We start from the raw sequence: 229,930 nt of genomic DNA, 5'->3' as shown, positions 1-229,930 counted from the left end.
TCGACTTCGCGGCGCGCCTGACCGGCGTGCCGCGTCGTTGATGCGAATCTCGTAGTGATGAGCGATCTATTGAACCGAGATACTCGACGCGCGGCCGCACGCAGTTCCCGTGTGAGCACCGGGCCTACGCCCGATCAGTCACGAACGCTCGCTGCAGTGGCCTTCAAAACCTCCGGGTTGGTGGTGGTCATCGCCACGACCCTGGTTCTGATCACCCTTGTCTCGGTCAACAGCGATCTCACCGGAACCCTCGGTGCCATCGCCGGTTCGTGGTTCGCGGTGCACCTGGTGCCGCTGAGTATCGGTGGCACGTCGATGGGCGTCGCCCCGATGCTTCCCACCCTCGTCGTCGCCTGGTCCGTCGCACGCACGGTTCACCACGCGGTGGACGAGACCACCGACCGCCGCATGGTCAGGTGGGTGTTCGCCGCGTCGATGGCCGGACCCCTCGCTTTCACGGCCATCGCTCTGGCCGTCGCCAAGGATGCGTCGACGGTTATCGGATTGTCGAGCCCCAACGCACTCGTCGCTTTCTCGTGGGTGGCCGGAGTGCACGCAGCGGCGTCGGGCACCGGCCTGGTCCTGGCTCGCTGGGACACTCTGGTGATCGATCGACACCTTCCAGATTGGGTACGCGCACTCGTCGCGCCGCTCGTGCGGTCCGTTGCGGTGCTGGCGGCAGGCGGTGCCGCCATCGTGCTGTTGGCACTGCTCGCCTCCTGGGACACCGCCGGTTCACTGCTCGACAACGGACGCACCCTCGTCGGCATGCTGGGACTGACCGTGCTGTCGGTGCTGTACCTGCCGAACATCGTCCTCGGTGCCCTCGCCGTCGCGACGGGGTCCTCAGCGAGTTTCGGAGACGCATCGGTCAGCCTGTTCTCGACGACCGGCGGGCCGCTCCCACCGCTCCCGATCCTCGCCGTCCTCCCCGAGGGCTCCGCGCAGACGATCTGGGTCGTCATGCTCGTCGTTCCCATCGCAGCCGGGCTACTCCTGGGACGCGACTGCGCGATCCGAAGCGTGGACGTCCAGGTCGCGGTCTCCTCGGTGTGGGCGGTAGCCGCCGTCATCGGTGCCCTCGCCGCGGTGTTCGGCTACGCCGCAGGCGGGAACCTCGGCACGTTCGGCACAGTCGAAGTCACCGTGTGGAGCTTCGCACTGCTGACCTTCGCGTGGCTCGGCGTCGTCGGATCCGCCTCGGCGGCCATCGTCGTGTGGCGTCGAGCAGACCCGGAACCCGACCACGAACCCCACGACCGATCCGGTACCGAGCAGCCCGTGCCGGCGACCGTGCCCGCAGTAGAACTGGCCATTCGAGCGCCTGCGTCGGAGCCGGACGAGGCTGTCGCGGACACCGTCGTCGAGGCCGAGGTCGTCGACGAGAAGCCGGTCGAGACAGTGGAAGCAGACGATCCGATCGCGGCAGACGCCGAATCCGAGGAACCGCTCGAGGCCGAGATCGTCGCTCCGCCCCCGGCCCAGGACGACGCGTCGAGCACTGCGGAGGACGGACCTGCCCGGTAGGGGCGCGGGTCGGAGCGACTAGGCTTTCTGCTGGCTCGAACGATCCCCTCGATACCTCAGGAGTAGTGCGCTGACTGCCTTGCGTGAGACACCCGCGCGGGTCGTCGTCCTCGCGTCGGGGACCGGCTCGCTCCTGCAGTCGCTCGTCGCCGCGACAACTGCCGAGGACTACCCGGCACGCATCGTGGCCGTCGGAGTCGATCGAGAGTGCGCGGCCGCTCGTCATGCCGACGATGCCGCGATCCCACATTTTCGTATCGGCTTGCGAGACTTCGCCGATCGGGCGGCCTGGGATGAGGCGCTCACCGACGCTGCACTGGGGTTCGAGCCCGATCTGATCGTCACCGCAGGGTTCATGAAGATCCTCGGTCCTCGATTTCTCGACGCGTTCGCCGGCCGAATCGTCAACACGCACCCCGCGCTGCTGCCGTCGTTCCCCGGTGCGCACGCCGTTCGAGACGCGCTGGACCGCGGCGTCAAACTGACCGGTTCGACGGTGCATCTGGTCGATTCCGGTGTCGACACCGGGCCGATCCTGGCTCAGGAAGCCGTGCCTGTACTCGACGGCGACGACGAAGCGGCATTGCACGAACGCATCAAGACTGTGGAACGACGGTTGCTGGTCGACGTGATCGCAGCGGTCGCAGCCAAAGGTGTCACCTCCGATGGACGAAAGGCTCAGATAATCCGATGAGTGAACGTAAAGCGGTGCGCCGCGCACTGGTCAGTGTCTACGACAAGACCGGACTGATCGAACTTGCGACCGGTTTGCATGCCGCGGGCGTCGCTCTGGTGTCCACCGGATCGACGGCGAGCAAGATCGCCGACGCCGGAATCCCGGTCACCAAGGTCGAGGACCTCACCGGATTCCCCGAAACCCTCGAGGGTCGCGTCAAGACGCTGCATCCTCGCGTCCATGCCGGGGTCCTTGCCGACACCCGCAAGCCCGAGCACCTGGCTCAGCTGGACGAGCTGGGCATCGAGGCGTTCGAGCTCGTCGTGGTCAACCTGTATCCGTTCACCGAGACCGTCGCCAGCGGTGCGACACCCGACGAATGCGTCGAGCAGATCGACATCGGTGGCCCGTCGATGGTGCGCGCCGCAGCCAAGAATCACCCGTCGGTCGCGGTTGTCGTCGACCCGAGCCGGTACGACGACGTACTCTCCGCTGTCTCCGGTGGCGGATTCACGCTCGCCGAGCGCACATCTCTTGCCGCGCAGGCATTTCAGCACACCGCGGCATACGACGTCGCAGTGGCGTCGTGGATGTCGAGCGTCCTGACTCCCGACACCGAGACGGTGTTTCCCGAGTGGATCGGCGGCACCTGGGACCGCTCCGCAGTACTTCGGTACGGCGAGAACCCGCACCAGAAGGCTGCCCTGTACGTCGACTCCTCCGCTGCTGCCGGCATCGCGCAGGCTGAGCAGCTGCACGGAAAAGAGATGTCGTACAACAACTTCACCGATTCGGATGCGGCCTGGCGGGCAGCGTTCGATCACTCGGAGCCCACCGTCGCTATCATCAAGCACGCAAACCCGTGCGGCATCGCCGTCGGCACCGACATCGCCGAGGCGCACCGCAAGGCGCATGCGTGCGACCCCGTTAGTGCCTACGGCGGCGTCATCGCGGCCAACCGTGAGGTCACCGTCGAGATGGCCGAGCAGGTCGCCGAGATCTTCACCGAGGTCATCATCGCGCCGTCCTACGCCGACGGCGCGCTGGGAGTGCTGCAGCGCAAGAAGAACATTCGAGTTCTGCTCGCAGAAGCGCCGCCCACGTCGGGCGTCGAACTCAAGCCGATCTCCGGCGGGGCACTGCTGCAGCAGAGAGACGTCATCGACGCCGACGGCGACGATCCGGCCAACTGGACCCTGGCTGCGGGCGAACCCGCCGACGAGCAGACCCTCAAGGATCTCGAATTCGCTTGGCGCGCAGGACGAGCCGTCAAGTCCAACGCAATTCTGCTCGCTCACGACGGCGCGTCGGTCGGCGTCGGAATGGGCCAGGTCAACCGCGTCGACGCCGCCCACCTCGCAGTCCAGCGTGCCGGGGATCGCGTCGTCGGTTCGGTCGCATCCTCCGATGCCTTCTTCCCGTTCCCCGACGGCTTGCAGGTCCTCATGACCGCGGGCGTCAAAGCCGTTGTGCAGCCCGGTGGTTCGGTCCGCGACAACGAAGTGATCGCTGCTGCCCAGGACGCGGGCGTGACGCTGTATCTGACGGGTTCGCGGCACTTCGCCCACTAGCTGCTCCGTCGAGATCGCAGTTGTGCAGCCTTTTACACCATTTCCGCTCGCATAACTGCGATCTCGACGATCTGTGGATGAACGAAACCATAATCCACAGATTGGCCTGCTGGCCGTTTCGAGGGGCTCGACCCTGCCAGGGTTGAGCGATGGGGATCGAGTCAGGACCGTTTCGTGGGTCGGTTGCAGTGCAGTCGGGAGCACTGAGTCGTCATCGACTGAGCCGCGACTATGTACGAGTGTTCCGTGACACGTATGTGCCCGCGGGAACCACCCTGGATGCGCGGACCCTGGCTGTGGCGGCATCTGTGTGCGTCGGCAACAGCGCAATTGTCGCGGGTACTTCGGCGGCCGCCATACATGGCGCGCGATGGGTCGACGCCTCGGTGCCGCCCACTGTGCTTACGCCGAAAAAATCACATCGAATACCAGGGCTGATCCTCCGGCGCGACTCGATCGAGCCCGCCGATGTGCTCGTTGTCGGCGGGGTGGCGGTGACCAACCCCGTACGAACCGCGTTCGATATAGGGCGATGGGTTCCGCCACCGCAGTCCGTGATCTTCCTCGATTCACTCATGGCCGCGACCGGCCTCGAGCTGAATGCGGTGAGTGCATTCGCGTCACTGTGTCCGGGGTGTCGGGGTATCCGGGTGCTGCTCGACGCCCTCGGTCGGGTGGATGGAGGCGCGGAATCGCCGCAGGAGACGCGCACCCGACTGTTGTTGATCGATGCTGGACTTCCGAAACCCACCACCCAGATCGACATTCGAGATGCGCGTGGTCGATTTGTTGCGCGGATCGACATGGGGTGGGAGAGGTGGCGTGTCGGGGTGGAATACGAGGGGGTGCAGCACCGGCTCGACGAGCGTCAGCGGACCCGCGACATCGAGCGGTACGAGGACTTGCAGCAGTGCGATTGGCATATCGTTCGGGTCAATTCCGAACAACTCCGCCGTCGTCCCGACGAAGTCGTCCGTCGAGTTCGGGCCAAGCTCCGTGAGGCAGGAGCACCGGTCTAGCGAGATCGCAGTTGTGCAGGGGAATTGTCCAGTTCGGGTGGCATAAGTGCGAACTCGGCGGAACCACAACGGACCACTAGATGGCAGCAATCGTCAAACGCTCGTAGCGTGGAGAAGTGACCTCCACCAAACCTGGCATCTCCACTCTCGGCGAACTCAAGGCATCCGGACATCGGCAGCGGTCGATCAAGGAAGAGCTCCGCGAAAATCTTTTGACGGCGTTGCGTGACGGCGAAGATCCGTGGCCGGGGATCGTCGGCTTCGGGTCGACGGTGCTGCCGCAATTCGAGCGCGCGATTCTGGCCGGTCATGACGTCGTTCTGCTGGGTGAGCGTGGGCAGGGCAAGACCCGTCTGCTGCGTACCCTCAACCTGCTCCTCGACGAGTGGGTGCCGGTGATCGCCGGTGCCGAACTGGGCGAGCATCCGTACGAGCCCATCACCCCTGCGAGTATTCGTAGAGCGAAGGAACTGGGCGACGATCTGCCCATCGAGTGGCGGCACCGGAGCGAGCGGTACGCCGAGAAGCTCGCGACCCCGGATACCTCGGTGGCCGACCTCGTCGGCGATGTCGATCCGGTGAAGGTCGCCGAGGGCCGCAGCTTGGGCGACCCGGAGACCATTCACTTCGGTCTGGTTCCGCGGAGTCACCGCGGCATCGTGGCTATCAACGAGCTTCCCGACCTTGCGGAGCGCATTCAGGTGTCGCTGCTCAACGTCATGGAGGAGCGCGACATTCAGGTCCGCGGGTACACCCTGCGGCTCCCGCTCGACGTCATGTTGGTGGCCAGCGCCAACCCCGAGGACTACACCAATCGCGGACGCATCATCACCCCGCTCAAGGACCGCTTCGGTGCCGAGATCAGAACGCACTACCCGCTCGAGCTGGACGACGAGGTAGCCGTCATCGATCAGGAAGCGGACCTGCAGGCCGAGGTCCCGGCATACCTGCTCGAGGTGCTCGCTCGATTCACTCGACTGCTGCGCGAATCGCCATCGGTCGACCAGCGCTCCGGCGTCTCGGCACGATTCGCGATCGCCGCTGCCGAAACGATCGCTGCCGCAGCGGTTCACCGCGCCGCGATACTCGGCGAAGCGGACGCCGTGGCGCGGCCGGTGGATCTGGGAACGATCATCGAGGTGCTGCGCGGCAAGGTCGAGTTCGAGTCGGGCGAAGAAGGCCGCGAAATCGAGGTCCTCGAGCACATGCTTCGACGCGCGACGGCCGATACCGTCCGGGCACACCTGGGCGGCCTGAACCTCGCGGCGTTGGTGACGGCCGTCGAGACCGGCGACCCAATCGTCACCGGCGATCGCATCACCGCAAAGGCTCTGCTCGACGAGCTGCCCGACGTGGCCGTGATCGGCGACATCACCGAGCGGTTGAACGCGACCTCGGACGGCGAGAAAGCAGCCGCCGTCGAACTGGCACTCGAAGGTCTCTACCTCGCGCGGCGAATCTCGAAGGATCCCGACGACGACGGCCAGACGGTGTACAGCTGATGCGTCGTTCCAGGTACGGGCGCTATCACGAGGGCCCGGATCCACTGGCTCCTCCCGTCGATCTGCGGGAGGCGTTGGATGCGATCGGCGAGGACGTCCTCGAGGGGGCGTCGCCTCGCCGGGCGTTGCAGGAGATGCTGCGGCGCGGAACGAAGAACATGCGCGGGCTCGACGACCTCGCGGCCCAGGCTGCCAAGCGTCGCCGAGATCTGTTGAAGCAGAACAACCTCGACGGCACGCTGCAGGAAGTGCGTGAGCTGCTGGACAAGGCGGTGCTCGAGGAGCGTAAGGCGTTGGCGCGTGCCCTCGACGACGATGCGCGGTTCCAGGAGATGCAGATCGGTGATCTCTCGCCGTCCACCGCGCAAGCGGTGCAGGAGCTGTCGGACTACGACTGGCGTTCGTCGGAGGGGCGCGAGAACTACGAGAAGATCAAGGATCTGCTCGGCCGCGAGATGCTCGATCAGAGATTCGCCGGCATGAAGCAGGCTCTCGAAGGTGCCACCGAGCAGGATCGTAAGGCCATCAGCGAGATGCTGAAGGACCTCAACGAACTGCTCGACGCCCATAACAAGGGCGAGAACACCGACGAGCAGTTCGACGAGTTCATGAACAAGCACGGTCAGCATTTTCCGGAGAATCCGAAGAATGTCGACGAGCTACTCGATTCACTGGCGGAAAGGGCTGCCGCCGCGCAGCGACTACGCAACTCTCTGACTCCCGAGCAGCGAGCCGAGTTGGATGCGTTGGCCCAGCAGGCCTTCGGTGATTCGAACCTGCTGAATCAGCTCGATCAACTGGATCAGAATCTGCAGCAGGCCCGGCCCGGTGAGGATTGGGACGGTTCGCAGAACTTCCGCGGCGAGAACGGAATGGGCCTCGGCGACGGTACCGGGGCCCTGCAGGACATTGCCGATCTCGAGAACCTGGGCAATCAGCTCTCGCAGCAGTACAACGGCGCGGCGCTGGACGATATCGACGCCGATGCCCTGCTGAAACAGCTCGGACCGGAGGCTGCTGCCGACGCCCGGATGCTCTCGGAGCTCGAAAAGGCGCTGCAACAGCAGGGTTTCATGGACAAGGGAGCCGACGGTCAGTGGCGTCTGTCGCCCAAGGCCATGCGTCAGCTGGGGCAGTCGGCGTTGAAGGATGTCGCTGGAAAGCTGTCTCGACGCGGCGGCGAGCGAGATACTCGTAAGGCCGGCGCGATGGGTGAGCCGACGGGAGCGTCGCGCACCTGGGAATTCGGCGACACCGAACCGTGGGACGTGACCCGCACGGTCAACAATGCCGTCCTGCGTACGGCTGCACAGGGATCGGGCTTTCCGGTGCAGCTACAGGTGACAGATGTGGAGATCAGCGAGACCGAAACCCGGACGCAGGCTGCGGTGGCGTTGTTGGTCGACACGTCGTTCTCGATGGTGATGGACGGCCGCTGGGTGCCGATGAAGCGCACCGCACTGGCTCTGAATCATCTGGTGAGCACTCGATTCCGCGGTGACGATCTGCAGCTGATCGGATTCGGCAGGCATGCACAGACTTTGACGGCCTCGGAGCTCGCCGGCCTGGACGGTGCCTACGATCAGGGCACCAATCTGCATCACGCGTTGATGCTCGCAGTGCGGCATCTGCGTCGTCATCCCAATGCGCAGCCGGTGGTCCTGATCGTCACCGACGGTGAACCGACGGCTCATCTGGAGCCGGACGGTCATGCGTATTTCGATTACCCGCCGTCGTCGAAGACGTTGGGGTTGACGGTGCGTGAGCTCGATACCGTCGCGAAACTCGGTGCGCAGGTGACGATTTTCCGTCTCGGCGACGATCCCGGTCTGGCCCGGGTGGTCGACAAGATGGCCGAGCGGGTCGGTGGCAGGGTCATCGCGCCGGATCTGGACGGATTGGGTGCTGCGGTGGTGAGCGACTACCTCAAGCGTCGGCGATCGTAGTCATTTCTCTGCTGCCTTGATGTCAACCGAGACTCCGCCCCAGAAGGCGAGTCCGGTGATGACCACTCGGGGCGCACCGGGGTGCGTAGCGCTGACGTGCTCGAATCCGCCCATGATTCCGGTGCCGCGGACCTCGACGCCGATGCCGGGCGGCACGGTGATCTCGATGCCGCCCATGATCGCGACGCAGTTGATCGTGGTTTCCTGGGCCGAGAACGTCGCTCGGCGTAGGTCGAGTTGCACTCCGCCCCAGAAAGCGAGCGCGTCGATGCGTGCGGCGACGGTCCATTCGCCTTTGCGAACCGATCCGCTCATGATCGCGATGGCCCGATCGGTCTGGGGCGCACCGGTCTGCGTCGTCTGCGTCGTCTGCGGAGGTGGGGTGAGGGCCAGATCGTCGGTCAACAGGTCCAAGTCGCCGTAGGTCTTCGCTCGGTACGCCGCGGCCGTCCGCTCGTCGTACTCGGTGACGGTCAGTTGACCGTTGGCGAACGCGTCGCTCAGCAGCTGCGCCACGAGGTTGCGATCGGCATCGGCAGCGCGCACCGTACTTCGGTTTCGGTCCGGTAGTTGGTCGCTCACCGGTCGGACATTACCGGCGACCGGGTCAGGCCGCATTCAGGATTGCGCGATGACCCAGCGGCGACGCCAGCGTGATCTGCATGGTGGCGTAGACGGCAACCATGATGCAGGACTTGTCCTCGGCGTCCGGTCTGGTCCCGGTACGCAGTTCGATCGTGACGGCCGTATCGGTCTCGGTCACCGTCGCGTCGGCTCCGTAGCACTCGGGCGTGCCGGTGACGAAGTGCACCGCGATGGTGTTGGGCGATACCTGGCTCCACGACTCGAACGGAGTGGTCGTCGCACGGATCAGATCCGGGGTCGACTCGAACATCGTGCCGACGTCGCCGACGGGAACCTCGTGGGGGACGGGCGGCGCGCTGGGTTGCTGGACGAACCCGATGGGGGTGGTGGAGTTCGTTGTCGGTGTCGTCTCGTCGTCGTCACCGGCGGCGGTGCTGCAGCCGGCCAAGAGCAGGCACAGCATGACACCTGCAGCGAGAAACCTCATGAACCCAAAGTAGCGCTGGGAGCTGAGGAGAACCTTTGTGTTCGTCTCATGCCAGCAGCACCGTGACGAGTGCGATGACGGGAATCGAGACCAGGGTCGTGACGAATGCCGTGTCGCGGGCAAGAACGACCCCTCGCTGGTAGCGGCTCGCGAAGACGAAGACGTTCTGCGCGGTGGGCAGTGCCGAGACGACGACGATGGCGAACAGGTCGTGCCCGTCGAGGCCGAAGACGAATCGGGCCATCAGATACCCGAGCAGGGGCTGCAGCGCCATCTTGAACAGGGTCGCCAGAGCTACGTCCCGTCGCGGGCTGATGCCCTTCTGCAGCACCCGCGCGCCGTACAGCGACAGTCCGAACGCGAGCAGTGCACCCGGAACGGACAGGTTGCCGACGAGTTGGAACGGCTGCATGAGCGCCTCGGGGAGCTCGAATCCGGTGATCGACAGTACGAGACCCGCAGCCCCGGCCAGCACGATCGGGTTTCGGAACGGCGTCGTGACCGTCTTGAACAGTGAGACCTCGTCGATCTTGGTGGAGATGTCGAGGACGGTCACCGCGATCGGCGTGTAGATCATGATCTGGAACAGCAGCAGGGGAGCGACGAAGTTGGCGTCGCCCAGAACGAACACGGCGATCGGGATACCGAGGTTCGCGGCATTGACGTAGGAGCTCGCGAGTGCGCCGACGGTCGCGTCGGGCACGGCGCGTTTCAGCGCGAGCTTCGCGATGACGAAGTAGATGGCCCCGACGAGCAGCGCTGTGGAACCGGCGACGGCAAGAACGGGGGACAGGATGACCGACAGGTCCGAATTGGCCAACGTGACGAACAGCAGCGACGGTGTCGCCACGAAGAAGACCAGTCGGCTCAGAACGAACTGGCCGTGTTCGCCGAGGATTTTCAGATGGGCGAGCAGGTAGCCCAGTGCAATGACGACGAAGATGACGGTGAAGCCTTCGAGAACGCCGGACATCGTAGAACTGCTCGTTTCTTGCTGGGAACGACAGAAAGGCCACGTAGCCCAGGGCTACGTGGCCTTTCTCGAAAGCTGATTCAGCGGCTGGTGAACGGCAGCAATGCCATTTCACGAGCGTTCTTCACTGCGACAGCGACCTGGCGCTGCTGCTGCGGGGTGAGCCCGGTGACCCGGCGGCTACGGATCTTGCCGCGGTCGGAAATGAACTGACGAAGAAGGTTGATGTCCTTGTAGTCCACCGTGGTGACCTTGGCGGCGTTCAACGGGTTCTTCTTCGGTCGACGACCCGCCTCTGCGCGGACCTTCTTCGACGGTGCTCTCTTGACTGCCATCTCTACCTTTTCCCTTACCAGCTCGACTTGTGGACGCCTGGCAGCTCCCCGCGGTGAGCCATCTCGCGCATCTTCACGCGGGACAGCCCGAATTTCCGTAGGTAACCGCGCGGACGTCCATCCGCAGCGTCACGATTGCGCAATCGTACCGGACTCGAATCGCGTGGCAGACGCTGCAGTGCCGCCTGGGCCTGTGCGCGCTCGGAATCGCTGCTCGAGGGCTTGCGAATGATCTCTTTGAGCTCGGCGCGACGCGTTGCCCAGCGGGCGACGACGACCTTGCGTTGCTCGTTCTTCGCGATCTTCGATTTCTTGGCCACCGGTCAGCGCTCCTCTCGGAAATCGACGTGCTTGCGGACAACCGGGTCGTATTTCTTCATGACCAGTCGGTCGGGATCGTTGCGACGGTTCTTGCGGGTGACGTAGGTGTAGCCGGTGCCGGCGGTCGACTTGAGTTTGACGATGGGGCGGACGTCGGTGCTCTTGCCCATCAGATCTTCTCCCCACGTGCGCGGATCTTGGCCACCACGGCGTCGATGCCGTCGCGGTCGATGGTCTTGATGCCCTTGGCCGAGAGGGTGAGGGTGACGCGGCGTCCGAGGCTGGGGGCGTAATAGGTCTTGCGCTGGATGTTGGGATCCCACCTGCGGCTGGTGCGCACGTGGGAGTGCGAGACCGACTTTCCGAAGCCGGGGGTGCGGCCGGTGACTTGGCAGTGCGCTGACATGAGCACTCCTTTCTTGCCGTTATGACAATCGTTTTCGACAAAGCGTTCAAGCGAATGTAGCGTGCATCCCCAGAGAATGACAATCGTTGTCGAGAAGAAAGGCGCTCGTGAACACATCACCGGACGATCGAACCCCGATGGTCCTCGTCTCCGGCTGGACCGGAGCCATGGACGCTGTCGTGACATCGCTGCTCGCGCCGGGAACTGTCGCAGTCCGCCACGACCTGAGCCGCGTCACCGAGGGCGTCGTACGCCGAACGTTGTTCGTCCTGGGTGAGAACCCGCGCGAGACGATCTTGGAACTGGCGCACGGCTGTGTCTCCTGCACGCTGCGCGAGGACCTGCTGCCGCTGCTACGTGCACTGTCGAGTCGCAGCAGTGTCGATCGCATCGTGCTCGTTCTGGACCCCGCACTCGAGCCCGAGGCGTTGTGCTGGGCGGTGGACAACGTCATCGTCGCCGACGTGGTGGGGCAGATCGACGGACCGGCCTCGAGGGACGTACGTATCGAGGCCGTGATCGGCTGCCTCGACGCGGCAACCTGGTTGGCCGACGCCACCGGCGACGACACCTTGGCCGACCGCGGCATCGTCGCCAGCGGTGACGACGATCGAACCGTCGCGCAGCTGGTAGTAGGCCAGGTGGACTACTCCGACTCGCTCGTCGTCACCGCAGGTCCCGAAATCGACGCCTGGGAGCGTGCCAGGCTCGCGGCTGTCCTCGCGCGGTTGGCACCGAACGCACCCGTCGTCTGGGTTTCTCAGGACTCGATGGTCGACGGCCCAGCAGTTCTCGCGTCCGTTCCCTTCGATGCCCGGCGCGGTGAGATCACCGACGCCCACTCTCCGCTGTTGCGCGGCCAGCCGCCCTTGTCCGTCGACTGCGGAGTCGCACTCGTGGAGTTCACCGCAACTCGGCCGTTCCATCCCGAACGACTGCACGAGGCCATCGACGTGTTGCTCGACGGCGTCGTCACCGCCCGCGGACGGGCGTGGGTGGCCACGCAACCCGACGAAGCGCTCTGGATCGAATCGGCCGGCGGCGGACTACGGGTGGCGAGTGCCGGAAAGTGGCTTGCGGCAATGACTCCGGTGGAACAGGATCGCGTCGACACAACCAGGCGAGCGATGGCTGCGCTGCGGTGGGACGAGCAGTTCGGCGATCGAGACACGTCCTTGGTGATCTTGGTACACCAGGCCGACCCCACCGAGATCGACCGAACTCTGCAGTGGGCGTTGGTGTCCGACGACGAGATGACCGATCCCGCTCAGTGGGCCACGTGGACCGACCCGTTCGGCCAGTGGCACGAAGACCCCTGCGAGAGCAGCGAATCCCCGTACGCAGACCAGTCACGAGAGGCAACAGAATGAAGCCAGGCATCCACCCCGATTACCATCCGGTGGTGTTCCAGGACTCGAGCACCGGGAACAAGTTCCTCACTCGATCCACCGTCACGTCCGCCCGCGAGACCGAGTGGGAAGACGGCAACACCTACCCCCTGATCGTCGTCGACGTCTCGTCCGAGTCGCATCCCTTCTGGACCGGGGCGACACGCGTCATGGACACCCAGGGACGCGTCGAGAAGTTCGAGAAGCGCTACGGCCGTCGAAGCCGAAAGGAGGCGTGAGACATGGCTGTTCCGAAGAGAAAAATGTCGCGTTCCAACACGCGTAGCCGACGGGCACAGTGGAAAGCCGTCGCCCCGGATCTCGTGACCGTGCGTTTTCAGGGCCGCGAGTTCAGAGTGCCGCGCAGGTTGGTCAAAGCGGTCCAGGCCGGGGTGTACGACCCGAGCTGACCCCCCGCTCGTGCGCGTTGTGCGCCCTTCCAGGTACGCACAACGCGCACGAGGGCGGAGCCCGGTACGTTTGCTCGATGGACGGAACGGAACCTTCGTCGAAGGACGTCAAGCGATGGCGGCAGTACCTCGCCGACGAGCGGGCCGAGGCCGCCGTCTATCGCGACCTGGCGGGTAGGCGCAGCGGTGAGGAACGCGACATTCTGCTCGAGTTGGCCGACGCGGAAGGCCGCCACGAACAGCATTGGCGCAATCTGCTCGGCGATCGCGTCGGGATGCCACTCAAAGGCGACATTCGTACCCGGATCCTCGGCGTGCTGGCGCGCCGCTTCGGATCGGTGTTCGTGCTCGCCCTCGCGCAACGCGCCGAGACCCGCTCGCCCTACGCGACCGACGCCGACGCAACGGACGCAATGACGGCCGACGAGCAAATTCACGCCGAGGTCATCCGGGCTTTGGCTGCCCGCGGCCGTAATCGGCTCTCGGGAACCTTCCGCGCCGCGGTGTTCGGTGCCAACGACGGCTTGGTGAGCAACCTCGCCCTGGTGCTCGGCATCAGCGGATCCGGGGTGTCCAACCAGATCGTGTTGGTCACCGGACTGGCCGGCCTGCTTGCCGGTGCGCTGTCGATGGGAGCAGGCGAATACGTCTCGGTGCGCTCGCAACGCGAGCTGCTCGAGGCGTCGTCGCCCGACAGCGCCGCAAATGAGGCCGTTCAACACCTCGACGTCGACGCCAACGAACTCGCACTCGTCTACCGCGCTCGCGGAATGACCCACGAGGAAGCCGACGCGAAAGCCGCGGACATCATCCGACTGCTCCCCGCCGTCGAAGAACCGGCCACCGACATCGACGAGCACGAATCCATCGGAACCGGACTCGGTGCCGCCGCAGCGAGCTTCTGCTTCTTCGCCTCCGGTGCCGTCATCCCGGTGTTGCCGTACCTGTTCGGTCTCGAAGGCTATGTGGCCCTTGCCGTTGCTGCGGTGCTCGTCGGACTGGCGCTGATCTGTACGGGCCTGATCGTCGGACTGCTCAGCGGCGGTCCGCCCGTCAAACGTGCACTGCGACAACTCGCCATCGGATACGGCGCGGCCGGGGCGACGTATCTACTGGGACTCGCATTCGGTGGGGGAGTGTAGGTTCCGCTCTGCGTTCTGGGCAGGAATGCACAAATGCGACGTACCTCGACGGGATCCCTTCTGAGCGGCGCACTTCTGTGCATTCTGTCCCGTCTCCCATCCTCACGGTCGAATTAATTAGCTCGCGTCGGAGACTTTCAGCTCGATAGGGTCATCGCCATGCGCGCCACTTGTCTGCCCTGCGCGGCTCTCGACACGAGAGTCCGTCCGAGCATTGTGCTGCGCGCATATTCATCCGAGCTGTGTGCTGCTCTCACCGGCAAACAGCGACCCATCGAATAGCTCTCTCTCGCCGAGGGGGCAGAAAGGAACATCATGCCCCCGAACAAGGTGGGCTTACGGCTGCTCAACTGGGCGTCACAACTCGAGGACAAGACACTCGAGCAGGCCCGCGAAACAGCATCGATGCCGTTCGTGCATCCGCACGTCGCGTTGATGCCCGACGCGCACAGCGGCATGGGAAGTGCTGTAGGAACAGTCATTCCGACGTTGGGTGCTGTCATTCCGGCTGCCGTCGGTGTCGACATCGGCTGCGGAATGATCGGTGTTCGAACAGAATTCACACTCGATGACCTCGACGGACGGAACCTGAAGGATTTGCGACTCGCCATCGAGGCCAGCATCCCCCTCTCGCCCGGCAACTACAACGTCGGTGTCGATCGATGGCAGTTCACTGCGCCAAAGCTGCTCGAACTCGAGGAGTTGGCGGCCAGGGACGGTGTAGAGCTGAACCACTCACCGCAGTGGCGGGAGCAGCTCGGTTCGTTAGGCGGCGGCAATCACTTTGCCGAGTTGTGCCTCGACGAGACCGATCGAGTGTGGCTGTTTCTGCACAGTGGGTCGAGGGGCGTGGGGAACAAGATCGCGAAGAAGCACATCGCGATTGCGCAGCGATTGTGTGCCCAATGGTGGATTTCGTTGCCCAACAAAGATCTCGCGTACCTGCCCGAGAGCTCGACTGAATTCGCGCAGTACATCAGAGATCTGAAGTGGGCGCAGCGGTTCGCGTACCTGAACCGGGCCGAGATGATGGACCGGTTCGGCGCGGTGTTCGCCGAGTGGATGGGAACGGACGACCATCGCGAAGTCGAGCGAATCAATTGCCATCACAACTACACGGTGAAGGAAACGCACTTCGGCAAGGACGTCTGGCTCACCCGTAAGGGTGCAATCGACGCACACGAGGGTGTGAAGGCGATCATCCCGGGGTCGATGGGGACGCGTTCGTACGTGGTCGCCGGTAAGGGTTCCAAGGCCGGCCTGTGCTCGGCTCCTCACGGTGCCGGTCGGCAGTTCTCTCGGACCGAGGCCAGGAAGCGGTTCACCCACGAGAACCTGCAGGAGCGGATGAAGGGGATCGAGTTTCGCGACAGTGCAGACTTCATCGACGAGATTCCCGACGCCTACAAGTCCATCGACGTCGTGATGGAGGACGCCCGCGACCTGGTGAGCGTCGAGCACGAGCTACGCCAGATTCTCAACGTCAAGGGGACCTGAGGGTGCAGGGCCCTGTTGAACGACGAAGGACGCGCACCGAGATCACTCTCGGTGCGCGTCCTTCGTGTCGTTCAGGGGAGGAGAAGACTCACTCCTCTTCGGGGCACGAGAAGGTGATGGTCACGTTGCTGCGGTCGATGGGCGCGAAGTACACCGAGCGCAGGGCAGTTGCTGTGCGATCTGCGAGTGCGCAATCGTTGATGGGGCCGTCGAGCTTGACCAGCATCAGGTTGCCGCTGTCCTTGATGATTGCTCGCGCGGCGGAGATCGACTTGCCCTCGATCTTGTCCTTGAAATCGGGCACATCGGCGGCCTGCGCCAGCGGGGCGAATCCGAGCGCACAGGCAATGGACAGTGCAGCTACGGTCAACGACTTCTTCAACATGACATCTCCTCGGTTTTCAACTGTTGGCTCCCGCTGACTGGCTGCAGCCACAGGGGCGCGTGCAATCACCGGAGGTGTATAACTCACGTCGAACTTCAGCCAACGGGCGCTGACCTCAAGTTTCGTGCTCACAGTAGCAGTGCGTACGGCCATCGGCGCGCTGGTTGTCCACTGAATGGGCAAGCAAATTGTCGCGATTATCCACTCGGATATCTCAAGAGCTCTGACTGGCGCTCGTGTGGCTGGATATCTACCGATCTTTACCGCAGTGTTGCGTGAGGTTGCGGCCTTTCTGAACCGCCGTTGCCCTTGGTCCGGTGGGGCCTTCCTTCTCGACGGGATTGTCCCCGTTCGTCCTGTTGTGCCTCGCTGTTCTCCGTCTGTTCACCTGCAATGTGCTCTGCTGTTCAGCGTCCGAGGGGGCTCGGCGGTCACCATCGATTCATGACGCTCAATCCCGCAGGCGAGACCGTCGCGACCGGAATTCCGGGGACGCTCGCCGAGAACATGACGATGGCCGAGCAACACGACTGGCATCGGTCGTTCCTGCGGCGGCACCCGGTGAGTCGACGCAACTTCCTGGTCGGTGCCGCAGCCACGGCAGCCGCGGTGGGCGTCGGTAATTCGGCGTTCACGCGCACCGCCTATGCGCAGGACGCCCCGCTGGCGGTGGCCGGTCGACACATGGGCTTCGGCAACGACCCGGCGACGCAGTTGCGATTCTCCGCTCAGCTTTCCCGTAATCCCGGCATCACCGGTGTCTTCCTCGATCACGGCCCGACGCCTGCGTTGGGAGCCACGACCTCCGCCGAGGTGCGCAACCTCGTCAGCCAGGTTCCGCAGACCGATGGCGGCATCCTGTCGGCCGAGCAGTACTACGTGCACGTGCCCGTCGACAATCTGACGCCCAAGCTGCCGCACTATTACCGATGGCGTACCGCGGACGGTTTCGTCAGCGACATCCGCAGCGCATCTCCGGCGCTGCCGACCGGACGCATCGCTCCGTTCCGCTTCACCATGATGGGGGACCAGGGCGTCGACGAAACCCCTTCGCAGCCAGCCGGTCTGGTGGCCGGTGATTACGACGACCTGTACTACAAGGCCGACAACGAACCGTCGGTCAAGCACGCGCGCAACATCAATCGCCAGATCGAGGCGTCGCGTCCGGACTTCCACATTCTCGCCGGCGATATCGCCTACGCGGACCCGTCGGGTGCCGGTCTGCCACCGCAGTTCGCCGGCCACGGCAAGACGCCGCCGAAGGGATTCGACAAGTTCAATCCCTTCGTCTGGGACGGCTACTTCCAGGCGATCGAGGCCAGCGCGTCGACGACACCGTGGTTGTTTGCCACCGGCAACCACGACATGGAGGCGCTGTACAGCCCCAACGGATACGGCGGCCACGCGGCACGTCTCGATCAACCGAGCACCGGGCCGAAAGGCTGCCCGTCGGCATATTCGTTCGTGTACGGCAACACCGCGGTGCTCTCGCTCGACGCGAACGACGTCAGCTACGAGATCAAAGCCAACACCGGCTACAGCGGCGGAGCCCAGAACACCTGGGTGGAGCAGACTCTCGCCAAGTATCGGGCGGACCCGAACATCGACTTCATCGTCTGCTTCTTCCATCACTGCGCCTACTCGACCACCTCGACGCACGCGAGCGACGGCGGCGTACGCGACGCGTGGGTATCGCTGTTCGACAAGTACGAGGTCGACGTGGTGCTCCAGGCGCACAACCACGTGTTCGAGCGCACCGATCCGATCCGCTCCAACCGTGCGACGCGGGTCGCCGGCGACAACGCCACGGTTCGCGGAAAGACCGACGGCACCGTGTACTACACCGTCGGCGGGGGTGGTCGTCCGCGTTACACGTTCCAGGACGGCGAGGGCGTCAGCTACCGGGGCCACGAATTGCCGGACACGGCTGTTCCGAACAGCTACGTCTGGGCGCCCGACGGCACCAAGTCGGCGGAGTCGATCACGTGGTCGCGAGTGAGATTCCTGAACTACTCGTTCGTGAGAGTCGATGTGGTGCCGGGTATTCCGGGCATCAAGGCCAGCGCGATGTCCATCGGAGCGATCGACGAATACGGCAACGAATTCGATCGCCTCACCTTCGAGCGCGATATCCCGGTGGGCCCGATCTTCGGTTCCTCCTGAGTGCCCATGTGAGTGGAACTTCGACCCCTGCTACGAACTTCCACTCACGTGCGGCGCAGCCGCTCTACAGCCACTTCTGACGTTTGAACACCACGTAGAGCGCGCTGGAGCAGATCACCATGGCGACCAGCGCCAGCGGATAACCCAAGTGCCACTTCAGTTCCGGCATGTCCTCGAAGTTCATGCCGTAGATCGCGGCGATGAGCGACGGCGCGAACAGGATTGCGCCCCAGGACGAGATTCGTTTGACCTGTTCGTTCTGCTCGAGGCTGACCTGCGTCATGTTCCGCATCTCTTCGTTCTGCTGCTGCGCCACCATGGTGGAGTGCACCGTCATCGCGTTCTGCAGGTTGGATCGGAACGATTCGATGCGGTCGGAGATGCGAATTGCGTGGTCCAACACGTCCCGAAGGTTTCGTTGCAGCTCGACATCGACGTGATACTTGTCGGACCCGCGCTTGAGGGATTCGATCATCTCCACCAGAGGTTTTGCCGCACGGTCGAATTCGGACACCTCACGCAGCAGTGAGTAGATGCGCCTCGATACGCTGGGATCGCCGGTGAACAGCTGATCCTCGATTTCGTCGATGTCGGTCTGCAGTCCCTTCACCACCGGGACGTACTCGTCGACCACCTGGTCGAGGATTCCGTACAGGATGGCCTCGGGCCCGAGCGCGAGCAACTCGGGCGATTCCTCCAGTCGATGTCGGACGAGACCGAGTTCGGGTGATTCGGCGTGGCGGATCGTGACGACGAAATCGGCTCCGAGAAAAATGTGCAATTCACCGAATTCGACCTTTTCGGTCTCGTCTATGTACCGCGCGGGTCGCAGAACGACGAACAATTGCTCGGCGTAGCGTTCGAGCTTCGGCCGCTGATGCGCCGCGATGGCATCCTCGACGGCGAGTCGGTGCAGCCCGAATTCCGTTGCTACTGCGTTGATTTCGCTGATCTCGGGACGGTACAGGCCGATCCACGCCATACCGTGGCGGTCACGCATGCACTCGAACGTGATGTCGAGACTCTCCGGATTCGCGGTCCGCTTTCCCTCGACATAGACGGCATTGTCGACGATCGGCACTTCGGGTCACCTCGGTTCGAGAACTTCTAATGTGCCGGACGGCACCCGACCGAGACTATCGCCTGAAACAATGGGGCGATGCAGCAGCAAGTTCATTTCACCACTCTGGCCACTGCGGATCTCGATGCCGCTCGAACGTTCTATTGCGACGGCCTGGGGTGGACGCCGTTGCTCGACGTTCCTGGCGAGATTCTGTTCTTCCAGATCGGGCCCGGTGCGGTGCTCGGTCTGTACGACGCCACCGCGTTCGACGGGGATCTGGGACGGCCGCCGCGCGAACACGATCTCGGCTCGGTCACGTTGGCGCACAACGTCGACGACGCGGCGGCCGTCGACGCGATGTTCGCGGCCACTCTCGCGGCCGGCGCGACACCGATCAAGGCACCGGAGCGGACATCGTTCGGTGGCTATCACGCCCACATCGCCGACCCCAACGGAGTCATCTGGGAAATCTGCCACAACCCCGGTTGGCGCGTCGACGACGACGGGACGGTTCGGCTGACTTAGCCGGCACCGACTATCAGTAGAAGGGAGGCGTTCTCACTGACCTTGTCGCCGGCTTGAAAGTTGGTTCCGACAACCGTCGCGTCAGGACGGTCGTAGTCACTGTTCACGTCGGAGAAGCCTGCATCCGACAATGCCTGCTCCGCGTCCGATTCGGTCAGTCCGGACACTGCGGGAAGCGTCGCGCGGTCGGGCGCTGCGTCGGCGATGGCACCGCCGCCGAGAGTGAGTGCCCCAGCCACCGCGAGGGTGGCGATCGTCTTCTTGAATCCGATGCCCATGTCTTCGTCCTTACTCGTCGGCCCTGTATGACAACGCAACCGTGCTCCCGAAGGCTGTGACGCCGTTTCGATGTTGCTGTGAAGCTGCTGTCAGTCGCATGACATGCTCGTTCGGTGCTTCTCGACCTCCTCGGATACATCGGTATCGCAGTCTTCGCGGCGTCCGGTGCCTTGGTCGGCGTACATCGACGACTCGACCTGTTCGGGGTCTGCGTCGTCGGAATCACGACGGGTATCGGGGGCGGCATCGTTCGCGATCTGCTGCTCGGTATCCATCCACCGACGTCACTGGACACCTGGCCGAACGTCACCGTCGGCTTCTTCGCCTCGCTGGTGGTGTTCGTCGCGCATCGGCAGATGGGCAAGGTGCGCCGAGGCGTGCTCGTGCTCGACGCGTTCGGGATGGGCCTGTTCGCGTCGACCGGCGCGACGATCGCCTTGGGTGTCGGCGGTAGCGCCCTATCGGGAGCGCTGATCGGGACGACGACGGCCGTGGCCGGTGGCGTCATCCGGGACGTCCTCGTCAACGACGTTCCCCTGCTGCTGCACCGCGACCTGTATGCCCTACCTGCGCTGCTCGGTGCGACGGCCGTCGTGGTGGCCGAGGCGCTCACCCTGCCGGAGAACGTCGGGTTGGTCGCGGGGACGGTACTGGCGACCGGCCTGAGATTGCTGGCCCTGTGGCGTAAATGGAACCTGCCCCAGGCTCGGAACCTACCTACGTTGTGAGCTTCGACTGCCGGTGCGCGTACCGACCGACCACCCCTCTCAGCCGTGTCTCAGTCGACCAGGACAAACTGTACCGATGCGGATACTGGTGGTCGACGACGATCGAGCGGTGCGCGAATCGCTGCGCAGGTCGCTCACGTTCAACGGGTACACCGTGGACCTGGCGGTCGACGGCCTCGATGCCCTGGAACAGGTAGCTGCGGCGCGTCCCGATGCGTTGGTGCTCGATGTGATGATGCCGCGTCTCGACGGCCTCGAGGTGTGTCGGCGATTGCGCAGCGTGGGCGACGACCTGCCGATCCTGGTGCTGACGGCGCGTGATTCGGTGTCCGAGCGCGTAGCCGGTCTCGACGCCGGTGCAGACGACTACCTGCCCAAGCCGTTCGCGCTCGAGGAGCTCCTGGCTCGGCTGCGGGCATTGTTGCGGCGCACAGCTATGGAAGCCGGCATCGACTCGGAGACCATGACGTTCGCGGACCTGTCGCTGGACCCGGTCACCCGTGAGGTCTCGCGCGGCGAGCGTTCGATCAGCCTCACCAGGACCGAGTTCTCGTTGCTCGAGATGCTCATGACCAATCCGCGCCGAGTGCTCACCAGAAGTCGCATTCTCGAAGAGGTCTGGGGCTACGACTTCCCGACTTCCGGCAACGCGCTCGAGGTGTACGTCGGGTATCTGCGGCGCAAGACCGAGGCCGAAGGGGAGTCGCGACTGATCCATACCGTTCGCGGTGTCGGATACGTCCTGCGCGAGACGCCCCCGTGATAGGCAGTTCGTTCGGGCGCAAGACGCCCGACGGCGGCGCACTTCCGCCTCCGCCGATGCGGCCACCGACGCCGTTGACGAGATCGGTGTCGTTGCGGTGGCGGGTGACGCTGTTGGCTGCGTCCGTCGTGGCGATCGCGGTGGCCGTCATGGCCATTGCGGCCTACACCGTGGTCTCGCGCGCGTTGTACGGCGACGTGGACACCCAGTTGCGTTCTCGCGCATCGGCATTGGCGGAATCGGACCTGGTGTCCTACGACCCACGGTTCGTGGCCGGTGCCACGTTGTACAGCACCGACGTCAGTGTGGCGTTGATCTACCCCGACATGACCAGTTACAATCCGCCCGGACCCAAGGTGCCCGTCGGCGATTCGGAACTTGCTGTGGTGCGCGGAGAGCAGGCCTCGTCGCTGCGCACACTCGACGATCAGCGAGTGCTCGCGCTGCGCACCAAGGACGGCAGCACCCTGATCGTGGCGCAGCGACTGCTGCCCACCGGGGAAGTGCTGGATCGATTGGCGTGGGTTCTACTGGTCGTCGGTGCGTGCGGTGTGGTGTTGGCGGCGGGTGCCGGCATGGCCGTGGCGCGCACCGGGTTACGGCCGATTGCACGATTGACCGCGGCCGCAGAGCGGGTGGCGCGTACCGACGATCTGACGCCGATTCCGGTGACCGGCGACGACGAATTGGCCCGATTGACCGAGAGTTTCAACACGATGCTCCGAGCCTTGGCCGAATCTCGCGGCAGGCAGAGCAGATTGGTCGCCGACGCCGGGCACGAACTTCGCACGCCGCTGACGTCGCTGCGCACCAACATGGAACTGTTGATCGCGGCGGGACGTCCGGGTGCACCGTCCATTCCCGACGAGGACATGGCCGAGCTGCGAACCGACGTGGTAGCTCAAATTCAGGAATTGTCCACGCTGGTAGGTGATCTGGTGGATCTTGCACGCGAGGACGCACCCGAGACGGTGTTCGAGCGGGTCGATCTGGCCGATGCCGTCGAGCGCAGCCTCGAACGAGCTCGCCGTCGCCGCAACGAGATCGACTTCGATGCCACGCTCATGCCGTGGTTCGTCTACGGAGATCAGGCGGGCCTGTCGAGGGCAGTGCTCAATGTGCTCGACAACGCGGCCAAGTGGAGCCCCAGTGGCGGAGAAGTGCGAGTTGCCATGCGGCAGATCGGTGACGGCCTGCTCGAGCTGACAGTGGACGATGCGGGCCCCGGCATTCCGGAGGAAGACCGCGAACTCGTCTTCGAGCGCTTCTATCGCTCGACGGCATCGCGTTCCATGCCCGGATCCGGTCTGGGACTTGCCATCGTGCGGCAGGTGGTCGTCAAACACGGCGGCACGATTGCCGTCGAGGTGTCCGAGCGGGGTGGAGCTCTCATTCGAATCGTGTTGCCCGGTGAGGGTGCCGCGGACCCCGAGACACTCTCGGCAAACTGATAGGCGAGTCTCAGCGCGCTCTCAGTACCGCCCTGCACAGTGAGTAGCAAGAAGGCGGGCGACCTCGAAGCCGAGGTCTCTATCGAAGGAAGCAACAGCGATGAGCGACGACCGTAACGAACCAGAACAGCCCGGACGGGATGCCGGTGCACAGCATCATCCTGCGGACCGGGCTTCACACGGCGGCGAGCACGATCCCTCGACTCAGCACCAGCCCACCCAACACCAGCCCACCCAGCAGCAGCCGGCTCAGCAGAATCCGACGCATCAATTCCCGCCGCAGCAGGCGCACCCCCAGCAGAGCTACCCACAGCAGTACGCGGGCTACGGGCAGAATCAGTACCAGCCCGGCTACGGCCCCTACGGTCAGCACGGCGACTCGCAGGCCGGTCAACACAACCCCGGTCAGCATGCGCAGCCCCAACAGGTTGCGCCGCAGCCTCATTCGGCATCGGGCACCGTCAAGTCCCGGCCGGGCCGTTCCGCTCTGGTGGCCGGAGCGATTGCTCTTGTCCTCGTGGGCGGCGGAATCGGCGGCGCGGTCGGTGCCATCGCGACCAACAACGCCAACGGCAACAACGCCGGTGTCACCAATTCGCTGAACTCGCCGATCACCGCCGCGCAACCGGCCGCCAACTTCCCCGACGGTTCCGTTCAGGCCGTCGCGAACAAGGTGCTGCCGAGTGTCGTGCAGATTCGGGTGAAGGGCTCACAGCAGGAAGGTGAGGGCTCCGGCGTCATCCTCAGCAGTGACGGCCTGATCCTGACGAACAACCACGTCGCCACCGGCGCAGGGGCCAACGGCAAACTGACCGTCGCGTTCGCCGACGGGTCGGTGGCCGACGCCACCATCGTCGGTGCGGACTCGGTCTCGGACATGGCCGTCATCAAGGCCGAAGGAAAGACGAATCTGACCCCGATCGAGTTGGGCAGCTCGTCCAACCTCGAGGTCGGCCAGCAGGTCGTCGCCATCGGCTCGCCTCTCGGTCTCGCCGGAACGGTCACCACCGGCATCGTTTCCTCACTCAACCGCCCGGTATCGACGTCCGGTGAGTCCGGCAACCAGAACTCGGTGATCGACGCCATTCAGACCGACGCGGCCATCAACCCCGGCAACTCCGGCGGCGCTCTCGTCAATACCGATGGCCAACTGATCGGCATCAACACCGCCATCGCCACTCTGGGCGGCAGTGAGGGCTCCGGCGCACAGAGCGGCTCGATCGGTCTCGGATTCGCGATCCCGGTCGATCAGGCCAAGCGGATCGCCGACGAGCTGACCACCACCGGCAAGGCCACCCAAGCGATGATCGGTGTGCAGGTGCCGTCCAAGGACGATGCCAACGGCGCAACCGTCGTCGAGGTCACCGAGGGTGGCCCGGCTGCGTCGGCAGGCATTCCGAAGGGCGCGGTCATCACCAAGGTCGACGATCGGATCGTTGCCAGTGGTGACGCGTTGATCGCCGCCGTGCGTTCGCACGCACCCGGCGATTCGGTGAAGATCACCTACACGGACGGCGGCAGCGAGAAGACCGTCGACGTGACGCTGGGCACGGCCGAGCCGGCTGCGGCACCGGCTGCGCAGGTTCCTTCACTGCAGATCCCGTCGTTCCCGGGCGGTCGCTGATGCTCAGGGAAGCCGGCAGGCACGGCACCATTGCAACTATTTACGCACAGCGTGAGCCGGGTACGGGCCTTACTACTACGGTGAGCGGTATGGAACTCGACGCACCCTTGGCCGGCCGCGCGTTGGTCGTCATCGTGGACGACCGGACAGCTCACAGCAACGAGAAGGATTCGACGGGTCCGCTGGTGACCGAACTGTTGACCGAGGCCGGATTCTTGGTCGACGGTGTGGTGGCAGTGACGGCCGACGAAGTGGACGTGCGGAACGCGCTGAACACCGCGGTGATCGGCGGTGTCGATCTGGTGGTGTCCGTCGGCGGCACGGGTGTCTCGCCTCGCGACGTCACTCCCGACGTCACGGCCGAGGTGCTCGATCGCGAGATACCGGGAATCAGTGAGGCGCTGCGCTCTTCCGGCCTGGCAGCCGGATCGTTGGACGCGGGCCTGTCTCGGGGACTGGTCGGAGTATCGGGCAGCACGCTGGTGGTCAACCTTGCGTCGTCCCGTGCGGCCATCCGTGACGGCATGGCGACGCTGACTCCGCTGGCGAGTCAGGTCATTGCCGAGCTGTCGGGATTGGACGCGTAGTCACTGCGATGAACGACGAGCCGATCGAGAATCGACCGGACGACGAAGCGAGCCGGGCCCGAGCAGAACGGGCCCGGCTCGCTCGTATCTTCGGAGACGTGTTGCCGGACGCGACGGGAGACGACCGGGGCGACGGTCCCGATGGCGACTCTTTGTCGGTCGATTGGTTGAAGCAGCAGCGACCACCCCATTACTTTTAGTGTGATCCACAACACATTTCGCTGCCTGGAATGACAGCTCTGTTAGTTAGTCGTTTACCTGTCGTTAGCGACCTACCGGGCGGTATCGCTGGGCGAAGCCGCCGAAAACGGACACCACAGACCGGGTGTGGGCCGGGCTTATCGCGCAATCCGGACAGGGCTCTCGTCACGTCTTCCCATATCAGGGTCGTTTTACTCCTGATCGGCACCTGTAACGGTTTCGACTTCTCGGGAGATGCTGTGACGCAGGTTATCGCTAACACGGGTGTGAAAGATGTTCACGCCGACGAAACACATCACGAGATGGCAACGTTTGAGCGTCGATCGTAGGGATTGTCACGGTCAGGCATCTCCTCTAATGTTCCCCTCAGCTTCCAAGGGATCAGGGCGTGGGACCAACCGGTGCCGCGCCCTTCATCTCGGAACTGAACAAACGAGGATGTGGCCTTCAGGCTCCATCCGGCTCGGGCTCGCACACACTGACGCGTGCGATTCAGTTCGAGGGTGAAAGCCACAAGCTTCCCCGTGCGACACCGCGCTGGGACTGAACATGATGAGGAATAAATGACGGAGATCCAGAAGTCGCGGCGCAGCCGGGGACTCAAGTCCATGAGCGTCGCAGTTGCTGCCAGCGCTTCGGTAGTCGGCCTGGTGCTCGGTACCGGGACCGCTTCTGCCGCTGTCGACAGCGCGAAGTCCATCGTCGACGCCGATGGCAACACCGTGACGTTGACGCTGTCCGACTCCTTCGTCAGCGGCGTTGCGCCTCTCGACGGAAACCCGCTCACCCGTGAGTGGTTCTACGACGGCCGCGCATCCTTCGACGTTCAGGGACCCACGGCTGACGACTTCGAGGGCACCCTCACCGCCGGCCTGCAGATCGGCTACCCGTTGAGCCTCGATGGCGGCGTGTCGGTCGAGTGGGCTTCGCCTTCGGCCAACTTCGGCATCGGCTCGAAGAACACGACCACCGGAACGCTCGCGACGACTGCGGGCGACCTGCTCGACCCCACGGGCGCTCTCGAGGGTCTCGCTGACGTCCCGCTGACAGGCGTTGCAGAGAGCAAGTCCAACCTCGACGTCGGCGTTCAGCTGATCCCGCAGGCAACTGCGACCATCGATCTCGCTCCCGGCGGCGGCGTCGTTCAGTCCGAGAGTGCAATCGCCACCTTCAACGAAGAGGCGAACATCTCCAAGACCGAGGGTGACGCTGCAGGCGCTCAGGGCTCCATCCAGCTCGCCGGCGTCCACGGCACCGCTACGGGCATCCTGGGCAACGTCACGGTTCGTCCGTACGTCACCCTGCTCAGCGCAAAGGGTGACTCGATCACCACGTACGGCCCGGCAACTCGCCTCAACTGATCTCGATCGGTTGATTCTGGTTTCCTAGTTCTTCCGGTTCAGGCCCGCACGGATTCTCCGTGCGGGCCTGAACTATGTTCGGCTCGAACGCAGTTCGACATGTAGAGAGGCGCAGAAGCAGTGACTTACCCGAAAGCCCGTTTCACAGTGTTCGCCGCCGGAGCCGTCGTTGCTCTCGGGTTGCTCACCGGTTGCAGTGGTGGTGACGACTCGGCAGCCACCGATCAGAACACCGACGTGTGCAACTCTTTCGCCGCCGACCACAATGCGTTCGTCGGTCTGGTGAAGGCGGGCCCGGGGTCGGCAGCCAACATCGAGCAGTGGACTGCGGACAAGCAGGCGGCCGTCGACAAGGTGAAGTCACTGTCCGGCACCGCGTCCGGTGACGTCGCCAGCGCGATGACGACGTTCGCGGACGCCATTCCGGCTGACACGCTCGAACTGTCGGAACCCGACAGCGAGTCGGGCAAGGCGTTCGTCGACAACGGCGCAGCAGTGAAGTCCGCCTGCGAGGCGGATGGCACCTCGATCACGCTCGACGAGCTACCGCTGACCACGTTCACCAACTGATCGCCTGACGGGCCCTCTCGGCCTGTCGCACGCCCCACAACGAATGAATGCGCCATCCACGCTGTCAGACAGCGTGAATGGCGCATTCATTCGTTGAAGCAGACCGGTGTCAGTCCTTCGAGTGCTTGCCGAGGTCGGGGGAGGAGGAATCGATTGCTTCGCCGCTGCCGCCGGTGGTGTCGGCCGCGGTCGAAAGCTTCTGTCCTGCAGTGGTTCCACCCGCGAGAATGTCGCGGATCTGCACCAGCACGTCGACGTCGCTCAGTTCCTTCTCCGGCTGGCTGACGAAGCGCTTCTTCGCGGTGTTCACCGGCAGGATCAGCACGAAGTACACGACCGCGGCGATGATGATGAAGTTGATGATCGCCGTGATGACCGCGCCGATATTGATGAACGTGGCGTCGTTACTACTGAGGATCTTGATTCCCCACCCGAGTTCGTTGCTGCCACCGACAGCGGCGACCAACGGGTTGATGATGTTCGTGGTGAACGCCGTGACGATCGCAGTGAATGCTGCGCCGACGACGACAGCGACCGCGAGGTCGACCACGTTGCCTCGCAACAAAAAGTCCTTGAATCCCTTCAGCATGAGCCGCTCTCCGATCTCTTGGTATGTTTCGGTCTCGCCAGACGTTAACCCAGATCGATCGACTTCGGACTCCGTGAACCGCCCGGGCACCGGCTCAATGCAATGTCACCGTCAAAGCGCTCACCAGCGACGCGGCTGCCACCGTCGTCGCATCCTCGGTCGGTAGGGCGAGCAGCACCACCCGATCTCGTTGCCGACCTCCACCGGCCTCGGCGGAGACGAGCACCACCATCGCCCCCGATGCCAGTATCCGAGCCGCAGGTGGGGCGTCGGGATTCTCCTGAGTCTCGACGGTCAGGACGTCCACCCGATCGCCTTCTCTGAGTAGGTCGGTCACGCCCGCATCGGCGAGATGGACCGGTACGACGCGTGCCTCGGCCCCCAGCGCCGCGGAGGCTGTTCGCGAGCCCAACAGCCGGACGTCGGTGAGCAATTCGCCTGCTCGAACCGGTCCGGTCAGTGTCCGTCCGTCCACGTCGGCGGAATCGAGCACTGCGCCGTTGGGCACCGTGGCCGAATCCCATTCGGCGACGGCAACATCGGCCGGCGTCAGTATCGTTCCCGGCGTCAGGTCGCGGCCGGCCGTGACGACGCGGACGCGATCGTCGCCTGCGGCGTCGTCGACGAACAGCAGGACTGCGACGGCCACCAGAATGCCCGCTGCGATGCGTCGAACTTTCACCGATCCCACCCACGCGGGACGCTGAGCGAAGCGGTCGAGCAGCGTCGAGTCCAGTCGGTTCTTGCGGGCAGCCATGACCGGAACGGTAGCGGTCCCAACTGGCCTGAATAGACCGAAAAGGCCGGCCTGTGGATAACAGACCGGCCTGTGGATGGATCCGAAAACTACTGGCTGGCAGCAGCTTTCGTGGAGGAGGACGAGGAGGAGCTGCTCGACGAGGACGAATCCGACGACTTCTTCTCGGCCGGCTTCGAGTCGCTCTTGGTCTCCGACTTCGTGGCCGCGGCGTCGGACTTCTTCTCGCTCGCGCCTTCGCTGGCGGTGCCGGAGTTGCCCCGACTGTCGGTGCGGTAGAAGCCGCTGCCCTTGAAGACGATGCCGACCGAATTGAACAACTTGCGGAGCTTGCCGGAGCATGCCGGGCATACCGTCAACGTGTCGTCGGTGAAGGACTGGACGATGTCGAAGCGGTTGTCGCACTCGGTGCAGGCGTATGAGTAGGTGGGCATCGTGTTTCCTCCGCGCTGGTCACCGAGGAGGTTCGCGCTCTGCTGGCCGAGGCCGAACACCGCCGGTGTCTTGTCTGTTCGTCGAAACTGGGGAGAGCATTAGCACTCTACAGTCAGGAGTGCCAACGAATCGAATCGTAGCGTTATTCCGTACTCAAGCGTACGAGCCCGCCCCCGGGAGTCAGCGCGTGCGTCACGCGGCGGTCGTGCGGTTCGGCCGGTAGCCGGGAGAACAGCTCCTCGTCGCGCACGATGGCGACCAGCATGGCCTCGGGACCGCACAGGTCGAGAGTCCGGTCGTAGAACCCGGCTCCGCGGCCCAGCCGGACACCGCGGCGATCGACGGCCAGCGCAGGTAGCAGCACCACCGAGCATTGCCCGACGGCGTCGGGCTCGAGTAGTGGACCCGACGGCTCGAGCAGCCCGTACGGTGCCCGCACCAACGCATCGCGACCCGCGTAACGCGCCCACTTCAGCGGCCCCGGCTCATGGGCACTCGGCAGCAGAACCGTGGCTCCGGCCGCGGCCATCGCGTCGAGCATCTCGATCGACCCCGGCTCCCGGCCGATCGGAACGTACGCCGCCACGACCGAGTGTTCGGCCGCCAATTCGCCGACGGCATGGCAGAGTGCGGAGGACTCCATCGCGCGTTGCGCATCGTCGAGCAGTCGGCGTTCGGCGAGGACATGCTCCCGCCACAGATCCTTCGGCGTGTTCTCCGAAAATTCGGGAACGCTCACAACGGTTCACTCTCCCTCTCGTGCTGTCGTTCAACGATATGCACTCGGGGGTCGAACGGGGCACACGCCGAGCCAATCTCCAGAAACCACGGATAGGGTGAGCACCATGACAGAAGCCGCTTCAGCGACGACCGCCGCCACGCCTGTGCACTTCCGCACGGCCATCGTCCCCGCCGCAGGCATGGGTACCCGGTTCCTGCCGGCCACGAAAACCGTTCCGAAGGAACTACTTCCGGTCGTCGACACTCCCGGTATCGAACTCGTCGCCGGAGAAGCGGCAGATTCCGGTGCACAACGGTTGGTCATCGTCACCTCTCCCGGCAAGGACGGCGTCGTCGCCCACTTCGTCGAGGACCTCGTTCTGGAAAAGAAGCTCGAAGCGAGCGGAAAGCTCGAAATGCTCGAGAAGGTACGCGTCGCCCCCAAGCTTCTGGACGTGCAATCGGTCATTCAGCACGAACCGCTCGGACTCGGCCACGCCGTCGCATGTGCCGAGGAAGCACTCGACGACGACGAGGATTCGGTCGCGGTGCTGCTGCCCGACGATCTGGTGATGCCGCGTGGTGTGCTGGACGTCATGGCCCGGGTGCGCGCCAAGCGCGGCGGCTCGGTGCTGTGCGCCATCGAGGTTCCCGACGACAAGGTCTCGTCCTACGGCGTCTTCTCCGTCGAAATCGTGCCCGATGCCGTCAATCCGAACGTCCTCAAAGTCACCGGCATGGTCGAAAAGCCGAAGAAGGAAGAGGCACCGTCCAACTTGGCTGCCGCGGGCCGCTATCTGCTCGACCGCGCGATCTTCGACGCGTTGCGACGGATCGAGCCCGGTGCCGGCGGCGAATTGCAGCTGACCGACGCCATCGCACTTCTGATCGAGGAGGGCCATCCCGTTCACGTGGTCGTGCATCGTGGATCGAGACACGACCTCGGAAATCCCGGGGGATACCTACGCGCTGCGGTTGACTTTGCTTTGCAGCGCGACGACTACGGTCCCGCGCTGCGTGAATGGCTGAACGAACGCTTGAGCGACAGCTGGGCACCGGAACTGACGACGTACGAATAGCATCGCGGGTCGATGCCATAGAGGAAGGGCCAGATGCGCTCGGTCGAAGATCAACAGACCAGGGTGACCGCAGCGGCGGTGGCTCCACGGCCTGTTCGGGTCGCCATCTCGGAAGCGCAGGGTCTGCTCTGCGCCGAGGAAGTGGTCACCGAGCGTCCCCTTCCCGGCTTCGACCAAGCCGCGATCGACGGTTACGCCGTACGCAGTGTCGACGTCGCTTCCGCAGGTACCGACCTGCGTAACGAGGAAGACGAGCGCATCGACCTGACGCTGCCCGTCGTCGGCGAGGTCTCCGCGGGTTCGCGTCAGCCCATCCGGCTGCAGCCGCGTCAGGCCGTGCGGGTCGATACCGGCGCGCCGCTGCCCACGTTGGCCGACGCGGTCCTGCCGCTGGATCGCACCGACAACGGCCGCGCCCGGGTCAAGGTGTTCCGTCCGGTGCGCTCGGGCGACTATGTGCGCAAGATCGGCGACGACGTCCAACCCGGCGACGTCGCCGTGCGGGCGGGAACGATCATCGGTGCCGCGCAGGTCGGCTTGTTGGCCGCCGTCGGACGCGACAAGGTGCTGGTGCATCCGCGTCCGCGATTGTCCGTCATCTCGGTGGGCGGGGAACTGGTCGATACCGATCGGACTCCCGGGCCCGGCCAGGTGTACGACGTCAACTCCTACGCGCTCGCTGCTGCAGCGCGCGATGCCGGAGCCGACGTGAACCGCGTCGGCATCGTGAGCACCGACCCCAAGCGACTGCGTGAAGTGGTCGAAGGCCAGTTGATCCGCTCCGAGATCGTCGTCATCGCAGGCGCGGTCGGCGGAGGTGCGTCCGATGGCGTCCGTGAGGCTCTGGGCGAACTCGGCGACATGGAAGTCGAGCGGGTAGCCATGCACCCTGGCTCGGTGCAGGGATTCGGTCAGCTCGGACGCGACGAGGTGCCCACGTTCCTGTTGCCTGCCAACCCCGTCAGCGCGCTCGTGGTGTTCGAGGTGATGGTCCGTCCGCTCATTCGCATTGCACTCGGCCGTCGCCAGCCGCTGCGCCGGACCGTCACCGCGCGGACCGTCGCACCCATCACATCGATCGAGGACCGCAAGGGATTCCTGCGAGGACAGCTGATGCGCGACGAGGGCACCGGCGAATATCTCGTCCAGGCTCTCGGCGGTGCACCGGGCTCGTCGTCGCATCTGCTCGCGACACTCGCGGAGGCGAACTGCCTGGTCGTGATCGATCCCGACGTCACCGAGATCCGCACCGGCGAAGAAGTGAAGGTCTCGTTCCTCGCTCAGCGCGGCTGACGCACGCGCTCACACGCGCAGCGCATACGATCGACTGATGCCGCGAACGTGGTCGAGCCACCCGGGTTGGCCGGCGAAATTGGGTCCAGTGCGAGTGGCCGGGGGAACGGTGACCGTCCGGCCCGTCCGCATGCGCGACGCAGCCTCCTGGAGTCGAATCCGCACCCAGGACCGCGCACACCTCGAGCCGTGGGAGCCGAGCGGTGAGGGCAGTTGGAATTCCCGACACCACATCTCCTCGTGGCCCACACTGTGCTCGGGCCTGAAGTCCGAGGCACGCAAGGGACACATGCTGCCTATGGTGATCGAGGTCGACGGCGAATTCTGCGGGCAGATCACCACCGGAAACATCGTGCGCGGCGCGCTCCGGTCGGCGTGGATCGGGTACTGGGTGTCCAAGGAAGTCAACGGCAAAGGCGTCGCCACCGCGGCGCTGGCGCTCGGACTCGATCATTGTTTCGGACCGGTCGGGTTGCACCGCGTCGAGGCAACGGTGCGTCCGGAGAACCTCGCCAGCCAGGCCGTGCTGCGCAACGTCGGTTTCCGCGAAGAGGGCCTGCTCTACAAGTACCTCGACGTCGACGGCGAGTGGCGCGACCACAAACTCGTCGCGATCACCTCGGGAGAGGTGCAGGGTTCGGTCGTCGATCGATTGGTCCGCGCGGGCAGGGCTGCGTGGGCATAGCGCTCACTCCACAGTGTTCGGTTGCAGATGTTGTCAAAGTGACAGGACTGTAATTCGAGTCGGCGCGTCTGCGGGGTTCTCGCACCTGCTCCACATAACCTGAGGGCGTCTCGACTGTCGCTGTCGCCTGAGGAAGGAGAACATCGCCGATGCCGAACTCGATCATCTGGATCGGTCTCGTGGCCGTCTGGCTCTTCGTTCTTCTTCCCATGCTGATGACCAAGCGTCCGCAGATCATGCAGACCACGGACGCAGCACTCGCCACGCGCGTGTTGCATCGGGGTGGCACCAAGCGCAAGCAGCGCGGCCCCGCGACCGGCCACCGCAGTGATCCCGACTGGCGGCCGGAGGACGACCTGCGGGTCTCCGCGCCCGCCAGCGAGATCTTCGGCCCGAAATTCGCGTCGATTCGTTCGGACTCACCCGATCTACCCGGTACCGCGGAGGACCCCATGGACACTCACGCTGAAGAAGAAAACGACCTCGAACACGACGAACCGGTCCACGACGCACCTCGCGCGAGCTCTCCCGCACACGAGCCGGGAGTCGTCGACGACGACTTCGTGCCTCGCCGACGCGGCCGCGGCGGATTCGATCCCGAGGCCGACGCCATCGCCCGGGCCGCCCGATACGCCTTCCGTCAGCGCGCGGTTCTCGGCTTGGTGTTCGCCGCTATCACGACCGCGGCACTGGCGTTCATCATCTCCCCGACGGTGTGGTGGCTGTGCGGGTTGTCCGTCGCAGTCCTCGTCGGGTACCTGTACTACCTGCGCAGGCAGGTGCAGATCGAAGAAGAGATTCGTCGACGACGACTCACCCGCATGGGTCGCTCGCGCCTCGGTGTGGAATCGGAGACCGACGAAGAGCTCGAACTCGTGCCGCAGCGTCTGCGTCGACCCGGAGCTGTGGTGCTCGAGATCGACGACGAGGATCCGGAGTTCGAGCATCTCGATCATTACGAGGAGCCGTTCCAGGCACGCCGCGACGATGACGGCGATTTCCGTCGGGCACAGGGCGCGTAACAGCAGTCCCGAGGGGCTTTGCTAGAGTTGCCCAGCCGGTCGAGACGACGGCAAACGGGGCTGTGGCGCAGTTGGTAGCGCGTCTCGTTCGCATCGAGAAGGTCAGGGGTTCGATTCCCCTCAGCTCCACCCGAAACGAAAGCCGCCACTCACCTCGAGTGGCGGCTTTCGTTGTGAATCAAGGCAATACAGAGCTCAGCGCACTCATTGCGATCGTGGTGACGGACAGTCCGCCGGTGCCGAATGCCGCTGCGGCGGTCATGCCGACCAACACTTCGTCCGCCGTTGGCGTCGGCGGTTCGAGCTTCGCGCGCAAGAACGTGAACGGTAGGCCCCAGAACGCGCTCACCCCGCCGTCGTACTCGCGAGTGAGGTCGCCGAAAGAGTCGTTGCCGTTGTCCCTGTCGCCGCGGATCAGTGCGCTGGACTCGAGATCTTTCGCGGCAAGTACCACTACCCGGTCTCGATAGGCCAGACGTACTCGATACGAGCGTTTCATTACTCGTGCGGACCCCAGTTGCACCGCAATCGGGTCACCGCCGACCGTCGCGCGAATATCTGTCGACCGTCGGGTGCCCAGGGGAGTTCTTTCCGCGGTCTGCGGTCCGGTGCGGACGAACGTGACGCGGCTGGATGGCGTCGACAGGTAGGAGCCGGCCACGAAGTCGTCCTGATAGACCAGTTCGACGTCGTCGTACAGGGCAGTCTCGATCCTGACCGTGTGCACACATCCGACCCTACCGACCAGCCGGTTCCGTAAGTTGTCGGTGCGGCGTTACGTCGCCAGCGCATGTGTCACACTTCATACGGTGACCAGCCAGATGACCGTGCATGTCGAGGACACCGAGGCTCATCGAATTGCGGCCCGGATAGTGACGCCTCTCGGCAAAGAGGCTGTGGTGACCACCGCGTCGAATTACGAGTTGGACCATTCGGCGACTCCGTGGCTTCCGCCGATGCTGGTAGCGGGAATGCGAAAGAACTGGAGTATCGCTTTCGACAGCCCGGTGGATTCGATGGCACTTCGAGGCGCTCCCGAGGCGCAGAGAGTGTTTCTCGACTGGTATCCCAGACGGTTTCATGGGATATCGGTATCGGCTGACCCTTCCGACGCATTGTCCGACGGCCGAGGGGTGGGTTGCTTCTTCAGTGGAGGCGTGGACAGCTTCTATTCGGCAATCACCGAATCCGATCGCATCACCCATTTGATATTTGTTCACGGTTTCGACATCTCCGCCGGGAACGAGGAATTGGCGGGTCGAGCACTGGCCAGTGCCCGAGACGCGGCCGCGGAGCTCGGCAAGCCGCTGATCGAGGTCAAGACCACGTTGAGGTCGGCGTTCGGAGACCGGTTGCCGCTCGATTGGGGATACGACCTTCACGGAGCCGCCTTGGCCCATGTCGGGCTGGCGTTGTCCGGTCACCTGAGCACCGTCATGATTCCGTCGTCCAACAGTCGCTGGGATCTGCTGCCGTGGGGTTCCCATCCCGATCTGGACCCGCTCTGGTCGAGTAGCAGTGTCACGTTCGATCACCACGAGTTGGAGGTGAATCGGCTCGGCAAGCTCCGGCGGATAGGTCTGGACGAGACGGCGATGAAGCATCTACGGGTGTGCTGGGAGAATCGCGACGGTCGATTCAACTGCGGAGTGTGCTTCAAGTGCATCAGGACGAAGATCGGGTTGGCCGCTGCAGGTGCGGAGAGCGAGGCCCTTCCTGGACCCATCGATCTCCATGCGGTCAGGTCCTTGACGTTGACGAACCGTCAGTGCCACCACCTGCGAAACGGGCTTGCTGCCATGGAAGAGGCAGGCGTGACCGACGATGGTGTGGTTGCGGCAGTGGACACGGCGATCCGCCGAAGACACTGGCGACAGGCCGTGTCGTATTTACGACGATCACGATCGATATCCATCGGCCTCATACGTCGTCGCGTGAGCTGAGGCATTTCCGGCAATATGGCGTATTCGGACAACATTCGATCATTAACGAGAATCGAATTCTTTCGAACGTCTTATGAGCACCATTGACTTGAAACGGTCTTTTGGATTGCTTAGCGCCTGTAACCGCGTCACGTTGCAGTTTTCGGTGCTCTGAGCTGGGGCTGCTTCTTCGGCTGACTTTAGTGTTCGCGTGGCTGATGTCGTATCTTTATACGCGTGCCTGCGCGTTCGGTAGGTGTCGAATTCAATCAGGGGATCGAAATGAACACTCTCAGTGTGGTAATTCCGGTGCTCGACGAGGTCGACCACATCGGCGAATGCTTGAATTTGCTGCTCGATCAGGGAAACTACATAGACCGTATCGTCGTGGTGGACAACGGCTCGACCGACGGGACGCTCGATCTGGTCGAGACCCTGTGCGAGGTCAATGACAAGGTCCAGTTGGTGCACGAGCCGAATCGGGGCGTCGTGCATGCCCGGAACACAGGCTTCGATCTCGTGCAGTCGTCCATCATCGGGCGCATAGACGCCGATACGCGCGTCCGGCCCGGGTGGGCCCGCTCCATCATCGAATTCTTCGGAGAGCACTCCACGGTTGCGGCAGCGGGCGGGCGAACCTACTTGTACGAGTCGCCGTGGGCCCGGCCTCTGGCGTGGCAACATGCACGAGCGGAGCAGCGTGACCCGTCGGTGCGCAGCGCCTTGGCGGTATCGGGCAACAATTTCGCGATCCGCGCATCTGCCTGGCACCAGGTTCGGGATGTGGTCAGCGACAAGACCTGCGTGCACGAGGACATCGATCTGTGCTTGTCGTTGGTCGGCCAGAAGTTGCCGCTTGCTCTGAACGGCCGTATGAAGGCTGCGGTATCCGGCCGGCGATCGGCTACGTCTCCGGTGAAGTACGTGAACTACGCGATCGCGGGCTACCGTTCCTACAAGGAGCATGGGCTCGCATCGGCCAAGCTGGCCCGGATCGTTGCGATGGATTGGCTCCTGCACACGCTGCGCTGGCCCATCTCGAGAATGTTCTCGGCGGTGCCCTCGCGCGCACTGCCCGTCGACGACCGTGCGCTGTCCGACGAACGGATGCGAGAGGCCGCGTGAACCTGCGCTCCCTGATCCCGACCTGGGCGAGCGACTCATCGAACGTCAAGTGGGCCCTCTTTCAAATGCGTCAGGCAACCCTCGTGTCGGTGGCGAACCTGCCGTTCGTTCCGGCGGTTCTGCGGGCGACCTTGCTGCGGCCGGCGGGGGTCCGGACGGACGGGCCGTGCTTGATATACGGCGGCGCGATGATCCAGGGTCGCGGGTCGGTACGGATGGGCACCGGGGTCTTCGTGAATTTCGGGTGCCACTTCGACACTGTTGCCGACATCGTGATCGGTGACGATGTGTTCCTGGCGGACCACGTTCGGATCATCACCAGTACCCATGACGTCGGACCGTCGTGGCGACGGGCAGGCTTGCTGAGGGGCGAGTCGGTCACCATCGGGCGAGGCACGTGGATCGGGTCCGGTGTGGTGATCATGCCCGGGGTCCGCATCGGTGAGGGATGCATCATCGGGGCGAACTCGTTGGTGACCAAGGATTGCGAACCGGACGCGGTGTACGTCGGCAGCCCAGCCGCTCGTCGCCGGGAGTTGAACGATCTACCCGACGCGCGAGCCATAGCGGGCGCGACGCCTGATTTCGAGAGCAATACTCTGACGAACGATCGATAAAGCACTTGCCGATATCGACAAAAGACTATTATCGATCCGAAATTGGACGACTTATTTCGTCTAATTGATGATGTAGCATCATCAGCGTCAGAGGCTCGGCACTCTTTGCATTCGCTTCGGAAATTGTCGAGCTACGCATTGCCAAAAAGGTGTCAGGGGTTGGCGTTGTGAACACTCTTTCTGTTGTTGTGCCCGCATTCGACGAACAGGCGCATTTGGGTGGATGCCTGGACGCTTTATTGGCGCAACGTGAACACATTCACGAAATAATCGTGGTGGACAACAATTCCACCGACGATACCGCCGGCGTGGTAGCGAGCTACAGCCGACGGTTTCCGGAGATAGTTCTGGTCCGGGAGTCGAAGCGAGGCGTCGTTCATGCGCGCAACGCCGGTTTCGATCGGGCCGAAGGATCCATCATCGGACGTATCGATGCGGACACTCGGGTAGCTCCGGATTGGGCCGAGTCGATTCTGGATTTCTTCGACCGCAGACTGGACTACGCGGCGGTGACCGGGCCGATCTACCTGTACGACTCCCCGTGGGCTGCACCGTACGGCGCGTACGTGGACTACTCCACCAAGCGCAAACCCGACGAGTTACGGGTCTCGGCGGCCTCGGGTAACAACTTCGCCATTCGCCGCTCCGCTTGGGAAGCCGCCCGCGACCGCGTGAGTCTGCGTACCGACCTGCACGAGGATATCGATCTCTCGCTGTGCCTGTACCGCGTCGGTCTACAGATCGCTCTGATCAAAACGATGTGCGTCGAGGTGTCCGGTCGGCGGCTGCTGACTCCGCCCCTCGAATATCGTCATTATGTGCTGAGTTCCTACCGAACATGGGCCCACCACGATTTGGCGAACAAGGCGCTGCGTCGACTGTTGATCGCGGACATGATTCTGCATACCGTGCATTGGCCGTTGACTCGAATTTTGTCCGGATGCGAGTCGCGAATTCTGCCGGTGTCGCATTCGAACGAGGGCGTGACATCGCAACAATATTCGTCACCTGTTCGCGATGGCGAATATGCCACCACGGCGTCGGCCGAGTAAATTCACGGCTGATTCGAGCGGTACGCGACAATTGTCCGATCGGTAGCGCCGATCTACTCCTTGTATCTGCTGCCGCCCCCGGAACCGGTCCCACGGTTCCGATACAGGCCCGCGTGATCGCCGACGCGGTGTTACTGTCTCGTAGTTCTTCGACCCGCGGGCATCCGAGAGTCGAGTCGGGGTGGGCCGGTCGGGCGGCCGTGTAGCAGGCGGGGGCGTGTCGTGCGCTTCGATGTTCGGACGTTCGTCGTCGGTCTTGCCGTGTCTCTGCTGACGGGACAGCTCGTCGGGACAGCGTCGGCGGACGTCGTCGTCGACAACCCCGTCCACTACGTCGCTCTGGGCGACTCCAGGGCTGCCGGGCCCGCGTGGTTGTCCTATGCCGGCGGAGACGGTTGTGGACGATCCGACGCGGCGTATCCGGCCATGATCGCGAGCGCACTGCACCCTGTGTCCTTCGCCAGCGTGGCGTGCAGTGGGGCGACGAGCGCACACGTCGTGTCCACGCCGCAGAGCACGTACACGCCACTGCCTCATCGTGTCCCGGTTCAGATCGATGCGCTGCGGCCTCATACGACGCTGGTGACCCTCTCGATAGGCGGCAACGACCTGAATTGGGCGCAGTTGATCGGGCCGTGCCTGCAACCTGTGCCGCAGGAAGATCCTCGGTGCCGGAACAACCCCGTGGTCCTCCAGGAGATCGATCAGAGGCTCGGGCAGCTGGGGCCGGTGTTGGACGGGGTACTCGACGCCATTACGCAGCGTTCACCACTCGCCGTCGTCGTGCTGGTCGGTCACGGTGGTTACTTCGACCATCAGGGCTGTTTCCCGGACTCGAATCTGCACGGTGCCGACGCGGCGTTCGTGCAGGATTTCTTCGTCCGGTTCGATTCCGTGCTTCGAGACAGTGCCGTCAGGCATGGGGCGACGTTCGTCGATGTGGCGGGGCCGGCCGTCGGCCACGACGCATGCGCACCGATTTCCGAGCGCTGGTTCACGGGCTCGATGACGTTCGGTCCGACACCGTTCTTGCATCCGACCCCGCTGGGCAGCGCTGCGATGGCGGGATTGGTGCTCGACGCAATCGGTCGGTGATGTCGCGTCGTCGGTGACAATGCGCGGGGACAACGCCCGGTGACACATCCTGTTGAACAAACGATCATCTGCGTACCGGTCGGCCCGGTAGATTGACGGGTTATATCGTGAACCGACGATCCGAGCGCTGGATCTGCCCCTGCAACTTCCATACGGAGTGTGAATGTCGTTCGAGATCGTCGACCTCCCCGAAACGTGGGTCGCCGGTCTCCCCGTTCGCAGTCCCAAACGAGCACTCGGGCGGTTGAACGATCCTGCCCTCAACCAGGCGTGGTCCGCAGTGCTCAATCAGGAGACTGCCGGACCGCTCGCGTCGATCTACACGGACTTCGCCCCTGGAATCGGATCGTACAATACACAGATAGTCGGTTACCAGTGCTCGTCGCTCGGGCAGGTGACGCGTGGGCATTTGATCGCAAAAGTGCCGTCTGCAAAATATGCCCGATTCTCCGCGGTGGGTTATTTTCCCGACGTTCTCACTCGATTGTGGAATCAGATCGATCACGCCGAGGAGAACGGGGAGATAGTGCGATCGTTCACCGGTGATTACGAGTGCTACCCGCACGCCTACAAAGTCGACCTGTATTTGGCCATCACGCAGCCCGGCGGTTCGTGATGAGCTTTCGGATCACCGCGCGCAGTGCCGAATTGTTCGGTGGGTTGGTGGCACCGCGGGTGGAGCCCGGTGCCGAGGCCAGTTGCAGCGAATGGATGGGATTCCTCCGAGATCGTGTGCGCGAGAAGAACATCGACGCCACGGAGGTGACCACCGTGTATGTCCCCGATGCGCACGGCACCGTCAATGCACTCGTCGGTGTCCCGCTGGACTCGCCGAGTGACGTCGCTGTGGGAGATGTGTTCGTATCCATACCGACTGGTGTGTTTGCAGTGTTCGTGCCCAGTGGTGGTCTCGCGGATCCGATCGAAGACGTCTGGGCGCAAGTCGACGAGTGCGTTCGATCCGGGACGCTATTCCGTGCTTACGCCGAGGAAGTAGAAGTCGTTACGAATGCTGGAGAAGTGGAACTTTTCGTTTCGATCGTTTTGTAAACGAGGTCTTCTTCATGTTTTTGTCACTTTCGAATCACAAAATCGCCGACGAACCGGTTACTATTGGCAAGCGCTGACAAGCCCGTATAGGGAACGTGAATTCGAGTTCGTGGGTTCAGCACCCGGGAGCCAGCGCGGACCACAAGGTGTCGATGTCATCGCACGATCGACTGAGCAGGGGTGTAGCAACATGGTGAGACAACTCAGGGCAGAAGCCACTCGCGCGGCGGCGCTGCGCGCTGCAGCAGATCTCTTCCTCGACGTCGGGCATGCCAATGCCACGCTGAGTCAGGTGTCGGCGCAGTCCGGCGTGACCAAGGGCGCGCTGTACTTCCATTTCGCGTCCAAGGAAGAACTCGCTCGCGCCATCGTCGACGAAGGTCACGAGCGCGTGTCCACGGCCTGCGCGGGGCTGGTGGACAGCCGCAGCCCAGCCCTCGAGTCCGTCATCGGAATCTCGTACTCGGTTCTCGAACTGGCAGCGTCGGATCCGCTCGTTCGTGTGATGTACCGGTTGCAGATGGAGATCGACGGGTCCGATACCGCTCGCGGAAGCGTGTTCGGCACGTGGGGCAACATCTTCGAGCACCTATTCGAACGGGCCATCGAGCACGGCGACGTCGCCCACCACCTGGACGCCGGAAACGCGGCACTGCTGGTGTGCGAAATGCTGGCCGGAGTACTGATGGTGTCCGAGGCGCAGTCGCGTCTGGGGGATGCGCCGTCTCGTATGGAGAAGGTGTGGAACACCGTGCTGCCATCGTTGGTGCCCGCCGACAAGCTGGCCTACTTCCGTGAATTCGCAGCTCGCAGCCTCTCGAGCTTCGTGCGCGAGAACATCGACTCGAGCTCGGTCACCGTCTGACTTTCCTTCTCGCCCGGGGTGCTTGCTGCACGCCGGCGTGAGGCGCACACTGTGTGACATGGAACACAGGATGTCGGACACTGAGCTACGGAAAGCAATCGGCACCTTGCAGCACCGCGCGGACGATGCGCGAAAACGAGGTGCCGACGACGAGGCGACGCGTATCGAAAGCACCGTCGCCGATTACCGAGACGAGATGTCGCAAAGATTGTGACGGCCCTGTCGGTCGTCACCGCGTAGGGTCGGAATGGACCTGACACGTGGCAACCGGTGGGGGAACAAGCTTCGATGGCTACATACGATCTGCGCGGCAAGAAGACGTTGATCACGGGAGCGGGCAGCGGAATCGGCCGGGCGACGGCCATCGCGGCTGCGGCCGTGGGAGCAGAACTGTTCCTCACCGATATCAATGCCTCCGGGCTTGCCCAGACCGTCGACCTGGTCGGGCGTGCGGGCGGAACGGTGAGTCACTCCTTACCGTTCGACGTCTCCGACTTCGACGCGGTGACCGCCTTCGCAGATGATATTCACGCCGAGTTCGGCAGCCTGGACGTTGTGATGAACGTCGCGGGCATCTCGGCGTGGGGCACTGTGGAGAATCTGGAACATCGGCATTGGAAGTCGATGGTCGACGTCAACCTCATGGGTCCCATCCATGTCATCGAGAAATTCCTCCCGCCGATGATCGAGGCGGGCCGCGGTGGGCATCTGGTCAACGTCTCGTCCGCGGCGGGATTGATTCCTCTGCCTTGGCACGCTGCGTACAGCGCCAGCAAGTACGGCCTTCGTGGCGTGTCCGAAGTTCTTCGATACGACCTCAAACGTCACGGAATCGGCGTCAGCCTCGTCGTGCCCGGTGGGGTCAAGACCGGCCTGGTGCAGACGCTGCAGATCGCCGGTATCGATCGAGACGATCCTCGGGTGCAGAAGCTGCAGCACCGGTTCGAGAAGCGTGCTGTCGAACCGTCGGTCGTGGCCGATGCGATTCTCGCCGGTATCGCCAAACGCAAGTACCTCGTGTACTCCTCCAACGACATTCGCTTCGGTTACTGGATCTCGCGAAAGTTCGCGCCACCGTACGAGTTCGTGCTGCAACGAGCGAACGATCAGTTCTCCAAACTGCTCGAGCCGCGTCGCACCGACGGGGCGTCGAAGTCGACGTCCAGTGTGCGGGCACCGGGGCCGGAGTAGGAGAGCCGGTCGTGCGGGTTGGCCAGAGCGCAGCCGGCCAACGACAGACAACCACAGCCGATGCACCCGGTCAGATCGTCCCGTAAGCGAACCAACTGCTCGATACGCGAGTCCAGTTCGCGATGCCACCGCGTCGACAGCCTGGCCCAGTCCTCGCGGGTGGGCGTTCGCTCGTCCGGAAGTTCGCTCAACGCCTGACGGATGGTCGCGAGAGGGATTCCCACCTTCTGCGAGATACGAATGAACGCCACTCTGCGCAAAGTCTCGCGGTGAAACCTGCGCTGGTTGCCCGATGTTCGTCGACTGCTGATCAAGCCCTGCTTCTCGTAGAAATGCAACGCGGACACGGCGACGCCGCTGCGCTCCGACAGCTGGCCTGGAGTCAGTTCACGGACGTTCCACTCGGGCATCGGCACGACCTCGACATTACTTCAGGTCCGGATGCCAGCGCTGAACGACGAATGGGTTTACCGTTCGTTCATGAGCGTCGACTCCGCTGCGGGCCCGTTGGGAGCCAATTCCGAGGTAGGTGTGCTCCGCACTGTGATGCTGCACCGCCCGGGCGACGAGCTGCGGCGCCTGACTCCGAGAAACAACGACCAACTGCTGTTCGACGGATTGCCGTGGGTGGACCGGGCACAGGACGAGCACGATGCGTTCGCGGAGCTGCTGCGCAGCCGCGGCGTGACGGTGCTGCTGCTGGGCGAACTCCTCACCGAAGCGATGACGGTCAGCGGTGCCGCTCGGATGCAGGGCATCTCGGCTGCCGTCGACGCTCGGCGGCTCGGACGGGCTCTCGCCGAGGATCTCGCCCAGTACCTGCGCGGTATCCCGGCAGCCGAACTGGCTCAGATCCTGATGGCGGGCATGACGTTCGACGAGTTGCTCGAAGCCGAGTCCGGTGAGGCCGAGCCCAGTGGTGCCTCGCTGGTTCGCCGCATGCATCACGGGGGCGACTTCGTCATCGATCCGCTGCCCAATCTGCTGTTCACCCGTGACTCGTCGTTCTGGATCGACAACCGAGTGGCGATCACCTCCCTCGCCTTGCCTGCGCGAGTACGGGAAACGTCGCTGACCGACTTGATCTACGCATTCCATCCCATGTTCAAAGGCGTGCGACGTGCGTACGAATCCCGTACCGCTCCGGTCGAAGGCGGTGACGTGTTGCTGCTCGCTCCTGGAGTGGTCGCGGTGGGTGTGGGGGAGCGCACCACCCCTGCGGGCGCAGAAGCGTTGGCACGCAGTCTCTTCGAGGACGATCTGGCGCACAGCGTGTTGGTGGTGCCGATCGCGCAGGAGCGTGCGTCCATGCATCTGGACACCGTCTGCACCATGGTCGACACCGACGCGGTCGTGATGTATCCGGCTATTCAGGACACGTTGTCCGCGTTCACGATTCACCGCGAGGATGCCGGCGTCAGTATTCGCGGCGCCGACCCGTTCCTCGAAGCCGCTGCCGATGCGATGGGAATCGGCAAACTCCGGTTGATCGACACCGGACTCGATCATGTGACCGCCGAACGCGAGCAATGGGACGACGGCAACAACACCCTCGCGATCTCCCCGGGGGTGGTCGTTGCCTACGAGCGCAACGTCGAGACCAATGCGCGGCTCGAGGCGTCGGGCATCGAGGTGTTGCGAATCTCCGGGTCCGAGTTGGGCTCGGGCCGGGGTGGCCCCCGGTGTATGTCGTGCCCGGTGTCTCGCGAAAGGCTTTGACCGACAGGCGTTTCTACAGGACGGCGAGGACCTTGTCGGCGGGGCGAGCCAACACGGTTCCCTTGTCGGTGACCACGATCGGGCGTTCGATCAGAATGGGGTGCGCCGCCATCGCCGCGATCAAGGTCTCGTCGTCGGCCTCCGCCAGTTCGAGTTCTTTGTAGATGCTCTCTCGGGTTCGAACAGCCTGACGTGGTGAGAGTCCCGCGTCGGCGAGCAGCGTGCGGAGTTCGTCTTCGGTCGGCGGCGTCTCGAGGTACTTGACGACCTGGGGGACGATGCCCGCATCCTCGATCGTCTTCAGAACGGTGCGGGAGGTGTTGCAGCGTGGGTTGTGATAGATGGTTGCGGCCCGGGTCATGTTTGCAATCCTGTCACGCGGGTAGCCAACGCGACAGATCACGTCAGGAACGGGAGTAGTCGCATGACCGACAAGCGCATTGTCATTGCAGGTGGGCACGGCCAGATCGCCCAACATCTCACGCAGGTTCTCACGGCGCACGGTGACCGCGCTGTGTCGGTCATTCGCAACAGCGATCACGTCGATGCCGTCACGGCCCTCGGTGCGCTGCCGCAGGTCATCGATCTGGAGTCTGCGTCCGTCGACGAGTTGGCCGACGTTCTCTCCGGTGCCGACGCAGTGGTGTTCGCGGCCGGTGCAGGTCCCAACAGCGGTCCCGAGCGCAAGGACACCGTCGACCGGGCCGGTGCGGTGTTGTTGGCCGATGCCGCCGAGAAGGCCGGCGTTCGCCGCTACGTGCTGATCAGTTCCTTCGGGGCCGGTGAGCCGGTCGCGGACGACCTCGACGAGGGATGGAAAGCATACATCCGGGCCAAAACTGCTGCGGAAGAAGATGTTTCGTCCCGCGCGGGCTTGGACTGGACCGTTCTTCGCCCCGGCAAGCTGACCGACGAGGATGCGACGGACTCGGTTTCGCTCACCGAGCCTCCACTCGACCCGGGCGAGGTGACCCGTGCCGACGTGGCAGCGGTCGTCGCCCGTCTGATCGACACCGGCAGTGCCATCGGCAAAACGCTGATGCTCACGTCCGGATCGACGTCCATCGCCGACGCTGTCGACGCGGTTCGATGAGGCGATCGTGCGCGTAAGCATCGATCCGTCGAACACGACCCCGGTGTTCGAGCAATTGCGGATGCAGATTCTGGGATTGGTGCGGTCCGGGGATCTCATCGCCGGAACAAAGATCCCCACGGTACGTGGGCTTGCCGAAGAGCTGAAGATCGCGCCGAACACGGTGGCGAAGACCTACCGGGAGCTCGAACAGCAGGGAATCATCGAGACGCGGGGTAGGTCCGGATCGTTCGTGGCGTCCGGCGGTGACCCGTCACGAGATATTGCAGCCAGGGCCGCAACGGAATTCGTCCGGGCCGTCAGATCTATCGGCCTCGACGACGACCAGGCGCGAACGTTTCTCGAAGCTGCTCTGAAAGGGGCAGGCGGCCGGTAAGTTGACGCTTCAACCTCCTTCTGTCAGGGTGGTGCTGCCCATTCAGCCGCGCCAGAAGGATGCCTATCAATGAACTCAACACTCGTCCGTGACGCCGTCGCCCTCGTAGCCCGTATCGGCCTGGGAGTCGTCTTCATCGCCCACGGGTGGCAGAAGCTCAACACCTTCGGCCTCGACGGCACTGCTGCCAGCTTCGAGGCGATGAACATTCCGGTACCCACGGCGTCTGCCTACTTCGCAACGTTCGTCGAGCTCATCGGCGGCGGCGCATTGGTTCTCGGCATCTTCACTCCGATCGCCGGTCTGCTGCTGTTCGCCGATATGTTGGGAGCTGCATTCCTCGTCCACTTCGAGAACGGGGTGTTCGCCACCGAAAACGGCTACGAGCTCGTCGTCGCTCTCGGCGTCGGCGCACTGATGCTCGCGGCGTTCGGTGCCGGTCGCATCAGCATCGACGGAATCACCAAGGGCAAGACCGCAATTCTGCAGTAGTCGGTAGCGAGCCGAGTGGGGCGCTCAGCGCCAACTCGGTAACCACAATTGTTCCTGCCACATCTGCGGGGTGATCGGCATCGCGGTGAGGATCGGCCACAGCCACACGAAGTTGGCGATCACCACCGCGATGTACAGGCACACCAGAAGCAGTCCGGTGCCGCGTCTCTCGGCCGAGGCGCTCGCTTTTCCGATGATGTCGCCCAGTACCAGCGCGAAGCCCATCACCATGAACGGCGCGAGCGCCACCGCATAGAAGTAGTACATCTGCCGGTCGAGGGTCGCGAACCAGGGCAACAGTGCGGCACCGTAACCGACGAGAACCGTGGCGTAGCGCCAATCTCGTCGTACGAGAACGGACCACAGCGTCCAGGCGAGCATCGGCAAGGCCAACCACCACATCGCGGGCGTGCCGATCAGCATGATCGCCTTCACGCACGACGACGCCGAGCACCCCGAGACGCTCTCGCCGTCGGCGAAGTAGTACAGCATGGGGCGTAGGCCCATCGGCCACGTCCACGGCTTGGATTCCCACGGGTGCCGATTGCCTGCCGAATTGGTCAGTCCCTCATGGAAATCGAGCACACTGCCGCTGTAGTACCAGAGCGACCGCAGGGCACCGGGAACGAAGGAGAACGGCCCGCCGAATCCGATTCCGTTGCCCACCTCGTGTCGGTCGACACCGGTCTCGGAGGTGAACCACGCCCAGTACGTCATCAGGTACACGGCGATCGGAACGATCACCAGCGCGTACAGCGCGGGTCCGATGTCGCGCACCGCAGTTCCGCGCCACGGTCGGCGAACCCCGTACGAGCGACGAGCAGCCAGGTCGAACGCCACGCTCAGCAAGCCGAAGAACGCGATGAAATACAGACCCGACCACTTGGTGCCACATGCGAGACCCAGCATGATGCCGGCCCCGAAACGCCACCACCGCACACCCATTCGAGGGCCGAGATCGCTGACGTCCATGCGGCCCTCGGCTCGGACCGTCCACAGTCGCTTTCGCACGTCGTCGCGGTCGACGACCAGGCAACCCAGAGCAGCGGTGACGAACAGGGCCAGAAAGATGTCCAGCATGCCGATGCGGCTGCTGACGAACGTGACGCCGTCGACGATGAGCAGAATCCCTGCGATCGCACCGATGAGCGTCGAGTGGGTGAGGCGTCGGACGATGCGAATCACCAGCAGTACCAACAGTGTTCCGGCGACCGCGGACGAAAAACGCCATCCCCAACCGTTGTAGCCGAACAACGCCTCGCCGACGGCGATCAGCTGTTTGCCGACCGGCGGGTGCACCACCAGGCCGTAGGCCGGATTGTCCTCGAGCCCGCCGCCGGTGAGCACCTGGTAACCCTGCGGTGCGTAGTGCTTCTCGTCGAACACCGGCGTTCCGGCGTCGGTGGGGTACCGCAACATCGTGAAGCGCGTGATCGCGCAGATGGCGGTGACGACGAGGGTGACGATCCAGCCGCGTCGTACGTCGGTGTCGTGGAACCAGTCGCGCGCGGCAACGGTGGGCCCGGGACTGACCATCGACCGGTCGCCGGAGCGCTCAGAGGTCAGCAAGGTCACGTACCGATCGTAGGCGGTGTTCCGGAGTGGGCGGCAGGCCGCTGCACCGCATGGGAGACACTGGAGACATGCTCATCCTTGCTGCCACCCCGATGGGCGACGTCGGAGATGCCTCGCAGCGCCTGCGTGATGCCCTCGGTAGTGCCGATGTCGTGGCCGCCGAAGACACCCGACGCACCAAACAACTGGCGTCCTCCCTCGGCGTGACGATCGGGGGCAGGGTCGTCAGTTTCTACGACCAGGTCGAAACGGCGCGGCTACCCGCGCTGGTCGAGGCCGTCGCCGAGGGAAAGACCGTACTGCTGGTGACCGACGCGGGCATGCCGTCGGTGAGCGATCCGGGCTACCGGTTGGTCGCGGCCTGCGTCGACGCCGACCTGCCGGTGACCTGCCTGCCCGGGCCGTCGGCCGTCACGACCGCCCTCGCACTGTCGGGGCTGCCGGTGGAGCGCTTCTGCTTCGACGGATTCGCCCCGCGCAAGCAGGGACAGCGGCGCACGTATTTCCAGTCGGTGCTCGCCGAACCGCGTGCCATCGTTTTCTTCGAGGCCCCGCATCGGCTCGTCGCATGTCTCGAGGACGCGGTGCACGTTCTCGGCCCAGACCGCCGCGCTGCGGTGTGCCGAGAGCTCACCAAGACCTACGAGGAGGTCCGCCGCGGCGGACTGGGGGAGCTGCTCGACTGGGCACGTGACGGAGTCCGCGGTGAGATCACCGTCGTACTCGAAGGAGCGGTCGCCGTCGCCGAGGAACCCGAGGATCTCGTGGCCGAGGTGGAATCGCTCGTGGCGTCGGGCATGCGATTGAAGGACGCCTGCGCTCAGGTGGCCGTCGCAGGCGTGTCCAAGCGCGAGGTGTACGAAGCAGTTCTCGCCGCCCGCAAGGATCAGTGACGCTCAGCCCACCACGTGCTGGCGTAGCCCTTCGGTCGCTGCTTCGAGAATGGTCTTGGTGCCCTTCTTGACGAGGAAGCCGGGCAGGGGAGCCTTCGGGTCGACGGTCAGCTCGAATTCGACGTGCGTCCCGTTACCCTTGGGCGTCAACGTGTATCGGCCTTCCTGGGCCTTCTGCTGGGTGCTCTCCACCAAGCTCCACGACACCTCGTTCTCGCTCCAGGTGTACTGGACCAACTGCTCGTCGTTGATACCGATGATCGAGACCTTCATCTTGACGTGGTTCGGCCGACCGTCGTCGAAGCGGTCGACCACCTCGCACTTCTTGTGCACGGGAGACCACGAGGGGATGCCTTCGACATCGGCGAGGACGTCGAGAATTGTCGCTGCGTCCGCCTCGATGTCGACGGACTTGTTCACTGTGACTGCCATGGGGAGAAGGTATCTCAGCTTTCTGTACGGGGGCTGACGTTGCGGGCGAACTCGCCGATGGCGCGTAGTGCGCGTCGGGCTTCGGGGACGAAATCGGCTGCCTGGAACACGTGCACCTGATCCTCGAAGACCTGGAGTTCGCAGTCGACTCCGGCGACGGCGAGGCGCTGCGCCATGAGTTCGGCGTCGGCATAGACCATTTCGGTCGATCCGACCTGGATCAGCACCGGCGGCAGGCCGGCGAGATCACCGTCGACCGGTGAGACCCGTGGGCCGCGTTCACCTTCGATGACGATGCGTGCGTCGACACGATCGGCGAGCGCAGTCAGCGCAGGAACAGCATTGGATGGGAACACCGAACACTTGTCCGCGTTCTCGTGGGTGAGCTTGCCGGTGGGATCCATGTCGGTCAGCGGCGACATCGTGAAGATGCCGGCAGGTGCCGGAAGGCCGACGGTACGCAGAGCCAAGGTGACCATGAAAGCGAGATATCCGCCCGCCGAATCCCCGCCCATGATGATCTGGTCCGGGCGATAGCCGGAATCGAGGAGGAAGCGGTAGGCGTCGACCCCGTCCTCGACGGCGTGTGCGATCGGGTTACGCGGCATCATGCGGTAATTCACCGACAGGACTGCGCCGTCGACGCTCTTGGAGACGCGTGACGTCATCCGCCGATGAGTCCGCAGTCCACAGCACACGAAGGCGCCGCCGTGCATGTACAGAACGACACGATCGGTTCCGCTGCCCTCGGCCCGAATCCATTCGGCCTCGCATTCGGAGAGCATGACGCGACTGCGGGTGGTGCCGCTGATCTGGGGGACGAGCAGACCCGCGTAATCGACCAAACCCATCGGCCACGGCAGTGACGGTGCCTGCGCCCACACCGTCAGGAACGGGCGCACGGTGAACTGCAGGTATTTGGACAGGATCTGCGACTGCAGGCTTGCTCCGCGGATATCGCGGCGGCGCGCAGTGGCTGCCGCGTCGGACGTTTTCACTACGGTGAGCGCCGGATTCATAGCCGTCGCCTCCATCCCCGTTGGCTGTTGCAGGGCGCGTGTGCGCCGTGCGTCGGATCCCCGTTCTGTTTGGAACCCCTGGTAACGGACAATAGCGGGTGGGATTTCGTGAGCGCACGTAAGGTCGTGTTCTGAGTCACATTCGGTGCCGTACCGTGACATAAAACAAATGGAAAAAGGACAGCTCATGGCACTCATGCCCATCACCGAATCGATGTTTCTGATCGCCGAGTCACGGGAGCACCCGATGCACGTGGGCGGGTTGCAACTGTTCATTCCACCGGGGGATCCGCACGAGTTCGCGCAGGAGGTGCATCGCAAGTTCACCACTGGTGAGGTACACGAGTTGTTCCGCAAACGGCCTGCCCGGCCCGTGCAGATCATGGGAAACCTGGCGTGGGCATTCGACCAGGACGTCGACTTCGAGTACCACGTCCGACGGGCCGTCCTGCCCTCGCCGGGGCGCATCCGCGAGCTGTTCCAGTTCCTATCGCTCAATCACAGTTCCCCTCTCGATCGGTACCGGCCGATGTGGGAACTGCACATCGTGGAGGGTCTGGCCGACGGCCGAGTTGCGTTGTACACCAAGATGCATCACTCGCTGGTCGACGGCGTCAGCGCTCTGAAGCTGTCGATGCGCACGCTCACCGGTGATCCGGAAGACCGCAACGGGGTGGCCACCTGGGACCCGTCGCTGTTCCGCAAGCGCAAGAATCAGGCCGTCGCCGAGCAGCCCGGGCGGCTGGCGCAACTGGGTAGCGGGCTTTCGGTGGGACGCAAGATTGCCGGCGACCTGGTGGATTTCGCGCCTGCCTCCGCGCGAATCGGATTGCGCGCGTTGAAGAAACAGGGCGCACAACTACCGCTGCAGGCACCGCGGACGATGTTCAACGTGCCCATCGGTGGCGCTCGACGCTTCGCGGCGGAGAGCTGGTCGATCGAGCGAATTCGTAAGGTCGGTACCGCTCTCGATGCAACGCTGAACGACATGGTGCTCGCGATGTGCGCCGGAGCGTTGCGTGCCTACCTCATCGATCAGAACGCGCTCCCCGAGGAGCCACTGATCGCCATGGTGCCGGTCTCGCTGCGCAAGGAGGGTGACAGCAAGGACGCCGGTAACTCCGTGACGACCATTCTGTGCAACCTGGGGACCGACGAATCCGATCCACTGCTTCGCCTCGAACGCATCAAGGAGTCCACTGTTCGGGGTAAGCAGATGATGGGGGAGCTCAACACCCTCGAAGCGCTTGCCGTCGGTGCAATCACCATGGCCCCGTTGTTGTTCGGGCCGGTGCCGGGATTCGTCGACTACACCCCACCGCCGTTCAACGTGATCATCTCCAACGTGCCGGGTTCCAAAGAAGACCTCTACTGGAACGGCGCGAAACTCGATGGCATCTACCCGGCGTCCATCGTGTGCGACGGACAGGCGCTGAACATCACCGTCGCCAGCAACGGCGATTCGCTGAACTTCGGGCTCATCGGGTGCCGACGCAGTGTGCCGCACCTGCAGCGAATGCTCACGCATCTGGAGAACACGCTGGAGGAACTCGAAAAGGCGGCGTAGCCCCACGTGAGTGGAACCGCGTAGTGGGCTACGAAGTTCCACTCACATGGGCTTACTTCTCCTCGTACTTGGGGAACACCGGCGTCGGGGCAGGGAGAGCGGTGCCGGGAACCGAACGTGTTGCGATGTCGGCGAATTCGCGGTTCGAAGCCCCGAGCAGGTCGAGAATGCGCGACGCGGAATCGGGCATGACGGGCTGGGCCAGGATGCTCACGATGCGCAACACCTCGATCGTCACGTACAGCACGGTGGCCATGCGATCGGGGTCGGTCTTGCGCAGCACCCAAGGCTGCTGCAGCGAGAAGTAGCGGTTGGTCTCACCGAGTACCGACCAGATCGCTTCGAGTGCGGAATGGATTGCCTGCACGTCGAATTCGCGGCGGCAGATCTCCAGCAGCGCGTCCGCGCGGGCCAGCATCGCCTCGTCCTCGGCGGTGAAGTCGCCCGGCGTCGGGAGCTGTCCTTCGAGGTTCTTCGCCACCATCGTCAGCGAACGCTGCGCGAGGTTGCCCAGTTCGTTGGACAGGTCGGCATTGACGCGGGCGACGATCGCCTCGTGGCTGTAGCTGCCGTCCTGCCCGAACGAGACCTCGCGGAGGAAGAAGAAGCGCACCGGATCGAGGCCGTAGTTCTCCACCAACGAGTCGGGGGTCAGCACGTTGCCCAGAGACTTGGACATCTTCTCGCCCTTGACATTCAAGAACCCGTGCACGAACACCCGCTTGGGTAGCTCGATGCCTGCGGACATCAGGAACGCCGGCCAGTAGACGGTGTGGAACCTCGTGATGTCCTTGCCGATGACGTGCAGATCGGCGGGCCAGAACTTCCGGTACGCCTCCGAGTCGGTCTCGGGGAAACCTGCACCGGTGAGGTAGTTGGTCAACGCGTCGACCCACACGTACATGACGTGCGCGGGATCGCCGGGTACCGGCACACCCCAGTCGAATGTGGTCCGGGAGATCGACAGGTCGCGCAGACCGCCCTTGACGAAGTTCACGATCTCGTTGCGGCGCGTGTTCGGCGCGATGAAATCGGGCGACGCGTCGTACATCTCGAGCAGTTTGTCCTGGTACTGCGAGAGCCGGAAGAAGTACGACGACTCCTCGGTCCATTCGACGGGCGTGTTCGTCTCGGTCGCGACGCGGGAGCCGTCCTCGGTCAGGGTCGTCTCGGCCTCGGTGTAGAACGCCTCGTCGCGGACCGAGTACCAGCCGGAGTAGGAGTCGAGGTAGATGTCGCCGTTCGCCTCCATCCGTCGCCACAGTTCCTGGCTGGCGGCATGGTGGTCGGCATCGGTGGTGCGGATGAAGCGGCCGTACGAGCTCTGCAGCAGATCGTGCGCCGCCTGGAAGGCGTCGGAATTGCGCGCCGCGAGCTCGCGGACGTCGATGCCCTCGTTCTGCGCGGTCTGCTGCATCTTGAGGCCGTGCTCGTCGGTTCCCGTCAGAAAACGCACGTCGTAGCCATCGAGGCGCTTGAAGCGCGCGATCGTGTCGGTGGCGATGTATTCGTACGCGTGCCCGATGTGAGGTGCTCCGTTGGGGTACGCGATTGCCGTGGTGACGTAGAAGGGTGGCCGTGAGGCATCAGCTGGCGCAGTCATGGTGCGCCTACTCTATCCAGCGTGAGTAGAGAACGTCCCGCGCCACCGCTGCCCGATGCCGTCGGCACCCTCGTCGACGCCCACACCCACCTCGATGCCTGCGGAGCGACCGATGCCGCGAGCGTGGCCGCGATCGTCGATCGCGCCGAGTCGGTGGGGGTCACCCGGGTGGTCACGATCGCCGACGACCTCGACGCTGCGCGCTTCGCCGTCGACGCTGCATCCTGGGATCCACGGGTGTGGGCGGCGGTCGCGATCCATCCCACCCGCGCGAACGTGCTCGACGACGCAGCGAAGGCCGAGATCGAACGACTCGCGGCCGATCCGCGTGTGGTCGCCATCGGCGAAACGGGTCTGGACTACTACTGGCCCGGCAAGCTCGACGACTGTGCGACGGTCCCGGAGCAGCACGAGGGATTCCGCTGGCACATCGATCTCGCCAAGCGTCTCGGGAAGCCGCTGATGATTCACAACCGCGAGGCCGACGAGGATCTGCTCGCGGTCCTGGTCGCCGAGGGCGCTCCGGAGACGGTGATCTTCCACTGCTTCTCCGGCGGGCCCGAGACCGCCAAGGCCTGCGTCGACGCCGGTTACGTTCTCAGCTTCTCGGGGACGGTCAGTTTCAAGAACGCGCATGCGCTGCGTGAGGCCGCAGTGCTGGTGCCCGACGAGTTGGTGCTGGTGGAAACGGATGCTCCGTTTCTCACGCCGCATCCGTTTCGCGGTGCACCCAACGAGCCGTACTGCCTGCCGTACACCGCCCGGGCACTGGCCGAGGTTCGTGGCCAGGACCCGGCCGAACTGGCGGCGCATGCCACGGCGAATGCCGAGCGGGTGTACGGGCTCTAGCTCCTTGGGTTGCGGCGGAGGTACTAATTCGTTACCGTACCGTGACCGAACTCGGGCGTTTCGACCCCGAAGTCACGCTTGCAACCGCCAGGAATACGAAACTTGTCGACTATCAGACGCCTCAACTCCGCTCGTTCGACCACGCTCTACCTGGTCATCGCGGCCCTGTTGATGACGCTGGTCGCCGGGGGCGTGATGGCGGTGAGCCGTCACAAAACCGTGACCATCGACGTCGACGGCGACATGATTTCGCTGAGCACGATGAAGACCGACGTCAACAGCGCTCTCGTCGATGCCGGCTACACGCCGTCGGACAAGGACCTGGTCGTTCCCGCGCCCGACTCCGGGCTGAGTGACGGCGACACCGTCGTGCTGCGCCGCGCTCGCGAGATCACCCTGAACGTCGACGGCAAGCCGGAGGAGATCTGGACCACCGCGTTGACCGTCGAGGAAGCTCTGCAGCAGACGGGCCTCGCCGAGGACGTCCACGTGTCGGCGTCTCGTTCCGAGCGGTTGCCCCTCGACGGCACCGAACTGGACGTGGCCCTGCCCAAGCAGGTCTCGCTGGTCGACGGAGGCAGTCCGGCAACGCCGGTGACGCTCGCCGCTCCGACCGTGCGCGAATTCCTCGAAGCAGCGGGCAAGCCGTTGGAAGAGGCCGACACCGTGTCGCCGGATCCGGATGCCGCCGTCACCGACGGTGCCGAGATCGTCGTCACGCGCGACCGGACCGTCACCAAGACCGAGACCACCGACACCGATGCCCCGGAACAGCGCATCGAAGATCCGACGATGAACATGAGCAAGACCGTCGTCGAGAACCCCGGCGCTCCCGGCGTCTCCGACATCACCTGGAAGATCAACATGGTCAACGGGGTCGAGGCCGGGCGCGAGAAGATCGACGAAGTGGTCAAGGTGCCGGCGCAGCCGAAGACCGTTCGAGTCGGAGCCAAGCCCGGCACCGAGGTCCCACCCGTGGAGAACGGTGCGATCTGGGACGCGCTTGCTCAATGCGAGGCAACCGGCAACTGGGCCATCAACACCGGCAACGGTTTCTATGGCGGCGTGCAATTCGACCAGAACACCTGGGAACGCCAGGGCGGCCTGAAATACGCACCGCGCGCCGACCTCGCCACCCGCGAAGAACAGATCGCCATCGCATCGGTGACGCAGAAGTCGCAGGGCTGGGGCGCATGGCCGGCATGCACCTCACGTCTGGGTTACCGCTGATCACCTGCCCGCCCGTAGAGTTCGCACCGTGTCCGAACATGTGAGGGGAGCTGCGGCTCTGCTCGGTCCTGCCGAAGTCCGCTCTCTCGCTGCCGAGCTCGACGTGCGTCCCACCAAACAACTCGGCCAGAACTTCGTGCACGACGCCAACACCGTGCGACGCATCGTCGCCTCCGCCGGTGTCGGACCTCAGGACACCGTCCTCGAAGTCGGTCCCGGTCTCGGATCGTTGACTCTCGCTCTGCTCGATGTGGCCGACGCCGTTGTCGCGGTCGAGATCGACCCCAAGCTCGCGACCCGGCTGCCCATCACGGTGGCCGACCGCGCCCCCACCCTCGCCGAACGGTTGACGGTCATCGAAGCCGACGCGTTGCGCGTACGGGCCGAGGACATTCCCGGACACCCGACGGCATTGGTGGCGAACCTGCCGTACAACGTCGCGGTGCCTGTGCTCATTCACCTGTTTTCGGAGCTACCCAGCCTGCGGGTGGCCGTGGTGATGGTCCAGGCCGAGGTTGCCGATCGCCTCGCCGCGGTACCGGGAAGCAAGATCTACGGCATTCCCAGCGTCAAGGCCCGATTCTTCGGTGACGTCAAACGGGCCGGGGCAGTAGGCCGTTCGGTGTTCTGGCCGGTTCCCAAAGTGGAATCGGGGCTGGTGCGCATCGATCGATACGCCGAGCCGCCGTGGCCGACCGACACTGCACACCGGAAGTCGGTATTCGCCGTCATCGACGCCGCATTCGCCCAGCGCCGCAAGACTTTACGAGCAGCCCTCGCGGGGTGGGCCGGTTCACCCGTCGCCGCGGAGCGCAGACTTCGCGAGGCCGGAATCGATCCCACGGCCCGCGGGGAAACGATCGACGCGGCAGCGTTCGTTCGTCTGGCGGCTACCGAGGCCTGACGTCTCGTTCTTACAGGTGAATGTCCGACAGTCGCGTCAGTTCGGTCCACTTCGACGCCTCGGCGCGTGCCGCTGCAACAGGTGCGTACCGGTCGGCCTCGGTGAGAATTCCCAGCTCCAAGCCGGTCGCCGACGCGATGTCTGCTACCGGAACCTGATACGTGCGGTACGGGCCGAGCGGTGGGGGATCGGTCTCGACCCGAAGCGGTTTGTCGAGAATCGGGTCGAGTGACGGCGACTGATCGAGCACGTATCCGGTACACGCCGGTGCCGAATCCTGGGACCACGCGGCAATCTTGAAGAAGCGACGCGGTATGGCAATGCCTCGGTAGATCGGATCGTCGTCGGCGAAGATGCAGCCACTGAACACCGAGAGTCGTTGCCCGTACTGCTCGGCATGGCCCAGTACGTAATCTTCGAGCCCCAGCCACAGAGTTTTCGATTGGTTCAGAGTGGCCGTCTGCGGAGCGCACACCGTGTAGTGGAAGGTATCCGCATTGGCGCGCGTCGCGACCGACAGCTCGCCCCACACCGGATCTCGTCGGCGAACGAGATGCCCACGGTCGAGGTCGTTGTTCGAGTACAACTCGTTCCCCGCCTGCTGCGACGCCGGGAGCCGCTCGTCCAGACGCCAATCATCGCCTCGCTCCACGTCTTTCAGGCTCGAGCCGTCGATGTTCACGCCGGTGACCGCGGCGAGGCGTCGGGCAGGATCCATGGACACCGAGAAATGCGTGTACGGAAGAACCACCAGGCCTGCTCGATCCGGCAGCGGAACGTCGATGTCGGCCAGGAAGGTCGGGTCGAAACCGAGTGGGGTCGTCATGGACCCATTGACTCACGCGTCGGTTACCGGAGGGTGAACCGCGGCGAGGTATCGCCGTTCGAGGGCCGCGTGACGCGCGGCGACCACGCGGCATTCCTCTTTCAGTTCCGGCGGGTCGAGCACGGTGAAGTCGGTGTCGAAGGCCGCCAGCCAGCGGGCGATCGACGGCAGTGAGTCTCCCGAGAGCACCACCGCACACGAGGTGTCGTCGATGGATTCGATTGTGCCCCAGTGCTCGTCGATCATCGGGGCGATCGTCTCGATCGGCGCATGCAAGCGAATGCGCGCCTGAACCTGGGTGAACGCGCGGTCGATTCCCTTCGAGACGAACGCCGCCGCCCCGCCTGCAGGCAACTCTCGCGGGGTGAACCGCGGGCCGGTGGGAATCTTCGGAGTGAGCCGATCCACCCGATACGATCGCCAATCCTGGCGCAGCACATCCCAACCCAGCAGATACCACCGCGCTCCCGCCCGAACCAAGCTGTAGGGCTCCACCTCGCGCCGAGACTCCGAACCGTCGTGCTTGCGGTAGTCGAATCTCAGTCGCTCGTGCCCATGGCACACCGCAGCCACCGTCGACAACACCGCCGCATCCACCGCAGACCGCGGCGTGTGCTCCACCACGTCGATCCGGAGGGCGTCGAGCCGATGCCGGATGCGCGACGGCATCACCTGCCGGAGCTTCGTCAACGCACGCAACGACGCCTCGCCGATCCCCGCCACCGACCCACCGGCCGCCGACTGCAGGCCGAACGCCACCGCCAACGCCTCGTCGTCGTCGAGCAATAGCGGGGGCATCTCGGCACCCGGCCCCAACTGATAGCCGCCGCCGACACCCGGCGTCGCATTGACCGGGTAGCCGATGTCGCGCAACTTGTCGACATCGCGCCGCAGCGTGCGAGGCGTCACGTCGAGCCGTTCCGCCAGCTCTGCACCCGCCCAATCGCGCCGGGTCTGCAGAAGCGACAACAGCCGCAACAGCCGGGCCGAGGTTTCCTTCATGTCCACACAATGCCACCGAATGCGGACAACTTCGGTCCTCTTTACCGACCCGACCCCGCCACCGAAGTCCACTCAACGTGACATTGACCCCCGAAAAGTCCACTCAACGTGACATTGAGTACCCCCAGGTGAGCGGTCCGATGGTGAACCCGGCCCCTGTTTCTCCACTACTGTGGTTAAACGTGCTGTCTGTCGTTCCCACGCCCGTTGTCGTTCGGGCCCCGTCGAAGGTGAATCTGCATCTTTCGGTCGGTGACCTGCGTCCCGACGGCTTTCACGAGTTGACGACGGTGTTCCAGGCGCTGTCTCTCTCCGATGAGTTGTCGGTCGTTCCGGCGAAGGCGTTGTCGGTTCGGGTGCGCGGCGACGACGCGAAGGTCGTTCCGACGGATGCGCGGAACCTGGTCTGGAAGGCCGCCGAGTTGTTGGGCCGTCGGGTCGGGCGCGAGCCGTCGGTGGAGATCACCATCGACAAGGGCATTCCGGTCGCCGGCGGCATGGCGGGCGGTAGTGCCGATGCTGCCGCGACGTTGGTTGCGCTCAACGCGATGTGGCATCTGGAGCTCTCGCGTGACGAGCTCGACGAGGTGGCGGCCGAGCTCGGTAGCGATGTGCCGTTCTCGTTGCACGGCGGGACTGCCGTCGGCACCGGCCGCGGTGAGAAGTTGCTTCCGGTGCTCTCGCGTAACAACTTTCATTGGGTTCTGGCGTTGGCGAAGGGTGGTCTGCAGACCCCTGCCGTGTACGGCGAGCTCGATCAGTTGCGGGCCAAGGGCGATCCGCCCAGGCTCGGCGGCACCGAGGATCTGATGCATGCCCTTGCGTCGGGTGATGCGCGGGCCCTCGCCCCGCTGTTGGGCAACGATCTGCAAGCCGCTGCGGTCTCGCTGATGCCGCAGTTGCGTCGCACACTGAGAGCGGGTGTCACCGCGGGTGCGTTGGCCGGCATCGTGTCCGGCTCGGGCCCCACCTGCGCGTTCCTGTGCGCCGACGCCGATGCGGCGGTGTCGGTGAGCGCTGAATTGTCCGGTGCAGGCGTGTGCCGCACCGTCCGTGTTGCGAGTGGACCGGTTCCCGGTGCTCGTGTGGTCACTAGTGAATCGAATGGTTTTTCCTGATGGTCAATCTCGTCAATCTCGAAAACGTCAGTAAGTCCTTCGGCGTCAAGCCTCTGCTCGACGGCGTCTCCCTCGGTGTGCAGGAGGGCGAACGCATCGGCATGGTCGGCCTCAACGGCGGTGGCAAGACCACCACCCTCGAGGTTCTCGCCGGCATCGAACCCCCCGATTCGGGACGCGTCAGCCGCGTCAACGGACTACGGATGGCCGTCGTCACTCAGCGTGGTGTGTTGCCGCCCGGGTCGACGGTCGGTCAGGTGGTACTCGATCCGCTCGGGATGGCCGAGCACGAGTGGGCCGGCGATTCGCGGGTACGAAACATCCTGACCGGCATCGGTATTGCCGATCTGGGTCCGGCCGGTAGCTCCGGACTGGACGCGCCGATCGACAACCTCTCCGGTGGCGAGCGCCGACGAGTCGCGTTGGCAGCAGCCCTCGTTCAGGATCTGGATCTCTTGGTGCTCGACGAGCCCACCAACCACCTCGACGTCGAGGGCGTGCAGTGGCTGGCCGCGCACCTGGTGAGCCGTCGGAGCGCGCTACTGGTCGTCACGCACGATCGGTGGTTCCTCGACACCGTCGCCAATCAGACGTGGGAGGTCGTCGGGGGTGGCATCGAAACCTACGAGGGTGGCTACAACGATTGGGTCTTCGCGCGTGCAGAGCGCTCCCGTCAGGCCGACGCATCCGAGGAGCGGCGTCGCAACCTCGCCCGCAAGGAACTCGCATGGCTGCGCCGCGGTGCTCCCGCGCGAACGTCCAAGCCCAAATACCGCATCGAGGCCGCCGAGGCATTGATTGCCGACGTACCGCCGCCTCGTGACTCCGTCGCGCTGTCCTCCTTTGCACAGCGCCGTCTGGGCAAGGTCGTCATCGAACTCGAGGACGCGCGCCTGGAAACTCCCGACGGCCGTGAGCTGGTCAAGGACTTCACGTGGCGTCTGGCTCCCGGCGAGCGCGTCGGTCTCGTCGGCGTCAACGGCTCGGGTAAGACGACGATGCTGCGTACGCTCGCCGGTGAACTGCAGCCCGCTGCGGGCAAGCGCATCCAGGGCCAGACCGTCAAGATCGGGTGGCTGAAGCAGGAATTGGACGACCTACCCAAGAAGCTGCGTGTCCTCGACGCGGTCAAGGAGGTGGCCGAGCGGATCACGTTGGGCGACAAGGAGATTTCCGCCGGGCAGCTCGCGGAAAGGCTGGGCTTCACTCCAGCTCGCCAGCGCACGCCCGTCGGAGACCTGTCCGGTGGCGAACGACGCCGCCTGCAGTTGACGCGAGTCCTGATGGCCGAGCCGAACGTGCTGTTGCTCGACGAGCCGACCAACGACCTGGACATCGACACCCTGCAGCAGCTCGAGGACATCCTGGACGGCTGGGCGGGCACGCTCGTCGTCATCAGTCACGACCGGTACCTGATCGAGCGCATCTGTGACTCGACGTGGGCACTGTTCGGTGACGGCAAGCTCACCAACCTGCCCGGCGGCATCGAGGATTACCTGCGCAGGCGGGCCGTCCTCGCCGCCGACGCGACGCCGGACTCGTTGACCACCGGCGGGGTGCCGCGGAAGGCAACCCGTGACGCGGCTTCGGAGCGCGCTGCCCGTAAGGAACTCAGCAAGCTCGAGAAGCTCGTCATTCGCCTGTCCAAGCGGGAGACCGAACTGCACGCCGAACTCGCCGAGGCTGCCACTGCGCCGGACAAGCTCGTGGCCCTCGACACCGAACTCAAGCAGGTTCTCGCCGACAAGGACGTCGCCGAGGAACGCTGGATGGAATTGGCCGCCGAGTTGGAGTAGAGGGCTTCGCCCATGTGAGTGGTTGAGTAGAGCCTGCGCCATGTGAGTGGTAACTCGTAACCTGCTACGAAGTTTCATGCACATGCGCGCAGCGCATACTGTGGTCATGGCATCGGTCGTCGCAGAAGTGATGGGTTCGGATTTCGCTCGTCTGCATCCCAAGGTCCAATGGCGTTTCGGTTTGCAGTCCTCGGATCATCGGGCTCAGTTCGGGGTCGGTGTGATGGAGGAGATGACTCATTCTCGTCTCGTTCCTCCGCCGCTGCTGTGGGCCGGTCGTAAGCGAGGCCTGTTTCCTGCTGGCGTGGGCAAGGATGTGCCCTTCACCATCGCCAACTATGCATACGTCGACGAATTGGGCCGTGAGACAATGTCTTTCGTGCGTCGCTTCGCGTTCGCTGCGCGTCCGCAGGGGATGAATTCGGTGATGGTGTCGTCGGCAGAATCCGACGCATATGCGCTCGACTACCTGGGGTTCTCGTCGGACATGGTGGTGCACACCACGTGTGCGGTCGACTCCGACGGCGGGTTGGTGCTCGAGAGCGAGGTGCCGCGGTTTCTGCTCGGTCCCATTGCGCCGAAGTTGCCGAAGGTGGCCTCTGCGGTCACGATCGGCCGGGAATGGTGGGACGCGGCAGAGGAACGGCACCGCATCGAGATCGAAGTCAAGAGCCCGATGCTCGGCCAGTTGTTCCTGTATCGCGGGTGGTTCACCGCCGAGGAGCGCGAGTGCCGTCCCGCCGACATACCGTCCGACGCGCGGCCGCGCTCGATCGAATCACGCGAATAGCGCTACTGTTACGCGTCGATCGAAGCAGGTGAAAGGGAGTCCGCAGTGGCCGTAGTCGAAGCCGAGGTAGTCGGTGGTGTCGGGCATATCGTCCTGAACCGGCCGGAGGCCCTGAACTCGTTGAACGAGGCCATGATCCACGGCATTCGTGCGGCACTCGATGCGTGGCGGGACGACTACACCGTCGGTTCGGTTCTGGTGACGAGCAGTTCACCGCGCGCGTTCTGCGCCGGCGGAGACATCAAGGCCATCAGGCAGGCCGTGATCGACGGCGACCGAGAAGCCGGGCCGCGCTACTTCTCTGCCGAGTACGACCTCGACGAGATCATTGCGACGTACCCCAAGCCGTATGTGGCGGTCATCGAGGCCGCGGCGTTCGGGGGAGGGCTGGGAATCTCGGTGCACGGCAGCGTGCGGATCGTGACAGAGAACGCTCTTCTGGCGATGCCGGAGACGGCGATCGGATTTGTTCCCGATGTGGGCTCGAGCTACTTTCTGTCCCGGTTGCCCGATCACATCGGACGCTACTTGGCACTGACAGGCACCCGGATCACCGGATCCGACGCAGTGACACTGGGATTGGCGACACACTTCTGTCCCAGCGAATCCGTTCAGGCGCTGAAGGACGACATTCTCGGTGGCACCGATCTCGGTGCAGCGCTCGATCGACACACGACCCCGCCGCCGACGACGGAATTGTCGTTCGACGCGAAAGCGGTGGCCACGGTGTTCGAGAAGACGTCGCTCGTCGACATCATCGATGCTTTGGAGTGCGATACCGCGTGGTCTCGCTCGACCAAGACTCAGTTGGCAACGCTGTCGCCGACGTCCTTGATGGCCACCGATGCCCTGATCGAGCGGGCTGCGGACAGTACGTTGCGGGAGTGCCTCGATCGCGAGTTGCGGCTGGCGACATGGATCATCACGGAACCGGACTTCGCCGAGGGTGTGCGCGCAGTGCTGGTCGACAAGGACCGCGCGCCGCAGTGGAAGCCTCTGGTGCTCGAGATGGTGCGACCAGAGGCCTTCCAGCAGCTGCTGTGACCGTCAGTGGGTCAGCGGTAACCCTTGGCGGGGTTCTGCAGGTCCAGCACGATGGTCTGGCCGTTGGAACGCACGTGGATCTCCGGGTTCTGCAGACCACCGGAGACGAGGTATTCGCCGAGGAGCTGAAGCAGCTCGTCGGGGCCGACGGAGGTGTCGGGAGTGCGGATGTCGCCGGTGCGGCTGCCGAGTTCGTTCTGGGTCAGCCGACCCGCGATACGAACCGAGGCGACGCCCATGGCGGTACGACGGTCGGGTGCCTGGCCGCGGCCGAGAGACGGCGACGTGCTGCCGCTGGAGGCGTGAGCGGTGGAACGGCCGTTGGTGGGCAGGCCGTGTTCTGAGATCTGATCGCTGGTGGTCACTTCAACCTCGTTCGATTCCGTGGCGGGCTTCTCTGATGCTGCGGGCTGTGGAGCGGATGCCGTGTCGGTGGACGTGACCACTGCCGCCGGGAAATCGGTGGTGGTTTCGGCCGCCTTCTCGGCGGGTGCAGCTACCGAGCTGTCGGTGCGGGCACCGTTGGACGGAGTGGAATCGGACTTCGGCGGCGTCGCCAAACGATGCGCGGGAGCGCCACCGACCTTGATCCCGGCCAATGGGTAGTTCGTTCCCTTAGTCATGTCGTTTTCCACTTCATCGTGATTCTCGGGTGGTTCCGCGCCGAGACGCCATGATCGGAGAACTCACATGACGCCCAACTCGGCGTCGAGCACGCCAAAACGTACTCGAAGTTTGTTCGGACAGCCTGAGAGTAGCATCACGATTGTTTAGATCGCCATTTTTTGGTCCAAAGGCTTGTTCTGGATCCTGAACCACACCACGAAACCCCAGGTCACAAACCCGGCGTATACCAAGTAGAGGACAGCGGACGGGTAAAAACCGGCGATCACCAGCAGCGGGACGCCCACGATGTCCACCGCGATCCAGATGAGCCAGAATTCGGTGAGCCCGCGGGCCATGCCGAACGTCGCCAGCATCGAGCCGGTGAAGATCCACGCATCGGCCCACTTGCCGAACGAACCGAGGTACCCGAACAGCTGCGCGAACACGATCGTTCCGACGACTGCGACAGTGATCATCACCAGTCGCTCACGGGCAGTGCCCCAGCGCGGAACGACGGCGGCCCCCGAGTTCTTCGAGCCGCGCATCCACCGGGCCAGCCCGTAGGCGCTGACGGCAATGAACATCAGCTGCCGTCCGGCTTGTCCGTAGAGATCCAACGCCTGCGGAGTGTGAAAAACCCCGCCCATGAAGACGGTGAACAGCAGCGCATTTCCGATGATTCCCACCGGCCACGCCCACACGACTCGACGCATCCCGCCGACCGCGGAGAGCAGTCCGAAGCCGTTCCCGATCACCTCGCGCCACAGCACCGGGTGGCCCAGCACGCTGAATTCGGCGTCGAGCAGATCTGTCAGCACCGCGACAGGTTACTGATCGCCTGCGGCGACGAGGGGCTCGAGGGTCAGCTCGGGCATCTCCTTCTGGATGTACTGCAGTCGCCATTTGTCGCTGACGAGAGCCAGTAGGGCACCGTCGGTCCGGGTGAAGATCTCGACGCCGCGCTGGCGGCCCAATTCGACGGCCGACGCCGCGTCGGTGCGCCGAGCAAGTGAGTAACCCAACGGTTCCATCCGAGCGTCGACGCCGAATTCGGTCTTCATTCGTGCGGTGACCACCTCGAACTGCATCGGGCCGACGGCCGCGAGAACCGGGGAGGCGTCGCCGCGAATGTCGTTGCGCAGCACCTGAACCACGCCCTCGGAGTCGAGTTGTTCGACGGCTCGGCGGAACTTCTTGTACTTGTCGGCGCTGTCGACGCGCAGTGCCGAGAAGTGCTCGGGTGCGAACGACGGGATCGGTGGGAACTCGACCTTCTTGTCGGTGTAGAGCGTGTGGCCTGGCGCGAGCGCGGTGGCGTTGACCAGACCGACGATGTCGCCGGGGTAGGCGTTCTCGACCGTTGTCCGGTCACGGCCGAAGACGGTGAGCGCGTACTTGGTGGTGAACGGCTTCTTGGTCTGTGCGTGCGTGACGACCATGCCCCGCTCGAACACACCCGAGACCACGCGCATGAAGGCCAGGCGGTCTCGGTGTGCGGTGTCCATGCCGGCCTGTACCTTGAACACGACGGCGCTGAAGGGATCGGTCACCGCGCGCACCCCGTCGGAGACGTCGGCCCGGGGGCCGGGTGCGGGGGCCAGCGCCACCAGGGTGTCGAGGATCTGGCGCACGCCGAAGTTCAGCATCGCCGAGCCGAAGATCACCGGCGACGTCTGTCCGGCGAGGAACATCTCCTGGTCGTGTTGCTGGCCGCTCGAGATCAGCAGATCGCTCTCCTCGACGGCGGTGTCCCAGTCGACGCCCTCGCGCTGCGCGGCGGCCTCGGCCGTCATGAACTCCTCGGGCGCGATCGTGGCACCGCCCGCAGTTCGGGTGAAGCGGATGTAACTGCCGTCCTGCACATCGAGCAGGCCACGGAAGTCACCCGCGATGCCGACGGGCCAATACAGAGGCGTCGGCGTCAGGCCGATGCGTGACTCGATCTCGTCGAGCAGTTCGAGCGGGGACTGACCCGGGCGGTCCCACTTGTTGATGACGGTGATGACCGGGATGCCGAACTGGCGGCACACCTGGAACAGCTTGAGGGTCTGCGGCTCGAGGCCCTTCGCGGCGTCGATGAGCATGACGGCCGCGTCGACCGCCGTCAGGACGCGGTAGGTGTCCTCGGAGAAATCGGCGTGGCCGGGGGTGTCGACGAGGTTGATCACGTTGGTGACCTCGGCGTCGGGGGAGGTCTGGTAATTGAACTGCAGCGCAGTCGAACTCACCGAAATGCCGCGCGCCTTCTCCATCTCCATCCAGTCCGAGACGGTGGAGCGACGGCCGGCCTTGCCGTGAATGGCACCGGCCTCGGAGATGACGCGCGCGTGCAGGGCGAGGGCCTCGGTGAGCGTCGACTTACCGGCATCGGGGTGCGAGATCACCGCGAATGTTCGACGCCTCGCCACCTCGAAATCGAGTTCCCTGGCCGAGTGTCGAGCGGGGCCGGAGTTCGGTCCTGACTCGTCGAGTGCTGCATCGACGTCGGGGGAACTGGGCGGGGTACTCACGAAGGCCTCTATCTCGTAGTCACGGCAACGGCAAAGGTCAAGGATACGCGGCCGGTAACGGTCACCGGTCATCGCGGGATTGCTTAGGGTGAGGGACGCGGAAGGACCGTCGAACGAGGAGATGACGCGTTGAGCAAGTTCACCGACGAGATGTTCGAGACCGCAAGCAGCAGCAAACGTGGTTTGGTCACCGGGGAGCCCGAGGCGGCGTTGCGCCAGTCGTGGGGTGAGATCCACGAGCAGGCTCGCCGGATGGCGGGCGCGTTGGCCGACGCGGGGGTCGAACACGGCGACGCGATCGGTATTCTCGCCGGCCAGCCCGTCGACATCGCGCCTGCCTGCCAGGCCACGTGGATGCGCGGAGCGTCGGTGACGATGTTGCATCAGCCCACCCCGCGGACCGATCTGGCCGTCTGGGGTGAGGACACCGAAACCGTCGTCCGGATGATCGACGCGAAGGCGGTGATTCTGGGAGCTCCGTTCGACATCGCCGCACCGGTGCTCGTCGAGCGCGGCATCACCGTGCTGAAGATCGACGACATGAAGTCCGGTCGCGACATCGATCCGGTGCCGACGGCCGAGACCGACATCGCGCTGCAGCAGCTCACGTCCGGCTCCACCGGGTCGCCCAAGGCCGTGCGCATCACGCACGAGAACTTCTACGTCAATGCGTACGCGATGATCGATCGCATCGAGTTCGACGTGAATTCCGACGTCATGGTCAGTTGGTTGCCGCTCTTCCACGACATGGGCATGGTGGGCTTCCTGTCGGTACCGATGCAGGTGGGTGCCGAGGTCGTGAGCATCACGCCGTTGGACTTCCTGCGCTCGCCGCTGTTGTGGGCCAAGCTCATCGACAAGTACCGCGGAACAGTCACTGCTGCACCCAATTTCGCGTATTCACTGTTGGCGCGTCGGCTGCGTCAGGCGGAGGACGATCTGGATCTGGATCTGTCCACGCTGCGTTACGCGTGGAACGGTGCCGAACCCGTCGACCCCGACACGATGATCGCATTGGCAGAAGCGGGTGCGCCGTACAAACTCGATCCTGCGGCCCTCGCGCCCGTGTACGGAATGGCGGAAACGACTCTCGCCGTGTCGATTCCGGACCCCGGTCAAGGGCAGGTGATCGACGTCGTCGACGCGGATCTACTCGAAACGCTCGGCCGCGCAGTCCCGTCCACCCGCGGCAACACCCGATCTCTGGCCACTCTCGGAAAGTTCGTTCCCGGGCTCGAGGGCCGCGTCGTGGACAAGGAAGGGCAGGTGCTCACCGCGCGCGGTGTCGGCATCATCGAGGTCCGCGGCAAGGCCGTCACGCCCGGATACATCACCGTCGACGGCCCCGTGCCGACACAGGACGCCGACGGCTGGCTCGATACCGGCGACGTCGGCTACATCACCGAGGACGAACTGGTGGTCGTCTGCGGCCGGGTCAAGGACGTCATCATCATGGGCGGCCGCAACATCTATCCCACCGACATCGAACGAGCCGCGGGCACCGTCGCGGGAGTTCGGCCCGGTAACGCCGTCGCGATCCGCCTCGACGCCGGCGACAAACGCGAAAGCTTCGCTGTTGCAGTCGAAACGAACGATATCGACAACCCCGACGAGGTCAAGCGCATCGAGCGTGAAGTGATCCACGCGGTGCATTCGGAGGTAGGAGTGCGCCCGCGCACGGTGGCAGTCCTGGGGCCGGGCAGCATCCCGAAGACGTCGAGCGGCAAACTGCGACGGGCCAATTCGGTGTCGCTGCTGAACTGATCAGCGCGGGTGCACCCGATTCTGGGCGGCCTCGAGACCGACCTTCAGCAGTAGCTCGGCGGCGTCGGCGGCTTCTTCGATCACGACGCCGAGGTCCTTGCGTTCGGGCGTCGAGAAGGGCTTGAGCACGAACGACGCCGGGTCCATCCGTCCCGGCGGCCGTCCGACGCCCACGCGGACCCGCAGGTAGTCCTTGGTGCCGAGGTGCTGAGAAATCGAGCGCAGACCGTTGTGCCCGCCCTCACCGCCGCCGAGCTTGAGTCGCAGTGCGCCGAAGTCGATGTCCAGTTCGTCGTGCACCACCACGATGTTCGCGGGGTCGACGGAGAAGAACCGAGCCAGTGCCGCCACCGGCTGGCCCGAGAGGTTCATGAACGTTCGCGGCTTCGCGACGACGACCGAACGGCCGTCGAGCCGGGCCTGCACGATGTCGGAATTGGACTTCTTGTGCGAGGAGAACGACGAGCCGACGCGCCCGGCGAGTGCGTCGGCGACCATGAAGCCCACGTTGTGCCGAGTCTTGTCGTACTGCGGACCGGGGTTGCCGAGCCCGACTATCAGGGCGGGGCCGTTTTCGGTGCTCACGGGCGTCATTCTTCCATCGATGGTTCGAAACGAACGGCGCGCCGTCTCCCGAAGGAGAACAGCGCGCCGCTCGAGATGCAGGGGAGAGAATCAGCTCTCGTCGGAGCTGTCTTCGTCCTCGGAAGCTGCTTCTTCCTGAGTCTCGGCCTCGCCGGTCTCGGAGATCGGCTCGGTGCCTTCGCCGTCGGCCTCGAGGTCTTCCTCGGACGGTGCCTCGACGACGTTGACCAGGAGGGTCTCGCCGTCGGAGATGAGGGTGACGTCGGACGGCAGATCCAGGTCTGCCGCGGTGATCTGCGTGCCGATCTCGGCACCCTCGACGGAGACGACGAAGTTCTCCGGGATCTCGAGCGCGTCGGCCTCGATCTCGACGGCGGTCGAGTCGGTGGTGACGAGGGTGCCCGGTGCGGCGTCGCCCTCGACGATGATGTTGACCTCGACGGTGACGCGCTCGCCCTTGTTCAGGACGAGGAGGTCGGCGTGCTCGATGCTGCGACGGATCGGGTGCACGACGATCGACTTGGTCAGTGCCAGCTGCGACTTGCCGGCGATGTCGAGGGTGAGCACAGCGTTGGTGCCGTCGTTACGCAGCACGGCAGCGAATGCGCGGGCGTCGAGTGCCAGGTGCTGGGGGTCGGTTGCGTGTCCGTACAGAACGGCGGGAACGAGGCCGTCGCGACGAGCGCGGCGTGCGGCACCCTTGCCGAATTCGGTGCGGACCTGTGCGGTGAGGTTGTTTACCTTCGATGCCATGGTGCTACATGCTCCTGATAACTGTGATCTGTGGTTCGTGCGGCGTACTTCGTCGGGCTGTCAAACTCGTCGGGGCGGACACGAACGAGCGCGGCCAACGGGGCCGAGCCGCGTCGATAACGGTGGATCCTGATGAGCCGGATCTACCCTCGCCGAGACAACCTGGAAGACAATACACGACCAGGTCACGTGCGCGGAAGTTCGACCCCTGCTACGAACTTCCGCTCACGTGCGAGCGCAGCGAGCAACTCGGCGGCCACCGACCGGGCGACGGCGATGGCGTCGTCCCGACCGCCTGCGGTTCCCATGACCACCGCACCTTCGTGCAACATTGACAATCGAGTCCCGAGTTCTTCTGAATCGGGGTATCCGGCATCGGCGGCCAGGCGTGCGAACAGCGATCGCGTCCACGCCTTCTCCGACTCGATGATGGCCAACACCGGGCTGTCGGTGCCGCCGAACTCGGCGAATGCGTTGACGAATCCGCAGCCGCGATGGTTGTCGCGCATCCACAGGTCGAGTGCGTCGTAGACCCCGAGTACACGCTGCTCACCCTGGTCGAGGGAGTCGACGTACTGCGTCACGTGCGCACACCAGAGGTCGTATCGACGCTTCAGGTAGCGCTGCACCAGGCCGTCCTTGGAGCCGAAGCGGTCGTACAGGGTCTTCTTGGTCGTGCCGGCTTCCTCGGCGATCAGGTCGACGCCGACGGCGCGGATTCCGCGGTCGTAGAAGAGCTCGCTCGCGACGGTGAGAATTCGTTCCGCTGCCGGGGTCAGTGGCTTGTCGTGCATGACGACCTTTCGAAAGCGCTGGTCGGAGTTGGGTGCACTGTGAGTATACAGACCTGTGTGTTTACATCGCTCTCATGACCTCACGCATCGATGTTCTCGCCGGTACAGCTCTGGTGATTCTGTGGAGTTCGGGCTTCATCGGAGCAGAATTCGGCACCGCCGAAGCTCCGGCCCACACGCTGCTGGCCTGGAGGTACCTGGTGGCAGTCGTGCTCCTCGTCGCGTGGTGCAGATGGCGACGACTCACCCCGACGTGGCACGCGCTGCGTATCCACGCAGTCCTCGGCCTCTTCTGTCAGTTCCTCTACCTCGGTGCCACCATCACCGGCATCGGCATGGGCGTCCCTCCGGGCGTCGCCGCCCTGATCGCTGCTTTGCAGCCGTTGGTGGTCGCGCTGGCCTCGAGCAGGATCTTCGGCGAACGCGTCGGATCGAGAGGAATCCTCGGCCTCGTCGTCGGCATCGCCGGAGTGACGCTCGTCGTCGTCGGAGACCTGTCCGGTGCCGATCTCGCCTGGCCCGTCTACCTGCTTCCTGCCGCGGGCATGCTGGCGCTGTCGGCCGGGACGATCGGGCAACGGCTACTGGATCCGAAAGAACCCATCGCGCTGGCCATGGCCATCCAGTGTGGCATCAGTGCAGTCGGTTTCATGACGTGGAGTGCACTTGCCGGTGACGCGGTACCGCCGATGACGACGGGTTTCTGGGCTGCGGTGGCGTGGACGGTGGTGCTGTCGACCTTCGGCGCATACGGCGCGTACCTGTTCGTCGTGCGACGCAGTGGACCGACTCGTGCCAGCGTGCTGCTCTACCTGACACCGCCGACGACGATGCTCTGGGCTTTCGTGATGTTCGGCGACGCGGTCACGTGGTTCGGTATCGCGGGCCTCGCAGTCTCGGGGATCGGTGTCGCCGCCTACCTCAGCGCACATCCGGACCGTAGAGCCCGCTCACGCGCCGGCGAGCGCAGCGAGCATCGTGTCCAACTCGGTGAAGGTGACGAAGTAGTGCGGGGATGCACGGACAACGGCGTCGAGTCCCCGGCCTGTCATGTCCAGTCGAGTGGAACCGCGATGGCTCACCGTGACCGTCACGTTTCGGTCGGCAAGTCGGTCGCGGACGGCCACCGGCTCCTCACCGTCCACGGTGAACGAGACGATGCCGCTCTTGCGGTCACCGAGATCGTGGACGGTGACCCCGGGAATGCGTCGCATTCCGGCACGTAGGTACTCGGCGCGCTCGGAGATGGCGTCCGCGACGTCGTCGATGCCCAGTTCGAGTAGATAGTCGACGGCCGCGCCGAGGGCGAGGCGGGCTGCGACGTCGCATTCCCAGAACTCGAAACGTGTTGCGTCATCGGCCATCCGGTAGGTGGACGAGTCCTCCCACTGCGCGCTGTGCAGATCGAGAGCCGGTGGATGCAAGCTCGCGGCCAATTCCGGACGCAGGTACAGGAACCCGGTACCTCGGGGCCCGCGTAGCCACTTGCGACCGGTGGCCGACAGCGCATCGACGCCGAGTTCGTCCACGTCAACCCGCAGCTGGCCGATGGACTGACACGCGTCGAGCAGAACGAGGGCACCGTGTCGATGGGCGAGATCGGCCACCGCGCGGGCCGGGTTGATCAAGCCTCCGTTGGTGGGCGCGTGCACGACCGACACCACCCGGACTCGGTCGTCGAGCATCTGTTCGAGGGCGTCGATGTCGATGCACCCCGACGCGTCGCTCGGAATCACCTCGACCGTGGCCCCGGAGACCTCGGCGCGGTGCAGCGCGGAAATGGCGTTGCTGGCGTATTCGGCCTCGCACAGCAGGATTCGATCCCCGGCCGACAACGGCACCGAGTAGAAGAAGTCGGTCCACGCGCGAGTGGCGGAATCGCTCAGAGCGATGGTCGACGCCGGTGCCCCGATCAGGGTTCCGATCGATGCCTTGACGGCCGCGAGATCGTCGAGGCGTTCGCTCGCGGCCCGGTACCCGCCGATCTCCGCCTCGCGGCGCAGATGGGCGATCGCGGTGTCGACGACGACGGTGGGCGGCAGCGAGGAGCCGGCGCTGTCGAGAAATACCCGGCCCGACGCACCAGGGGTGTCGCGGCGAATGCGGTCGTGATCGAGCATCGATAGTCCTTCCGGTAGCGAACTCTCGGGCATCAGGGTTCCACAATCGGTAGCCTCGATACGACGCGGGATCTCGGCGTTTTCGATCCTGGCAGCTGGGTACATTGCGTAGTCGGATCGCGGTGAGTGGGAAAGAAGGAAATGTGTCCTCCAACGAGAAGTCCCTCGAGCTGAGCACGCGCCCAGCCATCGAGGCATATGTGTCGAAGGTGTGTTTCAAGCTGGGGCCACCGTCGCTCATCGGTGCCGAACTCGAATGGCTCACGGCCCTCGACGACGGTTCGCGGCCCTCCCTGTCAGCTCTGGCCGCTGCGCTCGGTGATCACTCCCCGCGCAGTATCGCTCCCGAGTCACCCGCCCTGACGTTGCCGGGCGGAAGTATCGTCACCGTCGAACCGGGCGGCCAAGTCGAATTGTCCAGTTCGCCTTCTATTTCCGTTTCCCAGCTCGAACCGCTGCTCGACGCCGATGCCCGACTGTTGCACGACATGCTCGGTCGCGACGGCATCTCCATCAGCGCAGTTCCCGCCGACGCCGTGCGAGATCCCGAACGACTACTGGTCTTACCGCGCTACTGCGCGATGGAAAACCGTTTCACCACCATCGGGCCTTTCGGCAAGCTGATGATGTGCAACACCGCCGCCACCCAGGTCAGTGTCGACGCCGGACGTGATCGGGCGGAGGTCACTTCGCGATGGCAGATGCTGCACGCCATCGGCCCGGCCTTCGTCGCCGCGTTCGCGCGCTCTCCCGAACTCGCCGGGGCACCGACGGGTGCGTGGGCATCGCAGCGAATGCGGACCTGGCTCGAACTCGATTCCAGCCGGACCACAGTACCGAACACGGGCGATCCGATCGCCGATTACGCGCGGTGGGCACTCGACGTTCCGCTCCTCTGTATTCGGGGAACCACCCAGAACTGGGAAGCGCCGTCCGGCATCACTTTTGCGCAGTGGCTCGACGATCCGAGCGTTGTCGGTCGCCCCGCAACCTACGCCGATCTCGATTACCACCTGACGACACTGTTCCCGCATGTCCGAGCCTGCGGGCACCTCGAAATCCGTTACCTCGACGCGCAACCCGACGGGCAGTGGGTGATACCGGCCGCCGCGTTCGAGGCGCTGTTGTCCACTCCCGGTCTGGTTTCCCAGGCCACCGAACTCGGCGCAGGCACAGCTGGTCGGTGGCTCGATGCGGCCCGGGCAGGTCTGGCCGATGGCGAGCTGCGCAGGGCCGCAAGCGAACTGCTCGATCTCGCATCATCCGCGGGAGGAGAGTTCTCCCAGCAGTTGCGTGCGGCATCTCGGAGATGTCGCGCCGGTATTTCGCCCCACGAATTCGATGCGGTGTCGCCGACATCGCAGAGCCGAAAGGAATCGGTGTGAGCGCCGAAGAACTCAGGACCAGGATCGAGACCGTGCTGACTCGGAGCCGGTCCCGCAGTGCCGCGCTCACCGAGTGCGTGGACGAAACCGAACTGATGGCTCAGCATTCGCCGTTGATGAGCCCGCTGATCTGGGACCTGGCACACATCGGCAGTCAGGAAGAACTCTGGCTCGTGCGCGACGTCGGTGGCCGCGATCCTGTGCGGCCGGACATCGACGAGTTGTACGACGCGTTCAAGCACTCGCGTTCGTCGCGAACGTCCCTGCCGCTCCTGACGCCCGAGGAAGCGCGCGCCTACGTGCATACCGTGCGGGACAAGGCCTGGGACGTGTTGGAGCACAGCACGTTCGAGGGTCGGCCGGTCGAGAAGCACGGGTTCGCGTTCGGAATGATCGCCCAGCACGAGCAGCAGCACGACGAAACCATGCTCGCAACCCACCAGTTACGTTCCGGCCCAGCCGTTCTCACTTCTCCCGCACCGCCGACGTCCACGATGCCGGTGGTGGGGGAAGCCATCATTGCCGGTGGGCCGTTCTCGATGGGGACGTCGCTCGACCCGTGGGCGTTGGACAACGAGCGGCCTGCACACGCCGTGCACGTGCCGACCTTCGCCATCGACCAGGCCCCGATCACCAACGCGCAGTACATGAACTTCATCGCCGACGGTGGCTACGAGCGCCCCGAGTTGTGGACGGAGAAGGGGTGGGCGCACCGCGTCGACGCGCAGCTCACCGCCCCGCAGTTCTGGGAGTCCGATTCCGACGGCACCTGGTGGCGTCGGAGCTTCGGGGTGCGCAGGCCGGTGCGTCCGCAGCAACCCGTCGTACACGTGTGCTGGTTCGAGGCCGACGCCTACGCGCGCTGGGCAGGCAAGCGGCTACCGACGGAAGCGGAATGGGAGAAGGCCGCGCGGTACGACGCGGCGTCGAACACCTCCCGCGCCTATCCCTGGGGAGACGCCGAACCCACTGCAGCACATGCCAATCTGAATCAGCGACATCTCGAACCGGCCGATGTGGGGGCGTATCCGCAGGGTGTGTCCTCGGCCGGGGTCCATCAGCTCATCGGTGACGTGTGGGAGTGGACGTCCTCGGGTTTCGAGGCGTACCCGGGATTCGAGGCATTCCCGTATGCCGAGTACTCGGAGGTGTTTCTGCGCGGCGATTACAAGGTGTTGCGTGGCGGCTCTTTCGGCACCGACGAGGTGGCCTGCCGCGGGACGTTCCGAAATTGGGATCACCCGATTCGTCGGCAGATCTTCAGTGGGTTCCGGTTGGCCCGCGACGTCGAGTCGCACTGAGTGTGCCGTCATCTCGGGTACCTCGGAGCAACTACCTCGGTCGGGTCACTGCTGACCCGGGGCGAGAACTCCCTGCGCACACAATCGTTCGCGCCCACCGACATGCGGGGCGGCGGCACCATCAACGCCGACGGGTTCGGCGTTGCCTGGTGGGACGGCGACGACACCGTACGCAGCTATCGCAATCCGATGCCCATCTGGACCGACCCTGCGATCGACGATGCTCTGCCGCAACTGCAGTCGACGTCGGTGATCGCGGCGGTCCGATCGGCCACCGTGGGAATGCCGGTCGAACGCAGTGCCTGTGCCCCGTTCACCGACGAGCGATGGGCATTCAGCCACAACGGCGTCGTGTTCGGTTGGCCGGAATCGTTGGCGGAGCTGTGGTCGGAGATTCCGCCGACCGATGCGTTGATGCTGCCGGCCCCTACCGACGCCGCCGGATTGTGGATCGTGCTGCGAAACCTGTTGCGCACACACGATCCCGAGTCGGCATTGCGCATGCTGGTTCGAGAGGTTCTGGCCAGGTCGCCCAAGGCGCGCCTGAATTTTCTGCTCTCGGACGGCACGTCCATGTATGCCACGGCGGTGCATCATTCGCTGTCGGTACTGCAGACCGAGGATTCGGTCACGATCGCCTCCGAACCCGTCGACGACGATCCCGAATGGATCTCTATCGACGACCGCAGCATCGTCGTCGCGACAGCGACCGGTGTCACCGTTTCGACCCTGGAAGAATGAAGGAGAGTCATGAGCACGGTGGACGTACATCTGACCGACACGACGCTGCTGGACGAATTGCGCAAGGACGTGCGGGAGGGCTTGACGGCCGACCCGAAGTGGCTCTCGCCCAAGTACTTCTACGATGCCGTCGGCAGTGAGCTGTTCGAGCAGATCACCGTGCTGCCGGAGTACTACCCGACCCGCACCGAGCGCGCGCTGATCGAGGAGCATGCACTCGACATCGCCCGGGCCACCGAATCGTCGATGTTGATCGAGCTGGGCTCGGGTTCGTCGGAGAAGACCAAGCTGCTGTTGTCTGCCGGCATCGAACACGGTTCGCTGAGAACGTATGTGCCTCAGGATGTGTCCAGTACCGCCTTGGAGGGTGCCATCGAGCAGATTTCGCGGGAGTTCCCGACGCTGGAACTGCACGGCATCGTCAGCGATTTCACCGATACCCTGCACAATCTTCCCTCCGGAACAGGCCGCACCATCGCCTTCCTCGGCGGCACTCTGGGGAACCTCATCCCGCAGGAACGCGAGGAATTCCTGGCGGCCGTAGCGGATGCACTCGACCCCGGCGAGTTTCTGCTGCTCGGGGTGGGCTTGGTGATCGATCCGGACGTGCTCGTTCCCGCCTACGACGACGCGGCCGGGGTGACAGCGGAGTTCAACCGAAACGTGTTGTCGGTCCTGAACTCTCGGCTCGGCGCGGACTTCGACCCCGCCGCCTTCGAGCACGTAGCGCTGTGGAACGCCGAGCACGAATGGATCGAGATGCGATTGCGGGCCACGGCTGCGCAGGAGGTGTATTTGCAGGATCTCGACCTGCACGTGCACTTCGAGTCCGGAGAAGATCTACGTACCGAGATCTCCGCGAAGTTCCGGCCGGACGGCATTGCCGGTGAATTGAAGATGGCGGGCTTCGACGTCCTCCATCTGTGGTCCGACGCAGATTCGCGCTTCGCTCTGATCCTGGCCGGAAGGGTCTGAACGGACCGCTGGCATTGCGGGCACCACTGCACACTATGTTCGCCGATCGACGGGATTCCGTCGATCGGCGTCGGTAGTGCGCAACCCTGCCCGTCGATGACGCGTATTCACGGGAGTCGACGTCCCGTTGCTGCAACCGACTTCCGGCGACGACGCACCACCGTGATGATTTCGTCCACGACGCGATCGAGTTCGGCAAGCGCTGTGGCCGCCGAGTATCGCAGCACCAACCATCCGTCGAGCACCAACTCGTTCTGGCGTCGACGATCACTGTTGAACGTCGCGGGATCCGTGTGGAACTCTCGTCCGTCGATCTCGACGATGACTCGTGCGGAAAAGTCGACCAGGTCGCCGTAGAACCTACCTACGCGCGCATTGATCTCCATTGTGAAGTGGCGAGCTTTCAATGCCCGCGCCACCACCCGCTCCGGCTCGGACAGGGTTCTCGGGCAACAGGTTCGGAGCTGCTTGCGCACTGCAGCCATCCCGTCCATGCCCTTTGCCGTGTCACACAGTTCAGCGACCCGACGCCACGGCACGTGATTGTCTATGGCGTTGTCGAAGAACTTCTCGAGATCGGGCGTCGACAAGCAGGTCGCGACATCGACGAACGTTTGCTCCAGGGACACCACTCGCATGCCGCGTCGCGTGGTGGTGTCGCCGAGAACTCGGCGATGAACTCGGATCCAGGGCACCGACCTCGACTGGCCGGTCGGGCCGACAGCGACGTCGACCAGACGCGGTTCGTATTGGATCAGTCCCCATAACCAAGCCGCACTTTCGAGACTCAGTGCGGCGTCCGGTCTCCACAGGGTGGCCCCGAGGCACAGTCCGAAATAGTCTGGCTTCTCCGTCGCGTAGACCTTCGGCAGCAGTCGCACCAGCTCACCCGACCGCGACCGCCTCGAAATCGTGCTTGTGCTGATTCCTTGTGCGAGCAATTGCTGCACTGTGTAGACCCCCATTGCTACACCGTTGCGGCTGACGGGCCCGCGCAACAGTGGCAATCTCGCAATTGTGGATAACTCGACGACGTTATCCACAGGACTGCCCGGCGGAGCGGGCACGGTTGCACGCTACGGTCGCCGATCGACGGATTTCCGTCGATCGGCGTCGGTAGTGCGCAACCATGCCCCTGGTAGCCAACCCGAGGCCTCGAGGTCAGGTGTCCGCCAACGCAAGTACCGGCGAGATCTTGTTCGCCCGCCGCGCCGGTGCCAACGATGCTCCGAGCGCCAGAAGCCCGCCGCACAGTACCGTGCCTGCGATGACGGCCCAGGGGAGTGTCGGAGCAGACACGCCGCCGCCGCTCAGCGAACCCAGCAGCGATTGTGCTGCGGCCCAACCGTATCCGATTCCGAGGATCAGCCCGAAGCCCATCGACGCGACCACCATCTGGGTGCTCTCCGAGACGATCATGGAACGAATCTGCTTGCGGGTGAATCCGAGTGCGCGCAACAGACCGATTTCCCGGGTACGTTGCAGAATGCTCAGCAGCAGGTTGTTCACCATGCCGACCGCGGCGATGACGGCGGAGAAACCGATGAGGCCGGTCATGATTCCGACGGTTACCGTCAGCACTTGACCGATGGTCTCCTCGTCGTACTCGTCGACGAGCATCGATCGATAGCTGTACATCGCGACTGCGAAGGTGACCACCAAGGTCACCCCGATGAGCAGGCCCACTGCAGTGCGGGTGCTGCGATCCGGATAGCGAATTGCGTTGGCGGACGCCAATCGTGCGGCCGGCCCGCGGCCCGCCATCCTTCCGACGAGTCGGAGCACGCCGGGCAGAATGCGGTACGCACCCACCATGATGCCGGTGAACGATGCCACACCGCCGAAGAACGCGACCAGTACTCCGCCGGGGTTGACCATCCCGATCAGCACACCGAGGCCGAGCAGCACGACACCGCCCGCGATGAGCACGATCGACAACACCGTCCGTACCCGCCTCGACCGTGGGGTCTCGATCCCGGTGTCGACGGCACCGCCGGTCGCCTGAATCGGAGTGACGTCCAGAACTTTCCGTGATCCGACGTACGACGCCAGCGTCGTCGTCAGAACCACGGTGACGACGGGAAGGACCACGAGCGGTTGTACGGACGTGTACTGCACGTCCGGCAATTGGCGGGCCGAGACCGCGACGGCGCGGGCCAGGTGACTGACACCGACACCGAGCACCAGACCGACTGCGCCACCGAACAACCCGACGAGGAAGCCTTCCCGGGCGACCGATCGACGCAGATCGCGAGCCCGGGCACCCAGTAGGCGGAGCAGCGCGATGGTGCGGGTGCGGCCGGCCACGATCGTCGCGAACGTGTTGGAGGTGACGACAGCCGCGACATACAGGGCAAGGCCGATGAACACCAGGGCTACGCAGTACAACGCCACGATTCCGGTGCTGTCGCTGCCGTCGTCGAAGATGTCGACCAGAAACGCAGTGGCCTGGATCAGCACGACGCCGAAGAACGACGCGAGCGCCGTCACCAGAATGCTCGCACCGTGTTCCCGGGACGCCCGAGCAGATGTGGACACGCTCATCGGAGAACACCTTCCATTCCCAGCATGTAGTTCGAGATCTGTTCTGGCGTCGAACGTCCCAGTTCGTCGACGATGCGGCCGTCGGCGAGGAAGACGATGCGGTCGGCGTAACTGGCCGCGACTGGATCGTGGGTGACCATCACGATGGATTGCCCGTACTGATGTACCGCCGCAGCGAGGAGGCCGAGAACCTCACGCCCGGTGCGGGAATCGAGGTTGCCGGTGGGCTCGTCGGCGAAGATCAGCTGCGGCCGAGTACCCAGAGCGCGAGCGATCGCGACGCGTTGCTGCTGCCCACCCGAGAGCTGATGGGGCCGGTGCCCGACGCGGCTCTGCAACCCCAGGGTGTCGATGAGTTGCTCGATCCAGGCCGACTCCTCGGCGGTGGGCGCGCGGCCGTCCAGCTCGAACGGCAGCAGAATGTTGCCCCTGACGTCGAGCGTCGGAACGAGATTGAACGACTGGAAGATGAAGCCGACCTGCTTGCGGCGCAACGTCGTCAGAGCGTCGTCGCCCGCCGACGTGATGTCGGCTCCGGCCAGCATGAGCTGCCCGGAACTGGGGGTGTCCAACCCTGCCATGACATGCATGAGGGTGGACTTGCCGGAACCCGATGGCCCCATGATGGCGGTGAACCGGCCGCCGTGAATGTCGAGAGAGACGTTGTCGAGCGCGCTCACCGGGTTGGACGAGTCGCCGAAATGCTTGCTGACTTGGATTGCCCGTGCAACAGGGTCTGCTGTGATGGTCATGGCAACAACGCTATGAATTCGCCGGACCGAAGTAATCAGGCGCGAGTCTTCGCGTCGTACATCTGCAGGATGACTTCGGTGTCAGTCTCCAGTCAGTCCGTGCTCGAAGGCGTAGACCACCAACTGCACCCGATCACGCAGGTGGAGTTTGGCGAAGATGCGGCTGATGTGTGTCTTCACGGTGGCTTCGCTGAGGTACTCCAGCTCGGCGATCTCGGAGTTGCTCAACCCGCGTGCGGTGAGCCTGAACAGCTCCTTCTCCCGCGCCGTGAGAGTGGCGAATTCGGCCGGTGCCTTCGGTACAGCGGGAGTCGGGGTGAAGTGCGCGAGCAGGCCGGTCGTCGCCGACGCAGCAATGACCGAGTTGCCCGCGTGCACCGTGCGGATCGCCGCGAGGAGGAACTCCGGGTCGGCGTCCTTGAGGACGAATCCGCTTGCACCGGAACGGATTGCACGTGCAGCGCTCTCGTCGAGATCGAACGTCGTCAAGACCAGAATCCGGGGCGGGTGCTCGGATGCGGCCAGGATCTGCTCGGTGGCGGCGATACCGTCGAGCACCGGCATCCGTACGTCCATGAGCATCACGTCCGGCGTTGCGGACGCAGCGAGCGCAACGGCCTCGACGCCGTTCCCGGCTTCCCCGACGAACTCGAGGTCGGACTGAGAGGAGATGAGCATACGAATGCCCGCCCGGAACAGTTGCTGGTCGTCCACCAGGGCCACTCTGATGCGCTCGCTCATGACACTTTTCCCTTGCTGGCTTCGGACGCGGCAGGCAGCCACGCAGTGACGGTCCACGACGAGTCGTCACCGGACGCGATGCACGTACCGCCCGAGAGGCCGGCACGCTCCTTCATGCCGGCGACACCGTGGCCGGAGGATTCGGTGACCGAACGGCCGGGACGGACACTGTTGCGGACCGTCAGTTCGACGCCGGCAGAATCGGATTCGATGGTGACGGACACCGGCTCGTCCGGGTCGCCGTGGCGCAGCGCATTGGTCAACGATTCCTGTGCGATGCGGTACAGCGCCAGGTGCGCTCCGGCCCCCAACGACGAGCCGGTGGTGTCGATGGTGGCGTCGATCTGCAGACCGGTGGCCCGCATCGAGGCGAGCAGTCGATCCAGATCCTCCGATGTCGGGTTCGGCAGGTCGCCTTGGCTGTGCCGCAGCTGGCCGAGTAGCACCCGTACATCGGACAGCGCGGCGCGAGCGGTATCGGAGATGGTGGTCAGTGCGGTGTCCACCGCGGCGGGATCGACAGCGCGTACGTACCGCGCGCCGTCGGCCTGTGCGATCACCACGGCCAGCGAATGCGCCACGATGTCGTGCATGTCGCGGGCAATTCGGTTGCGCTCCTGCTCGATTGCCACCTCGTGCTCGGCGCGGGCCTGATGAACCTCAGCGAGCTCACGGGCGTGCGCGGATTCGATCGATGTGCGCCGCGCGTAAGCCAAGCGACCCAAGGCCCAGGACAACCCGAGTATCGCCCATAGGCCCGCGAGGAGGAAAGCGAACTGTAGGAGTCGGGGTTCCTGAAAGCCCTCTTCCGTGGGTGGGCCGAACGGATTTCCGTCCACGTAGGCCAGATACACCGCTGCGATCACTCCGCCGCCGACGGCGGACGCGAGCCCGAGGCGTCGAACCACGTTGTCGCCGTACGCGGCCGTGCAATACAGAATTGCGAAGATCGCAGTGTCCGCAGACAGCGGCAGCACTCCGGTGACCATCTGCACGACGGCCAGCACCCAGGCGAGCGCCAAGGACCATCGTGGTGATCGGCGTCGGATGGCCAGTGCAACGCCGAACCCGACCAGAACGCCCACACCTGCGGTGCCGGCAACTCCGTTCACGGTGGACGCCAGCAGCAGCAGGACGAACACGACCGCGTACGCGGCGTCGAGTACCTGCCGTGAGATCGATAGCTTGCGCAGCACTCGATCAGACTACGTGCATCAGTTGGTGCGGCGACGCGCCTTCTCGAGGGCGGCCAGCGTCGTCAGAACGGTCGTCCGCTGCTTCTCGAGATCCTTCATACGTGCGCGTGCCGGTAGGCCCTGCGCGCCGTCCAGTGCGCTGATCTGTTCGTCCACCGAGGTGAGTTGAGTCAGCAACTTCTCCACCCGCGACTGCAGTTCGATCGCGTCGATCCCGGTGACACCGGCCTGCGACTTCTTGGTGGGTGCTTTCGCCGGAGCGGACCCCGACGTCGTCGCCGAAGAAGACGCCGCTGCGTTCACTGCAGCAGCGGCTCTGGGCCGCAACGCTTTGCGGACCGCGGCCGGGTCGGGGAGCTTCTCGAGTCGAATGCGGTTGAGCACCTCACGCGCATCGCGGGCGGTCACGCGGTACTCGCGCTCCTCCTCGTCGTCGGACGCGAGCGTGCCACCGAGAGGCCGCAGGCCGTACATGCCGATGAAGTGCTTCGCCTCGTCGATGACGGCTTCCTTCTCTCGGCACAGGCCGCACCGCGGCTCGTTACGGAAGGTTTCGACGCTGTCGGTGCTGCCGCACCAGACGCACCCGCCCGGCGTCCATCGAGCGATTCTGACGGTAGTAGTTCCGGCCGGGGCGTTGAGAGAATGTGCGTCGATCACGACGAGTCATCTTAGGTGACAACAAAACCCGCCCCGCACGCCCCCGTCTCGCGAGCTGCATATTCCGGCCACGGGCGTGACGTAGTTCATGCAGTGCAGGTGGGGAGCGGGCGGAGCGGGTTTCGGATCGAGCGAAACAGACCTACTGTTACGCGCTGCCGTTGAAAAGGCTGGTGACCGAGCCGTTTTCGAAGACCTCGCGGATGGTGCGGGCGAGCAGCGGTGCGATCGAGAGTTCGGTCAGCGTGTCGAAGCGCTTCTCGTCGCTGATCGGCAGGGTATTGGTGACGACGACTTCCTTGGCACCGCAGTTGGCGAGGCGCTCGGCAGCCGGGTTGGACAGCACGCCGTGGGTGGCGGCGATGACGACGTCACCCGCTCCGGCTTCTTTGAGTACCTTGACTGCGCCTGCGATGGTGCCGCCGGTGTCGATCATGTCGTCGATGAGGATGCAGGTGCGGCCTTCGACCTCGCCGACGACGCGGTTGGACTTGACCTGGTTGGGCACCAGGGGATCACGCGTCTTGTGGATGAAGGCGAGCGGTGCGCCGCCGAACGAGTCGGCCCACTTCTCGGCGACGCGCACGCGGCCGGAGTCGGGGGATACGACGGTGATGTGTTCGAGGCTGTACTTGCCGCGGATGTGATCGGCGAGCTGGCTGTGTGCATGCATGTGGTCGACGGGGCCGTCGAAGAAGCCCTGGATCTGGTCGGTGTGCAGATCGACGGTGATGATGCGGTCGGCACCGGCGGTCTTGAGCAGATCGGCGACGAGGCGAGCGGAGATCGGCTCGCGGCCGCGGTGCTTCTTGTCCTGGCGTGCGTACGGGTAGAACGGGAGGATCGCGGTGATGCGCTTGGCGGATCCACGCTTGAGTGCGTCGATCATGATGAGCTGTTCCATCAGCCAGGTGTTCAGCGGGAACGGGTGCGACTGCAGAACGAATGCGTCCGATCCGCGGACCGACTCCTCGAAGCGCACGAAGATCTCGCCGTTGGCGAAGTCACGTGCCGTCTGCGGGGTGACGTCGATTCCGAGTTCCTTGGCGACCTGCTCGGCCAACTCCGGATGTGCTCGGCCAGAGAACAACATGAGGTTCTTCTGGTTGTCGATCCAATTAGGGGTGGTCACTGCTTTTCGCCGTCCTTTAGTTCTTGCCGAGCACGATCTGCGCGCGCCGCTGCCTGTGCAGCTTCGGTTCCGGGCCTGTTGTGAACGACCCAGCCTTCGATATTGCGTTGCTTGCCACCGGACACGGCCAGTGCGCCGGGAGGAACATCGTCCCGAACCACTGTTCCTGCACCGGTGTAAGCGCCGTCGCCCACGTGCACAGGGGCGACGAACGTCGAGTCGGATCCTGTGCGTACGTGGGATCCGATTTCCGTGCGGCTCTTGTTGACGCCGTCGTAGTTGGCGAAGACGTTGGAGCAGCCGATGTTGCTGTGCTCCCCGATCGTGGCGTCGCCGACGTAGGTGAGGTGCGGGACCTTGGTGTGGTTGCCGATCGTCGCGTTCTTCGTCTCCACGTAGGCACCGAGTTTGCCGCCCGTGCCGAGGACAGTTCCAGGACGCAGGTAGGTGAACGGCCCGACTGTCGCATCCGGTCCGATGACGGCCTGCTCGGCATGGGTACGGACGACCGACGCGCGCTCGCCGATCTCGACGTCCCGCAGTGTCGAGTCGGGACCGACGACCGCGTCGTCGGCGATGTGCGTCTTGCCGTGTAGTTGGACGCCGGGTTCGATGCGTACGTCCGCGCCGAGGGTGACGTCGATGTCGATCCAGGTGGTCGCGGGATCGACGACGGTCACGCCCGCGCGCATGTGTCGTTCGATGATGTGGCGGTTGAGCACGGACGTGACGTGCGCCAGCTGAACGCGATCGTTGACGCCCACCACCAGGTCCGGATCGGCGAGCTGGGTGCCGTAGACGGCCTTGCCGTCGGCCTTGCTGATCTTGACGACGTCGGTCAGGTACAGCTCGTGCTGCGCATTGGCGGTGCTGAGCTTGCCCAATGCCGTGCGCAGAGCGACCGCGTCGAATGCGTAGACGCCGGAGTTGACCTCACCGATGAGGACCTGAGCGGGGGTGGCGTCGGCATGTTCGACGATCTCGGCCACCTCGCCGTCGTTCGTACGCACGATGCGGCCGTAGCCGTTGGCATCCTCGGGGAGGAAGGTCAGTACCGTCGCCGCCGCCGGGCGGGGAGCGCTCAGGTGCTCGTCGAGCAGAGCTTTGAGGGTATGGCCGTCGAGCAGCGGGACGTCGGCGGCAGTGACGAGGACGGTGCCCTCGAAGTCGTCCGGTAGCGCCGCAAGGCCGCACTGGACGGCGTGCCCGGTACCGAGCTGTCGGTCCTGCACTGCGGTGTGGATGGTGCGGCCGAACGTGGCGGCCAGATCGTGAACTGCGGCGCTCACCCGTTCGCGATCGTGGCCGACGACGGTGACCAGGTGGTCCGGGCCAAGATCGGCGGCGGCGTGCAGCGCATGGGCGAGCATGGTGCGGCCGGCCAGGGGATGCAGAACTTTCGGAGTCTTGGACCGCATTCGGGTACCTGCACCCGCAGCGAGAACGACCACGGCGGTCTGCACAGGCATTGAGCTCCTCGGGGCGATGACGCGAAACGGGCATGCACGAATGGTCTTGCTCGCTCCGCCGCCAGGACTCGAACCTGAACTATCTGAACCAAAATCAGAGGTGCTGCCATTACACCACGGCGGATAATCGACCAGCGGTGGCAGCAGTGGCCGACGAATCGAACGACGCCTTCGTTAGCCGCTGCGCTCCCACTGAGCGCACCGATCCTCGCATGAGAGGTGGCGGTGAGTCGAACCGCGACGCATAACAGACCACTTGCGTCGTTCCGGCGCGGCCCCTGCGACGGATAAATCGGATGGATCGGGCATCGTTAGTCTGTAGTAGGCGTCGATTCGACGTCCAGATTGCCCAAGGTCGGTGACGGAAGCGGTTTTCGATGACAGGCGCAGCCTCCGAGCAGGAACGCACACCTCGTGTCCGAATGACGGGGACACAGAGACGCGAGCAGTTGATCGAGGTGGGGCGCACGCTGTTCGCCGAGCGTGGGTACGAGGCTGCGTCGGTGGAGGAGATCGCCGGACGCGCGAACGTGTCCAAACCGGTGGTCTACGAACACTTCGGGGGCAAGGAAGGACTCTATGCCGTCATCGTGGATCGCGAGATGTCGACGCTGCTGGGCATGATCACCAGTTCACTCGAACTCAACCGGTCGCGTATCCGGGTCGAACGAGTCGCGCTTGCCCTGCTGACGTACATCGAGGAGCGCACCGACGGATTCCGCATTCTGGTCCGTGATTCGCCGGCATCGGCCGAGGACGGCAAGTACTCGTCTCTCCTCAACGAGGCCGTGGGACGCGTCGGGCACATGCTCGCGGGGGATTTCTCCCGGCGCGGTCTGGATCCGGAATTCGCGCCGATGTATGCGCAGGCGTTGGTCGGAATGGTGTCGATGACGGCCCAGTGGTGGCTCGACGTGCGAACGCCGCCCAAGGAAGTGGTTGCGGCCCACGTGGTGAACCTGTGCTGGAACGGGCTGACGAATCTGGAGGCGGACCCTCGACTGACCGAGGAATGACAACTCTGTTTCGGCTCTCACCGAGGAAAAAAGGGGGTATCGTCCCCTTTGTCGGGCGGGAGGGCCGCAACACATCAGGGGCGATTGTCATCCGGACCGATGCATGTTGACGTCAAACGTAATGCTGCTCAGTGGTACCGTTCGGGCGTAATTTGCGCAGTGGAAGTTCAATCGCAGAGGCGGATCCTATGGTCAGGCAGGCTCGCGCTGAGATCACTCGCGACACCGTGCTTGCAGGCGCAGCGAATGTCTTCCTGCGCCTCGGGTACGCGAACGCAAGCCTCAGTGAAATCATCTCTCAGTCCCAGGTCACCAAGGGCGCGTTGTACTTCCATTTCGGCTCGAAGGAAGAACTCGCACGTGCCGTCATCGACGAGGGCAATGCGCGTCTGAGCACGGCCTGCATGCAGTTCAACGACGGGCGCATCCCGGCCCTGGAAGCTGCGATCGGGATCTCGTACATCGTCGTCGACCTCTCCGTCACCGACCCGATGGTGTCGGCGATGCTGCGTCTGAGCCATCAGATCGGTGATTACCGCGGCACCGAGGGCAACGTCATGGCCGGCTGGAGCGTCGCGTTCGACAAGCTCGCCGCCAAGGCCATCGCACAGGGTGACATCGACCCCAGTTCGGATCCGAGCACCATCGGTTCGCTCGTGCTCGAAATCCTCACCGGCGTTCACATGGTCGCCGTCGCTACCTCCACCACCGAGGAACTGCCCTCGCGCATGGAGCGACTCTGGTACTACCTGCTCCCCGCGCTGGTGCCGACGAACAAGTTGGACTACTTCCGCGAATTCGCGGCCCGTCGCGTCATTCGCTTCGGTCCGTAGTTCGGGCCCCCCAGTTCCAGGCTCTGATTTCGAGGCCTTGATTCTCGGGCTCGGTCCTGGTTCGACGGCATCTCCCGCGTGTCACGGTGTCGGTGCGCTCCCATAGACTCGACGGGACTGTGCGTGCGCAGCCATCGCCTCGACTCGTTCAGGAGCATTGCTGTTGTCTTCCGATTCCCTGCCTGCCATGACCACGTCCGGGCCGGCCCCGATCGTTCCCGACGCGGCGCTTCACCTTTCGGGGCTCGCCAGTGTCGCGTTGACGGATGCGTCGATGGTCGCGGTCGCCGACGCGATCGGAACGGCCGAGCACACGTTGATCGGGCCGCACTCTGTGCGCCCGTTCGTGGCCGCCGCAATCGCACAGCACACCCAACTGCTGATCGTCACGGCGACGGGACGCGAAGCCGACGACCTGACGAGTGAACTCACCCAGATTCTCGGTGACGGCGTCGCCATGTTCCCGTCGTGGGAGACGCTGCCGCACGAACGGCTCTCCCCGAGCGCCGATACCGTGGGCAAGCGGCTCGATGTGCTCCGTCGTCTCGCCCGCCCCGGTGACAGCGACTACGGCGATCCGCTGCGTGTCATCGTCACCACCGTTCGATCGCTGGTGCAGCCGATGGCCCCGGGTCTCGGCGAGATCGAACCCGTCACGCTCAAAGTCGGTCTCGATCTGGACTTCGACGGGCTGATCCATCGCCTCGTCGAATTCGGCTACCTGCGCGTCGACATGGTGGGCAAGCGCGGCGAATTCGCCGTCCGCGGCGGCATTCTCGACCTGTTCTCGCCGACGGCCGATCATCCGGTCCGCGTCGAATTCTGGGGCGACGAGATCACCGAGCTCCGCGCATTCGCGGTCTCCGATCAGCGATCGCTCCCCGATCACGAGGTCGATCTCGTCATCGCGCCGCCGTGTCGAGAATTGCTTCTCACGCAGGAGGTTCGCGATCGCGCGGCCGTGCTCGCCGCCGACAATGCCGGTGACACCGCGTTGGTCGAGATGCTGGACAAGCTGTCGGCCGGAGTCCCGGTGGAGGGCATGGAGGCGCTGCTGCCGCTGCTGCAACCCGGCGAGTTGCAACTGCTCGCCGACACATTGCCCGCCGGGACCCACGTCCTGCTCTGCGATCCCGAGCGAATCCGAACTCGCGCAACCGATTTGGTCCGCACCGGACAGGAATTCCTCGAAGCGTCCTGGACTGCGGCATCCATCGGTGGAGCCGCGCCGCTGGATACGTCCACCCTCGATACGTCCAGCCTCGAGGGAGCCTCGCTCGATCTCGGTGCCTCCGCGTACCGCTCGCTGCGGCAGGTACGCGAATCGGCCCAGGTCCACGGCCGGCCGTGGTGGACCATCAGCCCCTTGGCGTCGGGCAACGGCGAAGAAGTGGAACTCGCCGTCGATCCCGTGCCCGAGGTGCGAGGTTCCGAGGAAGCGTTGACGGCGCTGTACGCCACCCTGCGAGCTCACATCGCCACCGGGGGACGGGCCGTCATCTCCGTGGCCGGAGCCGGCACCGCCAAGCGCATCATCGAGCGCCTCGCCGAGGCCGAAGTGCCTGCCGCACACCTCGATTCCGGTGCCGTCCCAGTTCCGGACGTCGTCAACGTCCTGTGCGGATCGTTGCACGACGGCCTGGTGTTTCCCGACGCGAAGCTCGTGGTCGTCACCGAGAGCGATCTCACCGGTAACCGTGTCGCGGCGGCGGGGGAGGGGCGCAAGCTACCGGCGAAGCGTCGCAATCAGGTCGATCCGCTGGCTCTTGTCGCCGGCGACAGCGTCGTCCACGACCAGCACGGCATCGGCCGGTTCGTCGAGATGGTCGAGCGCACCATAGGCGGCGCCAGGCGCGAATACCTCGTCGTCGAATACGCGCCGAGCAAGCGCGGTCATCCCGGCGACCGACTGTTCGTGCCGATGGATTCACTCGATCAACTCTCGCGCTACGTCGGCGGCGAACTGCCGACACTGAGCAAGCTCGGCGGGTCCGACTGGGCGAACACCAAACGCAAGGCGCGCAAGGCGGTTCGCGAGATCGCCGGTGAACTCGTGCAGCTGTATGCCGCTCGTCAGGCGGCTCCGGGACACGCCTTCGGGGCCGATACTCCGTGGCAGCGCGAGATGGAAGATGCGTTCGGGTTCACCGAGACGGTCGATCAGATGACGGCCATCACCGAGGTCAAGGCCGACATGGAGAAGGCCGTCCCGATGGACCGCGTCATCCTGGGCGACGTGGGTTACGGCAAGACCGAGATCGCCGTGCGTGCCGCGTTCAAGGCAGTTCAGGACGGCAAGCAGGTGGCCGTCCTGGTCCCGACAACGCTGCTCGCGCAACAGCATCTGCAGACGTTCACCGCGCGGATGGCGTCGTTCCCGGTGACGGTCAAAGGGCTCTCGCGCTTCACCCACGGTGCCGATTCCAAAGAAGTGATGGCCGGTTTGGCCGACGGCACCGTCGACATCGTCGTCGGCACGCACAGGTTGCTGCAGACCGGTGTCGCCTGGAAGGACCTCGGCCTGGTCATAGTCGACGAGGAGCAGCGTTTCGGCGTCGAGCACAAGGAGCACATCAAGTCGCTCCGTACTCACGTCGACGTGCTGACGATGTCAGCCACCCCGATTCCGCGAACGCTGGAGATGAGCCTGGCGGGCATTCGCGAGATGTCGACCATCCTCACCCCGCCCGAGGAGCGGCATCCGGTGCTGACCTACGTCGGTGCCTACAACGACAAGCAGGTTGCCGCCGCCATTCGGCGCGAATTGCTGCGCGACGGCCAGGTGTTCTTCGTGCACAACCGAGTGAGCTCGATCGACAAGGCCGCCAAGAAGATTCGGGATCTCGTCCCCGAGGCGCGAGTGGCGACCGCACACGGTCAGATGAACGAGGAAACGCTCGAACGCACCGTGCAGGGTTTCTGGCAACGCGAGACCGACGTGCTGGTGTGCACCACCATCATCGAGACCGGTCTCGATATCTCCAACGCCAACACGCTGATCGTCGAACGCTCCGATTCGCTCGGCCTGTCCCAGCTGCATCAGCTGCGCGGTCGAGTGGGTCGTAGCCGCGAACGCGGGTACGCGTACTTCCTGTACCCGCCGGAGAAGCCGCTCACCGAAACCGCCTACGACCGTTTGGCGACCATCTCGCAGAACTCCGACCTCGGAGCCGGTATGGCCGTGGCGATGAAGGACCTCGAAATTCGTGGTGCCGGAAACGTTCTGGGAGCCGAGCAGTCGGGCCACGTCGCCGGCGTCGGATTCGATCTGTACGTGCGGCTCGTCGGTGAAGCGGTCGAGGCCTACCGCGCTGCCGCCGACGGTAAGCCGATCACGACGGACGAGGCACCCAAGGAAGTGCGTATCGACCTCCCCGTCGATGCGAACATCCCGCCGGATTACGTCACCAGCGACCGGCTTCGGCTCGAGGGCTACCGGAAGCTCGCCGCCGCGGCCGACTCCGAGGGCATCGACGCCGTCATCGACGAACTCGTCGATCGCTACGGCCCGCTACCCGAGGAGGTCGGCCGCCTGGTCTCCATCGCGAAGCTGCGCTTGATCGCCAAGGAGTACGGCCTGACCGACGTCAATGTGGCCGGGACACAGGTGAAATTGGCTCCGATGGACCTGCCCGATTCCAAGCAGATCAGGCTCAAGCGCCTCTACCCGAGCGCGACGTATCGTGCGACCACCGGAGTGGTGCAGCTGCCGTTGCCCCGCGTCGAAGGCGGCGGTGTCGGAGCGGCGCGCGTCCGCGATGTCGAATTGGTGCAGTTCATCGCCGATCTCATCCTATCCTTGGACGGGAAGCCATCTCGGTCCGTCCTGTTGGAGCAAACTGTGGGGGTGTAGCGGTGACGATCGTTCTGCTCGACCCTGTTCGTCCTACTCAGGTACCGGTGGACGCCGTCGAATTTCTCGGTGGCGCAGTGCAGTTCACCGAAGAGGTTCCGGTGAAGGTGCGCTGGTTGTTCTCCGGCACCGCCGCGCCCGACGACGTCGATGCCGTGTTGGTGAGCACCGACCGGACCAATCCCGATGTACAGAACCGGATCGCCCGCGGCGAACGCGTCGTCGCGGCCGAGAAGCTTCCTGGCGACGACGTCATCGCGGCGGTCCAGCTGATGGACCGTTTGCGTAGCGTCGGCGGCTGGGAAGCTCAGCAGACGCACGAGTCGCTGCGCGGCTATCTTCTGGAAGAAACCTACGAGCTGCTCGACGCCATCGCCGCCGGCAACTTGGTCGACCTCCGTGAAGAGCTGGGAGACCTGTTGTTACAGGTGCTCTTTCACTCCCGGATCGCTCAGGACGCCGCCGAGGACCCCTTCGACGTCGATGATGTTGCCGCAGGTCTGGTGCGGAAGCTGACACACCGCAGCCCGCATCTGAGCCGAACCGACACCGGACCGATCGACATCGTCGAGCAGGAGCGGATGTGGGAAGAGAAGAAGGCGTCGGAAAAAGCCAGGGGCTCCTGCCTGGACGGCATCGCGATGTCTCAGCCGTCACTTGCATTGGCGCAGAAGGTGATCGGACGCGCCAGCAAGGCGGGACTGCCCGACGAGCTCGTTCCGGACGGTCTACGGGTCGTCCACATCGGCGTCGACCATTCGAACGGCGGGGACAGTGCCGAGGACGCATTACGGCGTCGAGTACTCGATTTCGCGGCGTTGATCCGTAATGCCGAGGCATCGGCCCGCAATGCGGGCGTCACGCCGGGAGAGATGAGTGCGTTGGATTGGATCGAACACTGGGGTCTACGGGGCTGACCGGGACGCTTTCTGCTTCCAGGCACGCGAGGATAGCAATCGCATCCCGTTCAAAGCGACGATGACCGTGGAGCTTTCGTGACCGGCCACGCCGATCGGTAGCGGAAGGGTACCGATCAGATCCCAGGCGACCAACACCACGATGAACGTCGCCGCAATCGCCAGGTTCGCGACCACGATGCGGTGAGCCCGCCGCGAAAGCGCGATGACGGACGCCAGGGCCCCGAGGTCGTCGCGGATCAGGACGGCATCGGCGGTGTCGAGCGCGAGATCGGATCCTCGACGTCCCATGGCGACACCGATGTCGGCCGTGGCCATCGCCGGCGCGTCGTTGACGCCGTCGCCGACCAACAGCACTCGCCGCGGGGTCTCGCCGTCGGTACGTTCGTTCTGCAGTTGTGTGACGGCCTCGGCCTTGTCCTGGGGCAGCAGTCCCGCGCGTACGTCGACAATGCCGGCGCGCGCTGCCACTGCTCGAGCGACGCGGTCGTTGTCGCCGGTGAGGAGCACCGGTCGGGTGCCGACCAGACGTTCGAGACCTGCGACCGTGGTGTCGGCTTCGGCGCGAACGATGTCGACGAGTCCGATCACCGCGATCGCTTCTCCGTCGAGGTGCACGATCACCGCCGTCATGCCCTCGGCTTCTCGAAGGGCGGCTGTGCGCTCGGCCGGGGCGTTCGTGTTGTGCGGTGCGGCTTCGGGTTTGGTGACCGTGACGGTGCGGCCGTCGACCGTGGCCGTGACTCCCATGCCGGGTGTCGAATCGAAGTGCGTTGCCGTGGTGATCGCGACGCCTCGCCTCGTGGCGTAGTCGACGACAGCGAGTCCGATCGGGTGCTCGCTTCCGTTCTCGGCCGCAGCTGCCAGGCGGAGCACTTCGTGCTCGTCCAGGGTTCCCAGAATATCGATGCACTCCACCCGGGGTGTTCCCTCGGTGAGGGTCCCCGTCTTGTCGAAGGCGACCGTGTCGATGGAGCGCAGCTGTTCCATCGCCACGGCAGACTTGACCAGTACGCCGTTTCTGCCCGCGGTGGCCATCGCTGCGAGTAGGGGCGGCATGGTCGCCAGGACCACCGCGCACGGTGACGCGACGATCATGAACGTCATCGCTCGCAGCAAAGACGATTCGAGGTCGTTCCCGAGCAGCATCGGCACCGCGAATATCGCTGCGGTACAGAGCACGACGGTCTTCGAGTAGTACTGCTCGACTTTCTCTATGAACAGTTGCTTCTCGGCCTTGGTCTCGGACGCGTGCTCGACCATGGTGACGATGCGCGCGATGATCGTGTCGGACGGGTCGACGTCGATCCTGATCCGTAGTGCGCCGGTGCCGTTGATGGTGCCGGCGAACACCTCGTCGCCCTCGGATTTCGAGACGGGTACCGATTCCCCCGTGATCGAGGCCTGATCGATGTCGGATGCGCCGTCGACGATGGTGCCTTCACCCGAAATGCGTTCGCCGGGGCGCACTGTCACGATGTCGCCTGGACGAAGGTCGGATGCATCGACCGTTCGTTCGTGGCCGGAGGTGTCGAGCACGGTCGCGGTCTCGGGTGCCAGATCCAGCAAACTCCGAATCGAGTCGGCGGTGCGTCTGGTGAGCACCGCTTCGAGGGCACCGGAAGTGGCGAAGATGACGATCAGCAGTGCGCCGTCGAAGATCTGCCCGATCGCCGCGGCACCGAGTGCGGCGACGATCATCAGCAGGTCGACGTCGAGCGTTCGGTCCCGCATCGCCCGGAGTCCTTCGAGCGCAGGCTCCCACCCACCCGTGGCGTAGCAGGCGAGGTAGAGCGCCCAGTACGTCCATGACGGCGCGTCGATCAATTGCGCGAGGAGTCCGAGGGCGAACAGTGCCGTCGCGGCCAGCGCCCATCTGACTTCCGCGATGTCGACGAGACGGGTGCGGCTGGCGCCGGCTGGGTGCCGCACGTCGGCCGGTGCCGGGGCGGTGCTGGTGGAAGTCATGCGGGCCTTCGTTCCGTCGGACAGTGCGAACATCACCGTACAGGATTACATGAAGACCTTTACATGTGTACATAAACTATAGTTGTCGCATGGGACATGGAGTCGAGGGACGCAGCACGCCACCTGCGCAGCTCGATGCCGAATCTGCCGCCACGGTGGCCGCGACCCTCCAGGCTCTGGCCACGCCGAGCCGACTGCGCATTCTGACGCAGCTACGGCAGGGGCCGAGCGGGGTCAACGATTTGGCCGACGCAGTGGAAATGGAACAGTCGGCGGTGTCGCATCAGCTCCGGTTGTTACGCGCCATGGGACTGGTCACCGGGACTCGTTCGGGCCGAAGCGTCATCTATCGCCTGTACGACAACCACGTCGCGATGCTGCTCGACGAGGCCGTCTACCACATCGAGCACCTCGGAATGTCGGCATCGGATTTCCCCTCCGACGCAGACTCCGCCTGAGTTGTTCTCACTCGCCCCAATACTCGCGCTGGAGGGGCATTCCTCGTCCCTCGGTTGGGATCAATGTGGGTTTCAGTCGGTCAGAGTGCAACAAAGGCGCATTGATCCGGTCCGGCTACCTACGCCAGAACAGGTGATGAGTCATACCGCTGCTACTCGGGACAACTTCGTGCTCGAATCTGTCGTTCAACTCTTCGGGTGAATCCCACAGCTTCAGGCCCGAGCCGAATTCGATAGGTGTGACGGCGATGTGCATGGTGTCGACCAGATCTGCGTCGAGGAACTCGCGGATACTCGTGACGCCACCGCCGAGTCGCACGTCCTTCCCGTCGGCCGCCTCCTTCGCCTGTTCCAGTACGTCGGCGGGCTCGCCGTCGACGAAGTGAAACGTGGTGTCGGAGAGTGTGATCGACGGCCGTTCGTGGTGGGTGAGTACGAAGACGGGCGTGTGGAACGGCGGCTCGTCACCCCACCAGCCCTGCCACTCGTGATCGGCCCACGGTCCCCGTTGTGGCCCGAACTTGTGTCGACCCATGATCTCGGCACCAATGTTGTGGGCGAAGTCGCGGGCGAAGTAGTCGTCGAGTCCGCGGCTTCCGCTCGAACCGGCGTTTCCAGGAAAACTGGCGGTGGCGAAGTACCACCTCATCAATGCCAGATGGTCGAGGCCGAACGGGCTCTCGAGGCTCTGGTCCTCGCCCGCAGCGATCCCGTCGCTCGAGACGGTGAAATTCTGTACCCGAACCAGCTGACCCATTTGTGCTCCCGATGTCGATGACGAAAACATACGACGGTGTAGACCGAACCGCGTGCACGAACTCACCGCCCGGACGGGGTGGGGCCGGCGGAAGAATCACTCGAACAGCGTCGAACCCCAGTATTCGGATTCTCCGACGCCGGGTGGGCATGCGAATACTGCAGACCCGACGTGTTGGATGTATTCGTTCAGTGCGTCCTTGCGAGACAGGGCCAACTGCATCGGGACGAATTGGGTCAGGGGATCGCGGCAGTACGCGATGAAGAACAGTCCGGCGTCGAGGTGGCCGAAGCCGTCCGATCCGTCGGTGAAGTTGTATCCCCGACGCAGGATCTGGACGCCGCCGAGGTTTTCCTTCGACGCCAGACGCACGTGTGCGGTCTTGTCGATGAAGGTGCCCTCGGGGCCCTGTGACTCGAAATCGAGTGCGTCGAACTCGTCCTTCTGGCCGAGCGGCGCACCGGTTCCCTTGCTGCGCCCGATCACTCGCTCTTGTTCTTTCAGCGTGGTGCGGTCCCACGATTCGATGAGCATGCGGATGCGGCGGGCCACGAGGTAGGAGCCACCTGCCATCCATTCCTGATCGTCGTCAGGGGCAACCCAGACGTTGTCGTCCAGCAAAGACGGGTCCTCGGCCTTGAGGTTGGCGGTCCCGTCCTTGAAGCCGAACAGGTTTCGCGGGGTGTCCTGGGTGGTCGAGGTGGACGAGGTGCGTCCGAAGCCCAGCTGAGACCACTTGACCGAAACCGTGCCGAACCCGACGCGGGCGAGGTTGCGAATGGCGTGCACGGCAACCTGCGGGTCGTTTGCACAGGCCTGGATGCAGAGGTCGCCACCCGAGCGGCGCGGGTCGAGGTTGTCGGCCGGAAAGTGCTGCAGATCAGCAAGGGAGGCAGGTCTTCTCGACGCCAGATCGAACCGATCGAACAGTGCCGGACCGAAACCGATCGTCAACGTCAAAGACGATGCGGTCAGGCCCAGCGCCTCACCGGTGTCGGCGGGCGGGTTGTACTGGCCGCCGTCGACAGCTCCGCCGTCGAACGTCTCCTCGCCATGCACCAACCGCTCGGCCATCAGGGTCCACTTCTTCAGCAGCGCAACGAAATCCTCGCGAGAGTCGGTGGTGACGTCGAACGCGACGAAGTGCATGCGGTCCTGTGCCGGAGTGACGATGCCGGCCTGATGGTCGCCGCGGAACTCGACGACGTCCGACGTCGGCACCTCTGCGCCCGAGGCCGTCGCGTGTCCCGCGATGGCCCCGACTCCGACGAGTGCAGCCCCGGTCCCGACGGCACCGAACAGACGCCGCCGGGAGAACTGTCCAGTCTTACTGTCCGGCAACGACACCCTGCACCTGGCTCACTTCGGCGGACAGTGCGTCGATCTTGTTCGACAGTTCCTGTCGCTGCGGTTCGGTCACGGTGTCGTAGAAGACGAAGCCGTCGCCGCTGCGGTACTTGGCGAGTTCGGCGTCGAGTTCTGCGAAGCGGGCGTCGATCGCGGTGCCCAGTTCGGCGTTGCGCTCGTCGAGGATCGGACGGACGGCCGCGATGGCTGCCTGCGAGCCGTCGACGTTGGCCTGGAAGTCCCACAGGTCGGTGTGCGAGAAGAAGTCCTCTTCTCCGCTGATCTTGGTCTTGGCGACCTCGTCGAGCAATCCCTGTGCGCCACCGGCGACCTGGACGGGGTCGATGGTGAAGTCGTCGGCCTTGATCTTGTCTGCGAGTTCGGTGATGTCGGCCTCGAGCTGATCGGCCATCGCGTTGGTGTCGGGCTGCAGTCCCTGCGTCCACAGGTCCTTCTCGATGCGGTGGAAGCCGGTCCACTCCGCGCCGGGCTCGACGTCGGGCTCGCGCAGGTCGATGCGCGGATCGAGGTCGTCCGGAAAGCTCTCGGCGACGGGCTCGATGCGCTCGTAATAGCTACGCGCGATGGGGAACTGGGCCTTGGCGGCGGCAACGTCGCCGCTCTTGACCGCGGTGACGAATGACGTCGTGGTCTCCTGCAACGCGTCGATCTGACTGACGACGTAGCGCTTGTAGCCGTCGGCTGCCTCGGTGAGCAAGCCGTCCTCGTCCGTCTGGCGAACCGAATCGCCGGTCACGACGTAATCGGCCCGGACGCCGTCGCCCACCATGCCTGCCTTGCAGGCGGTTTGGTACGTGCCGGGGTCGGGCAGAGCGACGATGAGCTGACGCGTCAGACCCGGTCCGATGTTCTCGACCTCGCCCATGACGCGGTCGCCCTCGCCGTAGACGTAGAACTCGGTGACCTTGCTGCCGTTGTTGGTGATCTGGAACGTGGAGTTTCCGGTGGTGCCCTCGGTTGCACCGACGTCGCAGGACGAGTCGGTGGCCGTGACGGCGATATCGCCCGATGCGGCCTCGGTCGAGGACTTCTCGGTGCATCCGGCCAGGGCCATCGGTAGAACCGCGACCGCGGCCAGAGCGTAGGTGGTACGACGCATGGTGGTGGTGCCTTTCAGGAGTTCTGAAGTACAGGCTCGGGAGCCGCGGGAACGCGGACCGGGCGGAGGAAGAGGAACAACACGACGACGATGTACAGCACCCACGCGATCGCTTGGAAGACAGTGGGTTCGGGGCGGAAGTTGAAGATGCCGGCGAGCACGGTGCCGTACCAGCTCGAGGCATCGAAGTGTGCGGTGATGTCGAAGGCGACAGCACTGCCACCGGGCAGAACTCCGCCGATCTGCAGGGCGCGGATGCCGTAGGCCAGGATTCCGGCGGCGACCACGATGAGGAAGATGCCGGTGTACTTGAAGAACACGGCAAAGTCGATGCGCACCGCGCCGAAGTACAGGAACACCGTCAGTACTGCGGCGACGACGATGCCCAGAAGAAGTCCGAGCAGCGGCCACAGGCTGCCGTTGGTGTTCTCGGCGTACCCGACCATGAGCAGTGCCGTCTCGACGCCCTCACGGCCGACGGCGAAGAACGAGAGCGTGAGCACTGCCGCAGGCCCGACGGTGAGTGCTTTCTCCATGTTCGCCCGCAGCTCGCCGGAGATGTTCTTGGCGGCGGTGCGCATCCACAGGACCATGGCCGTGACGATGACGACGGCGACCAGCGAGGCCGCTCCCGCGATGATCTCGGCCGTCAGCCCGGTGACGGTGGACGTGCCGTAGTGGATCACGAAGAAGATCGCCGCCACCATCGCGACGGCCAGGCCGACTCCCAGCCACACCCACTTGAGGGCGTCGCGGCGGTTCGCCTTGACGAGGAACGCCACGAGAATCATCACCACGATGCCGGTCTCGAGACCCTCGCGAAGACCGATCAGACCGCTGCCGAACATCTGGGTAGCGATCGACGGCGCAGATCCTGCGGCAGCCAGTACGGACACGAAAGGTGCTCCTGTTGTGCGTCGAACATTGGTACGCCTTGCCTCGCGAAGGGTAGGCGACCCTCATGCGTGAAGGTTGACAGAAACATACACCCTGCAACCTGGTCCTTATGCACGTTGTACTGGGGTTTTATCGGTCTTTAGCTTTCTATTACCTTCCGTGTGCAGGATGGTGAGGTGATCTCACGAATCTGCGTGCTCGCCACCGCATCGGTACTCCTTGCGCTCACCGCATGTGGCAGCAGCGAGCCGAAGCGTGAGATTCCCGAGGGCATTCCGCCCGGCCCGGGCACGGAGGTGCCGATCATCGACTTCAATGCGCCCGGCCGAACGGCCGATCTGCTCATTGCCTGGGCAGAGCCGCAGACCGATGCGCTCGGTATCTCGGTGACCGCACTCGCGTCGTACGGGCACGCTGCCGCGATCATGGCTGAGACCGACGCGGACTGCGGCATCGCCTGGACGACACTGGCCGGGATCGGGTACATCGAGAGTCGGCACGGCACCTACCAGGGATCTTCCGTGCAACCCGACGGACTCGTCGCACCGCCGATTCGCGGAATCCCACTCGACGGCGGCCCGGGCGTCGCCGAGATCCCGGACACCGACGGCGGGTCGATGGACGGCGATGCAGAGTTCGATCGTGCGATGGGACCCATGCAGTTCATCCCTGAGACGTGGAAGAAATGGGGAGTCGACGCCAACGGCGACGGCATCGCAGATCCGGACAACATCGACGACGCCGCTCTGACGGCTGCGCGTTATCTCTGCGCGCGCGGCGGTGATCTGCGGACGGCGCAGGGGTGGGAGAGCGCGTTGATGGCGTACAACCTCTCGGGCCAGTATCTGCGTGACGTGCGAGATCGAGCGGCCGCGTACTCGGTGGGCACCAGGCCGTAGAAACTCCGTGCATCGCGGGCACCATGCAACAGCGGCTAGTCTTGCACCCGGCACAGTCCGCCGGTCCCCGTTACTAGGAGAAGCATTCGTGGCCATCATTGAGCAGGTCGGAGCTCGCGAGATCCTCGATTCCCGTGGCAACCCCACGGTTGAGGTCGAGGTCGCATTGGACGACGGGACGTTGACCCGTGCAGCCGTTCCCTCCGGCGCATCCACCGGTGAGCACGAGGCCGTCGAGCTTCGTGACGGCGGAGACCGCTACGGCGGCAAGGGCGTCGAGAAGGCCGTCAACGCGGTGCTCGACGAGATTGCACCCGCCGTCATCGGCCTCGACGCCATCGAGCAGCGCACCGTCGACCAGGCCCTTCTCGACCTCGACGGCACTCCCGACAAGTCCCGCCTCGGCGCGAACTCCCTGCTGGGTGTCTCGCTCGCCGTCGCCAAGGCTGCTGCGGAGTCCACCGGACTCGAGCTCTTCCGCTACCTCGGTGGCCCGAACGCCCACATCCTGCCGGTGCCGATGATGAACATCATCAACGGTGGGGCGCACGCAGACAGTGGCGTCGACGTCCAGGAATTCATGATCGCGCCGATCGGTGCGGCCACGTTCAAGGAGTCGCTGCGCTGGGGTGCCGAGGTCTACCACGCACTCAAGGCAGTGCTCAAGGCCAAGGGCCTGTCCACCGGCCTCGGCGACGAGGGCGGATTCGCTCCCGATCTCGCCGGAACCAAGGCAGCTCTCGACCTGATCCTCGAGGCCATCGGCAAGACCGGTCTGAAGCCCGGCCAGGATGTCGCGCTCGCCCTCGACGTGGCAGCCACCGAGTTCTACACCGCGGGCACCGGCTACGCCTTCGAGCGTGAGACCAAGTCCGCCGAGCAGATGTCGGCCTTCTACGGCGAGCTCGTCGACGCCTACCCGCTGGTCTCCATCGAGGATCCGCTCGACGAGAACGACTGGGACGGCTGGGTCGCACTCACCGAATCGATCGGCGACAAGGTTCAGCTCGTCGGCGACGACCTGTTCGTCACCAACCCCGAGCGTCTCGAAGACGGCATCGTCAAGGGTGCGGCCAACGCACTGCTGGTCAAGGTCAACCAGATCGGCACGCTGACCGAGACCCTCGATGCAGTGGATCTGGCGCACCGCAACGGCTACAAGACGATGATGAGCCACCGTTCCGGCGAAACCGAGGACACCACCATCGCTGACCTGGCAGTTGCCGTCGGCAGCGGGCAGATCAAGACCGGTGCCCCCGCCCGAAGCGAGCGCGTCGCCAAGTACAACCAGTTGCTGCGAATCGAAGAAGCTCTGGGTGACGCGGCGCGTTACGCGGGCGAGCTGGCTTTCCCCCGGTTCAATTACGAGGGCTGAGTCAACCGATACGTATGCACGAAGTGGAGAGTGAATGATGGCACGACGCGGGAGGTCCGGGACCAGTCCAGGTGGACGGGATCCCCGACCCCGCGGCCGTCCTTCCTCTCCGAATCGCTCGAAGCCGACCGGGGGTGCGTCTCGCGACGAGACCGCCTCCGGCCGGCCGGCCACTCCACCGGAGCCGTCCGATCAGGCGCGCGACGCCGTGGTGGGTGGCAAAGCCGCTCCGAGGCGCGTCGGTGTTCGTAGACCCAAGATGCCCGAGCGCACGTTCTTCGGGCTGTCCACCGGACGCGCAGTCATTCTCGGTGTCGTGGTGTGCGCGTTGGCGTTGACGCTGGCCGTGCCGCTCAGGACCTACTTCTCGCAGCGCGGTGAGCTCGAGTCCGTGTTGGCCGAGCGTCAGACCCTGCAGGACGAGGTCGACGCGCTCGAGACCCAGAAGTCTCAACTCAACGAACCGTCCCGCATCGCCGCCGATGCTCGCGAGCGGCTGCGGTTCGTCATGCCGGGGGAGACGCCGTATCAGGTGCAGCTCCCCGGCGACTACTCGCCGAGCTCCAAGGATCTCGAGGTGGACAACACCCCGACCGGGCCGTGGTACACCGACCTATGGAACACCGCGGTGCAGCCGCAGGGATCGGACGAGCCGTCGGAGCCCACGTCCGCACCCATGCCCGTCGTACAGCCAGAACCCGCTCCGGCCCCGCCGGTGCCAGAACCAGAAGGGGGACCCGTCGGGTGAATTCCTCGGCAGTCTCGCAGGAAGATCTCGATGCGGTCGCATCGCAGCTCGGACGTGAACCGCGTGGCGTACTCGAAATCGCGTATCGATCTCCGGACGGCAGGCCGGGTGTGGTGAAAACTGCCCCGAAGCTTCCCGACGGCACTCCGTTTCCCACCCTGTACTACTTGACCGACCCGCGATTGACGGCGGAAGCAAGTCGGCAGGAATCGGCCGGAGTCATGCGTGAGATGACCGAACGCTTGGGGACCGACCCGGAATTGGCTGCCGCCTATTTGCGTGCACACGAGTCGTACCTGGCTGAGCGCAACGAGATCGAATCTCTCGGAACGGATTTCACCGGCGGCGGTATGCCCGACCGCGTCAAGTGCCTGCACGTGTTGATCGCGCATTCGTTGGCCAAGGGGCCAGGAGTCAATCCGCTCGGCGACGAGTCGGTGGCATTGGCAGCCGAGAAATCGTTGCGCGGCAAAGCTATTCCGGCCGATTGGCCGACCATCGAAGAACTACGTGCGGAGAAATCATGACCAGGGTTGCAGCAATCGATTGCGGCACCAATTCCATCCGCCTGCTCGTTGCAGACAACAACGGTAAGACCCTCGCCGACGTCGCTCGTGAGATGCGGGTCGTGCGCTTGGGGCAAGGCGTCGACGCGACCGGAGCCTTCGTGCCCGAGGCCATCGAGCGCACCCGTGTTGCATTGGTGGAGTACGCGGAGATCATCCGCAAGACCGGGGCCACCGCGGTGCGCATGGTCGCCACCTCCGCCACCCGTGATGCGTCGAATCGCGAGGATTTCTTCTCGATGGTGCGTGAGGTACTCGGCAAGGTCATTCCCGGTGCCGAGGCCGAGGTGATTACCGGAGACGAAGAAGCGCGGCTGTCCTTCGCCGGAGCGGTCGGTGAACTCGATTCTGCCGCAGGACCTTTCCTGGTCGTCGATCTGGGCGGCGGTTCTACCGAGCTCGTACTGGGCGACGCCAAAGGCGTGAAAGCGGCGTTCTCGGCGAACATCGGCTGCGTGCGTCTGACCGAACGATTCCTGCATTCGGACCCTCCCACCGCAGACGAGATCAACGGTGCGCGAGAGTACGCCCGCGAGAAGTTGGCGGAGGCATTCGAGGAAGTCTCGATCGGCGACGCGTCGAGCTGGGTGGGTGTGGCCGGCACGATGACGACCATCGCGGCCATCGCCAAGGAATTGCCCGAGTACGACGCCGACGAAGTGCATCTCTCGCGAGTGCCGTTCGATCAGCTCTTCGAGGTGTGCGAGCGGCTCATCGGTATGACCCACACCCAGCGAAGCGCGTTGGGGCCCATGCATCCCGGACGGGTCGACGTCATCGGCGGCGGAGCGATCGTGTGCAGCGTGCTGGCCGAAGAGTTCGAGCGACGCGGGGCTGTCAGCTCGTTGACGGTCAGTGAGCACGACATCCTCGACGGCATCGCGATGTCGATCAAGATCTGATCTGCAATTCTGCAGACCCGTTCTGCGGCGATGTAGGTTGCATCGCTTCGTGTTTCGGTGAAGCCTGATAGGCGCTGTGGCTCACGTCACTGCTCCCGACGAGGCTAGGACCACCGATGACGACACCCGCCCAGCAGGCCCCGGCCGAGAAAGGTTTGGCGCGCGTAGCGCAAGCGCTCGCCAAGGGAACCGAGAAATGGTTTCCCGACGCGTACATCTTCGCCCTCGTCGGCGTGGTGGTCGTTGCTGTTGCTGCCTTCGCCAACGGGTCGTCTCCGCAGAATGTGGTCGACGCATTCGGAAACGGTTTCTGGGACCTGACGGCCTTCACGCTGCAGATGGCGATGGTCGTGCTCACCGGGTACGTCGTGGCAACCTCTCCACCAGTCGCCAGATTGATCACCCGATTGGCGCAAGTGCCCAAGAGCTCCAGTAGCGCAGTCAGTTTCGTTGCACTGCTGTCCTGTTCGGTCTCGTTCCTCAACTGGGGTCTGAGTCTGGTGTTCGCTGGTCTACTGGCCCGTGCCATCGCGCGCCGTGACGATCTGCGGACGGACTATCGGGCTCTGGGAGCTGCGGCGTTCATGGGCCTCGGCGCGGTCTGGGCGCTCGGCATGTCGTCCTCTGCTGCTCAGCTGCAGGCGACGGCCAGTTCGCTTCCGGCGACACTGCTTTCGGTCACCGGTGTACTCGACTTCGGCACCACCATCTTCACGTGGCAGTCGTTGCTGATGTGCGTCATCATCATCGTGTTGACGGTCGTCATCGCGCACGTGTCGGCACCGAAGGGCGCAGCAATCAAAACTGCCGCGGACATGGAGGTCGATCTCGACGACACCGTCACCGAACCGGCACCGCGCAGCAGGCCGGGGGAGTGGCTCGAGTACAGCCGCATACTGCCGCTGTTCGCCGGAGCGATGACTCTGGGATGGCTTGTCTCTCAACTGTTGACACTGCCGATTCTGTCCGTGGTCAGCAGTCTCAACGGATACCTGCTGGTGTTTCTGATGCTCGGACTCGTCCTGCACGGCACGCCGCGCCGATTCCTCGATTCGGTCAGTAAGGCAGTCCCCGCCACCGCAGGCATCCTAGTGCAGTTTCCGCTGTACGCCGCGATGGCGGCAATGCTGACCAAGGCGGAGGGCAGGGGAGGCGTCACGATCTCCGAGCATCTCGCGAATTTCTTCACCGACATCGGCAGCGGTGGCGGATTCGCCGTGGTCATCGCGATCTACACCGTCGTCTTGGGATTGTTCGTGCCCTCCGGTGGTGGCAAATGGCTCGTCGAAGCGCCGTACGTGATGCAGTCGGCCACCGATGTGCAGATGAACCTGGGCTGGACCGTCCAGATCTACAACGTCGCCGAAGCGCTGCCGAACCTGATCAACCCGTTCTTCATGCTGCCGCTGCTGGCCGTTCTGGGGCTGCGAGCGCGAGACCTGATCGGATTCACGTTCCTGCAGTTCATCTTCCACTTCCCGGTGGTCCTGCTGCTCGTGTGGCTCCTCGGCATGACCTTCGACTTCGTGCCGCCGGTCATCCCGGCCCAATAGCAGCCCGATATGATCGTCACCGCTGGAGCGAACCTCCGGCGGTGGCCCCTATAGCCCAATTGGCAGAGGCAGCGGACTTAAAATCCGCACAGTGTCGGTTCGAGTCCGACTGGGGGCACCAGTGCCGCCGAACTCGAAGTTAGGGATGGATTTCGGGCGGATTTCGTCCCTAACTTCGAGTTCGACTGAGTTGAGTTGGCATACGGGCCAAGGCGTTCCTCGCCGCGTCTGTCGGCTGTCGGCTGTCGGGTGTCGATCTCGGATCGTCCCGCACCCTGTTCACGTATAGGGGTAGGGCAGGTCGGTGTCGACGTCTTCGTCGACGAGTAGCTGGCGTCCGAGTTGTGGGAATGCGCGTTGTGAACACGAGGTGCGTTCGCACACCCTGCATCCGGGACCGATGGGAATCGATGCGCCGGGGGAGTGCAGCGGTAGGTTGTCGGCGTAGACCAGTTTGTGAGCATAGGCGATGTCACATCCGAGGCCGATCGCGAAACTTTTCCGTGGTGATCGGTATCCGAGTCCGCCACTGTCGGTGGCGCGCGCAATCCACAGATAGGAGCGGTCGTCGGGCATGGTGGCGATCTGTGTGAGAATTCGCCCCGATGCCGCGAATGCGTCATGCACAACCCACAGTGGACAGCTTCCACCGACACGTGAGAAGTGGAATGCACTGGCGGACTGACGTTTCGAGATGTTTCCGGCTCGGTCGGTGCGGATGAAGAAGAACGGAACGCCCTTCGCCCCTGGTCGCTGCAGCGTGGACAATCGGTGACACACGGTTTCGAAGCCGACCTCGAAGGTCAGCGACAGCAGATCGATGTCGTATCGCAGCGACTCCGCAGCGGCGAGGAACCGTCCGTAGGGCAACAGCAGGGCTCCGGCGAAATAGTTGGCCAGCCCGACGCGGGCCAGCTCTCGGGCCTGAGTGCTCAGGTTCGTATCGGCATCGACGATCGTGTCGATTGTCGTCGACTGCGAGAGAAATGCCAGCTGGGTTGCGATCTGGTAGGCGCGTTGCCCGGCGGTCAGTCGACGCGCGAGCAGGAGAGTCCCGCCGGTGTCGTCGAAGATTCGTTTGGGGCCGAGTGCGCCGGGATCGTCGTCGCCGATAGTCACCGTGATGCCGTGGTCCGCTTCGATGACCCGTGCGAGTTGTAGATCGAGCGCCCCGATACTGAGCCCAGTTCGCTCGAAGAGTTCCTCAGCCGCAGTATCCAATTCGGGGATGTGATTGCGCCGGTCGTAGAAGAAGTCTCGGACTTCCTCGTAGGGCATCGGGGCGTGACCGCCCGTCGGGACATCGGGTTTGGGCCCGTCGAGTCCGACCGTGAGCCGATCCACCTGATCGGTCGCTGCATGGAGCTTGCGGTGCAGCGACACGAGGGTGCGCCCGATGTCCGGCATGCGCGCGACCAATTCCTGGATGTCGGACATCGACACCTCGCCTCGGTCGGAGGTTTCGGTGAGTACATCGTGCAGGTCGGCGACGAGGCGAGCGTCGGTGTCGGTGGCGAAGAACGAGGGGTCGAGCTCGAACATTGTGTTGAGCTTGAGCAGTACCTGGACGGTCAGAGGTCGTTGGTCGTTCTCGAGTTGGTTGAGGTAACTCGGCGAGAGCTCGAGTGTCTTCGCCAGCGCGGACTGCGTCAGCTGTCGTTCCTCGCGTAGGCGACGCAGCCGCCCGCCTGCGTAGATCTTCTGCATCTTTGTCGCTGCCTCCTTCGGGTGTCGACACTGTAGCCGAACTGGACTTCGCAACATTTGCCGATTTGCAGGAATTGCCTCGCAAAAATAGGCATTTGCGATGTCTTCCGCAGGTCCGGACTCGTGCGTAGCTTGTGAATGAAGCGTAGTAAGCCCTTTCATCAGCACGGAGGATTTTCTGTGAAGACCCATCTCGTACGCACCCGTACATCCGCCGAGGACTTTCCCCAGTCCGAGCACCTGGCTTGGAAGGTCGCCGAGGTCGCCACCGACGCAGTGGAGGTACCCGAAGCGACGGCCGAGATGATCGTCAACCGGATCATCGACAATGCCTCGGTGGCTGCGGCCTCGCTGGTGCGCCGCCCAGTGACGAGTGCTCGCACACAGGCGCAGGCGCACCCGTACAGCCCCGGTGCCACTGTGTTCGGAATCGGTGGAAAGTACTCACCCGAGTGGTCCGCGTGGGCCAATGGGGTAGCGGTGCGAGAACTGGACTTTCACGACACGTTCCTCGCCGCCGAGTACTCCCACCCGGGGGACAACATTCCGCCGATCCTCGCAGTCGCCCAGCACGCCGGGCGCTCGGGGCGCGATCTGATCCGCGGTCTGGCCACCGGGTACGAGATTCAGATCGACCTCGTTCGCGCAATCTCGTTGCACGAGCACAAGATCGACCACGTTGCCCATCTCGGTCCCTCTGCTGCCGCCGGTATCGGCACCCTGCTCGGCCTCGACACCGAAACCATCTACCAGGCCGTCGGGCAAGCGCTGCACACCACGACAGCCACCCGTCAGTCCCGCAAGGGGTCGATCTCGAGTTGGAAGGCCTACGCCCCTGCGCTCGCAGGGAAGGTTGCCGTCGAAGCCGTCGATCGAGCACTGCGCGGCGAGGGTGCCCCGTCGCCGATCTGGGAGGGTGAGGACGGGGTCATCGCGTGGCTTCTCGGGGGACCGAACGCGGAATATCATGTGCCGCTTCCCCGCCCGGGTGAAGCCAAGCGTGCAATTCTCGACAGTTACACGAAGGAACACTCCGCCGAGTACCAGAGTCAGGCCCCGATCGACCTCGCCCGACGAATGCGGGAAAAGATCTCCGATCTCGAACAGATCGAGACGATCGTGTTGCACACCAGTCACCACACGCATTACGTCATCGGCACCGGCTCGAACGATCCACAGAAGTTCGATCCCACCGCCTCCCGGGAAACCCTCGATCACTCGGTGATGTACATCTTCGCAGTCGCGCTCGAGGACGGAATCTGGCATCACGAGCACTCGTACGCCCCCGAACGCGCGCAGAGGCCGAACACCGTCGCGTTGTGGAACAAGATCTCGACCGTAGAAGACCCCGAGTGGACGCGCCGATACCACTCTGTCGATCCGGACGAAAAGGCGTTCGGTGCACGCGCGGAGATCACGCTGAAAGACGGCACGGTCATCGTCGACGAACTCGCGGTCGCCGACGCGCACCCCCTCGGTGCCCGCCCGTTCGCCCGCGAGCAGTACATCGCGAAGTTCCGTTCGTTGGCCGATGGTGTGATCGCACCCTGGGAACAGGATCGCTTCCTTCGCGCAGCCGAGCGGGCTCCCGAGCTCGCCGCAGGTGAACTCGATCAGCTGACCTTCACCGTCGCCGACGATGTTCTCGCGCGGGCTCCTAAGACCCCGAAGGGCATCTTCTGATGCCGGGCCTCATTGCGGCCTCGACGTCGGCCGCGGACAAGCGTATTGCGTTGCGCGCCACGCTTGCGTCGACGTCGATCACTCGGCTTCCCGGCGCTATCAACCCGTTGACCGCAAAGTTGATTCAGGAGATCGGCTTCGAGGGGGTCTATATCTCCGGTGGCGCATTCTCTGCCGGGCTCGGTCTGCCCGACATCGGACTCACCACGTTGACCGAGGTCATCACCCACAGTGCGCAGATCGCGGCCGTCACCGACTTGCCGGTACTGATCGACGCCGACACCGGATTCGGTGAGCCGATGTCCGCGGCACGCACGGTGCTGGCGGCCGAGGATGCGGGGATCGCCGGGCTGCACCTCGAAGACCAGATCAACCCGAAACGCTGCGGGCACCTCGACGGCAAAGCGATTGTCCCGATAGAGGAGATGGTGCGACGCCTCCGCGCGGCCGTCACCGCGCGGCGAGATCCGAACTTCGTCATCTGCGCCCGCACCGATGCAGCGGGTATCGACGGAATCGACGCCGCGATCGAACGAGCCAGATCTTATGCCGACGCCGGAGCAGACCTGATCTTCACCGAGGCGCTCGCCGAGGAAGCCGACTTCGTGAAGTTCCGTGCTGCAGTGGACATCCCACTGCTGGCGAACATGACCGAGTTCGGCAAGTCCGAGCTGATCTCCGCGCAGAGACTCGAGGACATCGGCTACAACGCCGTCCTGTACCCGGTCACCATGTTGCGACTGGCCATGGGTGCCATCGAAACCGGACTGCGTGAAATCCACGACCGCGGAACGCAAAAGGGACTCCTCGACCGGATGCAGACCCGCTCACGTCTGTACGAGTTGCTCGAGTACGACAAGTACAACGAATTCGATACCGGAATATTCAATTTCACGTTAGGGACGAAGTCATGACCGAAGCCATCTACAAGGGGCTGGCCGGTGTCGTGGTCGACACCACCGCTATTTCCAAGGTCGTCCCCGAGACGAACTCGCTGACCTACCGCGGATACGCCGTGCAGGATCTCGCCGCGCACTGCAGCTTCGAGCAGGTCGCGTATTTGCTGTGGCACGGTGAGCTCCCGTCCCTGCAGCAACTCGAACTGTTCGTTCAGCGCGAGCGAGCCCAACGGCGAGCAGACCGCTCGTTGCTCTCGCTCGTGACGAAAATGCCCGACAATTGTCATCCGATGGATGTCGTGCGCACCGCGATCAGCTATCTCGGTGCCGAAGACCCTGCCGAGGAGGATAATTCGGTGTCGGCGAACCTGGCTAAGGCGCTGCGCATGACGGCAGTGTTGCCGACCATCGTCGCCGCCGACCATCGCCGCCGACACGGCCTCGATCCCATCGCCCCTCATTCGCATCTTGGATTCGCGGAGAACTTCCTCTACATGTGCTTCGGCTCCGTTCCCGAACCGGAAATCGTCAAGGCCTTCGAGGTTTCCCTGATCCTGTACGCCGAGCACAGCTTCAACGCCTCCACCTTTGCTGCCCGCGTGGTCACCTCGACACTGTCGGATATCTACAGCGCCGTCACCGCCGCCATCGGAGCGCTGAAGGGTCCGTTGCACGGCGGTGCCAACGAAGCTGTCATGCGAGACATGCTCGAGATCGACGACCCCGAACGGGCCGCACAGTGGCTGCAGAACAAACTCGCAGCCAAAGACAAGGTCATGGGGTTCGGTCACCGTGTCTACAAGAACGGCGACTCACGCGTACCGACGATGAACGCAGCATTCCGCGACGTCGCCGCGGTGACCGGCGGAGACAAGTGGGTGCGCATGTACGATATGCTCGAAAAGACCATGCACGATGCCACCGGCATCAAACCCAACCTCGATTTTCCTACCGGTCCGACGTACTACCTGATGGGCTTCGACATCGACGTGTTCACACCGATTTTCGTCATGAGTCGCATCACCGGTTGGACGGCTCACATCATCGAGCAAGGTGCGTCGAATGCGCTGATCCGACCACTGAGCCAGTACTCGGGAGTGCCGCAACGCGCTGTCGTCGCCTGACGCCGGCCAACCCGTTGGTCCGATTCCCCACTGCACGTCGGGTGGCCGCTGTTCTCGACCTGGTCGCTGGATCGAGCCCGCTTTCGACGGCTCGGGTGCGGAGAGATGAACAAGTGCGATGATTTCTGTCATGGCACGGGACGTCACGGGCACGGTGCGAGGCATTACCCTTCAGCAGTTGCGCTACTTCGTAGAAGTGGCCGCCGAGGGGTCCATCAGTGCCGCGGCGGACTTGCTCTACATCGCGCAACCGACCATGTCGGCCGCATTGAAAGACCTGGAACGTCGCGTGGGTCGGACCCTCTTCGTTCGCTCGACCCGTGGGGTGACACTCACGGAGGATGGAACCGAATTTCTCGGCTACGCGCGCCAGGTGGTCGAGCAATCAGAACTCTTGGAACAGCGGTACCTCGGCCGCGGGCCCGCTCGCCGGCTCTTGGCCGTCTCGACTCAGCACTACTCATTCGTCGTCGACGCTTTCGTCCGCATGGTGAAAGCCTCTGAGGCTCCGGAGTATTCGTTCAGTCTTCGAGAGACCCGTACGTGGGAAATCATCGAGGATGTCCGCACGCTCCGCAGTGAACTCGGTGTCCTCTATCGCAACGAGTTCAATGCAAGCGTGATCGACAAGCTGATTCGCGAAGCGGGTCTTGTTTTCACGCCGCTGTTTCTGGCATCGCCGCATATTTTCATCGCTCGCACGAATCCCCTGGCGGGGCGAAAGAGTGTGGAGCTGAGTGATCTCGAAGAATTTCCGCGTCTCACGTTCGACCAGGGCGCGAACAATTCCTTCTACCTCTCCGAAGAAATACTCTCCACCCGTTCGTCCAAACAAGAAATCCGGGTGAGCGATCGTGCCACCATCTTCAACCTCATGATCGGTCTGGGCGGATACACGATCTCCACCGGCATTGTCTCGGATGATCTCGATCCGTCCATCGTCGCTGTTCCGCTCGATGTCGACGATCGCATCGAGATCGGTTGGATCGGTCATGCCTCGGTGTCTTTGACCGTCCAGGCTCAGCGCTTCGTGGCGGAGATGCGCGACGTCGTGTCTGGTTTCGGCGTCGACTTATTGACATAGCCATTGCCTATGGCCAGCCATAATCGAGAGTGATTAGGCTATGTCGACTGGTCGATTTAGGCTGATGCTCAGGCCGCTTCGGACAGCTGCCTCCCGGTTCTATGGACCTGAGAAATCGGCCCGACCATCGAGTAACTCGGTCGAAGTGTTGCGAGGGCTCAGGCAGTGAACCCGTGTGGTGACGCGTTCGTCACCACATTCACCGCACGTGATTGGGGTTACTAATCAGCATGAGGAACGACTGCACTTTCAGCATCAGCACGACGCGCTTCGGCGAGGATTACACCCCGTCGACGAACTCGCGTCGCACGACCAACTTTGCGAATCTTGCACGCGGCGAGGATGGTCGACAGAACTTGCGTAACGCGGTGACGATGATGAACACCCGTCTCAACGAGGTGGTTCACTGGGACAATCCACGTGGTGACCGCTACGCACTCGAACTCGACATCATCTCGGTGGATCTGCAACTAGTATCCGTCGGGGCCGACGCCGCATTTCCGGTAATCGAAATTCTCGATGTCGGAATAGTCGATACCACTACCGGCACCCGCACAGAGGGCATCGTCGGAAACAACTTCTCCTCATACATTCGCGACCACGATTTCGTTGTTCAGCTCCCGAAGCACCGAGCGACGGGAATTCCGAACGACTTCGGCGATGTACATGGTCAGGTCTTTCAGCGTTTTGTCGATTCGCCCGAGTACCGTGAACGGTTCTCGCAACCACCTGTCATCTGTATCAGTGTGTCGACTTCCAGTACCTACCGTCGCCTCACGAATCATCACCCGGTCCTCGGGCTCGAATACGGGGCAGAGGACACCTCGATCACCGATCAGTACTTCGGAAAAATGGGTCTCGGGGTTCGCTACTTCATGCCCAAGGGATCCGTCGCTCCCTTGGCGTTCTACCACTGCGGTGACTTGCTCAACGACTATTCGGTCCTGGCACTCGCGGGCACGATCGCGACGATGGAGACTTTCCAAAAAATCTATCGGCCTGAAATCTACAACGCGAATACTGCTGCCTCGGAGGTCTACCAGCCGAGTCTCGACAACGAAAACTATTCACTTCCGCAGGTGAGCTACGACCGTGTCGAGCGCAATCGACTTGCGACGACACAGGCAGAGTTCGCCGACGTGAATCTGATGCAACCGTATGGGTCAGTCCTGAAGCGGTGGGCTACCGATCGATGCGCCTGACCGAGCGAGACCGAAAGGTATAAGAGATGTTCCCACTCCTGCCCACCTCGATCGTCGGAAGCCTACCCAAGCCCTCGTGGCTCTGTGAGCCGAAGAAGCTCTGGTCGCCGTGGAAATTACCAGACGACGAACTGCGCGAAGGAAGACTCGACGCTCAGGCGCTCGCAGCTGATGAGCAGCGTCGTGCCGGTCTCGACATCATCAGCGATGGTGAACAAACGCGTCAGCACTTCGTGACCACGTTCATCGAGCATCTCGAGGGTGTCGACTTCGATCGACGCGAAACTGTGCGAATTCGGGACCGATACGATGCGAGCGTTCCGACGGTTGTCGGTGCGGTGAGCCGCGAACAATCAGTGTTTGCCGCAGATGCAACGCGCCTTCGAGCAGTGACCGACCAGCCGATCAAATGGGCACTGCCCGGCCCTATGACAATGATCGACACGCTCTACGACAACCACTACAAGAGTCGCGAGAAGCTGGCATGGGAGTTCGCGACTCTTCTGAACCAAGAGGCAAAAGACTTGGAAGCGGCAGGCGTCGACATCATTCAGATCGACGAGCCCGCATTCAACGTGTTTTTCGACGAGCTCGAAGACTGGGGAATCGCGACACTCGAGCGTGCAATCGAAGGGCTGAATTGCGAAACAGCCGTACACATCTGTTACGGCTACGGCATCAAAGCCAACACCGACTGGAAGGCAACTCTCGGGGCCGAGTGGCGCCAGTACGAACGGTCGTTCCCACTGTTGCAACAGTCTTCGATCGACATCGTGTCGCTGGAGAGTCACAATTCGCGCGTACCTGTCGACTTGATCGAACTGCTTCGAGGTAAGAAGGTCATGCTGGGTGCGATCGATGTAGCAAGCGACACCGTCGAGACTGTCGAGGAAGTCGCTGAAACCCTCAGTCGCGCACTTCCGTTCGTCGACGCAGACAAGCTCTACCCAAGTACGAATTGCGGTATGGCGCCACTCGACCGACGCGTCGCACGAGACAAGATGGTCGCGCTCACCGCTGGCGCGGAACTCCTGCGACGTCAATTGTCCGAGTAGTTCTCTGCCGAACTCGAAGTTGTGGATGGATTTCGGCCGGATTCCGTCCACAACTTCGAGTTCGACCGACGGTGTCAGGTTGCCCGGTTGGTTTCGTGTACCTCGATGTCGGCGTGATCACCGGAGTCGTCGCGTTGGCCTGCTGGGATCTTCCGCATGATCAGCCAGGAGGCGCCGCCTGCGACGACCATCAAGCATGCGGCGATACCAGACGTGATGGTCACGCCACTGGTGAAGGCGTCTGCGGCCGAGTCGAGCAATCCACTGGCCTGTTCGGCCGGCAGTCGGTCCGCTACGGCTTGGGCACCGCCGAGGGTTTCTCGCGCCGCGGAAGTGTCGAAACCGGCGTTCTCGGGCGTGACGACGTTGGCACGGTACTGCGCCAACAGGATTGCACCGAGCACGGACGTACCGGTGACGGCACCGAGCTCGTAGGCCGTCTCGGAGATAGCGGCCGCGGCACCGGCCTTTTCCGGGGGAGCTGTGGACAAGATCATGTCGTTCGAGATGGTCTCGGCAACTCCGATACCTGCTCCGAGGGCCGCGAACGCCGCGACGAAGGACCACACCGATGTCGGCTCGGCGAACACCGCGATCGTTGCGTATCCGAACGCCGCCAACATCATTCCGCCCGAGATGATCATGGCAGGCCGCAGCATTCGTGCCAGTACGACTGCCAGGAGGCCTGCGGTGATCATCGCCAGAATGCCGGGCAGCAAGCGGAGCCCAGCTTGCATCGGGCTCAACCCGACGACGAGCTGAAGGTGTTGCGATACGAAATACAAGAATCCGACGAGCGCGAATATCGCGAGCAGGTTGACCAACACTGCGCCGGCGAAGGCAGGCACGGTGAACAGGCGAACATCGAGCATCGGGTCGGGTCGGCGGAGCTGCCTGCGTACGAACATCCAGACTGCCAGTGCTCCGATCAGCGCGGGTAGCGCCGTGCCGAACAAGCTTCCTCCACTTGCCAAATCCTTGATTGCATAGACGATCGGGGTCAAGGCGAGTAGGGACAGGGCGATGCTGATGCCGTCGATGCGCGCAGGATCGGGGTCCTTCGATTCGGGTACCAGAACCGGTGCCAGTAGCAGCAACGGCACCAGGAGTGGAATCGCGAACAAGAACACCGAACCCCACCAGAAGTGCTCCAACAAGAATCCGCCGACGACAGGTCCCATAGCCGCACCCGCTCCGATGGAGGCCGACCAGATCGCGATCGCCAGACGGCGTTCGGAGCGATCGGTGAACAGATTGCGCAATAGAGACAGGGTCGCGGGCATCAAGGTGGCACCGAAAAAGCCGAGGCCGGCACGTGCGGCTATCAACATCTCGGGCGTCTGCGAGTAGGCCGCAACAACGGATACCGCTGCGAAGCCGGTCGCGCCGATGAGCAGTAAGCGTCGTCGTCCGATTCGGTCGCCCAGGCTACCCATCGCGACGAGCAGCCCTGCCAAGACGAGGGGGTAGGCGTCGATGATCCAGAGTTGTTGTGCGCCGGATGGTTCGAGAGTTTCGGCGATCGAAGGTAAAGCGAAGGACAGCACTGTGTTGTCGATCGCGATGATCAACACGGGCAGCATCAGGACAGCGAGCGCGCACCATTGGCGAACCCCCGCCGTTCTGTCGTGCGAGAGGTGGCCCGGAGTGGGCGGACTTGTGAGTTCAGGCATGTGCCGTCTTCCGATGAGGTTGGGCGGGTCTTCGTTACTGTACCAACCAGACGGTGCAGTAACGAAGCCGAAGCCGCGTTCGCCCGTAAACTCGCCCTGTGCCTCCTCCTCCTGTAGCGCGTGACAAGTCGTTGAACGCTTTCGTCAAGCTCGTGCTGGAGCAGGGGGAGAAGGCGGCGACCCTCGATGCGGTTGCCGCTGCTGCCGGGATCTCGAAGGGCGGCTTGATGTACCACTTCCCCAGCAAGGAAGCCTTGGTGGAGGGTTTGATGCGTGTCGTGGAGGAGCTCGCGGCCGAGGATGTTCGACGGATGAGGGAGCATCCAGAGGGCCCAGCGGATTACCACATACGCACATCGACGTTCCACGACACTGCTGTCGATCGTGCCGTGGTTGCCACGATGCGGCTGAGCCAGGGTGCGAACGAGCTTGCGCAGCAGACCCTGGAGCGAATCCGGCAATCCTGGTTGGATGCGTTGAACGAGCAGATCGCTGATCCGGCGGTCGCAGAAGCGGTCCTTCTGATGGGCGACGGCCTCTACTTCGCCGCAGCATCGGCCGGAACGGACCACCGATCGCCCGACCACATCGAGGCGTTGGTAGGCGTTGTACACAGGCTCATCGACTCTCGTCCCTGAAGGAGCCACGTGGCTCATCGCCCGACGCTGCATTCACACCGTGCTCGCAGTGCTGGGTGGTGACTTCAGAAGGGCGTCCCTCCCGCTTGCGGGGCGAACGCTGCCCGATGCACGCCATGAATGTGGACAAGCACTGATCGGGTCGAATTCCGCAGCACCCCTGACCGCCGTCTATGGATTGGGGCAGATGCTAGGACCGCTGATGGTCGCGCCGGTCATCGGCGATGGCTACCGAGTTGCATTCACCATTGCGTTCGTCGTACTCGCCTGTGCTACCGCGCTTTCCGTGATCATCGCACGGAAAACCCTTCCCCGGAGATCAGACTGGAAGGCGGTCGGTCAGTTCAAGCATTTTGCCAATCGGTGAAAGCAACGTCGAGAAACCAACGAACGGCTCGTGGCGGCATCGGTCCATCACGCCACGCCAGCCGCACCTGGGTCGGCGGTGCGCCGTCGATAGGGACAAACCGTAATCCGGGGTGAGAGATCCGTCGTGCGGCCAGTTCCGGAACAATGCCGATTCCGCGTCCAGCAGCGATATTCTCGAGCCACTCCTCGAAATTTCGGCAGGTGATCACCACTCGCGGTACACCGTTTTCGGCAACCGGAATGGAGTCGGCTGTTGTGGAACCGGACAGCGTGTTGACCACCAATGGACCGGGTGGGAGCGAGTCCCACCGCACCTCGGTGGCATCACCGAAGGAAGGGTTCGACCGGCTCACCGCAAGAATTCGTCGTTCGGTGCCGACCTGACGAGTCACCGTGCCGGCGGTCAAATGATGTGGGCAACTTCGGTAGAGCGCCACATCGACGTGGCGCGCATCCAGAGCTGCGAGAGGGTCGTCGACGCGGCGCACGTCCACGTCCGCGGCGTATTGACGTACGAGAGAGGCACGCGTGGCAGCGAACCATCCGTCGGGGAGCAACCATGCAAAGCCCAACCGCACGACCGGGTGGTCGTCGAGATCTGCGATCAGTGAATCCACCTCTCCCAGGATTCTGCGTGCACGCCCCAGCACGACCAATCCGTCCTCGGTCAGTTCGGCAGTACGGGACTCGATCAATCGACGCCCGCAACGCTGTTCGAGTTGACGAACCGAACGCGTCAGTGTCGGCTGCGAAACGCGCAGTTCGGCGGCTGCGGCGGTGTGAGTGCCACAGTCCGCCAGAGCGACCAACGCGCGCAGGTGTCTCAGCTCGACCTCCATACGTCCAGCGTATATCCACCGGTGCTCGGCGTATTGGCCTGCTGCGCCGATGGCTCCTACTCTCGGACTCACTGCCCCACCCTTCACTAGGAGTTTCGATGTTTCGTTACGAGTCGTTGCAGGTGCCTATCGTCGGAGCGCCGATGGCGGGAGGCCCGACGAGGCCTGACTTGGTTGCAGCAGTACGGAATTCAGGTGGACTGGGGTTCCTTGCCGCGGGTTATCTCACCCCGGAAAGGTTGACCGCGGACATCGTTGCCGTTCGCGGTGCTGGCATAGAAACGTTCGGGGTCAATCTGTTCGTCCCCGAGTACGGGCAGGTTGTCGACACCGAGGACATTGCGCGGTATCGCGCGCTGCTCCAGCCCTACGCCGATGATCTCGGCGTCGAACTCCCCGCCGACAGCACCCTTGCCGAAAATATCGACGACTACTGGGAGGAGAAGCTCGACATCGTCGTGGCCGAAGCCATCCCGGTCGTGTCTTTCACCTTCGGGTGCCCGAGTGCCGACATCATCGCCCGCCTGCACGAGGCCGGGAGCGCCGTCACCGTCACCGTCACCGACGAAGAGGACGCCCGCGCGGCGGTCGATGCAGGCGCCGACTCCCTGTGCGTGCAAGGCCCCGATGCCGGCGGGCACCGCTCGACCTTTCGCATCGATGCCGAGAGTTCGGACATTGCCCTCGACGAGTTGATTCCTGCGATACGCCGAGCAGTGTCGGTTCCCCTCGTGGCGGCTGGCGGGATCACCACCGCGTCCGATGTCCGTCGAGTCCTGGGCTACGGGGCAGTGGCGGCTCAGGTCGGAACCGCCCTGCTCCGGTCGCCGGAAGCCGGGACGAAGCCTGCCCACGCCGCCGCCTTGGTCGATCCTCGGTTCACCGAAACGGTGGTCACTCGAGCCTTCAGCGGCCGTCCCGCCCGAGCCTTGCGCAACAAGTTCGTCGATCGGTTCGATACAGGATCGTCACGCCAGTACCCCGCCGTGAACACGCTGACCGGCGGCATCCGCAAGGCCGCAGCGAACGACCCTCACGGCATCAACCTGTGGGCCGGTGCCGGGTACCGCAGCGCTTCCGCTGACCCGGCAGCGCGAATTATCGAAGAATTGGCCTCGGAGTTGTGAGGAATGTCCAGGTGTAAAAACCGCACGGATCGTGGTGTTTGAACCCACGCTCCAAAACCCGCATCGGGTGTACGGGATTGAGTACCGTCGTAGACATGCAACTGACTCGCTTCAGCGATCTGGCCCTACGGGCGATGATGTTGCTGGCAGCCGCCGGCCCGGACGGCCCACGGATGACTACCGGAGCCATTGCAGTTCGAGTCAACGCATCGGAACACCATGTAGCGAAAGCGATTACACGCTTGGTCGGATTGGGCTGCGTCCGTGCGCAGCGCGGCCGCACCGGTGGGCTCTTCCTCACCGACACGGGCCGATCGATATCGGTTGGCCACCTGATCCGTCAACTCGAAGGCGATCGCGAAGTCGTCGAGTGCGTAGGGGACCAGCCCTGCCCACTTCTTGCCGCCTGCCGATTGCGGCATGCCCTGGCCGTCGCCAAAGAAGCGTTCTATGGCGAACTCGACCGCTACACGATCGACGATCTAGCCGCGTCCCCGACCATTCCACTCGCAATGGTCGCTTTTCCCTCACCCTGACCTGCCATTTCGACGTCGGCGGTCCATTGGAAGGAATACCTGTGTCCACGTTCGGTCCCCTCACTGTCGAGCACGAGCTCCAACCCGATCACGTCGACGTCGTCAGAGCGACGTTGCCGTTGGTGGGTGCCAATATCGACGCCATCACAACAAACTTCTATGCGCGCATGTTCGCCGCACGACCGGAGCTGCTGCGAAATCTGTTCAACCGCGGGAATCAGGCACAGGGAGCGCAGCAACGAGCTCTGGCCGCGTCGATCGCGACGTACGCCACTCATCTGGTGGACCCGACGCTGCCGCACCCGGACGAAATGCTGTCCCGGATCGGACACAAGCACGCATCTCTCGGAATTACCGCCGACCAGTACTCGATCGTGTACGAGCACCTCTTCGCTGCGATCGTCGACGTACTCGGTGCCGAGACAGTGACGACTAAAGTCGCCGAAGCCTGGGACCGGGTGTATTGGATGATGGCCGACACTCTCGTCTATCTCGAGAACCGCCTTTACGAGAGCGCGGGAGTGGTTGCGGGACAGGTCTTTCACCGCGGAATCGTCACTACGCGCACCGAAGATCCGTCCGGGGTAAAGGTGATCGGTGTGACCGGCGACTGGCCGGAGCTTCGAAAAGAGCACCAGGGTGGGTACGTCTCGGTCGGAGTGACTCTGCCCGACGGCGCGCGACAGATCCGCCAGTACAGCCTCATCTCCGGCAGTGACACAGGCGAATTGACGTTCGCCGTCAAGCCTGTCGTCGCCAGGGGTGGCTGCCCGGCAGGTGAAGTGTCGAACTGGATCTCGAGCACGCTACGCCCGGGAGACCTGGTCGACATCAGCATCCCGTTCGGTGATCTGCCGACAGCCGACATCTCTGCGGGGCCCGCCGTATTGATCTCGGCCGGCATCGGCATCACGCCGATGAACGGGATCCTCGAACACCTCGTTCTGGCGGACAGTCGATCCGAGGTGCTGGTTGTCCACGCAGACCGTAGCCCCGTCAGCCATCCGCTTCGGACGCGTCAGCGACAACTGGTCGACGCCTTGCCGAACGCCGTCCTCGAACTCTGGTACGAGGAGCCCGGCGATGTGGCCGATGCACACCATGGGCGGTTGGATCTCACTCTTGTCGACCTTCCGCAGGGTGCGACGTTCTTCGCCTGCGGCGGTACCGGTTTCGTGCGGGCCGTCACTTCGCAACTCGTCGACTGTGGGGTCGACAAGTCGCGTGTCCATTGCGAACTGTTCGCCCCGGACGAGTGGTTGCTCGGCGCAAGCGTCGGCCGGTAGCCGCGCCGGCGTCCCGGGCCACCTTCGGTCAAAGTCCGTACTTGCCGTCGGCCCAGTACGGGCGCACAGTAACGCTGCGCCTTGCCAAGCCGAGCCCCTCGATGAGTGCTTTCCTGTGGCGTTGGATCGATTGGGCGTGGCCGAGCAGCCAGGCTCCACTGATATGCCCGAGGTCCCCGGCGACGATGGCGGCCTCCAGCCATGACTGCAGTGCGTCACCGGGTGCGTCGGTTGCGGGCACGAAGCGATACTTCGGCCATCGGATTGCCAAGTAGGGGAGAGCTTTCGCTCTCACTTCGATGACTATGTCGGCCACTGGGTTGTCCTGGCCGTAGGCATCGAGCGTGCCGAGAGAGCACGCGTCACCGAGACACAGGCGTCGGGTTCCATTCCTGAACGACGAACGGTGCCTGCCCGCCAGCAGGGTCATGTCGTCGCCGGGCCGCAGCCGGCTGATCCATGCGGCTCCCGGTCCCGATGGCGTGGTGTCCACGAGGATTCCGATGCGTTCCAACTCTTGGCTGTTGTTTACCGTTCGGACGGTGTAGCGGCGTCCGAGAGTGGGGGTCACTCGAAATTGGATCTCGTGGCCTGGGTGCCACCCGCCCGGCGGCGCGTCCGCAGCCAGCTGTAGTTCGATGAAGCCGGGGGCCGGAGCACTCACGTCGAGCACGCGAGCCCGTCGACCCAACGCCGATTGTGCCAAATTTCCTATGAATGCTGGTGATTGGGGCACGGGGGTCCTCGATTCGACTGGGTGCGCCGATGCCTCGTGGCGCGGGGTTGGTTGACGGGTTTTCACTCGACCGACGCAGAAGGTGCCGGTTCGTTGCTTGTTTCGGCTGCCGGCAGAAAGAAGGCGATGAGTAGGGGGATAGCGCTCAAACCTATTGTCCACCAGAAGCTATGGGCGAAGGCCGCGAGCTGGCCGGCCTGAGTCGTGGCATCGTCGAGCAGATTTTGGAGGATGATTGCGATGACTGCGACGCCGAAGGGTGCCCCGACACGTTGGACCACGCTGAAGGCAGCACTGCCTCTCGGCGCTTCGTCGTGACCGAGGCTCGCGAAGGCGAGGGTCATCACCGGGAACGTTGCGGCACCGAAACCGATACCCTGCAAAACCTGGCCGGCCAGCATCAACGCAGTCCCGCCTTCCGCACCCGCGAGAGCGAACGGCAGGATCCCGATCATCGTCATGAGCACCCCTGTGGCGACGACGATCCGGGCGTCCACGGCGGCCGCGAATCTGCGTAGGACGAGGAAGAACAACATCGTTCCGAGCCCCTGCGGGATGAGCAACAATCCGGTGGCGAGCACCGACTCGCCACGGACCTGCTGATAGAAGAGCGGCAGCAAGAACATGACTGCGTACACCGAAAATCCGCTGACGAAAGTGATGATGCTGGTCAAGCCAAAGCTGCGTCGCGTGAACAACCGGACGTCCAGCAGCGCTGGGCGTCGGGCATGCAGCGAGTGGAACGTGAATGCTGTCAGTAGTGCAATCCCGCCCGCGATGGGCGACCACGCTGCGACGGCGAGGAATCCTCCGTGTTCCGGTGCCTGGCTGACGCCATAGGCGATCGCCACAATCGCGGGGGTGAGCAGAGCGAAGCCGAGTAAATCGAACCGATGATGACGGCTGCCCGAAGTGGCGGGCAGAACCCACGGTCCCATTGCGAGTGCAGCGAGGCAGAAGGGGACGTTCGCGAAAAAGAGCCAATGCCAGTGCAGTGACTGCAGAATCAACCCTCCGAGAACCGATCCCAGGATGGGCGCGAGTTGGGCAGGCAGTGCCACTGCGATCATCGCGCGACCGATTCGCGGTTTACCCGCCGCGCGCGTGAGGATCGAGATCGTGATGGGGAGAACCATGCCTCCGCCGATTCCTTGAAGCACTCGGAATCCGATGAGCGCCGGCAGCGAGTCGACCACTCCGCAGAGGATCGAGCCGGCCAAGAACGTTCCGACCGCAACCATCCACGCATTTCGCGAACCGATTCTCTCGGAGAACCATCCGCTGACGGGGATGACCGCGACGAACGCGAGTAGGTATGCGGTTGTCACCCATTGGGTTTGCGCCACCGATGCGCCGAAAGCCGTATGCAGGTGATCGAGAGCGATATTGACGATTGTGGTGTCGAGAAGCGTCGTGAAGGCACCGAGGACCAGTACCAGGCTGATGGCATTCAGTCTGCGGTCGGTTACCGCAGCAGAAGGGGGAGAGAAAAATGTCATGCAGCTAAACTAGACGGTTCAGTTTAGTAGCGCAAGACGGTACGGTACAGTTCACTTCGCAGGCAGATTCGAAGGAGATGACGCGGATGAACGACCCCAGAGCTACGAAGCCGGTCCGTGAAGGGTCCCCACTCAAGCGCGCGGCGATCGTCGCCGCAGCGCGCGAGCTGTTCGTCCAGCAAGGAGTCGATCGCGTCAGCATGGATGCCGTTGCGTCCAGTGCGAAGGTGTCCAAAGCGACTGTCTACGAATACTTCGGCGACAAACGCCGCCTTTTCCTGGCCATACTCGCCGATGTTTCGCAGTCCCTGCTGACGACAGTGCAGCTCACGCTCGACAAGCATCTGTCGGACACGGCGCCCATCACGACCGTGCTGCAGTTGCAGCAGACGCTCACCGAAGTTGCCATCGACTTGGGGCAATCTGTTGTCGGTTCGGCTGACTACAGCGACGGATTCGCACTCGTCGCACAAGAACGACTGCGTACGCCATCGACCGAAGACGACATCGCAACGGACGCCGTTGTTCTGGCCCTCGCCGAGCGTCTCGGGCATTTCGTGGACGTTGGGTTGGTAGAGACCGACCGTCCAGAATTGGCGGCAGAGCATTTCTTCGCATTGACTGTTCTGTTGGCATTCGACCGACACCCCGGCCCAGCCAATCGCGACGCTCAGGGCATTCGCCAGACAATGATCGACGGTGTGCACGCCTTCGTTCGTGCGTATTCCCCGCGCTAGAGACCGTTGCTGTCCAGTCGGGTCCAGTCGTCAGATGGAAACGCCGTGGCGGCGATCTCCGAGAACGCGTTCGGCCACAAGGGCTTCCATGGCGGCCGAGAAGGGCTCATGTCTGCCCTCCGTGACGGCAACATTGCCTGTGTATTCCGAGTCGTTGTTCGTAGTCGAGGTCATTGTCGGGCATCTCCATCTCGTTCGGTGTTCTTCACAGGATCGACGAAGACGTATGGATGCGCAAGAAAGTTTGCTGTTTGCGCAAAGAGGGGAGGCGATGTGAGACTTCGGTGCGGTGTTGCCCGACGCGCGAAATCAGGTGGCGAGTTGCACCTTCCGTAGGGTCATGTGGTGCAGTGAGCGTATTCCGCCCAATGAGGAAGGCTCGCACATGTTCTCGTCCTTCATCCCGCCGCGCCAAGTCACGATCGGGGCAGCCGCCGCCTTCGTCGGCACCACTCCGCGAGCGATTCGCCACTATCACCAGATGGGTCTGTTGCCGGAGCCCGAGCGGGGCAGCGACGACCGCCGCCGCTACGGCTACGACGAGATGATTCGGCTGATGTGGATCCGCCGAATGGCGGACGCCGGCATTGCCCTCGACGATATCCGCGACGCGTTGGCCGACGCGTCCGGCACCTCCGACAGCGACGTCGCGCGCATCCTTGATCGGCTCGAAGGGGTCATCGTCGCCCGGCAGGCCGAACTCGAGCGGCAACGGACCGCCGTGCGGCGCATGCGTGCGCGGGGGAGCAGGTTGGGCCTGCTCTCCGATGTGGTGAGTGAGCGCCTCGTCGACTTGCCCCAGGGAGCGGTGCGGCAAGACGACCTGGACACCCTGCTCGTGACCGAGCGGATCTTCGGCGAGCTCGGCGCGTCGGTCCAGGCATCGCGTGTCATCGCCCTGGCCACCCACCTGGACTTGCGAGAGTATTCCGACCGAGTCGACGCCGCTGAAGGGGCGCTCGACGACTCGGTCTCCGTCGACGACCCCCGCGTGGCGGAGGTCGCGGCCGAACGGCACGCCTTCGAGACCGCCCTCCATGCGGTCATCGAGAGCTCCGGCCTGGCGCAGGCCGACGACGCCCGGTTCGACGCCTGGGACGAGTCGCACCCCGCTCCCGCCGACGCCGGTCCGGCGTGCGGGTCGACGAGCCTCACCGAGGCCGTCCGGATGATGCCGTACGACTTCTCTCCTGCACGCCTGCGGTGCATGGAATTGGCCCTGGAACTCGACGAACCCCGGTAGCGCTTCGGGAATCAGGTGCTGGGCGCAGAGGAATTCAGGTGTGTTGGGGCGCTCTACGCAAGGGCTGCGCGATACGGTCGGAAGAACTCGCGTAGTTCTCGAGCGTACAGCTCGGGCTCCACGAACGGAGCGAAGTGCCCACCGCGCGGAAGTTCTCTTACACGAACGACATTCGCGATGCGGTCGAGCCATGCGCGGGGCGGATTCGTGAAGAGGTCACCCGAAAAGAACGAGAACCCTGACGGCACCTCGACGCGACGGGCGTGCTGCTCCGAGGGAATGGACGCGTTGGCGCTGTACATACGCATCGACGAGCCGATGGTCTCGGTGAGCCAGTAGAGGGTGACGTTCGTGAGGATCTCGTCCTTGGTGAAATTGCGCTCGATGTCACCGTCGCCGTCGGTCCACCCTCGCAGCTTCTCGACGATCCATGCGGCCAACCCGGCCGGGGAGTCGGTCAACCCGACGGCAGCGGTCTGCGGTTTCGTGCGGTGCATGGCCGCGTATGCACCCTCTGTACTGCCCCACGCGGCGGACCTGTCGAGAAAGTCCTGCTCCTGCGGTGACAGTTCGGCGCGGTCGCCGGTGAACACGGGCAGTCCCGCATCCATACGGTGGACGGCCACGACAGAGTCGGGGTGATCGAGTGCCAGGTAGCGGCTGACGGCGCTGCCGATGTCGCCTCCGGCAGCCCCGTAACGGGTGTACCCCAAAATCTGCATCAGCTCCGCCCAAACGCCGGCTACCGCAATCGAATTCAAAGGGGCACCTACCGGTGTATCCGAATAGCCGTAACCCGGCATGTCGGGCACGATGACGTCGAAGGCATCGGCGGGGTCGGCACCGTGTGCGCCCGGGTCGGTCAGCAGCGACACCACTTTCGAGTAGCGCCAGAACGAGTCCGGCCATCCATGGCTGAGAACCACGGGAAGAACCGGGCCCACCGGTGCCACTGCCCGCGCGTGCACGAAGTGGATGCCCAGATCGCCGACGTCGACCCGGAATCGAGGATGTCTCGACAGGGCAGACTCCTGCGCTCCCCAGTCGAATTCGTCGGCCCAGTATTCGACGAGTTCACGCAGGTACTCGACGTCGACACCGAGCGACCACCCAGCATCGGCAGGACTGTCCGGCCACCGTGTTGCGCGAAGTCGTGTTCTCAGGTCATCCAGCGTCGCAGCAAGAGTCGTCGAAACGAATGGTTCGGGACGCGTCATGAAGGGGAGTCTACGTCCTGATGTGGCCGGGGTCAGGGGAGTCGGTGGGACCAAGTGGTCACGTCCGCCGCTGTGCCAGAGTCAGTTTCGTCGCTACAGAGCTTCGGCCACTACCGACCGATTCGATACCGAAGGGGTCGAAGTCCTCGGCCATCCAGTTCGGCGATAGGGGCCCATCGGGTCGTCGGTCACATTGGTTGTCCCGTTCACGCTCCGGCCATTGTTCGTTCACTGGTGCGCCCGATTCGGTTCGGACCATGGTCACAGGCGGTAGCGAATCGCCGCGAGGAGGACGGGACCATGCCATACCCACCAACCACGGAACGGGCAGTCGCCGCAGCGCGACGAACCCCGTGGTACCGACATCTGTACATCTGGGTCCTGATCGCCATGGCCCTCGGCACCTCGGTCGGCCTCCTCTGGCCCACGACCGGCAAAGCCCTCAAACCACTGGGCGACGCCTTCGTCAGCCTTCTGACGATGACGCTCGCACCATTGGTGCTGTGCATGGTCGTCGCAGGCATCGGCGCGGTCGCGAATCTCGGTTCGGTCGGAAAGGTCGCTCTGCGGTCGCTTCTCTACTTCGAAGTTGTCACCTCGATCGCACTCGGCCTCGGCCTCCTTGCCGTCAATATGATCGAACCGGGCGCGGGCCTGAACACGGAAGTCGACTCGCTCGAAGTGACCGACAAGGTCGCGAACGGCATCGCCGCCGGCCAGGACCTCTCCTGGTACGACTACATCCTTCAGATCATCCCGTCCAACATCATTGCCAGTTTGGCAGACGGTGCCATCCTCCCGATTCTGTTCTTCGCAATTCTCTTCGGCATCAGCCTCCAGCTGATGGGGGAGCGCGGACGCGACATCGCTCGCGGTGTGGAACGGCTGAGCGAGGCGCTTTTTCAGGTCGTCAGAATCGTGGTGTGGGCGGCACCGGTCGGTGTATTCGGGGCCATGGCCTTCACCGCAGGAAATTTCGGTGCCGCTTCGTTGGGTGCGCTGGCCAAACTGATTGCGACGTTCTATGCCACATCCCTGGTGTTTGTCGTCGTCGTCCTCGGCGGCATCCTCATGCTGGTCGGCTTGCGGCCGTGGCGAGTGCTGCGCTACTTCAAAGACGAGGTTCTGCTCGCTCTCGGTGCGTCGTCGTCGGAGGTCGCGTTGCCGGGGATCGTGCGCAAACTGGAGAATATCGGCGTCACGAAAGGCACGGCAGGCATCAGTGTCACCGCTGGATACTCCTTCAACCTCGACGGCACGTGTATCTACCTGACTTTGACGACGGTATTCATAGCTCAAGCACTCGGCATCGACCTTTCGTTGGGCCAACAGGTAATACTGCTCTTGGTGATGCTGTTGGCCTCCAAGGGAACTGCGGGGGTCACCGGCGGGGGATTCGTCATGCTGACCACCAGTGTCTCCGCGACGAACCTGATACCGGTGGCCGGTGTCATGCTGGTGTTCGGGGTCGACAGGTTCATGTCCGAGTGCCGCGCAGTGGTGAATTCGCTCGGCAATGCGGTGGCGGGCATCGTCGTCGCCCGCTGGCAGGGTGAAATCGAGCCGGACAAGGTGCACGCGATCATGGCCGGACACCAGCCGGGCTTCGTGCTCGAATCGAACATGGTGACAAAGGATTTCGACACCACGGCACTCGTGCCGGATCCACAACCTGTCCCCTCGGCACGATGACGCTCACCAGTCTGCAACGGCTACGAGTGTACGTGGGCATCGTGGATGCCGGCAGCGTATCCGCTGGGGCGCGCGCTCTGGGCATCACCCAATCCACGGCGTCGACACAGCTGCGGCAGCTCGAAGTCGAAGTGGGATCACTGCTCATCGAACGAACCGGCCGGCGCTTCGCGCCGACCGAGGCAGGCAACGTCCTGCTCGCACACGCCCGTCGCCTGATCGTTGTCGCCGACGAGGCTGTGGACGATTTGGCCAAGATGAGCCTGCGGCCGTTGACCGGGGCCCTCGTCGTAGGGGCGACGACGACAACCACCGAGGGCTCTTTCCTTCCCGCTACGTTGCGAAAATTCACAGCTGCCTACCCGGAGGTCACTCTCGATCTGCGGGTGGAGAACTCGACCACATTGCTACGCAAAGTGTTCGACGGTGATGTCGGAGTGGCAATTCTCGCCGACGAGGTGGACAGCCCTTTGCTCACCGTCGTGCCACTCGCGCCGGAGGAACAAACAGTCATCGTCTCCCGTGCGCACCCGTTGGCAGGGTTGTCGGGTGATTCTCGAACCCTGCGGGGCTCGGTTGTCCTCTTGCGTGAAGAGGGATCTGCAACAAGGCGATTCCAGGAATCGCTGCTGGAAAGTTGGAAAATCCCACTTGTTCGCACATGGACTCTGGCGAGTACCGGTGCGATCGTATCCGCAGTGGCGGAAGGTTTGGGTATGTCCTTCCTGCCGCGAGTGGCATGCCAAGATGCGTTGGCGTCGAACAGGATTGCCGAGCTGAACCTGGACCCGCTGCCATCGCCCCGGCCGGTCTCTCTGATACATCGTAACGACCGCCACCTGAGCCGAGCCGAAGAGCATTTCCTCGCTCTCGTCGCCGACGGCATTCCCACCACGACACATTCACAACAAGGAGTTACACCATGAAGTCCCGTACGTTCAGCGTCAATTCCCGTACCTACGTCCTGCCGGAGGCGCCGGTGGTGGTGATCTGCATCGACGGCAGTGAGCCCGACTATCACGTCGAGGCGATGAAGGCCGGACTGATGCCGTGGCTGAGCAACATCCTCGATGGTGAGTCGAGTTCGTGGCCCGCGCACTGCGCTATGCCGGCGTTGACCAACCCGAACAACATCTCCATCGCCACCGGACATCCCCCCAAGGTGCACGGAATCAGCGGCAACTACATCTACGACACCGCGACCGGCGAAGAAGTACTCATGAATGACAAGCGGTTTCTCCGGGCACCCACCGTCTTCGCAGCAGCCAACGACGCCGGCCTCGACGTCGTGGTGGTCACCGCGAAAGACAAGCTACGACGCCTGCTCGGTGCCGGGCTCGTCGAAGAGGGACCAAGCATGAACGGCAGCGGGACATTCGAAATGCCGTCCCGGACCGGCATCTGCTTCTCGGCGGAGAAGGCCGATCAGGCAACTATCGCCGACAATGGAATCGACGACGTCCTCGAACTGGTCGGAAAGCCCTTGCCGCAGGTGTATTCGGCGGACCTCTCGGAATTCGCGCTCGCCGCCGGAGTCGAGATCCTCGAATCCCGTGGTGCGGACCTGATGTATCTGACGTTGACCGACTACATCCAGCACAAGCACGCCCCCGGGACCGACGTCGCAAACGCCTTCTACGCGATGATCGATTCCTATGCAGCGCGACTCGACGCGTTGGGAGCAGTTGTCGTGCTGACTGCCGACCACGGAATGAGTGCAAAGACCGACGCCGACGGTGTCACGCGTGTGGTCTATGTAGAGGACGAGGTGCGTCGCATTCTCGGAGTCGCTCCGACAGATGCCAATAGCGAGGGCGCAGAGGGCATTCGCGTGATCCTCCCGATCACCGACCCGTACACGGTGCACCACGGGGCACTCGGTTCGTTCGCCAGCATCTACCTGCCGGCCGACGCGGACAGGAATTTTGTCATCGAACAACTGCGGAAATTGGACGGGGTGCAGGCAGTCCACACCCTAGATGAAGCGGTGGAGATCTACCACCAGCCGGCGGACCGGATCGGAGACATCATTCTGCTCGCCGAAGCCGGGACAGCGGTGGGTCGATACGCTGACTGGCACGATCTCAGCGGATTGGACGCACCGCTCCGCTCGCATGGAGCGCTGGGTGAACTGCAAATCCCGTTCATCATCAACCGCCGGTTGCCGCAGCCCGAGCAGCTGGACGAGCCCTACGGCGAGCCGGCGGTGGTGCACAACTACGACGCGTTCTGGATAGCAACAACATTGGTCGCCGAAGCAGAGGCTCTCGCCGCCGGCTGAGCAGCAGGCAAGCAACGACTCGAGGACCTCGTTAGGCCCATCACGCCGAGGGCAGAGTCTCGGAGGCGCCCCGTCGGACACGTCATGCCCGACGGGGCGAACCAGCATCCGGCCATGGCCCGTCCCGCCGAGTTCATGCTGGGTTGAGCGCTGGCCTCAACTTCGACAGCCCCGGGCTCTATTGTCAAGCAGTGTAGACAGTTTCGCCATCGATCAAGGTGCGTAATATTCTACGGTCGAGCAGCGATTCGACGTCCTCATCACTCGGCCATTCACCCTCGAGCACTGCCAAGTCGGCGCGTTGCCCGACAGCCAGCGTCCCGCGCCACAGTTCCGCACGGTCTCGGATGGCTGCACCGCCGGTCAACAGCGCAAGGGCGTCCACGGTGGTTATGCCTTCGTGGTCCTCTGCCGGCACAGGGCCTTCCCAGCAATGGGCACGTGTCACAGCATTGACAACTGCGGGGCGCCAGTCGGGCGGTACCACTGGAGCGTCCGAGGTAATCCCCGGACGAACGCCGGCGTGAAGGGTCGATTTGATCGGCTCCGTACGCAAAATTCGATCTTTGGCAAGAAATCGCACGAAGGTGCCCATGATCACAGGATTGAAGCACGCACCAATTCCGTTGGAAGCCAGCGTTTCCCATCCGCTAGGGTACAACTCGGTGGTATGAATGAGGTAGTGCCGCAACGGGCTGTTCGGAGCAATTTCGGCGATGGTGTCGATAACGGTTTCGACTGTTTGATCGCCGATTGCGTGAATGGCGACTTGAAGTCCGGCCTCGTCGACGATCTTGATGATCTCGCGCAGCTCTGCGACCTTGTCGACATCGGTGTCGCCGGTTATTACCATGTGTCCGCAGTGATGCCCTGGAGGGTTCTGCTCGTGAACGGGGTCTTTGTGCCAAGTGGTGCCGTTCTGCGGTGTGCCGTCCGCGAAAACCTTGACGCCGGCAATCGTCAACCTTCGTGGGTCGACGTCGCGGTCCTCGTAGCGATGCGCGAGACCCGCGGCCAGGTGAAATTTCACGTCTGCGGCGTTGGCTCCACCTGTTCCATTGGGCAGGACCAGTACTGAAATTCGCATAGTCAAGTCACCGGCCTCGGCAAGGTCGGCCAGCGCGTCCAATGCCTCGACCGAACCCGATCCGTCCAACAGGGCCCGATGGCCAGGACCGAGACCAGGTTCGGTAAGGGCCGTGATTCCGAGTGCGTGCAGATCGGCCTGGCCCGCGCGGTAGGCATCGAGTAGCTGTTCTCTCGGCACAGGTGGAACCACTGCGATCAACAATGAAATCGCTGAGTCGGTGAGAAACCCTTCCGGGTTCCCGTCAGCGTCGCGTTCGATGACACCGCCGGCCGGGTCGGGTGTGTCGGCGCTGATACCTGCGAGCGAGAGAGCAATGCTATTCGCCGTGAGCGAATGACCGCTCCAGTCGAAAAGTACGACGGGGGTGCCGGCGATGCCGTTGACCGTAAGGGCGCTGTCGATGTCGGACGCAGTCAGCTTACGGCCAAGGGTGAGGGCGTCCCAGCCGTGCCCGCGAATCCAGCCGCTTTCATCGATCCGGTCCGCGGTCAGGAAGCTGGCCAGCTGATCGACATCGGTAAAGATGTCGGTACCCAGTTTTACATAGGTGTGGCTTGTGACCGAGTAGGCCGTGAAGTGCAGGTGACCGTCATTGATTCCGGGAATCACAGTATTGCCGTTCAGTTCGACGACCTGCGTATCTGGCCCGATCAGATCTTCCGCGGCGGTTCCGAGCGCGACGATATTGCCTTGCCTGATCGCAATTGCGCGAGGCCGTTCTCCCCGCCAAGGCGCAGTTACGCGATCGCCCGGCTTCCAATCGGACAGATCGAGCACGGGGCCACCCCGTAGCACTGTATCGGCGTAAGCAACTTCGGTCACGAGTGCAGTCATAGGTACATAGTGCGCTCGTCGTCACCGGCGTCAAGCGAGAGAGTTCACTGATCGGACCGTCTGGCGAATAAGTCGATCGGTTCGCTCACCGAAACAATCGGGCCAGTATTTCGTGCCAGGCGTGCAACGTGACAGCGGTATGGTTCGTGAAATGTGCGAGTGAACGCGATCGAGTAACGAAGTGGTAAAGCGTAATTCGGGCGAGACGGTTGGATTTGTACGTCATGAGCCCTAGCTGTGCACAACTGCGAATCGACACCCGACTGCCATGAACGAAATGAACGGAAGAAGTTTTTATGCAGAAGGCTTACGTGAATGCGGCCGTATACACGGGGCAGTCACCCGCATCTTGGGCTTCGGTTATTCTCGAAAGCGAGGGCAAGATATCGGCTGTCGGTGACTCGGCTTCACTGGCGGAGGAAATCTCCGAGGCATACGAGGTCATCGACTTGGGTGGACGTATGGTCATGCCGGGAATTCATGATGCCCATACCCACTTGGTCAGTGGTCTGAATCGCTGGGAAGTAGCGCTGCCGCACGGCGCGGGAGAGGCGGAAATCTTGGACGCCCTCCGCAGCTGGAACGGGCCGAGACCTGTTGATCGTCAGGGTAACCGGTGGCTGATCGGTGGACGGTATTGGCCTGATTCGTTCGGTGACAAGGGCCCTGACCGTGCCTTCCTTGATCGCGAATTCCCGGACGAGCCCGTTGTTCTCCACGACAGATCGGCGCACAATGTGTTGGTCAATTCCTGTGCGCTGAGGCTTGCGGGCTTCGACGACGGAACACCGGATACCGAAAACGGTGAAGTCATCAGAGATGCAACGGGTCGGTTGACGGGTGAGCTTTACGAACAGGCCCGTTGGCCGGTGTTTCGTGCGCTTGGCACACATGCAGACAGTGTCATGTCGCAAGCAATTCGCTACGCCCGCGATCTGAACCACAGGTACGGGGTGACCTCTGTACAGGATGCCTCGTCAACGGAGCAGCTGCTCAGGGTGATGAGCCAGCTCGACTCCGCCGACGAACTGCAGCTTCACGTGGCAGCGCATCTTGTTTGGCGGGAAGAGTCCTTCGGAATGGCCGGGCTTGATGTCCTCGATCATATGATCGATCATCACGAAGATTTCGCGTCGAACCACGTCGACACCCGCTTTGTGAAGTTCTGGCTCGACGGGTCACCGATTCCGCCTTACTGGACTCAATCGTGCATTCACGACGATGGCACTGTCGATGAGGAGAACCTACTGATCCCGCAGGATGAAATGAATGCTGCCATGGTGCGGTTCGACGCTGCGGGACTGATGGTCAAGGTGCATTGCGGCGGCGAAGGAGCCATCCGGCGAGCGCTCGACGCCGTGGAACATGCTCGTTCCGTCAATGGGCCTGATGGACCCCGGCATGAATTGGCGCACTGCTGCCTGGTCCACAAAGACGATTTCGAGCGTTTCGCGGCGCTACGAGTGGGTGCCGAGATGTCGCCCGCCGTATGGCATCTTCCGGAGCACGGGGTCAGTCACCTGTACGAATTCGACTCGGTGGCACGAGCTGGAGCAGAGATGACCTTCGGCACAGACTGGAGTATCGCCGACTCGCCGAATCTATTTCCAGCGTTGCAGGGTGCCATCGAACACGGAGAACAGTCGATCGACCTCGCGAGGGGGTTGGCGGCGATGACGATAAATGGGGCCCATGCAGTGGGACGGAGCGAGCACCGTGGCACCATCGAAGTCGGCAAGGCTGCTGACTTCATTGTGCTCGACCGTAACTTGTTCGACATCCCGACCAGCTCGATTGGCGGGACACAAGTGCTTCGCACGGTCTTCGGTGGACGTACCGTATACGACGCGGAGAACTAGGTCGAACTCGATGGCTCGACATGGCTTGGTACGTGCGTCGGTTTCCGCTCGCAGGGAATGAAGTTCGGCCAAGGGCACTGTCCGGTAGTTCTACGTCTCAACAGGTTCTCGCCGTTCGCAGTCCCGCGGCCGAAGGGTTCGATCACGGATCGATACGGCGTCGAGATGCATATCTGGGTCTCGCTTCCATGGCCTTGCCATCGTCTGGTGCAGGAGTGGCTGTATCGCAGTCACCGGACGAGCTCCGAATCTCCGCCGGTTTGGAGCGACCTGGACGGCTGGAAGCACGCACGACCGCTACGTGGTGAGGGTTGCACGCGCAACGGAAATCTCTGTGCCTCAGGAATGTTGCAGTCGTAGATCGGAATCTGCCAACGACCTGCGTGCCACCGAAGATTCTGTTCCGGGTGGTTTCGGTCAGTGAAACTTAGCCGTGGAGCGGGCATCGAACACGTGTTGTACTCCTCACACCTCGACCGCAGATTTTCGCTCAAAGTGACTCGAACACCACCGAAAACGTTACGGCCCTTTGGAGGAAAAATGACCAAACCGCCCCGCCGCTCAGTAGCCGCATTCACGCCGATCGTTCTTGCTGCGGCGTTGATCTTGGGGGCCTGTGCGTCCAATCCAGGCTCGGAGGGAGACTCGAAATTCACCGTCGGAATCTCGAATCCGCAGGGCGCACAACCAATCCTGAAAATGACTCAAGATACATTCACATCGGCCGCTGCGCGGAACGGTATCGCGGTCAAGGCTCTCGATGCGCAACTCGATCCCGCTAAGCAGGTAACCGATGTCGACCAGCTCATAGCGCAACAAGTCGATCTGATTGTCGTCTATCCGCTGGACGCAAATTCGCTGAAGCCTGCTCTTCAGAGGGCGAACGCCGCAGGAATCAAAGTTGTGGGATGGGCCGGCATGGCGTCGCCAGAATCCGATCCAGGAGTCCTTACGTCGAACGTGGACACCGGCGGCAGCTATCGCGGTTCCAAACTGCTGTCCGATTTTGTAAAGGATCAACTGGGCGGCAACGGAAATGTTCTCGGAGTTGGCCTCGGCGTGCCTGTACCGATCCTCGAGACGATGATGTCACAGTACGAGAAGAACACGACAGAGGGCAGCGCCATCGACTGGCTCGGCCGTGTCGACGACCCTACCGATGATATCGCCGGCGGCCAGAAGGTGGTTGCGACTGCTCTCACGAAGTACCAGAACGATATTCAGGGAATCATGGCTTACAACGATGCCGCTGCCATCGGAGCTGCCGTTGCAGTCAAGGCTGCTGGCCTCGACGATGTGGTAATTGTGGGCCAGAACGGCGACGAAGACGGAATAAAGGCGGTCGATGACGGCCGACTCAGTGCGACGATCGACCTGGTTCCTTGGCGCACCGGACTGATTCTCGAGTCGATCTCGCGCGCTGTGCTGAACGGGCAGGAAGTTCCTGCGTTCGTAGAAAGTCCAACCGAGCTTTACACCGCGGGCAACGCCGGAAATCGTTTGCCGTGGGCCGACGCCGCGGCCCAGATCGAGTCGGGAGAAATCACTTGTGCGCAAGGCGGAGGTTGCCCGGATAACGTTGTATCCCTTGCCAAATAGCCTCGAAAGCGCATGGAAATGATTCCTGAGGAGATACGCATGGAACCACCGCTCTTACAGATGCAGTCAGTTCACAAACGCTTCGGTCGAACCCACGCTTTGAAGGGGGTCGACTTCGAGATCCATGCTGGGGAAGCGCACGCATTGTTGGGCGAGAACGGGTCCGGTAAGTCCACCCTGATGAAGATTGCCTACGGTGAAGTCACTGCCAGTAGCGGTCACGTGTTGCTACGGGGTGAGCCGGTGAAGTTCGCCAACCCACTTCAGGCCTCCCGGGCCGGCATCGCAATGGTCGCGCAGGAGGTGCCCGTTGTGGAAAGCTTGACGGTCGCGGAGAACATTGCGTTGGGGAACCTGCCCGGCTCGCGATTCCGAATCGATTGGACCACAGCTCACCGGACCGCGTCCGAGGCCTTGGGCGAGCTAGGTTCCGGAATCCGGTCCGATCAAATAGTAGGCACTCTTGGTCCGGGTGATCGTCAAGTCGTTGCAATTGCCCGGGCAATTGCGTCGAAGTCTTCGGTTGTCATTTTCGACGAACCTACGAGTTCGCTCACTGCGGAATTGACGGAATCGCTGTTCGACATCATTCGTAAAATGAAGAGTTTCGGTTTGGCCATCGCATTCATCTCTCAGCGGCTTCAAGATATCGAACCCGTGGCAGACCGTGTCACCGTGCTACGTGACGGCGCGCTGGTGAAGACGATGGACCTGGCCGAAGCCGATGAAGGCACAATTACTCGATTGATGGTCGGCAGGCCTCTCACAGATTACTTCCATCGAGAAATTGCCAAGACTCGATTCCCATCGGACAAACCGGCCCTATCGGTCCGTCACCTGTCGGCTCCTGACCGCATCGAGGACGTTGGTTTCGACATTCAGCCCGGGGAAGTCGTCGGACTTGCGGGTTTGGTGGGTTGTGGCCGAGTCGAGGTCGTCCGGTCCATCTTCGGTGCCGATGCAGGTGCGGGAGATGTGACGGTTGAGGGGAAGGCCTACACCCGTCGGACACCTCGTCGGTCCATCCAGCGGGACCTGGCGTTCGTCACCGGCGACCGTAAAGGCGAAGGGCTCGTTCCGGGCGCAAGCGTGCTCCACAACTTGAGTCTCATTGCAAACAACAGGCTGAATCTCCTCCCCATCAACAGAGGAAGTCAGCGCGTCGCTGCTTCCAGCGCCATGCATGAACTTCAGGTTCGACCAGCTGACATGAGTCTGCTTGCGGGAAGCCTGTCGGGTGGCAATCAGCAAAAAGTGGTCATAGGCCGATGGCTGTCGAGCGCGCCCAAAGTCTTGCTGATGGACGAGCCCACGCGAGGTGTGGATGTAGGTGCCAAGTCCGAGATCTATCGGCTTCTGAGGGAGCTCGCGTCGCAGGGCGTGGCTGTTCTCATCAGTTCTTCCGAAAACAACGAGCTGCTCGGTGTGTGCGATCGCGTACTGGTGATGTTTCGTGGCCGGATTGTCGCCGACCGCCCATCCGATCAGCTCGATGAATTGACAATTGCTGAACTCGCCGCAGGAGTTATTAATGTCTGAACCAACCGTTGCCCCGCCGAAAGATTCGTCCGACGCGGAGATGCCTACGCCCGACCGTGCGGAACGTCCTGGGATGTCGACGTCGGCGGGTGCTGTACTGAAGAACTTCCGCGGGTTCGGTGGAGCATTGGCCGCGCTTCTCATCATGGTCGTCTACCTATCGGCAACGCAGGAGTTCTTCTTCACGAAAGCAAACATCCTGAATGTGCTGTCCGGCAATAGCGCGTTGATGATTACGGCTATTGGTCTTACGTTCGTAGTATTGTCTGCAGGTTTCGATCTTTCCGTTGGAGCAATCTACGCCGCGGCCGGGTATGTCGCGTACCGCGCCCTGGAGTCCGGACTCCCGGAGGTGATAGCTCTTGTGCTCGGCGGTCTTACGGGAATTCTGCTGGGTGGAGCGGTGAACGGAGTGCTGATCGGACGTATTCGCCTCAACTTCTTCGTTGTCACTCTCGGCACCACGTCCCTTTTCACCGGTGCGCTGAACGTTGTGACGAACGGTAAGACCAACACGATACCCATCGAGGAGGGGAGCCTTCTATACGCGCTCGGAAACGGCACTATCATGACCATTCCCGTGCCGGTTGTCCTGAGCCTCGCGGTCCTGGTGTTGAGTGGCTACTTGCTCCGCTTCACGTCGTTCGGGCGCGCCGTCTATGCGGTGGGCGGTAACCCGGAAGCCGCACGATTGGCGGGTATCAACGTCTCTTGGGTATACGTGTGCGTGTACGGTCTCGGCGGACTTTTCGCTTCGGTGGCGGGCATGGTGGATGCAAGTCGACTCGCATCAGCGTCACCGACCGCTGGTGCGAGTTTGGCTTTGACTGCCGGTGCCGCCGTTCTACTCGGGGGAACCAGTTTTTACGGCGGCCTGGGTGGAGTCTTCGGGACAGTAGTAGGAGTGCTTCTCATTGCCGTCCTGCAAAACGGACTGGGTTTGATGGGAGTTTCCGCATTTTGGCAGGGGGTTGTTACTGGCACCGTTCTGGTCGTGGCTGTGCTGCTCGACAAACTTCAGTCTCGATCGACCTGAGGACGCCGCGCGCATCTGCGGACGGTGCTTTTGCATCCGCAATGGGGTGTGCGTGGTGGGATGTCGACGACACGAATCTCTTGGCAATCGGATGCCATGCTCGGGATCGAGTCAGGCTTACAACATGATTCGCGGCAGTGTGCACCACGCATCAGCTCTTTGTTTTCGGATATCCGACGCCGATCGGAAGCCAATATTCGAATCTGGGGAGCTGATCATCGTGGGGGACAGTATCGGGGCACGTCACGCGACGATGGAGGCACCGATGATGCGTTCGGTTTCGTTCCAGAGGAATGCGCCCAATTCCGGATCACGGCTTGTACGAACGGGTTCGGTGATCACCGGTGGGCCTGAAGCATTCCTTCGTGGACCGATGTAGACCTCGTCGAGCGGTAGATCGCGAGCCGCGATTGCCGCTACCGCTGATTCGGCAGCCGAGTCCTTGCCCTGCACCACGGACGCGAATGCGGGCCCGAGGACCCGGGCAGCTGCTCGGACAACGACAGGTCGAGTGTGAATCCCCGGCCGATCAGCGGTCAATGCGTCGATTGCTCCGCCTGGATGGGCAACGATCGACGCGACCGAAGAAGGCCGGCTCCGAAGTCTGCGGGACAGCTCGAAACCCAGAATCTCCGTCGCGTGTTTTGACATGGCGTACGCCGCACGTGGGCGATAGGACTGCTGTGACAGCCAATTGTTCGGGTCGAACGAAATGCGCTGCGTCAGCATGCTTCCGATGCTGACGACTCGGGCACCCGGTGCTCGTTCCAAGGATGGAAGGGCGAGACGGAGTAGCTCCACATGTGCGAGCGCATTCGTGCCCACAGTCAGCTCTACGCCGAAGGGGCCACTCTCGAACGACGCGGGTGCAGCAACCAAGCCTGCATTCATGATCAGACCATCGAGTTGTGCGGTGTTGCTCAACTCTTCCCCCGCCCGACGGACAGAGTCGATGTCCGTCAGGTCCATCTCCAGGAACCGGTGGCGATCGGAGTGGGGTAAAAGGCCGATTGCATGTCGTCCTCGTTCCGGAGAACGGGCCACCACGATCACCTCGGCACCCAGGCCCGCGAGCCGTTCGGCAACGAAATATCCGATTCCTGACGTAGCGCCTGTGACGGCGCCCGTGCGCCCGTCGAGTCGATCCAGTTCCAACATCCGCATCTCCTTCAAGTCTTGAACTATCAAGGTACTTCAAGACTTGAAGGAGTGCTAGTCTGCTGATGTGGACATTCTCGAGGCGACCCTGCGCTTGCAAGAACTTGCGCTTCGGATCAACGACGATTTTCTGCCGTATGCCACGCGGGAGGGCCTGACACTCGTTACGGCGCATGCACTCTGGAAAGTTCACCCGGATCGAACCGACCTGACGATGTCCGAGGTTGCCGCACAACTGGGATGCAATGCCTCCAATGCCACATTCGTCGTCAAGCAACTGGAAGCCCGCGGTTTCGTCGAACGGACCCCCGACCCGGTCGACGGGAGGCGCAAATTCGTCGGATTGACCGATGACGGAGCCAGTGCGCGAGAACGCCTCGGCCAGGCGTTGACGTCCGTCAGTCCGCTGAAAAGCCTGGCCGAGAAGGAACTGGCGTTGTTCGTGAGCACTCTGGAAGTACTCAGCAAGGAGCGGTGATCGCGCCGGCTACAGCGTCGATCGTCACCTCGTGCGCGAGTGCCCGACCCCACAACTGAGGTCGGGCACTCGAGCCGTTCTCGGGCCTCGGCTACCTGCCCGCCAGATCGCTTTCGTCTCGCAACGCGGAGGTGTTGCGGTCGAGGGTTTTGCCCTCGAAGAATGCGGGATGGCGGAACCTCATGACGATCATCAGCACAGCGCCGAGGACGAGGATGCCGAAGCCGAGGAAGAACACGAGTCCGATGCCGCCGATCGAGGCTCCGCTGGCGTTGTCGGGATTCATGCTCTCGCCCAGTGATATGACGAAAACGGCGAGCAGCATGAGGCCACCGAGAAGTGGAAACAAGAAGCGGAAGACAGTGTTACGGACGCTGTCGAACAGCCTGCCGCGGAAATACCAGATGCAGGCAAAGGCCGTGATGCCGTAATACCAGCAGATCATGATGCCCAGGGCCGCGATGGTGTCGATCAGAGTGCGCTCGGACAGGAACGTGACCACTGTGTAGAACCCTGCGGTGATGGCCCCTGCGACGACGGTTGCGTAGGAAGGCACCAGGAAGCGAGGTGACACTTCGGCGAATTTCTTGGGGAAGGCACCGTAGGAACCCATCGCCAGCATCGTTCGCGCAGCCGGAAGGAACGTGGTCTGCAAACTCGCCAGTGAGGACACCAGCACGGCCAGGAACAGCAGCAGCCCGCCCCATTTACCGAGCACCGGGTCGGCCAGAGAGCCGAAGACGTTCTCGGCGTTGTCCGGGTTACCCAGGCCCAGGCCGTCCTCGCCTACCCCTGCGTACATCATGGCGGCCACCGCGACGAGGAGATAAGTGAGCAGAATGGTTGCCACGCAGAGCAATCCGGCGCGACCGGGCGTCGTCTTCGGGTTCTTCGATTCCTCGCCGAGCGTCAGGCACGTATCCCAACCCCAGAAAGCGAAGATGGATCCCGTGAGTCCGATGACGAACGCACCGACGGCCACGCCGGTGAACGGGTTGAACCAGTCCAAGTCGAAAGTGACCTCGCCCGGGGCGTCGCCTGCTCCGACATGAATCAGCGCAACGACGGCGAAGACGACGAGAAGCACCATCTGAAAGCCGACCGTGACGATCTGCAGCTTTTCGCTCGTGGTGATGCCCCTGCTGGCAATCCAGGTGGCCGCTGCGATGAACACCAGCGTCGTACCGACATTGACGAACTTGTTGCCAGGTAGATCGGCAATCGACGGTGTGTCGAACAACTTCGCTATGAACAGATAGAAGAACTGCACCGCGATGGCTGCAAGATTGGACAACACGATGATCGTCGCAATCACCATGCCCCACCCACACATCCATCCGACGTAGGGTCCGAATGCTTTGGTCGACCACGTGAACGACGCGCCGCAATCGGGAGACTCGGAGTTCAGCTCGCGGTAGGCATAAGCGGTGAGAAACATCGGAACGAAGCCCGCGATCAGGATTGCCGGCATCTTCAGACCTACGGCCGCGACGATCAGGCCGATGCTTGCGGTCAGAGTGTAACCCGGTGCGACAGAGGAGATTCCGAGTATCGCACCCGAGAAGGTGCCGACTGTGCCTGTCGCCAGCCCCTTGGCGCTGACTTCACCGGCAGTGGGCGAGGGCCCGCTTGCGTTCTTGCCCATATTCGAGCCTTCCGTCGACGGATTCATGATTCGAACTCCTGCTTGGGGACGACCACCATGGGAACGGGCAGGACGCGAAGCATCTTCGCGGCCGTCGAACCGAGAAAGAGTCGGCGCGGTTGGGCAAGACGGCTGGAGCCGACCATGACGAGGTCGCCGTCCTGCCAGTCGAGCGTCCGCACCGCAGACTCGACGGACGACCCGTCCGCGATGGTCACCGATATCGGAAAGTCCTCCGGCAAGGTGGATTTCGCTTCGTCCACGAGGGCACGTGCGTGCGCGACGGCACGGTCACGCGCGCTGTCGTAGCTGTCCCGGGCATCGCGAAGATCGTTGCGGGGGTCGAGCGCAACCAGCGACACGAGCCGCAGTGGAGTGTGCATTCTCTCGCAGGTGCGTACCGCCGTCCGCAGCAACACATCCGCTCCCGTCCTGGTTCCGAGTGCGCAGGTCACCTGACGAATCTCCCGAGCAGACGAGTGCCGGGTGCCACGCGGCGCGAGTGCAAGCGGCACGTGTGCCGAATGCAGCAGTTCGGTCGAGACCGAGCCGACGGAATGCCGTCCGAGCAGGCCGTCTCCGGACGCACCCACGACGATGGCCGAGGCCCCCAGCCGAGCCACCTCGTCGAGCAGTCCCTGGGCGAACGAGTCGTTGAAACTCGCGTGCACGGCGACCTCGATGTCGGACGGCACCAACGATTTCGCCTCGTCGAGCCAGCCTTGCGCTCGTGTGACCAGGACGTCCTCGTAGCCGGTTTCGGCGGGGACTCTGGACGCGACGGTGCGGTCCGGCGGTAGGACCATGCAGATGTCGAGTTGAGCACCCAGGCTGCGGGCGAGTTGCACCCCGAGGGTAAGACCGTCCTTACCGCTGGGGGTGGCGAGATATCCGACGATCAAGCGCATGGGGACGGCTCCTTCGTTTCGATCGAACAGGTAGAGGTAGTGCGAATCATCGGCACCGAGAGAGGGCGAGCGACAGCTCTGCGCTCACCACGCACACTTGCGAATTGCTCAGCCCTTCCCCGCTGTGGAGTTCACCGACCATCTGGGCCAATCGTTCGACGGAATTGGTGTGCACAGACTGCCACGCTGCAACGGCGTCGGGAGCAGATTCGGTGTGTACCGCCTCGGACAGAACCTGTTCGGTCATGTTGTGCCAGTGCTCACGAATCGCATCGACCAGAATCGCGCTTGCCATGGCGTCCCAGTAGTCGGCTTCACCGGAGGCGACAGAGGAGCGTTCCACCAACCGGTCGAGACCCACGACGCGGCCGAATTCGAGATACGTCTGCGCCACGTGCGCTATCGGTCGGGCGAGCGAGCGGGCTGTCGTCTCCAATGCGAATGCCTCGGAGAGGATTCGAAGTGTGTTCTGATCGACGACGAGATCGCCGGTCAACTCCGGGAACGATGCTCGAAGGTCACGTACCGGCCGCGTGAAGCGTTCGATCGTCTCCAGAGGCGTCGCTTGTTCGTCGCGGTTCCGCAACAACCACGACGTGGTCCGCTCGATCAGATCCTGAACACCGAACTGCAAAACCAGCCTGGTGCTCTGCGGGATTCCAGGTAGATCGGCAACGATGTCCCACAGGTGGTCGATGTCGAAAACCTGGCGCACGACGGCATACGCGACCGCGATATCGGCAGTGCTCACGCCCAGCCTCTCCTCCAGCCGGTGAATCATGCCGGGCCCGACGCGGTCGATCATGTGTCCGGTCACGACGACCGCCACGATCTCCCGCGCCAGTGGATGCCTGCGAATGTGGTGAGGAACCAGGACACGGATCGATTCTGGAAAATAGCCGGCGAGTACCCCGTCGAACACCGGGTCGTCCAATAGGGGAGAGGCGAGCAATTCGGTGGCCACCAGGTTCTTCGACTGCGCCAACAGCACCGCGATCTCGGGCCGAACCAGTCCCTGCCCCAGGCGATGTCGAGCCCGTAACTCGGCAGGCGAGGGAAGAACCGCAGCGACTCGACTGATTCCCGCGTCGCGTTCGAGGTTGTCGATCAACCGTTCGTGCCGGCCCAGCAGGAACGGCGCGTGGGCCTCGGCGAGGCTGATCGCCAGGGTCTGCGATGCAGCATCTGCAAGCACCGACTCGGCAACCTCGTCCTGAACCTGGGACAGCGCTCTGTTGCGCTCGGTGACGGACAGTTCGCCTTCCGCGACGGCCGCATCCACCGCGATTTTCAGATTCACCTCTCGATCGGAGGTGGCGACGCCCGTGGCGTTGTCGATGAAGTCGGCGTTGACGCAACCCCCGGCAAGGGCGAATTCGATTCGAGCACGCTGCGTGAGGCCGAGATTGCCGCCCTCGCCGACCACCCTGGCCTGCAGTTCGGACGCGTCGACGCGAACGGAATCGTTGGCCGGATCGGCGGAGTCGGAGTGCCCCTCGGTCGAAGCCTTGACGTAGGTGCCGATCCCTCCGTTCCACAGTAGATCCACCGGGGCGGTGAGCAGCGCCTCGACGAGTGCATTGGGGGAGAGGGCGCCGACATCGATTCCAAGCCGTGCCTGCATCTGCGGTGACAGTTCGATGGACTTGACCGAACGGGGCCACACCGCGCCGCCCGACGACAGTGCCCTGGTGTCGTAATCTGCCCAGCTGCTTCCGGCGATCGATGCCAGCCGTTTCCGTTCGCGGTACGAGACCTCGGGGTCGGGGTTCGGATCGAGAAAGATGTTCCGGTGATCGAACGCGCCGACGAGTCGGATGGCGTGGCTCAGGAGCATGCCATTGCCGAACACATCACCCGACATGTCTCCGATACCGACCACCGTGAACGCATCGGTATCGACGTCGATCCCTCTCTCGGCGAAGTGGCGTCGTACCGACAGCCACCCGCCGCGTGCGGTGATTCCCATGGCCTTGTGGTCGTAGCCCGCCGAGCCTCCCGAGGCGAACGCATCCCCGAGCCAGAAGCCTCGGCGGACTGCAATGCTGTTGGCGAGATCGGAGAATCGGGCAGTCCCCTTGTCGGCGGCGACGACGAGATACGGGTCGTCGCCGTCGCGGATCACCGTGCGCGTCGGATGCACCACCGCGCCGTCGACGACGTTGTCGGTGACATCGAGCAGTGCCTCTATGAAATCGGTGTAGGCGTTGCGGATACCTTCGGGAGTCGTCTCCGTTCGAACCACGAAAGCGCCCTTGGCGCCCATCGGCACGATCGGTGAATTCTTGACGTGTTGCGTCTTCATCAGATCGAGTACTTCGGTGCGGAAATCGTCGTGCCGGTCCGAATGACGCAGGCCCCCGCGAGATATCGCACCGCTCCGAACGTGACTCCCCTCGACGATAGGCGAGTGCACGAAAATTTCGCGGTACGGGGTGACGGCCGCAGCGAGGGACAATCGTGCCGGGTCGATCTTGAACGCTGCGGGCGGGGCACCGACTGTGCGGTCGTGTCGAAACCAATTGGTACGCAACACTGCCGAGAGGAAAGAACGCAGTCCGCGTAACAGGCGATCCTCGTCGAGTGCCGAGGTGCGCTCGACAGCGGTGTCGAGAATGTCCTCGGCGGCAGCCGACGACCTGTCGCGGTCGGTCACTTCGGGATCGAATCGTGCATGGAAGAGTGCGCAGAATCCCCGGACGAAGTCGCTGTGCCGCAGCAGTATCGAGACGACAGTGGGTTCGGACAGCTCCAGCCCTACCTGGCCGAGATAGCGGGCTGCGGCGCGAACGAGAACGGCGTCGGTGAAGGGGATGGACGCCGATGCGATGAGGCGAGTGAAGCCATCGACCTCGAGATCGCCCGATGCGGCGGCCTCGAATGCAGCCCGTAGCAGGATCGGAGTTGCTGCGGACCAATCGATTTCATCGGTACTGAAACCGAATCTGTGAACGAGGGCGTCGCTGTCGTCGCCCGAGGGCAACAACTCGTGGTTCGCCACACGCAGCCCGAGATCGGCGAACAATGCGACCAGATCGGCGAGAAGTGGAGCGCGACGCTGCCACTCCAGGATGGCAACGGGCATCTGTTGGTCCGCAGTGTCGATGAACCGCAGCCGCACACCGCTGTCCTCCCGGACTGCACCGGCACCGCTCATTTGTTTCTCCTGACCATGCTCGACGAGGGTGAGGCGACGCTCACTGTCGGCTAAGTCTGACTGAACGAGACGCACGACACAGCTGACGAAATGGACAGCCGACGTCCTCGGACCGCTCCATTCCGGTCCTTGTGCTGCTTCATCACCCGTTCCGCAGCGCCTCGTCGATTCGTGCTCCCACGGCGGCGGCACCGGCCGAGGTCATGATCGTGCCGGCATGGTCGAGTTCCATCATCGGGGTGATCGAGGTCAGGTCGAGCGCATCGATGTCTTCGGGCGAGTACATCGGTGCCGAGTTCTTACCAATGCTCCACTGCGCGTGCAGGAATCGAATCGGCATCGTCAGTTCTCGGAACCGTGACTCGCCGAAGAACACATCCTCGGCGTCGGAGACGACTGCATCGGTCGACAGTCGCACCGACCCGTCGACCAGATCGTGTTCGGCGTACGTCCGCAGGAGTGGATCGGCTGGGTCGAGAAGCGGCAGCGACGTCGAGACCAAGAAGTCGACGTATTCGTCGACGGCGTCGAAATGCTTCTGAGTTCGAGCAATCCTGTCCGCGAACACAGCGCCGACGGTCTCTCGGGTGAGACCGGCGGGCGGTGCCACCGGAACACCCCCGTCGACGAGAACGAGACTCTTCACTCGAGATGGATACCGGGCCGCGAACTCGACTGCCACGAATCCACCCATGGACATTCCGCACACGTGTGCAGCGTCGAGTCCGAGGGCATCCATGATGGCGTCCAGGTCGTCTGCGTGCCGAGCGAGCGACGACGGCCCCGTGACCTCGACGCTGTCGCCCCTGCCGCGCAGATCCGGTGCGACCAGTGTCAGGTGTGGCGATTCCGCCCGCAGCCAGCCCCACAGCACGCGCTGGCTGGACACGCCGTGCACCACGAGGACGGGCTCGCTGGTGCCGGTGTGTGTTTCGACGACGAGATCTCCGCCGGGTACAGGTACTCGATCGATGGTCATGGTGCCGACAGTAGGGGAAGCAGGCTTCAGGGGGGATGGATTCTTCGCCCACTGCGCACGCCGAAATATGGATGAGTCGTCCGCATCGGGGAGGGCACCGTCGCCTGGACGGAGTAGGGGATGCAGAACACCGAGCGGTACACGTCCGGGCCACACGACCAGGCGGTACGTTGCTGGTGTGGACCACCCGGGCAAAGGATCGAGGTGCACGTAATTCCGGTCAGCGAACCGCTGGCCAGCGGTTCGAAATCGTCGAAACCGGGTGCTCATGGCGGGTTCCAGCTGGGTCGAGGCCGGCCTCGGTGTCACTGAGCGGACCTTTCACATGGCGACCAGGTGAATATCTCTCCACACTGATCGCTATTCGACGGCGCTCGTCGTCCTTGGTGTTCGCAGGAGGAGTTGAAATCTATGGTGCCACGTACGCAGAGCAGCGCATCGACGACTGAGGGGTCGACCGAGCTCGCGCAGGGAAGTCTGAATGTCGCGCACATCGTGTTCATGGTGATGGCCACGGTTGCGCCCGCCGGAGGCGCTGTAGCAATTCTGCCGCTCGCCATCGGACTGGGGGTAGGTATCGGTACACCCGGAATGTACGTGTTCGTACTCGTCATCATGCTTCTGTTCGCCGTCGGTTTCACCCGGATGGTTCCCTATGTGCAGAACGCCGGAGCCTTCTTCGCCTACATCGTGCGAGGGCTGGGGCGTCCCGTCGGCTTGGCCGGTGCCTACATCGCTACCAGTGCCTACATCGCGCTGGCATGCGCCACCAGTGGCGCGATGGGTTTCTTCGCCTCGGGTAGCGCCAACAAGATTTTCGGCATCGATCTTCCATGGTGGGTCTATACCTTGGTGGGCCTGGTGATCGTGTTCCTGCTCGGCTATCGCAAGATCACGCTTGCTGCAGGCGTACTCGGAGTGGCCCTCGTCGTCGAGCTCGTGGTCATTCTGGTGCTCGACATTGCGATCATCGCGCGAAACGGGATCGGCAGCTTTCCGATGGAATCGTTCAGTCCCAGTCAGGTTTTCGTTCCCGGAGCCATCGGCGTCGCGATGATTTTCGCGTTCTCGTGCTACCAGGGCTTCGAAGGGACAGCGATCTACGCTGAGGAAGCACGCGATCCGAAACGCACCGTTCCTCGTGCGACGTACATTTCGATGGGATGCATCGGCTTCTTCTTCGTCCTGACGTCCTGGGCATTCCTGGCCAGTTCGAGTGGCGCCACCGCCGCGGCAGCCGCAAGCCCGGGCACATTCGTCTACGACCTCAGCGACGAGTTCGTCGGTTCCGCGTGGACAACGACACTCGAGGCGTTGATCGTGACGAGTTGCTTCGCCGGAGTGCTTGCCTTCCACAACGCAGCGTCACGGTATTTGTTCGCACTGGGCCGGGACGGCTTCCTGCCGCGGTCGATGCGAACCCTGCACCCGCGCCATCAGTCGCCGGTGGTTGCCGGTTCGACGAGCTATGTGATCGAGACGGCGGTCGTCATCGTCTTCGCCGTCGCCGGGCTCGACCCTCTGACGACCCTCACGTCCGCGCTGACCGGTTTCGGAGCGGTCGGTCTGATGGTCTTGATCACCACGACATCGCTGGCAGTGCTGGTGTTCTTCGCTCGGCAGCGTCGATTCGGTTGGGGCCACACGGTTGCGCCGGCCCTGGCGCTGATCGGTTTCGGAGCAATCACATATTTCGCGCTGTCCAACTTCTCGGCCATCACCGGTACCGATTCGGTGATCATCAACGGTCTACCGTTGCTGCATCTCGCGACGATCGTGGTGGCAATCGGGGTTGCGCTGTACGCACGCAAGAACCGGCAGGACACCTACGCGAACATGGGCCGAACCCTTGTCGACTGAAGCCGTGCTCGACGACACCACGACCCTCGTGCGCTTCGGCTACGCCGACACCCCGCTCGGTCAACTGCACTATGCAGAAGCCGGAGTCGAGGGAGTCCCGTTGATCTGCCTGCACCAGACCCCGCGTTCGTGGGACGAATTCGCCGAGTTGATGCCCCTCGTCGGCCCGTCCCGTCGCATCATTGCCATGGACATGTACGGATTCGGTCAGTCCGCCAAACCTGTTGGCCCGCAAACGATCGAGCAGTATGCCTCGGGTGTTCTGCATCTAGCGGATGCGTTGGGTCTCGATCAGTTCTCGGTGATGGGTCACCACACCGGGGCCGTGGTCGCGGTGGAGGTTGCCAGTGCGGTACCAGGTCGGGTGAAGGCCGTGATCCTGTCGTCGCCGTCCTACACCGGCCCCGAATACCGTGCCGGTCATGCCGACGGCCCCGGCGTCGACGTCGCGGAAATCGACTCGCACGGTGGCCATCTCACGACGTGGTGGGGCCAGCGAGAACCGTATTATCCGCCGAATCGTCCGGACCTACTCGATCGCTTCGTGCGCGACGCGCTTGCGCCGGGGGTGGATCCGGCCGAGGGACATATCGCGTGTTCGCGGTACGTCATGGAAGATCGGATCGGCGAGGTGACGGCCCCGGTACTCATCCTCGGTGGCGACGCGGACCCGTTCTCCTTCCCCGATGTCGGCCTCGTGCGGGACGGTCTCGTGCAGGCAGCGACGGTCGACATCGTGGTCATCGAGGGCGGCACCATTCCCATGGTGGAGCAACTACCGACACCGGTGGCCGACGCGGTCGTCGGCTTCCTCGATACGCACACGCCCAAGGATCGCTGAAACCGACGTCGACGAGCTCGAACGCCGGTGTGCACAATGCACACCGGCGTTCGAGCTTTGTGCGCTTCCGAGGAGGTGGGTCGGATCAGGCCTGGACCGACTCGGTGGGTGTGGGGCCTGCGGAACGACCCATTACCGAGTCCCATTCCTGCACAATGAATTCCGCGGTTCTGCGTGCGTAGGCTTCGATCGACACCATGGGGTTCACCCCAGGCGCAGTGGGTAGCGCGCTCGCATCCGCGACATAGACTCCGGAACAATCGTGGAGGCGACCGCGGCCGTTCACCACCGATGTCGTCGGGTCGAGGCCGGTAGGGCAGGAGCCGCTCTGGTGTGCCGACAATGTCAGGATGTCCGCGGCGTCCAGGCTGCCGAGCGTGTCGAGAAATGCATCGAAGTCATCGCCCTGACGCCAGCGAGGGTCGGACGGAAGGAACGTGAAAATTTCTTCGGCACCCGATGCCCGGAGGATGCGCGCGAGTTCCTGATGCGTACGGCGGACGACTGCCAGGTCGACCGGATCGTCGAGACCCCATGTGACGACCGGCATTCCGTGAGCGTCGCCCTCCACCCGTCCGGAGCCGTGATCTCGAACGAAGCCCCAGACCCCGGAGACGTGTTCGAGGCGTAACTGCTCCTGCTTGTGTTGCTCACCGGAGTGCCACGGTGTGAGACCCGTCCAGAAGCCGAGACCCATGGGCGCGGCTTCCACGACGAATCCGTGTTCGCCTTCCACGTGCTCGAAGTCGTGACTGACGCTGGTGAGAATCTGCCCGGCCCAGCCCTTCACGACCTCGTCGTACACTCCGCTGACAAAGTACGAGGGGTGAACGTGCAGGTTTCGACCGACGCTCGGCCCACCCAGCCCGGAACGTTGCAGCAGAACGGGCGAGGCGAGCGCGCCCGCGGCGACCACGACGATCGGTGCCTCCACGAGTACGTCCCGGTCTCCGTCGGGAGTGTTCACCACCGCTCGGACGCCGACTGCGCAGCCATCGGCGTGCACGATTTCATGGACGTCGCACTGGGGTAGCAACTGCGCACCCGAGTCGCTGGCATCCTGAAGGAAAGTTTTCATCGTGGATTGTTTGCATCCTACGAGGCAACCGGCATTGCACTCGCCGCAGAATCGGTCGTCATTGTCTTTGGCGTTGCGTGCCAGGGTATTTCGATGGAGTCCGGCAGCGTCGAGGCCGCGATTGAGAATTCGGTTGACGCTGTTGTGCACGGTATTGGCGGGTACAGCGTTGATCCGCTGCATCACCGATTCGATGTGCGGGCCGAACTCGTCCGAGGACGCGCCCTCCATGCCTGCGTCGACCCATTCGTCCAGTACGTACTCGGGCGTCGGGAGACACGCCATGGAGTTGACCGTGGTTCCGCCACCGACAGTCGAGCCCGCCAACAGGCCGACGCTGGCATCGGTCGACCAGACGAAGCCACCGCCGAGATACAGATTCGGAAACGACGACGCCTCCAACTGAGGTAGATCGGGCTCGTTCCGATAGCCACCTTTCTCCAGTACGAGAACCTTCATACCCGCGGCCGCAAGACGGGCCGCGGCAACGCCGCCGCCCGCACCGGAACCCACGACCACCGCATCGACCGTCAACGTGATCGACCCGTTGTCGGGTAGCTCGGCCACGGTCAAGGTCTTCGGAAACTGCACTGCGGTCGGCGGTTCGAGCAACGGACCGGCAAAGCCGAGGGCCGGCCACGTCGGGTTCTTCGACGCCTCGTCCGGCACGGTGTAGAACATTGCCAACACCGTGCTCTGCACTATCAGAGCGCCAGGACGAGTCGACGGGTCGGCAAGCACCGTCAGCCACTGCTCGTCGCGTCGGTGAGGCGCGCAGTCCACGAACGATTCCGACAGGGCGTCGAGGGTGCGGCCTACGAGGATGTGCACATGTGGGGCCCAGAGTGGGAGGACCGAGTCGAGAATCCGGTCCACGGCGAGATCGGAGGCACTCGTGCTCCAGAACACCTGCTCGTCCGTCGACGCCGAATGTGGCGCAGAGATTCGCGGAATCAGAGTGTCGCAGAGTGCGGCCAAAACACGGCGGTCCCAGGATGATCGTGCGGAATCGACAGTCACCAGAACTCCTTTCAGTCAGAATTCGCCAGTGTCCACCTGGACCATCGATCGCAGGGCCCGCAGTCTCGGTGAGCGAACCGGCACAGCGTGATCGGGGCAGATGCCCCGCGATACTGCGTGCGGCGGCCGCCCGGGCGGAGCTCGCGACACAGAGGCCCGGCTGCCTCGAGGACCGCTGAGCAAAACATCGAGCTGCGCGCTCGACCGCACACTGGTTGTGTAGGAAGCACACGCTGGCGACTCGAGATCTCGACCAGATGAATGCTATGAAAGGAACACCCGTGCGTCATCCGCTCTTCGATTCCCTGACATCCGACGAGTTTCGCCGCGTCGCAGATGTCGTTCGTCGTGAGGCCATCGCAGAAAGGCCGGGGTTCGCCGCGGTCTACACCGACGAGCCGGACAAGCGACTGCTCCGCGAAGGTCACGAGATCGCCCGTCGCGCAAGGGTTCTGTTGGTCGATCGTGCGTCCGGAACGACGCACGATGTCGTCGTCGATCTCGATGCCGACGCCGTGGTCTCGTCCTCCGTTATCACCGACGGTGCTGCACCCGTCCTGCTCGAGGAGTTCGATCTTGCTCCCGACCTGATCAAGCAGGATCCGCGGTACGTCGAGGCGCTTGCGCTGCGCGGCATCACCGACATGGACAAAGTCCAGATCGATCCGTGGGGCGTCGGCAACATGGCCGTGCCCGGCGTGCTCGATTACCCCGTCGACGGCCGGCGTCTGGCCGGCTCGGTCTCGTACTACCGCGATTTTCCCGACGACAACGGGTACGCGCACCCCATCGAGGGTGTCATCGCTGTGGTCGATCTGGTGGCGCTGAAGGTCATCGACGTCCACGACTTCGGCGTTCGGCCGATGAACGTCGAGCAGGCCAACTACACGGCGGACGCGAACCAGCCGATGCGCTCCGACGTCGCCCCGCTCGTCATCACTCAGCCCGAGGGCGTCGGATTCAAGATCGACGGCCGCGAGCTCACCTGGCAGAAGTGGCGCTTCCGGATCAACTGGCATCCGCTCGAGGGGCTGGTGCTGCATGCGGTGGAGTACCTGGACGGGGACGAGTACCGCTCGGTTCTGCACCGCGCGTCCCTGGGCGAAATGGTCGTACCCTACGGCGACCCGTCCAAGGAGCACTTCTGGCGCAGCGCATTCGACGCCGGCGAGTTCGGCCTCGGAAAGCTCGCCAATTCGCTTCGACTCGGCTGTGACTGCCTCGGTGAGATCGTGTACCTGGACGCGGAGAATGCCGGCGAGAACGGTGAACCGACCACTATCGAGAATGCGATCTGCATCCACGAAGAGGACGCGGGCATTCTGTGGAAGCACACCGACTGGATGACCGGCAAGGTCGACGTACGTCGCTCGCGTCGCCTGGTCGTCAGCTTCATCGCCACCGTCGGCAACTACCACTACGGCTTCTACTGGAACTTCTACCAGGACGCCTCCATTCAGATGGAGGTCAAGCTACTGGGGATCGTGCAGACCCGCTCGGTCGAAGAGGGCGAGACCTCTGCGCACGGCACCCGGATCGCCAAGAACATCGTGTCCAGCTACCACCAGCATCTGTTCTCGTTCCGGCTCGATACCGAAATCGACGGATGGCAGAACACCGTCGTACAGAACGATGCCTACGGCGTGCCTGTCGGCCCGGACAATCCCTACGGCAACGCAATTGGAGTCAAGAAAACGGTCATCGACCGCGAATTGACCGGTGACGACCACACCAACACGCAGTCGTCTCGCAGTTGGCAGATCATGAACACCGCCAAGAAGAACGCCTGGGGCAATCCGGTCAGTTACAAGTTCCTGCCCGGTTGGTCCTCGGCAACGATGCTGGCGCAGGATCCCTCATTGATTGCCAAGCGAGCCGGTTTCGGCACCCGCAACATGTGGGTGACGCCGTACTCGCCCGCTGAAATGCGCCCCTCGGGTGACTTCCCGAACCAGAGCCGCTCCGGTGACGGTCTTCCCCGATGGACTGCGGAAAATCGCGCGACCGACAACACGGATGTGGTGCTGTGGCACACCCTGGGAGTGACACACATTCCGCGCGCCGAGGACTGGCCGGTCATGCCGACCGAGGTCGTCGGTTTCCACCTGCTGCCGGTGAACTTCTTCGACAAGAACCCGGCGCTGGACGTGCCTGCTTCGTCGAGTGCACACGGCGGGAGCACTGCAGACGACCAGCCGGGCGAAGCGTCGTGTCACTGACCCTCGAGCCTGTGGTGGGCATGCCATCCGGGCGCGAAAGAATCAGGGCTGGAGTCGATCTCGCCGATGCCGTCCTCGCCGCTGTTGCGATTCTGTGTCTGGTGGTGCACGTCGTGTTGCTCATCGTCACGGGCACGGCGATGCTCGGCATGGTTGTGCCGATGCTCGTTCTGTCCGGCCTGTGCGTGGCGTTCACGTGCAGGAAAGGCAACGGCCACCGCGTACGCGAGTACGCGGTGACCGCCGGTTTCGGTATCGCGATGCTCACTGTGCACTGGGCGTTGATGTCGACGTCGCTGGGCCACTCGAGCCACACGGCGGCGGAAAGCGGCGCCATGGATCACGCTGCGATGGGGCACGGAGCGATGGACATGGCAGGCTCCGGCAGTGTTCTGTCCGCGCAGTCGTTCGAGGGATTGATGCAGGCCGGGTTGTTCTTCGCAGCCCTTCAGATCGTGTTGGCAGTGGGCGCATCGGTGCGTGCACTGCGTGCCGGCGGTGAGTAGATCCATCGCCGCGACCGAGAGCGAACACGGAAACTCCGGTGCCGACGGCACCGGAGTTTCCGCGTCCGCGGTGACGGCACCGTCGGGTCGGGGCCGTCTTCGCTTGGTCGTGATGCTCGGTGCGCTCACCGCACTCGGTCCGTTCACCGTCGACATGTATCTGTCGGCTTTTCCCGTCATCGCAACCGAATTCGCGATATCGGAGACGGCGGTGCAGTTCACCCTGACCGGCACTCTGATCGGCTTCGCTGTCGGCCAATTGGTGATCGGTCCGATGTCGGACGCCCTGGGTAGGCGACGTCCACTGATCGTGGCGTCGCTGCTCCATGTTGGGGCCTCTCTCGGGTGCGTGGTCGCGCCGGGTATCGAGGTGCTGGCAGTGCTTCGGGTCCTGCAGGGTTTCGGAGGTGCAGCCGGAGCTGTCCTCGCCATGGCCGTGGTGCGAGACCTCTACCAGGGCAACGCCGCTGCGGTCATGATGTCCCGGCTGATGCTGGTGATGGGCGTGGCACCGATCCTGGCACCGTCGATCGGTGGCCTGGTCGTCGAAGTGTCTACGTGGCGCGTGATCTTCGTGATCCTCGCGGCTCTGGGACTGACGGCGGTCGCGATCGGTGCGTTCGCGATGCCCGAGACCTTGCCCCCGGCGGCGCGGCAGCAGAACAGTGCACGCACAGTTCTGCGGAATTACGCGCGCCTCGGCACGGATCGAGCCTTCGTCTCGATGGTGCTCGTATGTGGCCTGGGCCGGGTGGTGATGTTCGCGTACATCTCTGCCTCGCCGTTCGTCCTACAAGGTAGCTTCGGACTCACTCCGCAGCAGTTCGGAATCGCTTTTGCCGCAGGCGCAGTCGTCTTGATCGGAGCTTCGCAGCTCAACGTCGTCGTTCTTCGTCGATGGACAACTCGAACCGTTCTGCTCTCTGCGCTGCTGATCGGCACCGTCGTTGCCGTCGTGTTCGTGGTCTTGGCGGCGACCGATACGGGCGGGTTGATCGGTTTCGGGGTGCCGGTGCTGCTGATCTTGGCAGTGATGGGCACGGTCCTACCGAATGCTCCGGCGCAAGCACTGGCCGGCTACGGGTCCCTGGCCGGTACCGCGTCGGCCTTGATCGGCGGCGTCCAATTCGCTTTCGCAGCGGCAGCCGCACCCGTCGTCGGTCTCCTCGGCAACGACGCCCTCGCAGTGGCGACCATGATGGCTTTCGCGGCGTCGGTTGCCTTGGTGCTGGTTCTCGTCGGCACCGGACCGACGGTGAGGACCGCTGAGCGAGACGCAGTTGTTGCCGGTGACGCCCCCGTGTCCGAAGCTTGCGTCGTGACTGTGAGCCAGAACAACATCGAGGCCGCCGCCGAGCGGCTGAATCACGCTGCGAACAGCGGCGAGCCCTGCGAGCCGGTCCGCGACCTGATCGGCCGTGACGACGTGACGGCGGCCTATGCGGTACAGGAGATTCTCAACAACGAGCGTCTGGATTCCGGAGCGGTCGTGGTCGGCCGAAAGATCGGTTTGACGTCGAAAGCCGTTCAGGCGCAATTGGGTGTCGACCGTCCCGACTTCGGAATGCTGTTCGACGACATGGCCTACGGTGCCGACGCCGTCATTCCCGCCGAGCAGGTGTCACAGCCGCGGGTCGAGGCCGAGATCGCCTTCGTATTGCGCGAAGATCTGGCCGACGGGCCTCTCGACGCAGATCGCGTCAGACGAGCCACCGATTACGTGGTCGCCGCCCTCGAGGTATGTGGTAGCCGAATCAGCAACTGGGACATCAGCTTTGCAGACACCGTGGCCGACAATGCGTCGGCGGGTGCCTACGTACTCGGTGATCGGCAAGTGTTGCTCGGGGATCTGGACCTCACCGAGGTGCAGATGACCATGTCGATCGACGGAACTCAGGTGTCCGAGGGCACCGGTGCCGCCTGCCTCGGCGATCCGGTCGCAGCCGTCGTCTGGCTGGCGCAGACCGCGGCAGACCTCGGTCGGCCGCTGCGTGCCGGCCAGGTCGTTCTGTCCGGAGCTTTGGGACCGATGCGGGCGGTCGCAGCAGGACAGTCGGTCACGGCCACCCTGACCGGCCTCGGATCGGTGAGCGCTTCCTTCCAGTAGTAAACCGAGACAACCCTTCTCCGTGTATCGCGCTACGGAAGCGGGTTGTACTCGCAACGTGTCACGTCAGAAGGAGAACAATGTCGTCCATTCTCTCGTCGGAAACAGCCCGCGCGGCTTTCGTCCCCAACGGGGATTATCAGCAGTTCATCGGTGGCGACTGGGTGAGCGCCCGTAGCACCTTCGAAGCGGTCGACCCCAGCGTCGGAAGCCCGTGGGCGGTCCTGCCGCAGGGCACGGCCGAGGACGCGGAGTCCGCCGTGGCGGCGGCCGTCCGCGCCTTCGGACAGTGGCGCAGGACGACGCAGGACCAGCGACAAGCAATCCTGCTGTCGATCGCGGATCGCTTCGAGGCCGACGGCGAACGTTTCGGTGCCTTGTTGGCGACCGAGAACGGCCGACCGGTCCGCGAAGCAGGAATTGCCGACATCCCTACATTGGTGGCAATTTTCAGGTTCTACGCCGGCGTCATTCGCGCATTTAACGGCGAGCAGATTCCGCTGTCGAACCCCGACACCCTGCTCTACACCAAGCGCGAACCTCTCGGCGTGGTCGCGGCGATCATCTCGTGGAATTCGCCGTTGATCACCTTCGCCAACAAGGTGGCACCCGCGCTGGCCGCCGGCAACACGGTCGTCGTCAAGCCCTCGGAGTACGCGTCTGCGAGCATTCTCGAGTTCACCCGGTTGATCGGTGACCTCCTGCCGGCCGGTGTGCTGAACATCGTCACCGGTCTCGGCCCCGAGACGGGAGCGGCTCTGGTCTCGCACCCCGACGTCGCCAAGATAACGTTCACCGGTGGTCCGGACACTGCCCGGGCAATTCTCGGTTCCGCAGCGCGCACACTGCGGCCGAGTTTGATGGAGCTCGGCGGCAAGGGACCGATGATCGTCGCTGCCGACGCGGACCTCGAACTCGCGGTTCAGGACGCGCTGATGGGGATCTATCTGGCCAACGGTCAGGCGTGCATCGCAGCCTCGCGTCTACTGCTGCACGACGACATCCACGACGAATTCGTCGAGCGGTTCGCTGCGGTGGCCCGAAAGATCAAGGTGGGCGACGCGACTGATCCGAGCAGCGAGATGGGACCGCTGGTGTCGGGTCGTCAACTCGAACTGGTCAGCGCACACGTCGAGCGGGCGCGCGCGGAGGGTGTCTCGGTGGTCGTCGGAGACGAGCCACTCGATCTGGACGACTCTTTGCACGGTGGGTTCTATCATCGTCCGGTGCTGCTGGCCGATCCGAAGGGCCAGGCCACGATCGTGCGGACCGAAGTCTTCGGTCCGGTGACCGTCGCGGAACGCTACCGAACCGACGAAGAAGCGATCGCTCGCGCGAACGCATCGCCGTACGGCTTGGCGGCCGGGGTCTGGACACAGAACCTGCGCCGCGCGCATCAGTTCGCAGATCGCCTGGACGCGGGAATCGTGTGGGTGAACCGATGGTTCGATCTGCCGCCCGGGATGCCGATGGGCGGCCGAGGTGACAGCGGGTTCGGACGTGAGTTGTCGTTCGAGACACTCCGTGAGTACTCCGCAGTCAAGTCGGTCAACATCGATCTCGGAGGCGATCGACCACCACTGTGGGGATTGGCCGGGCAGTAGCGACGCTGTCGTCGGTAGCGTGGTTTGCTGTGAGGATGAACGCTGCCGACGACTCGACGGAACATGAATCCGATCAGTCCACCAGGGATCGACTGCTGGATGCGGCCATCGATATCGCCGGTGAGACCGGTGTACAGGCTGTCACCTACCGGGCCGTGGCTGCCCGCGTGGGCATGGCGCACGGCTTGGTCCGGCACCATTTCGGCACCCGGGAGCAGTTGCTGATCGAAGCGTTTCGCCGAGCGGCGGAACAGGATTCGGACGACGTCGGGCTGGAGGCGAACTCGATCGACGAGTTTGCCTCCAATCTCGTTCCAACACTCAATAATTCGCGTAAGCGCCAGTTGCTTCAATACGACGAGACCACTCAGGCGGTCCGCGGTAATCTACCGATCGAAAACGTGCGTGGACTGTACCGGCGGTATGCGGCTCAGGTCCGACACACGCTCGACAATGCCGGCGTGCCCGACCCCGACGGCAGCATCTCGGAGCTGGTGTTCTCGGCACTGGACGGACTGGTGATGCAGCACATGGTCTTCTCCGACGACGACAGGACCTCGCAGCTGCTGGAGCAGCTGCGAGAAGTCCTCCGGCGTCTGGTCGCGAGCTGATCGCTCAGTGATTCGCCGTGAATTCGGTGTCGACGCCCAACGGTCCCAATTTCTGAGATCCGCCCGGATCACCGATCGGCTCGCTTCTTCCCGGCAACGGCTCGTTGAAGAAGGCGATGGAATCTGCGACGAATTCTGCGAGCTCGGGATCCTTGCGCGCTTTTCGGTCGACGAAGACGGCGTCCACCGGGCACTCCACTTCGCATGCCCCGCAGTCGATGCACTCGTTGGGGTTGATGTAGCTGCGGCGGTCGCCGATGTAGATGCAGTCGACGGGGCACACTTCGATGCACGACCGATCGAGCTGATCGATGCAGTTGATTCCGATGACGTAGGACATGCTGGTTCCTCCTGGTGTGGTGAGGTCTGGTGTGGTGAGGCGCTCAGGCGCCGTCGGTCGAATGTCCGGGGAAGAGCACCAGGTCGGGGTCGAGGTCGACCGCAACGTGATTCATCGCGGTCGCGACTTCACCGAATCCGACCGACATGAGCTTGACCTTTCCGTCGTAGTCGGTCACGTCACCGGCGGCGTAGACGCGGGGCAGGTTGGTTCGACCCGAACGGTCGACGGCGATGGAACGGCCTCGCAGTTCGAGGTTCCAGTCGCGGATGGGGCCGAGATTGCTGATGAAGCCGAGAGCGGCGATCACATGATCGGCCGCGACGACGGTTTCCTCGCCGTTCTTCGCCCGAAGCGCCACCTTCGACAACGACCCGGTTTCCAGATCGCCCACCAGGGCAAGGACTTCGGTGTCCGTGTGGATGGCGACCTTGCCCGAACGCACGCGTTCGAGAGTCGCGGCGTGACCTCGGAACGTGGCTCGGCGGTGGACCAACGTGACCGATCGGGCGATCGAGGCCAGTGCATCTGCCCAGTCGAGCGCGGAGTCACCGCCACCGACGATGACGACATCCTGGTCGGCATGGACCGTGGGATCGGTGACGAAGTAGGAGAGTGCGGATCCGAGCCATTCGGTACCGGTCTCCATCGCCCGCGGCGTCGGGGTACCGATACCGGCGGTCAGCACGACGGCACCGGCACGAACGATCGTGCCGTCGTCGAGGGTCAGGACCGGCAGGCCGTCCTCGTGGGTCAGCTCGATGGCCTGACGGCCGAGTAGATAAGTCGGTGAGAAGGCACCGGCCTGCTCCACGAGATTGGCGACGAAGTCACGACCCCGTATCGACGGCAGCGCGGCCACGTCGCGAATCTGCTTCTCCGGGTACAGGGCCATCACCTGCCCTCCTGCCTGGGGGAGAGCGTCGATGACTACGGTCTCCAGCCCGCGAAAGCCGGCGTAGTACGCGCCGTAGAGTCCGGTCGGGCCAGCACCGACGATGGCGACGTCGGTCGTGACGACCGAGGGCTGAATGGTCATCGGGTCTCCTTCGAGTTCGTTGGGTCCTAGGGACAGTAGGCGCCGCCGTCGGATACATCACGTGGATTGGACCGCTGAGCGGAACCGGGCGGGGTTCTCGGTCCGAGAAAGCCGGGCGCGTGGACAAATTCCGGTAGGCGGACCGCTTCGATTGTGGTGTCCGCAACGCAGTGATGTGCTGTGCCGACTCGGAGCGATCGGTCGAGAAGTCGATCGCTTCCCACGACACGAGTGAACTGCACCTGGAGAGCACATATGAGCGAGACGCTGGAACCCCGCGCGGCGTCGACGGTATCGCGCCCTACCGTCGCGACACCGCCGAAAGAAGCGGACCGAGTGAAGACGCCGGCCCAGAAGAAGAAGGACGGCAACCTGCCCGGTAGGCAGGACTGGTCGAGTTGGCCCCTGTATCAGGCAGCCGGAGCAGGCTTTCGCGGCTACTGGTACCCGGTGGTGTTCTCGTCCAAGGTCGGCGAGCGTCCCGTACGGGTCAAGCTGCTCGGCGAGGACATCTTCGTCATCCGCGACCGCGGTGTCGTCCGAGGCATGGCCAATCGGTGCCCCCACCGCGGAGTGCCGCTGAGCTACGGCAACAAGCAGTTTCCCGGCACGATCTCGTGCGTCTACCACGGCTGGACTTTCGATCTCGAGACCGGAGACCTCAAGGCCGCCATCACCGATGGTCCCAAGTCGCCGATCTGCGGCAAGGTCACCCAACCGACCTACCACGTCGAGGAACGACTGGGAATGGTCTGGATTTTCGTCGGCGACGGTGAAGAGCCACACCCCATCGACGAGCAGCTGCCCGAGGAACTCGTCAGCAACGCTGCCGTCATCGGATCGCGTATCATGCCGCGAGAAGGCAACTGGCGCTTCGCCTGCGAGAACGGGTACGACGAGGGACACGCGAAGTACCTGCACCGAACGGCGCTGTGGCGGCTGTTCAAGGCGATGCCGGTGTGGAACACCACCAAGATCGTCAAGCGCGGTCGCTGGATCTACCGAGTTCAGCTGGAACAGTTCTGGGATGCGGACTTCCCCGGCCTCGGCAAGTGGACCGGGAAGGCGTGGTTCAAGAGCAACCCGCCGAAGACCACCACGAACATCGGCAACACCGGATCCCACCGTGAGGTGAACCCGGTGATTGCGGCACAGGAGTTCCCGGGATTCGCGTCGGTGAGTATGCCGGGTGTTCTGCGTATCGCCTACCCCACCTTCATTCACTACGAGTTCTACGTACCGGTCGACGAGGACAACCACCTCTACGTGGGAGTGATGGCGGATTTCCAGAAGGGGCTCAAGACCATTCCCTTCTACTTCAAGTACCTCGGAGCGGTCCGTTGGCTGTTCCACGGTCAGTTCTCCAGCCAGGACAAGTGGATGGTCGAGGTGACCGATGCACCGCCGGAGAAGCTGTACCGGCCCGACGACTCGCTTCTGCAGTGGCGCAAGCTCGCCGAGGACACGACAGAGGATCGGATCGATGCGTTGGCCGAACAGGGCATCGACGTACCGACCCCGTAATGATCTCACCCTCTGATTCGAGCTCGACCTAAGGAGCAAAACATGTCAATCGTGCTGGGAATCGGGGCATCTCATTCCACGTTGATGAACACCCACTGGGACAAGGTCGTTCACACCGACCGTGCCGAGGCGTTTCGAGAAGGACTCGCGACGGCCCGCGACCGCATCGTCGAAGCACGTCCGGATGTCGTGGTTCTGGTGGGATCCAATCACTTCCGGGGGTTCTGGCTGGACATGATCCCGTCCTTCACCATGGGCGTCGGCGAGGTCGTTGCCGCAGGTGACGGCGGAACACCGAAGGGCCCGCAGAAGACCGATCCCGAATTCGCTCGTGCGTTGGCTCAGTACCTCGTCGATGCCGGCACCGAAGTCGCCATTTCGGCACGCCTGCAGATCGACCACGGTCAGTCCCACGCAATTCAGTACCTGCTCGACGGGATCGACGTCCCGGTGGTGCCGTTGGTGGTCAACGTGTTCGCCGCGCCCCTGCCGACACTTCCTCGTGTCGCCGAGCTCGGTCGCAATATCGCCGCGGCAATCGAGAGCTTCGGTGACCGCCGCGTAGTGGTCGTCGCCTCGGGCGGACTGTCCCACCAGTTGCCGTGGCCCAGTGACTGGACCGCTCCCGAGGGCGAGGACGAGGAGTTCCTGGTCGAAGCCTGGTTGAACGGGCGCGGCGAATGGGAACGCTACGACAAGCGGCGACGGGAAATCATCGTCGGAGCGAAGCCGACCATATTCCCGGAATTCGACGAACAGTTTCTGCGCGATCTCGAACACGGAGATCTGCAGAAATACACACAGTGGACGTCCGAGCAGATTGCCGAAAACGCAGGAAACGGTGGCCAGGAGCTACGAACGTGGCTGATGATGGCTGCTGCTCTAGGCTTCGCGCCGGGCAAGGCCCTTGCGTATTCGCCGATGCCCGAATGGTTGACGGGAATGGGCGTGGCAGTGATCGAACCCCACACCTTGCCAGGAGAGAAGAACTCATGACTGTCGCATCACCGGTTGCGGTCGGGAAGTCGCCCGCCGCTTCGGCACCCCCGGAAAGCCGCTTCATCGAAGCGGACGGTGCCACCTACCACTACTACGACATCGGCACCGGGCAGGACACGATCTTCCTGCACGGCGGCGGCCCAGGATGCACCGCGTGGAGTGACTTCGGCCCCGTCGCACCGTATTTCGAGGCAGACCGACGTTGCGTGCTGGTGGATATCCTGCAGTACGGGCAGTCGGAGAAGTGCCTGATCGATGGCCCGATGTGGGACTTCCATGCGGCCAAGACGGTGGCGCTGATGGACGCACTCGGCATCGAGCAAGCCGACTTCGTCTGCAACTCGTGGGGTGGAACGATCGCCCTGAACTTCGCTGCCCTGCACCCCGAGCGTGTTCGCTCACTGGTGATCACCGGAAGTATGCCGGTGTTCTACGGTCCACTGGCACCACTTCCCGAGCGCGGTCATCGGGGACGGACCGCACGGGACGTCTACTACGGCGGCGAAGGACCCACCCGGGAGAAGATGCGGACGCTGATCACCCGCCTGGAATGGTGCGACCCCGATCGTCTCCCCGAGGAGACCCTGGACATGCGCTACCAGCAGAGCCTCGATCCCGAGGAAACGGCACTCGCTGCGATGTCGGACAGCCCACGCGGCGAATGGCAGGACCTGACACAGCAATTGGGCCTGATCGAGGCGCCCACCTTGTTCATCTGGGGCCGTGAGGATGCATTCCTCACCCCCGACTACCCGATGATGCTCGCGCGCATGATGAAACGCGGCAATCTGCATGTGATGGACAACGTCTCGCACCATCTGCAGGAAGAGCGACCCGCTGCGTACCACGCGGTGGTGTCCGGATTCTTCACTGCCAGCCAACATCCCTGATCGAGCGAACGAGGACACCGTCGTGAAGATTCTGTACATCCCGCTGGCCATCGGTACCGGGATCGGCGCGCTGCGCTACTTCAGCGGGCGCCTGGCCACTCACCAGCGTCTGATCCCGAACCCGTTGGCACGCGTCAACACCCAAGTACATCGCATCAACCAATAGCACCGTATCGACTGAGTAGGAGCATCCAACGTGACGCATGAACTCGCACGAACAATTTGGACGGAACTGGCGGGGCTCGACTTCAGTGTCAGCACCATCGACGCAGGTGGCATCCCCACCCGATCGCTTCGGGCAGGTAACGGTGCCGAGCACATCGTGTTCTTGCACGGCACCAGCGGGCACCTGGAAGCGTTCGTCCAGAACATCAAGCCGCACGCGGAGCGCTACACAGTTCACGCGATCGACATGCTCGGCCACGGGTACACCGGAAAGCCGGACTACCCGTACGAAATTCCGCGCTACCGGGATCACCTGCTCGCGTACTTCGATGCCGTCGGTATCGACAAGGCGCACATCGGCGGAGAGTCACTGGGCGGTTGGGTGGGCGGTCGGACCGCAATCGACAACCCCGATCGTGTCGCTTCGCTGCAGATGATCGCGGCCGGTGGAACAGTGGCCAATCCGGAGGTCATGGATCGCATTCGCACGAGTACGCGAAAGGCCGTCGAGACCGACGACGTGGAGTTGACGCGCCGTCGGATGCAGTTGCTGATGCACGATCCGGCCAACGCGAGCGAGGAATTGATCTCGGTTCGGCACACCATCTATCACCAGCCGGATTTCATCGCAGGTATCGACAATCTCCTGTCGCTGCAGAACATGGAGACTCGGCTGCGGAACATCCTCACACCCGAGGACCTCGCTCAGATCACCGTTCCCACCCTGGTCGTGTGGGGGCGCAACAACCCGTTCGGCGACATTCCGGAGGCACACGCGATGCACCAGAACATCGCCGGCTCCGAGCTTCTGTTGTTCGAGAACTGCGGCCACTGGCCCCAGCGTGAGCACGCGGACGAGTACAACGCGGCCAGCCTCGCGTTCCTCGAGAAGCACCCGATCGCATGAGTGGGACGATGCGCGCAGCCCGGGTGCACGCGTGGGGCGAAGCGCCGGTCGTCGAAGACGTCGACGTGCCGGTGCCGGTAGCGGGCGAGGCACTCGTCCGCGTCGAGGCCGCATCGGTAGCGCACCTCGACGTGACCGTCGCCAGTGGTGAGTTCGGTATCAAGCCGACGTTGCCGTACACCGGAGGCGTGGAGGGCAGCGGCGTCGTCGTCGAGTCCGCCGTGTTCGAGCCCGGCACCAAGGTCGTTCTGCGCGGCGGTGGCCTCGGACTGTTCAAGAACGGAACGTGGGCCGAGTACGTCGTCGTCAAGGACAAGGCTTTGGTCGAAGTGCCCCACGGTCTTTCACCCGAGGTCGCAGCGACATTCTGGGTTCCGACGACGACCGCCCGCGCTGCACTGGTCGACGTCGGTCGACTCGGTTCGTGGTTGCCCGACGTCGGCAGCGCTGCCGAGGAACACGTCATCGTGGCCGGTGCCGCCGGTGCCGTCGGCTCGATGGTCACCCAGCTGGCCCTGCGGTACGGAGCCACGGTGACGGCCCTCGTAGCCGACCGCGAGCAGGCGTCGCGGGTCCCTGACGGTGCCACCGCATTGGTCGCCGGTGACGACGAGCAGTTCGCCGTACTCGCCGAGCAGCGCGCGGCCACCCTGCTGGTGGACACACTGGGCGGGTCGAATCTCATCGTCAGATCCCGTTGGGTGCGCCCCGGCGGCCGCGCGGTATCGATCGGATACGTCACCGGCAACGACGTGTCGATCGGGCTGTCGAACTGGCTGCTCGACGACGTTGCGCTGTTGCCGGTCAACATGATTCGGCGCGAGGAGTCCGCGCGTGCCACGGTTCCCGAACTCGCTGCACTGTTGGCTGCAGGAGATCTGACGCTGGACTACGAGAGTTTCTCGTTGGACGAGACCGGGATTGCGCTCGACAAGCTCGGCGCGGGAAAGGTCCGTGGACGAGCGGTGGTCATTCCCAAGTGACGACCGTGAGCAGAAGGGACTCCGCCGACGAGGCCATCGAGCGCGTTCTCGCACATCTCACGCGAGAACGACTGCTCGCTGCCGTTCGGGCAATGGTGGACATTCCCAGCCCCACCGGCGGGGAAGCACCGCTGGCCGAGTGGATCACGTCGGATCTGGCCTCGGCCGGGGTCGACGCCGAGGTCCAGCGCATCGACTGTAGCCAGGCGAATGCCGTCGCGACCATCCCCGGCGGCGACGGACCGTCCCTTCTGCTCTACGCCCCGATCGACACGTTCACCACCGGTGATCCCGCGCTGGACATCCCCGGCGCGGCCGTGTCGTGGCGGCCGGATCTCGCACCGCGATCGGTGGTCTCGGGCGACATCGTCGAGGGACTCGGAGCCGGTAATCCCAAGGGCCACGGCGCAGTGGTGCTGGCTGTACTGCATGCGTTGCACGCAGCCGGCGTCACTCCGCCCGGAGACGTCGTGGGCGGCTTCGGAGCCGGCGGCATGCCGAGTTTCGCGGTGGCGGGAGTCGGTGCGCCGGACCGCACGAACACCGGTCACGGTGTCGGCGCGGGGTTCATGCTCGAACGTGGGTACACCACCGACTTCGCCGTCATCGCCAAGCCCGGTTGGACGGTGCTGCACGAGGAGGTCGGGCTCGTGTGGATCGACGTGACCGTGCACGGTGGACACACTTACGTCGGCAGTCGCCACCGCATTCCGTACAGCAACGCAGTTGCGTCGGCCGGCCGCGTGGCCGTCGCCCTCGAAGACTGGCTCGAGGAATACGCACAGCGCCATCGATATTCGACGATGACGCCCCAGGGAATTGTCTCGTCGATCAGCGGCGGCCTTCGCCGGCTCGCGGCGTCGACCCCTGCGGCAGTGACGCTTCGGCTCGATCTGAGGCTGACGACCCGACAGACGCCGGCCACGGTGCTGCGCGAAGTTCGCGCCATGCTGGCCGGGGTGAGCGAGCAGCTCGGCGTGGAGGTGTCGGCACGAGCGGTGGCGGCCATTCCGGCGACCCACACGCCCCCCGACTCACCGGTGATTCTGGCGGCGGTCGATGCCTTCGAGACGGTCTCCGGTTCACCGCACCAGATCATCATGGACAACAGCGGTGCCACCGACGCGAACATTCTACGCATGCGCGGTGTGCCCACGGCTCGGGTCGGAATGCCGAAAGTGGCTGCCGTTCCCGATGGTTCGAGCATCGACTTCACGCGTGGCATGAACCTGGTGGACGTCGGAGAGATGCAGCGGTTGGCAGAAATTCTGATCCGTACCGTGTTCCTCCTGCCCTCGAAAGACGACAGTGCCCGAGCAGGTTGACTGCGCCGCACCCAACGTCGCGAACTCGGTGCTGGGCAAAACGCGGTTGATTCTCGAAGCGTTTCGACTCGACGACGACAGCCTCACGTTGACCGAATTGGCGCAGCGCACCCAGATATCGAAAGCATCGGTACACAGGCTCAGCCGGGAACTCCTCGAATGGGGAATGCTCGAGCGGTCCGGTCTCGAATATCGCCTCGGTATGCGGGCTTTCGAGTTGGGGAGCCGCGTCCCGAGATTACGTGTTCTGCGTGACGCCGTCCGACCGTTCATGGAGACCCTGCATCACCGGACCCACGAGACAGTGCATTTGGCGGTGCTCGACGGCCACGAAGTTCTGTACCTCGAAAAGGTCGCCGGCGGCCCCGCTTCCGCCCGCCCGTCACGGATCGCGGGTCGGCTTCCGCTGCACTCGACGGCCACCGGGAAGGTGCTGCTCGCGTTCGGGCAGCCGAAGCTGTTCAACGATCTGCTCGCCAGGGGCCCGCTGGAGCGGGTGACCCCGGCGACGATCGTGCTACCCGGCATGTTGGCCGAGCAACTTCGCCGAGCGAGGGCCGACGGGTACGCCTCCGAACGGGAAGAGATGACCGCAGGCTACTGCTCGGTCGCTGCGCCCATCTTCGGGCCCACCGGCCTGCTGTTGGCGGCGGTGTCGTTGACTGCGTCGGCCGCCCGATCGGACCTGCCGCAGTTGGCCACGCTGGTGAAGTCGCTGAGCGACAACGTCTCTGCTACCGGCGTGGTCAACTGACTGCTAGCTCATCGACCCTCGAACTGCGCAGCACGCTTGTCGAGGAACGATCCGATGCCCTCGGCGGCGTCGCGTAGCTCGAGGTTGGCCATGACGTGTTGCTCCTCGACCGCCATGGCCTCGTCGATGGGCAGGTGCAGGCCGCGATCGATCACGGACTTCACCAAACCGATCGTGGCGGTGGGACGGTCGGCGAGTCGACGTGCTTCGCGGGCAACAACGTCCTCGAAATCGTCACCGGCGACCACGTCGACCAAGCCTTCTCGTAGAGCTTGCTCCGCCGTGAACTTGGTGGCGTCGATGATGAATCGTTTGGCCCGATGTGCGCCGACCAAACGGGGCAGCCGTTGCGATCCACCGGCACCGGGAAAGATCCCGAGATCTGTCTCCGGAAATCCGAACATGGCCTTCGCGTGCAGGATTCGCAGGTCGCAGGCCAGCGACAGTTCGGCACCTCCACCGAGTGCATGGCCGTTCAGCGCTGCGATCACCGGTTTGGGAGCCAGTTCGAGCAAGCGTTGCACCACCACCCATCGACGCATGTCCCGATAGGTATCGGGATCGAGTCGTTGCATGACCCGCAGATTCGCTCCACCGACGAAGATTCGGTCCTTGCCGCGAACCACCACACATCGCACCGTCGGGTCGTCCAGCACGGTGGGAAGATGTGTGATCATCGATTCGATCAGTTCCGGATCGACGATGTTGATCGGCCCGTGGTCGATCACCACGGTGACGATGTCGCCGTCGCGCTCGTAGCGGTGGCCGGTCGGTTCGGTACTCATGAAAGAACTCCTTCGTTGTGCAGGTCGACCAGCTCGTCCGGCGTCAGACCCAGCTGTTCGACGAGGATGTCGTCGGTGTGTTGGCCCAGAAGTGGTGCTGCTGTGCGTAATGCACCCGGGGTAGCGGACAGGTGGGCGACGAGACCCTCGTGCGCAACGGATCCCGCCAGTGGGTGTTCGAGGGTGGGGTAGAAATTGCGGGCGCGCAGCTGTGGGTCCGCGTCCACCAGGTCTCGTCCGTCGCGGACGGGATATGCGGCGATTCCCTGGCGCTGCAGGCGCTCCGCGAGCACGTCGGCGTCCGTCGTCGCGGCCGTCTGCGTCAGCGTTTCCCATGGATCATGCTCGACGGCCGTCCCGATCGACGTGAGCGCGTCGTTCAGCGCGTCGGAAGTGCAACTCCCGACCGCTATCCATCGATCGTCACCGAGACTCTTCAGGATTCGTGCCGAATCGGTCGGAACATTGCCTGCCACCTGACTTTCGAGAGCCGCGGTGCCCAAATTCGAGGCCATTGCTTCGAGCTGCGACAGGTCGACGTGGCCACCTTCACCGCGATAGAGCAGTTCGAGTGCGCCGATGACAGCCGAATTCGCAGCGACCATGTCGCCGAGTCCGAACGTCAGCCCCTGTGGATCGCGATCGGCCCGTGCTGTCTCCGCTGTCAGTCCGGACATGGCCGCGAGGGTGTCGGCGAAGGTCACGGCATCGCGCCACGGTCCCGTCTGGCCGGTCCCGGCCATGGACACCAACACGACGCCGGGGTTGATCTTCCGAAGTTGTTCGTAGTCGAGCCCCCATCGCGCCAGGACGCCCGGGCTGAAATTTTCCACGACGACGTCGACATCCGCGGCAAGGCGACGCAAGAGATCCTGGCCGGCTTCGGTTTTCAGATTCAACGCAACGCTTCTCTTGTTGCGGTTGAAGTTGAGGAAGTAGCCACCGTCGTCGAATCCGGCGTCGGGGCGCAGTCTCATCCCCGGCGAGAAGCGGGTGGGGTCCTTGCGGTGGTACGACTCCACCTTGAGAATGTCGGCGCCGTGTTCGGCGAATGTCTTGGTGACGTACGGGCCGGCCAGAACCCAGGTCAGATCGAGAACGCGGACTCCGTTCAGTGCGCCTGTGGTGCTCGCCCCGTCGGCCGGCGCGCGTTCGTCGCGATGTACCTCGGACGCGTCGTCGCGCGGGTTCGGTCGCGGAACGGCCCAGGCCTCGGCTGCCGTGACATCGCGAGGCTCGGCGAGGCGGACGGGTCTCGGTAGCGCGGGTGACTCCCAGCCGAAGCCGACGTCCCGGTAGCTGCCCTTGCTTCCACTGTGGACGAAGAACTGTCGATCCAGTAGCTGCGGATTGTCCAGCAGCGCAGGTGCGTTCGCCACCTCGGCCCAGGGCAATGCTCGACGACGGGCCTCCTCGGCGAACGGTCCGGCCGAGCGTCGACCGGTGAAGCGGGACACCACTGCATCCACATGCGCTCGCTCGCGCCACCGAATCTCGTTGTCCTGCCAGCGGTCGTCCGCCAGATCCTCGGCCTCGCCCTCTTCGACCATCCAGGCAAGAAGGTCCGTCCACATACGGGGGGATCCGGAATAACCGCCGGCGAGGAACCCGTCGGATGCCCGGAACACTCGGTGGGCGACGTGACCGTAGATGCCCGAGGTGCGCCCGGGAATCGTCCCGCCGTGGATCCACGAGATGGCACCGATCTCGAGGGTGGCCGCGACGGCCTCCTGCGCAGAGATCTCGACCAATTGTCCTGCGTTCGTTCGACGTCGTGCAATGAGGGCGAGCAATGCGCCGATCGCACCGTGGGTGCCGGCGAGTTGAGTTCCCTGCTCGCGTGGCGGTGGCTCGGGAGCCTGTCCGGCATCTCCGCAGAGCCACGCCATCCCGCCTGCTGCGGTGATCACGGTGTCGTCGCCGAGCCACTCTCGGCGTGGGCCCGAATTGCCGAACGGGGTGATCACCGTGTGCACGACCGCGTCCCACAGCGACGGCCTACTCTCGCGCAGAGCAAGGGTGCGAAGCCCGGGTGCGGGGCCGGACTCGAGTACTACGTCGGCCTGCGAGATCAGTTCGATCAACGTGGTGTCCGAGACGGTCCCCGAATGTCGAAGGACCTTCTTCCCGGCGTGCCAGTGCAGTCGGTCTGCCGCCGAATCCGAACTATCGTGCAGGGCTACCCGTACCACGTCGGCACCGAGGCCGACGAACACACGCGCGGCCTGGTATCCGAGCCGGTCGGTGAGGTCCAGTACGCGAATCGCAGGAACGGACAAGTGAAAGCTCCTAATCTTGTTGGTGCGCTTCGGCATCGAACGCGGAGGTCGGAATGCCGCGATCGCGCAGTGCGCGCCGGTTCAGTTTCTTACTGGCCGTGGTCGGCAAGGCCGTCTCCACGTTGACGTACCGGGGGACCGCGTGGCGCGGTAATTCCTGCGCGCAGTATCGAAGAAGATCGCGCGGGCAGATGTGTCGTCCGTGACGGGGGACGACGGCGAGCAGAACCTCGTCCTCGGTCAGCTCGGACGGCACGCCGACCGCAGCAGCCTGGGCAACGTCCGGGTGGCCGGACGCCACCCACTCCACTCGTTCGGCATCGACAGTCAAACCCCGGCGTCGGATCGTGTCTGCGGTTCGCCCCTCGTAGTAGAGCCACCCGTCGACCAGACGCCCGCAGTCACCGGTGACGAACCAACCGTCACGCCAGGCTTTTCGGGTGATGTCGGGTTCTCCGACGTATTCGGTGAAGGTCAGGTTCTCGCCACACGGCCGTACCTCGAGCGAGCCGGGCGTTCCGTCGTCCACCGAACGTCCGTCATCGTCCACCACGCGCACTCGATAATCGTCGACGACTCGACCGGCCGCGCCCGGGCGCGGCACCACATCGGTCGTGGCCACGTCACCGAGCTCGGTCGATGCATACGCCTGCCGTAGCTCGACACCGAAGCGCTCCGCCACGCTGTGGAACATCCAGTCCGGTGCAGGCCCGCCGTAGGCGCGCGAAATGGTATGAGCGCGATCGTCTTCGGTGGCGGGGGAGCGAAGCAGAATCGCGCACACCGCACCCATGAAGTTGAAGGCGGTGATGTGCTCTTCCCTGGCGGTACGCCAGAACCGTCGGGCGGAGAAGTCGTCGACCACCAGTCGGGCCCCGGACATCACCGCGGGTAGGAACGCCGCATGACGGGCATTGACGTGTTGCCAGGGAAACACATTGAGCAGGACGTCGTCGGAGCCGTAATGCATGGCGCGGCAGACACGTCGGGCCTGACCGAGCCCGACGCCATTGCACAGAAGAGCGCCTTTCGGGCGCCCTCCGGTGCCCGACGTGACCATGATCGCGGCCGGGTCGCCCGGGTACGTCCGATGACGCGACGGCGTGGTCCCGGTTCTGTCCGTCACCGCAGCCAGGCCGTCGACGTGGCCGTCGACAGTCATCGTTGCGACACCGACGGATTCGCCGAGCCGAATCAGATGCGGCTCCATGGCGAGCCGCGCCGGAGACGCGACAACGAGCACAGCGGAGCCCGCAGTCATCAGCTGACGAGCGACATCGGGATCCAGTGCCGTCGGGATCGGCAGCTCGATCGCTCCGAGCCAGGAGATGGCCGTGGTGAGTGTCGCGGCCGCGGGTCCGGACGAACACGCGGTCGCGACAACGCTGCCGGCACCGACGACACCGGCCATCGAGCCGGCCATGGCCAGGGCGTCCTCGAGTAGCCGACCGGCGCTGATGCTCGGCCCGCCGACGCGACGGATCACTTCACCGTCGGCGTCGGCGTGGGCGCGGAGCTCGACTGCCTCGGCCCACGAGGTCGGGTCGATCACGCCGGGAGTGCTTCCCTTTCGGCCACGAGACCGAGAGCGATGTCGATGATCATGTCCTCCTGGCCACCGACCAGTCTGCGGCGGCCACATTCCATCAGTAGGTCACGAACGTCGACTCCGTAGGCACTCGAGGCAGCCTCCGCATGCCGAAGGAAGCTCGAGTACACGCCTGCGTAGCCGAGCGTCAGCGTCTCGCGGTCGACGCGGACCGGTCGATCCTGAAGCGGACGAACGATGTCGTCGGCGGCATCCTGCAGCGCGAACAGGTCGCTTCCGTGAGTCAGTCCGGTCAGGTTCGCAGCGGCGATGAAGGCTTCGATGGGGCAATTGCCTGCCCCGGCTCCGTGTCCGGCCAGCGACGCGTCCACTCGGTACGCGCCGTTCTCGACCGCTACCAGCGAATTGGCAACGGACAGAGACAGATTCTCGTGGGCGTGGATGCCGATCTGGGTTTCCGGTTCGAGCACGTCGCGGTAGGCGCGAACTCGAGCCTGGACGTCGCCCATCGTCAGGCGACCACCCGAGTCGGTGACATATACGCAGTGGGCACCGTACGACTCCATCAACTTGGCCTGCCGTGCCAGAGCCTCGGGTTCTGCCATGTGCGACAGCATCAGAAAGCCGGACACATCCATCCCGATCTCGCGGGCCGCCGCAATGTGCTGGGCGGAGATGTCTGCTTCCGTGCAGTGAGTGGCAACGCGTACCGACCGGACCCCGAGCTCGTATGCCCGCTTCAGATCGTGGATCGATCCCACACCGGGGAGCAGGAGAGTGGTGAGGGTGGCGCGCTGGATCACCGACGCGGCAGCCTCCAACCATGCCCAGTCACTGTGCGATCCCGGCCCGTAGTTCAGCGACGAACCTGCCAACCCGTCGCCGTGCGCCACCTCGATCGCGTCGACGCCGGCAGCATCGAGAGCGACGACGATGCGGGCAACGTCGGTGGGGGACATGCGGTGCCGAACGGCATGCATACCGTCCCGCAACGTGACGTCCTGGACGTAGATGGGGGTGCTCATCGGAGTGCCACCTTTCGGCTTGCGATGCGTTCGGCGACCTGGATGCCGGCGGAGGTCATGATGTCGAGATTGCCTGCGAAGGCGGGGAGATAGTCTGCAGCGCCTTCGACTTCGAGAAACACCGAGACCTGATGTGTGGGCCGCGGTGCGGACGGGTCGGCAAGCAACGTCTCGACGGGCTGATCGTCGGGGACCGGGACAACCTGGACCTCCTGCTTCAACCGATAACCGGGCACGTAGGCGGAGACATCGGCCACCATCGCGGACACGGATTCGCGGATACGTTCGGTGAGAGCACCACGACCGTCGTCGGTCACGAGGGCAAACACGGTGTCGCGCATGATCAATGGCGGCTCGGCCGGGTTGAGCACGATGATTGCCTTACCGCGTGCTGCGCCGCCGACGGTCACGATCGCCGCGGATGTGGTCTCGGTGAACTCGTCGATGTTCGCGCGGGTTCCCGGCCCCGCAGATCGGGATGCGATCGACGCCACGATTTCGGCGTAGTCGACGGGAACGACGCGGTTGATGGCCGCGACCACCGGAATGGTTGCCTGCCCACCGCAGGTGACCATGTTGACGTTGCGTGCGGCGATGTGGTTTTCGAGGTTGACGGCCGGGATGACGTACGGCCCGATCGCGGCCGGGGTCAGGTCGATCATCGTCTTTCCCAATGGTTCGAGCCGAGCTGCATTGGCCTGGTGGGTTTTTGCCGACGTCGCGTCGAACACGATGTCGATCTCGTCGAACCCGTCGAGCTCGATCAATCCCTCGACTCCACGATGGGTGACGGGTACGCCGAGTGCTCGGGCACGCGCGAGGCCGTCGGAGTCGGGATCGATCCCGACCATGGCACCCATCTCGAGTACCTCGGAGCGGCCGATCTTCATCATCAGATCGGTCCCGATGTTCCCGGATCCGATGATGGCGACTCTGGTGGCGATTGGCATGGGCTTACCTCACTCACGGACTGCGGCGTCACTGCCGTTGTGGCAGAACTGCTCCAGCTTCACAGCTGAACGGCGATCGACGCACGAATCGGGTCCGTTGAGCGATACGGCCTATGCCAGACGTTGCGCAGGGAAGACGCTCGGCGTGCTCATGGCCGCGTGGGTGTGCTGCCGCGTGATGGCGTGCGAGGCGAGCCGCAGTGCGTTGATCAATGCGGCGTCACCGGTGTGGTCCACCGGCACGGTCAGGGACAGTGCCGCAATGGCGTTGTCGCCGGAATCGTAGATGGGCACGGCGAAGCTCTTGTATCCGACCAGAGCCTCTTCGCGCTCCGTCGCCAGGCGCTGATTACGGATCGACACCATCTCGCGGCGGACGGCGTGCATGCTTCGCGCGCTCTGCGCGGTCAGCCGTGGAAAGTCGCTCTCCACCAATTGGTCGAGCAGCCGATTGGAGTCGGGAGCCATTGCCAGAAGCAGCTTTCCGGACGCTGTACACGTCAGTGGGAGACGGCCGCCGACACGGGAGAGCGAGTGCACGCTTCGCGTTCCTCCCAGCTTTTCCAAATAGCACGTGTGCGTGCCCTCGCGAACCGCCAGGTGTGCGGTTCCCCGCGTCGACGCGACGAGATCGACGAGGACCGGCCGGCCCACTCGGCGAAGCAGAGATGTGCTGCCTGCGCGCTGACTCAGGGCGAACACGCTGAACCCGATTCGGTACTCGTGACCGACCCGCTCGAGCAAGCCGAGTGCCACCAACTCCTGTGCCAACCGATATACCGACGGCTTGGGAACGCCACTGCGCTCACAGAGGTCGACCAGACGAAGCGAGTCGCTGTCACCGTCGAAGGCCGAGAGTATCGAGAAGGCCTTCCCGAGGACAGAGTTGGGCGGAGCCAGCGATGAGTCCTCATCCAGGTCGAACGGGTGTGCCAACACGGACATGGTTGCCTCCTGCGCTCACGGGTGACGGATGTGCGGCCCATCACATCCACCATCATTATCCAGATGGATAACAATGTCCAGCCCGGTGAGCGGATCGAAACGCGTTGTTTACGACGCGTCGAATATCTGGGGTCGGTTCGGTCACCGAAACTCCCCGATACGGCGTCGCTCCGCGGCTGGCACATTGGACCGTCGAAGTCCGATATGGCGCTCGCCGAACGAGATGTTGAGGGAACACATGCACAACACGCAATTGCTCATCGCAAACGAGTGGGTCGATGCCTCCGATGGCCGTACCGGCGAGACCGTGGACCCGGCTACCAACCAGGTGATCGGACGGTTCGCCGAGGCCACGATCTCGGACGTCGACGCTGCGGTGGCCTCCGCACGTGTGGGGTTCGAGTCCGATGCCTGGCAGGGGATGAGCCCGGATGCCCGAGGGCAGCTACTGTGGCGGATCGCCGACTTGCTCGACCGAGACGCCAAGGAAATAGCGGCACTCGAAACCGCCGACCAGGGGCAGCCGACGTTCATGAGCGTCGGCGTCAACCTGCCGCTGACCGCTCAGGTCTTCCGGTACTACGCGGGCTATGCCACCAAGATCGAGGGCACCGTCTCACCCGTGTCCATTCCCGGGAACCTCAGTTTCCAGCAGCGGGTACCGGTAGGTGTCTGCGCGCTGATCACCCCGTGGAACTTCCCGCTGGCCATTGCTGCGTGGAAGTTGGCACCGGCACTGGCTACGGGCAACGCGGTGATCCTCAAGCCTGCCGAACAGACGCCGCTGTCGACCATGAAGCTGGTGGAACTGTGCCTCGAAGCGGGAGTGCCCGCGGGCGTGGTCAATCTGTTGACCGGAGGACCCGAAGTCGGTAAGGCGCTGGTGTCCCATCGCGGTGTCGACAAGGTGTCGTTCACCGGATCGACCGAAACCGGGCAGCACATCGTTCGAGCCTCGGCCGGAAATCTCAAGCGCGTATCGCTCGAGCTCGGGGGCAAAGCCCCCAGCATCATCGCTGCCGACGCCGACATCGACGCTGCCGTCGCAGGCAACCTGCAGGGCGCTGTGTTCAACACGGGTCAGGCCTGTGGTGCCTACACCCGGTTCTTCGTACACAGCTCGCGCGCAGAGGAATTCACCTCCAAGATCGCCGCGGCAGCCGACGCGTTGCCGATCGGTCCGGGATTCGACCCGTCGACGGTCATCGGCCCCCTGGTGTCCCAGGAACATCTCGACCGAGTGCATTCCTACGTCGAATCCGGTCGGTCACAAGGAGCCGAATTGGTGACGGGCGGAAGCCGCGTCCAGGGCGATCTGGCCGACGGATTCTTCTACAAGCCAACGGTATTCGCCGGAGTGCGCGACGACATGACCATCGCCCGAGAGGAAATCTTCGGGCCGGTGCTGTCGGTCATGGCCTACGACGACGAGGACGAGGTCATCGCTCGGGCGAACGATACCGAGTACGGGTTGGCTGCGGTGGTGTGGACCAAGGCACTCGACTCCGCACTCACACTCCCGCCCAAGTTGCGCTTCGGCACGGTGTTCGTCAATCAGCTGCCCCTGCTGGACCCGGCATCACCCTGGGGTGGTTTCGGGATGAGTGGCTGGGGCCGTGAATTCGGTTCCCATTCGATCGATGCCTACACCGAAGTCAAGACGACGTTCATCAACCTCGCCTAGCCGGATGAGCGGCTTCGCTGCACGTGCACGGAAACTCGGTCTCTGCTACGAACTTCCACTCACATGCGGCGAAGCCGCTCTTCCCATTATTTGCCGCAGCCGTTGAACGAACACACGGTGGGATGACACGTCCCGTCTCCGCGCGCAGCGCCCGCCGGTTGGAGGCACCGCATGGCCTGCAGGCTGCGGGAGATGCCGATTCCGGCGGTACGCAGCGCTCCGGCAACGCGATTGACGTTCATTCTCGAGGTCGGTGCGGTGACCGACAGTGCGCCGGCCAGAACAGCGTTACCGCTGAACACCGGAACTGCAACGCTCATGTAGCCCAGTCGCGTTTCTTCGACCTCGACGGCCAACTGGTCCTTACGCATTCGCTCGAGTTGCTGCGCCAGGACTGCGACCGACATCGTCGTGCGTGAGGTATGTGCGACGAAGCCCTGCGCCACGACCTCGTCGAAGACCTCTCGTGGCGAGAACGCCAACATGATCTTTCCGGTTGCCGTGCTGTACAGCGGAAGTCGTCCCGCCACCCGCGAGTTCTCGTTCAAGCCCCGATGGCCCACAATCTTCTCGATGTAGAGAACGTCGAAACCTTCACGCACAGCGAAGTGGACGGTCTCCTGGGTGGCGAGAAGCAAGTCCTCCATGTACGGCAGGGCAGCGTCGCGAAGAATGCGCTGTCGGGGGACCATCTGGCCGAGCTCGAACAGCCGCAGCCCCAATCGGTACTTCGTGCCTGCACGTTCGAGCAAACCCCATTCGACCAACTCGCCGGCCAGCCGATGCACGCTGGCTTTGGACACACCGCTACGACGGGTGAGTTCGGTCAGCGAGAGGTCGGTATTCGTACTGTCGAACGCGTCGACGATCAGCCTGGCCTTGGCCAATACCGAGGTCATGTCCGCAGTCGGCTCGATGTCCAGCGGTCGCGGACTGGTCGCAGATCGTGCGGAGAGTGCGGAAGACATGCTCACCTCTATCGTCGAAATGTCTGAACCCCCCTCGACTTCGACGTTATGCCCTTGTTCACCTTTTGTTCGGGTTTCGGGGTCCACTGGGTGAACCTGTTTCGGGATGTTAACAATTGCGGGCGACAGCGATCATTCGTCGAACAGAGGTAGAGCGTCGAAGATGTCCGGCTCTGCTGCAGCAATACTCTGAATGATGGTCGAGTAGGCGAACCAGCCCACCTTGTCCACCCCGACCGCCTCGAACGTCTGCGCCGCGATCTTGTCGTGCAACACCACCGGATCTCCGGCGGCACACGCCGCCAACTCGGCCTGCATCGACCGTTCCATCGAGACGTACCACCACACGGCCGCCTCGACGGATGTTCCCACGGTGAGGTGGCCGTGATTGGACAGGATCACGGCCTTGTTCGTACCCAGCGCCGCGGCAATTCTTACCCCTTCTTCGGCGTCGAGAGCCACTCCGTGGTACTCGTCGTACAGTGCGTGGTCCTGGTGAAAAGCGCAGGCGTCCTGGGTGATCGGCTGCAGTAGCCGGTGCAGGGACGAGAACGCTTTTCCGTGCAGCCCGTGTGCGTGCACGGCTCCGATCACGTCCGGGCGGGCTTCGTGCACCGTGGAGTGGATGACGAAGGCTGCTCGATTCAACGGTCCCGATCCGGACAGAACGGTGCCGTCGGCACCGACGTGCAACAGCTCCTCGGGCCGCACCTGGGAGAAGTGGCGTCCGAACGGTGCGGTCCAGAAGGTATCGGGATCTTCGGGGTCACGGGCGGTGATGTGGCCGGAGATGCCTTCGTCGAGGCCGAATTTCGACAATATGCGGTAGCCGCCCACTACCGCGATCTTGCGACGCGTCCGCTCTTCTGCGCTGCTCAGACCATCGGGCGCATCCGGTATCGAGGCGAGTTCGGCAATCGATGCTGCCGAGCCCGGCATCACTTGACTCCGTAACGGCCGAGGAACCGCCTGGACAGCAACCGGAGTACGCGGTCGAACAGAAAGCCCATGATTCCGAGAGTGATGATCCCGACGAACGTCCAGTCGATGCGGCCGTAATTGCGCGCCTGCCAGATCATGGAGCCGATGCCGGCATCGGCAGCGACGATTTCGGCCGACACGATGGTCAAGAAACTGTTACCCATGGCCAACCGAGCTCCGGTCACGATTCCCGGGACCGTGGACGGCAGCACGACCGTCTTCATGATCTGTAGCCTGCCTGCGCCGAGGTTCGTCGCCGCCTGCAGCTTGTTCTCGCTGATCGCCACTGTCGCAGCGATCGTACTCACGGTCACGATGAACACCGAGGTGTAGAAGATCAGGACGACTTTGGACGTTTCGCCGATGCCGAACCACACCACCGCCAGCGTGACGAACGCGATGGGCGGGATGAACCTGAAGAATTCGATGTACGGATCGAGCAGCTGGCGGACGATATTGATGCGGCCCATCAGAATTCCCACCGGCGCGCCCACGATCACACCCAGAACCCACCCGATGAGGATGCGTTGCCCGGACGCCTGAATCGATGTCCACAGGACCCCGGTGTCGGACAGTTCTTTCGCAGCCGAGACGACGGCCGCGGGCGACGCCATCGTGGTCGGTCCGTACCACCACGCCAGGAACGACCAGAGTGCGAGACCGATTGCGGCCGAGACGACGAACAGAGCAGCGGTACGCATTGCAGACTTTCCCGCACCCCACGCTCGATTGCCTCGACCAGGCTTGGCCGGCGACGCAGCCTCGGTGCGTCCTGCGATCACGGCGGTCATAGCGTGTCCTCCTCGATACCTTGATTGCGAAGCGAGGCAACCACTTCGGCTCGAATGTCGTCTCGTAGTCGTTCGTAGAGTTCTACGACGGCGGGATGATTGCGGTCACGCGGACGTGGAGCATCGACCTCGTACACGCTCTTGATGCGAGCGCTCGGACCGGCTGTCATGACGACGACACGGTCGGCCAGGGTGATCGCTTCGTCGATGTCGTGGGTGACGAACACGACGGTGCATCCCGTGCGCCGCCAGATTCCGTCCAGTTCGGTTTGGAGAACTTGACGCGTCTGGGCGTCGAGGGCACCGAACGGCTCGTCCATCAGCACCAAGCGGGGCTGATTGGCGAGTACGCGCGCGATCTGGACACGTTGCTTCATGCCACCGGACAATTGCGTCGGGTACTTGCTGCCCGCGTGCTTCAGGCCGACCATGGCCAAGTACTCGGCTGCGATACGCGCCTGTTCGGCCTTGTTCGATCCGTGCATGCGGGGGCCGTACGCAACGTTCTGGCTGACGGTCATCCACTCGAACAATGCTTCGGAACTCTGGAACACCATGCCGGCGTGGGTGTTGTTTCCTTTCACCGACTCGCCGTCGCAACTGATGTCGCCTGCCGCCACCGACACGAACCCGGCCAGGGCCGACAGCAGCGTCGACTTACCGCACCCACTCGGCCCGAGCAGGCAGACGAACTCGCCCGGTCGGATGTCGAGGTCGATGCCGCTGACCACCTCCAATTCGCCGAATCTGATGGCTACGTCGCGTGCCTCGATCGGAACGCCCTCTACTGTGTCCACACTCATCGTGATCCCTCCGTCGACCAACCGACGAGGAGCGCCGTGTTCAGGTCGGGTTGGTTGTTCATGGCACCGATCTCGGTGTAGAAATCGACCACGCTCTGGGCATCGGCAACGCTGGTCGGCGTCAAATCCTCTACTGCGTAATCGATTTCGTCGATCGACTGCACCGTCTGGGCTTCGTCGACGTTCACTGCGGTCTTCGTCGCCGCCGCCGCGGCCTGCGGATCTGCTTCGACCTCCGCCGTTGCCTCCGACAGCACGTCTCGAACGGCGCGTGCGGTGTCCTCGTTACCATCGAGCCACGACTGGGTCGTGATCGCCCAATGGTGGTAGAACCAATCGAAGTCGCCGGTGGTCGCCACGACCTTGCCGGTTCCCTGGTCGATCGCAGCGCTCGGCCAGGGCTCCCACATCACGTATCCGTCGATGTCACCGCGACTCAGGAGCGCAGGCATGTCGGTCGGGGTTGCCGAGATCATCTCGACGGAGTCGGGAGAAACACCGTTCGCTTCCAGGTACTTGACGGTCGAAATCTGGCTGAGTCCGGCGACGATGCCCAGCTTGCGTATCGATTGCGGACCGTCGACGCCGTTGCGGAGTACGACTTTGATGTATTTGCCCGACGACTCGTACGAATACATGGCACGTAGCGCCGGGTTCTGTTGGAGCTGGGCGATCGTGGTCGTGTCCGAACTACCCGCCATCTGTACCTGGCCGGTGGACAGTGCATCGACGGCTTCGCCACCTCGGCCGAACTGAACCAATTCGACGTCGAGACCGGCTTTTTCGAAGAGGCCTTGCTCGTCGGCCACGAAGAACGGCGCGTACGACGCGTCGATACCGACCGCGATGCGAATGCTGCCGGTGGAGCTCGTTGCAGCCGCGGATTCGGTCGCCGGGCGGGTGCACGCACCCGCGAACAGTGCGGTGATTGCGGCGAGTGCAACAAGACTCGATGTGGTCACTGTCGATCGTGGGGCCATGGGCGCACGCTTTCCTTACTGTGATCTGGACCGCATTCGCGGTGGTGTGAGGCAAAGCTAGTGTCGGTCCGACTGCACGCCCACCAACTCGGTCCACCGTGTGGACCCGACCGATGTCTTTAACGTGGCCGAAATCTTCGGACACCGGCGTCGATCGAATCTATCTCCCTGTTGTATCCGGCTCGTGACGTCGTAGCGGGGTCTGGTGGCCGGACCGTCGGACGTACACGTCAGCGCGAACACCGACATCATCATGTCTTCCGATACATGGGACTGCTGCCGCATCCGTGTCGACCGCACTCCACATCGAAAGGCACAACATGCTCTTGAAACGCACTTTTCCGACCGCCGGCCGGGCGCTGGCCGTCGTCGTGGCCTCGGTGGTCGTGCTCGCCGCAGGCTGCTCGCGACCGGCCACCGAAGCAGCGGCGACCGCTGATCTGGTACGGATCTCGGTCGGTGTCGATCCGTCGTACGCGCCGATCTTCCTCGCCGACAGTGAGGGAATGTTCGAAGCCGCAGGCCTCGATGTCGAGGTCATCCAGACTGAGGGCGGGGCGGCCGGTGCGCAGAACGTGGTGGCGGGAACGTCGGAGCTGTCCGGCAACGCCGATTCCACTGCGCTCACTGTCATGGCCGCGAACCCGAGCCTTCGCGCACTCGGAGTGTTCCAGGATTCGGATCGCTACTTCCAGGTCGTTCTCCGGGACGGGGTCGCACCGGCGGACATCAAGACAATGGGGGTGTTTCCCGGAATCGGTTTGTACTTCACCGATTTGTACCTGCGGAGCCTGGGGATCGACCCAGCTGCGGTGACTCTGGTGACCACGAGCCCGCCGGAGCAGCCGGCGCTGCTGGCGCGAGGTGACATCGACGGGTTCATCTCGTTCGACCCGTGGGTCGGGCAAGCGGAGGATGCCGGGTCGACAGTCGTCGCGACGACCGGTGATTTCGGCGCGAAGTACTCGCAGTGGATCATCGCATCCGAGGGTTGGCTCGCAGCCAACGAAGAACTTGCAGGCAAGGTGTTCTCGGTCATTGCCGAGGCATCTGCAATCGTCAACACCGATCCGGCTCGTGCAGCGCGGGCGGTGTCCTCGGAAATCCAGATGGATGCCGCCGAAGCGCAGGATCGGGTGTCGCAGATCGACTTCGGCGGTCGAGACTTCACCGAAGCCGACGTCCAGCAAGCGGGGAGCCTGGTCGACTTCTTCACTGCACAGGGCAAGTTGGCAGGTCCGGTCGACCCGTCAACGGTGCTGCTCAGCGGCTGGGTTTCGCAGCACGCAGGCTGACAGCGCTGCCGCGGCCTCGACACACGCGGGGCCGCGGTAGTGCCGCGCTTCCTCTCGGTCTCAGATGCTCGAGCGGAATGTCACGCGTCGTACGCGACGTAGTGCAATTCTGCGTCGCGGCGCTCGTCGTACAACGTCGTGTATGCCTTCGCAATGACGTCGGGTTCGGCCTCCGGATGACCTGCCCCGATGAGGGCGGTGATGCCGACGTGGGCAACGTAAACGCTCTTGGGTTCGAGAGCGTTGTGCAGATTCAGCACCCAGTTGCGAAGGCCCGCAGCGGCGATGTTGACGTTCCCCAGGAACGGCATCGGACTGATCGAACCGCCACCGGTGGTCACCAGGATCGTTCCGGTGCCGGCGGCGACCATGTCGGGGACGACGTCGCCGATGGCGCGGAGCGCTCCGCCGATATAGAAGTCGATCTGCGGCTGCAGGTTCTCAGGCGTCACCTCGAGCACGTCCACGGGAACGAGTGTCGGATCCGCCGGGGAGAATTCCAGCACGTCGATCGGCCCGAGGTCGGCCTTGATCCGGCCGATGGCGGCTGTGATCGTGTCGGGCCGGCTCACATCGGCGGCAAAGCCGCGAGCGCGAAATCCTTCATCGGTCAGAGTGCCGGCGAGGGTATCGAGCTTGGCCTGGTTGCGAGCGACGAGGGCGATGTCGAAGCCCTTGCGGCCGAAAGCACGAGCGATTTCCAGACCGAGGCCGGGACCAGCTCCGATGATGGTGATGAGAGGCATGTGAATCCTTTCGTGAACCGCCGAATAGGCGGTGCTGACAGGTGATGGGCTAAGTTGAGGTCGGCCTCATTTAATCCATACCCTAACTTGAGGCCACACTCAACATCTAGGAGTTGGCATGGTCGGGGAGAAAGGCCTTCGGCGAGACGCTCAGGCGAACCTGGACAAGCTCCATTCCGCAGCCCTGCGAGTGTTCGCCGAGCATGGGTTGGCAGCGCCGCTGGAGGACATCGCTCGGGAAGCAGGCGTGAGTATCGGCACGCTCTACAACCGCGTCGGATCACGCGAGGCACTCATCGACGCCGTCGTTCCCGCCGTCGCGGGCGAGAAACTCATGACGCTCACCGAGCACACACTGGCTCAGGGATCGCCCCGGGCAAGGTTGCAGACATTCGTCGACACCATGATCGAGCTTCAGCTGAGCGACCCGGCGTTGAACGACGCCATGCTCCGACGGTTCCCGAACGCGACCACGTTGATCGACGCCTGCGAGCGCTCGACGGCTCTGGGTGCGAAACTCGTCGACGAAGCACACGCCGCCGGCGTGCTCTCGACGTCGTTCACGGCGGACGACCTCATGGCGATGTTGTGGATAGCAGGCACGTCGAGCCGCGACGGGGCGGCACCGCCCGGCTGGCGTCGCGTCGTCGAACGCGGTCTCACCGCGGCCTGGACGCAATAGGACCGCGGAGCATCGGCGGACCTCGGAGGGGCGTTCGTTTCTCATTTCCCGTTCGGCGCATCGACCAGATGCTCTCGCAGAAAGCGGGTCGACAAGGCCGACCAGTGTACGGCGTTTCCCATCGCGCAGTGATCGTCGTCGGCGTACAGAACCAATTGGGCGTTCGGTGCGTCGACGGCGAGTTCGATCGAGTCACGGGTGCTGGCCAACGTGTCTGCGGCTCCATTGATCACCAGCAGTGGGATGTCGATATCCCGGTAGCGATGCCGTAGGGACATTTTCGAGGTCTTGCGCGCCAAGTCCAGGATTCCGGTCGCGCCGAGTGTGCGGATGAGCGTCGATATCATCACCTCGGGCATCCCGATCGAGTTGATCGCGCCGAAACTGCGGTGCGTCAGCGGCCCGTTGGACACCGCCACTTTCAATCGTGGATCCGACGCGGCCATGCGTGCGGCCCAATACCCACCGAAGCTGAAGCCCATCATGCCGATTCGGTCCGCGTCGATGCGCGCATCGGCTGCGAGGAAGTCGATCACTGCCGAGTACACGTTCTCGGACGCAGCTGTCATGGGGTCGTCGTACGAGTAGGTTCCGGGCATTTCCATGACGAACGTGCCCAGCCCTGCATCCCGTTGCGCCAGTAGGGGTAGCAGTGTTTCGGCAATTGTCCCTTCCAGCCCGTTCGTAACCAGGACCGTCGGAACGTGTTTCGCATTCAGCGGTAACGCGAGAATTCCGTGGACCCGGTCGGAGGTACCGGGCAGGGCGATGTCGACTACCTCCACGACGTACCCCATAACCGGTGCGAGAGCGAGTAACAGCGACTCCGACAATCGAGTCGAGCTGCGATAGGCGTCCTGGCGTCGCGGCGTCCCGCCCGGCCATGCGGCGACGAAGTAGTACACCAACGCCTTGATCAACCCGTCGACAGCGACCGCCGCGTCGGATGCGTCGGGGTGCTCGGCGATGAAGCGTGCGGTTGCGTGTGGATCGGCTACCGTTCCGCGGTCGGCGAGGATCGACGCCGCTGGGGCGAGTGCGCCACCCAATTCGGACAGTACCGCGCCTGTCGGAGGATCTGTGTCGAGCAGCCGAGTACTCACGGGCGCATGCAACCGTGACAAGGCCGCATCGGCGCGTTCGAGGTGCTCGGTGGCGAAAGTCGACCAGTAGGAAACCCACCTGTCGTCCTCGAAGGAGCGGCATCGAGCCAACTGGCCGCGGAACTCGTCATCGGGTATGCCGCCGAGGTGGGTGAAACGGTCCACGAACAGGCGAGGCAGAAACGGCGCGACACCGCCTCTGTGCGAGGCCCTTTCGGTGGTGTGGGTCAATGCTCTCGCGCTGACTCGTGCCCGCTGTCCCCATTCGAAGATCGACGCCATCGTGCTGCTCCCCGTCCCTTAACGCAGATCAATCTGCTTTAGACGCACGGTAAGGCGCTCGATCGGTAAATGCAAGACTTTCTGCTTTAGCCTTGGGGTGTGGAGCACACACCTACCGATCCTCGAATACGGCGGCGACCCGGCGGTCGAGCCGCGCAGGTGACGGAAGCTGTCCACGAGGCTGTGCTCGCTGCCGTCGTGGAGGTCGGTGTCGACAAGGTCGGCATTCCTGATATCAGTCGACGGGCCGGAGTGCGTGACACCACGATCTACCGGCGGTGGGGGACACGCGAAAACCTGATTCTCGACGTCATGCTCACCGGGAGTGAGCGGATTCTTCGGGTGCCCGACACGGGCGCGCTGAAGGACGACTTGATTGCATTCGCTACTGCGCTCGACGAATATCTCGCATCTGCACTGGGGCAGGGCCTGATTCGAGTGCTCGCCTCGATCACCGACTCGCCTGCCACCGCAGAAGCACGCACTACGTTCTGGTCGCAACGGTTGCGGTCCGTACAGGTGATCATCCATCGCGCGGTCGAGCGTTCCGAGGTGCCAGCTGATGTCGATGCCGGCCTCGCGATCGAGCTACTGATTTCACCGATTCACTTCCGCCATCTGCTGACCCGGCAACCATGCGACCGCGAGTTCATCGACAGCCTGGTGAATGCCGTAATAGGTTGCTGCCAGTGTGCTCCGGCAGATGCGACGCACGAGTGATCGCAGCTAACCCAGGACGGTCCCGGTCGACTCGGTGTTGAATTCTCTTCGGCGAGAAAAGGACCCGAGATCGACCTTCACCCCGGTGTGAGTTCCCGTGTATACGACGGGGTCGACGTCGTGGTCGTGTCCGGCCTCGACCCTCTCGATCAGAGTTGTCAGCATTCGGCCGACGACGGGTGCATTCTTGAACTGATTCCCGCTGGTGCCCATGGCAACGTAGAAGCCTGCCCGATCGGTCCGGTCGTAGATCGGGGTCCAATCCGAGGCGGCGTCGTACACGCCGGCAATTCCCTTGGGCTGGAACGGGACCGACAATCGAGGTAGACGCCGAGCGGCTCTGGTGACCTGCGCCTGGAAGCGCGCGGCAGTGCGACTCGGGTTGGCGCTGTCGGGGTCGTCGATCCATTCCAGGGGGTCGCATTCCGGTTCGGTACCGCCGATCAACAGGCCCCCGCCCCGCTCCGGTCGCATGTACGTGCCCAGGTCCAGATCGGCGATCATGGGTCCGAGACGTGCATCCTGGTTGTAGCCTTCCGGTGCAGAGACGTGGTGGACCTCCTGCCGCAGGGGGCGTACGTCCACAGTGAAATCGCTACCTACCCCCGCCATTGCGTTGAGTGCGCCCGACCAGGGGCCGGCTGCATTGACCACTATCGGGGCTTCCACGGTATCTCCGTTGTCCAAGTGCACGATCCACCTCTCGGAGACCTGCTGCTCGATACGAACCACCCGTGTCCGGAAGGTAAATCGGGCCCCAGCAGAGGCCGCAGCAGCTCCCAGGTTGGCCGCAGCGAGTCGAGGGTCGTCGACAAAGCCTGCCTGCGGCGTGAACACCGCTCCGAGCGAGGTAGCAGCATCTGCGTAGAAAGCGTCGCTGTCAACAGGTTTCGGCGGAAAGTAGGAGCCGACATCGATTCCAGGGACTCGATCGCTCAGAGTCGTCGAGTTCCAGAGTTCATATGCGACGCCGATTTCGTCGAAGAGTCGGACCGTTCGCTCGCGCGGGGCCAGGTCCACATCGAGAAACACCATGCCGCACTCGTGGAAGCGGGCCAGGTCGGTCGACGCTGAGTTGCCCAGGTGCTCCGGCCAGTTCTTCCAACACTGAGCGGACTCCCATGCCGTAGCCATACCGTCGAAGGTCGAATAGTTGAACCGAATGATCGCGCTGGAAGCGCTGGTGGATCCGAATCCCGGCCCACCTTCCTTGTCGACCACCAGAACTCGATATCCGCGTGCAGAGAGTTCGTAGGCAATGGAGTTGCCGATGACCCCCGCTCCCACGACTACCACGTCGGTCGATCGGGGCACCGTTCCTCCAGATGATTCGGTCGCGTCGTTGTCCGGAACGTGGTTTTGTTGCACAACAACAGTTTTGCTGAAGCCGACGGGCGACGCTATCGACATCTGTGAACACTTCGGCCACCCGCAGCGCATCTCGTGTAGCGCATGCCGGAGGTCACGGAACCGCCCGCCCGGACGACGCTTCCCGGGCCGCAGTCAGCGACGTCAACTTCAATCCCAGATGCAAGGTAAGTCGATCATCGCCGTTGTCGAGACTGCACTCGGTGATCTGCTCGATGCGTTTGAGTCGTTGGTAAAGGGTCGCACGATGAATGCACAGCTGGTCTGCTGTTCGCCGAATATCGCAGGCGTTGTCGAAGAACGTGTTCAACGTGCTCACGAACACGTGCTGCCGGTCCGCTGCCTCGAGTACCGACACCGGAGAATTGCGTGCAGCACTGGCGATGTCGTCGTTGGACATTCGTAGGAGAGTGTCGTAGGGGCCAAGATTGCCCCATCGTGCCATGTCGCCGAGCGAGGGGACCAGCAGCGCGGCGCGAACCGCCGTGAGAGCGTGTCGATAGGCGCGAAATATCAGCCCAGGTTCGTTCACGACGTCACTGGTGCCGAGTACGAACCGAGTGTTGTTTCCGCTCAGCTGCCGGAAACGAGAAGTCGCACGCGTGGTGACGGACTCCAGCTGATGCGGTGTCAACGGTTCCGTCGTCGCGAGCAGCAACCATATTCGCGGTTTCTCCACAGCGATCGAGCCGGTGCCGCTCGGGAGAGCCTGTAGCCCCTCCTGAATCGCCACTTCCATTGCTACGTCGTCCGATGTTTCGGCAGGGTTCGCACTCTCGCGCTGTGCTGCGACGACCTGATAGTGGCCAGTGTGCTCCGCTATCACTTGCTCGGCGAGCGCGTCCTCGACTGCCTGCTTCCTGACGTCGTCGGCCGAATCGACGAGGTCACGCAGAATTGCCGCACGACGCTCGTTCGATCGCTCGCGAACCAGAAGGCGTTCGTACAGAACGATTCCCGCTCGCATAGCGGTGTTCTCTGCCTTCTGGATATCGGACGCGGTGAGAGGATTCTCGGCGGAGTCGATGAGCCAGAGAAAGCCCAACAGAAGACTCTTGCACCGCACAGGAACACAGAGCCTTTTCTGGCTCCCGGGCACATCGGGTTGGGCGAGGCCGGGTTCGATCCACGTACCGATGCCGGAAGCGAGCAGGGGGCGGGAGACTTCCTCCGGTACCGCTCGGTTCAGGATGGAGGTGATTCTCAGCGAGTCTTCGTCGCCGAAATGTCGACTTGCTGCGAGTAGGCGAATCGAGGGGTCGTCGATGGCCACAGAGCGGTGAAGCTGCGCGGCCAGGTCGTCGACGAACGTCTGCAGATCGTCGATGGGCATGACACCCTCCTCACGACGTCGATGGGCTCCACCAAATGTTAGAGCAGCCACTGCACACGATTACCGGACATGGCACTCCTTCAGGTAGCTCAAGAACGACGCCTGTACACCGGTCACGTGCGTCTCGTCGAGCATCGAGGTCGACACGACGTCGGCGCGTCCTTCGGCTCGCAATTCCTCGAGTGCGCGCAGGACGTTTCGAGCCAGACCGCGGTAGACCGGGACATCCCCCCACAGTTCCACCTTGTTCAGGGTGACGTGGAGACGAGGGTCGCGCTCGTCTCTCTCCGGAAGAGCGCGGATCAGTTCGAACAATTGGCTCTCGGCACTGCTGATTCCTGGAGTTCCCGCACCGACCGTCGCGAACGGTGTTCCGCCGCGAAGCCATGCGTAGAGCGCGAAGAGGCCACCGTACGAGTACCCGAACAGGCCGTGACCGTACTCGCTGACGCGCAGGCGCGATTGCAGTAGAGGGTGCAGCTCCTGAACGAGGAAGTCGAGGAAGGCATCTGCGTTGCAGTCCGAGATCTGCGCTATGTACGCATCGATGTCCGTCTGGCTCATCGTGCCTGCTTCGCGAGCCGACTCCAGCGCGGCTACGACGTCGTCGCCGATCGGTTCTCCGGGCGGAACGAGGTCTCGGTTGCGGAGCTGCGACCAGTCCGACGCCTCCTGACCGGCGTAGCCGACGGTGATCTGGATGTAAGGCGCGATACTCAGAAACGGATCCTTCTGCGTGACGATCAACGGTGCCGTGAAACCCACTGTCCAATTGCCATCTAACACATAGATCAGGGGCACCGTGTCGGTGGATTCGGCGTATCCAGGAGGTGTGGTGATCCACACCGCGTAATCGAGCCCGGACCGGGACGTTACTTGGATGTACTCGGTGTCGGGAAGGCAACCGTGCAATATCGTGCTCATCGAATGTCCTTTACTGTCGAACCGCTTTTGACTACGAGAACGGCCATTTCCGGATTTGCAAAGACGCTGGGATCTTCGAGGGGATCGCGCTGCCACACCGCGAGGTCGGCTCGCATTCCGACGCGCACCATTCCGACGGTGTCGCCCACGCCCAGAATGTCCGCGTTGACGCTCGTCGCAGACACCAAGGCCTGCATCGGTGATTCCAGCTCGGATCGCACGCGCAATTCTTCGCCTCTCCGTTGCTGGTTGGGGCCGATGAGGTCGGAACCGAGACCGATTCTCAAACCGCTCGCGCGAGCGATCGCGAGGGCGGCTTCCATGCGCTCGCGGATTCCGGCCGCCCTCGACGCAGTCACCGGATTCACGTCCGTCACTTCGTCGTTGGACAGCAGATCGAGGACGGAGAACGTGGGGACCACGGCGACGTCGTGTTCCTTCATCGAAGCTGCTGTCTGCTCGTCGATGTCGGTTCCGTGTTCGATGCAGCGCGCGCCGGCCTGTATCGCGTTGCGGATGCCTTCTTTGCCGTGCGCGTGGACCGTGACGTAGGTACCGCGGGCAGATGCTTCCTCAACGGCCACTGCGATTTCCTCGACGGTGAACTGAGTATCGGAGAGCCGGTCGTGGCCGCCGACCACCCCGCCGGTCACACACAACTTGAGGAAGGTGGCACCTCGGCGGAACGTTTCTCGAACGTTCTTCCGAAGTTCGTCGGCATTGCCCGACATCAACGACAACGCGCACAGTCCGGGGATGTGATGGTCCGTCCACATGGCCGTCGGTTCCCACTCGGCACCGTAGTACCCGTGCCCGCCCACCTGGCATTGGACGGGTCCGCACGACAAGACATGTGGACCACGTACCTTGCCCTTGGCGAGAACGCCCACGACGCCGCCGTCGATGCCGCCGGTATCACGAACGGTCGTGAATCCGGCGTCGAGCGCGAACCCCGCCGTTGTGAAAATGTCGGCAGCAACCTCTGCGGCAGACAGTTCGAACCCGAACTGCGCGCGGATAGGGCTGGACAGGCCGAGGTGGACGTGTGCATCGATCAGGCCAGGGGTCAGTAGTCTGCCGTCCAGGTCGACAGTCGTCGCACCCGCCGGAGCGCTGCCGACCGCGGTGATGATGCCATCCGTCACGCACACATCCACAGCGGATGGTTCTCTACCGGAACCGTCCGCGACTCTTCCTCCTGCGTACCACGTCTCCGTCACACAACCTCCCGGTCTTCGTCTCGACCGATGTCTCCGAGGCACGCCGACATCGGCGCGTAATGTTGGGCCGTCGAATACATCATGGTGTCTAGTCGCCGGAACCGACAGTGACCGTGCGATGCGACTTCGGCGACCTGCAATCGACAAACGTCGTGTCTACGTCTTCGATTCCGGTATTCCGCGCCACAGGACGGGAAGAGCGATCACGGCGATCGCCGTTGCGTAGAAGGCCGGTGACAGGGTGTTGCCCGTCGCGTTCACCAGTGCCTCGCACACCAACGGTGCCGTACCGGCGAAGAGTGCATAGGCCACGTTGTACGGGAGTGCCGTACCCGTGAATCGTGCATGTGTGGGCATCATTTCCAGAACCGCGAGAAGGGCGGAAGCCAGCAACGCTTGGACGATGACCAGGGCCAGCAACGCAAGTGCGATCGCAACGATGTTTCCCGTTCCGATGAGTAGGTAGCTCGGTATCGCGACGAAGATCGACGACACCATGCCGATCCGGACGAGTGGCCGCCGGCCGACTCGGTCCACCGTGGCTCCGAAGTAGACGTACAGGGGAACTGCCACCACCAGTGCGCTCGACGTCAGTAACAGAGCAGTCGTGCTCGAGACTCGAGCCGCATGAACCAGGAACGTCGGCATGTAGCCGATCAGCATGTGAGTGGCAACGCCCAGCGCGGCGAAGTAGACGAACGCGGTGATCAGGGACTGCCGGTGATGGCGGAGCAGATCAGCCATAGGACGAATCGGGAGAGATTCTTTTTCCTTCATTTCCGTGAAAGCCGGAGTTTCCTCGACAGCAAGCCTCAGAAACAGGCCCGCAAGTGCGACAATTCCGCCGATGACGAACGGCCAACGCCACCCGCCATTCAGGAAATACTCTGCACCAACCGAATTGAACGACAGGACCGTCACCGTTGCGAAGATGCTTCCGACGAACGACGAGCCGGCGATTATCCCCGCGTACAGGCCGCGACGGTGGTACGGCGCATGTTCGACGACAAACGTAGCTGCTCCGGTGTATTCGCCTCCCGCCGAAAATCCCTGTACCAATCTGCAGACCAGCAACAACAGCGGTGCAGCGGCACCGATCGATGCGTACGTGGGAAGCAGGCCTATTGCGGCCGTCGAGCACCCCATGAGAGTGATGGCCAGTGAGAGCGATCCCCGTCGACCGAATCGGTCACCGAGTCTTCCGAAGAAGACTCCACCTGCTGGTCTGGCCAAGAAGGCGACTCCGTACAGGGCAAAGGTGGCCAGCAGTGCGCCACTCCCGAATTCCGCCGGAAAGAACACTGTCGCGAGAACAACAGCGCTGAATCCGTAGATGGTGAAATCGAACCATTCGACGATATTTCCTGTTGCACCGGCAATCAATGCTTTCCGACGAGTGAGCGACAGTGCTGTCGACCCTTCTGCCGGGGTCTTGACGGGAACATCGGCTGCACCGGTCATCGCAGTTCCTTCGGTGGTAGGTGGACATCGTGCAACGACGGCGGAACTCCGAAGTATCCTGGAATGCACGTGAGAAAACCGTTGCTACACAGTCGAACTCACGAGGTCGGTTCGACACGAGGAAAGCCTATGGCAGGCAACCTGGGCTGCGACATCGTCATTTGTTCACGGTAGCCGGGTGAAACCGCGGCACGTGTCGCATACGAATCTGCGCGGGGATGGCGACAGTCGGCGTCAGCTCGGTCCGAAACGCTCTGTTCGGATGTTCGCTGCCGAGTGACCGCGCGCCACCAACATGTCGGCAACGGTGTCGACGAAGCTCGTGGGCCCGCAGATGTAGCAGCGCGGCTCGAACTCCGCCGGCCATCCGTGAGCGTCGATGTCTTCCAACGTGATTCGACCGAGTGGCCGTGTGCTGCCGGCAGGAGCGCGCCGCGTGTGGATCATGGTGACGTCCACTCCCGCCGGCGGGTGAGCCCACTCGTCCGCGAAATAGACCTCCGCGGGTTCGCGCACGGAGTACAGCACCCGGAAGGGCACCCGTCCGCCCGTCGCGGACGCCTGTGCGCGAACCATGGCGCGGAGCGGGACGATGCCGGAACCACCACCCACCAACAGAATCGGCGGAGACGGGGTCTCCGACGGTTGGGGCGGCCGCCAGACGAACCATCGGCCCACCGGCCCTCGAATTTCGATGCGATCGCCGACCTCGACGGACTCGACCAAGTAGGGCGACACCTCGCCGTCCGCGACGTTCTGTACGGCGATCTCGATACGCGTCGTGCCGTCGGGTGCCGAGGCCAAGGAGTAGCTGCGCTGTGCGCTGTAGCCGTCCTCGGCGGTGAGCTTGACGTCCATGTGCTGCCCGGCGAGATGGCCGGGCCAACCGTCGACGTCGAGAACAAGGGTGGACGCGGTGGGTGTCTCACGCCGCACGGCCGCAGCCGTGGCAACGAGCCAGGGTTTTGCTCCAGCCGTCACGGCCACGTCAGTCGCCCTGGTAGCGCTGCTCGCGCCACGGGTCTCCGTAGTCGTGGTATCCACCGCGCTCCCAGAAACCTTGTTCGTTCTCCAGGGTGAGCTCGATGCGTGAGATCCACTTCGCCGATTTCCAGAAGTACAGATGAGGAACGAGAAGCCGTGCCGGACCACCGTGTTCGCGAGCCAGGGGAGCGCCGTCGAATTCGGTGACCAGCCAGGCCTTCCCGTCCCTGAGATCCTCGAGGGGGAGATTGGTGGTGTAACCGTCGAAGCCGTGCACCACGACGTACCCGGCATCGGTGTCGAGACCGTCCAGCAGAACGTCCAGACTCACGCCCTTCCACGTGGTGTCGAGCTTCGACCACTTGGTGACGCAGTGGATGTCGACGGTCGGAGTCTCGTGTGGAAGTGCCGCGAATTCGTCCCAGGTCCAACTGCGGGTGTCGCCGCGTTCGGTGGTGACCGAGAACGACCACGTGTCGGTCGCGACCACGGGCGCAGGCCCGATCGCGAGGACGGGAAAATCCTTGGTCAGATACTGACCGGGGGGAGTGCGCCCGTCGTCGCCGCGTCGTCGGCCCACGAAGCCCTTCGAGATCAGTGCCATGGTGAAGAATTGTGCGCTCGTTGTCGGGAGTCTGACAAGTCGGGTGACGGTGTCGGCTACCTGCGTTTCGGCGGGAGCGCGTGGGATCGATGCGGAGTTCGCTGTGCTTCGTACCGGTACGGTCGAGGTGTGGACACTTCTATCGTCGACGCACCATGTGGTGCGGCATGAGTATTTCCGCCGACGACCGTGCATTTCTGGCGCGTGCTGTGGATCTGGCGGCGGCCGCAGTGCGTACGGGCAACGATCCGTTCGGTTCGGTGCTGGTGTCGGGTAGCGGTGAAGTGCTTGCGGAGGACCGCAATCGCGTCGGCGATCGACACGATCCCACCCAGCACCCCGAGATCGCTCTGTCACGGTGGGCTGCGACCAATCTGAACCCCAGTGAGCGACGATCGTCGACGGTATACACCTCCGGTGAGCACTGTGCGATGTGCGCGGCGAGCCACGGAATTGTCGGGCTCGGACGTATCGTCTACGCCACCTCGACAGCCCAATTGCTCACGTGGCTGGAAGAATTCGGTGCTGCGCCGCTCGCGATCACGCCGCTCACCATCACGCAGGTCGTGCCGGGAGCAGTGGTCGACGGGCCGGTCGCCGAGTTCATCGACGCTGTCCGTGACCTGCACAGGCAACGTCACACGTCCACGGCGTAGCTAAGGGTGAGCGAAATTTTCGAAGGCCGCCGAACGAGAACGTCCACAACGGCACTCGTGATGACCGGTGGTATCGGTGTTGCACTCGCGTGGCTCCAGTGTCTTCTGATCCGTCAGCAGTTCGCGGTGGGATTGTGGGTCATCGTGGTGGCCGTCGTGGCCACCTGTCTCGTCGCGTCCGATGCCAGAAAGCATGTAGCCGTAGGAACTTCGCTCGGTGCAGTGACCGTGGTCGCTCAGGTCGCCTGGTTGGTGACGCCCTTTCACGCGCTGTGGGTCGTGAGCGCAACCGCGGGGACTGCGCTCGGGTTCTTTCTGCTCGGATCGGCGTGGGCGGGCTCCTCGGATGGCACTCGCCGGGTGGTTCTCGCCGTACCGGCCGGCCTCGCTGCCTCGATTGCGTTGGTGGTTTCCGCAGTGACGATCACTACGGCCGCCAGTCCGGCGCCGCTGGTTCGAGCGCTGCAGTCGTTGGGGCAGAGCAATTCCTTCGTTTCTGCCGCGCCGACAGCGACGTCGGTAGTGAACGGGGCAGGTCGCACCAGTGACATCGAATACGGCTCGACGCTTCCCAATTCGTTTCTCGACATCTACATCGCCGACAACGATCCGTCGGTCAGCCGTCCCACGTACGTCATGGTGCACGGCGGGGGATGGATAGCGGGGGACAAGGCCGACGGTGATTCCGAACTCGGCGCGGACGACCCGTACTTCGCGTCGGGGGCGGGCCCCGTACTCGACGCCGGTTTCAACCTGGTGTCGGTGAATTATGCCTTCGCACCGGAATACCGTTTTCCCACACAGACGATCCAGCTGGGTGAGGCTCTGCAGTTCTTGGAAACGAACGCCGACCGATACGGCTTGGACATGAGCCGCGTCGTGCTCGCCGGAAGCAGCGCGGGTGGTCAGATCGTGGGTAGCTACGCCAATGTTCGGACCAACCCCGACTACGCACGTGCGCTGGGCATCGAACCCACGATGGATCGAAGCGCTCTGAAGGCCTTGGTGTTCGACAGTGCAGTCCTCGATGTGGGGAGGGCCGGCTCACCGCAGTCTCCGAGTCCGTCGAACGGCTTTCTGTACGACATCGGTGCACGCAGCTACCTCGACACCACCGATTCCGATTGGCTTGCGCGCGCAAACGTCACGAAGAACGCCACCTCCGACTTCCCGCCGAGCTTCATCACCGACGGCAACACCGGCACCTTCCCCGATCAGGCGGCCGAACTGAGCGCGAAGCTGGACAGAATGGGCGTCGCCAATCGCTTGAATCTGTACAGCAAGAACGAGGTGGCCCTCCCACATGCGTTCATGACCACGGGCTCGCAGTGGACCGAGGAGTACAACCGGCTCAGGATCGAGTTCCTCCGCGGCATCGTCGGATAGCAGAGCAGAGCAGAGCAGAGCAGTCGCTGACGCACTCGACTGGCCGCTACTGCACTGGCAACCGCACCCGGCCGACCGAACCGGAAACGGTGGCCAACCGCAGCCTCATTTCGTCTTCTGAACCGGGGGCGGCTGTCATGATGACGATTTTCAGCTCCGCGTCTCCGTCGGTGAGTACGTCGCAGTCGACGGTGATCGGTCCGACGGTCGGATGGTGGACCACTTTGTGATCCTCGCGATGTGAACCGACAGCACCGACCGACCACAGAGACTCGAATTCTGGACTGCCGGTGCGTAATTCTTCGATCAGACCCCTCAGTCTCGAGTCTCGGGGAAACCGCCCGGTGGCCCGCCGAAGGTCCGATACGACTGCTGCGCGGACCGACCCGTCGCCGCCGGACGGCGTCACCGGCCATGCGGACATTCCGGGTGCATCCGTGCCGACAGGGAAACAGTCACGAGCGAAGTTTCGCTTCGAGGGTGAGACGGACGACGGATCACCGACCAGCGCGGCCCAACTCCGGTTCCACCAGAGCAGTTGCCAATCGGCGGCGAAGACGGCAACCGCACCCTCGTCGAGTCGGCCGACAACCCGCCTGACCCCAGGCGGGATGTGGTCGGAAATAGTCCCGTCGGCCGGCGGAATGTGGCCGGCCAAGCGGTAGAGATGGTCTCGCTCGGGAAGAGTCAGCTGGAGAGCCCGCGCCACGGACGACACCACCTGCACCGACGGTGTCGTCGCTCGTCCCTGTTCGAGCCGCACTACGTAGTCCACGGAAATGCCCGCGAGATCGGCGAGGTCCTCGCGTCGGAGCCCCGTGGCCCGTCGAGAGCGTCCGGTCGTCAGTCCGACAGCATCGGGTGAGAGTCGATCACGCCACGATCTGATCGTCGCGCCGAGTCCGTCCGTTGTCGAGGTCACGACTCCATTGTCACTCTTCGAGCGGGTGTGAGGGTGGTACCGATTGTCCTACCGTCCAGGCGTGCCTGGAACACGCGCCTGTCGACCTGAACACTGGGGCCATGACCATCACATTCATCACCGGAGCAAACAAGGGCCTCGGTTACGAAACCGCGCGCCGACTGATCGATCAGGGCCACACCGTGATCCTCGGAGCACGTGACGCCGAGCGGGGTAGGAATGCCGCAGCAGCGTTGGGTGCTCGGTTCGTTCGGATCGACGTCACCGATGCCGAATCCGTCGCATCGGCAGCGGCGGACGTGGAACGGCAGGAGGGGGTTGTCGACGTACTGATCAACAACGCGGGCATTCCCGGACCGCACAGCGCCATCGAAGAACTGACCGCCGAGGATGTGCAGTCGGTACTCGATGTCAACGTCCTCGGAATCGTCCGCACCACAACAGCATTCCTTCCGCTACTGCGCCGCTCCACCGATCCCGTCATCGTCAATGTCAGCAGTGGAATGGGTTCGTTCGCGGCGACACACGATCCGTCTCGCGTCGAATCCAGCGTGATTGCTCCGGCCTACACCGCGTCGAAGTCGGCTGTCACGATGTTGACGACGCAGTATGCTCAGGGCCTGAGCGACATTCGCATCAATGCCGCCGATCCGGGCTACACCGCAACCGAATTCAACGGAAACAGCGGGCCGCAGACCGTCACCGAGGGGACCGACGCCATCGTGCAGCTCGCCACCGAAGGGCCCGGCCACGGATCCGGGCGGTTCATCGACCGCCACGGAACCGTCAGCTGGTGACCTGTTCCGTGGCAGTCGGAGTCAGCCGATCACGCTCTGCAGGTCCATCCCCGCCGGCTTCTTCAGCGGAGTGAACGTTCCGACGCTCTGCTCGACGGCTCGGGCCGCCGCGAGTGCGATGTGGTCGCCGTTGCGCGGAGCGATCAACTGAACGCCGGACGGGATGCCGTCCGAGTCGAGCCCGGTGGGCACGGCGACCGAGGGCAGGCCGAGGAGGTTGACCGTCACCAGTAACCGGTGATCACGCCACAGTTGCGTGGTCGCTTCGGGACCGGACAAGTCGTAGCCGATGGCAGTCATCCGCCGCGCCGAGACCGGGCCCAACACGATCGGGTACTCGGCGTGAAACCTCTCCCACGCTGCCGAAATCAGCACACGCTGACCCCACGCAGCCTTGTACTCCGCGATCGACTCGTAGACCTCGGTCTCCGAGGAGTTGTCGAGGAAATACTGCGTTGCGCCCGCGCCGAGGGGCTCGGCACCGCTGTCGGGTTGGAAATTGCCGACGAACTCGGTGACCGAGAGTCGACGCCACAGCACCGCAGCTTCCTCGATCATGGGTGCCTCGGCCTCGACGACCTCCCACCCCGCAGCGGCCAGAGCATCGGCAGCTACCGAGATTGCCTCGGCCACTTGCGGGTCCACACCCCACCCGGCGGGATCGCGCGTGACGGCGACGCGTCGTACGCCGTGGTAGGTGGCCGGGTGGGGAATCGAGGACGCCATCGGATCCAGGCCGTCCGACCCGTGCATCAGCGAGAAGGCGGTGTCCAGGTCGTCGACCCGGCGAGCGATCGGTCCGTTCACTGCGAAGAACTGCTCGGTCAGTGGCCAGGCCTCGACGGGTGAGGGTGCAGGCACACGGCCCGCCGACGGTCGCAGTGCGCAGATACCGGCAGCGTAGGCCGGCAATCGTAGAGATCCGCCGTAGTCGTTGCCGAGTCCGATGACGGACATGCCGGTGGCCACGGCGACGCTGTCTCCGCCGCTGGAGCCGCCGGCGACTCGGTCACGATCCCAGGGGTTGTAGGTCCGCCCGAAGAGTTCGTTGTCGGTGTCCCAACGCAATCCGGTGTCGGGCATGTTTCCCCGGCCGATCGGGATCGCGCCTGCTTCCATCAGCCGTCGGACCATTGTCGAATCCGACGTCGGAATCGCATCCGCGAGGAAGGTCCAGCCTTGCGTCGACGCAGACCACGTCAGGTCGATGTTCTCCTTCACGGAGATCGGTACCCCGGCGAGCTCACCGACATCCTCACCGTCGGCGATTCGGCGATCGATGGTGTCCGCGAGTGCGCGTGCGCGGTCGTGGAATACGACGGTGAGAGCGCCGAGGTGACCGTTGACCTCGGCGATGCGGTCCAGGTGCGCGTCGATCACCTCGCGTGCGGTCACTGCGCGAGTTCGAACGAGTCGTGCTATCTCGCGGGCGCCGAGCGTCCAGAGAACGGGGTGTGCCTGAGTCATGCTGTGCCTCCTGTGGAGTGGGACGGGGAGCCGGGTGGTGCAGGTGCCGCGAGGGCGAGGCCGAAGGCCGGGCCGCCGGGGACCGAATCGATCAGTGTGCGTGTGTATTCGGACTGCGGATCGGCGAATACCTGCTGCACCGAGCCGGATTCGACTACGTCGCCGCCCAGCAGCACGACGATGTCGTCGCAGATCTGGCTGACGACGGCAAGGTTGTGCGAGATGAAGAGCACGGTCAGCTGCAGTTCCTGACGCAATCGGGCGAGTAGATCGAGAATCTCGGCCTGCGTCGAGACGTCGAGAGCCGACGTGATTTCGTCGGCGATCACCACCTCGGGATCGGTGGCAAGTGCACGGGCGATCGCGATCCGTTGGCGCTGGCCGCCCGAGAACTCGTGTGGGTACCGGGTGATGGCCGAGTCGTCGAGGGCCACCATGGCAAGTAGGGAGGAGATGCGCTCGCGATTCGGCCCGACCCGTGCCAGTACCGGATCGATTGCCTCGGCCAGTGTTTGTCCGATGGTTCGGCGTGGATCGAGAGACGAGTACGGGTTCTGCGGAACGAGCTGAATCCGACGCCGCACAGATCGACGGGTTCGGCGACTCGCACCGACCAACTCGGTCCCGGCGAATCGGATCGATCCTCGATCGGCTCGATGAATTCCGATGACGGTCTTGGCAATCGTGGATTTGCCGGATCCCGATTCGCCGACGAGAGCGACCGTCGACCCACGTTGGAGGGTCAGGTCGATACCGTTCAGGATCTTCGTCGCCTTCGATCGCTGTCCGAGCGTGACATCGAGTCCGTGCACCTCGAGAATGGGGTTGTCGCTCGTGGTCATTGGGAGACCTCCTCGGCAGCAAGGGCGGGGGTGGGCAGTGCGATCGTCGGCGTCGCGGCCAGGAGTGCTGTGGTGTACGGATGCTGCACGTCCCGAGCGGCAAGCTGTGCACCGGTGAGCCGTTCGACTATCTCGCCCTGCTCCATGACCAGAACTCGGTCGCAGAAGGCCTCGACCACACCGATGTCGTGCGAGATGAACAGGATGGCGGTGCCCTCGCTGCTGTTGATGTGCTTGAGCTGCCGCAGAACCTCGGCCTGAACCGTCACGTCGAGTGCCGTCGTGGGTTCGTCGGCGATGATGAGCTTGGGGTGCGTGACGAGTGACGAGGCGATGATGGCCCGCTGCAGCATTCCTCCCGACAATTGATAGGGATGCTGGGTCATTCGTTCCTCGGGCTTCTTGATCCGCATGGCGCGCAGTGCCTCGACCAAGGTCTCGTTCGCCTTCGTGCGAGCCATGCCGAGGTGCACCTTCGCCACCTCGGTGAGCTGAACACCAAGCCGCAGAGCGGGATTGAACGTCGAACCCGGGTCCTGGTAGACCAGCCCGATCTCCTTGGCCAAGCGGCTCTGCTGTGTGCAGGAGCGGAGATCGAGATCGCCCAGCCTCATCAGACCGACGTCCACCGCGACACTGTCCGGGTGCAGGCGTGCCAGGCTCATGGCCGTCATCGACTTACCGGAGCCCGATTCGCCGACCAGGCCGAGGATTTCGCCGGGCGCTATGTCGAAATCGATCCCCTTCACGAGCTGTGTACCGTTCGCGGCCGTCACCTTCAGATCACGAACCTCCACCAGGGCAGCGGGGGACAGAGAGGTGGCTGCCGCCGACTGCGACTTGCGCGCCAACCGCGGCTGGCGACCCCACGGATCGATGCGTGCGGCAAGACCGTCGCCGGTGAGCATCGCCGCGACCCCGGCGAAGATCAACATCGCGGCGGGGGCGGCAACTGCCATGGGCTGCGAGTAGATCGCAGGCAGGCCCTCGTTGAGCAGGCGGCCCCAGTCGTAGTCCGGGCTCTGCACGCCGAGTCCGACGAAGGACAGGCTCGAAATATCGAGCAGCGACAGCGCGAAACTCGACGCGATGAGGACGAGCAACGGACCGCCGATGTTGGGCAGCAGGTGCCGGACGAACAGCATCCAACCCGGCACGCCCAGTAGCCGTGCCGTCCCCACGAAGTCCTTCTGGGCAACCGACGCAGTCATGTTCGAGGTGATGCGTGCGAATCCAGGGATACCGGCGACGCCGATCGCGATGATTGCAGACGACGTGGCCGGCCCGAGGATCGCGGCGATGACGAGCGCGAGGATGATCGAGGGGAACGCGACGGTGGAGTCGATGACTCTCAGGACCGACTCCCTGACCCGTCTCGGTGCCAGCCAGACCAACGCTCCGACAAGCACTCCCGCCACTACCGCCATCGCGGTCGCGGCTGCCGCCATGACAAGCGTCAGACGGGCGGCCACCAGGGAGCGTGCCAGGATGTCACGGCCGAGGTCGTCGGTGCCGAACCAGTGTTCCGCCGAGGGAGTGGCGCGGGTATCGGTGGTCAGCGTGTTGGCCGCGCTGCTGAGGAAGACCGGCGCAAGGATGGCGGTCAGGACGAGGATTCCCAGCATGACCAAGCCCGCGATCAGCGGTGCCGGCATGCGGCGGTGTGTTTCAGCCATTGGTCGGCCCACCCAGGGTTCGGGGGTCGATGAGACCCAAGAGGACGTCGATCACCAGGTTGATGACGATCGCGATGGTTCCGATGGTCAGGACGATGCCTTGAATCACCGGATAGTCGCGGTAGATGATCGCCTGTACCACCTCCAAACCGAGCCCGGGCAGGCTGAATACGGTTTCGATGATGACTGCTCCGCCGAGGAGTCCGGCGAGGATCAGGCCCGTGAGTGTCAGCGTCGACGCCATCAGGTTCGGCAACGCATGGCGCAGGTACAGACGGGCCGAGGAGATGCGCCGGCCGCGGGCGGTGCGAACGTAGTCCTGCTGCAGTACCTCGAAAGTTTCCTGTCGGACCACTCGTGCGACCGCGAAAGCGGGACCTGTTGCGAGAGCGGCAATGGGAAGGATGAAGGAGCCGGTGGACGACACCCCACCTGCAGGAAGAACTCGAAGCCAGATGGCGAAGACGATGACCAGGATCGTGCCCGCCACATAGGCCGGGAAGGATGCGAAAAATCCTGCGACAGATCCGAACCCGGTTGCGAGTGCAGGTCTGCGTCCACCGCGGGTGAGGACGCCGATCGTCATGCCGAGTGGAATCGCAACGAGAATGACCACTGCAATCGAGCCGAACGCCAGAGTCGCTGTGTACGGGAGTTTCGTCGCGATCGTCTCCGTGACAGGCGTCGAATACCGGAAGCTGTCGCCGAGATCGAACGAGAACAGACCTCTGATGTAGAGCTCGAATTGACTCCACAGCGGAAGGTCGAGATGAAGCCGTTCGTGCACGGCCGCGATCGCGTCCGGCCGCGCGTCCGGGCCCAGAATCGCAAGTGCAGGATCACCGGGAATGAGCGGCACGATGAGGAAGGTGAGAACGACCAGCAATGCGAGGGAGAGAACGAGTCCCCCGAATCGGCGGAGCGCGAAGCCACTCCACGAGTTCTGTGCGATTCGACGTCCGAATCCGAGCGCGGGCGCGCCGGTCGGGAGAGTCTGTTCGGCTATGGACATCAGCGGTTCCCTGCTCTGTGGACCAGGGGCACACGCTCGTTCTGCCAACGGAACGTCGGTGCAAGAGGGTCGACCACGACGTGGTCGCGGGTCGTCCGAGCGGACGCGGAGTGCCATCGGTCGGTCATGTCTGCTCCTGAGGGTTCGGTTCGCGGGAGGGGCTCATCCGGTGATGCGATAGATCGGGTCGTCGAGCGAGCCGCCGCGCATCTGCACGGTGAAGCCGGGGCGCTGGACGTAGATGAAGGCGTCGTTGATCAGTGGGAGTGCATCGACATCGTCGACCAGTGCCGAGACCGCACTGTTGAGGTAGCTGCAGCGTTCCTCCGGCGAGGATGCAGTCAGTGAGGCGGCGAAGGCTTCGTCCGCGGCGTCGTTCGTTACCCCGCCGACGTTTCCACCGCCCTCCTGGATAGTCGGTCCGACGAAGCTGCCCAACGGACTGGTCAGCGAACCGAGGAAGTTGAGGTCCGCGAACAACGTGAGGTCCCATGCGTCGGGCTCGCCGAAGACCGTGCCGATCCAGCTTCCGACGTCGGTGTTCTGAATGGTCACCTGAGCGCCGGCGGCGCGCAGCGCCTCGGCGATGTATTCGTTGCCGGCACCGGCGGGGCCGGCAATGGACGGGCCGATGAAGCGGATGCTCAGACCGTCGAGAGCCTTCGAGGCTGCCTCGGCGTCCTGTTCGGGAAACGTTGTGGTCGCCGTGGAAACGCAGGGGGTCAGGTTCGAGGCGAGCGAGGTCGCGATCTCACCTGTTCCCGCGGACGTCACCTTTTCGAGCATGCTGCGATCGATCGCCTGTGCGACGCCCCGTCGGAGGGCGGGGTCGGCGAGAACGCTGCTGGGGCGTTCGTTGAACACGAGGTAGAAGTCCGAAAAACGATCGACCGATACCTTGTACCCGTCCATGCCGTCGAAGCGTTCCATCGTCGTGGCTTGAATCTTGGCTATGTCGAGCTGTTCGCTCATCACCAGATTCGCTGTCGCGGTGGAGTCCTGAGATACGAAGTACTCCAAAGTCTGTGCGGGCGTGCCGTCTACGGGTGTCGCCCACGCAGGCCAGCCGTCGTAGTTCTCACGCAATCGGAAGGTGTACTTCACTCCCGGCTGGAACGAATCCAGAACGTACGGTCCCGACTCGCTGCCCTTCGCTGTGCCGGCACCGAGACCCTCAGGATCGGCAAGTCCAGCGGGACAGATGATTCCAGTCGAAGAGATGCTCAATCCGGTCATCAGGTCGGGCCAGGGCGCGCCGAGGTCGATGACGACCGTCCCGGCGTTGTCGTCCGAGGTGATCGTCGGCGGTGTTCCGCCGAAGACTTGACCGGGGACGGTCGAGCCGGAGTCCGGACGCGCGAAGTAGTCGAGCGAATTCTTGACGACCCCCGGAGTGATTGCGGTTCCGTCGGAACAGGTTGCGCCCTTGCGGATGGTGAGCGCCGCTTGGGTCGGTGTCGCCGTCCAGTCGGTTGCCAGACCGGCTATCAAGCCGCCGTCGTCTCGGCGGACCAGTGTGTCGTAGGACGTGCGTGCGAGCAGATTGTCGGGAAGCGACAGTGTTTTGGTGGGGTCGAACGTCGACGGCGGATCGATCGTCGTCCGAATCGTGTCTGCGGATGCAGGATTGCTCCCGCCGACACAGGCCGTCGTGAAGAGCGCGCATGCGGCGGTGAATGCGATCGCAATCATGCGAGTATGTCGTGTTGACATCTGGGTGCCTCTCGGGCGGATGCGTGCGAACACGCGTGCGGCGGTGAGATGAGTGATCAGGCCAGAACTTCGAAGACGTCGATCGTGGTGCCGGTTGCGTCGGATGTCGCGCGCCCCACGAACACCGAACGCGTGAGCCACTGAAGTCGCGGTGACGTCGTCCGAAATCGGGGGGTGGACTGGAAGTAGCCCATCTGTTCGCCGGACTCACCGGGGAGGTGGCGGACTATCCCCAGGTTGACCACGTCGACGATGTCGTCCTGATCGGTACGAATCAGGTATCGCGCTTCGACCTGGTATGCATCGTCTGCGCGAGTCAGGCACCAGTCTCCACCGCCGGGGATGATCGTTCCCGAAACATCTCCTTCCATGGTTCCGCCGGTGATGGGAATGAACTCGAGCAGCTCGGCGGCTCGTTGTTCGAGAGGTAGATAGGGGCCGGTGTCGGCGACGATGCGGAATGTGAATCGCAGCTCCGGTGCCGTGGGGGCGTCCATGGCTCGTCCAATCTCGGGTCGTATCGTTTGGTGTTGCAGTGACTATGGTCATAGTCAAGGCAATAGTCAATGGCATTCACTAAAAGAAATGTCGTCGGAACAAGACGGAAACACGTCTGGACGCGCTCGACGCGTCGGACGCGAAGGGATGTGCCGATGAGTTCGGACGTACGCAAGCGCCGCAAGAGGGGATCGCTGTCGCAGGAGGAAATTGTTGCCGCAGCGCTGACGATCCTGGACACAGAGGGCGAGCCGGCGCTGAAGTTCTCGCGCTTGGGTGACGAGCTGAAGTCGTCCCCGACTGCGGTGTACCGACATTTCGCGAGTCGTTACGACCTCCTCATCGCGGTGGCCGATCATCTCGACGAGCTGTCTCTGGACGGCTACGAGCCGACCGACGACTGGCGTGCGGATCTCGAAGATCTTGCCTGGCGCGCGTGGCGAACCACGACTGCGCATCCGGCAGCCGCCGCTGCAACGTTCTCCCTCGTCACCAACGGCCCGAACGAATTACGGGCCGTCGAGTGGGTGTTGCGGGCGATGCACATGGCAGGTCTGAGAGGCCGTGCCGCCGTGATCCAGTATCAGGTCTTCGCGAATCTGGTTCTCGGTTCGGCCAGTGCCGAGGGTGCTCGGCTCAGTGCGTCGGACCCGCGCGAAAAGGAGGACGGGTGGGTGCAGGTGTACGCCCCGAAGCATCCCGAGAAGTTTCCGTATGCAGAGCAAGCCAAAGCCGAACTGGCACTGATGAATTACGAAGAGGTGTTCGCCAAGCAGGTCGAGATGTACCTCGACGCGCTGCAGGCGCTTGCCGCGAAGGGCCGCGAGTAGGTCAGCCCCGGATCGTCGGACATCCCAGTTGCGCTGCAACTGCACGCATTCCGTCGGCCGCTACGTCGTGAGTCGTGATGTGATCGGCCACGATGTGCAGGCCGTATCCGTCCTCGAGGGCGACCATCGTCGTCGCCACGAGGTCGCCGCTCGGGGTCGGAGTGAACACTCCAGCACGCTCGCCCGTAGCGATGATGTTCCGGTACGTCGCGGCCTGACGTCGGTCGAGTTCCTGCACCAGCTTTTCGTGCAGCGCAGAGCTGCCGGCGAGTACGTCGAGCTCGAACAGTAGCCGCATCAGAGCATCGTCGGGCCCTGTCGGTAAGCCGGCGTCGATGGCGATGTCCAGTTGTCGACGCGGGTCCTGTGTCGCCGCCACCAGTTCGTCGCGCTCGTCGCAGAACCGCGAGACACCGGCGGCATGAGCCTCGACCAGCAACGAGTCCAGGTCGTCGTAGTAGTAGAGCACGGCACCACGGGTCAAGCCGGCTTCCTTGGCGACGTCGGTCAACGACAACGCGCGCAGCCCGTGCTCGCGACCCGCTGCATACGTCGCTTCGATCAGCGCATTGCGCCTGGCCATCTGGTTCCGCTGGCGTGCCACCTGTTGACAGTACCGAGCGCGCGTGCCAATCTCCTAAGAATTCTTTGACACTTGAGTCAAAGAATATCTCGGCTTCACACTCCAGGAAGCAGGCCGTGTCATGCCCGAAATCCCCAATTCTCCGGTTGCCGCCGATGCACGCTCCGGTCCGCCGCTCGGCGTTTCTGGCACCTACGACAGGGAACTGGCGCGTTCGCTGGGCGTCAGCGGCAACGTCATGCTCACCCTCTCGTCGATCTCACCTGCAGCGAGCGTGTTCATCCTCGGCGGAGCGGCACTGACGGCCTACGGCACCGGGGTGTTCTGGGGCTTCCTGATCGGCGGCATCATCAGCTTGCTCATAGCGCTGTGTTATGCCGAGCTCGGTTCGCGGCACCCCGTCGCCGGTGGTGACTACGCGATGGTCAGTCGAACGCTCGGACCCGCATCCGGGGTTGCAGTCTTCTTCCTGGGGCTCGTCGGTCTTCCTCTGGCGCAGGCCATCTTCGCCCTCGGCGTCGCCGACTACCTCGGAGTCGCGATCTCCGGCGTCGACCCACTCGTCACAGCCCTGGTCGTCACCCTGATCGCAACAGTGGTGGCCTGCTTGAACATTCGTACCAACGCGTGGGTGACCGGGTCGTTTCTGTTCGTCGAGATGGCATCGTTGGTATTGCTCACCGCATTGGGATTGGTACATATCGAACGCCCGGTCACCGATCTGCTGAACCCGCAGGCGCTGGACTCGAGCGGGGCTCTTGCCCCCATCGGGATCGCCGGGCTTGTACTCGTCGTCACTCAGGGAGTGCTGTCGCAGTTCGGATACGGCGGCGCGGTGTATTTCGCTGAGGAGACCAAGAACCCGCGTCGAAACGTGGCACGGGCGGTGTTGTATTCCGCCTTGATCACCGTGGTGGTCGAGCTGGTCCCTCTCGTGTCGGTGATGCTGGGAGCGGACTCGATCGAGGGCCTCGTCGGTTCCGATCTGCCGGTCCAGGAGTTCCTCGAGCAACGTGCAGGTCATGCGGTAGCCGTATTCGTATTGCTGACAATGGCTTTGGCCATCCTCAACGCCAATATTGCTCTCGGGCTGCAGGCCGGTCGGTTGTTGTTCGCCGCTGCCCGTGATCAGGCACTGCCTGCTGTGTTGGCCACGCCCCTCTCGCGTGTCTCCGGCTCCGTCAGCATGCCGCGGGTGGCAACGATCGTGATGGGTGTGATCTCGGGTGCCTGCTGTCTCATGCCGATGACCCTGCTGGTCAACGCGACGGGATCCACAGTTGTCGTCGGCTTCGCCTTCATCGCACTGTCGGCTCTCGTCGTTCGTCGACAGCGTGGCGTGGAGCATCCGGAGTTGTTCCGAATGCCGTTGTGGCCGTTGCCTGCACTGGTCGCGCTGATTGTGATCGTCGGCATCGTGGTCATCGGTGTGATGGATCCGGAGCAGTGGTTGAGTCTGGGTATCGCACTCGGCATCGTCGCAGCCGGCTACGCCTACTACTTCGGGTATCTCCGCTCGCGCGGTGCTACCCACCTGTTGTTGCTCGACGCGCAGGACGACGATCGGGTGTGAGTCCCGCGCCCAGCGCTCGTCTCCGCTGAGGCTCGGCTGCTCCGAAGTCGCAATCGAACGCGCGGGTTTGACGTGCGCGGTGTTCGAGGCAAAGGTGAACCGCGTGACGTACGGAGGCGACTGGCAGCCCAGCTCGGTGGATTGGTCGTCCACGCGTGGAAAAATCCTGTTGGCGGCGGCTTCGTTGTTCGCGCAGCGCGGTTACTTCGGTACTTCCACGCGTGACATCGCCGAGGCGGTGCACATTCGCCAGCCGTCGCTCTTTCATCATTTCGAGGCCAAGCACGCAGTCTTTCGGGCACTGGTGGAGATGGACCTCGGGGCTGCGATCCACCGCTTGCAGTGCCGGTTGGCAGAGGACAGCTCGTGGGCGGAGAAGCTGCACCTGACAGTAGCCGGGGACGTGCGGGTGTCGCTGTTGCAAACTTTCGACTCGCGCGGCCTGTATCAAGATGCTGTTCTGACGCAACCGGAGTTCGAAGCCGAGCGCCAGGGCATAGCTCTGTTCCACGAGTTGATGGAGCAGCTGATCATCGGCGGACAGAAAACTGGTGAATTCGTCGATGTGGAGCCGAGTTTCGTGCAGCGAGCGGTGAACGGAGTGCTGTTCGAGACGGTGCGCGAGCAAGGGGGGCCCAATGGGCCCGTCCGCCACGCGCGTCCGCTGCAGGCGGGCGATTTCGTGTTGCGCGCAGTACTGGTGGACCCGGCCGCGCTGTCCGCGGTACGTGAAACGACGCGTCGTCGGCTGGATGACCTCGAGGGCGCAACGGTCGGCTGACCGCACCAGCCCGCCGTTTCTGCATCGTTAGCCGACCGATTTCGCGCAATCGACACAATTCGTAACCCGGTTGACACAGAGTCGGCCTATCGTTTGATAGTCACCACCTATCGAGTGATAGACGACAGGTGGCAAGAGTTCTCGTTCCCGCCCGATCTGGAGGAAGAACCGTGTTCAAGACCGCATTTTTCGTCGGCGCCGGTGTCGTTGCCCTGCTGGCCACAGGCTGTTCGTCGTCGGATTCGGCAGAGGCGAATGCCCCCTCGGGCCCACCGAAGGTGGCTCTGCCCGCCCTGCAGGAAGCCGGCACCTTGAAGGTGTGCGCCGCAAACGACGGCGCCCCGCCCAGCGTCTACTTCGACGAGGGCGGCGAGTTGGTCGGCAGCGAAGTCGATCTGGCCAAAGCCCTTGCGGCGCAGATGGGATTGAAGACCCAGTTCGTGCAGGCCGGATTCCCCGCCCTGATTCCGACACTGCAGGCAAAACAGTGTGACGTGATCATGGCCGCGCTCTACATCAAACCCGAGCGCGAAGCGATCGTCGATTTCGTGCCGTATCTGTACTCCGGTACCGGAATTGCGGTCAGCGAGAAGGACCCCGCCGACGTGACAGGTCTGGACGACAGTCTGTGCGGCAAGAAAGTCATGGTTGCCGTCGGAACCACCGCCGAGGCACTGGCGCAGGAGCAGTCCGACACGTGCGTGACCGAAGGCAAGCCCTCGGTGGACATCAACCGCAACAACAAGCCGGACGTATCGATTCAGCAGGTGCAGAACGGGCAGATGGACGCCTACATGGACGCCGCCGAGACACTCGGCTACTACGAGACCAAGACCGGGGCACAGATACAGACCGCAGGAAAACCGTTCGGCACCATCAAGATCGGTGCTGCAACGCTGAAAGGGAATGACGAACTGCACGATGCCATCGCAGAGTCGTTGAGTGCGCTCGAGGCCGACGGTACATACAAGAGCATCATCGACCAATGGGGCCAGGGCGACCTGAGCATCCAGGAATAGCGGCGGTCGACGACATGCAGTTCGATTGGCAATTCTTTTGGCAGAGCTTGTTCACTCCGACCGATCGCTTCCTCGACGGACTCGTATTGACCATCGCGATCTCCGTGGTGGCAATGATATTGGCCATCATCACCGGGCTGGCGATTGCCCTCATGCGACGATCTCGTATCGCTGCGGTGCGCTGGGTTGCAGGCGTCTACATCTGGGCCATCCGTGGAACTCCGTTGCTGGTTCAGCTGGTGCTGATCTACACAGGCTTCGCGGCCGTCGGTCTCTATCAGTTCGATGATGTGTCGCTACTGGGGCTTTCGGTGAAGGCGGCCGTGCAAGCTGCGATCCTCGGATTGATGATCAACGAGAGCGCCTACATCGCGGAGATCGTTCGCGCCGGACTCGATGCTGTTCCCAAGGGGCAGTTCGAGGCTGCCGCTTCCCTCGGAATGCGACCGGGCAAGCTCATGCGGTGGATCATTGTGCCGCAATCGCTGCGGGTCATGGTTCCGCCCTTGGGCAATTCCTTCAACGGAATGATGAAAACCACGTCGATACTGAGCGTCATCGGGGTGAGCGAGATGTTTCAGGTCACCCAATCCATAAGCTCTGCAACGTTTCACACGTTCGAGATCTTCATCGTGGTTGCTATCTACTATCTGGCACTTACCACGGTCTGGACGGTCATTCAGTCGGCCATCGAGAACCGGCTGGCCCGTCAGGTGGGCATCGAACAGCCGGTACGAATCACCCAACGCCTGTTGGGGGCGCGGCGCTCGGTAGCCGCCTCTCAACCTGCCCACGAATGACGACAGCAGTCGAGGAGAGCGACATGACAGTCAAGACCGAGGATGCCGAGCCCATCGTTCGGGTCCGCAACGCATGCTGCACGCTCGGTGGCCGCCGAGTGCTCGATGAGGTTTCGCTCGATGTTCTGCGTGGTCAGGTCGTGGTGTTGATCGGGCCGTCCGGCGCAGGAAAGACGACGCTGCTGAGGTCGTTGAATCACCTCGAGCAGATCGACGAAGGCGAAATACTCATCGACGGCGCGTCCATCGGCCACCGGGACCTGACCTCCAGGAAGAAGGTCGGGACCACCGAGCTCGCTCGTCGACGCCGCGAAATCGGTTTCGTCTTTCAGCATTTCAATTTGTTTCCGCACATGACCGCCGCCGAGAACATCTGGAACGCCCCGGTGCGTGTTCTCGGAACTCCCAAGCAGACGGCGGTTCGTGAGGCGGCTGCGCTCCTGGAACGGGTGGGGCTGGCAGACAAGGCCGAATCGCGTCCCAGCCAGCTGTCCGGCGGCCAGCAGCAACGCGTGGCCATTGCGCGTGCACTCGCCATGCGGCCCAAGGTGATGCTGTTCGACGAACCCACGAGTGCACTCGACGTCGAGATGGTCGGGGAAGTGCTGGCGGTGATGCGCGAACTCGCGCAAGAGAACATGACCATGGTCATCGTCACGCACGAAATGCGCTTTGCCCGTGATGTCGCCGACCGCATCGTCGTCATGGACGCCGGTCGGATCATCGAGGACGCACCGCCCGAGAAGCTCTTCTCCGATCCGGTTCACGAGCGCACGAGGTCGTTTCTGTCGACCATCGACTGAACGGGCCTCGTCGTCACCAATCAACTCGAGACCAAGGAGTATCAAGGCCGTGTCGGAATCGACTGCCACCAGACGTTTCACCGGAGCAGTAGCCACACCTCACACATCGGCGACCGATGCTGCTCAGCGGGTCTACCGCGATGGCGGCAGCGCCGTCGACGCGGCCATCGCCGCTGCCGCGACCCTGACGGTCGTGTACCCGCAGAACGTAGCGCTGGGAGGCGATCTCATCGCCTTGGTGCGTAGTCCGGACGGTGTCATCCGGTGTGTCAATGCGTCCGGGTGGGCACCGTCGACGACCGACGCACACGCGCTGCGATCTCGGCACAGCAGCGGGCACCTACCGTTCCGCGGTGTCGAGACGATAACCGTGCCCGGGGGAGTGGGCGGCTGGGAGCGCATGCGCAGGCTGGGCGGTCGCCTACCGTGGGAACGGTTGCTGCACGATGCGGAGGAAGCCGCCGAACGCGGTGTCCCGGTGTCGGCCTCGCTGGCAGACCACATCGTCGACCCCGAACATGCAGACCTGTTCGGTATGCCGGATTTCGATCGGGTCTTCCGACCGGGTGGACAGCCCCTTCACGCCGGAGAGTCGTTCGCGCAACCCGCACTCGCAGAAACGTTCCGCATCTTGAGAAGCGAGGGACCGGAGAGTTTCTACGAGGGCACTCTCGCCCGCCGCACCGTTGCATTCCTACGCAGTCGGGGTTCCAGCCTCGACGAGGACGATTTCGTCGAATTCGCCCCGGAGGTGACCGAACCGGTCTCGGTGACATTTCGTGGATTGACCGTGTCGACGAGTCCGCCGAACACCCACGGTTTCGTTCTTCTCCGCGCGTTGCGCGCACTCGACGAACTCGGTTCGAACGACCCTTTGGGCGACGATCTCGGTGCCGTGATGCGAATCTTCCATCACGCCAACGGCCTACGGTCGAAGTACCTCGCCGATCCACGCCGGAGCATCGTGGACGTGGGTGAGCTGGTGCACGCGGACCTGTTGGCAACCTCCGCACTGGGAGCGGTGTCCGAGCGCACGGCACCGGTGCCGCACGGTGACACGGTCGGCATATCCACCGCCGACAGCGACGGATACGCGGTGTCCCTCATTCAGAGCGTCTACGGCGGTTTCGGGTCGGGAATCATCGATCCGGAAACCGGTGTCCTGTTCCAGAACCGAGGCACCAGCTTTTCCCTCGACGAATCTTCTCCCAATGTCATCGGACCTCGAAAACGCCCGGCCCACACGCTGATGCCGACAATGACCACACAGGGTAGTTCTGTCCGTCACATCCTTTCGACGATGGGTGGTCAGGGTCAGCCGCAGATCATCGCTCAGTTGCTGCTTCGAATACTGAGCGGCGTCGGCCCCGACATCGCCGTGGCTGCACCGCGGGCAATCGTCGGAGTCCAATTCGACGGCAACACAGACGAATCCGTTTCGGTCGAACCAGGATTGTCCGCGCCGGCATGCGCATCACTCGAACGAAGCGGCCTGAACGTTCGACATGTTCCGGCCTTTACCGAAGCTATGGGTCAGTCGAACGTCGTAGTCGTGGGCGATGACGGGTCGATGACCGCGACCTCGGATCCTCGGTCGGACGGATCCGGGTCCGTCGTCCACTACTCGCGCCACGCGAGTCCCGCAATGTGAAACGGTCGACCAAGAACGCAAACATCAGAGAACTTCAATGGACAGCAATTTTATTGCCGAAAAGCACATTCGGCTGTTCTTCTGGGCTAATCTTGGTCGATCGTTCAACTTTGGAGGTAGTAGCTGATGGTGTTCACTCCGGTCGATGTTGCAAGGCCCGTTGCCGTGGTGACGGGTGCAGGTGGCCCCGACGGCATCGGCTTCGCCTGCGCCCGAGCGTTGGCGTCGACGCATTCGCTCGTGATCGCGGCGACGTCGTCGCGAATCGACACCCGCGTCGCAGAGTTGACCGCTACCGGTGCGCAGGCGATCGGTTTCATCGGCGATCTCACCGACTCATCCACGGCGAAACGCCTGGTGGACGAAGCAATCGAACACTTCGGTCGAGTCGACGTGCTGGTGAACAACGCGGGCATGACCGCGACCACGGGTAGCGAAGAGCAGACTCCGGCCGAACTCACCTCGGACGACCAATGGCACGCCGCAATCTCACGCAACCTCGACACGAACTTCTTCGTCACCCGCGCTGCGCTCGCACCCATGGTGGAGCAGCAGTTCGGTCGAATCGTGAACGTCGGTTCGGTTTCGGGTTCGGTGATGGCCTACGGGGGAGACGCCTCGTATCATGCTGCCAAGGCGGCATTGGTGGGCTTGACGCGGTCGATCGCGATCGACAACGCTCACCGCGGCATCACCGCCAATATCGTTGCCCCGGGCTGGATTGCGACGGGATCGGCAACCGAGCACGAGAACACGATGGGTGCTGCCAGCCCCCTCGGACGTTCCGGTCGGCCGGACGAGGTGGCAGCGCTCGTATCATTCCTCGCCTCGGCATCGGCGTCGTACATCACCGGCCAGGTTCTCGTCGTCGACGGAGGAAACTCCATTGCCGAAGAACGAGGCGTCACCACACCTGCAGTGAACTGATACAGCCGTCGAAAGATACCCCGACACAGTGCATCCGAGGTCCCCTTCACTGGGCAACTTCGCCTCAACCAAGGATCGGAACAACGAATGACGCAGTCGGCCGACATAGCTTCAGCACTCGAAACGCATCACATCGACCCGGTGCCCACCACCGAACGCACAGGAACTGCGCGAGACCTGTTCGCAGTGTGGTTCTCGGCTAACCTCAATGTGGGCAATGCCGTATTCGGCCTGGTCATCTTGACGATCGTTCCCAACTTCTGGGTGGCGCTGGTTGCGACTCTGGTCGGCAACGTGCTTGGGACGGCGCTGATGGCCCTGCACTCCGTGCAAGGGGCGAGACTCGGTATCCCACAATTGATTCAGAGTCGCGGACAGTTCGGTTACAACGGTGCTCTCATACCGGTGATCGCGGCCTTCTTGATGTACGCGGGATTGACTGCATCGGTCACCATAATCGGCGGGCAAGCATTGACGGCCGCAACCGGCATAGCTCTGCCGGTTGCCATGACGATCGTGGCAGTGGCAAGTCTGCTGATCGCGGTCGTCGGCTATCACGCCATCCATGCGGTGTGCCGATGGGCGCAGATTCCCCTGACCGCGATACTTCTGACGGTGATCGTGGCTGCCTTCCTCCGCGATGGGGCTCCGGTGACCACGTCACAGGACGTGTCGTGGGGTGCCTTCCTCACCGGCACCGGTGTCGCGGTCACATTCGCTCTGACATACGCACCCTTCGTGTCGGACTACTCCCGTTATCTGCCGGAAGACACCTCGGGACCGGCCATCTTCGGGTGGACCGCCGCGGGTGTGTTCCTTTCCGCGACGGGGGTGTGCGCCCTCGGCTTGCTGCTGACCGCGAAGTTCGGGTTCGGAGACATCTTCCAGAGTGCCGACGCGGCGCTCGGAGGCGGCCTACTCGGTTCGGTCGTTCTCGCGGCAACTGCTGCGGGCCTTGCCGTCACCAATGTCCTCAACATCTACGGCGGGATGCTCAACCTCGTCACCGGTCTGTCCACCTTCGTTCGCGTACCTGCTTCGCTCCGCACACGGGTTCTGATGATGATGCCAACTTTCGTCCTCGGGACGGCCGCCGCCACCATCGCGTATCAGAGTTACGCGCAGAACCTTCAGGCGTTCCTGTCCGTTCTCTTGCTGCTGCTCACTCCGTGGGGTGCGGTCAACCTGGTCGACTACTACGTGGTCCAGCACGGCGCGTACAACGTGTCCGCCATGTATGCGAAGGCAGGTCCGTATTGGCACGACCCCGTCAATTGGACCTACTACGGGCTGAACCTCAAGGTCCTGATCGCATACTTCGCCGGCGTTGCCACCGGGATCCCGTTCATGACCAGTGCATGGTTCACCGGGGCGTTCAGCACGGCGCTCGGGGGTGCCGACGTGTCCTGGATACCCGGGCTGGCCGTCACCGCAGGCGTCTACCTCGTCCTCGCGCGCAAGCGATCTGTCCAGCCGACCACCGTAAGCCGCTGAATCCCTACATCTTCGGAGACTCGATGACGTCAACTTCCGCCCGTCCGATCCCCGTCGTGACCAGTCCGGAACACCGGGGCCATGCCCCGCCCGTCGAGGTGCAGTGCGGGCGACCGATTCCGGCGTTCGACACCGTCGCACGAATGGACGCGATCCACCATGCTCTCGCAGGTGAACCGAATGTCGAGTTGATCGGACCGGACGTCGATAGTGCTGTCCTTGAGAGCATTCGAGGCGTACACGACACGGCACTCGTCGACTTTCTCGGGCAAGCATGGTCGGCGGCCGATGTGCCGGACGACGGCGTCGAGCTGGTGTTCGCAGACACGTTCATCCACCCAGGTCTGCATGCTCCGACCGTTGCCGCGAAGAAGCCCCAGGACGCAGGTGCTTTCGGACAGTACTGCTTCGACACCATCACCGGTATCGGGCCGGGTACCTACGACGCTGCGATCGGGTCGGTGAGTACTGCACTAACCGCCATGAGACGAGTCGCCGACGGCGCTCCTCTGGCCTTGGCATTGTGCCGGCCTCCGGGCCATCACGTGTCGGCGGATGCGTTCGGAGGTGGGAGCTACCTCAACAATGCCGCGATCTCCGCGCAGTCGTTGCGAGACAGCGGTGCCGACAGGGTCGCCATCCTCGATGTCGATTTTCATCACGGCAACGGGACACAATCGATTTTCTACGATCGGGCAGACGTGCTGTACGCCTCGCTGCACGGTCACCCGGACCGTAGCTATCCGTACTTCACCGGATATGCGGGAGAAGCGGGATCCGGTCACGGACGCGGAAGCACGCTCAATCTTCCCTTCGCGGAAGCGATCGAGGGTCCCGCGTACCTCGCCCTCTTGGACGGCGCGCTGTCGGCGATCTCGAAGTTCACTCCCGACCTCATCGTCGTGTCCCTCGGCTTCGACACCTTTCGCGGGGATCCGGGTGGGGATGCCGCGCTCGATCGTGCCGATTATCGCGAGATGGGTCGTGCGATCGCTGATGTCGGCGTACCAGTGCTCGCGATTCTCGAGGGCGGCTATTCTGTGTCCGAGCTCGGCGACAACGTCGGTGCGTGGTTGTCCGGCGCGACGAACGCGTCCACAGTGGGAGGGTAGCGATCACCGAACACGGCGGGAACGGTTCTGCGGATCTGCCCGATGCCCTGAGCAAGATGCCGCCGAGTCGCCGCGGCGTCGCCAAGAAGAACGCGATCGTGGACGCAGCTCTCGAGGTGGTCAGTGAGATGGGGATCGCAGGCCTGTCGATGCGAGTGGTTGCTGCTCGAGCGGGGATACCGCTCGGCGCCGTGGGCTACTACTTCGCGGGAAAAGACGACCTGATTCAGGCAGCGTTCGACCGTCACATTCAGCGCGAAACGGCGCGGGTCACCTCGGCGATCGCTCGCATCGGCGAGCACCCATCCACAGACGATCTGGCCGATCGGTTGGCCGATCTCGTTATCGATGGTCTGACGCACAAGCGTTTTCAGCTTCTGGCCGAATACGAATTCACCGTCGAGGGTGTGCGGCGTCCCGCGTTGGCGCGTGCATCCGCAGCCTGGCAGGCAACGCTGAACATCCAGTTGCAGACCGTTCTGAAGAACATGGATTTCACGAGCCCGAGGACGGATGCTCGTCTGATCCTGGCGGTGCTCGCCGGTCTCGAGGTCGATCACCTGCCGAACGAGCTCCGGCCCGCGGATGCTCGAACTATCAGAGAAGTGCTGAGGCGACTGGTGCAGTCGCTCGACAAAGGTTGAGGCACAGCAGAACCTGAGAGTTCGAGCGAATACCGCGCTCGAAGTCATCCTCTACATCTGTCGCCGGCACCTCGGCCGGTGACCCCGACATGAAAGGTGCCGACTGTGGCACGTGTTGAGATCACTCGAATGACGAAGGCCCTCTCGGACGCGGCATTCATCGCGATCGCCGAGGCCACCAAGTACTCGATCGGAAGGCGGGTGTGCGGCAAAGAGCCCAGCGAGCTCGAACCGGTAGACGTCACCGTATTCACGCAGGTGCCGTGGATCGGTACCGAGTCCGGCTACGCCGTCGAAATCATGCCCCAGCTTGCGACCGAGGATCAACCGGCGACGGTCGAAGCCTGCGATCGACTGGCAGCAGACATACTGAGCGACGTCGTCGCGGTCGTTCCCCGCGGCGCTCCGTTCCATGTGTGGGTCAACAACGGTGGATTGACTGGATTCGCCGAGGGTTTCGGAACCTCGACGTCTCCGATTCTGACCCGGGACAGCTATGTCGCAGTTCTCGGTCACACCGTCACGGACCAGGTATGGGAGTCCGCGAGCGCGCTCGCCGAGGAGGAGGGGCAGTGGGCGTTGCTTCAACACCCCGAGTCCGTCTATCGAGCGCTTTCTATGTGACGGCTCCGCAAGTTGGACGTTCGTCTCACAAACGCATAGCGTGATGCTCACGTGAAGCCCTCTACTACGTGTAGGGTCGGACAAAACTTGGTCGAACGTTCCACTTAGCAGGTAGGAATTCAATGGATGCCATGAGGCTGGACCCAACAATGGCCCTGCGAAGATCATGTGAGCACGGTGCCCGATGACTACACCTACCTGTGAACGCATGTTCTGTCTGACCTTGGCCTTCGACGAGATCCCCGAACACATTTCGATCGAGGGTGGCTCCGACCGCGTTCTCGTCGAGCCGGTGTGCGCCATCCTCGTCAAGACGACCATCGGCTGGGTCCTGCTCGACACCGGAACCGATGCGCGACGGTTCCGCGGTCCCGATCCCGACGATTCCTACGCGCCGTGCGCTCCTCCCACCTTCCCCACCGACGGGGATCCGTTGATCGATGCCCTTGCAGTTCATGGACTGACGCCCGCCGACCTCGCTTTCGCGTCGATCTCTCATTTGCATCTGGACCACTCGGGAGGACTTCGGCATCTCGCCGACGCAGGTGTCGAAGTATTCGTGCAACGGCGCGAACTCGAATTCGCAATGGACACGGCCGGGCGGGCCGACGCCTACTTGCGCGAGGACTACTCGAACCCGAACATCAAGTGGCGCATCCTCGATGGTGACGCAGAGCTCGCCCCGGGTATCGACGCGATCTCGACGCCGGGACACACCCCGGGGCACATGTCGTATCGGGTTCGGATGGCGAAGTCCGGAACGTGGATCTTCACGATGGATGCCATCGATCTGCAGGCCGGCATCGATGAGAACCGTCTGGTCGGAACCCATGCAGTGCCGGAAGATGCTCCGCTGGTACGTCTGTCGCACGATCGGCTGATCGACCTGGCGGCAGCCGAGGGGGCTCGCTTGGTCGCCGGGCACTGCCCGGTCACATGGCCGAACGTAGCCACCGTCGCCGGTCACGAGTAGGTCGGGGTCGAGCGAACAAAACGGTGCGGCGTGTAGCGTCTCGAGCTGCGCGGCAACCGAGTTTCGAGTGGTGGCGCGTCGGGGCATGTCACCGTCGACGAAACGAGAGCAATCGATGAGCACCAAACCTCCACTTCTGTTGCTGCACGGAGTGACGATGTCGGCTCGAGCGTGGGACACCGTCGCACCGTTGCTCGAGAGGAACTACGACCTCGTCGTCCCGACCGCAGCGGGTCATCGCGGTGGACATCGTCTCGATCACGCGAGCATCGGTGCTCTGACCGATGTGACAGAGCAGCTGCTCGATGATCGTGGTCTCGACACCGTGCACATCGCGGGCAATTCGATGGGAGGGTGGATGGGTATCGAGCTCGCTCGCAGAGGCCGGGCCCGGTCGGTGTGCGCGCTCTCGCCCGCCGGTTTCTGGGAGCCCGACGCCGATCCCGGTAAGAGTCGGGCGACGTTGATCCGAACCAAGAAGCTGGCGGACGCCACCAGCTCACTGATGCCGCCGCTGATGCGGTTCGGGTTCGTCCGTCAGCTCGCCATGCGTGATATTGCGTTGCGTGGCAAGCAGATGACGCACCAGCAGGCTGCCGCATCATTCGAAGACCTCGTCGGATGCGATGCGGCTCACGACCTGTTGAACACCCGCGAGAGCGTGGCACCGTTCACCGAAATGCCATGCCCCGTCACCGTGGCGTGGTCGAGTGGAGACCGCATCTTCCCGCCCGAACATTTCGTCCCTGCGGCCCGTCAGCGGCTACCCGGGGCGCATTTCGTCACGCTGGCAAACGTCGGCCATGTGCCGATGATCGACGATGCGGCACTGGTGGCGAAGACGATCGAGGAGTCCATCGTCGGTCGTTGACCACAAGAATCAGACCGTCGGCTCCAGGGCGTCGGCGAGCATGTGCATCGCTGCGGTGGTGGAAAGCGAACGCACACTTGCCCTGTCACCGGGCAGTCGAAGTGTCCGGGTGACGGTCGGCTGATCGCGGACGGCAATCGCGAAGCATACGGTGCCGACGGGCTTGAGTTCGGTGCCACCGCCGGGGCCTGCGATGCCACTGGTCGAGACAGCGATGTCGACGCCGACCCGGTATAGCGCGCCCTCCGCCATCAGTGCAGCCACCGGTTCGCTCACGGCTCCGTGCTGGTCGATGACCTCGGCTGGAACACCGAGAAGTTCGGTCTTCGCTTCGTTTGCATAGGACACCACCGCGCCGATCACATATGCCGACGACCCGGCACGGTCGGTGAGACGCGCGGCGATCATGCCGCCCGTGCACGATTCTGCCGTTGCGATGCGACGGCCCGTCAAGCGACTCGCCACGATGTCGTCGATCGTGGATCCGTCGGTCGAAAAGACCTGTGCTTCATAGTGTTTTTCGATGAGTGCTGCGACGTCGGCGTATGCGGCCGCCGCTGATTCTGGATAGCGCGTCACCATTTCGAGTTCACCGAGACGCAGGCAGGTGGTGATCTCGAGGTCGCCGAATCCCGCTACCTCGCGCTCCGCTGTTCGTAAGGTCGCCGCGAGGTCGGCCTCCGACAGACCGTACGCGCGGATGGTGTCCTGGCGAACCGCGGCACTCCTGGCCAACACTCGCGAGACCGGCGCTGTCTGGACAGCTTCGGGCCACATGGCCTGTAGTTCGCGCGGTGGGCCCGGCAGAATCAGAACCGCAGGCAGCATCCCGGAGTCGCTCGCTGGTATCGCGACGCCGGGAGCAGTGCCGGTCGGCGAAATGGACTGCGCCCCTTCCGGAATCATGGCTTGTTTGCGGATGCCCGCGAGAAGGGGCTCCGAATCGGGCGAGGAACTCAGGCGACTCCGCCAACGCTGAACGATTGTGTTGATGCGCTCCTCGAGTTCGACGTCGAGCCGAAGTTCTCGACCGTACAGCGCGGCAACGGTCGCGACCGTGAGATCGTCGGCGGTCGGCCCCAACCCGCCAGTGGTGACGATGAGGTCCATACGCTGATCGGCGAGGAAACGAAGTTGTGCGGTGAGATCATCGGGCCTGTCCCCGCACACGGTGATGTGGGCGACGTCGACGCCCAGTTCCAAGAGACGTTGGGCGACCCATGGGCCGTTCCTGTCGGACACCCGACCCGAAAGAACCTCGGTTCCCGTGACCACAACACCTGCTCGCACTGACATTCTTCGACTTTACTGTCACCGGGTTCGAGTGGACTCGCGACGGTGGCTCGATCGACACCGAATCCGGGGCCGCGGTGAGTTTCCGTACCGACGGCAGTCGATACCGGCGACATCGTGCATCTCGAACATCGGAGAACATCATGACCACGACGACCACTCCTGCAACCACGTCACGTACCGCTGCACGCGTCGGCTGGGTCCTCACCGGCCTGCTGGCGCTGTTTCTGATCTTCGATATCGTCGGCAAACTGCTGAATGTGCAGCAGGTGAAAGACGCGACGGTGGAATTGGGGCTGCGCGACGAGATGACGCCCGTCATCGGCGTCGTGCTACTGGTGTGCTTGGTGCTGTACTTGGTGCCGCGCACCGCATTTCTGGGTGCCGTTCTCCTGACCGGCTATCTCGGTGGTGCCGTTCTCACCAACTGGCGGGTCGACAAGCCGCTCTTCAGCACGGTCCTGTTCGCGGTCTACGTCGGGATTCTTGCATGGGGTGCGCTGTACCTACGGGATCCGAAGGTGCGTCAGGTCATGCCGATCGTGCGGTAATGAGACGCTGCTCGACTCATCTGTACGAGTCAGGACAACGGATTCAGACCCGACGTGACGGGACCCTCCAACACGGAGCCGTCGGCAGCGAATCGCGAACCGTGCAGCGGGCAGTCCCAGGACTTCTCGGCATCGTTCCACGCCACGATGCCGCCGAGGTGTGGGCACACCGCAGACACGCGGTGGGTGACGCCGCCGACGGTGCAGACAGCCTTCGGTGCGATGCCGGGCTCGACGTGGCCCTGACCCTCGACCAGTGGGGTTTTCGTGCCCCCGGTGATCGGTTTCGCCCATCCTTTCGTCATGTTCAGTCCCACGTTGGCATTGATACGGATCGCGTCGACGATGCCGGTGAGTTGGCGCAGATTCCAGCTGTCGTACGCGCCGGCCCAGTAGGTTCGACCGCCGAACGCCCGTTGTGCGAGAACGAGCGCGGAGGCCGCAGCATTGGTCATTCCCCATTTGTCGTAACCCGTGGCGACCCAGATGCGATCGTCGCCGGGCAGCAGCGGTCCGGCGTACGGCAGCGCGTCGATCGACCCGTAGTCCTGCGCAGACCATCTGTATCGTCGTCGGGCCCCGGGGAAATTCTCTGCGGTCCACTCGTCGAGGTCGTTCACCTGGGCCTGCGGAGAAGACTCGCGCCCGACGACGTGATCGTTTCCTCCGATGAGGAGTAGATCGCCGGCCGGGGTGGGCGCGTACCGGATCGATCGGCTGGGGGAGTCGGCCGAGAGGTACAGTCCGCGTGGAACGTCGCCGTCGATCTCGTACGCGGCGGCATACGACCGCATCGGTTCCATTCGAGCGAAGAATGCACCACGATCGAGAATGGGTGTGCCAGTGGCCAAGACGACCCGCGACCCGCGGAGTGGACCCTGATCCGTCTTGACGTCGACGTGACGAAGCCTTCGTCTCACACCGAGTGCTCGGGTGCCTTCGGTGATGTCCGCACCCGCGCTCGAGGCGTCCTCGGCCAAGGCAATGAGGGCGTCCATCGGATCGAATTGAGCTTGGTCCGGAACAGACACGGCACCGGCGACATCGAAGGGAAGTTCGGTGTCGGTGCCGTAGGAGGCGTTCAGTCCGGCACCGAGAGCGACGCGCAATTCATCGCGAACGGCGGTGAGACCGGAACTGGTCGTGGCGTACGTGTACGCCGTCTCGCGTTGGACCGCTATACCCCGCTCCGCGCAGTATTCGAGCAGCCATTGCTGCCCAGCAGTGTTGCCCTGCAGGTAACGTCGCACCTGCTGTTGCGAATGTTTCGACGCTATCGACGACAACTTCGTGCCCTGCAGAACACTGATCTTGGCTGTCGTGTTTCCCGTCGCGACGGCACCGATCGTGCGGGCTTCGAGCACCGCGACGCGTTCTCCGGCTCGTGCGAACAGCAGGGCGGTGACCAAACCTGTGAGTCCGGCCCCGATGACCACGGTGTCGTACTTCTGGGTGAAATCGATCGCGCGGTAGGGCAAGCGGTCGGGTCGGTCGAGCCAGAGCGAGTTGGGCGGCATACAACCGAGTTCCCGCCTTCGTCGTCGCGAAACCCGGAAAACCAGATCGCCGTACGCCGTCGTCAGTGAACGATATCGCCGGGCGGACGCGCAAGAGCGACGCAATTGCGGCCGTTGCGTTTCGCGCGATACAAAGCCTCGTCGGCGGCGGCGAGTGTTCGGTCGAACACGGTGCGGGTGGAGCGTGGATCCACCTGTGGCAGTGCGGCACCGACGCTGACGGTGATCGGGATGTCGTCCGCGACGTTATGGACGGCCTGTCGAAGGCGCTCGGCGAATTCGCCGAGCGTCGGTGTCGGATCCGGGACGAGGACGACGAATTCGTCGCCGCCCAGTCGTGAGACCGTCGCGTGTCGGCCGGCGCTCATGGTCAATCGCATTGCCGTCAGCCTCAACGCGACATCGCCCGCGGAGTGGCCGTGGTGGTCGTTGACGGCTTTGAAGTGGTCGATATCGATCAGCAACAAGGCCGGGCGAACGGGGTCGTTGCCGACACCGACTGCTCTGGCTTCCAGGCCTCGCCGGTTGAGCACTCCGGTCAGTGGGTCGGTCATCGCGTCGGACAGATGAACCCGAGAGGAGTGCAGTACTGCTCGTGAGAACGCCGACAGCAGCGTGACAGCGCCGTTGATCACCGTGATGGCCACCACGACTCGTAGGACGACCGATACGGTGTCGGTAGGGGTTGTCGCCAATGCTGATGCTCCGAGTACGAGCACGTACACCGTGCTCCACCCGACGTGGAACCAGATCACTTTCGGTCGAGCGAAGTGCGCGGCGTACGCACCGACCAGTGCGAGAAGCATCGCACCCTGAAGCGCTGCAAGAGGATCGGCGTAGGTTGCCGTCACCACGGTGACACCGAGTTCGCAATACACGACGAACCAGTTGTTGACGGGTGCGCGGCGAGACCACCAGTCCATCCCGAATTCGGCTTTGCTCATGATCCGGGCGACGGGAATCGTGCTGATGCACACGGCGTAGGTCAGTACGGTGCCGAGTCCTTCGGTGGGGCCGTCCTGCGTGAACGTGGTGCCGATGCCGAGCATCCCGAACAGCAGAGTCTGAACGACAACCCCCGTCCGCAGCAGCGGGTCGGGTGTCTCGTCGTTCGCCCGCATGCCGGCCGGTCGCTCGGTGGGCGCACGTCTTGCCGGTGAGTCCCGATGTCTACCCACCGAAACCGTCTCGTGTCATGTCCGATCGCCAGCGCAGACTGGCTCGGACTGCCTCCCCGACACGGTCGGCGAGGTCGGCGGCGAGGGGCTCGGAGTGGTGAAACGTAGTCGCCTGTTTCGGTTTCGACAACCGGGCCGGTTCGATCTTCGGTGCATGCCCGTCGATGCCCAACCGGAAGGCACTGTCCGGAGTCATTCGAGTCGAGGGTATGCGTTCGGCGTTGCGCGGAACCGCCGAACAGTCGATGGTGAGCAGCGTTCGATCCGGGCGCGCGAACGTCTGCTTGTCGGCAAGCGCGACATACAGTCCGTCGTTCGCCTCGGCGCGCGTCGCCAGTCGTGCGACGACCCGTCGAATACGCTGCTGGCACTGTGTTCGGTCCGACGACACGACCAGCTCGGCACCCGGGACGGCAGATCGTGTGCTGCGCGCCGACTCCGTCAAGGACGTCCAGATTGCGTCGTCGTCCTCACCGAAATATGTTCGCAACAGCCAGAGTTCGGAGCTGCTCGCGCCGTCGGGCATGGTGATCCAATCCGAGAACTGTGGGGTGCACCGAACGTGCGGTCAGGCGGAGGGGACAGCCCGGAGCTGCACGGGCACAGTATCGACGAGGAAGGCCAGCTGATCTCCGATCACCGAGGAGAACAGCGGCTCCACGTACGGGTCGAAATGACCGCCTACGTAGGTTCGAACCGTCGCACCGCGAACTTTCGCGGCGGCGCGTTGTGCGACGGACGCCGGGGTCACTGTGTCTTCGGACGCAATCTGCACCAAAGTGGGGCAGTCGATATGTGACATCGTTCTCCCGGGGGAGTAGCGCCAGATCTTCAGAAGGATTCGTGCAGCGACGGTTTCGGGGTAGTCACCGTCGGACAGTCCGGACTCGAGGACGAGACGGTCACGCCCCTTCATCGCGTCGGGCGAGACCATCACGGCTCGTTGGCCGGGTAGTCCGACGCTGTCGACGTAGCGCGGCGATCGGCCGAGGACAGCGCGCACACCGTCGGACATGGCGGCCGGTGCCAGCCGCACAGCCTGTCGCAATCCGGTTGCGCGAACGGCAGCAATGCCGTCGATGTGGGGTACCTGGGCGATGACGGCTGCGAATCGAACCCCGTTGCCCGCCAACGTCAGTACGTGGCCACCGGCGAACGACGTCCCCCAGCCGACGACCCGATTGTTGTCGACTCCGTCCAATGAGCGAGCGAAGTCGACGGCGTTTCGCCAGTCGATGAGCTGTTCGTTCACGTCCAACAGCTGGCGCGGTTCGCCCTCGCTGTCCCCGAAGAACCGGTAGTCGAAGACGCACACCACGTAACCGGCCGCGACGAAACGCTCCGCGTAGGCGTACAGGCGCATGGCTCGGGGACTACCGAACCCGTGGGCCATGACAATCACCGGCAGACGGTCGGAGACCGGGCTGCGTGGCCGGAAAACCGTAGCAGCGCAACGAACTCCGTTCGAGTGGAATGACGTCTCGGTACGGGTGAAACCGGTGTGGTCGTCGGTGATCATGCGATTGTTCCTCTGTTCAGCAAAGACTGTATGGATCGAAACTCGTTATTTGAAGGGATTGAGTGTCCTGCCGAGGTAGTACCCGATGCTTGTCGGAATCGGTTTGGCTGCAACAGCAGTCGCTTTGTTGACCAACCCGGGCACGCACACCGGAGTGCCGTTCTCGACCGCGCGCCATCCCTCGCGAACGACGTCCTCGGGGTTCTGCCACAGGATCGAGGGGAGCTTGGACGTGGCCGCCTCCCTGGTCCCCATGACGTCGTGGAACTCGCTGTGCGTGAAGCCCGGGCAGAGCGCGGTGACGTGAATGCCGTGGGGACGCAGCTCCATGTCGAGTGACTGCGACATGTCGAGTACGTAGGACTTGATGCCGGTGTACAGCAGACTGGCTGCGGGGGGAAGTAGGGCCGCCAGCGACGAGAGGTTGACGATGCGCCCGTATCCTCGCTCTTTCATGCCAGGAACAGTGAGGTGAGCAAGTTCGGTCACCGCCGTGATCATCACCTGGATCTCCGCGGCCAGCGACTCGAATGGAGCGTCGGCGAACTTCGAATTCCCGGACATTCCAGCATTGTTGACGAGTATGTCGATGTCGACACCCAGGGCTCGCGTGCGCTCCATGATCGCGCGGGGAGCGTCGCGATCGGCCAGGTCGGCGGCCACCACGTCGCACCGCACGCTGTGGCGCGTGGTGAGCTCGTCTGCCAGTGCAGTCAACCGATCCTCGCGACGGGCTACCAGAACGAGGTTGTGTCCCTCGGCGGCGAGGTGACGGGCGAAGGCCGCGCCGATGCCTGCTGATGCGCCGGTGATCAGGGCTGTGCGTCCGGTGTTCGGCATCTGCCACGTCTCCATCTCTTGAACGGTCATCAAGAACGGTAGCAGTGTCTTGAATGGCATTCAAGATAAACTCCGAGACATGCCCAAGAATCGCGGACTGCACGACAGAGAGAGCAAGCGCGACGACATCGTCGCCGCCGCCCGCGAGATGTTTGTATCCGACGGTTTCGAGCGCGCATCGATCAGCCGTCTGGCGAAAGCTGTCGGGATCACCCCGAACACCGTGTACTGGTACTTCGACGACAAGGATGACATTCTGGTCGCAGTGCTGACCGCCATCGCGGCCGAGGATGCGGCAGATTATGCGACCGTTGCGGATCGATCCCTGGCCGACCGTTTGGTCTGGCTCGTGGAGCAACTGCAGAGGGTGGGCCCTCTGGTATCGACGGTGCACGATCGAGTTGCCAAGTCGGCAGCAATCGAGCACTGGCACAACGGTTTCCACCACTTCGCGGAATCGTTGTTCGTTTCCGATATCGAGAAGGCTGGACTGTCCGGGTCCGAAGCCGATGCGATGCTGCGCATCGGGACGTTCGTCGTGGAGGGATTGCTGACGCACGCCCCGGCTCCGGAGGTCGTCCGTTCGGTGATCGATCGATTGGTCGCGACCATACCTCCGGCTACGCATGCCTCCGCGGCCGAATAGGGCGGCACATTCGGTCCGGCTATCGCTCGCGGGCCCGGCGGGGTACGAGTAATCGACGAAGGTGGATCAACGCGCTGTCCGTCGCCTGTCGGTCGTCACCGGTGATCTGCTCGAGTATCAGGCCCTCTGCAGCCGAGTAGACGAGGTGGCTCAGAGCTGGATCGGTGTCGATTCCTGCCAGCGTCAGTTCCGCGCCGATGGCATCGACGTACGCGTCACGTACGCGCTGGATGTGGGGCCTCAGCTTCGGACGACGGCGTGACTCCAGCATCAACTCGAATTGAAACGCCTGATCGATCGCATCGTCGTCCGCAAATGTGGACAGCCCTGCGAACAGCGCGTTCAGATCGCCGCTACCGGGCCGGGTGGTGATGGTAGCGACACTGCGAACGTAAGAACGGTGCAGCGCCTCCTCGACGAGAGTGTCGATCGATCCGAAGTGGTGTGCCACCAGTGTGTGACCGACACCGGCCTCCGAGGCAACCCGCCTGTAGGTGAGGCGACGAAGCCCGTCTTCGGCGACCGCTCGAACGGTCGCGTCCAGCAGGGCGTCGCGGCCGGTACCGTACCGGGACTCGTGAACTCTCTGCTCGACGGCCATGTACCGTGCCCCCATTCTGTCGGCTCGAAGATGCGCTACTCACCGTACCCAGCTTGCGATCCGAGATGTGGTCGAAGCAACGGTGATTCGGAGAGCATCGCTGGTGCGGCCTCGGGCACGCTGTACGGTGTCATACCCTCGAATGCGGCGAACGCCGACCGATCCGCGAGGCGAAGCGGTGGCGTCCGGATCGATGGAATTCAGACCAATTCGGCCTCGTAGTTGATGGCGGGACGCATTGTGGCCCAGGCGAACCCGGCGACCGACACCGCGGGAATCAAAAGGAGCAGCCACTGAGCAACTCCGCCCTGGCCACCGAGCAGGACGTCGTAGTTGGTGACCGCAATGTAGGCCACGGATCCGAATCCGGCGATCGAGAGCGCAGGCGCAATCTTCGTCGTCCACGGGTTGGTCTCCAACGTGTTCCGTGCGAAGAACGCGATGATGGACACGGATGTGAGGATCAGGATCACGATCAGCGCCACGGTGCCCAGCGAGAGAAGCCAGCTGAAGGTGACGGTGATGGGATCTGCGCCGGCGAGTCCGAAACCGGCGACGACGACAGCGATGAGTACACCTACGCAGAGAGCGGCGGTTGCGGGTGTGCCCGACTTGGCCGTGACGGTACCGAGTCGAGCGGGCAGAACGCCGGCTCTGCTCAGTGCGTAGAGATAGCGAGCGAACATGTTCTGGAAGCCGATGAGCATGGCGACGAAACTCGTGACGACGAGAACCTCGAGGGAGGTCGCCAGCCAGGACCCGACCTCGTTTTCCGCCACGGCGAACACGAATCCGGCGGGGTCATCGGTGGCCGCAGCCTGAACCGAATCCGATCCGACCGAATTGCCGATCGCCCACACGGTCAGGGCGTAGAACAGGCCGATGAAGGCGATGGATCCGTAGACGGCGCGGGGAATGGTGCGACGTGGGTTCTTGGCCTCTTCCGAGAACACCACTGTTGCTTCGAATCCGGTGAAGCACGCGAAGGCGAACAGGAACGCTACGCCGAGACCCGGGCCGACCAGGTCGGATGGATCGAACGCGGCCAGAGAGTTACCGGACGGTCCGCCGCCACCGAGGATGATGGCAACGTCGAGCACGACGAGTGCAGCGATCTCGAGGGCGACGAGAACTCCGAGGACCTTGAGACTGAGGTCCACCCCGACGACGGTCAGAGTGGTCACCACCGCGAGGACGACGAGCACGATGAGCAACGGGGGAATGTCGATGCCGAGATGGTCGGCGATCAAGGCGTTCGCGAATACCGAGAACTGTGACCACAGTGCCGCTTGCAGGCTGCCGTAGAACAGGATTGCCAGTCCTGCGCCTGCGGTGGCGACCCGCGCACCGAGTCCCTGCGCGATGTAGGCCACGAACCCACCGGCGTTACGTATGTGCCGACTCATGGCGACGTACCCGGAGGAGAAGATCACGAACAGTGCAGCGGCAAGTAGATAGACCAGTGGTGCCGTTGCGCCGTTGGCCGAGAACACGACCGGTGAGGCACCGATGACTGCGGCCATGGGTGCCACGGCGGCAACGACGAAGAAGATGATGGCCCCGACGCCCAACGTGCCCGGACGCAATCCGGATCGTTCGGAGGAACCTGACTGGGGTGCTGCGTTCGACGAAAAGGGTGGTGTGGTGGACATCGGGCATCTCCGGGGTGGCAGGTGGAGCAGGATCGAATAGGTGGTGTTCGGCCGAATGCGTAAGGAACGAGCGATCAGGCCGAGGGGCCCGGACGCGCAGCGTCGATCGACGGCGTGCGCTCGAATTCCTGGGCGTAGGAGCCCATCGTGAGATTCACCAGTTCTCCGCTGTACTGATCGAGGGCGAACTGGATGCCGACCGTGCGGTGGGCTGCCAGGTCGATGAGAACCATGCCTTCGACGCCCAGGTTCTTCTCCAGCCAAGAGAAGAGGTACGTGTTGTCGCGCAGCTTGAAATAGGTGCAGCGTTCGGTGTCACCGACTCCGAGCTCGGTACCGCCGACACACAGCCACGTGAAGATGTTCTCGTTCAAGTAGACGTGGTCGTAGACGTCCTCACCGCTGTATGCGTACCGGACGCGGCGCCCGATCAGCTCGTCGGTGACAGTGTGCGCGTCCTCGGGCGTGGCACCGGATCCAGCAATCTGGCCCTGGAACCAGTGTTGGCGCGCTGCTTCCGGCCGGGGGTCGAGTCCGAGTTCGCCGATCGCTCCGGTGACCTGTCCGCTGGCGGTGTCGATCGCGGCGCTGAAGGCCACGGGGTGATCCTCCCCGGCCCGCAGGTAGTGGATGTAGAACAGTCCGGGCTGCATCTCGAACAGCTCGTAGCTGTCGGTTCCGCGCGCGGTCTCGGTGCCGTTCTCGAACACGGCCCACTCGACTGCCGAACCGGAGAATTTCTGGGACAGAGTGAAGTCGCTACCGCCGTCGAGGTACTGGGCGTCCAGCACGATCTCCTGGCCATCGAGCGCCCGGCTGAGGTCGGGCAGGTACTCGTCGAAGCCGTCGGCCATTTCGGTGAGCGGAGCCCAGTCTTCTTTGCTCCAGCTGAACGGTGTTGTTGCAGTCTTCATTTCATACCTCTCGAAGGTGACGGCGCGTCGTGTTCGGTGACCGGCGGGTGATCACCGCGCAAACTGAACAGATGGTCGATTGTGACCCGTGGCACAACTATGACCGATCGGACGGAAATAATCAAGGGTTTGATCGATTTGTTTACGCGTGCAACACGGTGGAAACAGGAATCGGACATATCCGTCGGGGATGCACAACGAATCGAATCCGCGAGGTGGCCGTTACGCCCTGCGTCGGAACGGTTTTCGGGATGCGTACCGTGCGGCGAGGGCAGATCCGGAGCACTTGCTCCGTCGGCGAGCGGTCAGCGCCGTTTGATGCCGTCCTGATCGATCGCGGTGGCCAGCTTTTGCAGAAGTCCGGTGAGAATCAGGCGTTCTTCGCCTGTCAGTGCTTCGGCCCAGAGTTGTTCGCGACGATTGTGAGCCGCGAAAGTGTCCGTGATGGCGGAATGCCCGGATTCTGTCAGCGAGACGGTCAGGGCTCGGCCGTCGGTGATGGACCGTTCCGATTCCACCAGACCGTCCTTGATCAAGGTCTTGACCAGAGCGGACGTGGCAGAGCGGCTGATGCCTGCCAGCTCTGCGATGCGCTTCGATTCGCTCGGCCCGACGAGCCACAGAACGAACAACACTCGGAAACCCGACCATGTCCAGCCACTGGGGCGATGAACGCTCGATTCCAGGTCGTAGACCACGGCACCGGTGACTCGATGCAGCTCGAGCACCAACCGCATGGCAACCGGATCGACCTGTTCGAGTTCCGTGGACGCCTTCTCGACGGCGAACTCGACGAACGACATGAAGTCGAGCTGAGCGGGGTCGATGGAGTCGGCGGTCACCGTCCCACGGTATCGGACCGGCATCGGCGTGCC

General features: G+C 63.6%; 218 protein-coding genes, 3 tRNA genes and 2 pseudogenes. 125 read left to right on the top strand and 98 right to left on the bottom strand.

What is annotated here, in order from left to right:
• Positions 1 to 156: 156 nt before the first annotated feature.
• From J2X62_RS02880 to J2X62_RS02855, 6 genes are all read left to right on the top strand, one after another.
• Positions 157 to 1,527: a DUF6350 family protein gene (locus J2X62_RS02880; protein ID WP_310177345.1), complete on the top strand. Its 1,371-nt coding sequence runs from the start codon at positions 157 to 159 to the stop codon at positions 1,525 to 1,527.
• A 79-nt stretch (positions 1,528 to 1,606) separates the two neighbouring features.
• On the top strand, positions 1,607 to 2,221 hold the full coding sequence (gene purN / locus J2X62_RS02875; protein ID WP_032388651.1) for a phosphoribosylglycinamide formyltransferase: 615 nt from the start codon (positions 1,607 to 1,609) through the stop codon (positions 2,219 to 2,221).
• A complete protein-coding gene (gene purH, locus J2X62_RS02870) occupies positions 2,218 to 3,774 on the top strand; it encodes a bifunctional phosphoribosylaminoimidazolecarboxamide formyltransferase/IMP cyclohydrolase (protein WP_032390807.1) in 1,557 nt (518 codons plus the stop codon). The genes purN and purH overlap by 4 nt, the downstream gene beginning before the upstream one ends.
• A 149-nt stretch (positions 3,775 to 3,923) precedes the next feature.
• A complete protein-coding gene (locus J2X62_RS02865; protein WP_310177340.1) occupies positions 3,924 to 4,793 on the top strand; it encodes a DUF559 domain-containing protein in 870 nt (289 codons plus the stop codon).
• A gap of 116 nt (positions 4,794 to 4,909) precedes the next feature.
• On the top strand, positions 4,910 to 6,295 hold the full coding sequence (locus tag J2X62_RS02860) for a sigma 54-interacting transcriptional regulator (RefSeq protein ID WP_310177338.1): 1,386 nt from the start codon (positions 4,910 to 4,912) through the stop codon (positions 6,293 to 6,295).
• The gene (locus J2X62_RS02855; RefSeq protein WP_310177335.1) at positions 6,295 to 8,241 is read left to right on the top strand and encodes a VWA domain-containing protein; all 1,947 of its coding nucleotides are present in this window, start codon (positions 6,295 to 6,297) and stop codon (positions 8,239 to 8,241) included. The genes J2X62_RS02860 and J2X62_RS02855 overlap by 1 nt, the downstream gene beginning before the upstream one ends.
• On the opposite strand, the gene J2X62_RS02850 is transcribed toward J2X62_RS02855, so the two are convergent.
• The 7 genes from J2X62_RS02850 to rpmB all read right to left on the bottom strand — a co-directional run bounded on the left by J2X62_RS02850 (position 8,242) and on the right by rpmB (position 11,348).
• Positions 8,242 to 8,823 carry a DUF1707 domain-containing protein gene (locus tag J2X62_RS02850; protein WP_310177334.1) on the bottom strand — a complete coding sequence of 194 codons (582 nt, stop codon included), beginning with the start codon at positions 8,821 to 8,823 and terminating at the stop codon, positions 8,242 to 8,244.
• A 25-nt stretch (positions 8,824 to 8,848) separates the two neighbouring features.
• Positions 8,849 to 9,313: a hypothetical protein gene (locus J2X62_RS02845; protein WP_027496026.1), complete on the bottom strand. Its 465-nt coding sequence runs from the start codon at positions 9,311 to 9,313 to the stop codon at positions 8,849 to 8,851.
• A 46-nt stretch (positions 9,314 to 9,359) separates the two neighbouring features.
• Positions 9,360 to 10,286, bottom strand: coding sequence for an AEC family transporter (locus tag J2X62_RS02840; RefSeq protein WP_032381729.1), 927 nt, complete (start codon positions 10,284 to 10,286; stop codon positions 9,360 to 9,362).
• Between the two features lie 80 nt (positions 10,287 to 10,366).
• On the bottom strand, positions 10,367 to 10,621 hold the full coding sequence (gene rpsR, locus J2X62_RS02835) for a 30S ribosomal protein S18 (protein ID WP_008719028.1): 255 nt from the start codon (positions 10,619 to 10,621) through the stop codon (positions 10,367 to 10,369).
• 14 nt (positions 10,622 to 10,635) lie between these two features.
• A complete protein-coding gene (gene rpsN, locus J2X62_RS02830) occupies positions 10,636 to 10,941 on the bottom strand; it encodes a 30S ribosomal protein S14 (RefSeq protein WP_287454647.1) in 306 nt (101 codons plus the stop codon).
• A 3-nt stretch (positions 10,942 to 10,944) separates the two neighbouring features.
• The gene (rpmG, locus tag J2X62_RS02825; protein ID WP_170944568.1) at positions 10,945 to 11,115 is read right to left on the bottom strand and encodes a 50S ribosomal protein L33; all 171 of its coding nucleotides are present in this window, start codon (positions 11,113 to 11,115) and stop codon (positions 10,945 to 10,947) included.
• Positions 11,112 to 11,348 (bottom strand): 50S ribosomal protein L28, encoded by a 237-nt coding sequence (gene rpmB / locus J2X62_RS02820; RefSeq protein ID WP_032404320.1) that lies wholly within the window; start codon positions 11,346 to 11,348, stop codon positions 11,112 to 11,114. The genes rpmG and rpmB overlap by 4 nt, the downstream gene beginning before the upstream one ends.
• Before the next feature lie 137 nt (positions 11,349 to 11,485).
• Between rpmB and mrf the strand changes: the two genes are divergently transcribed.
• From mrf to J2X62_RS02795, 5 genes are all read left to right on the top strand, one after another.
• Entirely contained in the window at positions 11,486 to 12,718 is a 1,233-nt protein-coding gene (gene mrf / locus J2X62_RS02815; protein ID WP_310179276.1) for a ribosome hibernation factor-recruiting GTPase MRF, read from the top strand.
• A complete protein-coding gene (locus J2X62_RS02810; protein ID WP_032365913.1) occupies positions 12,715 to 12,975 on the top strand; it encodes a type B 50S ribosomal protein L31 in 261 nt (86 codons plus the stop codon). Before mrf ends, J2X62_RS02810 begins: the two co-directional genes overlap by 4 nt.
• A gap of 3 nt (positions 12,976 to 12,978) precedes the next feature.
• Complete coding sequence (rpmF, locus tag J2X62_RS02805) at positions 12,979 to 13,146, top strand: 50S ribosomal protein L32 (RefSeq protein WP_027496033.1); 168 nt, start codon at positions 12,979 to 12,981, stop codon at positions 13,144 to 13,146.
• Between the two features lie 77 nt (positions 13,147 to 13,223).
• Entirely contained in the window at positions 13,224 to 14,288 is a 1,065-nt protein-coding gene (locus tag J2X62_RS02800; RefSeq protein WP_032373048.1) for a VIT1/CCC1 family protein, read from the top strand.
• 315 nt (positions 14,289 to 14,603) lie between these two features.
• Positions 14,604 to 15,785, top strand: a complete 1,182-nt coding sequence (locus J2X62_RS02795) for an RtcB family protein (RefSeq protein WP_032373047.1) — start codon at positions 14,604 to 14,606, stop codon at positions 15,783 to 15,785.
• A gap of 88 nt (positions 15,786 to 15,873) precedes the next feature.
• On the opposite strand, the gene J2X62_RS02790 is transcribed toward J2X62_RS02795, so the two are convergent.
• Positions 15,874 to 16,170 (bottom strand): hypothetical protein, encoded by a 297-nt coding sequence (locus J2X62_RS02790; RefSeq protein WP_032373046.1) that lies wholly within the window; start codon positions 16,168 to 16,170, stop codon positions 15,874 to 15,876.
• Between the two features lie 444 nt (positions 16,171 to 16,614).
• Between J2X62_RS02790 and J2X62_RS02785 the strand changes: the two genes are divergently transcribed.
• A complete protein-coding gene (locus J2X62_RS02785) occupies positions 16,615 to 18,333 on the top strand; it encodes a metallophosphoesterase (protein WP_032373045.1) in 1,719 nt (572 codons plus the stop codon).
• A gap of 64 nt (positions 18,334 to 18,397) precedes the next feature.
• Here J2X62_RS02785 and J2X62_RS02780 read toward each other — a convergent pair whose 3' ends face one another.
• Entirely contained in the window at positions 18,398 to 19,414 is a 1,017-nt protein-coding gene (locus J2X62_RS02780) for a magnesium and cobalt transport protein CorA (protein WP_027496037.1), read from the bottom strand.
• Positions 19,415 to 19,492: 78 nt separating this feature from the next.
• Here J2X62_RS02780 and J2X62_RS02775 point away from each other — a divergent pair, with 78 nt between their 5' ends.
• Complete coding sequence (locus tag J2X62_RS02775) at positions 19,493 to 19,921, top strand: VOC family protein (protein ID WP_032373044.1); 429 nt, start codon at positions 19,493 to 19,495, stop codon at positions 19,919 to 19,921.
• Here the strand turns inward: J2X62_RS02775 and J2X62_RS02770 are convergent.
• Positions 19,918 to 20,199 (bottom strand): PASTA domain-containing protein, encoded by a 282-nt coding sequence (locus tag J2X62_RS02770; protein WP_032373043.1) that lies wholly within the window; start codon positions 20,197 to 20,199, stop codon positions 19,918 to 19,920. The two genes, J2X62_RS02775 and J2X62_RS02770, sit on opposite strands and share 4 nt — an antisense overlap.
• 114 nt (positions 20,200 to 20,313) lie before the next feature.
• On the opposite strand from J2X62_RS02770, the gene J2X62_RS02765 reads away from it, so the two are divergent.
• The 7 genes from J2X62_RS02765 to J2X62_RS02735 all read left to right on the top strand — a co-directional run bounded on the left by J2X62_RS02765 (position 20,314) and on the right by J2X62_RS02735 (position 27,485).
• Positions 20,314 to 20,928 carry a trimeric intracellular cation channel family protein gene (locus J2X62_RS02765; protein WP_032373042.1) on the top strand — a complete coding sequence of 205 codons (615 nt, stop codon included), beginning with the start codon at positions 20,314 to 20,316 and terminating at the stop codon, positions 20,926 to 20,928.
• Positions 20,929 to 21,004: 76 nt separating this feature from the next.
• Positions 21,005 to 21,691, top strand: coding sequence for a response regulator transcription factor (locus J2X62_RS02760; RefSeq protein WP_027496041.1), 687 nt, complete (start codon positions 21,005 to 21,007; stop codon positions 21,689 to 21,691).
• A gap of 56 nt (positions 21,692 to 21,747) precedes the next feature.
• Positions 21,748 to 23,142 carry a HAMP domain-containing sensor histidine kinase gene (locus tag J2X62_RS02755; protein WP_230595145.1) on the top strand — a complete coding sequence of 465 codons (1,395 nt, stop codon included), beginning with the start codon at positions 21,748 to 21,750 and terminating at the stop codon, positions 23,140 to 23,142.
• Positions 23,143 to 23,242: 100 nt separating this feature from the next.
• Positions 23,243 to 24,766, top strand: coding sequence for a trypsin-like peptidase domain-containing protein (locus J2X62_RS02750; RefSeq protein WP_310177238.1), 1,524 nt, complete (start codon positions 23,243 to 23,245; stop codon positions 24,764 to 24,766).
• Between the two features lie 89 nt (positions 24,767 to 24,855).
• On the top strand, positions 24,856 to 25,353 hold the full coding sequence (locus tag J2X62_RS02745) for a molybdenum cofactor biosynthesis protein B (protein ID WP_197077495.1): 498 nt from the start codon (positions 24,856 to 24,858) through the stop codon (positions 25,351 to 25,353).
• Between the two features lie 764 nt (positions 25,354 to 26,117).
• A complete protein-coding gene (locus J2X62_RS02740; RefSeq protein WP_032373040.1) occupies positions 26,118 to 26,915 on the top strand; it encodes an MspA family porin in 798 nt (265 codons plus the stop codon).
• A 120-nt stretch (positions 26,916 to 27,035) separates the two neighbouring features.
• On the top strand, positions 27,036 to 27,485 hold the full coding sequence (locus J2X62_RS02735; RefSeq protein WP_032373039.1) for a hypothetical protein: 450 nt from the start codon (positions 27,036 to 27,038) through the stop codon (positions 27,483 to 27,485).
• Between the two features lie 109 nt (positions 27,486 to 27,594).
• Here the strand turns inward: J2X62_RS02735 and mscL are convergent, their stop codons facing one another.
• From mscL to J2X62_RS02715, 4 genes are all read right to left on the bottom strand, one after another.
• On the bottom strand, positions 27,595 to 28,074 hold the full coding sequence (gene mscL / locus J2X62_RS02730; RefSeq protein WP_032371230.1) for a large conductance mechanosensitive channel protein MscL: 480 nt from the start codon (positions 28,072 to 28,074) through the stop codon (positions 27,595 to 27,597).
• A 94-nt stretch (positions 28,075 to 28,168) separates the two neighbouring features.
• A complete protein-coding gene (locus J2X62_RS02725; protein WP_032373038.1) occupies positions 28,169 to 28,831 on the bottom strand; it encodes an RcpC/CpaB family pilus assembly protein in 663 nt (220 codons plus the stop codon).
• A gap of 89 nt (positions 28,832 to 28,920) precedes the next feature.
• Entirely contained in the window at positions 28,921 to 29,265 is a 345-nt protein-coding gene (locus J2X62_RS02720) for an FmdB family zinc ribbon protein (protein WP_032373126.1), read from the bottom strand.
• A 143-nt stretch (positions 29,266 to 29,408) separates the two neighbouring features.
• A complete protein-coding gene (locus J2X62_RS02715) occupies positions 29,409 to 30,005 on the bottom strand; it encodes a 5-formyltetrahydrofolate cyclo-ligase (RefSeq protein WP_045842041.1) in 597 nt (198 codons plus the stop codon).
• 106 nt (positions 30,006 to 30,111) lie between these two features.
• On the opposite strand from J2X62_RS02715, the gene J2X62_RS02710 reads away from it, so the two are divergent.
• From J2X62_RS02710 to J2X62_RS02690, 5 genes are all read left to right on the top strand, one after another.
• Positions 30,112 to 31,065: a UTP--glucose-1-phosphate uridylyltransferase gene (locus J2X62_RS02710; RefSeq protein WP_027496052.1), complete on the top strand. Its 954-nt coding sequence runs from the start codon at positions 30,112 to 30,114 to the stop codon at positions 31,063 to 31,065.
• Positions 31,066 to 31,098: 33 nt separating this feature from the next.
• A complete protein-coding gene (gene glp, locus J2X62_RS02705; protein ID WP_027496053.1) occupies positions 31,099 to 32,358 on the top strand; it encodes a gephyrin-like molybdotransferase Glp in 1,260 nt (419 codons plus the stop codon).
• 37 nt (positions 32,359 to 32,395) lie between these two features.
• Positions 32,396 to 33,043, top strand: coding sequence for a GNAT family N-acetyltransferase (locus J2X62_RS02700; protein ID WP_032364078.1), 648 nt, complete (start codon positions 32,396 to 32,398; stop codon positions 33,041 to 33,043).
• Positions 33,044 to 33,192: 149 nt separating this feature from the next.
• Positions 33,193 to 34,065 (top strand): gephyrin-like molybdotransferase receptor GlpR, encoded by an 873-nt coding sequence (glpR, locus tag J2X62_RS02695; protein ID WP_032373037.1) that lies wholly within the window; start codon positions 33,193 to 33,195, stop codon positions 34,063 to 34,065.
• A 56-nt stretch (positions 34,066 to 34,121) separates the two neighbouring features.
• Positions 34,122 to 34,194, top strand: a tRNA-Ala gene (locus J2X62_RS02690).
• Between the two features lie 49 nt (positions 34,195 to 34,243).
• Here J2X62_RS02690 and J2X62_RS02685 read toward each other — a convergent pair.
• A complete protein-coding gene (locus J2X62_RS02685; RefSeq protein ID WP_283548556.1) occupies positions 34,244 to 34,792 on the bottom strand; it encodes a hypothetical protein in 549 nt (182 codons plus the stop codon).
• Between the two features lie 82 nt (positions 34,793 to 34,874).
• On the opposite strand from J2X62_RS02685, the gene J2X62_RS02680 reads away from it, so the two are divergent.
• From J2X62_RS02680 to J2X62_RS02635, 10 genes are all read left to right on the top strand, one after another.
• Positions 34,875 to 36,008 (top strand): hypothetical protein, encoded by a 1,134-nt coding sequence (locus tag J2X62_RS02680; protein WP_201009730.1) that lies wholly within the window; start codon positions 34,875 to 34,877, stop codon positions 36,006 to 36,008.
• Between the two features lie 261 nt (positions 36,009 to 36,269).
• A complete protein-coding gene (locus tag J2X62_RS02675; RefSeq protein ID WP_141214811.1) occupies positions 36,270 to 37,112 on the top strand; it encodes a glycosyltransferase family 2 protein in 843 nt (280 codons plus the stop codon).
• Positions 37,109 to 37,729: a DapH/DapD/GlmU-related protein gene (locus J2X62_RS02670; RefSeq protein WP_235580006.1), complete on the top strand. Its 621-nt coding sequence runs from the start codon at positions 37,109 to 37,111 to the stop codon at positions 37,727 to 37,729. The genes J2X62_RS02675 and J2X62_RS02670 overlap by 4 nt, the downstream gene beginning before the upstream one ends.
• A gap of 167 nt (positions 37,730 to 37,896) precedes the next feature.
• Positions 37,897 to 38,781, top strand: a complete 885-nt coding sequence (locus J2X62_RS02665; protein ID WP_176458045.1) for a glycosyltransferase family A protein — start codon at positions 37,897 to 37,899, stop codon at positions 38,779 to 38,781.
• A 222-nt stretch (positions 38,782 to 39,003) separates the two neighbouring features.
• Entirely contained in the window at positions 39,004 to 39,876 is an 873-nt protein-coding gene (locus J2X62_RS02660) for an SGNH/GDSL hydrolase family protein (RefSeq protein WP_201009729.1), read from the top strand.
• 163 nt (positions 39,877 to 40,039) lie between these two features.
• Entirely contained in the window at positions 40,040 to 40,492 is a 453-nt protein-coding gene (locus J2X62_RS02655; protein WP_027496057.1) for a GyrI-like domain-containing protein, read from the top strand.
• Between the two features lie 116 nt (positions 40,493 to 40,608).
• Complete coding sequence (locus J2X62_RS02650; RefSeq protein ID WP_228139163.1) at positions 40,609 to 40,926, top strand: GyrI-like domain-containing protein; 318 nt, start codon at positions 40,609 to 40,611, stop codon at positions 40,924 to 40,926.
• Positions 40,927 to 41,116: 190 nt separating this feature from the next.
• Positions 41,117 to 41,791, top strand: a complete 675-nt coding sequence (locus J2X62_RS02645; RefSeq protein ID WP_201009728.1) for a ScbR family autoregulator-binding transcription factor — start codon at positions 41,117 to 41,119, stop codon at positions 41,789 to 41,791.
• 70 nt (positions 41,792 to 41,861) lie between these two features.
• On the top strand, positions 41,862 to 42,005 hold the full coding sequence (locus J2X62_RS02640; RefSeq protein WP_201010779.1) for a hypothetical protein: 144 nt from the start codon (positions 41,862 to 41,864) through the stop codon (positions 42,003 to 42,005).
• Positions 42,006 to 42,079: 74 nt separating this feature from the next.
• Positions 42,080 to 42,982 carry an SDR family oxidoreductase gene (locus tag J2X62_RS02635; RefSeq protein ID WP_310177181.1) on the top strand — a complete coding sequence of 301 codons (903 nt, stop codon included), beginning with the start codon at positions 42,080 to 42,082 and terminating at the stop codon, positions 42,980 to 42,982.
• Here J2X62_RS02635 and soxR read toward each other — a convergent pair.
• Positions 42,898 to 43,398, bottom strand: a complete 501-nt coding sequence (gene soxR / locus J2X62_RS02630; RefSeq protein WP_027496060.1) for a redox-sensitive transcriptional activator SoxR — start codon at positions 43,396 to 43,398, stop codon at positions 42,898 to 42,900. The genes J2X62_RS02635 and soxR overlap by 85 nt on opposite strands.
• Positions 43,399 to 43,462: 64 nt before the next feature.
• On the opposite strand from soxR, the gene J2X62_RS02625 reads away from it, so the two are divergent.
• Positions 43,463 to 44,701 (top strand): arginine deiminase, encoded by a 1,239-nt coding sequence (locus J2X62_RS02625; RefSeq protein WP_027496061.1) that lies wholly within the window; start codon positions 43,463 to 43,465, stop codon positions 44,699 to 44,701.
• A gap of 13 nt (positions 44,702 to 44,714) precedes the next feature.
• Here the strand turns inward: J2X62_RS02625 and arsC are convergent, their stop codons facing one another.
• Positions 44,715 to 45,062 (bottom strand): arsenate reductase (glutaredoxin), encoded by a 348-nt coding sequence (arsC, locus tag J2X62_RS02620; protein WP_027496062.1) that lies wholly within the window; start codon positions 45,060 to 45,062, stop codon positions 44,715 to 44,717.
• A gap of 63 nt (positions 45,063 to 45,125) precedes the next feature.
• Here arsC and J2X62_RS02615 point away from each other — a divergent pair, with 63 nt between their 5' ends.
• From J2X62_RS02615 to J2X62_RS02605, 3 genes are all read left to right on the top strand, one after another.
• On the top strand, positions 45,126 to 45,794 hold the full coding sequence (locus J2X62_RS02615; RefSeq protein ID WP_310177171.1) for an SDR family oxidoreductase: 669 nt from the start codon (positions 45,126 to 45,128) through the stop codon (positions 45,792 to 45,794).
• Positions 45,795 to 45,801: 7 nt separating this feature from the next.
• Positions 45,802 to 46,170, top strand: coding sequence for a GntR family transcriptional regulator (locus J2X62_RS02610; RefSeq protein WP_027496064.1), 369 nt, complete (start codon positions 45,802 to 45,804; stop codon positions 46,168 to 46,170).
• A 69-nt stretch (positions 46,171 to 46,239) separates the two neighbouring features.
• Positions 46,240 to 46,662, top strand: a complete 423-nt coding sequence (locus tag J2X62_RS02605) for a DoxX family protein (RefSeq protein WP_027496065.1) — start codon at positions 46,240 to 46,242, stop codon at positions 46,660 to 46,662.
• 24 nt (positions 46,663 to 46,686) lie between these two features.
• Here the strand turns inward: J2X62_RS02605 and J2X62_RS02600 are convergent, their stop codons facing one another.
• Positions 46,687 to 48,198, bottom strand: coding sequence for a dolichyl-phosphate-mannose--protein mannosyltransferase (locus tag J2X62_RS02600; protein ID WP_027496066.1), 1,512 nt, complete (start codon positions 48,196 to 48,198; stop codon positions 46,687 to 46,689).
• A 107-nt stretch (positions 48,199 to 48,305) separates the two neighbouring features.
• Between J2X62_RS02600 and rsmI the strand changes: the two genes are divergently transcribed.
• Complete coding sequence (rsmI, locus tag J2X62_RS02595; protein WP_027496067.1) at positions 48,306 to 49,130, top strand: 16S rRNA (cytidine(1402)-2'-O)-methyltransferase; 825 nt, start codon at positions 48,306 to 48,308, stop codon at positions 49,128 to 49,130.
• 3 nt (positions 49,131 to 49,133) lie between these two features.
• Here rsmI and J2X62_RS02590 read toward each other — a convergent pair whose 3' ends face one another.
• Together J2X62_RS02590 and J2X62_RS02585 are read right to left on the bottom strand one after the other, a co-directional pair.
• Complete coding sequence (locus J2X62_RS02590; RefSeq protein ID WP_027496068.1) at positions 49,134 to 49,562, bottom strand: SRPBCC family protein; 429 nt, start codon at positions 49,560 to 49,562, stop codon at positions 49,134 to 49,136.
• A 14-nt stretch (positions 49,563 to 49,576) separates the two neighbouring features.
• Positions 49,577 to 50,581, bottom strand: coding sequence for an alpha/beta hydrolase (locus J2X62_RS02585; protein WP_201009724.1), 1,005 nt, complete (start codon positions 50,579 to 50,581; stop codon positions 49,577 to 49,579).
• Positions 50,582 to 50,768: 187 nt separating this feature from the next.
• On the opposite strand from J2X62_RS02585, the gene J2X62_RS02580 reads away from it, so the two are divergent.
• On the top strand, positions 50,769 to 52,148 hold the full coding sequence (locus J2X62_RS02580) for a wax ester/triacylglycerol synthase family O-acyltransferase (protein WP_201009723.1): 1,380 nt from the start codon (positions 50,769 to 50,771) through the stop codon (positions 52,146 to 52,148).
• Between the two features lie 52 nt (positions 52,149 to 52,200).
• On the opposite strand, the gene metG is transcribed toward J2X62_RS02580, so the two are convergent.
• Complete coding sequence (metG, locus tag J2X62_RS02575; protein ID WP_032364126.1) at positions 52,201 to 53,751, bottom strand: methionine--tRNA ligase; 1,551 nt, start codon at positions 53,749 to 53,751, stop codon at positions 52,201 to 52,203.
• Between the two features lie 21 nt (positions 53,752 to 53,772).
• On the opposite strand from metG, the gene J2X62_RS02570 reads away from it, so the two are divergent.
• From J2X62_RS02570 to rsmA, 3 genes are all read left to right on the top strand, one after another.
• Positions 53,773 to 54,600, top strand: coding sequence for a TatD family hydrolase (locus tag J2X62_RS02570; RefSeq protein ID WP_032373031.1), 828 nt, complete (start codon positions 53,773 to 53,775; stop codon positions 54,598 to 54,600).
• Between the two features lie 102 nt (positions 54,601 to 54,702).
• Positions 54,703 to 55,830, top strand: coding sequence for a resuscitation-promoting factor (locus J2X62_RS02565; RefSeq protein WP_027496073.1), 1,128 nt, complete (start codon positions 54,703 to 54,705; stop codon positions 55,828 to 55,830).
• Between the two features lie 28 nt (positions 55,831 to 55,858).
• On the top strand, positions 55,859 to 56,734 hold the full coding sequence (gene rsmA, locus J2X62_RS02560) for a 16S rRNA (adenine(1518)-N(6)/adenine(1519)-N(6))-dimethyltransferase RsmA (RefSeq protein ID WP_032364124.1): 876 nt from the start codon (positions 55,859 to 55,861) through the stop codon (positions 56,732 to 56,734).
• Positions 56,735 to 56,744: 10 nt separating this feature from the next.
• Here rsmA and J2X62_RS02555 read toward each other — a convergent pair whose 3' ends face one another.
• Together J2X62_RS02555 and J2X62_RS02550 are read right to left on the bottom strand one after the other, a co-directional pair.
• Entirely contained in the window at positions 56,745 to 57,560 is an 816-nt protein-coding gene (locus J2X62_RS02555) for a DNA/RNA non-specific endonuclease (protein ID WP_222067352.1), read from the bottom strand.
• Between the two features lie 12 nt (positions 57,561 to 57,572).
• The gene (locus J2X62_RS02550; protein ID WP_027496076.1) at positions 57,573 to 58,562 is read right to left on the bottom strand and encodes a YafY family protein; all 990 of its coding nucleotides are present in this window, start codon (positions 58,560 to 58,562) and stop codon (positions 57,573 to 57,575) included.
• A 182-nt stretch (positions 58,563 to 58,744) separates the two neighbouring features.
• Here J2X62_RS02550 and J2X62_RS02545 point away from each other — a divergent pair, with 182 nt between their 5' ends.
• The 4 genes from J2X62_RS02545 (at position 58,745) to J2X62_RS02530 (ending at position 63,310) form a co-directional block, all read left to right on the top strand.
• The gene (locus tag J2X62_RS02545) at positions 58,745 to 59,680 is read left to right on the top strand and encodes a 4-(cytidine 5'-diphospho)-2-C-methyl-D-erythritol kinase (protein WP_032364121.1); all 936 of its coding nucleotides are present in this window, start codon (positions 58,745 to 58,747) and stop codon (positions 59,678 to 59,680) included.
• On the top strand, positions 59,680 to 61,476 hold the full coding sequence (locus J2X62_RS02540) for an ABC-F family ATP-binding cassette domain-containing protein (RefSeq protein ID WP_027496078.1): 1,797 nt from the start codon (positions 59,680 to 59,682) through the stop codon (positions 61,474 to 61,476). The genes J2X62_RS02545 and J2X62_RS02540 overlap by 1 nt, the downstream gene beginning before the upstream one ends.
• A 106-nt stretch (positions 61,477 to 61,582) precedes the next feature.
• The gene (locus tag J2X62_RS02535) at positions 61,583 to 62,266 is read left to right on the top strand and encodes a DUF4166 domain-containing protein (protein ID WP_027496079.1); all 684 of its coding nucleotides are present in this window, start codon (positions 61,583 to 61,585) and stop codon (positions 62,264 to 62,266) included.
• A gap of 45 nt (positions 62,267 to 62,311) precedes the next feature.
• Positions 62,312 to 63,310: an enoyl-CoA hydratase/isomerase family protein gene (locus J2X62_RS02530; RefSeq protein WP_310177137.1), complete on the top strand. Its 999-nt coding sequence runs from the start codon at positions 62,312 to 62,314 to the stop codon at positions 63,308 to 63,310.
• A gap of 11 nt (positions 63,311 to 63,321) precedes the next feature.
• Here J2X62_RS02530 and J2X62_RS02525 read toward each other — a convergent pair whose 3' ends face one another.
• From J2X62_RS02525 to J2X62_RS02515, 3 genes are all read right to left on the bottom strand, one after another.
• On the bottom strand, positions 63,322 to 63,933 hold the full coding sequence (locus tag J2X62_RS02525) for a hypothetical protein (RefSeq protein WP_027496081.1): 612 nt from the start codon (positions 63,931 to 63,933) through the stop codon (positions 63,322 to 63,324).
• Between the two features lie 147 nt (positions 63,934 to 64,080).
• Complete coding sequence (locus tag J2X62_RS02520; protein WP_032364119.1) at positions 64,081 to 64,734, bottom strand: nicotinamide mononucleotide transporter family protein; 654 nt, start codon at positions 64,732 to 64,734, stop codon at positions 64,081 to 64,083.
• Between the two features lie 9 nt (positions 64,735 to 64,743).
• The gene (locus J2X62_RS02515) at positions 64,744 to 66,426 is read right to left on the bottom strand and encodes a peptide chain release factor 3 (RefSeq protein WP_032371213.1); all 1,683 of its coding nucleotides are present in this window, start codon (positions 66,424 to 66,426) and stop codon (positions 64,744 to 64,746) included.
• Positions 66,427 to 66,555: 129 nt separating this feature from the next.
• Here J2X62_RS02515 and J2X62_RS02510 point away from each other — a divergent pair, with 129 nt between their 5' ends.
• Complete coding sequence (locus tag J2X62_RS02510; RefSeq protein ID WP_027496084.1) at positions 66,556 to 68,190, top strand: fatty acyl-AMP ligase; 1,635 nt, start codon at positions 66,556 to 66,558, stop codon at positions 68,188 to 68,190.
• Here the strand turns inward: J2X62_RS02510 and pth are convergent, their stop codons facing one another.
• From pth to J2X62_RS02495, 3 genes are all read right to left on the bottom strand, one after another.
• A complete protein-coding gene (pth, locus tag J2X62_RS02505) occupies positions 68,191 to 68,784 on the bottom strand; it encodes an aminoacyl-tRNA hydrolase (RefSeq protein WP_027496085.1) in 594 nt (197 codons plus the stop codon). It lies immediately after the preceding gene.
• 81 nt (positions 68,785 to 68,865) lie between these two features.
• A complete protein-coding gene (locus tag J2X62_RS02500) occupies positions 68,866 to 69,528 on the bottom strand; it encodes a 50S ribosomal protein L25/general stress protein Ctc (protein ID WP_027496086.1) in 663 nt (220 codons plus the stop codon).
• A gap of 185 nt (positions 69,529 to 69,713) precedes the next feature.
• Positions 69,714 to 70,322, bottom strand: coding sequence for a helix-turn-helix domain-containing protein (locus J2X62_RS02495; RefSeq protein ID WP_310177120.1), 609 nt, complete (start codon positions 70,320 to 70,322; stop codon positions 69,714 to 69,716).
• A gap of 74 nt (positions 70,323 to 70,396) precedes the next feature.
• Between J2X62_RS02495 and J2X62_RS02490 the strand changes: the two are divergent.
• Positions 70,397 to 71,227, top strand: a pseudogene (locus J2X62_RS02490) (DMT family transporter); the annotation flags it as partial.
• A gap of 45 nt (positions 71,228 to 71,272) precedes the next feature.
• Here the strand turns inward: J2X62_RS02490 and J2X62_RS02485 are convergent.
• Positions 71,273 to 72,442 (bottom strand): aminotransferase class V-fold PLP-dependent enzyme, encoded by a 1,170-nt coding sequence (locus J2X62_RS02485; RefSeq protein WP_310177117.1) that lies wholly within the window; start codon positions 72,440 to 72,442, stop codon positions 71,273 to 71,275.
• 143 nt (positions 72,443 to 72,585) lie between these two features.
• On the opposite strand from J2X62_RS02485, the gene egtA reads away from it, so the two are divergent.
• Genes egtA through egtD form a run of 4 tightly spaced genes read left to right on the top strand, consistent with a single transcriptional unit; the run spans position 72,586 to position 76,844 of the window.
• Positions 72,586 to 73,827: an ergothioneine biosynthesis glutamate--cysteine ligase EgtA gene (egtA, locus tag J2X62_RS02480; protein WP_032364114.1), complete on the top strand. Its 1,242-nt coding sequence runs from the start codon at positions 72,586 to 72,588 to the stop codon at positions 73,825 to 73,827.
• Positions 73,824 to 75,128 carry an ergothioneine biosynthesis protein EgtB gene (egtB, locus tag J2X62_RS02475; protein WP_310177112.1) on the top strand — a complete coding sequence of 435 codons (1,305 nt, stop codon included), beginning with the start codon at positions 73,824 to 73,826 and terminating at the stop codon, positions 75,126 to 75,128. The genes egtA and egtB overlap by 4 nt, the downstream gene beginning before the upstream one ends.
• Positions 75,129 to 75,869 carry an ergothioneine biosynthesis protein EgtC gene (egtC, locus tag J2X62_RS02470; RefSeq protein WP_032364113.1) on the top strand — a complete coding sequence of 247 codons (741 nt, stop codon included), beginning with the start codon at positions 75,129 to 75,131 and terminating at the stop codon, positions 75,867 to 75,869.
• 9 nt (positions 75,870 to 75,878) lie between these two features.
• On the top strand, positions 75,879 to 76,844 hold the full coding sequence (gene egtD / locus J2X62_RS02465) for an L-histidine N(alpha)-methyltransferase (protein ID WP_048319475.1): 966 nt from the start codon (positions 75,879 to 75,881) through the stop codon (positions 76,842 to 76,844).
• Between the two features lie 107 nt (positions 76,845 to 76,951).
• On the opposite strand, the gene J2X62_RS02460 is transcribed toward egtD, so the two are convergent.
• From J2X62_RS02460 to J2X62_RS02420, 9 genes are all read right to left on the bottom strand, one after another.
• Positions 76,952 to 77,809, bottom strand: a complete 858-nt coding sequence (locus J2X62_RS02460; RefSeq protein WP_310177107.1) for a DUF559 domain-containing protein — start codon at positions 77,807 to 77,809, stop codon at positions 76,952 to 76,954.
• A gap of 196 nt (positions 77,810 to 78,005) precedes the next feature.
• Positions 78,006 to 79,388, bottom strand: a complete 1,383-nt coding sequence (locus J2X62_RS02455; protein WP_027496095.1) for an ABC transporter permease — start codon at positions 79,386 to 79,388, stop codon at positions 78,006 to 78,008.
• Entirely contained in the window at positions 79,385 to 80,140 is a 756-nt protein-coding gene (locus J2X62_RS02450; protein ID WP_032390836.1) for an ABC transporter ATP-binding protein, read from the bottom strand. Before J2X62_RS02450 ends, J2X62_RS02455 begins: the two co-directional genes overlap by 4 nt.
• An 81-nt stretch (positions 80,141 to 80,221) precedes the next feature.
• Positions 80,222 to 80,881, bottom strand: coding sequence for a response regulator transcription factor (locus J2X62_RS02445; RefSeq protein ID WP_032364108.1), 660 nt, complete (start codon positions 80,879 to 80,881; stop codon positions 80,222 to 80,224).
• Entirely contained in the window at positions 80,878 to 82,077 is a 1,200-nt protein-coding gene (locus J2X62_RS02440; RefSeq protein ID WP_032373017.1) for a sensor histidine kinase, read from the bottom strand. Before J2X62_RS02440 ends, J2X62_RS02445 begins: the two co-directional genes overlap by 4 nt.
• A gap of 18 nt (positions 82,078 to 82,095) precedes the next feature.
• Entirely contained in the window at positions 82,096 to 82,737 is a 642-nt protein-coding gene (locus J2X62_RS02435) for a hypothetical protein (RefSeq protein ID WP_027496099.1), read from the bottom strand.
• Between the two features lie 148 nt (positions 82,738 to 82,885).
• Positions 82,886 to 83,869 (bottom strand): ribose-phosphate diphosphokinase, encoded by a 984-nt coding sequence (locus J2X62_RS02430; protein ID WP_027496100.1) that lies wholly within the window; start codon positions 83,867 to 83,869, stop codon positions 82,886 to 82,888.
• Complete coding sequence (gene glmU / locus J2X62_RS02425; protein ID WP_027496101.1) at positions 83,866 to 85,338, bottom strand: bifunctional UDP-N-acetylglucosamine diphosphorylase/glucosamine-1-phosphate N-acetyltransferase GlmU; 1,473 nt, start codon at positions 85,336 to 85,338, stop codon at positions 83,866 to 83,868. The genes J2X62_RS02430 and glmU overlap by 4 nt, the downstream gene beginning before the upstream one ends.
• 53 nt (positions 85,339 to 85,391) lie before the next feature.
• A tRNA-Gln gene (locus tag J2X62_RS02420) sits at positions 85,392 to 85,462 on the bottom strand.
• A gap of 253 nt (positions 85,463 to 85,715) precedes the next feature.
• On the opposite strand from J2X62_RS02420, the gene J2X62_RS02415 reads away from it, so the two are divergent.
• The 4 genes from J2X62_RS02415 (at position 85,716) to J2X62_RS02400 (ending at position 91,957) form a co-directional block, all read left to right on the top strand.
• Positions 85,716 to 86,354, top strand: a complete 639-nt coding sequence (locus tag J2X62_RS02415; protein WP_032364106.1) for a TetR/AcrR family transcriptional regulator — start codon at positions 85,716 to 85,718, stop codon at positions 86,352 to 86,354.
• Between the two features lie 188 nt (positions 86,355 to 86,542).
• On the top strand, positions 86,543 to 87,187 hold the full coding sequence (locus tag J2X62_RS02410) for a ScbR family autoregulator-binding transcription factor (RefSeq protein ID WP_027496103.1): 645 nt from the start codon (positions 86,543 to 86,545) through the stop codon (positions 87,185 to 87,187).
• A gap of 187 nt (positions 87,188 to 87,374) precedes the next feature.
• The gene (gene mfd, locus J2X62_RS02405; protein WP_032389913.1) at positions 87,375 to 91,040 is read left to right on the top strand and encodes a transcription-repair coupling factor; all 3,666 of its coding nucleotides are present in this window, start codon (positions 87,375 to 87,377) and stop codon (positions 91,038 to 91,040) included.
• A gap of 2 nt (positions 91,041 to 91,042) precedes the next feature.
• Positions 91,043 to 91,957: a MazG family protein gene (locus tag J2X62_RS02400; RefSeq protein WP_027496105.1), complete on the top strand. Its 915-nt coding sequence runs from the start codon at positions 91,043 to 91,045 to the stop codon at positions 91,955 to 91,957.
• Here J2X62_RS02400 and J2X62_RS02395 read toward each other — a convergent pair.
• Positions 91,946 to 93,925, bottom strand: coding sequence for a heavy metal translocating P-type ATPase (locus J2X62_RS02395; RefSeq protein WP_310177067.1), 1,980 nt, complete (start codon positions 93,923 to 93,925; stop codon positions 91,946 to 91,948). The two genes, J2X62_RS02400 and J2X62_RS02395, sit on opposite strands and share 12 nt — an antisense overlap.
• 89 nt (positions 93,926 to 94,014) lie before the next feature.
• Between J2X62_RS02395 and J2X62_RS02390 the strand changes: the two genes are divergently transcribed.
• Entirely contained in the window at positions 94,015 to 94,383 is a 369-nt protein-coding gene (locus J2X62_RS02390) for a metalloregulator ArsR/SmtB family transcription factor (protein ID WP_027496107.1), read from the top strand.
• Between the two features lie 115 nt (positions 94,384 to 94,498).
• Here J2X62_RS02390 and J2X62_RS02385 read toward each other — a convergent pair whose 3' ends face one another.
• The 4 genes from J2X62_RS02385 to efeU form a co-directional block, all read right to left on the bottom strand.
• Entirely contained in the window at positions 94,499 to 95,140 is a 642-nt protein-coding gene (locus J2X62_RS02385) for a dihydrofolate reductase family protein (RefSeq protein WP_310177058.1), read from the bottom strand.
• A gap of 96 nt (positions 95,141 to 95,236) precedes the next feature.
• The gene (gene efeB / locus J2X62_RS02380; RefSeq protein ID WP_310177055.1) at positions 95,237 to 96,487 is read right to left on the bottom strand and encodes an iron uptake transporter deferrochelatase/peroxidase subunit; all 1,251 of its coding nucleotides are present in this window, start codon (positions 96,485 to 96,487) and stop codon (positions 95,237 to 95,239) included.
• Positions 96,468 to 97,607, bottom strand: coding sequence for an iron uptake system protein EfeO (gene efeO / locus J2X62_RS02375; RefSeq protein ID WP_032373012.1), 1,140 nt, complete (start codon positions 97,605 to 97,607; stop codon positions 96,468 to 96,470). Before efeO ends, efeB begins: the two co-directional genes overlap by 20 nt.
• A gap of 14 nt (positions 97,608 to 97,621) precedes the next feature.
• On the bottom strand, positions 97,622 to 98,503 hold the full coding sequence (gene efeU / locus J2X62_RS02370) for an iron uptake transporter permease EfeU (protein WP_222080631.1): 882 nt from the start codon (positions 98,501 to 98,503) through the stop codon (positions 97,622 to 97,624).
• Positions 98,504 to 98,692: 189 nt separating this feature from the next.
• Between efeU and J2X62_RS02365 the strand changes: the two genes are divergently transcribed.
• The 7 genes from J2X62_RS02365 (at position 98,693) to J2X62_RS02335 (ending at position 104,668) form a co-directional block, all read left to right on the top strand.
• Positions 98,693 to 99,403, top strand: coding sequence for a lytic transglycosylase domain-containing protein (locus J2X62_RS02365; RefSeq protein ID WP_045842124.1), 711 nt, complete (start codon positions 98,693 to 98,695; stop codon positions 99,401 to 99,403).
• Positions 99,404 to 99,491: 88 nt separating this feature from the next.
• The gene (eno, locus tag J2X62_RS02360) at positions 99,492 to 100,778 is read left to right on the top strand and encodes a phosphopyruvate hydratase (RefSeq protein ID WP_027496113.1); all 1,287 of its coding nucleotides are present in this window, start codon (positions 99,492 to 99,494) and stop codon (positions 100,776 to 100,778) included.
• Between the two features lie 259 nt (positions 100,779 to 101,037).
• The gene (locus tag J2X62_RS02355) at positions 101,038 to 101,526 is read left to right on the top strand and encodes a septum formation initiator family protein (RefSeq protein WP_027496114.1); all 489 of its coding nucleotides are present in this window, start codon (positions 101,038 to 101,040) and stop codon (positions 101,524 to 101,526) included.
• A complete protein-coding gene (locus J2X62_RS02350) occupies positions 101,523 to 102,053 on the top strand; it encodes a DUF501 domain-containing protein (protein WP_032364098.1) in 531 nt (176 codons plus the stop codon). Before J2X62_RS02355 ends, J2X62_RS02350 begins: the two co-directional genes overlap by 4 nt.
• Positions 102,050 to 102,994: a Ppx/GppA phosphatase family protein gene (locus J2X62_RS02345; protein ID WP_032364097.1), complete on the top strand. Its 945-nt coding sequence runs from the start codon at positions 102,050 to 102,052 to the stop codon at positions 102,992 to 102,994. Before J2X62_RS02350 ends, J2X62_RS02345 begins: the two co-directional genes overlap by 4 nt.
• 116 nt (positions 102,995 to 103,110) lie before the next feature.
• Positions 103,111 to 104,547: a TIGR00366 family protein gene (locus tag J2X62_RS02340; RefSeq protein ID WP_310177031.1), complete on the top strand. Its 1,437-nt coding sequence runs from the start codon at positions 103,111 to 103,113 to the stop codon at positions 104,545 to 104,547.
• A 44-nt stretch (positions 104,548 to 104,591) separates the two neighbouring features.
• Positions 104,592 to 104,668: transfer RNA gene (locus J2X62_RS02335), tRNA-Leu, on the top strand.
• Between the two features lie 158 nt (positions 104,669 to 104,826).
• Here the strand turns inward: J2X62_RS02335 and J2X62_RS02330 are convergent.
• Positions 104,827 to 106,254 (bottom strand): short-chain fatty acyl-CoA regulator family protein, encoded by a 1,428-nt coding sequence (locus tag J2X62_RS02330; protein ID WP_179274202.1) that lies wholly within the window; start codon positions 106,252 to 106,254, stop codon positions 104,827 to 104,829.
• A 180-nt stretch (positions 106,255 to 106,434) separates the two neighbouring features.
• On the opposite strand from J2X62_RS02330, the gene prpD reads away from it, so the two are divergent.
• From prpD to J2X62_RS02300, 6 genes are all read left to right on the top strand, one after another.
• Entirely contained in the window at positions 106,435 to 107,937 is a 1,503-nt protein-coding gene (gene prpD / locus J2X62_RS02325) for a 2-methylcitrate dehydratase PrpD (RefSeq protein WP_310177023.1), read from the top strand.
• Positions 107,937 to 108,851, top strand: a complete 915-nt coding sequence (gene prpB / locus J2X62_RS02320; RefSeq protein WP_310177018.1) for a methylisocitrate lyase — start codon at positions 107,937 to 107,939, stop codon at positions 108,849 to 108,851. The genes prpD and prpB overlap by 1 nt, the downstream gene beginning before the upstream one ends.
• Positions 108,848 to 109,960, top strand: a complete 1,113-nt coding sequence (locus J2X62_RS02315; protein ID WP_310177017.1) for a bifunctional 2-methylcitrate synthase/citrate synthase — start codon at positions 108,848 to 108,850, stop codon at positions 109,958 to 109,960. The genes prpB and J2X62_RS02315 overlap by 4 nt, the downstream gene beginning before the upstream one ends.
• A gap of 130 nt (positions 109,961 to 110,090) precedes the next feature.
• A complete protein-coding gene (locus tag J2X62_RS02310) occupies positions 110,091 to 111,044 on the top strand; it encodes a LysR family transcriptional regulator (RefSeq protein ID WP_057473974.1) in 954 nt (317 codons plus the stop codon).
• A gap of 230 nt (positions 111,045 to 111,274) precedes the next feature.
• Positions 111,275 to 112,246, top strand: a complete 972-nt coding sequence (locus tag J2X62_RS02305; RefSeq protein ID WP_094694691.1) for a putative oxygenase MesX — start codon at positions 111,275 to 111,277, stop codon at positions 112,244 to 112,246.
• Positions 112,247 to 112,272: 26 nt separating this feature from the next.
• Positions 112,273 to 113,301, top strand: a complete 1,029-nt coding sequence (locus J2X62_RS02300) for a methionine synthase (RefSeq protein ID WP_310177006.1) — start codon at positions 112,273 to 112,275, stop codon at positions 113,299 to 113,301.
• Between the two features lie 74 nt (positions 113,302 to 113,375).
• Here J2X62_RS02300 and J2X62_RS02295 read toward each other — a convergent pair whose 3' ends face one another.
• Positions 113,376 to 114,974: an MFS transporter gene (locus J2X62_RS02295; protein ID WP_371832699.1), complete on the bottom strand. Its 1,599-nt coding sequence runs from the start codon at positions 114,972 to 114,974 to the stop codon at positions 113,376 to 113,378.
• A 98-nt stretch (positions 114,975 to 115,072) separates the two neighbouring features.
• Between J2X62_RS02295 and J2X62_RS02290 the strand changes: the two genes are divergently transcribed.
• Complete coding sequence (locus J2X62_RS02290) at positions 115,073 to 115,612, top strand: TetR/AcrR family transcriptional regulator (protein ID WP_310177004.1); 540 nt, start codon at positions 115,073 to 115,075, stop codon at positions 115,610 to 115,612.
• Between the two features lie 344 nt (positions 115,613 to 115,956).
• On the opposite strand, the gene J2X62_RS02285 is transcribed toward J2X62_RS02290, so the two are convergent.
• Positions 115,957 to 116,892, bottom strand: coding sequence for a LysR family transcriptional regulator (locus tag J2X62_RS02285; protein ID WP_310177002.1), 936 nt, complete (start codon positions 116,890 to 116,892; stop codon positions 115,957 to 115,959).
• Between the two features lie 26 nt (positions 116,893 to 116,918).
• Between J2X62_RS02285 and J2X62_RS02280 the strand changes: the two genes are divergently transcribed.
• The 3 genes from J2X62_RS02280 to J2X62_RS02270 all read left to right on the top strand — a co-directional run bounded on the left by J2X62_RS02280 (position 116,919) and on the right by J2X62_RS02270 (position 119,769).
• On the top strand, positions 116,919 to 117,947 hold the full coding sequence (locus J2X62_RS02280; RefSeq protein WP_310177001.1) for a nitronate monooxygenase: 1,029 nt from the start codon (positions 116,919 to 116,921) through the stop codon (positions 117,945 to 117,947).
• 95 nt (positions 117,948 to 118,042) lie between these two features.
• On the top strand, positions 118,043 to 118,483 hold the full coding sequence (locus J2X62_RS02275; RefSeq protein ID WP_048319493.1) for an Rrf2 family transcriptional regulator: 441 nt from the start codon (positions 118,043 to 118,045) through the stop codon (positions 118,481 to 118,483).
• A gap of 41 nt (positions 118,484 to 118,524) precedes the next feature.
• On the top strand, positions 118,525 to 119,769 hold the full coding sequence (locus tag J2X62_RS02270; RefSeq protein ID WP_371832700.1) for a globin domain-containing protein: 1,245 nt from the start codon (positions 118,525 to 118,527) through the stop codon (positions 119,767 to 119,769).
• 28 nt (positions 119,770 to 119,797) lie between these two features.
• Here J2X62_RS02270 and J2X62_RS02265 read toward each other — a convergent pair whose 3' ends face one another.
• Complete coding sequence (locus J2X62_RS02265) at positions 119,798 to 120,433, bottom strand: hypothetical protein (RefSeq protein WP_283548572.1); 636 nt, start codon at positions 120,431 to 120,433, stop codon at positions 119,798 to 119,800.
• Between the two features lie 134 nt (positions 120,434 to 120,567).
• The gene (locus J2X62_RS02260) at positions 120,568 to 122,004 is read right to left on the bottom strand and encodes an MDR family MFS transporter (protein ID WP_310176996.1); all 1,437 of its coding nucleotides are present in this window, start codon (positions 122,002 to 122,004) and stop codon (positions 120,568 to 120,570) included.
• Between the two features lie 86 nt (positions 122,005 to 122,090).
• On the opposite strand from J2X62_RS02260, the gene J2X62_RS02255 reads away from it, so the two are divergent.
• Positions 122,091 to 122,741, top strand: coding sequence for a helix-turn-helix domain-containing protein (locus J2X62_RS02255; RefSeq protein ID WP_310176993.1), 651 nt, complete (start codon positions 122,091 to 122,093; stop codon positions 122,739 to 122,741).
• Positions 122,742 to 122,771: 30 nt separating this feature from the next.
• Here J2X62_RS02255 and J2X62_RS02250 read toward each other — a convergent pair whose 3' ends face one another.
• Positions 122,772 to 122,915 (bottom strand): hypothetical protein, encoded by a 144-nt coding sequence (locus tag J2X62_RS02250; RefSeq protein ID WP_156394549.1) that lies wholly within the window; start codon positions 122,913 to 122,915, stop codon positions 122,772 to 122,774.
• Between the two features lie 211 nt (positions 122,916 to 123,126).
• On the opposite strand from J2X62_RS02250, the gene J2X62_RS02245 reads away from it, so the two are divergent.
• Positions 123,127 to 123,984 carry a MerR family transcriptional regulator gene (locus tag J2X62_RS02245; protein ID WP_310176990.1) on the top strand — a complete coding sequence of 286 codons (858 nt, stop codon included), beginning with the start codon at positions 123,127 to 123,129 and terminating at the stop codon, positions 123,982 to 123,984.
• Positions 123,985 to 124,037: 53 nt separating this feature from the next.
• Here J2X62_RS02245 and J2X62_RS02240 read toward each other — a convergent pair whose 3' ends face one another.
• Positions 124,038 to 125,201, bottom strand: a complete 1,164-nt coding sequence (locus J2X62_RS02240; protein WP_310176987.1) for an epoxide hydrolase — start codon at positions 125,199 to 125,201, stop codon at positions 124,038 to 124,040.
• 300 nt (positions 125,202 to 125,501) lie between these two features.
• On the opposite strand from J2X62_RS02240, the gene J2X62_RS02235 reads away from it, so the two are divergent.
• From J2X62_RS02235 to phnA, 3 genes are read left to right on the top strand one after another with little or no spacing between them, the layout of a single operon-like run.
• Positions 125,502 to 126,893: a cation:dicarboxylate symporter family transporter gene (locus J2X62_RS02235; RefSeq protein WP_310176983.1), complete on the top strand. Its 1,392-nt coding sequence runs from the start codon at positions 125,502 to 125,504 to the stop codon at positions 126,891 to 126,893.
• Positions 126,890 to 127,819, top strand: coding sequence for a LysR family transcriptional regulator (locus J2X62_RS02230; RefSeq protein ID WP_094718644.1), 930 nt, complete (start codon positions 126,890 to 126,892; stop codon positions 127,817 to 127,819). Before J2X62_RS02235 ends, J2X62_RS02230 begins: the two co-directional genes overlap by 4 nt.
• On the top strand, positions 127,816 to 129,174 hold the full coding sequence (gene phnA / locus J2X62_RS02225; RefSeq protein ID WP_310176979.1) for a phosphonoacetate hydrolase: 1,359 nt from the start codon (positions 127,816 to 127,818) through the stop codon (positions 129,172 to 129,174). The genes J2X62_RS02230 and phnA overlap by 4 nt, the downstream gene beginning before the upstream one ends.
• A gap of 184 nt (positions 129,175 to 129,358) precedes the next feature.
• On the opposite strand, the gene J2X62_RS02220 is transcribed toward phnA, so the two are convergent.
• Positions 129,359 to 131,098 (bottom strand): amidohydrolase, encoded by a 1,740-nt coding sequence (locus tag J2X62_RS02220; RefSeq protein WP_310176976.1) that lies wholly within the window; start codon positions 131,096 to 131,098, stop codon positions 129,359 to 129,361.
• Between the two features lie 296 nt (positions 131,099 to 131,394).
• Between J2X62_RS02220 and J2X62_RS02215 the strand changes: the two genes are divergently transcribed.
• The 4 genes from J2X62_RS02215 (at position 131,395) to J2X62_RS02200 (ending at position 137,131) form a co-directional block, all read left to right on the top strand.
• Positions 131,395 to 132,957, top strand: a complete 1,563-nt coding sequence (locus J2X62_RS02215; RefSeq protein ID WP_310176974.1) for an amidohydrolase — start codon at positions 131,395 to 131,397, stop codon at positions 132,955 to 132,957.
• A 540-nt stretch (positions 132,958 to 133,497) separates the two neighbouring features.
• On the top strand, positions 133,498 to 134,556 hold the full coding sequence (locus tag J2X62_RS02210) for a sugar ABC transporter substrate-binding protein (RefSeq protein WP_222098873.1): 1,059 nt from the start codon (positions 133,498 to 133,500) through the stop codon (positions 134,554 to 134,556).
• A gap of 39 nt (positions 134,557 to 134,595) precedes the next feature.
• Positions 134,596 to 136,095 (top strand): sugar ABC transporter ATP-binding protein, encoded by a 1,500-nt coding sequence (locus J2X62_RS02205; protein ID WP_230074012.1) that lies wholly within the window; start codon positions 134,596 to 134,598, stop codon positions 136,093 to 136,095.
• Positions 136,088 to 137,131, top strand: coding sequence for an ABC transporter permease (locus tag J2X62_RS02200; RefSeq protein ID WP_230074013.1), 1,044 nt, complete (start codon positions 136,088 to 136,090; stop codon positions 137,129 to 137,131). The genes J2X62_RS02205 and J2X62_RS02200 overlap by 8 nt, the downstream gene beginning before the upstream one ends.
• 243 nt (positions 137,132 to 137,374) lie before the next feature.
• Here J2X62_RS02200 and J2X62_RS02195 read toward each other — a convergent pair whose 3' ends face one another.
• Positions 137,375 to 138,289, bottom strand: a complete 915-nt coding sequence (locus J2X62_RS02195; protein ID WP_310176959.1) for an SDR family NAD(P)-dependent oxidoreductase — start codon at positions 138,287 to 138,289, stop codon at positions 137,375 to 137,377.
• Between the two features lie 67 nt (positions 138,290 to 138,356).
• On the opposite strand from J2X62_RS02195, the gene J2X62_RS02190 reads away from it, so the two are divergent.
• Positions 138,357 to 138,767, top strand: coding sequence for a MarR family winged helix-turn-helix transcriptional regulator (locus tag J2X62_RS02190; protein ID WP_167329227.1), 411 nt, complete (start codon positions 138,357 to 138,359; stop codon positions 138,765 to 138,767).
• A gap of 91 nt (positions 138,768 to 138,858) precedes the next feature.
• On the opposite strand, the gene J2X62_RS02185 is transcribed toward J2X62_RS02190, so the two are convergent.
• The 4 genes from J2X62_RS02185 to J2X62_RS02170 all read right to left on the bottom strand — a co-directional run bounded on the left by J2X62_RS02185 (position 138,859) and on the right by J2X62_RS02170 (position 145,456).
• A complete protein-coding gene (locus J2X62_RS02185) occupies positions 138,859 to 140,412 on the bottom strand; it encodes an APC family permease (protein ID WP_032383980.1) in 1,554 nt (517 codons plus the stop codon).
• A 23-nt stretch (positions 140,413 to 140,435) separates the two neighbouring features.
• On the bottom strand, positions 140,436 to 141,320 hold the full coding sequence (locus J2X62_RS02180; protein WP_027496138.1) for a universal stress protein: 885 nt from the start codon (positions 141,318 to 141,320) through the stop codon (positions 140,436 to 140,438).
• Between the two features lie 46 nt (positions 141,321 to 141,366).
• Positions 141,367 to 144,477 (bottom strand): NAD-glutamate dehydrogenase domain-containing protein, encoded by a 3,111-nt coding sequence (locus tag J2X62_RS02175; RefSeq protein ID WP_310176954.1) that lies wholly within the window; start codon positions 144,475 to 144,477, stop codon positions 141,367 to 141,369.
• A gap of 142 nt (positions 144,478 to 144,619) precedes the next feature.
• Positions 144,620 to 145,456 carry an alpha/beta hydrolase gene (locus J2X62_RS02170; protein WP_310176952.1) on the bottom strand — a complete coding sequence of 279 codons (837 nt, stop codon included), beginning with the start codon at positions 145,454 to 145,456 and terminating at the stop codon, positions 144,620 to 144,622.
• A gap of 411 nt (positions 145,457 to 145,867) precedes the next feature.
• On the opposite strand from J2X62_RS02170, the gene J2X62_RS02165 reads away from it, so the two are divergent.
• Together J2X62_RS02165 and J2X62_RS02160 are read left to right on the top strand one after the other, a co-directional pair.
• Positions 145,868 to 147,316 carry an APC family permease gene (locus J2X62_RS02165; RefSeq protein WP_032385621.1) on the top strand — a complete coding sequence of 483 codons (1,449 nt, stop codon included), beginning with the start codon at positions 145,868 to 145,870 and terminating at the stop codon, positions 147,314 to 147,316.
• Between the two features lie 4 nt (positions 147,317 to 147,320).
• The gene (locus J2X62_RS02160) at positions 147,321 to 148,157 is read left to right on the top strand and encodes an alpha/beta hydrolase (protein WP_310176948.1); all 837 of its coding nucleotides are present in this window, start codon (positions 147,321 to 147,323) and stop codon (positions 148,155 to 148,157) included.
• Positions 148,158 to 148,242: 85 nt separating this feature from the next.
• On the opposite strand, the gene J2X62_RS02155 is transcribed toward J2X62_RS02160, so the two are convergent.
• Positions 148,243 to 150,255 (bottom strand): GMC family oxidoreductase N-terminal domain-containing protein, encoded by a 2,013-nt coding sequence (locus J2X62_RS02155; protein ID WP_310176943.1) that lies wholly within the window; start codon positions 150,253 to 150,255, stop codon positions 148,243 to 148,245.
• A gap of 281 nt (positions 150,256 to 150,536) precedes the next feature.
• Here J2X62_RS02155 and J2X62_RS02150 point away from each other — a divergent pair, with 281 nt between their 5' ends.
• The 6 genes and pseudogenes from J2X62_RS02150 (at position 150,537) to J2X62_RS02125 (ending at position 157,302) form a co-directional block, all read left to right on the top strand.
• Complete coding sequence (locus tag J2X62_RS02150; protein ID WP_167325245.1) at positions 150,537 to 152,474, top strand: primary-amine oxidase; 1,938 nt, start codon at positions 150,537 to 150,539, stop codon at positions 152,472 to 152,474.
• Positions 152,465 to 152,980 (top strand): hypothetical protein, encoded by a 516-nt coding sequence (locus J2X62_RS02145; protein WP_310176939.1) that lies wholly within the window; start codon positions 152,465 to 152,467, stop codon positions 152,978 to 152,980. Before J2X62_RS02150 ends, J2X62_RS02145 begins: the two co-directional genes overlap by 10 nt.
• A pseudogene (locus tag J2X62_RS02140) lies at positions 152,955 to 154,205 on the top strand (multidrug effflux MFS transporter); the annotation flags it as partial. The gene J2X62_RS02145 and the pseudogene J2X62_RS02140, both read left to right, overlap by 26 nt.
• Positions 154,206 to 154,280: 75 nt before the next feature.
• Positions 154,281 to 155,087 (top strand): 2-keto-4-pentenoate hydratase, encoded by an 807-nt coding sequence (locus tag J2X62_RS02135; RefSeq protein WP_256983372.1) that lies wholly within the window; start codon positions 154,281 to 154,283, stop codon positions 155,085 to 155,087.
• 80 nt (positions 155,088 to 155,167) lie between these two features.
• Positions 155,168 to 156,691 (top strand): aldehyde dehydrogenase family protein, encoded by a 1,524-nt coding sequence (locus tag J2X62_RS02130; protein WP_310176937.1) that lies wholly within the window; start codon positions 155,168 to 155,170, stop codon positions 156,689 to 156,691.
• Between the two features lie 35 nt (positions 156,692 to 156,726).
• Positions 156,727 to 157,302 carry a TetR/AcrR family transcriptional regulator gene (locus J2X62_RS02125; RefSeq protein ID WP_032385616.1) on the top strand — a complete coding sequence of 192 codons (576 nt, stop codon included), beginning with the start codon at positions 156,727 to 156,729 and terminating at the stop codon, positions 157,300 to 157,302.
• Between the two features lie 4 nt (positions 157,303 to 157,306).
• Here J2X62_RS02125 and J2X62_RS02120 read toward each other — a convergent pair whose 3' ends face one another.
• Positions 157,307 to 157,642, bottom strand: coding sequence for a ferredoxin family protein (locus J2X62_RS02120; RefSeq protein ID WP_032385615.1), 336 nt, complete (start codon positions 157,640 to 157,642; stop codon positions 157,307 to 157,309).
• Between the two features lie 43 nt (positions 157,643 to 157,685).
• Positions 157,686 to 158,681: an NAD(P)/FAD-dependent oxidoreductase gene (locus J2X62_RS02115; protein WP_032385614.1), complete on the bottom strand. Its 996-nt coding sequence runs from the start codon at positions 158,679 to 158,681 to the stop codon at positions 157,686 to 157,688.
• Positions 158,682 to 158,936: 255 nt separating this feature from the next.
• Between J2X62_RS02115 and J2X62_RS02110 the strand changes: the two genes are divergently transcribed.
• Genes J2X62_RS02110 through J2X62_RS02075 form a run of 8 tightly spaced genes read left to right on the top strand, consistent with a single transcriptional unit; the run spans position 158,937 to position 166,228 of the window.
• Positions 158,937 to 160,205 carry a Rieske 2Fe-2S domain-containing protein gene (locus J2X62_RS02110; RefSeq protein ID WP_080731842.1) on the top strand — a complete coding sequence of 423 codons (1,269 nt, stop codon included), beginning with the start codon at positions 158,937 to 158,939 and terminating at the stop codon, positions 160,203 to 160,205.
• Positions 160,206 to 160,247: 42 nt separating this feature from the next.
• The gene (locus J2X62_RS02105; RefSeq protein ID WP_310176923.1) at positions 160,248 to 161,201 is read left to right on the top strand and encodes a catechol 1,2-dioxygenase; all 954 of its coding nucleotides are present in this window, start codon (positions 160,248 to 160,250) and stop codon (positions 161,199 to 161,201) included.
• Complete coding sequence (locus J2X62_RS02100) at positions 161,198 to 162,094, top strand: alpha/beta hydrolase (RefSeq protein ID WP_310176920.1); 897 nt, start codon at positions 161,198 to 161,200, stop codon at positions 162,092 to 162,094. Before J2X62_RS02105 ends, J2X62_RS02100 begins: the two co-directional genes overlap by 4 nt.
• A 22-nt stretch (positions 162,095 to 162,116) precedes the next feature.
• Positions 162,117 to 162,260: a hypothetical protein gene (locus J2X62_RS02095; RefSeq protein WP_155288885.1), complete on the top strand. Its 144-nt coding sequence runs from the start codon at positions 162,117 to 162,119 to the stop codon at positions 162,258 to 162,260.
• 30 nt (positions 162,261 to 162,290) lie between these two features.
• Entirely contained in the window at positions 162,291 to 163,166 is an 876-nt protein-coding gene (locus tag J2X62_RS02090) for an alpha/beta hydrolase (protein ID WP_310176916.1), read from the top strand.
• Complete coding sequence (locus tag J2X62_RS02085) at positions 163,163 to 164,149, top strand: alcohol dehydrogenase catalytic domain-containing protein (protein ID WP_310176913.1); 987 nt, start codon at positions 163,163 to 163,165, stop codon at positions 164,147 to 164,149. The genes J2X62_RS02090 and J2X62_RS02085 overlap by 4 nt, the downstream gene beginning before the upstream one ends.
• A gap of 5 nt (positions 164,150 to 164,154) precedes the next feature.
• The gene (locus J2X62_RS02080; protein WP_310176911.1) at positions 164,155 to 165,474 is read left to right on the top strand and encodes a M20/M25/M40 family metallo-hydrolase; all 1,320 of its coding nucleotides are present in this window, start codon (positions 164,155 to 164,157) and stop codon (positions 165,472 to 165,474) included.
• Positions 165,458 to 166,228, top strand: coding sequence for an IclR family transcriptional regulator (locus J2X62_RS02075; RefSeq protein ID WP_310176907.1), 771 nt, complete (start codon positions 165,458 to 165,460; stop codon positions 166,226 to 166,228). The genes J2X62_RS02080 and J2X62_RS02075 overlap by 17 nt, the downstream gene beginning before the upstream one ends.
• A gap of 8 nt (positions 166,229 to 166,236) precedes the next feature.
• On the opposite strand, the gene J2X62_RS02070 is transcribed toward J2X62_RS02075, so the two are convergent.
• The 6 genes from J2X62_RS02070 to J2X62_RS02045 all read right to left on the bottom strand — a co-directional run bounded on the left by J2X62_RS02070 (position 166,237) and on the right by J2X62_RS02045 (position 173,761).
• Entirely contained in the window at positions 166,237 to 167,013 is a 777-nt protein-coding gene (locus J2X62_RS02070) for an enoyl-CoA hydratase/isomerase family protein (protein ID WP_094693255.1), read from the bottom strand.
• Positions 167,010 to 169,292: a CoA transferase gene (locus tag J2X62_RS02065; RefSeq protein ID WP_310176904.1), complete on the bottom strand. Its 2,283-nt coding sequence runs from the start codon at positions 169,290 to 169,292 to the stop codon at positions 167,010 to 167,012. The genes J2X62_RS02070 and J2X62_RS02065 overlap by 4 nt, the downstream gene beginning before the upstream one ends.
• A 10-nt stretch (positions 169,293 to 169,302) precedes the next feature.
• A complete protein-coding gene (locus tag J2X62_RS02060; RefSeq protein WP_283548591.1) occupies positions 169,303 to 170,844 on the bottom strand; it encodes an AMP-binding protein in 1,542 nt (513 codons plus the stop codon).
• Positions 170,841 to 171,866, bottom strand: coding sequence for a 4-hydroxy-2-oxovalerate aldolase (dmpG, locus tag J2X62_RS02055; protein ID WP_032385610.1), 1,026 nt, complete (start codon positions 171,864 to 171,866; stop codon positions 170,841 to 170,843). The genes J2X62_RS02060 and dmpG overlap by 4 nt, the downstream gene beginning before the upstream one ends.
• Positions 171,863 to 172,816, bottom strand: a complete 954-nt coding sequence (locus tag J2X62_RS02050) for an acetaldehyde dehydrogenase (acetylating) (protein WP_310176897.1) — start codon at positions 172,814 to 172,816, stop codon at positions 171,863 to 171,865. Before J2X62_RS02050 ends, dmpG begins: the two co-directional genes overlap by 4 nt.
• A 111-nt stretch (positions 172,817 to 172,927) precedes the next feature.
• Complete coding sequence (locus J2X62_RS02045; RefSeq protein ID WP_048319529.1) at positions 172,928 to 173,761, bottom strand: IclR family transcriptional regulator; 834 nt, start codon at positions 173,759 to 173,761, stop codon at positions 172,928 to 172,930.
• 238 nt (positions 173,762 to 173,999) lie between these two features.
• Between J2X62_RS02045 and J2X62_RS02040 the strand changes: the two genes are divergently transcribed.
• Positions 174,000 to 175,445: an aldehyde dehydrogenase gene (locus J2X62_RS02040; protein WP_032385791.1), complete on the top strand. Its 1,446-nt coding sequence runs from the start codon at positions 174,000 to 174,002 to the stop codon at positions 175,443 to 175,445.
• A gap of 86 nt (positions 175,446 to 175,531) precedes the next feature.
• Here the strand turns inward: J2X62_RS02040 and J2X62_RS02035 are convergent, their stop codons facing one another.
• The 5 genes from J2X62_RS02035 to J2X62_RS02015 all read right to left on the bottom strand — a co-directional run bounded on the left by J2X62_RS02035 (position 175,532) and on the right by J2X62_RS02015 (position 179,968).
• Positions 175,532 to 176,344 carry an IclR family transcriptional regulator gene (locus J2X62_RS02035; protein ID WP_179275106.1) on the bottom strand — a complete coding sequence of 271 codons (813 nt, stop codon included), beginning with the start codon at positions 176,342 to 176,344 and terminating at the stop codon, positions 175,532 to 175,534.
• Between the two features lie 201 nt (positions 176,345 to 176,545).
• On the bottom strand, positions 176,546 to 177,352 hold the full coding sequence (locus J2X62_RS02030; protein WP_310176887.1) for a class II aldolase/adducin family protein: 807 nt from the start codon (positions 177,350 to 177,352) through the stop codon (positions 176,546 to 176,548).
• On the bottom strand, positions 177,352 to 178,185 hold the full coding sequence (locus J2X62_RS02025; RefSeq protein ID WP_032385606.1) for an ABC transporter permease: 834 nt from the start codon (positions 178,183 to 178,185) through the stop codon (positions 177,352 to 177,354). Before J2X62_RS02025 ends, J2X62_RS02030 begins: the two co-directional genes overlap by 1 nt.
• On the bottom strand, positions 178,182 to 178,988 hold the full coding sequence (locus J2X62_RS02020) for an ABC transporter ATP-binding protein (RefSeq protein WP_032385605.1): 807 nt from the start codon (positions 178,986 to 178,988) through the stop codon (positions 178,182 to 178,184). Before J2X62_RS02020 ends, J2X62_RS02025 begins: the two co-directional genes overlap by 4 nt.
• On the bottom strand, positions 178,985 to 179,968 hold the full coding sequence (locus tag J2X62_RS02015; RefSeq protein ID WP_094718621.1) for an ABC transporter substrate-binding protein: 984 nt from the start codon (positions 179,966 to 179,968) through the stop codon (positions 178,985 to 178,987). Before J2X62_RS02015 ends, J2X62_RS02020 begins: the two co-directional genes overlap by 4 nt.
• Positions 179,969 to 180,288: 320 nt before the next feature.
• On the opposite strand from J2X62_RS02015, the gene J2X62_RS02010 reads away from it, so the two are divergent.
• Positions 180,289 to 181,263, top strand: a complete 975-nt coding sequence (locus J2X62_RS02010; RefSeq protein WP_057473837.1) for an ABC transporter substrate-binding protein — start codon at positions 180,289 to 180,291, stop codon at positions 181,261 to 181,263.
• 80 nt (positions 181,264 to 181,343) lie between these two features.
• On the opposite strand, the gene J2X62_RS02005 is transcribed toward J2X62_RS02010, so the two are convergent.
• Positions 181,344 to 182,009, bottom strand: a complete 666-nt coding sequence (locus J2X62_RS02005) for an SDR family NAD(P)-dependent oxidoreductase (RefSeq protein WP_222057559.1) — start codon at positions 182,007 to 182,009, stop codon at positions 181,344 to 181,346.
• 118 nt (positions 182,010 to 182,127) lie between these two features.
• On the opposite strand from J2X62_RS02005, the gene J2X62_RS02000 reads away from it, so the two are divergent.
• The gene (locus tag J2X62_RS02000; RefSeq protein ID WP_222057561.1) at positions 182,128 to 182,691 is read left to right on the top strand and encodes a TetR/AcrR family transcriptional regulator; all 564 of its coding nucleotides are present in this window, start codon (positions 182,128 to 182,130) and stop codon (positions 182,689 to 182,691) included.
• A 41-nt stretch (positions 182,692 to 182,732) separates the two neighbouring features.
• Here J2X62_RS02000 and J2X62_RS01995 read toward each other — a convergent pair whose 3' ends face one another.
• Complete coding sequence (locus J2X62_RS01995) at positions 182,733 to 184,076, bottom strand: S9 family peptidase (RefSeq protein WP_222057563.1); 1,344 nt, start codon at positions 184,074 to 184,076, stop codon at positions 182,733 to 182,735.
• Between the two features lie 99 nt (positions 184,077 to 184,175).
• Between J2X62_RS01995 and J2X62_RS01990 the strand changes: the two genes are divergently transcribed.
• Positions 184,176 to 184,796 carry a TetR/AcrR family transcriptional regulator gene (locus tag J2X62_RS01990; RefSeq protein WP_310176864.1) on the top strand — a complete coding sequence of 207 codons (621 nt, stop codon included), beginning with the start codon at positions 184,176 to 184,178 and terminating at the stop codon, positions 184,794 to 184,796.
• 6 nt (positions 184,797 to 184,802) lie between these two features.
• Here J2X62_RS01990 and J2X62_RS01985 read toward each other — a convergent pair whose 3' ends face one another.
• The 7 genes from J2X62_RS01985 to J2X62_RS01955 all read right to left on the bottom strand — a co-directional run bounded on the left by J2X62_RS01985 (position 184,803) and on the right by J2X62_RS01955 (position 192,690).
• Positions 184,803 to 186,110 carry an FAD-binding oxidoreductase gene (locus J2X62_RS01985; protein WP_283548594.1) on the bottom strand — a complete coding sequence of 436 codons (1,308 nt, stop codon included), beginning with the start codon at positions 186,108 to 186,110 and terminating at the stop codon, positions 184,803 to 184,805.
• A gap of 148 nt (positions 186,111 to 186,258) precedes the next feature.
• Positions 186,259 to 187,497, bottom strand: a complete 1,239-nt coding sequence (locus J2X62_RS01980) for a CdaR family transcriptional regulator (protein ID WP_167325232.1) — start codon at positions 187,495 to 187,497, stop codon at positions 186,259 to 186,261.
• Between the two features lie 60 nt (positions 187,498 to 187,557).
• Positions 187,558 to 188,421, bottom strand: coding sequence for an alpha/beta hydrolase (locus J2X62_RS01975; protein WP_283548595.1), 864 nt, complete (start codon positions 188,419 to 188,421; stop codon positions 187,558 to 187,560).
• Positions 188,418 to 189,566 (bottom strand): amidohydrolase family protein, encoded by a 1,149-nt coding sequence (locus J2X62_RS01970; protein ID WP_228139171.1) that lies wholly within the window; start codon positions 189,564 to 189,566, stop codon positions 188,418 to 188,420. Before J2X62_RS01970 ends, J2X62_RS01975 begins: the two co-directional genes overlap by 4 nt.
• A 231-nt stretch (positions 189,567 to 189,797) precedes the next feature.
• Positions 189,798 to 191,102, bottom strand: a complete 1,305-nt coding sequence (locus J2X62_RS01965; protein ID WP_167325230.1) for an MFS transporter — start codon at positions 191,100 to 191,102, stop codon at positions 189,798 to 189,800.
• A gap of 234 nt (positions 191,103 to 191,336) precedes the next feature.
• Entirely contained in the window at positions 191,337 to 192,083 is a 747-nt protein-coding gene (locus J2X62_RS01960; RefSeq protein ID WP_283548596.1) for a ferredoxin reductase, read from the bottom strand.
• Positions 192,084 to 192,090: 7 nt separating this feature from the next.
• Entirely contained in the window at positions 192,091 to 192,690 is a 600-nt protein-coding gene (locus tag J2X62_RS01955) for a sulfite oxidase-like oxidoreductase (RefSeq protein ID WP_032401208.1), read from the bottom strand.
• Between the two features lie 167 nt (positions 192,691 to 192,857).
• On the opposite strand from J2X62_RS01955, the gene J2X62_RS01950 reads away from it, so the two are divergent.
• Positions 192,858 to 193,346, top strand: a complete 489-nt coding sequence (locus J2X62_RS01950) for a nucleoside deaminase (RefSeq protein ID WP_283548597.1) — start codon at positions 192,858 to 192,860, stop codon at positions 193,344 to 193,346.
• Positions 193,347 to 193,406: 60 nt separating this feature from the next.
• Positions 193,407 to 194,732 (top strand): alpha/beta hydrolase, encoded by a 1,326-nt coding sequence (locus tag J2X62_RS01945; protein ID WP_310176846.1) that lies wholly within the window; start codon positions 193,407 to 193,409, stop codon positions 194,730 to 194,732.
• 46 nt (positions 194,733 to 194,778) lie between these two features.
• Here the strand turns inward: J2X62_RS01945 and J2X62_RS01940 are convergent, their stop codons facing one another.
• Entirely contained in the window at positions 194,779 to 195,654 is an 876-nt protein-coding gene (locus J2X62_RS01940) for a helix-turn-helix transcriptional regulator (protein WP_310176843.1), read from the bottom strand.
• Positions 195,655 to 195,755: 101 nt separating this feature from the next.
• Here J2X62_RS01940 and J2X62_RS01935 point away from each other — a divergent pair, with 101 nt between their 5' ends.
• Positions 195,756 to 196,451, top strand: coding sequence for an SDR family NAD(P)-dependent oxidoreductase (locus J2X62_RS01935; protein ID WP_310176840.1), 696 nt, complete (start codon positions 195,756 to 195,758; stop codon positions 196,449 to 196,451).
• Positions 196,452 to 196,472: 21 nt separating this feature from the next.
• Here the strand turns inward: J2X62_RS01935 and J2X62_RS01930 are convergent, their stop codons facing one another.
• The 6 genes from J2X62_RS01930 to J2X62_RS01905 form a co-directional block, all read right to left on the bottom strand.
• A complete protein-coding gene (locus tag J2X62_RS01930; RefSeq protein ID WP_310176838.1) occupies positions 196,473 to 197,918 on the bottom strand; it encodes an amidase family protein in 1,446 nt (481 codons plus the stop codon).
• On the bottom strand, positions 197,915 to 198,760 hold the full coding sequence (locus tag J2X62_RS01925; RefSeq protein WP_310176835.1) for an ABC transporter ATP-binding protein: 846 nt from the start codon (positions 198,758 to 198,760) through the stop codon (positions 197,915 to 197,917). Before J2X62_RS01925 ends, J2X62_RS01930 begins: the two co-directional genes overlap by 4 nt.
• The gene (locus J2X62_RS01920) at positions 198,757 to 200,436 is read right to left on the bottom strand and encodes a dipeptide/oligopeptide/nickel ABC transporter permease/ATP-binding protein (RefSeq protein WP_310176832.1); all 1,680 of its coding nucleotides are present in this window, start codon (positions 200,434 to 200,436) and stop codon (positions 198,757 to 198,759) included. Before J2X62_RS01920 ends, J2X62_RS01925 begins: the two co-directional genes overlap by 4 nt.
• Positions 200,429 to 201,448, bottom strand: coding sequence for an ABC transporter permease (locus J2X62_RS01915; RefSeq protein ID WP_057473853.1), 1,020 nt, complete (start codon positions 201,446 to 201,448; stop codon positions 200,429 to 200,431). Before J2X62_RS01915 ends, J2X62_RS01920 begins: the two co-directional genes overlap by 8 nt.
• A 162-nt stretch (positions 201,449 to 201,610) precedes the next feature.
• On the bottom strand, positions 201,611 to 203,140 hold the full coding sequence (locus J2X62_RS01910) for an ABC transporter substrate-binding protein (protein ID WP_310176826.1): 1,530 nt from the start codon (positions 203,138 to 203,140) through the stop codon (positions 201,611 to 201,613).
• Positions 203,141 to 203,217: 77 nt separating this feature from the next.
• Entirely contained in the window at positions 203,218 to 203,658 is a 441-nt protein-coding gene (locus J2X62_RS01905) for a DUF3237 family protein (protein ID WP_057473855.1), read from the bottom strand.
• Between the two features lie 156 nt (positions 203,659 to 203,814).
• Between J2X62_RS01905 and J2X62_RS01900 the strand changes: the two genes are divergently transcribed.
• A complete protein-coding gene (locus tag J2X62_RS01900; protein ID WP_057473856.1) occupies positions 203,815 to 204,489 on the top strand; it encodes a TetR/AcrR family transcriptional regulator in 675 nt (224 codons plus the stop codon).
• Between the two features lies 1 nt (position 204,490).
• On the opposite strand, the gene J2X62_RS01895 is transcribed toward J2X62_RS01900, so the two are convergent.
• Positions 204,491 to 205,093: a TetR/AcrR family transcriptional regulator gene (locus J2X62_RS01895; RefSeq protein WP_053068793.1), complete on the bottom strand. Its 603-nt coding sequence runs from the start codon at positions 205,091 to 205,093 to the stop codon at positions 204,491 to 204,493.
• Positions 205,094 to 205,193: 100 nt separating this feature from the next.
• Between J2X62_RS01895 and J2X62_RS01890 the strand changes: the two genes are divergently transcribed.
• The 13 genes from J2X62_RS01890 to J2X62_RS01830 all read left to right on the top strand — a co-directional run bounded on the left by J2X62_RS01890 (position 205,194) and on the right by J2X62_RS01830 (position 218,344).
• Entirely contained in the window at positions 205,194 to 206,645 is a 1,452-nt protein-coding gene (locus J2X62_RS01890; protein ID WP_310176816.1) for an APC family permease, read from the top strand.
• A gap of 103 nt (positions 206,646 to 206,748) precedes the next feature.
• Positions 206,749 to 207,426: a TetR/AcrR family transcriptional regulator gene (locus J2X62_RS01885; protein ID WP_057473982.1), complete on the top strand. Its 678-nt coding sequence runs from the start codon at positions 206,749 to 206,751 to the stop codon at positions 207,424 to 207,426.
• A gap of 170 nt (positions 207,427 to 207,596) precedes the next feature.
• Positions 207,597 to 208,445, top strand: coding sequence for an ABC transporter substrate-binding protein (locus J2X62_RS01880; RefSeq protein ID WP_310176813.1), 849 nt, complete (start codon positions 207,597 to 207,599; stop codon positions 208,443 to 208,445).
• On the top strand, positions 208,412 to 209,245 hold the full coding sequence (locus J2X62_RS01875) for an amino acid ABC transporter permease (protein WP_310176810.1): 834 nt from the start codon (positions 208,412 to 208,414) through the stop codon (positions 209,243 to 209,245). The genes J2X62_RS01880 and J2X62_RS01875 overlap by 34 nt, the downstream gene beginning before the upstream one ends.
• 23 nt (positions 209,246 to 209,268) lie before the next feature.
• A complete protein-coding gene (locus tag J2X62_RS01870) occupies positions 209,269 to 210,048 on the top strand; it encodes an amino acid ABC transporter ATP-binding protein (RefSeq protein ID WP_094693397.1) in 780 nt (259 codons plus the stop codon).
• 49 nt (positions 210,049 to 210,097) lie between these two features.
• Entirely contained in the window at positions 210,098 to 211,699 is a 1,602-nt protein-coding gene (locus J2X62_RS01865; RefSeq protein WP_094693291.1) for a gamma-glutamyltransferase family protein, read from the top strand.
• A 126-nt stretch (positions 211,700 to 211,825) separates the two neighbouring features.
• Entirely contained in the window at positions 211,826 to 212,626 is an 801-nt protein-coding gene (locus J2X62_RS01860) for an SDR family NAD(P)-dependent oxidoreductase (RefSeq protein ID WP_094693293.1), read from the top strand.
• A gap of 87 nt (positions 212,627 to 212,713) precedes the next feature.
• Entirely contained in the window at positions 212,714 to 214,120 is a 1,407-nt protein-coding gene (locus tag J2X62_RS01855; RefSeq protein ID WP_283548605.1) for a cytosine permease, read from the top strand.
• Positions 214,121 to 214,143: 23 nt separating this feature from the next.
• Entirely contained in the window at positions 214,144 to 215,232 is a 1,089-nt protein-coding gene (locus J2X62_RS01850) for a histone deacetylase family protein (RefSeq protein WP_179274123.1), read from the top strand.
• Entirely contained in the window at positions 215,190 to 215,876 is a 687-nt protein-coding gene (locus J2X62_RS01845; protein WP_094693299.1) for a TetR/AcrR family transcriptional regulator, read from the top strand. Before J2X62_RS01850 ends, J2X62_RS01845 begins: the two co-directional genes overlap by 43 nt.
• A gap of 105 nt (positions 215,877 to 215,981) precedes the next feature.
• A complete protein-coding gene (locus J2X62_RS01840; RefSeq protein ID WP_143544763.1) occupies positions 215,982 to 216,500 on the top strand; it encodes a hypothetical protein in 519 nt (172 codons plus the stop codon).
• 184 nt (positions 216,501 to 216,684) lie between these two features.
• Complete coding sequence (locus J2X62_RS01835; protein WP_082519267.1) at positions 216,685 to 217,473, top strand: N-acyl homoserine lactonase family protein; 789 nt, start codon at positions 216,685 to 216,687, stop codon at positions 217,471 to 217,473.
• Between the two features lie 115 nt (positions 217,474 to 217,588).
• A complete protein-coding gene (locus tag J2X62_RS01830; RefSeq protein ID WP_167325221.1) occupies positions 217,589 to 218,344 on the top strand; it encodes an alpha/beta fold hydrolase in 756 nt (251 codons plus the stop codon).
• A 9-nt stretch (positions 218,345 to 218,353) separates the two neighbouring features.
• On the opposite strand, the gene J2X62_RS01825 is transcribed toward J2X62_RS01830, so the two are convergent.
• Positions 218,354 to 219,640 (bottom strand): competence/damage-inducible protein A, encoded by a 1,287-nt coding sequence (locus tag J2X62_RS01825; protein ID WP_283548606.1) that lies wholly within the window; start codon positions 219,638 to 219,640, stop codon positions 218,354 to 218,356.
• A gap of 140 nt (positions 219,641 to 219,780) precedes the next feature.
• Here J2X62_RS01825 and J2X62_RS01820 point away from each other — a divergent pair, with 140 nt between their 5' ends.
• Positions 219,781 to 220,188 carry a DoxX family protein gene (locus J2X62_RS01820; RefSeq protein ID WP_032385784.1) on the top strand — a complete coding sequence of 136 codons (408 nt, stop codon included), beginning with the start codon at positions 219,781 to 219,783 and terminating at the stop codon, positions 220,186 to 220,188.
• Positions 220,189 to 220,217: 29 nt separating this feature from the next.
• Here the strand turns inward: J2X62_RS01820 and J2X62_RS01815 are convergent, their stop codons facing one another.
• From J2X62_RS01815 to J2X62_RS01795, 5 genes are all read right to left on the bottom strand, one after another.
• Positions 220,218 to 221,705, bottom strand: a complete 1,488-nt coding sequence (locus J2X62_RS01815; RefSeq protein WP_310176789.1) for an FAD-dependent oxidoreductase — start codon at positions 221,703 to 221,705, stop codon at positions 220,218 to 220,220.
• Between the two features lie 62 nt (positions 221,706 to 221,767).
• Positions 221,768 to 222,826 (bottom strand): GGDEF domain-containing protein, encoded by a 1,059-nt coding sequence (locus J2X62_RS01810; RefSeq protein ID WP_094718605.1) that lies wholly within the window; start codon positions 222,824 to 222,826, stop codon positions 221,768 to 221,770.
• A 49-nt stretch (positions 222,827 to 222,875) separates the two neighbouring features.
• Positions 222,876 to 223,409, bottom strand: a complete 534-nt coding sequence (locus J2X62_RS01805) for a DUF6924 domain-containing protein (protein ID WP_032401212.1) — start codon at positions 223,407 to 223,409, stop codon at positions 222,876 to 222,878.
• A gap of 42 nt (positions 223,410 to 223,451) precedes the next feature.
• Complete coding sequence (locus J2X62_RS01800) at positions 223,452 to 224,402, bottom strand: alpha/beta fold hydrolase (protein ID WP_310176783.1); 951 nt, start codon at positions 224,400 to 224,402, stop codon at positions 223,452 to 223,454.
• A gap of 45 nt (positions 224,403 to 224,447) precedes the next feature.
• Complete coding sequence (locus J2X62_RS01795; RefSeq protein WP_310179259.1) at positions 224,448 to 225,242, bottom strand: SDR family oxidoreductase; 795 nt, start codon at positions 225,240 to 225,242, stop codon at positions 224,448 to 224,450.
• A 79-nt stretch (positions 225,243 to 225,321) separates the two neighbouring features.
• On the opposite strand from J2X62_RS01795, the gene J2X62_RS01790 reads away from it, so the two are divergent.
• A complete protein-coding gene (locus J2X62_RS01790; RefSeq protein ID WP_052053757.1) occupies positions 225,322 to 225,888 on the top strand; it encodes a TetR/AcrR family transcriptional regulator in 567 nt (188 codons plus the stop codon).
• Positions 225,889 to 225,907: 19 nt separating this feature from the next.
• Here the strand turns inward: J2X62_RS01790 and J2X62_RS01785 are convergent, their stop codons facing one another.
• The 4 genes from J2X62_RS01785 to J2X62_RS01770 form a co-directional block, all read right to left on the bottom strand.
• On the bottom strand, positions 225,908 to 226,489 hold the full coding sequence (locus J2X62_RS01785) for a TetR family transcriptional regulator (protein ID WP_310176778.1): 582 nt from the start codon (positions 226,487 to 226,489) through the stop codon (positions 225,908 to 225,910).
• A gap of 200 nt (positions 226,490 to 226,689) precedes the next feature.
• The gene (locus J2X62_RS01780; protein WP_032385586.1) at positions 226,690 to 228,141 is read right to left on the bottom strand and encodes an APC family permease; all 1,452 of its coding nucleotides are present in this window, start codon (positions 228,139 to 228,141) and stop codon (positions 226,690 to 226,692) included.
• A 74-nt stretch (positions 228,142 to 228,215) separates the two neighbouring features.
• Positions 228,216 to 229,055 carry a MoaF C-terminal domain-containing protein gene (locus J2X62_RS01775; protein ID WP_167325214.1) on the bottom strand — a complete coding sequence of 280 codons (840 nt, stop codon included), beginning with the start codon at positions 229,053 to 229,055 and terminating at the stop codon, positions 228,216 to 228,218.
• Between the two features lie 305 nt (positions 229,056 to 229,360).
• A complete protein-coding gene (locus tag J2X62_RS01770; protein WP_310176771.1) occupies positions 229,361 to 229,897 on the bottom strand; it encodes a MarR family transcriptional regulator in 537 nt (178 codons plus the stop codon).
• Positions 229,898 to 229,930 lie beyond the last annotated feature (33 nt).

Source organism: Rhodococcus sp. 3258, assembly GCF_031456475.1.
Lineage (GTDB): Bacteria > Actinomycetota > Actinomycetes > Mycobacteriales > Mycobacteriaceae > Rhodococcoides > Rhodococcoides fascians.
The sequence above is the reverse complement of the archived record's forward strand: the minus strand, read 5'-3'. Positions and strand labels throughout refer to the sequence as shown.

Bases quoted from the DNA above. Each gene is read 5' to 3' on its own strand.
- purH (WP_032390807.1), top strand. From the start codon at position 2,218: ATGAGTGAACGTAAAGCGGTGCGCCGCGCACTGGTCAGTGTCTACGAC.
- J2X62_RS02865 (WP_310177340.1), top strand. From the start codon at position 3,924: ATGGGGATCGAGTCAGGACCGTTTCGTGGGTCGGTTGCAGTGCAGTCG.
- J2X62_RS02855 (WP_310177335.1), top strand. From the start codon at position 6,295: ATGCGTCGTTCCAGGTACGGGCGCTATCACGAGGGCCCGGATCCACTG.
- J2X62_RS02845 (WP_027496026.1), bottom strand. From the start codon at position 9,313: ATGAGGTTTCTCGCTGCAGGTGTCATGCTGTGCCTGCTCTTGGCCGGC.
- J2X62_RS02840 (WP_032381729.1), bottom strand. From the start codon at position 10,286: ATGTCCGGCGTTCTCGAAGGCTTCACCGTCATCTTCGTCGTCATTGCA.
- rpsR (WP_008719028.1), bottom strand. From the start codon at position 10,621: ATGGCAGTCAAGAGAGCACCGTCGAAGAAGGTCCGCGCAGAGGCGGGT.
- rpmB (WP_032404320.1), bottom strand. From the start codon at position 11,348: ATGTCAGCGCACTGCCAAGTCACCGGCCGCACCCCCGGCTTCGGAAAG.
- mrf (WP_310179276.1), top strand. From the start codon at position 11,486: ATGGTCCTCGTCTCCGGCTGGACCGGAGCCATGGACGCTGTCGTGACA.
- J2X62_RS02810 (WP_032365913.1), top strand. From the start codon at position 12,715: ATGAAGCCAGGCATCCACCCCGATTACCATCCGGTGGTGTTCCAGGAC.
- rpmF (WP_027496033.1), top strand. From the start codon at position 12,979: ATGGCTGTTCCGAAGAGAAAAATGTCGCGTTCCAACACGCGTAGCCGA.
- J2X62_RS02800 (WP_032373048.1), top strand. From the start codon at position 13,224: ATGGACGGAACGGAACCTTCGTCGAAGGACGTCAAGCGATGGCGGCAG.
- J2X62_RS02795 (WP_032373047.1), top strand. From the start codon at position 14,604: ATGCCCCCGAACAAGGTGGGCTTACGGCTGCTCAACTGGGCGTCACAA.
- J2X62_RS02790 (WP_032373046.1), bottom strand. From the start codon at position 16,170: ATGTTGAAGAAGTCGTTGACCGTAGCTGCACTGTCCATTGCCTGTGCG.
- J2X62_RS02785 (WP_032373045.1), top strand. From the start codon at position 16,615: ATGACGCTCAATCCCGCAGGCGAGACCGTCGCGACCGGAATTCCGGGG.
- J2X62_RS02775 (WP_032373044.1), top strand. From the start codon at position 19,493: ATGCAGCAGCAAGTTCATTTCACCACTCTGGCCACTGCGGATCTCGAT.
- J2X62_RS02770 (WP_032373043.1), bottom strand. From the start codon at position 20,199: ATGGGCATCGGATTCAAGAAGACGATCGCCACCCTCGCGGTGGCTGGG.
- J2X62_RS02760 (WP_027496041.1), top strand. From the start codon at position 21,005: ATGCGGATACTGGTGGTCGACGACGATCGAGCGGTGCGCGAATCGCTG.
- J2X62_RS02755 (WP_230595145.1), top strand. From the start codon at position 21,748: ATGCGGCCACCGACGCCGTTGACGAGATCGGTGTCGTTGCGGTGGCGG.
- J2X62_RS02750 (WP_310177238.1), top strand. From the start codon at position 23,243: ATGAGCGACGACCGTAACGAACCAGAACAGCCCGGACGGGATGCCGGT.
- J2X62_RS02745 (WP_197077495.1), top strand. From the start codon at position 24,856: ATGGAACTCGACGCACCCTTGGCCGGCCGCGCGTTGGTCGTCATCGTG.
- J2X62_RS02740 (WP_032373040.1), top strand. From the start codon at position 26,118: ATGACGGAGATCCAGAAGTCGCGGCGCAGCCGGGGACTCAAGTCCATG.
- mscL (WP_032371230.1), bottom strand. From the start codon at position 28,074: ATGCTGAAGGGATTCAAGGACTTTTTGTTGCGAGGCAACGTGGTCGAC.
- J2X62_RS02725 (WP_032373038.1), bottom strand. From the start codon at position 28,831: ATGGCTGCCCGCAAGAACCGACTGGACTCGACGCTGCTCGACCGCTTC.
- J2X62_RS02720 (WP_032373126.1), bottom strand. From the start codon at position 29,265: ATGCCCACCTACTCATACGCCTGCACCGAGTGCGACAACCGCTTCGAC.
- J2X62_RS02710 (WP_027496052.1), top strand. From the start codon at position 30,112: ATGACAGAAGCCGCTTCAGCGACGACCGCCGCCACGCCTGTGCACTTC.
- glp (WP_027496053.1), top strand. From the start codon at position 31,099: ATGCGCTCGGTCGAAGATCAACAGACCAGGGTGACCGCAGCGGCGGTG.
- J2X62_RS02700 (WP_032364078.1), top strand. From the start codon at position 32,396: ATGCCGCGAACGTGGTCGAGCCACCCGGGTTGGCCGGCGAAATTGGGT.
- glpR (WP_032373037.1), top strand. From the start codon at position 33,193: ATGCCGAACTCGATCATCTGGATCGGTCTCGTGGCCGTCTGGCTCTTC.
- J2X62_RS02675 (WP_141214811.1), top strand. From the start codon at position 36,270: ATGAACACTCTCAGTGTGGTAATTCCGGTGCTCGACGAGGTCGACCAC.
- J2X62_RS02655 (WP_027496057.1), top strand. From the start codon at position 40,040: ATGTCGTTCGAGATCGTCGACCTCCCCGAAACGTGGGTCGCCGGTCTC.
- J2X62_RS02645 (WP_201009728.1), top strand. From the start codon at position 41,117: ATGGTGAGACAACTCAGGGCAGAAGCCACTCGCGCGGCGGCGCTGCGC.
- J2X62_RS02640 (WP_201010779.1), top strand. From the start codon at position 41,862: ATGTCGGACACTGAGCTACGGAAAGCAATCGGCACCTTGCAGCACCGC.
- J2X62_RS02635 (WP_310177181.1), top strand. From the start codon at position 42,080: ATGGCTACATACGATCTGCGCGGCAAGAAGACGTTGATCACGGGAGCG.
- J2X62_RS02625 (WP_027496061.1), top strand. From the start codon at position 43,463: ATGAGCGTCGACTCCGCTGCGGGCCCGTTGGGAGCCAATTCCGAGGTA.
- arsC (WP_027496062.1), bottom strand. From the start codon at position 45,062: ATGACCCGGGCCGCAACCATCTATCACAACCCACGCTGCAACACCTCC.
- J2X62_RS02615 (WP_310177171.1), top strand. From the start codon at position 45,126: ATGACCGACAAGCGCATTGTCATTGCAGGTGGGCACGGCCAGATCGCC.
- J2X62_RS02605 (WP_027496065.1), top strand. From the start codon at position 46,240: ATGAACTCAACACTCGTCCGTGACGCCGTCGCCCTCGTAGCCCGTATC.
- J2X62_RS02600 (WP_027496066.1), bottom strand. From the start codon at position 48,198: ATGGTCAGTCCCGGGCCCACCGTTGCCGCGCGCGACTGGTTCCACGAC.
- rsmI (WP_027496067.1), top strand. From the start codon at position 48,306: ATGCTCATCCTTGCTGCCACCCCGATGGGCGACGTCGGAGATGCCTCG.
- J2X62_RS02590 (WP_027496068.1), bottom strand. From the start codon at position 49,562: ATGGCAGTCACAGTGAACAAGTCCGTCGACATCGAGGCGGACGCAGCG.
- J2X62_RS02585 (WP_201009724.1), bottom strand. From the start codon at position 50,581: ATGAATCCGGCGCTCACCGTAGTGAAAACGTCCGACGCGGCAGCCACT.
- J2X62_RS02580 (WP_201009723.1), top strand. From the start codon at position 50,769: ATGGCACTCATGCCCATCACCGAATCGATGTTTCTGATCGCCGAGTCA.
- metG (WP_032364126.1), bottom strand. From the start codon at position 53,751: ATGACTGCGCCAGCTGATGCCTCACGGCCACCCTTCTACGTCACCACG.
- J2X62_RS02555 (WP_222067352.1), bottom strand. From the start codon at position 57,560: ATGACGACCCCACTCGGTTTCGACCCGACCTTCCTGGCCGACATCGAC.
- J2X62_RS02550 (WP_027496076.1), bottom strand. From the start codon at position 58,562: ATGAAGGAAACCTCGGCCCGGCTGTTGCGGCTGTTGTCGCTTCTGCAG.
- J2X62_RS02540 (WP_027496078.1), top strand. From the start codon at position 59,680: ATGGTCAATCTCGTCAATCTCGAAAACGTCAGTAAGTCCTTCGGCGTC.
- J2X62_RS02535 (WP_027496079.1), top strand. From the start codon at position 61,583: ATGGCATCGGTCGTCGCAGAAGTGATGGGTTCGGATTTCGCTCGTCTG.
- J2X62_RS02525 (WP_027496081.1), bottom strand. From the start codon at position 63,933: ATGACTAAGGGAACGAACTACCCATTGGCCGGGATCAAGGTCGGTGGC.
- pth (WP_027496085.1), bottom strand. From the start codon at position 68,784: ATGACGCCCGTGAGCACCGAAAACGGCCCCGCCCTGATAGTCGGGCTC.
- J2X62_RS02500 (WP_027496086.1), bottom strand. From the start codon at position 69,528: ATGGCATCGAAGGTAAACAACCTCACCGCACAGGTCCGCACCGAATTC.
- J2X62_RS02495 (WP_310177120.1), bottom strand. From the start codon at position 70,322: ATGCACGACAAGCCACTGACCCCGGCAGCGGAACGAATTCTCACCGTC.
- J2X62_RS02485 (WP_310177117.1), bottom strand. From the start codon at position 72,442: ATGCTCGATCACGACCGCATTCGCCGCGACACCCCTGGTGCGTCGGGC.
- egtD (WP_048319475.1), top strand. From the start codon at position 75,879: ATGAGCACGGTGGACGTACATCTGACCGACACGACGCTGCTGGACGAA.
- J2X62_RS02460 (WP_310177107.1), bottom strand. From the start codon at position 77,809: ATGGGGGTCTACACAGTGCAGCAATTGCTCGCACAAGGAATCAGCACA.
- J2X62_RS02455 (WP_027496095.1), bottom strand. From the start codon at position 79,388: ATGAGCGTGTCCACATCTGCTCGGGCGTCCCGGGAACACGGTGCGAGC.
- J2X62_RS02450 (WP_032390836.1), bottom strand. From the start codon at position 80,140: ATGACCATCACAGCAGACCCTGTTGCACGGGCAATCCAAGTCAGCAAG.
- J2X62_RS02445 (WP_032364108.1), bottom strand. From the start codon at position 80,881: ATGAGCGAGCGCATCAGAGTGGCCCTGGTGGACGACCAGCAACTGTTC.
- glmU (WP_027496101.1), bottom strand. From the start codon at position 85,338: ATGCCTGTGCAGACCGCCGTGGTCGTTCTCGCTGCGGGTGCAGGTACC.
- J2X62_RS02415 (WP_032364106.1), top strand. From the start codon at position 85,716: ATGACAGGCGCAGCCTCCGAGCAGGAACGCACACCTCGTGTCCGAATG.
- J2X62_RS02410 (WP_027496103.1), top strand. From the start codon at position 86,543: ATGGTCAGGCAGGCTCGCGCTGAGATCACTCGCGACACCGTGCTTGCA.
- mfd (WP_032389913.1), top strand. From the start codon at position 87,375: ATGACCACGTCCGGGCCGGCCCCGATCGTTCCCGACGCGGCGCTTCAC.
- J2X62_RS02395 (WP_310177067.1), bottom strand. From the start codon at position 93,925: ATGACTTCCACCAGCACCGCCCCGGCACCGGCCGACGTGCGGCACCCA.
- J2X62_RS02390 (WP_027496107.1), top strand. From the start codon at position 94,015: ATGGGACATGGAGTCGAGGGACGCAGCACGCCACCTGCGCAGCTCGAT.
- J2X62_RS02385 (WP_310177058.1), bottom strand. From the start codon at position 95,140: ATGGGTCAGCTGGTTCGGGTACAGAATTTCACCGTCTCGAGCGACGGG.
- efeO (WP_032373012.1), bottom strand. From the start codon at position 97,607: ATGCGTCGTACCACCTACGCTCTGGCCGCGGTCGCGGTTCTACCGATG.
- J2X62_RS02355 (WP_027496114.1), top strand. From the start codon at position 101,038: ATGCCCGAGCGCACGTTCTTCGGGCTGTCCACCGGACGCGCAGTCATT.
- J2X62_RS02345 (WP_032364097.1), top strand. From the start codon at position 102,050: ATGACCAGGGTTGCAGCAATCGATTGCGGCACCAATTCCATCCGCCTG.
- J2X62_RS02340 (WP_310177031.1), top strand. From the start codon at position 103,111: ATGACGACACCCGCCCAGCAGGCCCCGGCCGAGAAAGGTTTGGCGCGC.
- J2X62_RS02330 (WP_179274202.1), bottom strand. From the start codon at position 106,254: ATGCAGAAGATCTACGCAGGCGGGCGGCTGCGTCGCCTACGCGAGGAA.
- prpB (WP_310177018.1), top strand. From the start codon at position 107,937: ATGCCGGGCCTCATTGCGGCCTCGACGTCGGCCGCGGACAAGCGTATT.
- J2X62_RS02315 (WP_310177017.1), top strand. From the start codon at position 108,848: ATGACCGAAGCCATCTACAAGGGGCTGGCCGGTGTCGTGGTCGACACC.
- J2X62_RS02310 (WP_057473974.1), top strand. From the start codon at position 110,091: ATGGCACGGGACGTCACGGGCACGGTGCGAGGCATTACCCTTCAGCAG.
- J2X62_RS02305 (WP_094694691.1), top strand. From the start codon at position 111,275: ATGAGGAACGACTGCACTTTCAGCATCAGCACGACGCGCTTCGGCGAG.
- J2X62_RS02300 (WP_310177006.1), top strand. From the start codon at position 112,273: ATGTTCCCACTCCTGCCCACCTCGATCGTCGGAAGCCTACCCAAGCCC.
- J2X62_RS02295 (WP_371832699.1), bottom strand. From the start codon at position 114,974: ATGCCTGAACTCACAAGTCCGCCCACTCCGGGCCACCTCTCGCACGAC.
- J2X62_RS02280 (WP_310177001.1), top strand. From the start codon at position 116,919: ATGTTTCGTTACGAGTCGTTGCAGGTGCCTATCGTCGGAGCGCCGATG.
- J2X62_RS02275 (WP_048319493.1), top strand. From the start codon at position 118,043: ATGCAACTGACTCGCTTCAGCGATCTGGCCCTACGGGCGATGATGTTG.
- J2X62_RS02260 (WP_310176996.1), bottom strand. From the start codon at position 122,004: ATGACATTTTTCTCTCCCCCTTCTGCTGCGGTAACCGACCGCAGACTG.
- J2X62_RS02255 (WP_310176993.1), top strand. From the start codon at position 122,091: ATGAACGACCCCAGAGCTACGAAGCCGGTCCGTGAAGGGTCCCCACTC.
- J2X62_RS02250 (WP_156394549.1), bottom strand. From the start codon at position 122,915: ATGACCTCGACTACGAACAACGACTCGGAATACACAGGCAATGTTGCC.
- J2X62_RS02245 (WP_310176990.1), top strand. From the start codon at position 123,127: ATGTTCTCGTCCTTCATCCCGCCGCGCCAAGTCACGATCGGGGCAGCC.
- J2X62_RS02240 (WP_310176987.1), bottom strand. From the start codon at position 125,201: ATGACGCGTCCCGAACCATTCGTTTCGACGACTCTTGCTGCGACGCTG.
- J2X62_RS02235 (WP_310176983.1), top strand. From the start codon at position 125,502: ATGCCATACCCACCAACCACGGAACGGGCAGTCGCCGCAGCGCGACGA.
- J2X62_RS02230 (WP_094718644.1), top strand. From the start codon at position 126,890: ATGACGCTCACCAGTCTGCAACGGCTACGAGTGTACGTGGGCATCGTG.
- phnA (WP_310176979.1), top strand. From the start codon at position 127,816: ATGAAGTCCCGTACGTTCAGCGTCAATTCCCGTACCTACGTCCTGCCG.
- J2X62_RS02220 (WP_310176976.1), bottom strand. From the start codon at position 131,098: ATGACTGCACTCGTGACCGAAGTTGCTTACGCCGATACAGTGCTACGG.
- J2X62_RS02215 (WP_310176974.1), top strand. From the start codon at position 131,395: ATGCAGAAGGCTTACGTGAATGCGGCCGTATACACGGGGCAGTCACCC.
- J2X62_RS02210 (WP_222098873.1), top strand. From the start codon at position 133,498: ATGACCAAACCGCCCCGCCGCTCAGTAGCCGCATTCACGCCGATCGTT.
- J2X62_RS02205 (WP_230074012.1), top strand. From the start codon at position 134,596: ATGGAACCACCGCTCTTACAGATGCAGTCAGTTCACAAACGCTTCGGT.
- J2X62_RS02200 (WP_230074013.1), top strand. From the start codon at position 136,088: ATGTCTGAACCAACCGTTGCCCCGCCGAAAGATTCGTCCGACGCGGAG.
- J2X62_RS02195 (WP_310176959.1), bottom strand. From the start codon at position 138,289: ATGTTGGAACTGGATCGACTCGACGGGCGCACGGGCGCCGTCACAGGC.
- J2X62_RS02185 (WP_032383980.1), bottom strand. From the start codon at position 140,412: ATGGGCAAGAACGCAAGCGGGCCCTCGCCCACTGCCGGTGAAGTCAGC.
- J2X62_RS02180 (WP_027496138.1), bottom strand. From the start codon at position 141,320: ATGCGCTTGATCGTCGGATATCTCGCCACCCCCAGCGGTAAGGACGGT.
- J2X62_RS02175 (WP_310176954.1), bottom strand. From the start codon at position 144,477: ATGAGCGGTGCCGGTGCAGTCCGGGAGGACAGCGGTGTGCGGCTGCGG.
- J2X62_RS02170 (WP_310176952.1), bottom strand. From the start codon at position 145,456: ATGACCATCGATCGAGTACCTGTACCCGGCGGAGATCTCGTCGTCGAA.
- J2X62_RS02165 (WP_032385621.1), top strand. From the start codon at position 145,868: ATGGTGCCACGTACGCAGAGCAGCGCATCGACGACTGAGGGGTCGACC.
- J2X62_RS02130 (WP_310176937.1), top strand. From the start codon at position 155,168: ATGTCGTCCATTCTCTCGTCGGAAACAGCCCGCGCGGCTTTCGTCCCC.
- J2X62_RS02125 (WP_032385616.1), top strand. From the start codon at position 156,727: ATGAACGCTGCCGACGACTCGACGGAACATGAATCCGATCAGTCCACC.
- J2X62_RS02120 (WP_032385615.1), bottom strand. From the start codon at position 157,642: ATGTCCTACGTCATCGGAATCAACTGCATCGATCAGCTCGATCGGTCG.
- J2X62_RS02115 (WP_032385614.1), bottom strand. From the start codon at position 158,681: ATGACCATTCAGCCCTCGGTCGTCACGACCGACGTCGCCATCGTCGGT.
- J2X62_RS02110 (WP_080731842.1), top strand. From the start codon at position 158,937: ATGAGCGAGACGCTGGAACCCCGCGCGGCGTCGACGGTATCGCGCCCT.
- J2X62_RS02105 (WP_310176923.1), top strand. From the start codon at position 160,248: ATGTCAATCGTGCTGGGAATCGGGGCATCTCATTCCACGTTGATGAAC.
- J2X62_RS02100 (WP_310176920.1), top strand. From the start codon at position 161,198: ATGACTGTCGCATCACCGGTTGCGGTCGGGAAGTCGCCCGCCGCTTCG.
- J2X62_RS02085 (WP_310176913.1), top strand. From the start codon at position 163,163: ATGAGTGGGACGATGCGCGCAGCCCGGGTGCACGCGTGGGGCGAAGCG.
- J2X62_RS02070 (WP_094693255.1), bottom strand. From the start codon at position 167,013: ATGAGTACCGAACCGACCGGCCACCGCTACGAGCGCGACGGCGACATC.
- dmpG (WP_032385610.1), bottom strand. From the start codon at position 171,866: ATGAGCACCCCCATCTACGTCCAGGACGTCACGTTGCGGGACGGTATG.
- J2X62_RS02050 (WP_310176897.1), bottom strand. From the start codon at position 172,816: ATGCCAATCGCCACCAGAGTCGCCATCATCGGATCCGGGAACATCGGG.
- J2X62_RS02045 (WP_048319529.1), bottom strand. From the start codon at position 173,761: ATGTCCGTGTTGGCACACCCGTTCGACCTGGATGAGGACTCATCGCTG.
- J2X62_RS02040 (WP_032385791.1), top strand. From the start codon at position 174,000: ATGCACAACACGCAATTGCTCATCGCAAACGAGTGGGTCGATGCCTCC.
- J2X62_RS02035 (WP_179275106.1), bottom strand. From the start codon at position 176,344: ATGACCTCGGTATTGGCCAAGGCCAGGCTGATCGTCGACGCGTTCGAC.
- J2X62_RS02030 (WP_310176887.1), bottom strand. From the start codon at position 177,352: ATGCCGGGCTCGGCAGCATCGATTGCCGAACTCGCCTCGATACCGGAT.
- J2X62_RS02025 (WP_032385606.1), bottom strand. From the start codon at position 178,185: ATGACCGCCGTGATCGCAGGACGCACCGAGGCTGCGTCGCCGGCCAAG.
- J2X62_RS02020 (WP_032385605.1), bottom strand. From the start codon at position 178,988: ATGAGTGTGGACACAGTAGAGGGCGTTCCGATCGAGGCACGCGACGTA.
- J2X62_RS02015 (WP_094718621.1), bottom strand. From the start codon at position 179,968: ATGGCCCCACGATCGACAGTGACCACATCGAGTCTTGTTGCACTCGCC.
- J2X62_RS02010 (WP_057473837.1), top strand. From the start codon at position 180,289: ATGCTCTTGAAACGCACTTTTCCGACCGCCGGCCGGGCGCTGGCCGTC.
- J2X62_RS02005 (WP_222057559.1), bottom strand. From the start codon at position 182,009: ATGCCTCTCATCACCATCATCGGAGCTGGTCCCGGCCTCGGTCTGGAA.
- J2X62_RS02000 (WP_222057561.1), top strand. From the start codon at position 182,128: ATGGTCGGGGAGAAAGGCCTTCGGCGAGACGCTCAGGCGAACCTGGAC.
- J2X62_RS01995 (WP_222057563.1), bottom strand. From the start codon at position 184,076: ATGGCGTCGATCTTCGAATGGGGACAGCGGGCACGAGTCAGCGCGAGA.
- J2X62_RS01980 (WP_167325232.1), bottom strand. From the start codon at position 187,497: ATGCCCATCGACGATCTGCAGACGTTCGTCGACGACCTGGCCGCGCAG.
- J2X62_RS01975 (WP_283548595.1), bottom strand. From the start codon at position 188,421: ATGAGCACGATATTGCACGGTTGCCTTCCCGACACCGAGTACATCCAA.
- J2X62_RS01965 (WP_167325230.1), bottom strand. From the start codon at position 191,102: ATGACCGGTGCAGCCGATGTTCCCGTCAAGACCCCGGCAGAAGGGTCG.
- J2X62_RS01955 (WP_032401208.1), bottom strand. From the start codon at position 192,690: ATGGCACTGATCTCGAAGGGCTTCGTGGGCCGACGACGCGGCGACGAC.
- J2X62_RS01950 (WP_283548597.1), top strand. From the start codon at position 192,858: ATGAGTATTTCCGCCGACGACCGTGCATTTCTGGCGCGTGCTGTGGAT.
- J2X62_RS01945 (WP_310176846.1), top strand. From the start codon at position 193,407: ATGACCGGTGGTATCGGTGTTGCACTCGCGTGGCTCCAGTGTCTTCTG.
- J2X62_RS01935 (WP_310176840.1), top strand. From the start codon at position 195,756: ATGACCATCACATTCATCACCGGAGCAAACAAGGGCCTCGGTTACGAA.
- J2X62_RS01930 (WP_310176838.1), bottom strand. From the start codon at position 197,918: ATGACTCAGGCACACCCCGTTCTCTGGACGCTCGGCGCCCGCGAGATA.
- J2X62_RS01925 (WP_310176835.1), bottom strand. From the start codon at position 198,760: ATGACCACGAGCGACAACCCCATTCTCGAGGTGCACGGACTCGATGTC.
- J2X62_RS01920 (WP_310176832.1), bottom strand. From the start codon at position 200,436: ATGGCTGAAACACACCGCCGCATGCCGGCACCGCTGATCGCGGGCTTG.
- J2X62_RS01915 (WP_057473853.1), bottom strand. From the start codon at position 201,448: ATGTCCATAGCCGAACAGACTCTCCCGACCGGCGCGCCCGCGCTCGGA.
- J2X62_RS01910 (WP_310176826.1), bottom strand. From the start codon at position 203,140: ATGATTGCGATCGCATTCACCGCCGCATGCGCGCTCTTCACGACGGCC.
- J2X62_RS01905 (WP_057473855.1), bottom strand. From the start codon at position 203,658: ATGGACGCCCCCACGGCACCGGAGCTGCGATTCACATTCCGCATCGTC.
- J2X62_RS01900 (WP_057473856.1), top strand. From the start codon at position 203,815: ATGAGTTCGGACGTACGCAAGCGCCGCAAGAGGGGATCGCTGTCGCAG.
- J2X62_RS01890 (WP_310176816.1), top strand. From the start codon at position 205,194: ATGCCCGAAATCCCCAATTCTCCGGTTGCCGCCGATGCACGCTCCGGT.
- J2X62_RS01875 (WP_310176810.1), top strand. From the start codon at position 208,412: ATGGGGCCAGGGCGACCTGAGCATCCAGGAATAGCGGCGGTCGACGAC.
- J2X62_RS01870 (WP_094693397.1), top strand. From the start codon at position 209,269: ATGACAGTCAAGACCGAGGATGCCGAGCCCATCGTTCGGGTCCGCAAC.
- J2X62_RS01860 (WP_094693293.1), top strand. From the start codon at position 211,826: ATGGTGTTCACTCCGGTCGATGTTGCAAGGCCCGTTGCCGTGGTGACG.
- J2X62_RS01855 (WP_283548605.1), top strand. From the start codon at position 212,714: ATGACGCAGTCGGCCGACATAGCTTCAGCACTCGAAACGCATCACATC.
- J2X62_RS01850 (WP_179274123.1), top strand. From the start codon at position 214,144: ATGACGTCAACTTCCGCCCGTCCGATCCCCGTCGTGACCAGTCCGGAA.
- J2X62_RS01835 (WP_082519267.1), top strand. From the start codon at position 216,685: ATGACTACACCTACCTGTGAACGCATGTTCTGTCTGACCTTGGCCTTC.
- J2X62_RS01830 (WP_167325221.1), top strand. From the start codon at position 217,589: ATGAGCACCAAACCTCCACTTCTGTTGCTGCACGGAGTGACGATGTCG.
- J2X62_RS01825 (WP_283548606.1), bottom strand. From the start codon at position 219,640: ATGTCAGTGCGAGCAGGTGTTGTGGTCACGGGAACCGAGGTTCTTTCG.
- J2X62_RS01820 (WP_032385784.1), top strand. From the start codon at position 219,781: ATGACCACGACGACCACTCCTGCAACCACGTCACGTACCGCTGCACGC.
- J2X62_RS01815 (WP_310176789.1), bottom strand. From the start codon at position 221,705: ATGCCGCCCAACTCGCTCTGGCTCGACCGACCCGACCGCTTGCCCTAC.
- J2X62_RS01810 (WP_094718605.1), bottom strand. From the start codon at position 222,826: ATGCGGGCGAACGACGAGACACCCGACCCGCTGCTGCGGACGGGGGTT.
- J2X62_RS01805 (WP_032401212.1), bottom strand. From the start codon at position 223,409: ATGCCCGACGGCGCGAGCAGCTCCGAACTCTGGCTGTTGCGAACATAT.
- J2X62_RS01800 (WP_310176783.1), bottom strand. From the start codon at position 224,402: ATGATCACCGACGACCACACCGGTTTCACCCGTACCGAGACGTCATTC.
- J2X62_RS01795 (WP_310179259.1), bottom strand. From the start codon at position 225,242: ATGCCGAACACCGGACGCACAGCCCTGATCACCGGCGCATCAGCAGGC.
- J2X62_RS01790 (WP_052053757.1), top strand. From the start codon at position 225,322: ATGCCCAAGAATCGCGGACTGCACGACAGAGAGAGCAAGCGCGACGAC.
- J2X62_RS01785 (WP_310176778.1), bottom strand. From the start codon at position 226,489: ATGGCCGTCGAGCAGAGAGTTCACGAGTCCCGGTACGGTACCGGCCGC.
- J2X62_RS01780 (WP_032385586.1), bottom strand. From the start codon at position 228,141: ATGTCCACCACACCACCCTTTTCGTCGAACGCAGCACCCCAGTCAGGT.
- J2X62_RS01775 (WP_167325214.1), bottom strand. From the start codon at position 229,055: ATGAAGACTGCAACAACACCGTTCAGCTGGAGCAAAGAAGACTGGGCT.